Origin of the sequence: Streptomyces griseiscabiei, assembly GCF_020010925.1 — a bacterium.
In the GTDB taxonomy this organism is placed as follows: Bacteria; Actinomycetota; Actinomycetes; order Streptomycetales; family Streptomycetaceae; genus Streptomyces; species Streptomyces griseiscabiei.
The window spans coordinates 54303-276015 of record NZ_JAGJBZ010000005.1; the positions used below are offsets into that span (position 1 = coordinate 54303).

General features: G+C 70.6%; 226 protein-coding genes and 4 pseudogenes (2 of these 230 only partly in view). 113 read left to right on the plus strand and 117 right to left on the minus strand.

Annotated elements, in window-relative coordinates:
* The 6 genes from J8M51_RS42990 to J8M51_RS43015 all read right to left on the minus strand — a co-directional run.
* Positions 1-4000: the 5' portion of an SNF2-related protein gene (locus J8M51_RS42990; RefSeq protein WP_143673069.1), read on the minus strand. 182 nt of this gene lie to the left of the window's left edge; the window shows 4000 of its 4182 coding nt (coding positions 1-4000); the start codon lies at positions 3998-4000; its stop codon lies off the left edge, out of view.
* Positions 4001-4715: 715 nt separating this feature from the next.
* Positions 4716-6032, minus strand: a complete 1317-nt coding sequence (locus tag J8M51_RS42995) for a helix-turn-helix domain-containing protein (protein WP_143673068.1) — start codon at positions 6030-6032, stop codon at positions 4716-4718.
* A gap of 133 nt (positions 6033-6165) precedes the next feature.
* Positions 6166-8682 carry a hypothetical protein gene (locus J8M51_RS43000; protein WP_086752084.1) on the minus strand — a complete coding sequence of 839 codons (2517 nt, stop codon included), beginning with the start codon at positions 8680-8682 and terminating at the stop codon, positions 6166-6168.
* 663 nt (positions 8683-9345) lie between these two features.
* Positions 9346-10188 carry a hypothetical protein gene (locus J8M51_RS43005; protein ID WP_086752082.1) on the minus strand — a complete coding sequence of 281 codons (843 nt, stop codon included), beginning with the start codon at positions 10186-10188 and terminating at the stop codon, positions 9346-9348.
* A 543-nt stretch (positions 10189-10731) separates the two neighbouring features.
* On the minus strand, positions 10732-11625 hold the full coding sequence (locus tag J8M51_RS43010; RefSeq protein ID WP_129260276.1) for a hypothetical protein: 894 nt from the start codon (positions 11623-11625) through the stop codon (positions 10732-10734).
* Entirely contained in the window at positions 11618-12487 is an 870-nt protein-coding gene (locus tag J8M51_RS43015) for a ParA family protein (RefSeq protein ID WP_455568217.1), read from the minus strand. The genes J8M51_RS43010 and J8M51_RS43015 overlap by 8 nt, the downstream gene beginning before the upstream one ends.
* A 1533-nt stretch (positions 12488-14020) precedes the next feature.
* Here J8M51_RS43015 and J8M51_RS43020 point away from each other — a divergent pair.
* On the plus strand, positions 14021-15412 hold the full coding sequence (locus J8M51_RS43020) for a DUF2637 domain-containing protein (RefSeq protein ID WP_237276784.1): 1392 nt from the start codon (positions 14021-14023) through the stop codon (positions 15410-15412).
* Positions 15413-15653: 241 nt separating this feature from the next.
* On the opposite strand, the gene J8M51_RS43025 is transcribed toward J8M51_RS43020, so the two are convergent.
* Positions 15654-16226 carry a hypothetical protein gene (locus tag J8M51_RS43025; RefSeq protein WP_129260274.1) on the minus strand — a complete coding sequence of 191 codons (573 nt, stop codon included), beginning with the start codon at positions 16224-16226 and terminating at the stop codon, positions 15654-15656.
* Between the two features lie 334 nt (positions 16227-16560).
* On the opposite strand from J8M51_RS43025, the gene J8M51_RS43030 reads away from it, so the two are divergent.
* The 12 genes and pseudogenes from J8M51_RS43030 to J8M51_RS43085 form a co-directional block, all read left to right on the plus strand.
* Entirely contained in the window at positions 16561-18486 is a 1926-nt protein-coding gene (locus J8M51_RS43030) for a hypothetical protein (protein ID WP_179202190.1), read from the plus strand.
* A gap of 232 nt (positions 18487-18718) precedes the next feature.
* Complete coding sequence (locus J8M51_RS43035; RefSeq protein ID WP_086798307.1) at positions 18719-19762, plus strand: conjugal transfer protein; 1044 nt, start codon at positions 18719-18721, stop codon at positions 19760-19762.
* A 95-nt stretch (positions 19763-19857) separates the two neighbouring features.
* Positions 19858-20088 (plus strand): hypothetical protein, encoded by a 231-nt coding sequence (locus J8M51_RS43040; protein WP_060880856.1) that lies wholly within the window; start codon positions 19858-19860, stop codon positions 20086-20088.
* A 10-nt stretch (positions 20089-20098) separates the two neighbouring features.
* Positions 20099-20686 carry a hypothetical protein gene (locus J8M51_RS43045; RefSeq protein ID WP_060880857.1) on the plus strand — a complete coding sequence of 196 codons (588 nt, stop codon included), beginning with the start codon at positions 20099-20101 and terminating at the stop codon, positions 20684-20686.
* The gene (locus J8M51_RS43050) at positions 20686-21510 is read left to right on the plus strand and encodes a hypothetical protein (protein WP_086760511.1); all 825 of its coding nucleotides are present in this window, start codon (positions 20686-20688) and stop codon (positions 21508-21510) included. The genes J8M51_RS43045 and J8M51_RS43050 overlap by 1 nt, the downstream gene beginning before the upstream one ends.
* Positions 21507-22376, plus strand: a complete 870-nt coding sequence (locus J8M51_RS43055; protein WP_267300046.1) for a hypothetical protein — start codon at positions 21507-21509, stop codon at positions 22374-22376. The genes J8M51_RS43050 and J8M51_RS43055 overlap by 4 nt, the downstream gene beginning before the upstream one ends.
* The gene (locus tag J8M51_RS43060) at positions 22373-24973 is read left to right on the plus strand and encodes an ATP-binding protein (RefSeq protein WP_086760570.1); all 2601 of its coding nucleotides are present in this window, start codon (positions 22373-22375) and stop codon (positions 24971-24973) included. The genes J8M51_RS43055 and J8M51_RS43060 overlap by 4 nt, the downstream gene beginning before the upstream one ends.
* Positions 24970-25119 carry a hypothetical protein gene (locus J8M51_RS43065; protein ID WP_267300047.1) on the plus strand — a complete coding sequence of 50 codons (150 nt, stop codon included), beginning with the start codon at positions 24970-24972 and terminating at the stop codon, positions 25117-25119. Before J8M51_RS43060 ends, J8M51_RS43065 begins: the two co-directional genes overlap by 4 nt.
* On the plus strand, positions 25116-27194 hold the full coding sequence (locus J8M51_RS43070; RefSeq protein WP_267300048.1) for a hypothetical protein: 2079 nt from the start codon (positions 25116-25118) through the stop codon (positions 27192-27194). Before J8M51_RS43065 ends, J8M51_RS43070 begins: the two co-directional genes overlap by 4 nt.
* Positions 27191-28015, plus strand: a complete 825-nt coding sequence (locus J8M51_RS43075) for a hypothetical protein (protein WP_179203202.1) — start codon at positions 27191-27193, stop codon at positions 28013-28015. Before J8M51_RS43070 ends, J8M51_RS43075 begins: the two co-directional genes overlap by 4 nt.
* Positions 28016-28017: 2 nt before the next feature.
* Entirely contained in the window at positions 28018-29217 is a 1200-nt protein-coding gene (locus J8M51_RS43080; protein ID WP_086757891.1) for a peptidase M23, read from the plus strand.
* Positions 29218-29509: 292 nt separating this feature from the next.
* A pseudogene (locus J8M51_RS43085) lies at positions 29510-30787 on the plus strand (MFS transporter); the annotation flags it as partial.
* A 111-nt stretch (positions 30788-30898) separates the two neighbouring features.
* Here J8M51_RS43085 and J8M51_RS43090 read toward each other — a convergent pair.
* Positions 30899-31174 (minus strand): hypothetical protein, encoded by a 276-nt coding sequence (locus tag J8M51_RS43090; protein WP_060880521.1) that lies wholly within the window; start codon positions 31172-31174, stop codon positions 30899-30901.
* Between the two features lie 273 nt (positions 31175-31447).
* Here J8M51_RS43090 and J8M51_RS43095 point away from each other — a divergent pair, with 273 nt between their 5' ends.
* The 11 genes from J8M51_RS43095 to J8M51_RS43145 all read left to right on the plus strand — a co-directional run bounded on the left by J8M51_RS43095 (position 31448) and on the right by J8M51_RS43145 (position 39943).
* On the plus strand, positions 31448-32257 hold the full coding sequence (locus J8M51_RS43095) for a hypothetical protein (protein WP_086804574.1): 810 nt from the start codon (positions 31448-31450) through the stop codon (positions 32255-32257).
* Between the two features lie 95 nt (positions 32258-32352).
* Positions 32353-32688, plus strand: coding sequence for an SH3 domain-containing protein (locus tag J8M51_RS43100; RefSeq protein ID WP_060880680.1), 336 nt, complete (start codon positions 32353-32355; stop codon positions 32686-32688).
* A 128-nt stretch (positions 32689-32816) separates the two neighbouring features.
* A complete protein-coding gene (locus tag J8M51_RS43105) occupies positions 32817-33158 on the plus strand; it encodes a hypothetical protein (RefSeq protein WP_060880679.1) in 342 nt (113 codons plus the stop codon).
* Between the two features lie 216 nt (positions 33159-33374).
* On the plus strand, positions 33375-34214 hold the full coding sequence (gene trpA, locus J8M51_RS43110; RefSeq protein WP_086762263.1) for a tryptophan synthase subunit alpha: 840 nt from the start codon (positions 33375-33377) through the stop codon (positions 34212-34214).
* 58 nt (positions 34215-34272) lie between these two features.
* Entirely contained in the window at positions 34273-35019 is a 747-nt protein-coding gene (locus tag J8M51_RS43115; RefSeq protein ID WP_267300049.1) for an HNH endonuclease family protein, read from the plus strand.
* Positions 35020-35034: 15 nt separating this feature from the next.
* Positions 35035-35259: a hypothetical protein gene (locus J8M51_RS43120; protein WP_086805238.1), complete on the plus strand. Its 225-nt coding sequence runs from the start codon at positions 35035-35037 to the stop codon at positions 35257-35259.
* A gap of 105 nt (positions 35260-35364) precedes the next feature.
* Positions 35365-36210, plus strand: coding sequence for an IclR family transcriptional regulator (locus J8M51_RS43125; RefSeq protein WP_060880675.1), 846 nt, complete (start codon positions 35365-35367; stop codon positions 36208-36210).
* A 39-nt stretch (positions 36211-36249) separates the two neighbouring features.
* The gene (locus J8M51_RS43130) at positions 36250-37488 is read left to right on the plus strand and encodes a hypothetical protein (protein WP_267300050.1); all 1239 of its coding nucleotides are present in this window, start codon (positions 36250-36252) and stop codon (positions 37486-37488) included.
* Positions 37489-37812: 324 nt separating this feature from the next.
* On the plus strand, positions 37813-39048 hold the full coding sequence (locus J8M51_RS43135) for an MFS transporter (RefSeq protein WP_086761031.1): 1236 nt from the start codon (positions 37813-37815) through the stop codon (positions 39046-39048).
* A 2-nt stretch (positions 39049-39050) separates the two neighbouring features.
* Complete coding sequence (locus tag J8M51_RS43140) at positions 39051-39194, plus strand: hypothetical protein (RefSeq protein WP_159057217.1); 144 nt, start codon at positions 39051-39053, stop codon at positions 39192-39194.
* A 149-nt stretch (positions 39195-39343) separates the two neighbouring features.
* The gene (locus J8M51_RS43145; protein ID WP_060879989.1) at positions 39344-39943 is read left to right on the plus strand and encodes a hypothetical protein; all 600 of its coding nucleotides are present in this window, start codon (positions 39344-39346) and stop codon (positions 39941-39943) included.
* 46 nt (positions 39944-39989) lie between these two features.
* Here the strand turns inward: J8M51_RS43145 and J8M51_RS43150 are convergent, their stop codons facing one another.
* The 17 genes from J8M51_RS43150 to J8M51_RS43230 form a co-directional block, all read right to left on the minus strand.
* Positions 39990-41531, minus strand: a complete 1542-nt coding sequence (locus J8M51_RS43150) for a hypothetical protein (RefSeq protein ID WP_143673368.1) — start codon at positions 41529-41531, stop codon at positions 39990-39992.
* A 53-nt stretch (positions 41532-41584) separates the two neighbouring features.
* The gene (locus tag J8M51_RS43155) at positions 41585-42208 is read right to left on the minus strand and encodes a cell envelope biogenesis protein OmpA (RefSeq protein ID WP_086761032.1); all 624 of its coding nucleotides are present in this window, start codon (positions 42206-42208) and stop codon (positions 41585-41587) included.
* A complete protein-coding gene (locus J8M51_RS43160) occupies positions 42205-42549 on the minus strand; it encodes a hypothetical protein (protein WP_060880524.1) in 345 nt (114 codons plus the stop codon). Before J8M51_RS43160 ends, J8M51_RS43155 begins: the two co-directional genes overlap by 4 nt.
* A gap of 75 nt (positions 42550-42624) precedes the next feature.
* The gene (locus J8M51_RS43165; RefSeq protein WP_060880525.1) at positions 42625-42972 is read right to left on the minus strand and encodes a hypothetical protein; all 348 of its coding nucleotides are present in this window, start codon (positions 42970-42972) and stop codon (positions 42625-42627) included.
* Positions 42969-43421 carry a hypothetical protein gene (locus tag J8M51_RS43170; RefSeq protein WP_060880526.1) on the minus strand — a complete coding sequence of 151 codons (453 nt, stop codon included), beginning with the start codon at positions 43419-43421 and terminating at the stop codon, positions 42969-42971. Before J8M51_RS43170 ends, J8M51_RS43165 begins: the two co-directional genes overlap by 4 nt.
* Before the next feature lie 46 nt (positions 43422-43467).
* Positions 43468-43635, minus strand: coding sequence for a hypothetical protein (locus J8M51_RS43175; RefSeq protein ID WP_164992644.1), 168 nt, complete (start codon positions 43633-43635; stop codon positions 43468-43470).
* A gap of 18 nt (positions 43636-43653) precedes the next feature.
* On the minus strand, positions 43654-44934 hold the full coding sequence (locus J8M51_RS43180) for a phosphoadenosine phosphosulfate reductase domain-containing protein (RefSeq protein WP_237277093.1): 1281 nt from the start codon (positions 44932-44934) through the stop codon (positions 43654-43656).
* A 39-nt stretch (positions 44935-44973) separates the two neighbouring features.
* Positions 44974-45762, minus strand: a complete 789-nt coding sequence (locus J8M51_RS43185) for a hypothetical protein (protein WP_060880845.1) — start codon at positions 45760-45762, stop codon at positions 44974-44976.
* Positions 45763-45778: 16 nt separating this feature from the next.
* Positions 45779-46222 (minus strand): hypothetical protein, encoded by a 444-nt coding sequence (locus tag J8M51_RS43190; RefSeq protein WP_060880846.1) that lies wholly within the window; start codon positions 46220-46222, stop codon positions 45779-45781.
* Positions 46223-46430: 208 nt separating this feature from the next.
* Complete coding sequence (locus J8M51_RS43195; protein WP_060880847.1) at positions 46431-46970, minus strand: hypothetical protein; 540 nt, start codon at positions 46968-46970, stop codon at positions 46431-46433.
* 158 nt (positions 46971-47128) lie between these two features.
* The gene (locus tag J8M51_RS43200) at positions 47129-48088 is read right to left on the minus strand and encodes an AAA family ATPase (protein ID WP_060880849.1); all 960 of its coding nucleotides are present in this window, start codon (positions 48086-48088) and stop codon (positions 47129-47131) included.
* Between the two features lie 164 nt (positions 48089-48252).
* Positions 48253-48951, minus strand: a complete 699-nt coding sequence (locus J8M51_RS43205; RefSeq protein ID WP_060880848.1) for a hypothetical protein — start codon at positions 48949-48951, stop codon at positions 48253-48255.
* Positions 48952-49158: 207 nt separating this feature from the next.
* Positions 49159-49542, minus strand: coding sequence for a hypothetical protein (locus J8M51_RS43210; RefSeq protein ID WP_086755684.1), 384 nt, complete (start codon positions 49540-49542; stop codon positions 49159-49161).
* A gap of 83 nt (positions 49543-49625) precedes the next feature.
* Positions 49626-50360: a VWA domain-containing protein gene (locus J8M51_RS43215; RefSeq protein WP_060880001.1), complete on the minus strand. Its 735-nt coding sequence runs from the start codon at positions 50358-50360 to the stop codon at positions 49626-49628.
* A gap of 96 nt (positions 50361-50456) precedes the next feature.
* Complete coding sequence (locus J8M51_RS43220; RefSeq protein ID WP_086755686.1) at positions 50457-51074, minus strand: DUF6884 domain-containing protein; 618 nt, start codon at positions 51072-51074, stop codon at positions 50457-50459.
* Between the two features lie 351 nt (positions 51075-51425).
* On the minus strand, positions 51426-52016 hold the full coding sequence (locus tag J8M51_RS43225) for a hypothetical protein (protein WP_060879999.1): 591 nt from the start codon (positions 52014-52016) through the stop codon (positions 51426-51428).
* On the minus strand, positions 52016-52420 hold the full coding sequence (locus J8M51_RS43230; RefSeq protein ID WP_060879998.1) for a hypothetical protein: 405 nt from the start codon (positions 52418-52420) through the stop codon (positions 52016-52018). Before J8M51_RS43230 ends, J8M51_RS43225 begins: the two co-directional genes overlap by 1 nt.
* Positions 52421-52603: 183 nt before the next feature.
* On the opposite strand from J8M51_RS43230, the gene J8M51_RS43235 reads away from it, so the two are divergent.
* From J8M51_RS43235 to J8M51_RS43255, 5 genes are all read left to right on the plus strand, one after another.
* Entirely contained in the window at positions 52604-52963 is a 360-nt protein-coding gene (locus tag J8M51_RS43235; protein WP_060879997.1) for a hypothetical protein, read from the plus strand.
* A gap of 125 nt (positions 52964-53088) precedes the next feature.
* Positions 53089-53625, plus strand: coding sequence for a hypothetical protein (locus J8M51_RS43240; protein ID WP_060879996.1), 537 nt, complete (start codon positions 53089-53091; stop codon positions 53623-53625).
* A gap of 182 nt (positions 53626-53807) precedes the next feature.
* Positions 53808-54704: a hypothetical protein gene (locus J8M51_RS43245; protein ID WP_086755688.1), complete on the plus strand. Its 897-nt coding sequence runs from the start codon at positions 53808-53810 to the stop codon at positions 54702-54704.
* Positions 54705-54842: 138 nt separating this feature from the next.
* Entirely contained in the window at positions 54843-55646 is an 804-nt protein-coding gene (locus J8M51_RS43250; protein ID WP_060880363.1) for a hypothetical protein, read from the plus strand.
* 41 nt (positions 55647-55687) lie between these two features.
* Positions 55688-56065, plus strand: a complete 378-nt coding sequence (locus J8M51_RS43255) for a hypothetical protein (protein WP_060880362.1) — start codon at positions 55688-55690, stop codon at positions 56063-56065.
* A 211-nt stretch (positions 56066-56276) separates the two neighbouring features.
* Here the strand turns inward: J8M51_RS43255 and J8M51_RS43260 are convergent, their stop codons facing one another.
* The 8 genes from J8M51_RS43260 to J8M51_RS43295 form a co-directional block, all read right to left on the minus strand.
* Positions 56277-56540: a hypothetical protein gene (locus J8M51_RS43260; protein ID WP_060880361.1), complete on the minus strand. Its 264-nt coding sequence runs from the start codon at positions 56538-56540 to the stop codon at positions 56277-56279.
* Between the two features lie 229 nt (positions 56541-56769).
* Positions 56770-57846, minus strand: a complete 1077-nt coding sequence (locus J8M51_RS43265) for a hypothetical protein (protein ID WP_060880360.1) — start codon at positions 57844-57846, stop codon at positions 56770-56772.
* Positions 57843-58307, minus strand: coding sequence for a hypothetical protein (locus J8M51_RS43270; RefSeq protein ID WP_060880359.1), 465 nt, complete (start codon positions 58305-58307; stop codon positions 57843-57845). The genes J8M51_RS43265 and J8M51_RS43270 overlap by 4 nt, the downstream gene beginning before the upstream one ends.
* A 22-nt stretch (positions 58308-58329) precedes the next feature.
* Positions 58330-59571 carry a hypothetical protein gene (locus J8M51_RS43275; protein WP_143673180.1) on the minus strand — a complete coding sequence of 414 codons (1242 nt, stop codon included), beginning with the start codon at positions 59569-59571 and terminating at the stop codon, positions 58330-58332.
* Positions 59564-61225 (minus strand): DUF2637 domain-containing protein, encoded by a 1662-nt coding sequence (locus J8M51_RS43280; RefSeq protein WP_237276597.1) that lies wholly within the window; start codon positions 61223-61225, stop codon positions 59564-59566. The genes J8M51_RS43275 and J8M51_RS43280 overlap by 8 nt, the downstream gene beginning before the upstream one ends.
* Before the next feature lie 242 nt (positions 61226-61467).
* The gene (locus J8M51_RS43285) at positions 61468-61629 is read right to left on the minus strand and encodes a hypothetical protein (protein WP_179202101.1); all 162 of its coding nucleotides are present in this window, start codon (positions 61627-61629) and stop codon (positions 61468-61470) included.
* The gene (locus tag J8M51_RS43290) at positions 61626-62144 is read right to left on the minus strand and encodes a hypothetical protein (protein WP_060880357.1); all 519 of its coding nucleotides are present in this window, start codon (positions 62142-62144) and stop codon (positions 61626-61628) included. The genes J8M51_RS43285 and J8M51_RS43290 overlap by 4 nt, the downstream gene beginning before the upstream one ends.
* Positions 62144-62332 (minus strand): hypothetical protein, encoded by a 189-nt coding sequence (locus J8M51_RS43295; protein ID WP_060880356.1) that lies wholly within the window; start codon positions 62330-62332, stop codon positions 62144-62146. The genes J8M51_RS43290 and J8M51_RS43295 overlap by 1 nt, the downstream gene beginning before the upstream one ends.
* A 584-nt stretch (positions 62333-62916) precedes the next feature.
* On the opposite strand from J8M51_RS43295, the gene J8M51_RS43300 reads away from it, so the two are divergent.
* Both J8M51_RS43300 and J8M51_RS43305 read left to right on the plus strand, forming a co-directional pair.
* Positions 62917-63696 carry a GntR family transcriptional regulator gene (locus J8M51_RS43300; RefSeq protein WP_086755690.1) on the plus strand — a complete coding sequence of 260 codons (780 nt, stop codon included), beginning with the start codon at positions 62917-62919 and terminating at the stop codon, positions 63694-63696.
* Between the two features lie 4 nt (positions 63697-63700).
* Positions 63701-64270 (plus strand): GNAT family N-acetyltransferase, encoded by a 570-nt coding sequence (locus tag J8M51_RS43305; protein ID WP_237276595.1) that lies wholly within the window; start codon positions 63701-63703, stop codon positions 64268-64270.
* A gap of 167 nt (positions 64271-64437) precedes the next feature.
* Here J8M51_RS43305 and J8M51_RS43310 read toward each other — a convergent pair whose 3' ends face one another.
* Positions 64438-64872 (minus strand): hypothetical protein, encoded by a 435-nt coding sequence (locus tag J8M51_RS43310; protein ID WP_086755691.1) that lies wholly within the window; start codon positions 64870-64872, stop codon positions 64438-64440.
* Between the two features lie 115 nt (positions 64873-64987).
* Between J8M51_RS43310 and J8M51_RS43315 the strand changes: the two genes are divergently transcribed.
* A complete protein-coding gene (locus tag J8M51_RS43315) occupies positions 64988-65995 on the plus strand; it encodes a DUF6624 domain-containing protein (RefSeq protein ID WP_086755692.1) in 1008 nt (335 codons plus the stop codon).
* Between the two features lie 189 nt (positions 65996-66184).
* Here the strand turns inward: J8M51_RS43315 and J8M51_RS43320 are convergent, their stop codons facing one another.
* From J8M51_RS43320 to J8M51_RS43335, 4 genes are all read right to left on the minus strand, one after another.
* Positions 66185-66358, minus strand: a complete 174-nt coding sequence (locus J8M51_RS43320; protein ID WP_179202099.1) for a hypothetical protein — start codon at positions 66356-66358, stop codon at positions 66185-66187.
* Positions 66355-66513 carry a hypothetical protein gene (locus J8M51_RS43325; protein ID WP_179202100.1) on the minus strand — a complete coding sequence of 53 codons (159 nt, stop codon included), beginning with the start codon at positions 66511-66513 and terminating at the stop codon, positions 66355-66357. The genes J8M51_RS43320 and J8M51_RS43325 overlap by 4 nt, the downstream gene beginning before the upstream one ends.
* 257 nt (positions 66514-66770) lie before the next feature.
* On the minus strand, positions 66771-66980 hold the full coding sequence (locus J8M51_RS43330) for a hypothetical protein (protein WP_060880351.1): 210 nt from the start codon (positions 66978-66980) through the stop codon (positions 66771-66773).
* A gap of 135 nt (positions 66981-67115) precedes the next feature.
* Positions 67116-67646, minus strand: coding sequence for a hypothetical protein (locus J8M51_RS43335; protein ID WP_060880350.1), 531 nt, complete (start codon positions 67644-67646; stop codon positions 67116-67118).
* 237 nt (positions 67647-67883) lie between these two features.
* Between J8M51_RS43335 and J8M51_RS43340 the strand changes: the two genes are divergently transcribed.
* The 4 genes from J8M51_RS43340 (at position 67884) to J8M51_RS43355 (ending at position 71288) form a co-directional block, all read left to right on the plus strand.
* Complete coding sequence (locus J8M51_RS43340) at positions 67884-68231, plus strand: type II toxin-antitoxin system Phd/YefM family antitoxin (protein ID WP_086755698.1); 348 nt, start codon at positions 67884-67886, stop codon at positions 68229-68231.
* A 224-nt stretch (positions 68232-68455) separates the two neighbouring features.
* Complete coding sequence (locus J8M51_RS43345; RefSeq protein WP_086755694.1) at positions 68456-69298, plus strand: SDR family oxidoreductase; 843 nt, start codon at positions 68456-68458, stop codon at positions 69296-69298.
* 214 nt (positions 69299-69512) lie between these two features.
* Positions 69513-70406: a carbon-nitrogen hydrolase family protein gene (locus J8M51_RS43350; RefSeq protein ID WP_086755695.1), complete on the plus strand. Its 894-nt coding sequence runs from the start codon at positions 69513-69515 to the stop codon at positions 70404-70406.
* A 90-nt stretch (positions 70407-70496) separates the two neighbouring features.
* Positions 70497-71288 carry a GNAT family N-acetyltransferase gene (locus J8M51_RS43355; RefSeq protein ID WP_063817462.1) on the plus strand — a complete coding sequence of 264 codons (792 nt, stop codon included), beginning with the start codon at positions 70497-70499 and terminating at the stop codon, positions 71286-71288.
* On the opposite strand, the pseudogene J8M51_RS43360 reads toward J8M51_RS43355, so the two are convergent.
* The 3 genes and pseudogenes from J8M51_RS43360 to J8M51_RS43370 all read right to left on the minus strand — a co-directional run.
* Positions 71210-71566: pseudogene (locus J8M51_RS43360) on the minus strand (GFA family protein); the annotation flags it as partial. The gene J8M51_RS43355 and the pseudogene J8M51_RS43360 sit on opposite strands and share 79 nt — an antisense overlap.
* A 169-nt stretch (positions 71567-71735) precedes the next feature.
* The gene (locus J8M51_RS43365; protein ID WP_267300051.1) at positions 71736-72515 is read right to left on the minus strand and encodes a PIG-L deacetylase family protein; all 780 of its coding nucleotides are present in this window, start codon (positions 72513-72515) and stop codon (positions 71736-71738) included.
* A 245-nt stretch (positions 72516-72760) separates the two neighbouring features.
* On the minus strand, positions 72761-73582 hold the full coding sequence (locus J8M51_RS43370) for a class I SAM-dependent methyltransferase (RefSeq protein ID WP_256964660.1): 822 nt from the start codon (positions 73580-73582) through the stop codon (positions 72761-72763).
* Between the two features lie 1296 nt (positions 73583-74878).
* On the opposite strand from J8M51_RS43370, the gene J8M51_RS43375 reads away from it, so the two are divergent.
* The 7 genes and pseudogenes from J8M51_RS43375 to J8M51_RS43405 all read left to right on the plus strand — a co-directional run.
* Positions 74879-75859, plus strand: coding sequence for a PstS family phosphate ABC transporter substrate-binding protein (locus J8M51_RS43375; RefSeq protein ID WP_086755775.1), 981 nt, complete (start codon positions 74879-74881; stop codon positions 75857-75859).
* Complete coding sequence (gene pstC, locus J8M51_RS43380) at positions 75856-76806, plus strand: phosphate ABC transporter permease subunit PstC (protein ID WP_086755776.1); 951 nt, start codon at positions 75856-75858, stop codon at positions 76804-76806. Before J8M51_RS43375 ends, pstC begins: the two co-directional genes overlap by 4 nt.
* Complete coding sequence (gene pstA, locus J8M51_RS43385; RefSeq protein ID WP_086755777.1) at positions 76803-77714, plus strand: phosphate ABC transporter permease PstA; 912 nt, start codon at positions 76803-76805, stop codon at positions 77712-77714. The genes pstC and pstA overlap by 4 nt, the downstream gene beginning before the upstream one ends.
* 62 nt (positions 77715-77776) lie before the next feature.
* Positions 77777-78625, plus strand: coding sequence for a phosphate ABC transporter ATP-binding protein PstB (gene pstB, locus J8M51_RS43390; RefSeq protein ID WP_086755778.1), 849 nt, complete (start codon positions 77777-77779; stop codon positions 78623-78625).
* 61 nt (positions 78626-78686) lie between these two features.
* Complete coding sequence (locus J8M51_RS43395; RefSeq protein ID WP_024127222.1) at positions 78687-79478, plus strand: response regulator transcription factor; 792 nt, start codon at positions 78687-78689, stop codon at positions 79476-79478.
* A 140-nt stretch (positions 79479-79618) separates the two neighbouring features.
* Positions 79619-79993: an ArsR/SmtB family transcription factor gene (locus J8M51_RS43400; protein WP_086755779.1), complete on the plus strand. Its 375-nt coding sequence runs from the start codon at positions 79619-79621 to the stop codon at positions 79991-79993.
* 64 nt (positions 79994-80057) lie between these two features.
* Positions 80058-80614, plus strand: a pseudogene (locus J8M51_RS43405) (transposase family protein); the annotation flags it as partial.
* 109 nt (positions 80615-80723) lie between these two features.
* Here the strand turns inward: J8M51_RS43405 and J8M51_RS43410 are convergent.
* Positions 80724-81374 carry a TetR/AcrR family transcriptional regulator gene (locus J8M51_RS43410; RefSeq protein ID WP_024127218.1) on the minus strand — a complete coding sequence of 217 codons (651 nt, stop codon included), beginning with the start codon at positions 81372-81374 and terminating at the stop codon, positions 80724-80726.
* A 161-nt stretch (positions 81375-81535) separates the two neighbouring features.
* Here J8M51_RS43410 and J8M51_RS43415 point away from each other — a divergent pair, with 161 nt between their 5' ends.
* Positions 81536-82054 carry a cupin domain-containing protein gene (locus J8M51_RS43415; protein ID WP_024127217.1) on the plus strand — a complete coding sequence of 173 codons (519 nt, stop codon included), beginning with the start codon at positions 81536-81538 and terminating at the stop codon, positions 82052-82054.
* Between the two features lie 730 nt (positions 82055-82784).
* Here the strand turns inward: J8M51_RS43415 and J8M51_RS43425 are convergent.
* The 4 genes from J8M51_RS43425 to J8M51_RS43440 form a co-directional block, all read right to left on the minus strand.
* On the minus strand, positions 82785-84233 hold the full coding sequence (locus tag J8M51_RS43425; RefSeq protein ID WP_024127216.1) for an FAD-dependent oxidoreductase: 1449 nt from the start codon (positions 84231-84233) through the stop codon (positions 82785-82787).
* Positions 84234-84320: 87 nt separating this feature from the next.
* Positions 84321-84644, minus strand: a complete 324-nt coding sequence (trxA, locus tag J8M51_RS43430) for a thioredoxin (RefSeq protein WP_024127215.1) — start codon at positions 84642-84644, stop codon at positions 84321-84323.
* 28 nt (positions 84645-84672) lie between these two features.
* A complete protein-coding gene (gene trxB / locus J8M51_RS43435) occupies positions 84673-85656 on the minus strand; it encodes a thioredoxin-disulfide reductase (RefSeq protein ID WP_024127214.1) in 984 nt (327 codons plus the stop codon).
* Entirely contained in the window at positions 85653-86066 is a 414-nt protein-coding gene (locus J8M51_RS43440) for an arsenate reductase ArsC (RefSeq protein ID WP_024127213.1), read from the minus strand. Before J8M51_RS43440 ends, trxB (J8M51_RS43435) begins: the two co-directional genes overlap by 4 nt.
* Before the next feature lie 90 nt (positions 86067-86156).
* On the opposite strand from J8M51_RS43440, the gene J8M51_RS43445 reads away from it, so the two are divergent.
* Genes J8M51_RS43445 through J8M51_RS43460 form a run of 4 tightly spaced genes read left to right on the plus strand, consistent with a single transcriptional unit; the run spans position 86157 to position 88865 of the window.
* Entirely contained in the window at positions 86157-86465 is a 309-nt protein-coding gene (locus J8M51_RS43445) for an ArsR/SmtB family transcription factor (protein WP_024127212.1), read from the plus strand.
* On the plus strand, positions 86462-87589 hold the full coding sequence (gene arsB, locus J8M51_RS43450; protein ID WP_024127211.1) for an ACR3 family arsenite efflux transporter: 1128 nt from the start codon (positions 86462-86464) through the stop codon (positions 87587-87589). Before J8M51_RS43445 ends, arsB (J8M51_RS43450) begins: the two co-directional genes overlap by 4 nt.
* Positions 87589-87810 carry a DUF2180 family protein gene (locus tag J8M51_RS43455; protein ID WP_024127210.1) on the plus strand — a complete coding sequence of 74 codons (222 nt, stop codon included), beginning with the start codon at positions 87589-87591 and terminating at the stop codon, positions 87808-87810. The genes arsB (J8M51_RS43450) and J8M51_RS43455 overlap by 1 nt, the downstream gene beginning before the upstream one ends.
* Entirely contained in the window at positions 87807-88865 is a 1059-nt protein-coding gene (locus J8M51_RS43460) for an ArsO family NAD(P)H-dependent flavin-containing monooxygenase (protein WP_024127209.1), read from the plus strand. The genes J8M51_RS43455 and J8M51_RS43460 overlap by 4 nt, the downstream gene beginning before the upstream one ends.
* A gap of 130 nt (positions 88866-88995) precedes the next feature.
* On the opposite strand, the gene J8M51_RS43465 is transcribed toward J8M51_RS43460, so the two are convergent.
* Positions 88996-90045 carry a flavin-containing monooxygenase gene (locus J8M51_RS43465; RefSeq protein ID WP_024127208.1) on the minus strand — a complete coding sequence of 350 codons (1050 nt, stop codon included), beginning with the start codon at positions 90043-90045 and terminating at the stop codon, positions 88996-88998.
* Between the two features lie 65 nt (positions 90046-90110).
* Between J8M51_RS43465 and J8M51_RS43470 the strand changes: the two genes are divergently transcribed.
* Entirely contained in the window at positions 90111-90437 is a 327-nt protein-coding gene (locus tag J8M51_RS43470; RefSeq protein ID WP_024127207.1) for an ArsR/SmtB family transcription factor, read from the plus strand.
* 25 nt (positions 90438-90462) lie between these two features.
* Here J8M51_RS43470 and J8M51_RS43475 read toward each other — a convergent pair whose 3' ends face one another.
* Positions 90463-90843, minus strand: coding sequence for an ArsR/SmtB family transcription factor (locus tag J8M51_RS43475; protein ID WP_024127206.1), 381 nt, complete (start codon positions 90841-90843; stop codon positions 90463-90465).
* Between the two features lie 104 nt (positions 90844-90947).
* Here J8M51_RS43475 and J8M51_RS43480 point away from each other — a divergent pair, with 104 nt between their 5' ends.
* The 3 genes from J8M51_RS43480 to J8M51_RS43490 are packed head-to-tail and all read left to right on the plus strand — an operon-like array spanning position 90948 to position 93735.
* Positions 90948-92354, plus strand: coding sequence for an NAD(P)-binding domain-containing protein (locus tag J8M51_RS43480; protein WP_024127205.1), 1407 nt, complete (start codon positions 90948-90950; stop codon positions 92352-92354).
* Positions 92351-93601 carry an MFS transporter gene (locus J8M51_RS43485; RefSeq protein ID WP_024127204.1) on the plus strand — a complete coding sequence of 417 codons (1251 nt, stop codon included), beginning with the start codon at positions 92351-92353 and terminating at the stop codon, positions 93599-93601. The genes J8M51_RS43480 and J8M51_RS43485 overlap by 4 nt, the downstream gene beginning before the upstream one ends.
* Positions 93598-93735, plus strand: coding sequence for a hypothetical protein (locus J8M51_RS43490; RefSeq protein ID WP_024127203.1), 138 nt, complete (start codon positions 93598-93600; stop codon positions 93733-93735). Before J8M51_RS43485 ends, J8M51_RS43490 begins: the two co-directional genes overlap by 4 nt.
* A gap of 18 nt (positions 93736-93753) precedes the next feature.
* Here the strand turns inward: J8M51_RS43490 and J8M51_RS43495 are convergent.
* The 17 genes and pseudogenes from J8M51_RS43495 to merA (J8M51_RS43575) all read right to left on the minus strand — a co-directional run.
* Positions 93754-93870: pseudogene (locus J8M51_RS43495) on the minus strand (YnfA family protein); the annotation flags it as partial.
* Between the two features lie 124 nt (positions 93871-93994).
* Positions 93995-96367 (minus strand): TniQ family protein, encoded by a 2373-nt coding sequence (locus tag J8M51_RS43500; protein WP_086755781.1) that lies wholly within the window; start codon positions 96365-96367, stop codon positions 93995-93997.
* The gene (locus tag J8M51_RS43505) at positions 96364-97506 is read right to left on the minus strand and encodes an ATP-binding protein (protein WP_024127201.1); all 1143 of its coding nucleotides are present in this window, start codon (positions 97504-97506) and stop codon (positions 96364-96366) included. Before J8M51_RS43505 ends, J8M51_RS43500 begins: the two co-directional genes overlap by 4 nt.
* The gene (locus tag J8M51_RS43510) at positions 97503-99677 is read right to left on the minus strand and encodes a Mu transposase C-terminal domain-containing protein (RefSeq protein WP_024127200.1); all 2175 of its coding nucleotides are present in this window, start codon (positions 99675-99677) and stop codon (positions 97503-97505) included. The genes J8M51_RS43505 and J8M51_RS43510 overlap by 4 nt, the downstream gene beginning before the upstream one ends.
* Positions 99674-100426: a TnsA-like heteromeric transposase endonuclease subunit gene (locus J8M51_RS43515; protein ID WP_086755801.1), complete on the minus strand. Its 753-nt coding sequence runs from the start codon at positions 100424-100426 to the stop codon at positions 99674-99676. Before J8M51_RS43515 ends, J8M51_RS43510 begins: the two co-directional genes overlap by 4 nt.
* A gap of 139 nt (positions 100427-100565) precedes the next feature.
* Positions 100566-102071: a methyltransferase gene (locus tag J8M51_RS43520; protein WP_237277178.1), complete on the minus strand. Its 1506-nt coding sequence runs from the start codon at positions 102069-102071 to the stop codon at positions 100566-100568.
* A 31-nt stretch (positions 102072-102102) separates the two neighbouring features.
* Complete coding sequence (locus tag J8M51_RS43525) at positions 102103-103485, minus strand: phosphotransferase (RefSeq protein WP_086755783.1); 1383 nt, start codon at positions 103483-103485, stop codon at positions 102103-102105.
* Positions 103482-104333, minus strand: coding sequence for a class I SAM-dependent methyltransferase (locus J8M51_RS43530; RefSeq protein WP_086755784.1), 852 nt, complete (start codon positions 104331-104333; stop codon positions 103482-103484). Before J8M51_RS43530 ends, J8M51_RS43525 begins: the two co-directional genes overlap by 4 nt.
* Positions 104330-105583, minus strand: a complete 1254-nt coding sequence (locus tag J8M51_RS43535; RefSeq protein WP_237277180.1) for a methyltransferase domain-containing protein — start codon at positions 105581-105583, stop codon at positions 104330-104332. Before J8M51_RS43535 ends, J8M51_RS43530 begins: the two co-directional genes overlap by 4 nt.
* A 62-nt stretch (positions 105584-105645) precedes the next feature.
* Positions 105646-106212, minus strand: coding sequence for an MFS transporter (locus J8M51_RS43540; protein WP_237277182.1), 567 nt, complete (start codon positions 106210-106212; stop codon positions 105646-105648).
* A gap of 182 nt (positions 106213-106394) precedes the next feature.
* Positions 106395-106736: a MerR family DNA-binding protein gene (locus tag J8M51_RS43545; protein WP_086755786.1), complete on the minus strand. Its 342-nt coding sequence runs from the start codon at positions 106734-106736 to the stop codon at positions 106395-106397.
* Positions 106737-106787: 51 nt separating this feature from the next.
* On the minus strand, positions 106788-107435 hold the full coding sequence (gene merB / locus J8M51_RS43550; protein WP_086755787.1) for an organomercurial lyase MerB: 648 nt from the start codon (positions 107433-107435) through the stop codon (positions 106788-106790).
* 109 nt (positions 107436-107544) lie between these two features.
* Positions 107545-107994, minus strand: a complete 450-nt coding sequence (locus tag J8M51_RS43555) for a MerR family transcriptional regulator (RefSeq protein WP_237277184.1) — start codon at positions 107992-107994, stop codon at positions 107545-107547.
* A 245-nt stretch (positions 107995-108239) separates the two neighbouring features.
* Complete coding sequence (locus tag J8M51_RS43560; protein ID WP_086755788.1) at positions 108240-109001, minus strand: glycoside hydrolase family 15 protein; 762 nt, start codon at positions 108999-109001, stop codon at positions 108240-108242.
* A gap of 63 nt (positions 109002-109064) precedes the next feature.
* Complete coding sequence (locus J8M51_RS43565) at positions 109065-110423, minus strand: dihydrolipoyl dehydrogenase family protein (protein WP_086755789.1); 1359 nt, start codon at positions 110421-110423, stop codon at positions 109065-109067.
* Positions 110424-110516: 93 nt separating this feature from the next.
* On the minus strand, positions 110517-111023 hold the full coding sequence (locus J8M51_RS43570) for a DUF1440 domain-containing protein (protein WP_086755790.1): 507 nt from the start codon (positions 111021-111023) through the stop codon (positions 110517-110519).
* 93 nt (positions 111024-111116) lie between these two features.
* Entirely contained in the window at positions 111117-112541 is a 1425-nt protein-coding gene (gene merA, locus J8M51_RS43575) for a mercury(II) reductase (RefSeq protein ID WP_086755791.1), read from the minus strand.
* Between the two features lie 123 nt (positions 112542-112664).
* On the opposite strand from merA (J8M51_RS43575), the gene J8M51_RS43580 reads away from it, so the two are divergent.
* The 4 genes from J8M51_RS43580 to J8M51_RS43595 are packed head-to-tail and all read left to right on the plus strand — an operon-like array spanning position 112665 to position 114158.
* Positions 112665-113087, plus strand: a complete 423-nt coding sequence (locus J8M51_RS43580; protein WP_086755792.1) for an ArsR/SmtB family transcription factor — start codon at positions 112665-112667, stop codon at positions 113085-113087.
* Positions 113074-113397, plus strand: a complete 324-nt coding sequence (locus tag J8M51_RS43585) for a hypothetical protein (RefSeq protein WP_198427656.1) — start codon at positions 113074-113076, stop codon at positions 113395-113397. The genes J8M51_RS43580 and J8M51_RS43585 overlap by 14 nt, the downstream gene beginning before the upstream one ends.
* 50 nt (positions 113398-113447) lie before the next feature.
* Positions 113448-113759 carry a hypothetical protein gene (locus J8M51_RS43590; RefSeq protein WP_143673184.1) on the plus strand — a complete coding sequence of 104 codons (312 nt, stop codon included), beginning with the start codon at positions 113448-113450 and terminating at the stop codon, positions 113757-113759.
* 21 nt (positions 113760-113780) lie between these two features.
* Positions 113781-114158 carry a hypothetical protein gene (locus J8M51_RS43595; RefSeq protein WP_086755794.1) on the plus strand — a complete coding sequence of 126 codons (378 nt, stop codon included), beginning with the start codon at positions 113781-113783 and terminating at the stop codon, positions 114156-114158.
* Positions 114159-114160: 2 nt separating this feature from the next.
* On the opposite strand, the gene merA (J8M51_RS43600) is transcribed toward J8M51_RS43595, so the two are convergent.
* Positions 114161-115585 carry a mercury(II) reductase gene (gene merA / locus J8M51_RS43600; RefSeq protein ID WP_086755795.1) on the minus strand — a complete coding sequence of 475 codons (1425 nt, stop codon included), beginning with the start codon at positions 115583-115585 and terminating at the stop codon, positions 114161-114163.
* Between the two features lie 125 nt (positions 115586-115710).
* Here merA (J8M51_RS43600) and J8M51_RS43605 point away from each other — a divergent pair, with 125 nt between their 5' ends.
* From J8M51_RS43605 to J8M51_RS43635, 7 genes are all read left to right on the plus strand, one after another.
* Positions 115711-116097 (plus strand): ArsR/SmtB family transcription factor, encoded by a 387-nt coding sequence (locus J8M51_RS43605; protein WP_107468970.1) that lies wholly within the window; start codon positions 115711-115713, stop codon positions 116095-116097.
* Positions 116094-116396 (plus strand): mercury transporter, encoded by a 303-nt coding sequence (locus J8M51_RS43610; protein WP_086755797.1) that lies wholly within the window; start codon positions 116094-116096, stop codon positions 116394-116396. The genes J8M51_RS43605 and J8M51_RS43610 overlap by 4 nt, the downstream gene beginning before the upstream one ends.
* A 128-nt stretch (positions 116397-116524) precedes the next feature.
* Positions 116525-117097 (plus strand): TlpA family protein disulfide reductase, encoded by a 573-nt coding sequence (locus tag J8M51_RS43615; RefSeq protein WP_086755798.1) that lies wholly within the window; start codon positions 116525-116527, stop codon positions 117095-117097.
* Entirely contained in the window at positions 117097-118047 is a 951-nt protein-coding gene (locus tag J8M51_RS43620) for a cytochrome c biogenesis CcdA family protein (protein WP_267300052.1), read from the plus strand. The genes J8M51_RS43615 and J8M51_RS43620 overlap by 1 nt, the downstream gene beginning before the upstream one ends.
* A gap of 80 nt (positions 118048-118127) precedes the next feature.
* On the plus strand, positions 118128-118763 hold the full coding sequence (locus tag J8M51_RS43625; RefSeq protein ID WP_189898442.1) for a vitamin K epoxide reductase family protein: 636 nt from the start codon (positions 118128-118130) through the stop codon (positions 118761-118763).
* Positions 118764-118890: 127 nt separating this feature from the next.
* Positions 118891-119247 (plus strand): hypothetical protein, encoded by a 357-nt coding sequence (locus J8M51_RS43630; protein ID WP_267300053.1) that lies wholly within the window; start codon positions 118891-118893, stop codon positions 119245-119247.
* A gap of 64 nt (positions 119248-119311) precedes the next feature.
* Positions 119312-120688: a dihydrolipoyl dehydrogenase family protein gene (locus tag J8M51_RS43635; protein ID WP_267300054.1), complete on the plus strand. Its 1377-nt coding sequence runs from the start codon at positions 119312-119314 to the stop codon at positions 120686-120688.
* Positions 120689-120871: 183 nt separating this feature from the next.
* Here the strand turns inward: J8M51_RS43635 and J8M51_RS43640 are convergent, their stop codons facing one another.
* From J8M51_RS43640 to J8M51_RS43680, 9 genes are all read right to left on the minus strand, one after another.
* Complete coding sequence (locus tag J8M51_RS43640) at positions 120872-121369, minus strand: Atg14 domain-containing protein (RefSeq protein ID WP_237277333.1); 498 nt, start codon at positions 121367-121369, stop codon at positions 120872-120874.
* A 1-nt stretch (position 121370) separates the two neighbouring features.
* Positions 121371-123551 carry a site-specific integrase gene (locus J8M51_RS43645; RefSeq protein ID WP_086803640.1) on the minus strand — a complete coding sequence of 727 codons (2181 nt, stop codon included), beginning with the start codon at positions 123549-123551 and terminating at the stop codon, positions 121371-121373.
* Positions 123548-125326, minus strand: coding sequence for a hypothetical protein (locus J8M51_RS43650; protein WP_086757653.1), 1779 nt, complete (start codon positions 125324-125326; stop codon positions 123548-123550). Before J8M51_RS43650 ends, J8M51_RS43645 begins: the two co-directional genes overlap by 4 nt.
* The gene (locus tag J8M51_RS43655; RefSeq protein WP_086757651.1) at positions 125326-126711 is read right to left on the minus strand and encodes a site-specific integrase; all 1386 of its coding nucleotides are present in this window, start codon (positions 126709-126711) and stop codon (positions 125326-125328) included. The genes J8M51_RS43650 and J8M51_RS43655 overlap by 1 nt, the downstream gene beginning before the upstream one ends.
* Positions 126712-126873: 162 nt before the next feature.
* Positions 126874-127656 carry an MFS transporter gene (locus tag J8M51_RS43660; protein WP_086757649.1) on the minus strand — a complete coding sequence of 261 codons (783 nt, stop codon included), beginning with the start codon at positions 127654-127656 and terminating at the stop codon, positions 126874-126876.
* Between the two features lie 75 nt (positions 127657-127731).
* Positions 127732-129198 carry an NUDIX domain-containing protein gene (locus tag J8M51_RS43665; protein WP_086757648.1) on the minus strand — a complete coding sequence of 489 codons (1467 nt, stop codon included), beginning with the start codon at positions 129196-129198 and terminating at the stop codon, positions 127732-127734.
* Positions 129199-129258: 60 nt separating this feature from the next.
* Positions 129259-129435 carry a hypothetical protein gene (locus tag J8M51_RS43670; RefSeq protein ID WP_164992636.1) on the minus strand — a complete coding sequence of 59 codons (177 nt, stop codon included), beginning with the start codon at positions 129433-129435 and terminating at the stop codon, positions 129259-129261.
* Between the two features lie 212 nt (positions 129436-129647).
* Positions 129648-130517 (minus strand): endonuclease/exonuclease/phosphatase family protein, encoded by an 870-nt coding sequence (locus J8M51_RS43675; protein ID WP_060880312.1) that lies wholly within the window; start codon positions 130515-130517, stop codon positions 129648-129650.
* Entirely contained in the window at positions 130514-131569 is a 1056-nt protein-coding gene (locus tag J8M51_RS43680; protein WP_234374006.1) for an aldo/keto reductase, read from the minus strand. Before J8M51_RS43680 ends, J8M51_RS43675 begins: the two co-directional genes overlap by 4 nt.
* Before the next feature lie 152 nt (positions 131570-131721).
* Between J8M51_RS43680 and J8M51_RS43685 the strand changes: the two genes are divergently transcribed.
* Positions 131722-132279 (plus strand): hypothetical protein, encoded by a 558-nt coding sequence (locus tag J8M51_RS43685; RefSeq protein ID WP_237277335.1) that lies wholly within the window; start codon positions 131722-131724, stop codon positions 132277-132279.
* A 94-nt stretch (positions 132280-132373) separates the two neighbouring features.
* On the opposite strand, the gene J8M51_RS43690 is transcribed toward J8M51_RS43685, so the two are convergent.
* The 17 genes from J8M51_RS43690 to J8M51_RS43770 form a co-directional block, all read right to left on the minus strand.
* Positions 132374-134524, minus strand: a complete 2151-nt coding sequence (locus J8M51_RS43690) for a B12-binding domain-containing radical SAM protein (protein WP_237277336.1) — start codon at positions 134522-134524, stop codon at positions 132374-132376.
* Positions 134525-134576: 52 nt separating this feature from the next.
* Positions 134577-135236, minus strand: coding sequence for a DUF6082 family protein (locus J8M51_RS43695; RefSeq protein ID WP_143673249.1), 660 nt, complete (start codon positions 135234-135236; stop codon positions 134577-134579).
* A 253-nt stretch (positions 135237-135489) separates the two neighbouring features.
* On the minus strand, positions 135490-137637 hold the full coding sequence (locus J8M51_RS43700; RefSeq protein ID WP_086757642.1) for a tetratricopeptide repeat protein: 2148 nt from the start codon (positions 137635-137637) through the stop codon (positions 135490-135492).
* Positions 137638-137672: 35 nt separating this feature from the next.
* The gene (locus tag J8M51_RS43705) at positions 137673-138248 is read right to left on the minus strand and encodes a hypothetical protein (protein ID WP_267300055.1); all 576 of its coding nucleotides are present in this window, start codon (positions 138246-138248) and stop codon (positions 137673-137675) included.
* Positions 138245-138430 (minus strand): hypothetical protein, encoded by a 186-nt coding sequence (locus J8M51_RS43710; RefSeq protein WP_086803642.1) that lies wholly within the window; start codon positions 138428-138430, stop codon positions 138245-138247. The genes J8M51_RS43705 and J8M51_RS43710 overlap by 4 nt, the downstream gene beginning before the upstream one ends.
* A gap of 157 nt (positions 138431-138587) precedes the next feature.
* Positions 138588-138956: a hypothetical protein gene (locus J8M51_RS43715; RefSeq protein WP_234373966.1), complete on the minus strand. Its 369-nt coding sequence runs from the start codon at positions 138954-138956 to the stop codon at positions 138588-138590.
* 41 nt (positions 138957-138997) lie between these two features.
* A complete protein-coding gene (locus J8M51_RS43720) occupies positions 138998-139555 on the minus strand; it encodes a hypothetical protein (RefSeq protein ID WP_086764196.1) in 558 nt (185 codons plus the stop codon).
* Between the two features lie 74 nt (positions 139556-139629).
* Positions 139630-140115, minus strand: a complete 486-nt coding sequence (locus J8M51_RS43725; RefSeq protein ID WP_060879929.1) for a helix-turn-helix transcriptional regulator — start codon at positions 140113-140115, stop codon at positions 139630-139632.
* A 26-nt stretch (positions 140116-140141) separates the two neighbouring features.
* Positions 140142-141407, minus strand: coding sequence for a cytochrome P450 family protein (locus tag J8M51_RS43730; RefSeq protein ID WP_060879930.1), 1266 nt, complete (start codon positions 141405-141407; stop codon positions 140142-140144).
* A gap of 5 nt (positions 141408-141412) precedes the next feature.
* The gene (locus tag J8M51_RS43735) at positions 141413-142672 is read right to left on the minus strand and encodes a cytochrome P450 family protein (RefSeq protein WP_060879931.1); all 1260 of its coding nucleotides are present in this window, start codon (positions 142670-142672) and stop codon (positions 141413-141415) included.
* On the minus strand, positions 142669-143262 hold the full coding sequence (locus J8M51_RS43740) for a GTP-binding protein (protein ID WP_234373967.1): 594 nt from the start codon (positions 143260-143262) through the stop codon (positions 142669-142671). Before J8M51_RS43740 ends, J8M51_RS43735 begins: the two co-directional genes overlap by 4 nt.
* Positions 143240-143611, minus strand: coding sequence for a DUF742 domain-containing protein (locus tag J8M51_RS43745; protein ID WP_060879933.1), 372 nt, complete (start codon positions 143609-143611; stop codon positions 143240-143242). Before J8M51_RS43745 ends, J8M51_RS43740 begins: the two co-directional genes overlap by 23 nt.
* On the minus strand, positions 143608-144021 hold the full coding sequence (locus J8M51_RS43750) for a roadblock/LC7 domain-containing protein (protein WP_086761832.1): 414 nt from the start codon (positions 144019-144021) through the stop codon (positions 143608-143610). Before J8M51_RS43750 ends, J8M51_RS43745 begins: the two co-directional genes overlap by 4 nt.
* Positions 144018-145250 (minus strand): ATP-binding protein, encoded by a 1233-nt coding sequence (locus tag J8M51_RS43755; RefSeq protein ID WP_267300056.1) that lies wholly within the window; start codon positions 145248-145250, stop codon positions 144018-144020. The genes J8M51_RS43750 and J8M51_RS43755 overlap by 4 nt, the downstream gene beginning before the upstream one ends.
* Positions 145251-145320: 70 nt before the next feature.
* A complete protein-coding gene (locus tag J8M51_RS43760) occupies positions 145321-145782 on the minus strand; it encodes a hypothetical protein (protein WP_143673281.1) in 462 nt (153 codons plus the stop codon).
* A 62-nt stretch (positions 145783-145844) separates the two neighbouring features.
* The gene (locus tag J8M51_RS43765; protein WP_256965447.1) at positions 145845-147671 is read right to left on the minus strand and encodes a glycoside hydrolase family 15 protein; all 1827 of its coding nucleotides are present in this window, start codon (positions 147669-147671) and stop codon (positions 145845-145847) included.
* A gap of 223 nt (positions 147672-147894) precedes the next feature.
* Entirely contained in the window at positions 147895-148140 is a 246-nt protein-coding gene (locus J8M51_RS43770) for a hypothetical protein (RefSeq protein ID WP_086758691.1), read from the minus strand.
* Between the two features lie 551 nt (positions 148141-148691).
* Here J8M51_RS43770 and J8M51_RS43775 point away from each other — a divergent pair.
* Entirely contained in the window at positions 148692-150086 is a 1395-nt protein-coding gene (locus J8M51_RS43775) for a B12-binding domain-containing radical SAM protein (protein WP_086758693.1), read from the plus strand.
* Positions 150087-150289: 203 nt separating this feature from the next.
* Positions 150290-150817, plus strand: a complete 528-nt coding sequence (locus tag J8M51_RS43780) for a TSCPD domain-containing protein (RefSeq protein WP_256965446.1) — start codon at positions 150290-150292, stop codon at positions 150815-150817.
* Between the two features lie 82 nt (positions 150818-150899).
* Here the strand turns inward: J8M51_RS43780 and J8M51_RS43785 are convergent, their stop codons facing one another.
* From J8M51_RS43785 to J8M51_RS43805, 5 genes are read right to left on the minus strand one after another with little or no spacing between them, the layout of a single operon-like run.
* A complete protein-coding gene (locus tag J8M51_RS43785) occupies positions 150900-153650 on the minus strand; it encodes an AMP-binding protein (protein WP_179202151.1) in 2751 nt (916 codons plus the stop codon).
* Positions 153647-154324, minus strand: coding sequence for an HIT domain-containing protein (locus J8M51_RS43790; protein ID WP_060880423.1), 678 nt, complete (start codon positions 154322-154324; stop codon positions 153647-153649). The genes J8M51_RS43785 and J8M51_RS43790 overlap by 4 nt, the downstream gene beginning before the upstream one ends.
* A gap of 7 nt (positions 154325-154331) precedes the next feature.
* Positions 154332-155651: an AMP-binding protein gene (locus J8M51_RS43795; protein WP_060880424.1), complete on the minus strand. Its 1320-nt coding sequence runs from the start codon at positions 155649-155651 to the stop codon at positions 154332-154334.
* The gene (locus tag J8M51_RS43800) at positions 155648-156736 is read right to left on the minus strand and encodes a TauD/TfdA family dioxygenase (protein WP_060880425.1); all 1089 of its coding nucleotides are present in this window, start codon (positions 156734-156736) and stop codon (positions 155648-155650) included. Before J8M51_RS43800 ends, J8M51_RS43795 begins: the two co-directional genes overlap by 4 nt.
* Positions 156737-156767: 31 nt before the next feature.
* Complete coding sequence (locus J8M51_RS43805; protein ID WP_086757370.1) at positions 156768-158192, minus strand: FAD-dependent protein; 1425 nt, start codon at positions 158190-158192, stop codon at positions 156768-156770.
* Between the two features lie 396 nt (positions 158193-158588).
* Here J8M51_RS43805 and J8M51_RS43810 point away from each other — a divergent pair, with 396 nt between their 5' ends.
* The 4 genes from J8M51_RS43810 to J8M51_RS43825 all read left to right on the plus strand — a co-directional run bounded on the left by J8M51_RS43810 (position 158589) and on the right by J8M51_RS43825 (position 162533).
* On the plus strand, positions 158589-159044 hold the full coding sequence (locus tag J8M51_RS43810) for an ATP-binding protein (RefSeq protein WP_079088917.1): 456 nt from the start codon (positions 158589-158591) through the stop codon (positions 159042-159044).
* On the plus strand, positions 159041-160123 hold the full coding sequence (locus J8M51_RS43815) for an aldo/keto reductase (protein WP_060880429.1): 1083 nt from the start codon (positions 159041-159043) through the stop codon (positions 160121-160123). The genes J8M51_RS43810 and J8M51_RS43815 overlap by 4 nt, the downstream gene beginning before the upstream one ends.
* A 372-nt stretch (positions 160124-160495) precedes the next feature.
* On the plus strand, positions 160496-161332 hold the full coding sequence (locus J8M51_RS43820; RefSeq protein WP_060880430.1) for a hypothetical protein: 837 nt from the start codon (positions 160496-160498) through the stop codon (positions 161330-161332).
* Positions 161322-162533, plus strand: coding sequence for a chorismate-binding protein (locus tag J8M51_RS43825; RefSeq protein WP_129260332.1), 1212 nt, complete (start codon positions 161322-161324; stop codon positions 162531-162533). The genes J8M51_RS43820 and J8M51_RS43825 overlap by 11 nt, the downstream gene beginning before the upstream one ends.
* Positions 162534-162600: 67 nt before the next feature.
* Here J8M51_RS43825 and J8M51_RS43830 read toward each other — a convergent pair whose 3' ends face one another.
* The 7 genes from J8M51_RS43830 to J8M51_RS43860 form a co-directional block, all read right to left on the minus strand.
* The gene (locus tag J8M51_RS43830; protein ID WP_086757366.1) at positions 162601-163326 is read right to left on the minus strand and encodes a 2'-5' RNA ligase family protein; all 726 of its coding nucleotides are present in this window, start codon (positions 163324-163326) and stop codon (positions 162601-162603) included.
* Positions 163327-163357: 31 nt separating this feature from the next.
* A complete protein-coding gene (locus J8M51_RS43835; RefSeq protein ID WP_060880458.1) occupies positions 163358-164680 on the minus strand; it encodes a hypothetical protein in 1323 nt (440 codons plus the stop codon).
* 116 nt (positions 164681-164796) lie between these two features.
* Complete coding sequence (locus tag J8M51_RS43840; RefSeq protein WP_086757364.1) at positions 164797-165267, minus strand: GNAT family N-acetyltransferase; 471 nt, start codon at positions 165265-165267, stop codon at positions 164797-164799.
* On the minus strand, positions 165264-166532 hold the full coding sequence (locus tag J8M51_RS43845) for a tetratricopeptide repeat protein (protein WP_060880434.1): 1269 nt from the start codon (positions 166530-166532) through the stop codon (positions 165264-165266). The genes J8M51_RS43840 and J8M51_RS43845 overlap by 4 nt, the downstream gene beginning before the upstream one ends.
* 13 nt (positions 166533-166545) lie before the next feature.
* Complete coding sequence (locus J8M51_RS43850) at positions 166546-167028, minus strand: PPC domain-containing DNA-binding protein (RefSeq protein WP_060880435.1); 483 nt, start codon at positions 167026-167028, stop codon at positions 166546-166548.
* Positions 167029-167055: 27 nt separating this feature from the next.
* Positions 167056-168039: an asparaginase gene (locus J8M51_RS43855; protein ID WP_063817465.1), complete on the minus strand. Its 984-nt coding sequence runs from the start codon at positions 168037-168039 to the stop codon at positions 167056-167058.
* A 32-nt stretch (positions 168040-168071) separates the two neighbouring features.
* Positions 168072-169589 carry a transcriptional regulator, XRE family protein gene (locus tag J8M51_RS43860; RefSeq protein ID WP_129260331.1) on the minus strand — a complete coding sequence of 506 codons (1518 nt, stop codon included), beginning with the start codon at positions 169587-169589 and terminating at the stop codon, positions 168072-168074.
* 241 nt (positions 169590-169830) lie between these two features.
* Here J8M51_RS43860 and J8M51_RS43865 point away from each other — a divergent pair, with 241 nt between their 5' ends.
* Together J8M51_RS43865 and J8M51_RS43870 are read left to right on the plus strand one after the other, a co-directional pair.
* A complete protein-coding gene (locus J8M51_RS43865; protein ID WP_060880438.1) occupies positions 169831-170709 on the plus strand; it encodes a helix-turn-helix domain-containing protein in 879 nt (292 codons plus the stop codon).
* Complete coding sequence (locus J8M51_RS43870) at positions 170706-170966, plus strand: DUF397 domain-containing protein (protein ID WP_060880439.1); 261 nt, start codon at positions 170706-170708, stop codon at positions 170964-170966. The genes J8M51_RS43865 and J8M51_RS43870 overlap by 4 nt, the downstream gene beginning before the upstream one ends.
* Positions 170967-171164: 198 nt before the next feature.
* Here the strand turns inward: J8M51_RS43870 and J8M51_RS43875 are convergent, their stop codons facing one another.
* The 4 genes from J8M51_RS43875 to J8M51_RS43890 all read right to left on the minus strand — a co-directional run bounded on the left by J8M51_RS43875 (position 171165) and on the right by J8M51_RS43890 (position 175057).
* Positions 171165-172622 carry an amidase family protein gene (locus J8M51_RS43875; RefSeq protein WP_237276701.1) on the minus strand — a complete coding sequence of 486 codons (1458 nt, stop codon included), beginning with the start codon at positions 172620-172622 and terminating at the stop codon, positions 171165-171167.
* A 110-nt stretch (positions 172623-172732) separates the two neighbouring features.
* Positions 172733-173953, minus strand: a complete 1221-nt coding sequence (locus tag J8M51_RS43880) for an MAB_1171c family putative transporter (RefSeq protein WP_060880441.1) — start codon at positions 173951-173953, stop codon at positions 172733-172735.
* 15 nt (positions 173954-173968) lie between these two features.
* Positions 173969-174493 carry a hypothetical protein gene (locus tag J8M51_RS43885; RefSeq protein WP_234374020.1) on the minus strand — a complete coding sequence of 175 codons (525 nt, stop codon included), beginning with the start codon at positions 174491-174493 and terminating at the stop codon, positions 173969-173971.
* A gap of 75 nt (positions 174494-174568) precedes the next feature.
* Entirely contained in the window at positions 174569-175057 is a 489-nt protein-coding gene (locus tag J8M51_RS43890) for a hypothetical protein (protein ID WP_086755041.1), read from the minus strand.
* Positions 175058-175999: 942 nt separating this feature from the next.
* Here J8M51_RS43890 and J8M51_RS43895 point away from each other — a divergent pair.
* From J8M51_RS43895 to J8M51_RS43905, 3 genes are read left to right on the plus strand one after another with little or no spacing between them, the layout of a single operon-like run.
* Positions 176000-176506, plus strand: a complete 507-nt coding sequence (locus J8M51_RS43895) for a hypothetical protein (RefSeq protein WP_060880442.1) — start codon at positions 176000-176002, stop codon at positions 176504-176506.
* Positions 176499-177779 (plus strand): MAB_1171c family putative transporter, encoded by a 1281-nt coding sequence (locus J8M51_RS43900; RefSeq protein ID WP_060880443.1) that lies wholly within the window; start codon positions 176499-176501, stop codon positions 177777-177779. The genes J8M51_RS43895 and J8M51_RS43900 overlap by 8 nt, the downstream gene beginning before the upstream one ends.
* 35 nt (positions 177780-177814) lie before the next feature.
* On the plus strand, positions 177815-178267 hold the full coding sequence (locus J8M51_RS43905) for an NUDIX domain-containing protein (protein ID WP_060880444.1): 453 nt from the start codon (positions 177815-177817) through the stop codon (positions 178265-178267).
* A gap of 11 nt (positions 178268-178278) precedes the next feature.
* Here the strand turns inward: J8M51_RS43905 and J8M51_RS43910 are convergent, their stop codons facing one another.
* On the minus strand, positions 178279-179160 hold the full coding sequence (locus J8M51_RS43910) for a helix-turn-helix domain-containing protein (RefSeq protein WP_060880445.1): 882 nt from the start codon (positions 179158-179160) through the stop codon (positions 178279-178281).
* A 244-nt stretch (positions 179161-179404) separates the two neighbouring features.
* On the opposite strand from J8M51_RS43910, the gene J8M51_RS43915 reads away from it, so the two are divergent.
* From J8M51_RS43915 to J8M51_RS43965, 11 genes are all read left to right on the plus strand, one after another.
* Positions 179405-180652 carry a prealbumin-like fold domain-containing protein gene (locus J8M51_RS43915; protein ID WP_086755042.1) on the plus strand — a complete coding sequence of 416 codons (1248 nt, stop codon included), beginning with the start codon at positions 179405-179407 and terminating at the stop codon, positions 180650-180652.
* Between the two features lie 112 nt (positions 180653-180764).
* Positions 180765-181610, plus strand: coding sequence for a sortase (locus J8M51_RS43920; protein WP_086755043.1), 846 nt, complete (start codon positions 180765-180767; stop codon positions 181608-181610).
* Positions 181610-182062: a hypothetical protein gene (locus J8M51_RS43925; RefSeq protein WP_086755044.1), complete on the plus strand. Its 453-nt coding sequence runs from the start codon at positions 181610-181612 to the stop codon at positions 182060-182062. Before J8M51_RS43920 ends, J8M51_RS43925 begins: the two co-directional genes overlap by 1 nt.
* A 183-nt stretch (positions 182063-182245) precedes the next feature.
* Positions 182246-183541 carry a helix-turn-helix domain-containing protein gene (locus J8M51_RS43930; RefSeq protein WP_143674117.1) on the plus strand — a complete coding sequence of 432 codons (1296 nt, stop codon included), beginning with the start codon at positions 182246-182248 and terminating at the stop codon, positions 183539-183541.
* Positions 183538-184407, plus strand: a complete 870-nt coding sequence (locus tag J8M51_RS43935; RefSeq protein ID WP_164992633.1) for a DciA family protein — start codon at positions 183538-183540, stop codon at positions 184405-184407. The genes J8M51_RS43930 and J8M51_RS43935 overlap by 4 nt, the downstream gene beginning before the upstream one ends.
* A 56-nt stretch (positions 184408-184463) precedes the next feature.
* Positions 184464-184649: a hypothetical protein gene (locus J8M51_RS43940; protein ID WP_086765001.1), complete on the plus strand. Its 186-nt coding sequence runs from the start codon at positions 184464-184466 to the stop codon at positions 184647-184649.
* Complete coding sequence (locus J8M51_RS43945; protein WP_060880451.1) at positions 184646-185038, plus strand: WhiB family transcriptional regulator; 393 nt, start codon at positions 184646-184648, stop codon at positions 185036-185038. Before J8M51_RS43940 ends, J8M51_RS43945 begins: the two co-directional genes overlap by 4 nt.
* A gap of 20 nt (positions 185039-185058) precedes the next feature.
* Positions 185059-185253 (plus strand): hypothetical protein, encoded by a 195-nt coding sequence (locus tag J8M51_RS43950; protein ID WP_086797557.1) that lies wholly within the window; start codon positions 185059-185061, stop codon positions 185251-185253.
* Positions 185254-185389: 136 nt separating this feature from the next.
* Positions 185390-185905, plus strand: coding sequence for a GNAT family N-acetyltransferase (locus J8M51_RS43955; protein ID WP_086758948.1), 516 nt, complete (start codon positions 185390-185392; stop codon positions 185903-185905).
* Between the two features lie 2 nt (positions 185906-185907).
* Positions 185908-186834 (plus strand): alpha/beta fold hydrolase, encoded by a 927-nt coding sequence (locus tag J8M51_RS43960; protein WP_086758947.1) that lies wholly within the window; start codon positions 185908-185910, stop codon positions 186832-186834.
* 61 nt (positions 186835-186895) lie between these two features.
* On the plus strand, positions 186896-187519 hold the full coding sequence (locus J8M51_RS43965) for a hypothetical protein (RefSeq protein ID WP_086758945.1): 624 nt from the start codon (positions 186896-186898) through the stop codon (positions 187517-187519).
* Positions 187520-187537: 18 nt separating this feature from the next.
* Here J8M51_RS43965 and J8M51_RS43970 read toward each other — a convergent pair whose 3' ends face one another.
* Complete coding sequence (locus J8M51_RS43970; protein WP_086758943.1) at positions 187538-188713, minus strand: hypothetical protein; 1176 nt, start codon at positions 188711-188713, stop codon at positions 187538-187540.
* 60 nt (positions 188714-188773) lie between these two features.
* Positions 188774-189337, minus strand: a complete 564-nt coding sequence (locus tag J8M51_RS43975) for a hypothetical protein (RefSeq protein WP_086758942.1) — start codon at positions 189335-189337, stop codon at positions 188774-188776.
* 199 nt (positions 189338-189536) lie between these two features.
* Between J8M51_RS43975 and J8M51_RS43980 the strand changes: the two genes are divergently transcribed.
* Both J8M51_RS43980 and J8M51_RS43985 read left to right on the plus strand, forming a co-directional pair.
* A complete protein-coding gene (locus tag J8M51_RS43980) occupies positions 189537-189866 on the plus strand; it encodes a hypothetical protein (protein WP_086758940.1) in 330 nt (109 codons plus the stop codon).
* 133 nt (positions 189867-189999) lie between these two features.
* On the plus strand, positions 190000-190800 hold the full coding sequence (locus J8M51_RS43985; protein WP_086758939.1) for a GNAT family N-acetyltransferase: 801 nt from the start codon (positions 190000-190002) through the stop codon (positions 190798-190800).
* 54 nt (positions 190801-190854) lie between these two features.
* On the opposite strand, the gene J8M51_RS43990 is transcribed toward J8M51_RS43985, so the two are convergent.
* Both J8M51_RS43990 and J8M51_RS43995 read right to left on the minus strand, forming a co-directional pair.
* A complete protein-coding gene (locus J8M51_RS43990; RefSeq protein ID WP_237276703.1) occupies positions 190855-191718 on the minus strand; it encodes an ATP-dependent DNA ligase in 864 nt (287 codons plus the stop codon).
* Between the two features lie 97 nt (positions 191719-191815).
* Positions 191816-192487 (minus strand): 3'-5' exonuclease, encoded by a 672-nt coding sequence (locus J8M51_RS43995; protein ID WP_086758937.1) that lies wholly within the window; start codon positions 192485-192487, stop codon positions 191816-191818.
* 198 nt (positions 192488-192685) lie between these two features.
* Here J8M51_RS43995 and J8M51_RS44000 point away from each other — a divergent pair, with 198 nt between their 5' ends.
* The 14 genes from J8M51_RS44000 (at position 192686) to J8M51_RS44065 (ending at position 208906) form a co-directional block, all read left to right on the plus strand.
* Entirely contained in the window at positions 192686-193348 is a 663-nt protein-coding gene (locus tag J8M51_RS44000; protein ID WP_086758952.1) for a lysophospholipid acyltransferase family protein, read from the plus strand.
* 339 nt (positions 193349-193687) lie between these two features.
* The gene (locus tag J8M51_RS44005; RefSeq protein WP_060879942.1) at positions 193688-195046 is read left to right on the plus strand and encodes a DUF6292 family protein; all 1359 of its coding nucleotides are present in this window, start codon (positions 193688-193690) and stop codon (positions 195044-195046) included.
* A gap of 286 nt (positions 195047-195332) precedes the next feature.
* Positions 195333-198755, plus strand: coding sequence for a DNA polymerase III subunit alpha (locus J8M51_RS44010; RefSeq protein ID WP_267300057.1), 3423 nt, complete (start codon positions 195333-195335; stop codon positions 198753-198755).
* Positions 198756-198760: 5 nt separating this feature from the next.
* Positions 198761-199786: a DNA polymerase Y family protein gene (locus J8M51_RS44015; RefSeq protein WP_060880489.1), complete on the plus strand. Its 1026-nt coding sequence runs from the start codon at positions 198761-198763 to the stop codon at positions 199784-199786.
* Between the two features lie 46 nt (positions 199787-199832).
* Positions 199833-200291: a hypothetical protein gene (locus tag J8M51_RS44020; protein WP_060880485.1), complete on the plus strand. Its 459-nt coding sequence runs from the start codon at positions 199833-199835 to the stop codon at positions 200289-200291.
* An 85-nt stretch (positions 200292-200376) separates the two neighbouring features.
* Positions 200377-200544 (plus strand): hypothetical protein, encoded by a 168-nt coding sequence (locus J8M51_RS44025; RefSeq protein ID WP_159057287.1) that lies wholly within the window; start codon positions 200377-200379, stop codon positions 200542-200544.
* A 169-nt stretch (positions 200545-200713) separates the two neighbouring features.
* On the plus strand, positions 200714-201400 hold the full coding sequence (lexA, locus tag J8M51_RS44030; protein ID WP_060880484.1) for a transcriptional repressor LexA: 687 nt from the start codon (positions 200714-200716) through the stop codon (positions 201398-201400).
* A 182-nt stretch (positions 201401-201582) separates the two neighbouring features.
* The gene (locus J8M51_RS44035; protein ID WP_086801704.1) at positions 201583-202524 is read left to right on the plus strand and encodes a hypothetical protein; all 942 of its coding nucleotides are present in this window, start codon (positions 201583-201585) and stop codon (positions 202522-202524) included.
* Between the two features lie 535 nt (positions 202525-203059).
* Positions 203060-203437: an SH3 domain-containing protein gene (locus tag J8M51_RS44040; protein ID WP_086756306.1), complete on the plus strand. Its 378-nt coding sequence runs from the start codon at positions 203060-203062 to the stop codon at positions 203435-203437.
* Positions 203438-203693: 256 nt separating this feature from the next.
* Positions 203694-204950 carry an MFS transporter gene (locus J8M51_RS44045; protein ID WP_237277131.1) on the plus strand — a complete coding sequence of 419 codons (1257 nt, stop codon included), beginning with the start codon at positions 203694-203696 and terminating at the stop codon, positions 204948-204950.
* Between the two features lie 14 nt (positions 204951-204964).
* Complete coding sequence (locus tag J8M51_RS44050; RefSeq protein ID WP_060880477.1) at positions 204965-206224, plus strand: ATP-grasp domain-containing protein; 1260 nt, start codon at positions 204965-204967, stop codon at positions 206222-206224.
* 110 nt (positions 206225-206334) lie between these two features.
* A complete protein-coding gene (locus J8M51_RS44055; protein ID WP_060880476.1) occupies positions 206335-207594 on the plus strand; it encodes a PTS transporter subunit EIIC in 1260 nt (419 codons plus the stop codon).
* Positions 207595-207640: 46 nt separating this feature from the next.
* Positions 207641-208075 (plus strand): hypothetical protein, encoded by a 435-nt coding sequence (locus tag J8M51_RS44060; protein ID WP_086756303.1) that lies wholly within the window; start codon positions 207641-207643, stop codon positions 208073-208075.
* 51 nt (positions 208076-208126) lie between these two features.
* Positions 208127-208906, plus strand: coding sequence for a glycosyltransferase family 2 protein (locus tag J8M51_RS44065; RefSeq protein ID WP_060880500.1), 780 nt, complete (start codon positions 208127-208129; stop codon positions 208904-208906).
* A gap of 45 nt (positions 208907-208951) precedes the next feature.
* Here the strand turns inward: J8M51_RS44065 and J8M51_RS44070 are convergent, their stop codons facing one another.
* The gene (locus tag J8M51_RS44070) at positions 208952-209182 is read right to left on the minus strand and encodes a P-loop NTPase family protein (RefSeq protein WP_060880499.1); all 231 of its coding nucleotides are present in this window, start codon (positions 209180-209182) and stop codon (positions 208952-208954) included.
* 123 nt (positions 209183-209305) lie between these two features.
* Entirely contained in the window at positions 209306-210097 is a 792-nt protein-coding gene (locus J8M51_RS44075; protein WP_129260318.1) for a hypothetical protein, read from the minus strand.
* 210 nt (positions 210098-210307) lie between these two features.
* Between J8M51_RS44075 and J8M51_RS44080 the strand changes: the two genes are divergently transcribed.
* The 6 genes from J8M51_RS44080 (at position 210308) to J8M51_RS44105 (ending at position 216559) form a co-directional block, all read left to right on the plus strand.
* Entirely contained in the window at positions 210308-211015 is a 708-nt protein-coding gene (locus J8M51_RS44080) for a hypothetical protein (protein WP_060880497.1), read from the plus strand.
* 314 nt (positions 211016-211329) lie between these two features.
* Positions 211330-211857 (plus strand): hypothetical protein, encoded by a 528-nt coding sequence (locus J8M51_RS44085; RefSeq protein WP_060880496.1) that lies wholly within the window; start codon positions 211330-211332, stop codon positions 211855-211857.
* On the plus strand, positions 211854-212615 hold the full coding sequence (locus J8M51_RS44090) for a Mom family adenine methylcarbamoylation protein (protein ID WP_086756300.1): 762 nt from the start codon (positions 211854-211856) through the stop codon (positions 212613-212615). The genes J8M51_RS44085 and J8M51_RS44090 overlap by 4 nt, the downstream gene beginning before the upstream one ends.
* Before the next feature lie 75 nt (positions 212616-212690).
* Positions 212691-213860 (plus strand): tyrosine-type recombinase/integrase, encoded by a 1170-nt coding sequence (locus J8M51_RS44095; RefSeq protein WP_256964844.1) that lies wholly within the window; start codon positions 212691-212693, stop codon positions 213858-213860.
* Positions 213857-214204: a helix-turn-helix domain-containing protein gene (locus J8M51_RS44100; RefSeq protein WP_179202440.1), complete on the plus strand. Its 348-nt coding sequence runs from the start codon at positions 213857-213859 to the stop codon at positions 214202-214204. The genes J8M51_RS44095 and J8M51_RS44100 overlap by 4 nt, the downstream gene beginning before the upstream one ends.
* Positions 214205-214405: 201 nt before the next feature.
* Entirely contained in the window at positions 214406-216559 is a 2154-nt protein-coding gene (locus J8M51_RS44105; RefSeq protein WP_237277130.1) for a hypothetical protein, read from the plus strand.
* A gap of 70 nt (positions 216560-216629) precedes the next feature.
* On the opposite strand, the gene trxB (J8M51_RS44110) is transcribed toward J8M51_RS44105, so the two are convergent.
* Together trxB (J8M51_RS44110) and J8M51_RS44115 are read right to left on the minus strand one after the other, a co-directional pair.
* Complete coding sequence (gene trxB, locus J8M51_RS44110) at positions 216630-217604, minus strand: thioredoxin-disulfide reductase (RefSeq protein WP_076968407.1); 975 nt, start codon at positions 217602-217604, stop codon at positions 216630-216632.
* Positions 217601-218023, minus strand: a complete 423-nt coding sequence (locus J8M51_RS44115) for an arsenate reductase ArsC (protein ID WP_076968406.1) — start codon at positions 218021-218023, stop codon at positions 217601-217603. Before J8M51_RS44115 ends, trxB (J8M51_RS44110) begins: the two co-directional genes overlap by 4 nt.
* 95 nt (positions 218024-218118) lie before the next feature.
* On the opposite strand from J8M51_RS44115, the gene J8M51_RS44120 reads away from it, so the two are divergent.
* From J8M51_RS44120 to J8M51_RS44140, 5 genes are all read left to right on the plus strand, one after another.
* Positions 218119-218427, plus strand: a complete 309-nt coding sequence (locus J8M51_RS44120) for an ArsR/SmtB family transcription factor (protein WP_026328687.1) — start codon at positions 218119-218121, stop codon at positions 218425-218427.
* Positions 218424-219536: an ACR3 family arsenite efflux transporter gene (arsB, locus tag J8M51_RS44125; RefSeq protein WP_076968405.1), complete on the plus strand. Its 1113-nt coding sequence runs from the start codon at positions 218424-218426 to the stop codon at positions 219534-219536. Before J8M51_RS44120 ends, arsB (J8M51_RS44125) begins: the two co-directional genes overlap by 4 nt.
* Positions 219533-220648, plus strand: coding sequence for an ArsO family NAD(P)H-dependent flavin-containing monooxygenase (locus tag J8M51_RS44130; RefSeq protein ID WP_076968404.1), 1116 nt, complete (start codon positions 219533-219535; stop codon positions 220646-220648). The genes arsB (J8M51_RS44125) and J8M51_RS44130 overlap by 4 nt, the downstream gene beginning before the upstream one ends.
* A gap of 4 nt (positions 220649-220652) precedes the next feature.
* The gene (locus tag J8M51_RS44135) at positions 220653-221057 is read left to right on the plus strand and encodes a DUF6153 family protein (RefSeq protein WP_076968403.1); all 405 of its coding nucleotides are present in this window, start codon (positions 220653-220655) and stop codon (positions 221055-221057) included.
* 124 nt (positions 221058-221181) lie between these two features.
* A protein-coding gene (locus J8M51_RS44140; protein ID WP_076968402.1) for a DUF305 domain-containing protein crosses the window boundary here: on the plus strand, positions 221182-221713 show its 5' portion. It continues 95 nt past the right edge of the window; the window shows 532 of its 627 coding nt (coding positions 1-532); its start codon is at positions 221182-221184; its stop codon lies beyond the right edge, outside the window.

The window sequence follows — 221713 nt, forward strand, 5'->3', positions numbered from 1 at the left end:
GGCCGATGCGGTGGGCGCGGTCGGTGGCCTGGTCCTCGACGGCGGCGTTCCAGGAGCGGTCGTAGTGGATGACGTGGGCGGCGCGGGTGAGGGTCAGTCCCGTTCCGGCGGCCTTGAGGGAGAGGATCATCACCGGGTGCTGGCCGGCCTGGAAGGCGTCGACCATGCGCTGGCGCTCGGGCAGGGTGGTGGCGCCGTGCAGGAAGAGCGGGTCGTAGCCGTGCCGGTCGAGGTGGCGGTGAAGCAGGTGTCCCATGCTCACGTAGCTGGTGAAGAGGAGCGAGGCCTCGGAGCGGGTCCGGATCGATTCGAGGAGGTCCATCAGGGCCGCGGTCTTGGCGGAGCGGGCGGTGAACTCGGCTGCGCCTGACGCGGCTTGCGGGTCTTCGCGCAGGTAGTGCGCGGGGTGGTTGGTGATCTTCTTCAGGGCGGTGAGCAGCTTGAAGACGAGGCCGTTGCGGGTGATGCCGCGGGATGCCTGGATCTGCTCGAGGGTTTCGCGCACGACGGCTTCGTAGAGGCCGGCCTGCTCGGTGGTGAGGCCCACCAGGCGCGGCTGGTCGATCTTCGCGGGGAGCTCCGGGGCGATTCCGGGGTCCGTTTTGCGTCGTCGCAGCAGGAACGGGGCGACGATCCGGCCGAGTGCGAGGGCCTTCTCGCCGCCGGGGTCCTTCTCCGCCGCGTTCGCCCACCGGGACCGGTAGGCCTTCAGCGTGCCGAAGAGGTCCGGGTTGGCCCAGTCCAGCAGGGCCCACAGCTCGGAGAGGTTGTTCTCGACAGGGGTGCCGGTCAGTGCGAGGCGGGTGGTGGAGGGCAGGGCGCGCAGGTTGCGGGCGGTGGCGGAGGCGGGGTTCTTCGCGTTCTGGGCTTCGTCGGCGATGACCAGCGACCAGGTGCGGCCGGCCAGGCGGGCGGTGTCGCGGAGCAGGACGCCGTAGGTGGTGACCACCACCGTGGTGTCGGTGACCTCATCCAGGGTGCGGTCGGGTCCGTGGTAGGCGACGACGTCCAGGCCGGGGGTGAACCGGGCGGCCTCGCGGCACCAGGTGGTGACCAGGGACGCCGGGCAGACGACCAGGGTCGGGCCCGGGGTGTGCTGCTGGTGGTGGAGGGTGAAGGCGAGTGCGGTGAGGGTCTTGCCCAGGCCCATGTCGTCGGCGAGGACCGCGCCGAAGCCGAGGCTGGTGGTGTGGGCGAGCCAGGTCAGGGCCCGCTGCTGGTAGCCGCGCAGCGTCGCGCGCAGGCCGGTCGGTACGGGCACGGGTTCGGGGTGGTGTTCGCCGCCGCTGAGTACCTCGATCATGCGGGCGAGCTGTCCGGCCGTGCGGCAGGGGACGATGGTGTCGTCGACGGTGATGGTGCCGGTCAGGGCGGCGGTCAGCGCCTGGGTGCCGGGCAGGGGAGCGAGCAGGCGGTGGCGTGCGCGCCGGCGCAGGACGGGGTCGGCCAGGACCCAGCGGCCGCGGACGCGGACCAGGGGCCGGGCCGCCTCGGCGAGGGCGTCCATCTCCTCCTCGCTCAATGGCACGCCGTCCAGGGCGATCTGCCAGCGGAAGTCCAGGAGCGCGGTGACGCTGAACCGGGGCGCCTCCCCTGCCTGGCGGTGTCCGGCCGCGCCGGTGGCGGGTTCGGTGCCGATGACCGCGGCGGTCTGCAGGGCGGTGCGCAGGTCCTCGGGCCATGCCACCCGCACGCCGTGCTCGGCGAGTTCGGCTTCCTGCTCCAGCAGCGCCTCAATGGCTGCCGGGTTCAGCGTGTGCCGCCCGGGATGGTCCTGGGCGGCGAGTGAGGCCAGCACGGGACACCGGCGGGCGGCCCTTCGCAGGACGCGTCGGACGCGCGGACGGACCGTGTCCGGCTGCTGGCCGGCGAGGCGGGCCGCTCCCGACCAGAGCAGAGCGGCCGGCACCGGCTCCTCGTCGGGGGCGGCGTCGCCGTCCGCGGGCGCCAGGTGCAGTTCGGCGGTGAGTCGACCGACGGCGGCCTCGTCGTCGCTGGGGTCCTTGATGCGCAGGATCACCTGCGGGGCCGGGCCGCCGTCGACCTGGTCCTCCACGCTGTCCAGCCAGACGCCCACCTCCCCTTCGGCGTCCACCGGCCCCTGGTCGGGGTGCGTCCAGGGGCCGGTACCGAACAGAGCGGCCGCCGGGGTACGGACCAGCGTGTCGGCGATCGCGTCGGCCGCGGCGATGAGCGCCTGGCGGGCCGGGAGTCCGGGGGGCGTCGCGCCGGTGGGCGCGGCGACGGCGAGCTCGGTCAGGGCCTGCTGGGCGTTCGGCGGGATCGGGCCGACGCGCCACGCCGCCCGGCCGTCGTCGTGCTGAGCGGGGTAGACCAGCTGGGCGGCGATGAGTTGCAGGGCGATATGGATCGCGCGCTGCCAGAACACCGCCGTCACGCTCGCACCGTGGTGCGTTCCCCGCAGGACGGGCAAGCCCTCAAGGAGGGGGATACGCCAGCCGGCCTGGCCGTCGGGGCCGGCCTCGGCGGTCAGCGGATGGGGCAGGCCGGTCGTCGGCAGCGCCAGCCGGCCGTTGTCCTGCACCCGCCACTCGGCCAGCCGGCCGGCGCCGCCGGGCACGAACGTGAGCGCGCACCCGGAAGTGACGGCATCCAGCAGCAGCACGGACGCCGGCTTGTCGCCCACGTCGAGGACGGCCCGCTGCGGGGCCGCGGGCGAACGAGGGGTGGGTGCTGGTGCCGAGGTCGGCGGGTTGGAGGTTCCGTCCGGGCGGACCGCACGCCGCTTGCCGGCGCTCGCAGTGTCCGGTGCCGGCGTGGGGGTGGCGTGGTCGAGGGTGTGGAGTTTACGCAGCAGCTTCAGCGCCGCCGCCCGGCGTGCCTCGGTCTTGTCCGCGCCCGCGGCGGTCGCCTTCACCGGGGTGTCGGTCGCCCGGTGCCGGCAGGAGTAGGTGACCTCCTTGCGGGGACCGATGGTGCGCACGCTCGCCTCGGGCTTGGTGATGGTGTCGAGCTGGTGGTGCTTGTTGAGGTACTTGATCGGGTCCTGGCTTGGACCGGGGACCGTGACCTTCGGCGTGGTCGCCGGCTTGTCGTCGTCCGGGTAGGCCGGTTCAGGAAGGTCCGCCATGAGGGCGAGCAGCGCGCACGCCGCACGGTGCCGGGCGGTCTTGCGCGCCGGGGCGGAGCGCACCGGGCCGGTCGACTTCCCCTCCCCCGCCGTGAGAAGGGCTCGCGTGTGGTGCAGACCCTGCTCGTCGACGTCTTCCTGGTAGGTCAGGCCGTGGTCCTCGCCGTGCTGCTCGGCGTGCCAGTGCAGGAGCCGGGCGGGGGCCGGCGGCATGGCTGCTGCCCGCTGGAGTGCGGCTTCGCGTACGGCTGCCCAGGCCGGGCTGCGGGCGTCGAGGAGCAGGAGGTACAGGTCACGGTGACGCAGCCGGCCGGCACGGGCGCGGCGCAGGGCTTCAGTCTGCAGCTCGGCACCAGGACCTCGCCCGGCCTCGATGCTCCGCCGCAAGTGCTGTTCGAAGACCTCCGTGGGCATGCCCGGCAGGACCAGGCGCTCCATCTCGCCGTTGCCGTCCGGCTCGTCGCCGGACAACGGGGTGCCGGAGAGGCGGGCCAGCAGGGCGAGCGCGGCACGGTCCTTGGCCTCCCGGCTGGTCGGAGCGCTCTGCGCGGGACCGGTGACCTGGGCTTCGGCCGGGCCGACCACCGCTGCGACCATGACCTGACCCTCGGCTTCCGGCGCGGTCTCCTCGAACCGCGGGGGCGGCCACACTTCCACCTGAGTGTGCGTGGCCAGGACTTGCCGGGCCGTCTCGGGGTTGCCGGCCAAAGCGTCCATGACGGCCTGGCGTGCGGGGGCCCAGGCCGGAACGTGCGGTGTGGCAAGGAGCACGAGCCGCATGTCCCGCACGCTCAGCAGGCCGGCGCGGCTGCGCCGGAGCGCGTCGCGGGCCAACTCCGCGTCGTCGGCGTCCGATCCGGCGAGCTCCTTGAGTGCCTCGTGCCACTGCTCGGCGTCCAGCGCTCTCACGTCCCGGCCTTCCCATGTCGTCGGGGCGCCGGCTGCCACCGTGAAACTCACTCCCACTCCCCTGCTCCTGCTCGGTCCGTCGGCGTCTGTACCTTGGGTCGGTCACTGACGGCCAGGACTCCGCCACAGTAAGGGAGGACACCGACACGTCCGGCGCTGCGCCTCGAAGCTCCCCGTCGCGGGCCGGGCGGGGGCATCGGGTCGTGGCGCGCACGCCGCCTCCTGGGTGGTGGCCGGAGCGTCGGGCAGGGGGCCGCCCCATGTCCCTGGTCGCGCGGGTGCTCGGGTCGAAGTTGGCGTAGCCGACCAGGCGTCCGTGTCCGTGGTACGGGGGGCTTGCCGGAGCGGCATTTAATGATCTCCAGGCTCTCGCGGACGTAGTCGAGTGCGTCGAGCGGCAGGAGCCAGACGATGTCGGTCTCAGCGGAGAGCTGTCCGGGCTGCAGACGGGAGGCGGGGGCCGCAGCTCCGGGAACCGGGGCCGGTCCCTCAACGGTCCCTGCTTCAGTCCCTCGGCCGTCGTCGCAGCTCAGCGGGGGTGTGGACCGGGTCTCAGGGACGGACAGGGACTGAGTTCCGCAATTGTGCGGCGCTGGAGTCCGTGCGGCGTTCGGCGCGAGGGATCCATGGGGCATGTCGGTCTCTGAGCGTGCCACCCGCGTCAGGGTCGGGCGGGGTGCGCGCTGTTCTCCGAGCTGGGAGTTGGATGTCCTGGTCATGCGGCGCGCCCTGCTTCCCCGTTGTCGGTGGGTGCCGGTCCGGTCCAGACGGGCCGGTAGCGATCTCGTACGTCCCAGCCGCGCCATCGTTCGTCGAGGAGTTCGCCCGTGTCGGGGTCGACGACTCCCTCGGGCACGAGCACCGGGCGTGGTCGTACGGGGCGGGCACGGGTGGCGCGTTCGGCGATCCACCGCTGGTAGTTGGCGCGTTCGCGGGCGTGCCGCGCTCTGCGGCGCTCGCCGAAGCCCGCGGTGCCCTGCTGCTCGGCGGCCTCGGTGAGGACCTTGTCGTCGGGCTGGAGACGTACGGGGCCGGCGAGGTCGGGGGCCAGGTAGTACAGGCCCTCGCATTCGCGGACGAGGCCGTCGGCGACGAGTTTGTCCAGACGGCGGGCGACGGTGGTGCGGTGCAAGCTGGTGGCCTGCTGCAGCTGGGCGGGCTCCAGTCCTTCTGTGACGTCGAGGCAGGCCAGGATGCGGGCGCCGCTGGTGCCGTGGGCGAAGTGGTGGAAGGCGTCGTGGGCCATCACCGAGGCGAGTGCGGCCGTGTCGGTGAAGGTGTGCGGATCCGGGACAGTTGCCAACTCCCCGGGAGTGGGGGGCAGGGAGTGTCCCGGAGCTGCACGAGCGAGGAGCTCGGCTACGTGGTCGGGGATCTTCAACCGCCACCTCGAGCCGTGGTTCTTCCCCGTGCCGGCCTCCAGCAGCTGAAGCCACCCGGCGTCGACGAGCCGCTTGTCGCTGGCCTCGGCGGTCGACTTCGCGCAGCCCATCCGCTCGGCGTGCGGGCGCAGCGCGGTGGTGTGCTCCAGTCCGCCGGCCCGCTCGCACAGCGTGAGGCGGGCGGCGATGTTCTTCTGGTCGACCGCTCCCCCGCCGCGGGCCGGCCAGGCGAGGTGTTCCACGACATGGCGGACCTCGTTGATCTGCTCCAGGGCGTCCGGGCGGCCGGTGATCGCGGTGTTGCGGGCGGCGAACTCGCGGGCCTTCTCCAGCATCGCGGTGAGCTTGTTCTCCGCGTACTGGGCGCCCTTGCGCTCGCGGAGCCTGCGCGCCCACCAGCCGCCCCGGGTCGGCGTGTAGATGAGGGCCTGGTGGAAGTCCGCGGGAGCCCATTCGCGGCCCGGCTGCGAACAGGCGAGCGCGAGCGCCATGGTGAGCCGGTAGCCGGAGTCCGGATCGTCCCGTCCGGCGTACCGGCCCTCGACGTCGCCCTCCAGCAGCAGCCGTCGGGACCGTCGGGTGAGCGGGCGCCGCTCCCACACCGGCACCGGCGCAGTGCGGCGGGCGCGGGGAAGAGTCCTGGTGTTCATGGCATCTCCCCTGCTCGCAGGGGGGACACCACGTCCCGGAGCAGCCGGGTCTGCGGGCGAGGGCCCGGTGGTGAGGACGAGGGCGGCGGCGGGGGGCCGGAGAGCGTAGGGGCCGTGAGGGTGGCGAGGGTGTTCACGCCGCGCTCACCTCCAGGACCTGGCGCTCGACGCGGTCCTCGGGGAGCTCCTGGCCGGCGAGGTCGGCACAGCGGCTCTCCCAGTCCGTCACAGCGGGCCGGGCCGGCTGCTCGCCCCGGGCGATCCGCAGCTGCCGGGCCCGGTCGGCAAACAAGACCTGAACCGTCCGCGCCAGGGCCTCGTCCGCGGCCTGCTCGGCGGCCGACTGGGCCATCGCCCGGGTCGGGTACCGGTGCGCCGAGCGCATCTTGGCCTCGTACGCCTTGTCCGCCTCCCACTCGGCCTCGGTCGAACGCATCAGCCGGCCGTTCAGGCTCTCGCGGCGCTGCTCGCGGAGCTTCTCGGCGATCTCCCGCGCGGCGAGCAGCAGCCCGGCCTCCTCGATGCCGGCGGCGCGCTGCACGTCCAGGTGCCGCTCCAGGAGCGTGCGGGTGTCGGCCGCACACCGCTCGGTGGCATCGGCGACCGCGACCGGGTCGGTGAGGTCGGCGCGGGCCATCACCGCGAAGTCGACCGCCTCGGCCAACGCCCGCTCCACAGCACGGCGTTCTGTGCACAGCAGGCACCGGCCGGCCGCATCCGGGATCCCGCAGTCGGCACACGGCGCGGAGAGGCGCTCGCGCTCGGCGGCCGCGTACTCGGCGCGGCGCTGCTCGATCACCCGGGCGCGGGCCTGCTGCTCGGCCAGGGCCTGCTCGTGCCGCTCCGCCTGGACCGCGGCCTCGTACGTCACCGCAGCGTTCAGCCGCTTCTCGGTCTCGGCCTGCAGGACCTGCGGCGCCGCACCGGCGAGCTCCCGGGCGGTCTCCGCGGCGATCCGAGCCCGCAGGCCGCGCCGGTCACCGATCAGGACCTGGCAGCTGGGGCAGTCGGCGCCGGAGTCCATCCGCCGGCCCTCGTCGCACAGCTGCGACCAGCACCACGCCCGCTGCACCAGGCCCCGGCCCAGGATCCAGCCGACCGGATCGGTGACCGGCCGGCCCATCTGCTGATCGAGGCGCCGCTCAAGCCGTTCGGCGAGGGCCTCCTCGGCGTCCTGCGGGCCGAGGATCCCCCGCAGCACACCCAGCTGCACGCGAACCGCCGCAGCCACATGACGCTGAGCCGCCGGCCGGACGATGCGCTCCCACACCGGCCGGATCGGCGCGAGCACCGACTCCAAGCCCCGCGGCAGCGACGCCGGACGGACGAACACCACCGTCCCCGCCTGCTTCTTCGAGGCCTTCGCCGAGCCCGACTTCCCCCACGATCCCGCTACTTCCTGCTGCTGTTCCCCGCGAAGCGGGCCGCCCAGCCCGCCACCAACCGCAGCCGCACCGACCTCGGTGCGCTCCCGTTCGTCCTCGCGGGCGCCCGCGCGCTCCGGCAGATCACCGCACCCCAGATCGGCTTCGCCGGAAAACCCACCATGAAGCGAGAGAGAACCAGAGAGAGTAACCACCGGCGCGTGGAGAGCGTGAAGGGGTGCACCAGCAGGGCGCTCGGCCACATCGGGCTCCGGCTCGGTCTCAGGCGCCTCTTCCCCGCTGTTCACCGGGCCTTCCAGGGCCGGCTCGGTCTCGAGATCCCCGAGTGCAGCAGCGGGGCGCTGGACATCCTCGGGCTCGACATCGTCGAACGACTCCTGCTGCCAGCCCTCCCCCGACAGCACCGGACCCTCGTCCTCGGCTTCCTCCGCGTGCGGCGAACCGTGCGCACACGACGGACAGGCCGCGGCAGGCTCCGGCTCCTCGACGCCGTCCTCGACGACAACCTGCGGCGCCGCACCGCGCCCGAACGCGGACGCGATCGCCGGCACCACCAGCCGGCCCTTGCCGTACTGACCCGACTCCGTCGTCCCGCGCACCACCTCGACCAACTGCAGCCGCTCCAGCCGGTCGACGACCTTCCCGCCGCCGGAAACCGAACAGCCCAGGGCCTTGGCGACCGTGGCGTCCGCCCGCCCGCGGCCCTCCTTCACCGAGCCGCCGACCAGACGAACCCGACCGTCAGGCCGGGTCTGCAGAGCAAGGAGAAGCAGAGCCAGCCGGTCCGTCGCCGCACCCCTCCCCCGCCGAACCGCAAGCAGCCCCGGCGGCGTCACCGGACCGTCCTTCGGGGCCCAGCCCGGCGCGAACAGGGCCTCGCAGAACCGCAACAACGTCGCCAGGTCCTTACGGGCCAAAGCGAGCGGGTGCATCGGATCGCCGCTCTCCCGCGCGGCGAGCAGCGGAAGCAGCTTCCACTCAAGGCCGGTCACCCGACCGGACTCCTCGGTCAGCGCCTCGGTCTCCACCACGCCGGCCTCGCGCATCGCGGGCAGCACCTTGTGGTCGACGTACGACTCTGAAAACCCGAGCCACCGCCCCATCTCCCCCGCGCGAAGGCGGAGCACGGCACTGCGCGCCGGCGCCTTCGCCAACAGGACCACCGCGGCCAGGCGGACCGAATCCGGCGCTCGTTCAAGGGACTTGTTCGCCAGGAGACACCGCACGGCAGCGTGCAGGCGGGCCCGCATCGCCCGGTTCAGCACCAGCGGATCTCCAGGACCCGACTCCGGGACCGGACCCGCCAACTCAGTAACCCCGTCCGCGCGCGCGTCGCGACGCCAGGACGAGCCAGAACGCTTAGAACGAGCCGCCCGATCAGCCGTTTTCGGCATGACTGAGCCAGCCCTCGAACGGACAGCGATGATCTGCTCCATAATCGAGGTGGGAAGGGGGCACCGTCACCGCGGTCCGACTGGCTAGGGCAAGCACGAGAGACGGACCCGGCGACACCGGCATTCAGCTGGCGATCTGGCTGACCAACACCCCCTCCACGCAGTGCGAACGGCCCGGGATCGTCAGTCCCGGGCTCTTCGCGTTTCGGATGACTCTGCGGCAGGAGGCCTGTGGAAAAGATCCGGTCATCACAAAGGCGGCGATCGCTTCAGCGCGAAAGGTCGGGCGCCCGTGTGTCCGGGTGGGAAGCCGCCGCGTCTCGGCTTCCCACCCGGACACACGGGCGCCCAGTACGGACGAAGCCGGCCTGGAGCGCGCTTCGCCCGTCGGTGGCAGCTGTGTGAATCTGGGTTTTCCCGGCGGTGCATGCATACTGGAGCTGTCCTTACGATCCCGCGACGGCATATCCGAAGCGGCTCTCAACGGCGGCCCCAGTTCTTCAGGGGCCGCCGTTGTCTGCTTCGCTGGGCAGGTCACTCCGCTGTGGGAGCGGCGTCGAGGAAGGGGTCTGTTGTGCTGTCCGCCCAGGCGCCGACGGGAAGACGGACGAAGGGGTGATCGTCCGATTCGTCGATCAACCACTTCAGGGCCTCCCCTGCGGTGTGGGTCACCACGGCGTTGTTCGGCGTTGCCCATACGCTTGTGTGGATCGATAGCTCCGGGCTTGCGAGGGCCTGGCGTGCGGCTCGCAGAGCGGCAGAAACCCACGTGGCGAATCCCTGGTGCAGTCCTGTGGTGAAGGCGGTCTGCGACCAAGCCACACCATCCAATGACGCAGCCGCCTTGAGCACGATTACGTCGTGTGCACTCAGGTGGTGCAGGTCAGCCAGATCCGCGGCCGCGAGGCGTTGCAGCAGAGACAGAGGAGTGCCAGCTGCGCGACACACGATGCGGGTGTCTTCGTCGAAGTCTCGCGTCGCATAACGGATTTCAAACGGGTGCGGGAGGGCAGCTGCCCATGCTCCGACCGGGAGTTTGACCACCGTGCGGTCTGACGTCCGGGCAGCGTAGGCCCCCGCGTCCTGCGGCGTGTGAGTAGCAACGGCTCCCTCCTTGCTGGCCCAAACGACGGTGTCCGGGTTCGTCTCGGGTGAAGTGAGGGCGTCACGCACGGTGTTGAGGGCCAGCTTCTGCCACAAGGCCGTCTGCCGTGAGTCCTTGGGGTCGCGGCGCTCGCCGGGCCAGACGATGCGGTCCAGGAACGCGTAGCTCCGAATCACGATGACGTCTTCGCCCTCGAGCGCCGATCCGTCTACGAGGCCTTCGTTGATGGCTCCAGACACCCAGCGGGTGTTGACGTCTGCAGCTGTGGCCACGCGATGTGGGGTGTGGCCGCTGCGTCCGTCCGTAGGGCTCGACATCGAAGGGCTCCTTCCTGAGTTCGCCGCGGCGCGCTCGATCCGCATGTGATCGGTCCGCGAGTCGCACCGTCGCGAGGAATGTTACGCCGTATCAACGTCCGCGCGCGCCAAGGGCGTCAAGTGGGCGTTTCGCGCGTTTCGTTCGCTCGCTGAAGCGTTGATCTCTTCACGTCGTATCGAAAGAGCTGTGTGAAGTGGGGCGGATGAGACGCTGCGTCTCGGAACCACGTCAGGGTTAGGCGGGTTAGCGCTACGGGCGAAGCTGAGTATGGAGGTCGGCTTGAGACATGCGAGCCTGCATCCCTACGTAGATAGGCAGCTAGGTAGGAAGGTGCCTACCTAGCTGCCTATCTGACTAACTATGTACCTACTTAGGTACCTATTCAGTAACCTATCGACATCCCTATGTCTGCTGGTCAGGGCGATGTGGCGCACGCACTGGTGCCCCCCTGTGCTGCACAGGGGGGCACCAGGTGATGCTGCGGCGAGGATGTGAAGCTACTGCTCCTCGTCTTCCTCCGGCCAGATCAGAGGTCCGTCCTCCTCGAGTTCGTCGAGAAGGCGCTGGACAGCAGCCGAGAACACGTGGACGGCGGTGCGTCCTCGCCCTGCAGACTTCATGTCCATGGGCATGGACTGAACCAGTTCCGCAATGTCCGGTCCGACACGATACGTTGACTGTTTTCCAGTCGTTCCGACGCGTCCTGAACGCACATAGGCTGCCGCCAGTGCCACCTGCTCCTCGATGGTCTTCGGCAGGTGCCTTCTGAACGCGGCGTCGACGTACACGGCCTGCGTCATCCGCTTGCCTGTTGCTGCAGAGTCACTGACCATTCGCTTCGTGAGTTCCTGTGCCATCCCCTTGGTAAGGCGGACAGGAACGGACGACCATTCCCTAGCCCCGAGCATCAGGTCGAGCGTGCTTTCGGTCCAGGAGTGGGCCACAGCGCGGTGCGCGTCGGTCGGCTCAGGCGTACTCTCCTGCTTCTTCTTCCGGGAGTTCGGCTTCTTCGCAGGCTCCTTCGGGATGCTCTTGGCGGAGGTTTCGCCCTTGCCGTCGTCGGCGTTGCCGGGCGACTGGGAGGAATCTTCATCCTCACCTGCGGGAGGCGTCGCGACGTCGTCGGCCGGCGGAGCCTCGGACGCCGCCCTGTCCCCCACCTGCTCTGTGCGGGGCCCTGCTTCACCAGCCGATTCAGTGACTTCGGGTGCATGCGCCTCGGACGAAGCGTCCTGCTGAGCCGGCACGGGCGAGTGCTCAGCTTGCTGACCAAAGACGGAGTAGCCGACAACATCATCGGCACCGGCGAATGCCGGGTTGTCCAACAGGTTCCCGCCGAGCGGTGCCGCCTTCTTCCTCGCTCGAGACCTGGCCGGTTTCTCGTCAGGCATTGGTCACGGCTCCCTCGGCATCGTCGACGTCGAGGTGCTCAGCCCGCGGCGTCGGAAGCCGCCACTGGTCTCCAGGGGTCGCGAGGCGCTGGAGGATTTCTTCTGTGAGGGCCGTGTACGAACGGGCGACCACTCCGCCGGCGGTGACGACTGCCGGAACGCCGGTGCTGTACGCCTTCGAGATGAGGCGGTTACGCCTGATCTCTGCGTTGAACGGCAACAGGTTGCCCTGGAGCATCATGCTTCGGACGTCAGCGTCCTCGCGAGTCTCAGAGGTAGGCGGGTTCGCCCGGTTGAGAAGCGCTCCAAGGAACGTGGGGCGGCCCTCTGCCTTCCCGAGCGCCTCGACTGCTGATCGAAGGACTCGTGCCCCCTTGACCGTGGCGTACTCGGGGTTGCAGAGGGTGATGACGGCGTCCGATGCCTGCAGACCGACCAGGTTCAGGCTGGAGACGGCGGGGGGCGTGTCGATCACGGCGATGTCGTACTTGCCGGCAGCGCTCTGCAGGAGCTTGCGGAGGATGTAGGTGTCGACGTCCTGCGACTGCACGAAGGACTCCTGCGCCCGGGTCATCGTGTGCTCGAGCGAGGCGAGAACGGCGAGGGTGCCGGCTCCCTCGAAGGGCTCCAGCATCGCCGAGACGTCGCGTACGTGAGGGAGGATGTCGGGGTCGTCCACTCCCTGGAGCACAGACTGCATGATCCAGCCGAGAGAATGAGCGACATCGGGGCCCCTGGGGGCGAGCGTGACTCCGAGAGCGGTGCCTGCCTGCGCCTGCGGCTCCAGGTCCACGACCAGGACGCGCTTCCCCGCCATAGCGAGTCGGGCTGCCAGGTTCACTGTCGTTGTCGTCTTGCCCACGCCGCCTTTTTGCGTGGCGACGGCCAAAATCCACATAGCGCTCTCCCTATTGTCCTTACGATCGCGCACATCCTACGGCGTAGTGACGCTCGCCGTGTTGAGGCACTCGGAGTGGCAGGGAACGTCCGTGTTGTCCCTCTGAGGGTTGCCACGTAGTAACAGCTCTTTGGAGCGGGCTGGCGTCTGGGCGTGTCCTGGCGCCCCAAGGGTGCGGCCGTGGTGCCGCAGGTGCTGAGAAGGGCTCATCGCGTTGCCGCAGGCACGAGCGGAGCTGTGGGGCGCGGCGAAGCGCTGGTCTGGAAGACGGCGGGGTGACAACGCCACGTGCCCGCGCGAGGCAGCAGAGCCACAAGACCGTGAAGCGGAGCTGTGGGGCGCGGCGAAGCGCTGGTCTGGAAGACGGCGGGGTGACAACGCCACGTGCCCGCGCGAGGCAGCAGAGCCACAAGACCGTGAAGCGGAGCTGTGGGGCGCGGCGAAGCGCTGGTCTGGAAGACGGCGGGGTGACAACGCCACGTGCCCGCGCGAGGCAGCAGAGCCACAAGACCGTGAAGCGGTGATAGTTCAAGTCGCGTGCAGCTTCGCTCCTGAGAGCCTCGGTGCTTCAGCGCATCGCAGAGCAGCGCGATCTCGCGAATCTGTGAATAGTCGAAGTTGGAGACGAGCCGATACGCAGGTGCGTATGCCCTTCCGCGAAAGGGCGACGTGAAGAGTGCGGAAGCAGTGGTGAGACTGCTTCAAGCCAAGCGTGCATGGCAGGCTTCCTGCAAGAAACCTTGCTGACATCAACAAGCCTCAAAGCCTGCGCTAGACGACATGCAGACGTAGCCGTCGCTATCGAGCAAACAGTCGTCGCTCAACTCGGAGCACATTGGTATGGGGGACAACAACAGCCAATGGAGAGGCGGCCAAATGCCACACAGGTACACGAGCAAGTAACAGGCATCGGTTCGTGCATGAAGTTGCAAAACAGTGGATGGTGGGTTCTCTCGAAGTACTCAACAGAGCCCTGAGAAGTGCACAAGAAGGGGCTGGATGACCGAAGCGATGAATCAAACGGAGTCGGCAAGAGTAGATGACCATGACGCGCGAACCATGCATCAAGTAGACACGCAGCGCAATAACGTAGTCAGCGCCTGAAAGCGCGGGGCAATACACAGCTACCTGCATACGTGCCTAGGTAAATAGGTAGCTAGGTGACTGCCTATCGGGCTAGCTATGTGCATAGCTATCTAGCTACCTACGTACCTACTAGGATAGCTATTTGCATAGCTACTAGCATGCATACCGGCATGGCTATACTCCGACCTACCGCCATACCTACAGTCTCACCTACCGAGCTGCCTATGTGGGCAGGTAGACAGCCTGACAGATGCAACGAGCCTATCTCTCAGGGCGACCTGAGACATGGGCGTGGAGTGCTGTGTTCGGCACTCGCACGCGCCCCGACACAGAGGGCTCTTGCGGAGCGCTGACTCTGTCCACAGGTGGGTCGCTGCACGCTTCTCTGACTCGGATCAGAGGGAGTGAGAAGTGGAGCGCAGCGAAGGACACATTCGCTTGAACCGAACCCAGCGCGGCCTGATCGCCGTAGTGGTGGCGGGAGCCTTGGTCATCGCGGCGATCGGCTTCGCTGGATCGTACTCGGCAGTGCGGGAACTCGCGATCCGCAAGGGCTTTGGAGCCTTTGCCACTGTGTTCCCGATCGGCGTCGACGCTGGCATCGCGGTACTTCTGGCCCTGGATCTGCTGCTGACGTGGCTCCGGATGCCGTTCCCGATGCTGCGCCAAGCTGCGTGGCTCCTCACCGCTGCGACGATCGGCTTCAACGCGGCGGCGGCTTGGCCGGATCCGGTGGGGGTCGGAATGCACAGTGTCATTCCGATCCTCTTCGTGGTGACGGTCGAAGCGGCCCGGCACGCTGTCGGTCGCCTGGCTGCCATCACAGCGGACCGACACATGGAGAGCGTGCGTCTGTGGCGATGGATCCTTTCCCCGCTGCCCACCTTCAAGCTCTGGCGCCGGATGATGCTGTGGGAGATCCGGAAGTATGACGACGTGATTCATGCCGAGCAGCAGCGGCTGATCTACCAGAGCCGGCTACGAGGGCGGTACGGACGGGGGTGGCGTTGGAAGGCGCCTGTTGAGGAGCTACTGCCGCTGCGAATCGCGCGGTTTGGAGTCCCCCTGGAGGAACCCAGTCAGCCGCAATCTCGCGCGTCAGGAGTGTGCGCCGATTCAGCCACCCACGAACTGGAGATGTCCTCGGACAGCTGTCGCCTGACTGTGAAGAACGATGCGAGCGCGATTCGAGCAGGTCACCTTCGGGGCACGGAGCCCGTGGCTGGCGAGCCGATACTCGACGACGTGAAGGTCGAAAGGGCCGTCGGTGATGGCTCGCGAGATGAACAAGAGGACTACTCGCCAGAAGGAGAACCGTCCTCGGGCGAGTCCTCGGTTGGGGCCGTAGGAGCCCGGAGCGTAGCGACGCAAGATCCGGATGCCCAGGAAGAGGTCGGCGGCGATGAGCTGATGCCGGCGAAGCACAGCGCAGATCGCGTGACGAAGGATCTCGGCGGTGAGATGCCAGCTGGCAAAACCGGATCCGAGCCTGTGGAGCCGAGCTCGGGGGAGGGGCCGAGGGCTGGCCGCGGCGAGGGTGCCCCTGAGATGGGTGACTCAGGTGAACACCGCGGTCCGGCGAGTGCTGAGCACGAGGCTGCCATCGAGCGTCTGAAGTCGAATGCCGCGGCGGTCCGGTACGCGATGACGGTGCTCGGCTCCACACATACCCCGACTGTGGTCGATTGGCTCGCGGCCCACGGTCGTGACGTGAACCGGGGGCAGGCTCACCGAATCACGAAAGACGAGGAGGAGAGGCAACTGAGCGGTCGGCCCTTGACCGTGGTCGAGGGGTCCACATAAGACCACACGCCGTTGCTCGTAAGGTCGGGCGCTGCGAGTCAGACTGGACCGGCTGAGGCGGACGACCTGCCGGTCGGTGTGCGGCCGAGGAAGAGGTCGGGGTAGAGATCGGCCCGCAGTAGCGGAGCATGTTCGATCTGTTCGATTCTTCGTCAGGAGCGATCCTAAGCGTCGGTCGCTAGGGTCCGGCATTGGCGGCGTACGTCAGGATCGCCGCATCTCGCGCGAGCGTGGGGGAGTCTCAGGCATCGGAGTGACTACTGCGGCCGCCGATGGTCTCCGTGATCTCGCTGAGGATGCCGAAGATCGCACCCGCTTCGCCTTCGCCCCCGCCCTGGCTGGTCAGGGCTCGGCGTACGTTGCGGCGGGCCTTGAGGTGTCCGGCCCGCGTCTGAAGCGCCGCGGCCACCGTCGCCTCGAGGTCGTTGATGCGCTCGACCTGCTTCTCGGCGTCAGCCAGGTCGTCGGCGGTCACGGGCCCGCGGCTCATCCGCGCGTTCGCAGAGGACACCGCTTCGATTGTGGTGAGGGCGTCGGACCTGCCCTTGATCAGCCTCGGGAGCACCGGACGGCCCTGGGCATCGCGAAGCTCGGCGGGGCAGCTTTTGACCACCTGCAGGACGAGTAGCGTGCACAGGTCGAGCAGGCCGGCCGCACCGTACGGCTTCAAGCGCATCATCAAGGACTCCACGTCAGACCAGTCGCCGGGCGCATTTGCCCCTCGGCTCCGGGCGAAGCTGCCGGCTTCCCGGGCCAGCATCGACCAGTAGGCGGGGGTCCCGGCAGCCGGGCCTGCAGAGGAAGTGGGGTGCATGCTCTGACGGTAGCGGCTCGGGGGCGCGGCACGTGGGTTGGGGTGAGAACTCGCGGGCGCCCGGCTGTGGTTGAGAGGCATTCCGTGTCGGGCCGAGCTCGCCACCTCATCGGCGACGGCTCCTCGCACGAACCCGGTCGAGGCGCGCCCTCCGACCGGGGCTGACCACCGGCGAACGGCAGTGCTTCTCCAAGGAGTTCGCGGACTGGTGCGTCCACGGGGCGGGCGGGCGCGGACTCTGTCCACAGGTTGATCTTTCTACGTTCGCTCCTGATCGTTCTTCCGCGACCGCGGGGGAGCTGGAGGGAGCTGACCGTGGAAGGGGAAGTGGGCCGTGGCGCAGACTAAGTTCGACAAGCAGCTCGAAGACGGCCTGGAGCAAGGGGCCATGGTTTTCGGGCGGTTCGTCAGCGGGGCTCCGCTGGATGGTGAGCCAAGACCACCGGGGAGCCTGCCGCGGTGGGGGATAGCCCTGCTGCGCCTGGTGCTTCTGATCTGGGCCGGCTGGGCTGCGTGGATGTGGTGGTGGGTGAAGGACCACGATCGCGTGATCCGCGTGTCGATCATCGCTGCGGCCATCGCGATCCCGATCGTGGTCGTCGCCGCGATCCGTGGACGCGGCCGGCGCCAGCACATGCGGGCTCTGGTGATCCCGATGTCCATGGCGCTGAAGGACCTGCTCTCGGAGTGGGACGATCACCAGCGGCTGCGCGCTCTCACCATCCCGATCGACCGGTCGTTCGTCGCGGTGCGTCTCCCCGACGGCTGGCACGATCCCGGCGGCTTCAAGGACCAGATGAGGGAGCTGATCCAGGACCGTATGGGCGGGCAGTGGGCGGGGGAGTGGAACCTCAAGAACCACCCGTTCAACGTGGTGTTCACCCCGCAGAAGCCGAAGCCGAAGCTGGAGCCCCCGGAGACGGTCGACTTCTTCAGCGACGAGGTGCAGAAGGCGATCGCCGCGTGCGAGCCGGGCCAGCTTGTCCTCGGCATCGACGAGCGGCAGCGCCCGGTCACCAAGGAGATGACCGGAGAAACCGCGATGTGGGCCCTGTCCGTGGGCTCCGGCGGCGGTAAGTCGTCGTTCCTGCAGATGATCATCACTCAGCTGGTGCGTCAGCGGGCGACGGTTATCGGCATCGACGTGAAGATGGCGTCCATCAATTGCTTCGAGGGCGTCGAGGGCGTACACCTCTACACCGACCCCGGAAATATCGGGGACATGCGGTCCGCGATTTCCTGGGCTGCCCGCGAGGTGGAGGCGCGGAACTATGTGAAGAAGGGCAACCCGCGAAAGAACTTCGACCGTCTCACCCTGATTCTCGAAGAGGGCAATGAATTCGGTGACGCGTCGAAGGAATGGTGGAACGAGAACAAGGAGAAAGGCGAGCCCGCCAGCGACCCCATCTGGGGCGACATCGCGTCGATCATGCGCATGGGCCGGCACGTCAACGTGACGATCATCGGTGTGTTCCAGGACCTTCGGGAGGCCGCGGTCGGCTCCCGGGGTCTGCGCAACATGTTCCGAATGATCCTTATGGGCAACTTCAACGCAAATCAGTGGAAGATGATCGTCAACACGACGCCGGTTCCCGAGAGCGTCGACCGGGCCGGCCGCATGATGATCATCGAGGGCAACCGTCGCGTCTGGATCCAGGTCCCGTACGCGGACCCGGAGGACTTCCGCACCCACAGCATGGAGTTGCGCGCCAAGCTCGGCTACAGCACCGAGGACCTGTACGGCGCTCCGCCGGCGCGCAGTCCTCAGCGGCTGCCGTCCCTGCTGCAGAAATCGACGCCGCTGTTCACGAAGGACGCCGACCCCGACAAGCAGGCCATCTCCGCAGGCCAGGGCGGTGGTGACGGAGGACGGCCGTCGGTGGACATGGTCAAGGACGATCCGCCGGCCTTGGAGGGCGGTGCCGAGCAGGATGGCGCCGGCGAGCCGGGGGAGGAGGTGGAACTCCTGCCGCTGGCGGAGATCTCCCGGCGGCTGGCTGAAGAAGGGATCGAGGTCAGCGCCGAGCTGATGCGGCAGCACAAGCGGCGCCGGAAGGACTTCCCGACCGGTCACGTCGTCGACGGCAAGGAACTGTTCGCCCTGGCCGACCTCGCCGAGTACTACGGGCCCGACGAGGACGAGGAGCCCGAAGAACCCGATGAGGAGCATGACGACCAGGACGAGGCGGCCGAGGACGTCGACGGCGATGACGACGACCAGGCCGAGGAGCAGCAGAGCGGCGACGCCGGCCAGGACTGACCGGCAGACCGGCTAGCACCCCAAGGGGGCCACGGGATTTCCCGTGGCCCCCATTTTTTGTGCCCTCGCGCCCGGGGCCCGGTGGCGCTGCCGAATCGCCGGAACTTATCCACAGGTCAACGATTCTACGTTTCCCGTGTGAGCTTTCCGCGACAAGCGTGAGGACGCATGACAACCCGTCATGCCCTTATGCGCGGAGGTCGGTTATTGGGAATTGGCCGAGGAGTACGGGATGAGTGCGCTGCGGAAGATGCTGAATCTTCCACCGAAAGAGCCCAAGGGCGGTGATGAAGGAAACACCGCCGCCGAGGACGCCTCGGTGGGGACGCCTTTGCCGGAGGCGGGGGAGGGGAGGGCGACGCCGTCGCGGGCGCCGGCCGCGCTGGGCTGGGCGGAAGAGGAGGAGTCCTCGGGACGCTCGGCCGCCCGCAAGGCGGGGCGGGTGGCGATCTGGCTGGTCATCGGACTGGCCGCGTTCACCGGCGTGCGGACGTGGATCTTCCCCACCAAGCCGCCGGCCCCCGTCGAGCAGACGGACCCGCAGGCCGAGGCGAGGAAGAACAACGTGCCCGAGGCCGAGGCGCAGCAGGTCGCCGCCCGGTTCGCGCGCTCGTACATGAACTGGAACGCAGCTGACCCCGACTCCCGGGCGAAGGAGCTCGAGGCCGACCTCGCCAAGGGCGTCGACCCGAAGCTCGGGTGGAACGGCGCAGGCGTCCAGTTGGTCGCGCAGACCATCCCCGGCACCGTCACCCAGGTCGGCGGCAAGCGGGCCCGGGTCCGAGTCGACGTCCGGGTGAGCGTCGTGACCGGCAGCGGCAAGAACCAGCGGACCGCGACGAGTTGGCGCGGCCTGGAGGTTCCGGTCGCTCAGGGGAAGGGCCGGGTCGTGGTCACCGGTCAGCCCGCGATGGTCGGCATGCCGACCGCCGCCGACTATAAGGCGCCGGACGGTCCCGAGGCTGACTCCCAGCTCTCCGGGCTGACCCGCGACACGGTCAAGGACTTCCTCAAGTCCTGGGCGGCGGGCAGCGAGGACCAGGCGGCCGCGCCCGGCGCCGACATCCAGCCGCTCGGCCTCGGGCTGTCCCTGGACACCCTCGACTCGTGGGTCGTGGACGCCGGCAGCGGCGACAAGCGCCTCGGCACGGCGACCGTGCGCTGGAAGCTCGGCGGCGCACAGATCCAGCAGACCTACCAGATCACCCTCACCAAGGTCTCGGCCAGCAGCGCGAGCCGCTGGCAGGTCGAGGCGGTCACCGCCAAGACCGCGTAGCCGCCCCCCGCCCGTCACCGCGGCGGCTGCCGCGGGCCCGCCGCTCGGCCGGCCCGTCAACACCCATCCCCACCAACCCAAGGAGTGGATCCCCCATGGGCGGAGACAACGCGCTCGTTTCCTGGATTCTCGCCGTCGTCGGCTCCCTGTTCGTCGCCGTCCTGGCCGTTCGTGGCTTCGGGCACTGGATGAAGAAGGAGTGGGGCGCGCTGATCACGCACATGGTCGGCGGCGCCGTCGTCGCGGTCATGATCTTCACGCCGAACCAGGCCGTCACGATCCTGAAGTTCATCGGCGCCAAGATCGCCACGGTCTTCACGGGCTGAGGCGGCGGCGATGCGAACCTCCAACACCTACACCCGGCACTGGGACTTGGAGACCCGGCAGCACGAGCTGCTGGGCCTGGACCTGGGCGAAGGCCTGCCGCGGACCACCTTGAAGTACGGCGCCGTGATGTTCCCGCTGTGGTGGGGCGCCTGGCTGCTGCTTTTCGGGTTCCCGCTCAAGCCGCTGATCCCGCTGTTCCTGCTGCCGCCGCTCTTCTTCACCTACTACGGGGCGAAGCGGTCCACCACGTACTGGCGGCGGACCAACCTCCTGCTGTGGGGGGTGCGGCTCAACTTCCTCAATCACGGCGTGAGGCCGGTCATCGGCCGCGGCCGCATCCCCGCCCCGAAGGTCGGCCTGCGGCTGCGTACCCAGCGCCTGGCCGAACGGGCCCCGCAGCTCGCCGAAATGCCGGCGTTCTCCTCCTACTTCACCACCGACGGCGACTCCCCTGACGCCGCCGAGTCCTGCGGCAAGCCCGCCCACCTGCGGCCCCGCCTGCGCATGTACGGCCCCGACGCCGTCGCCAAGGCCCGCACCAAGACCGCCAAGCGGCGCCGCAGCGCCGCCCGTCATGCACCGAAGGGCAGCAGCTGATGAGCTCCCAGACCTCCATCCCGATCCAGGCGCTGCGCAAGGCGGTGCGCCTCACGGACCCGCACACCCTGCCCGCGCTCAACGCCGCCCGCACCCCGCTGCTCGGCCTCGCCGACGGCGACAAGCCGGTCCACCTGCACGCCGGCGCCGAGCACGCCCTGGTCGCCACCGGCGCCGGCGGCGGCACCACCACCCTGCTGCGCTCCCTGACCGCGCAGGCCCTCGCACTCGGCGCGAGCGTCGACCTCATCGACCCGGGCGGGGCGGGACACCACTGGGCCCGCGACCTGCCCGGCGTGCGCTACCTGTCCCGGATCCCGGAGATCCACGACCACCTGCTGCTCAACGTGGCCGCCCTGCAGGACGGCACCGGCGACTGGGACGGCAGCTGGCGCGGACGCCACGTCATGGTCGTCGAGCACCTGGGCACCGTCGCGTACGGGCTGCGCGAGTACTGGTCCCAGACCCGCCCGGAAACCCAGCTGGAGGAGGCCCCCGGCGTCGAGGCCCTCGGCGTGCTCCTCGCCGCCGGCCCCGCCTTCGGCATCCAGGTCTTCGCCGGCAACCCGCGCGTCGGCCTGCCGGGCCTGGGCGCCGTCCCCGTCAAGGACGTCTTCCCCACCCGGATCCTCGCCTACGGCGGCGCCGCGCTGTGGCAGCGCGTCGCCCCCGAGGTGTGGTCCATCCCGCCCTACTCCACCATCCCGGGCCGCATGCACGTCGTCGCCGACCAGAAGGTCACCGCGTTCCAGGCCCTCTACCTCAGCGACTCCGAAGCCCGCGCCCTGGCGCGCGGCGTGATCGAGACGGGTGAGGCGGCATGAGGTTCCTGTCCCGACGCCGCCCCAGCCCACCCCGAGAGCCGAGCGTTTCAAGCGAGCCGGGTACACCTCGCCTGCCGCAACCGCACGTCGACCTGACACACGGCGCCGGGCAGAAGGCCGCCCGGCTGAGCGAGCACCCGCTGATCGGCCTCGACGCCGAAGGCGGCGCCGTCCATCTCACCCCCGCCGACGGGCACGTCCTGGCGGTGGCCCCGCCCGGCATGGGCACCACCGAACTGCTGCGCAGCCTCGGCGCGCAGGCCCTCGCAGCCGGCCAGCACCTGGACATCCTCGACGTCCACCACGTCGGGCACGACTGGGCCCGTGGCCTTGACCGCGTCACGTACGTGGACGACCCCGACCAGCTGCACCGGCACCTGATCGGCCTCGCGCACCAGGCCCGCGGCCGCGCCGCGAAGGGACACCCCGGGCCCAGGCGGCTGCTGTTGGTGGAGAACGACGGAACCACCCAGGTGCTGCTGGACCACCAGGCCGACCCCCGGCCCAACGGCGTCGCCCTGGACGCGCTCACCGCGGTCCTGGCCCACGGCCGCCTGGCCGGCATCCAGGTCGTCCTCGCCTGCCGGGAACTGCCCGGCCCGCTCAACGGACTGGCCCGGGACCTGTTCTCTACCCGCCTGCTGATCGAGCCGAACGACCGGACCTGGCGCATCGCCGGGCTCACCGACCGGACGCGCCCCCCGAGCACCGGCTTCCGCCCCGGCCTGTGGCACCACCTCACCCGGGATGGCGACCACCGCCTCGTGCAAGCCGCCCGGATCGCCCAGGACGCCGCCGCCACCCTCGCCCACCGCGCCCCCGACCAGCCCCCCGCCGTCTGCCGCACGAAGGAGTTCCAGCGATGAGCACCACCACCAAGGCGGCGAAGAAGTCCGCGAGCAAGTTCGGCCGGCTCCTCGGGCTGGGCGCCGAACGCCTCATGAAGGAACCGCAGTTGGTGGCCATCGCCGACGGCCTGGTCGTCACCGACGTCGCCGCCGAGGCGTGGTTCACCCTGTCCTCCTCCAACACCGACCTGATGCCCGAAGACCGTCAGGACATGGAGCAGGACGCGGCCGCACTGGCACTCGCGAAGGTCCTGCCCGGCTACGACTGCCACCTCAAGGTCATCTGGGCGCGCCTGGACGGCGAGGACTACCGCGAGGAAGCACGGCAGATCTTCACCGCCGGCGACGTCGAGGCGGTCGCCGCGATGTGGGCGCAGCGCCTGGACACCCTCGACCTTCCCCAGCGGCACATCCTGCTCGGCATACGCCTCGTCGAGCGGGACTCCGCGGCCAACGCCACCGTCAAGAACGGCGTCGCCGGCGCGCTCGGCATCGGCCACACCGGGCTGGACGAGACCGAACTCGCCCACCTCGACGGGCTCGCGCGGCGGATGGAGCGCCGCCTGGAGACCACCCCCTGGCGCGCCCGGATCGCCCCGGCCGAGCTGATCGCCTGGGCCGTGTCCCGCGAGTCGTTCCGCCCGCAGCCGGCCCCGCCGCACCTGCCCACCATCCAGGGCGCCTCCCTGGTCCGCCTGACCCAGTCCAAGGCCATCCCGCACTCCGATCACGTACGGATGATGGACGCCCGCGGTGAGACCGCCGCGTGGGTGAGCGTGCTGGCGATGCCCGCCTTCCCCGAGGAGTTGATCACTCCCGGCGAGCAGGAGTGGCTGCGTTGCCTCTCCGAGATCAGCTACACCCACCCGGTCACCGGCGACGACGCGCTGGTGTGCCCGGAGGCGAGCGTGCGCTTCTCGGTGTGGCAGAAGGGCGCCGCGATCAAGTCCGTCGACAAGCAGCGCCAGTCCGCCAAGGAGCAGCGGCGCAGCGCGGCCGAAGGGTCGGCCGGCGAGACGTTCGCGGAGACCGAAGAGACCGAAGCGGTGATGGAGGACCTGCGCCGGCAAATGTCCCGCGACGGCATGACGCTCCTGGAGGACCACCCGCGGATCATCGTCTCCAGCACCGAGTCCCTCGAGGACCTGCGTGCCCGCACGGACGCGGTCACCTCCCACTACGCGGGCCTGTCCATCGACGTCACGGTTGCCTCCGAGGAGCAGCGGGAGCTGTGGCTGGAGGCGCAGATCGGCGACATGCTCCGCGTGCTCGACCTCGGGCACATCCGCACCACCGACGCGCTCGCCGCCAGCATGTTCTGGGGCGGGTCGGAGGCCGGGGACGACGAGGGCCCGATCGCCGGGCTGCTCACCGGCACCACCCCGGGCGTGTGCCGCATCGACATCACCGCCGGCTCGGCCAGGGGCGACGCGACGACCACGGCATTCGTCGGCCGGTCCGGCCGCGGCAAGACGACCAGCATGATGCTGGCGACGCTGATCGCCGGCCTCAAGGGCGCGTTCAGCCTGATGCTGGGCTTCAAGGGCGACGAAGGCGGCCTGGTGAAGGCCGGCGAGTACCTGGGCCTGGACTCGCACCACGTGACCTGCGGTGTCGACACCCCGGCCGTGGCCGACGTCTTCCGCCTCCTGCCCAAGGGCGACGCCGCCCTGCAAGTCGTCTCCCAGCTGCTGATCATCCTGCCGGAGCGGATGCGGGACGCCGGTGTCGAGACGCACCTGCTGCGGGCCTGCAACGCGGTCGCCCAGCACGAGGACGCGGCGACCTGGCGGGTGGTCGAGTACCTGCTGGCCAGCAGCGACCCGCTCGCCAGGGAGGCCGGCGAGGCGCTCTCGGAGCTGTCGCAGACCCAGCTTGGCGCGCCCCTGCTCGGCAACCCGCACGACGGCGCCTCTCCGCTGCGCCCGGAACCGGGACTGTGGCTGGTCCAGGTGCCCGGCCTGACGATGCCGCAGGCCGGCACCCGCCCGGGGGAGATGACGATGACCGAGCGGGTCTCCCTCGCCCTGATGCGCGGTCTCATCGCGTACGCGTTGAACACGTCCGCCCGCGCTGACCTGCGCAATCTCCCCAAGGTCGTGGCAATTCCCGAGGTGCACGTGCTCACCGGGACAGACGACGGCAGGCGGTTCATCGACTACATCGCCCGTACCGGACGAGCGCTCGACACCTCCCTCGCGATCGACACCCAGGACCCGAAGTCCCTCCTCGGCATGGACGGCGTACTGGAGGCAATTACGACGGTTTGCGCCTTTGAGCAGAGCACTCGCTCTCAGCAGGACGCGATGGCCGAACTGCTGCGCCTGCCCGTCTCCGACAGCACCCGCGCCCTGATCCACGGAGTCGGCAAGGACGCGCACGGCGACATCCGTCACGGCCACTGCATCGTCAGGGACCGCCGTGACCGGGTGGCGACCATGCAGTGGGACGCCCCCTCCTACGAGCTGCTGCGCGCCCTGTCCACCAACCCCAAGGACCAGGCCGAGGACCGCGAGGCCGCCCTCCAGGACGCCGTGCCGCTGGACAAGACCCCCGGCGCCGAATCCGCGGACTCTGTCCACAACCCGCCGCAGGAAGGGTCGGAAGCCGCATGACCCCCATCCGCAGCGGGCCGGCCGAAGCCGCCTGCGAACCCAGGGAGGCAGCCGCCGTGACCCCACGACAGCGCAACCTGACCGCCACGGTCGCGGCCGGCGCCACCGTCACCCCGGTGGCCGAAGTTCGGGAGCCGATGGCATGAAGGACCTGCTGAAACGATTCCGCTACGCGGCGATCCGGCTCTGGCTCGCCCTGCCGCGGCTGCGCACCCTGATGCTCCCCACCGCGGGGATCCTGGCCACCATCGGCGTCCTCGCCCCGGCCGCGGCCGCCGACGACTCCGACAAGTACAAGCCGGGCGGCATTGGCGACATGATGCCGAGCCCGTTCAAACCCCCGGGCCAGGGCACCCTGTTCGAGTCCTACAGCCCCGAGGTGTACCAGCTCGACAAGCAGTTGAGTGACGACCTGACCGGCGGCGACTTGATCGACGGGTGGCTGCACGGGTTCGGGAACATGCTGATGCAGGTCCTGACCCTGGTCGGCCGGGCCGCTGTGGTGGTGGTCGGGTGGTGCTTCAACGTGGTCAACCTCCCGGAGATTGAGGGCGCCATCTCCAAGGCGATCGGGGCCGCGGCCGGCCCGATGATGACGACGTTCCTGCCGACCGCCGTCGCGGTCGGAGGGTTCGTCGCCTGGGCCAAGAAGTCGGAGTCCTCCCCGCTGGGGCAGATCGCCTGGGTCGCGGCGTCCGCGGCGATCGCCACCACCTTCCTCGTCGCCCCCGCTACCTGGGTCAAAGGTGTCGACAACGGACGGCAGTTGGGCGCCTCGGTCGCCATGTCCACGATCGGGGCCGGCCTGTCTGGCAACGACGACTCGGCGATGCCGTTCAAGACCCCCACCCCGAAGTGGTCGGACAACGAGAAGGACAACACCGTCCGCAAGGCCGGCGACGCGGTGTGGCGAACGTATGTCGCAACACCGTGGTGCATAGCGGACCTTGGGTCCGTCGCCGCCTGCCAGAAGTGGGGCAACGAGGTCGTCAAGCTCGGCACCGACATGGAGGCACGCGAGGACTACCTCTCCGAGACGCTCAACGACGAGACCGTCGGCAGCGAAGCCGTCCAGTGGCGCCAGGGCCACACCCCCGGAGGCCGGATCGGCGTCCTGATCGCCGGCATCATCAGCTGCGTCATCTTCTGCGCCCTCGCCCTGACCTTGGCCTTCACGACGTTGGCCAGCCTCATCGGCGCCTTGATGCTGCTCGTCTGCGGCGTCGCATTCGCCACCCTCTGGTGCATTCCAGGTAAACCCCGCCAATGGGGCGTGCAATGGTTCGAAATGCTCCTCGGGCTGGTGATGGTGTCGTTCACCGCGACCATGCTCCTCGGCTCGGTCATGGTGGTCTGCGTCGCGATGATGTCGCTGCTGCCGACCTACGGCTGGCTCATGGTCAGCGCCCTCAACATCTGCGCGGCCGCCATGGCGTTCAAGGTCAAGGGACGCCTCGACGGGATCGTCAGCGCCGGCGGCGCCCAGATGGCCGGCCGCGGCGTGCTCAGCACCCTGGGCCGGATGGCCTCCGCGCGCCGTCTGCGTAGCGCCGTCAGCGGCCGGCGCCGCGGCGGCTTCGGCGACACGGACCGCCACCCCGCCCCCGAACCCCGCGGCGGCGGCCGCGGAGGAAGCGACGACAGCGGATCGAGCGGGTCGTCCAACACCGGCGACGTCCGCAGCCGCCCCAGCCGCACGATCCCGCCGCCGCCGAGCTACCCGCCCACCGCGCACCGGCCCGGCGGGCCGGGCACCCCGGGACTGCCCGGCGCACCGACCGGACCCCACGGACCCGCCGGCACCGGCCCCGGAGGCACCGGGCCCGGCGCGCCCGGCGGACGGCGCACCCGCCCCGGCACCGGGCCCCGCCCCGGACCGCCCCGCAGGCCCGGCGGCCCCGGTCGCACCGGACCGGGCGGAACCACCGCAGGCGGCCACACTGTGCGGCCCGGAGCACCGCGGCGCACCGGAGTCCCGCCGGCCAACCCGTCCCACCGGCCCACCACCATCCAGGGCACCGTCATCAACCGGCCGGCCAACCCGACCGGCGCCCGGTTCCGCACGTACCCGCCGCCGGCCACACCCCGGCCGCCGCGTACGCCCGGCAGGACCCCAGGCAGCAGCGCCCTGCCGGCCAGCGGAACCCGCCACGGACCGCCCCGGGGCCATCTCGCCATGCCCGCATACCCCTATGCGCCGCCCGTACGGAGCCCGCCGTGACGCACGAGAAGAAGCCCCGAACCTCCGACAACGAGTCCGCCGCATCCCGCGGGAAGTCCGGCCGGGCGCCGGTCCCGCAGAGCGCCGCCGAGTGGCGCGAGCTGCTCCGCGAAGAGGAACTCCCGCCCGAGATCGACGAGTTGCGCGGACGCAAGCGCCGCAAGGCCAAGCGCCGGTGGCACTCGGCCCGCCGCGACGAGCGCACCGAGTGGATCCGCGAGGAGCGCAAGAAGACCCCAACCCCCACCGTCATCCCGGTCATCGCCCTGATCCTGGCCGCGGCCGTGGCCGGCGCCGCCTGGCTGTGGCCCGACCGGCACGGCGCCGACACCGCGAAGCCCAAGGCCACCCCGACCGTCGAAGCCCCCGAGGAGCAGGCCAGCGCCTCGCCCACGCCCACCGCGAGCGCGCCCACGGTCGCGGATGAACCCGAGGCCGTCGCCAACGCGTTCGTCACCGCCTACACCCTGCGCCGCCCGGTCGAGGACGGCAGTCACAAGGCGGCCGTCGAGCGCGCCGCCCCATACGCCTCCACCCCGCTGGTGGAGAACCTGAAAAAGCACGACGACCGCGACTTCAACGAGCTGGTGGCCGCCCAGGCCACCGAGGCCAAGCCCACCAAGGTCGACATCGGCCAGCCCAGCGCGAAGGACCGGCCCGCCCCCGACACCTCGGTCCGCGTGTACCTGCAGGCCGACGTCAGCCTCGACGTCAAGGCCACCGAGTCCTACCGCTACACCCGCCACCTGACCATCGAGGTCGCGCGCGCTGATGCCGCCTCGCGCTGGATGGTCACCCGCGTCCTCGGGCTGAAGGAGTAGCCGTGGACCAGCGGGATCTCATGCGCGGCGCCCTCAAGGCCTCCGGCGTCGTCAAGAAGGGCGCGCAGCTCAAGTTCGGCGCCATCGCCCTGGTCGTCTTCTTCGTCGGGCTGCTCCTGCTCGGCATGTTCTTCCCCGCGGGGCAGGCCAGCGCCGCCGACTGCGAGGACACCGGACCCGGCACCGCGGACGCCTCCGCCGTCTCGGAGACCGACGGCGCCGGCAACCAGGCCACCGGAACCCTGCACGAGCAGCAGGTCGAGTACGCCAAGGTGATCGACAACGCGGCCAAGAAGGCCAAACTGCCCGGCCGGGCCACCCTCATCGGGCTCATGACTGCGATGCAGGAAAGCACGATGCAGAACCTCGGCCACGGCCACCTCGACAGCGTCGGCCTCTTCCAGCAGCGGCCCTCCATGAACTGGGGCACCAAGCAGCAGATCATGACGCCGAGCTACTCCGCCGAGTCGTTCTTCCTCGGCCGCGGCACCAACGACGGCCTCGTCGACATCAAGGGCTGGGCCAAGCTCCCCCTCGGCACGGCCGCCCAGAAGGTCCAGAAGTCGGCCCACCCCGAGCTGTACGCCGGTCACGAGACGGCGATGCGCAAGCTCGCCAAGGACGCCGGCATCAACCTCGAGCGCGGTGGCTCCCCCACCGGCTCCGCCGACTCTGCGGCCGCCGGCGACGACAGCGAGCCGGTCACCAGTGAGAACAACGGCTGCGGCGTGGCCAAGCCGGGAGCCGGCGGCACGGGCGGCAGCGCCGGCGGCAAGTTCACCGACGGCAAGCAGACCTGGAAGCTCAACAACCCGCGTTCCGTGGACGAGGCCATCGCCTGGGCCAAGAAGAACTCCGGATCGGGCTCCTCCAAGGAGTGGTACCAGCGCTGCCTGGCCTTCACCGCGATCGTCTACGGCTGGAACTTCAGCGGCGTCAACTACGCGATCGACCACTACAGCGTCGTGCCGAAGTCCATGCAGCACGACGGCGACCGGCATCCGCCCGCCGGCGCCCTGATGTATTGGGACACAGGCCACAGAGCCGGGCATATTGCCGTCTACCTCGGCGACGGCAAGGTCGCCAGCAACGACATCATGCGACCGGGCTACATCGACGTCGTCGACGCCGAGCTCTTCGAGACCAAGTGGGGCGCGAAGTACATCGGTTGGACCCCGCCGGTCTTCCCCAAGGCCGGATAAGCGCCGGCCCGATGAGAACCGCTCGTACGCAGCCGCACTTCCCGCGCCGCAGTGTCCGCCCCGTCAAAGTAGCGCCCCCGCGTTGGCGGCGGGCCACCTGCTCGAACCTGCGGAAACGTGCACGATCGCGCCCGGAACGGCGCAGGGCCCGAGCACGGCAGTTCCCCGGTTGTCGGGCACCACCGGCCCATGAGGGCTCCTCCGCGTCAGCTGGCCCGTCTCCCGGGCGGGCCAGCTCCCTCCTCCCGCGCCGCAAGCGCGCTCCCTTCCTGCGTACGACACCAAGGACCGCCCGCCCATGACCATCAGCCCCCTCCTGCACCCCCCGCGCAGACCCCCTGTGCAGCCGGCTGCCCGCTACCGCGACGTCCTGGCCACCCCGTACGTCACCCGCCTCCTCGCCGGCGCGGTCATCGGCCACCTCCCTGTCGCCATGGCCCCGCTGGCGATCCTGCTCGCCGTGCGCGCCGACGGCGGCACGCTGAGCCTGGCCGGAATCCTCGCCGCCGTATACGGCCTGGCCGCCGCGATCGGACAGCCGCTGTGGGGCCGCCTGCTGGACCGACACGGCCACCGTCTCGCCATCGGCCTCACCTCCCTCGCCTCCACCGCCGCCTTCCTGACCCTCGCCCTCCTCCACCCGGCCGACCACCCCACCCCCGCCGCGGTCATCGCCGCGGCCGCGGGACTGTGCACCCCGCCCCTGGAGGCCGCGCTCCGCGTCCTGTGGCCGCACGTCGTCGACGATCCGCAGCATCGCCGGGCCGCGCTCGCCCTCGACGCCTGCGCCCAGGAGATCGTCTTCATCGGCGGCCCGCTCCTCGTCCTCGGCCTCGACGCAGTGACCGGCACCGTCCTCGTGCTCACCGGCACCGCCGTCATCGGACTGGCCGGCGCCGGGCTGTTCCTCTCCGCGCCGCCCACCCGCACCTGGCAGCCGCTTCCCACCCGCACACACTGGCTCGGCCCGATCCGCGTCCCCGGCCTGCGCGCCCTGGCCGGCGCCCTGTTCGGCGCGGGCATCACCCTGGGGGCCCTGAACGTGGTGGCGCTCGCGGCGGGGGAGCGCCACCACGCCGACTACCTGTCCACGCTGATCCCCGCCGCACTCGCCGTCGGCAGTCTGACCGGCGGGCTGCTCTACGGCCGCCGCACCTGGCCCGGCTCCCCCGCCCGTCAACTCCTGTGCATCGGCGGCGGGTTCCTGATCGGCTCGCTGCCCATGCTCGCCGATCCCGCCCCCGCCTTGGCCATCGCCGCCGCCGTCCTGCCCGGCCTCTTCCTCGCGCCGCTCCTTGTCACCGGCTTCCACGCGCTCGACGTCCTCGTCGCGAAGCACACGCTGGCCGAAGCCTCGGCCTGGCTGATCGCCTGCCTGGGCCTGGGCCAGGCAGCCGGCACCGCTCTCGCCGGCCTCGTGCCCTCCACCCTCCCGGCCGCACCTGCCGAAGTCGCGGCCGGCGGCGCCGCGCTCGGCCTGCTCCTGCTCCTGGCCACCCGCCGCCACCTCGCCCTCACCCCGGCGGGTGCGGAGAGCAAATCAGCCGAGCCGCTGGCCGGATCGAAATGAACTCGCGCAATCGCCTCCGCACCGGGCAGACCCGCGGCTACCGTGAGTGCAGAGCCCGGCGCGCATCCCCCGTGTGTGCGTCGGGCCTCACGCTGTCCGGCGTCCTCTCGCTCACGAAGAGCGGCGCCTGGCCGCCCACTCGGGATCGAACTGCGGCGCGTCCACCCGCGGCTCCTGCTGCCACGAGCGGGCGTTGCTCACGCTCCGGCGCGGGTGGACGACGTACATCACGAGCACCGCGACCGCGAGCACCGGCTGAGCCGGCCACCACGCCGCGGTGCCCACCTCCTGGCGCTGCGCCCACCGCACCACCCGCCGGGCCGGACGCCAGCACCTGATCAGGTACCCGGCCACGGTGCCGACGACGAGCGCGATCACGAGGGTCATCGCCCCATGGTGACAGGCCCAGGCCGGCGCGAACCGACGAGCGGCCCGAGCCCGGTCCTCGGCCCGCAGATGCCGCGGCAACTCCCCCCATTCCGGGCGCCGCGTTCTGTGTCCACAGGCCTCTTCCGCGTGGCTGGCTCAAGCCCGGAAATCTCCGGACTCTGTCCACAGGCCGTCACTTCCATGATCGCTTCACCAGCAGGTACTTCGCCTCGGCGCAGCGTGCGCTGACCGGTCGAGCCTGCCGTGCAGCAGTGGAGGCTGATCTCACCCATGCGAAAGACCCGACCAGGCGTGCTGCGCCGCGTCGCGGCGACCACCGTCGTCGTGGCCGCCTCGGCGGCGCTGGCCGCCCCGGCGGCGATCGCCGCCACCGGCTCCCCGGAGCCGAAGGCATCCGTCTCGGCGGATGAGGGATTGCTCGATCTGAAGCTCGAGGTCTCGGCGAACGCCGACACTCCGAGCCCGGGGCCGACCGGCGAGCCGGGGACCGACCCGACCGACCCGCCCACGACCGATCCGACGGACCCGCCGACCACCGACCCGACCGAGCCGGGGACCGATCCCACGGACCCGCCCACGACGGACCCGACCGATCCTCCGACGACCGATCCGACGGACCCTCCGACGACGGACCCGACGGACCCGCCCACGACCGATCCGACGGACCCTCCGACGACGGACCCGACGGACCCGCCCACGACCGATCCGACCGATCCTCCGACGACGGACCCGACGGACCCGCCCACGACCGATCCGACGGACCCGCCGACAACGGACCCGGGCACCGACCCGACCACCGAGCCGTCGCCGGACCCGACCACGGGCAGTGAGGGCTCCGACAAGGGCGACGCGGGCAAGGGCGGCTCCGACAACGCCAGCACGCCCAAGGGCGGAACCACCGAGCAGATCAGCGCCAGCGACAACCTCAAGCCCGCCGGGAGCCTCGCGCACACCGGCGCGGACGGGAACACGGCGCTGGCCCTGACCGCCGGCGGCCTCCTCGCCGCCGGCCTGGCAGCCGTGGGCGCTGTCGGCTACGGCAAGCGCCGCACCGGCCGCCAGGGCGCCGACCAGGGCTGACATCCCCGCCGGGGCGCTGCACGGCGCCCCGGCTCCGGTGGCCCGCACCAGCGGGCCACCGGGCCCATCCACCTCATGAAAGGGGCTTGAAGGCCATGCCAGCACTCAAGCGCTTCGCCACCGTCGCCCTGTCCGTCTCCCTGCTGGCCGGCGGCGCCGCCGCGCTCGCGCCGACCGCGTCCGCTGCCAGCGGCTGCTCCACCTACGACCAGAGCGCGGAAGTCGACGGCAACGGCATCAACTTCCGCACCGGCCCGTCGACCTCGTACAAGTCGAAGGGGCTGGTCTACGACAAGGACCAGCTGGCCCTCTACTGCAAGAGCGGCTCCTGGTACAAGGCCAAGCTCAAGAAGCGGTCCAAGGGTGGACTGCCGGCCGGCACATACGGCTGGATCCGCCAGGACATGATCAAGTTCCACCTCGCCGGGTAGCGCGGCATTTCGTCCCGGCCGCCCCGCGGGACAGCCGCGCGGCGCGCACCGTGCCCCACCGGGTCGCGGCCGGGACCCCCGCAGCCTGCGGACATCCGCATCCCCCCACTTCGCCCAAGGGAGTTCTCGTGCGTCCTGTCATTCGCCGCGCCGCGACCGCGGCCGCCGCAACCAGCGTTCTGATGGGCGGACTTGCCCTCACTGCCTCACCGGCTTCGGCCGCCGTCGGCAGCGGCGCCTGCACCCGCAACGACGCAAACCACACGATCTACGCGCCCAACCTCACCTGGCCGGCCGTCCACAGCGGGCCCGGGGCCGGATACAAGGTGACCGCCCACGTGGACAGCGCCCAAGGGTTCTACGTGAAGTGCTCGGCCAAGTCGAAGGCCGGCAACCGGTGGTACTACGGCCACGTCGAGGCCGGCTCCGACAGCGGCCGGTACGGCTGGGTCTGGGCCGGCAACTTCTAGCCGCCCCCGGCCCCCACCCCCTCCGCGACAACACCACCCCTCCAGGTACAGCCAACCCTTCGGGGCAGAACTGCACCCACCTGCGGGCTATTTGCCGGTTTTCCGGAGGACCTGACGGGTGGGCCCGGACATACACCCCGGGCCCACCCGGTCCCCACGGCCGCGCGACACCCCCTCCGCGCTCGCCCTCGCTCGCCCCGTGAAAGGCGCCTCGCCATGACCACTGTGACCCCCGCCGCGGCCGGCCTGACCGCACTCCTCGCCAACCGCCGCCGCCCGGCCCTCGGCGCGTTCCTGCCCGCCGGCTTCCCCAACTGGACCGCCGGGATCGAGACGCTCCGCGCCTTCACCCGCCATGGCGCCGACTTCCTCGAGGTCGGTGTCCCGCACCGCACCCCGACCCTCGACGGACCGGACATCTGCGCCGCCCATGCCCAGGCCCTGAGCCAGGGCGCGCGCATGGCGCACGTCTTCTCCACCATCCGCCTGGCCGCCTCCAGCACCGGCGTCCCGGTGGTCGCCATGAGCTACTGGGCGTCCGTCCTCGACTTCGACGGACCCGCCCGCTTCGCCCAGGACCTCGCCCAGGCCGGCGCCGCCGGCGCGATGATCCCCGACCTGCCCGTGTCAGCGGCCGCCGAATGGATCGACGCCGCCCGAGCGGCCGGCATCCACACCCCGCAGTTCGCCCCGCGCGACGCCGACGACGACCACCTGGCCGCCATCGCCGAGGCCGCCTCCGGCTGGATCTACGCCCCGGCCGCCTCTGCCCCCACCGGCTACCAGGGTGAACTGGACCTGCCCGCGCTGAGCGACTTCACCGCACGGCTGCGCACCCACTCCCACCTGCCCGTCGTCGGAGGCATCGGCATCTCGACGCCTCAACTCGCGAGCCAGGTCGCCCCGTTCCTCGACGGAGTCGTGATCGGCTCCCCGCTGATCCGGCCCCTGCTGCAGGAACACGCACCGGCCGGCCTCGACGGCGCCGTGGAACAGGTCAGGGCCTTCGCGCACGCCCTGCACACCCCTGCCTCGTCCCACCCGCTCACTGCGTGATCATCAAGGGGCGCCGCGGCCGCGGCGACCACCCGGACCCGGAAGAGGTACCTCCGAGTTGAACCCCACCACCCGCCGCACGGCACTGGCCGGCCTCGCCCTCGCCGCCACACTGACCGGCTGCTCCGCCGCCACCGACCACCCCGACAATGCGAAGGCCGCCGTCCAGAGCCCGGCGGCGGCCGGCACCGCCCAGCACGCCCTCGCCCAGCTCGCAGTCAAGGGCCCCGCCCCGATGACCGGATACGACCGTGAGGCCAAGTTCGGGTCGGCCTGGTCGGACACCACCACCGCACCCGGATCGGGCAATTCATGCGATACCCGAAATGATGTTCTGCGTCGCGACCTGCAGAACATCACGTACAAGGGGACCTCCCGCTGCGTGGTCGCCACCGGCACCCTCGCCGACCCCTACACCGGCAAGAACATCCACTTCGTCCGCGGCCCGCAGAGCGCGCAGGTCCAGATCGACCACGCCGTCGCCCTCGGCGCGACCTGGCGGGTCGGGGCCGCCCAACTCACCCAGGAACAAAGGCGCGCCCTGGGCAACGACCCCCTCAATCTGGTTGCCGCCTCGGGCCCGGCGAACTCCGCGAAGTCCGACGCGGACGCGGCCACCTGGCTCCCCCCGAACAAGACCTTCCGCTGCTCGTACGTCGCACGGCAGATCGCGGTCAAGGCCAAGTACCGCCTGTGGGTCACCAAGCCGGAGAAGGCAGCCATGGCCCGCGTCCTGAACGGCTGCCCCGACCAGCCGCTGCCCACCGACACCAGCACGGGCGTCGCCCTGCCGGGCCAGAAGTAGAACGAGGAGACGTTCGTGCACACCCAACGCCGCATCCCGCCGGGCCGCACCGCCGGCGCCGGACGCCGACCCCGTCCCGCCCCGCTGTCCCCGCACCCGGAATGGCGGGCCCAGCACCTGTTCGTGGAACCCCGCTACAGCGGCAGCCCGGCCAGTGACGACGTGGACGACGACGTCGCCGTGCCGGCCCCCGCCGAGCCGCCCGGCTTCCAGCCGCGCCGCCGCCCCTACCTCCCCTGACCCTCCTCGATGTCGCCGACGCGGAGCCGCGCCCGTGAGGCCGGCTCCCCGGCACCCCCCTCGACGTCTGGAGCCCCCGCCGCGCATCACTGACCCGGAGGTCGCATGTCCATCGACATCCCGCAGAGACCCACCTCCTCGGCGTACTGGTCCCCGCCCGCCGTCCCCCCGGTCCTGGCCGCCATGACCGACAGCCGCCAGCCGCCGCAGTCCGCCGGCCGCGGCTTCCGCGTCCTTCGCGCGCTGCTGCGCCTGGGCGCCGACCAGGAACACCAACTCGCCGACATCGCCCGCGCCGCGGGCCTGCAGCCCTCGCACGCCTCCAAGCTCCTCAAGGCCGCCGCCCTGGAGCACCTCGTCGAGTCCGGCACCCGCCGCGGCACCTACCGGCTCGCCCGCGACGCCGCACCGCTCACCCCCGATCCCACCGGCACGGCCGCCACGACGGAGCCGGTCCGCCGCATCGTCGAAGACCTGCAGCACGAAACCGGGCTCGCCACGGCCTGGCACGAGCCGCGCTTCCGGCTCGGCCTCGGACTGCACCTCACCCTCATCGACCTGGCCTGCCCGCTCCCCGGGCTGCGCACCGCGGCCGCGCAGCAGCACGACGACCTGCGTGCCACCGCCGCCGGCCGGGCCGCGCTCGCCTACGTACCCGCCGAGCTCGCCGTCAGCGCCGACGGCCGGCCCCTCGGCCTGCCAGCCGCCACCGGGGACACCATCCGCTCCACCCGGATCGCGCTGCGCCGATGTCCCGGCCTGTGCACCCTGGCCACCCCGGTCCTGTCCGGGCCGCACCTGGTCGCCGTCCTCAGCGTCACCGGAGCAGACCCGCTGTTCCAAGAGCCGCTGCGAGCGCAGGAGTACGCGGTCCTCCTGCGCCGGGCTGCCGGCCGGGCCGTCGGAGCCCGCCGGGATACGGCCCCCGCGCCCAGCCGCCGCATCGCCTGACCGCCCTGTCGCCGCCCCTGCTCGAAGGACACCACGACCATGGCTTCACACCGACTCCTCGCAAACGGCGCCAGCACCGACCACCCCGTCCCCGGCCTGCCGTTCGTCGACGACACCCACCTGACCGCCGACCCGCCCCCGGGCGCTGGTACGTCCCGGCCGACGCCGGACCCGCAGCGCGCCGGCTTCGCGTGGATCGTCCACGCCCACCCGCAGATGGGCCGCACCGTCCTGCTGTACGGCACCGGCCCCGACGGCACCGGCCCGTGGGACTGGCAGCCCGGCCAGCCGCTGGTCTCCCGGGCCGGCGGCTACTGGTGGGACGGCACTCGCTGGCTCCGGCCGCCCCAGCTGTGGGACGAAGACGCCGGCGCCTTCGAGGAACAGCCCGTGCCCGGCGCGGCCACCATCACCGCCCCCGACCTCCTCGACGACCCGCACGCCGACCCCGTCCGCGGACACCTGCACCAGGCCTCCACGCTCACCGGAATGAGCGAGGCCGTGGACGCCGCGCAGTGGCTGCACGACCTGGCCCTCTGGGCCGCCCGCCGCACCACGGCCGCCGACCGGCTGCCGCTTCAGTCCTGCGTGGTCACCCTCACCGCTCCCGAACTCGCCGGTGACCGACTGATCGGCACCCCAACCCTCGCCGCGGCCGCCTCCATCAGCGCCTCGGCGCTGCGCGCCTACATCAGCCGCGGCCAGGGCGCCGTTCCCGAACCGCAGGCCATGGTCGGCAACCGGCCCATGTGGTCACGGCCCGTCGCCGAGAACTGGGCCGCCCACCGCCGCCGCCCCGCCGCCTCCCGCTGGCCAACCCGCCGCGACCGCCCGGCTCTGCCGGCCCACGCCGAGCAGCTCCGCCGGCGCCTCGACCCGGTCCTGTTCTCCGCCCTGTGGGACGACCCCGAGCGGCGCGCCCGATGGGCCCTGCGTCATCGCACTGCGGACTCCGTCCGGGAGGTCGCCGCGGACCTCGCGCACCTCGCGGCCGACCGCCTGCACGACACCCTCCCCGCTCAGGCACTCGCCGAGGTGATCACACGGGCCGCGCTCGCCGACTTCGCGGCGGGCTCCGGCCGTTCACCTGCCGTGCAGCAGCTCCTCGGCTGGCTCGCCCATCACCAGCCCCACACGGCCGAGGAGACCGTCGCCGCCATCACCGACCAGGCGGCGCTGCAGTTCGGCATCCCGCGACCCGACCTTCTCCAACTGCTGCGTCCCGCCACCTCCTCCGCACCGCTGGAGCCGGCAGACCCCCACGGCTGCGCGGCGTGACCGTCGGCCTCACCCGGTAAACGGTGCACCCCGGACATGCTTCATCTTTCAAGCATGTCCGGGGTGCACCGGAACGGCCACTGCCCTGCTGACCTGCCCATACCTTCACCACATCCCCATCCCGGGGGCCGGCACTAGTGAAGAGGAGAGGCTCATGCGCCCTTGCCGCAAGAGTTCCGTCCGATCCGTCCGATCCGTCCGCTCCGTGCGCCCGTAAGGCACACGAGCATCACACCGAAGGCGGCCGCACCTCTGGTTCGGCCGCCTTCGGGCTGTCCACCCCCAACCTGACAACCGCAGACGGGATCTGCAGGGAGACGCCGCATGGCCACACACGCACCGGCCACCGCCGCCGTGCCCACCGCGGAGACGGCACGCTCCGTCGTCCGGATCCTGATCATCAGCTCGCTCGTCGTGAAGGCCGGCGGATTCAGCTGGGACTTCCTCGGCTACTACGTGGCCGACGGGGCCGGACACGGCACTACCGCGGCCGGCGCCGCGCTCACGGCCTTCGGGATCGGCTGGTGCCTGGGCCAGGCCTCGGCCGGCGCGCTCACCGACCGGCTCGGCCAGCGCACCGCCCTGGTCTCCCTGATGATCTTGTCCGCGCTCGCGTGCCTCGCGCTCGCCGTCGCCACCTCCCTGCCCGCGCTGCTCGCCGTCGCTGTGTGCCTGGGGCTGACCATGGAGGCCCACCGGCCGGCCGTCTCGGCCGCCATCAACGAGGCGATCCCCACCGAGGCCGGCCGCACGCGCGCCCAGACCTGGACCTACTTCGCGAGCAACGTGGGCATCGCGGTCTGCGGCGGCGCCGGCGGCTACCTCGCCCACCATCACGGCTACCGGGCCTTGTTCGTCATCAACGCCGTCGTGTGCCTGGCCTTCGCGCTCGTCGCCCGCCGGTTCCTGGCCCCCAAGGCGGCCATCGCCGGCGCCCCCTCGGTCGGCTACCGGCAGGTCCTCGGCGATCCCACGCTGCGCTGGATCACCGTGGTCGCCGTCTGCTCGATGATCTGCGCCTGGGGGCTCGTCTCGGTCCTCCCTCTCCTGATGACCGACGACCAGCTCCCCGCCACGGGATTCGGGCTGGCCATGGTCGCCAACACCGTCGCGGTTCTCGCTCTGACTCCGCCTCTGATGCGTCTGCTCGTCGGCCGCGGCGACACCGTCCGCTTCCCGATCGTCCCCGTGCTCGCCACCGGCTCCGCGATCCTCGGCCTCGGCATCACCATCGCCGCCTTCCAGCACACCGTCACCGGATACGCGATCGCCGCCGTCGTCCTGGTTCCCGGCGAGGTCCTCTACAGCGTTGCCGTCGGCGCCTACATCTCCACCGCCGCCCCGCCCGGCGCCACCGGCCGCTACCAGGCCGTCGTCAGCGGGGCGACCGCGCTCGCGTCGCTGCCGCCGCTGGGCATCGCCCTCGCCCTCGACGCCGGCGGCCGCCCGCTGGTCGCCGTGCTCCTCGCCGCCAGCGCCGCGCTCGCCGTCGCCGCCTGCTACCCCCTCGCCCGCTCCCTGCGCACCCACGCCCTCACCCGCCCCGACACGAGGAGTTGACCGTGACCTCCAAGTTCACCAACGTGCCCTGGCCCGCCTCGCCCCTGCCGGACACGCCCCCGCAGCCGCCGACGTCCCGGGAGCCGACAGCAGCCGCAGAGCCCGCCCCGGACGCAGCGGACGCGACACCCTCGTCCCCCGGCTGAGCGCGATGACGCTCCCCGCACGCACATCGAGGGCCCGGCCCCACAGCTGTCACAGCTGCGGGGCCGGGCCCTCGACGTACACCAGCCCCCGCCCGACGCCCGGCGGGCCGGAGAACACCTGACATGACCCAGCCGCGAAAGGAACACCGATGCCCGATCACCTCGTGATCCAGTGCCCGAAGTGCCCGAGCGACGAAGTCGAAGCCCAGCTCGCCCCCTCCTCCGGCGCCCCCTCCGTCGCCGCGTTCGCCTGCCTGCTGTGCGGCTACCGCTGGCAGCCCGCCGAGCTCCCGGACCTCCTCGCACCCGACTACGACCAGGCGTACGGCACGGCCCCGGCCCTGGACGAGGAGGAGCTGACGCTGGCGCTGTGGGCCGAGGGCATCAACCTGCGCGCGCAGGCGGCCCGGGACGGCCACGGGCCGGCAGTCGACGCAGGCGGATACCGGCTCTTCTACCTGCGCCAGGCCGCCTACCTCGACCGGGCCGCCCACCTGATGGAAGTCGCCGCGCACGGAGCCCTGGTCGACGAGGAGTCCGCAGCCGACGCCGGCGACGCAGCCGTGATGGCCGCCGACCTGCTTCTGCACCTCGACCTCGAGCTCGACCAGGTCCACGTGGAAGGCCTACTCGGTGCTGACTCGCCCCAGTGGCAGTCGGCCGAAGGACTGCGCGGCTACGTGCGTCAGGAGTACACGGCGTGGCAGGAGTGGGAGGCCACCGCCCGCCGTGACCGGCAGCGCCGCTGAGCCGCCGCCGATCCGGCACACGGCTCACGCCCCCTCGGGCGCCCGGTCAGGCCAGCTCCAGGGCGGGTACGTGCTCCACGCCCGAGGGCCGGATGACCGGCACAACGCGCGAGCCGCGCCGGACCGGGTGGTGAACCAGCGGCCGCACGGGCTCCCACCGGGTTCCGATGAGACCGGTGATCTCGGTCCACTTGCGCTCGAAGGAGCCCCGGTTCTTGTCGTCGGCGCCGCTCGGCGCGGCCACAAGGTAGGCCTCCGCCGAGGGGTAGCCCTCGCCGCGCTCCAGGTAGTGCAGCCGGTTGATCCGCGAACTCTCGCCGCGGCGCAGCCGCACGCCCTGTTCCCGGGACCAGTCCAGCAGGGTGAACTCCGCCTCCAGCCGCGAGCCTTCCCACACCGTACGGACCGACCGCCACGCGGCGCCCTTGACCTGGCTGCCGCGGCAGCCGTCCTCGAGCCCGGCGCACTGCGGCGGCAGTTCGGCCTGCTCGCCGTCCGCTGCCGTCTCGAACGAGGAGTGGGCGCGCCGGCACACGGTGGTCCGCTCGGTGCGGCACCACCACGAGGGCCGGGGACACCGAGCTCCGTGATGGCGGCGGCAGTCCTTGGTGCGGCCGGGCAGGTACACGCGGCGCACCTCGTACAGGGAGAACGGCGCCGCGTCCAGGCGGTCCTCGAACGCGGTGAGCACGGCGTCGTTGCGCTCGTCCTCGGCGAGCTGCTGGTACAGCGACCGCGTCCCGTACAGCGACATCGGCTCGTTCAGCGCCATCGAGGCGTACTCCATCATCAACGCCTCGGCGGCGAGGTCCGGGTGCTCGCGCAGCCGCGCCTCGTGCCGATCCCGGGATGCGCAAACGCCACTGAAGGGACAGAAGGTGCAATAGCTCTTCTGGATGGGCTCGCCGAGACGCTCCAGCACGTACGCCTCCACCGCGGCCCGGTCCATCCCCGCGTCCACCAGTGGATACGAGGGCTCGCAGATCACCCGGCCGGCCTTCTCGTTCAGCCGGTCCTGGATCTTGGTGTCCTTCTCCATCCGGGAGCGCTCGCCGGCGTGATAGCCGATCACCCGCCGGAACGCGGACTGGCCGAACTCGGCGACCGCCCAGTGATCAAGTACCCATCCCTTAAAACGAATTGAGCAGGTCCTGCGCCCGGAAGCCATCTGGGGCACGGTGCCGCCGGTCAGCAGCCAGTCCGACAGCCGCCACGGCCCGGCCTGGTGGATGCGGCGGGTGGACCGCGAGTCCTCGAGGACCAAGACCCCGTCGGAGTCGCTGCGCCCCATCCTCGCCACCTGGACCACCCGCACCTTGCGCTCGGCGAGCAGCGGGAGCACGAGCCGGTCGACGTACGACAAAGAGGTCGGCCACTCGTTACCGGTGACGGCGTGCAAAACAATCAAATCGGACAGGTCGGGTGCGAGTCCGTAGCGCACGGGGTCCGCGAGAAACATCAGCAATATCGCGGTCGAGTCGGCGCCGAGACCGTACGACAGCACCGTCTTCCGCTTGACGGGCCGGGCCGGCCCTCGGGGAGCCGGCAGGGAGAACAGAGCGGGAGCGGCAGGCGCGGCAGTGGGCACGGGTGGATTCCTTGCAGTGGAGGACGTCGGAGGATGCACGGCGTGGGCCGCGGCTACAGGCCCAGCGCCCGCAGCGCGGCGAGCAGCTGCTCGGCCTGCGCGTCGTCGAGGCGGGGGCGCGGGCTGCGGCGCAGCGGGCGGATCCGCAGCACGGGGGCGTCGAGGTCGACCCCGAGGAGCCGCCCGGGCCGATCCGCATCCCGCTTGATCCGGTAATGGGTGTCGCGGATCATCCAGGAGTCCCAGTCATCCGCCGGCTGCCCCGCGCGAATGGCGTGCTGGGCATCGGGAGCGATCCGCGGGCACGGGCACCCCGGATCGCTGCACGGGCGCCCGGCGGGGTGAGTGAGGGCCGCCGGCGCGCTGCGGTAGCCGGTCGCGGCGCCGTTCATCATGGGGCAGGCCCTGGCGGTGTAGGCCAGGCATTCCGGGTGAAGTCCCGGCTCGGGAGCGACCCCGGCCCGCACGTCCATGGGCCGGACGGTCAGGCAGATGCGCTCCTCGAGCCGCTGGCCGCAGATCTGGCAGAGCTGGTGCAGCAGGGCCTGGGCACGACGGTGGGGGTCGACGCTCCCGAACAGCGCGTGGCCGCCGTGCTCGTAGGAGATGAAGGGCACCACGAGGCCGCCGACGCGGGGGCGGGCAGCACAGCGCACGGGAACGGGAGGCTGGCTCACGCGCGTACCTCCGGTGTCGAAGGCGTGCTCGGTGCGCGCAGGACCATCCGCTGGCGGGAGGGATCCCAGTCGCATTCGGTGTAGAGCCTGTTGAGGTCCGGCATCGGCGGAAGCCCGGAGGCCTCACCTTCGGGGCCCGGGTGGATCAGGAATCCGTACTCCCAGCACTCGGCGTCGCCGGGCCAGTGGCCGCTCCAGCGGGTGTTGCAGGAGGCGCCCGGGTGGGGGCATCCCAGGCGCTGGCGGCCGGTTTCGGCGCAGCGGGCGACGTCGCAGCCGTGACGGTGCAGCTGACCGGGCAGGACGCTGCAGTCGGGGCAGGCGGTGGGGTGGTCGAGCATGACTCCTCGAAGACGAAAGGGGCGCCCAAGGCGCGGACGGATGAAGAAGGGGAGCGGAAGCGGCTGGCCGGCGGGTCAGCCCCGGAGCGCGGGAACGGATCCGGGGTGCGGCAGGCGCTGGGCCAACTCCGCCGCCCAGCCGGTGAAGGCGGCGGGCGGGCGGAATCCGGCGGCCGCCATGACCGCTCCGAGCTCGGCCGTGGTCAGCAGCACCTGCGGCACTGCGGCGCCGGGTGTGAGCGGCGGCCGGAAGTCGAGGGCGCGGGCGATGTCGCGGACGAACCACAGCACCTCGCCGTCGCGCACCCGCACTCGCAGGTGCGAGGAGTCGTAGACGACCGTCGTGGTGCGGCTCCGGGCGTCCGGCTTTCGACCGGCGGGTGCCGGGCGCGGGGCGGGCGCCGCGATCGTGCGCTGGTTCATGACTGGGTGACGGCGCCGGTGAGCAGGTCGACGGTGAGCGTCTCGTCACCGAGGAGGTGATCGGTGCTGGCCAGGTCGGCCAGGAGCTCACTCACGTCGTCGAAGGCGAAGTCGATGGTGCTGACCGTGCCGTCGAGGTGACGGGCCTCGGCGCTGTATTCGCACCAGAACCAGCCGTTCTCCCACTGCCAGGTGTCGAAACTGACGGAGACGACCGGCCAGCGTGAGTCGGCCTCCTTGGCCGCGACGACCTCGCGGGTGCGGTGGCGCAGCGCGGTGACCAGCTTGTCGGCGTAGTGCGCGTTCTGCCGCCGGACACATGCGATCTCGATGTCGTTGAGCTGCGAGGCGTCGAGGGTGTCCAGGAGCCGGGCGAGTTCGGCGTCGAAGTCGGTGGTGCCCACGAGCGGCAGCAGGGCGGCGGGCGAGGGTGCGGGGGCGAGGAGCAAGTGCGAGACCTTCCGTGCGGGGACAGGGGCTGCGGACAGCGGCCGGTCAGGGGCGGCGGCCGGTGCGGGAGCGGCGGGCGAGCATGCGGGTCTTGATCTGCTGCTGGGTGGGCGAGGTCCACTGGTGCCATCCGGCCGCCGGGGTCCACCGCTGTGCGTGTTCGCGGTGGCCGATGCCGCAATGCCGGCAGGCACTCGGGATGGTGGTCGTCATGAGCGGGTCCGTTCGTTGTCAGGCGGCGAGTGCCAGGCGCTGGAGGTAGGCGGTGGCCGCGTCCTCGCCGAGGTGGTGGCGGATCGCGTCGCCCCTCCGCCAGGTGAGCGGTCCCTCTTCCGCCTCCTGGCGGGAGGCTTCCTCGACGACCTGGGCCAGGCTGAACTGGTTCTTGAAGCGGTGCCCGATCCGCTCCTCCAGGTCGACGTACGTCTTGGGGGTCGGGAGGCCGAGCACCCAGCAGAGCCGGACGGCGCGCACCAGCACATCGAAGGACGCCAGGATGCAGAAGATGCAGCTCAGGCGGGGGATGAGGGTGTCGTACACCGGGTGGTAGTCGAGCGCCTGGTCGGCGATCTCCTGCCAGATCTCCTCTTCGGTGAGGTGGAACACCGGGTGCCACGTCAGCACGAGGCGGCGGCCGTTGCTGGCGCGGTGGTCGATGGCGAGCTCGTGCTTCTTGCGGCGCGAGGGAGACTCGGCGGCGCGGATGCCCAAGCAGTTGACGATCAGGGCCTGATCGTCGAGGCCGAGCTCGTCGACGATCTGGGTGAACAACTTGGCCGCCTCGTCCCGCTTCAGCGTCGAGGTGCACAGCCGGTTCTGGGCGTCGGGCCACAGACCGCGCTTCTCCACCATGCCGAGGAATCCGACAGACGCCTTGACCACCATGAACCGCAGCCCGTACCGCTCGGCCTGCTGCTGGGCAAGGTCCCGAACCCCGGGCCACTCGGCTTCCTGGCCGATATCGGCGTGGACCACGACGACCTTGGACAGGCAGCCTGCGGCCTTCGCCCAGCGCACGACCAGGTCGAGCGCCACCACCGAGTCCTTGCCCGCGCTGGACTGCACGAGGATGGCGTGCGCGGCGTCGAGCAGCTTCTTCGGCATCGCGGCGAGTTCCGCCAGCAGCGCGGCCTCCGCCTTCGCGCGGCCGCCCTTGGTGCGCGGCTGGTCCGACCCGGTCAGTTCCCGGGTGACGGCGAGCTCGTCGCCGAGCCGGGCATCGGCCCGCGCGCTCGCGGTGAAGGCGCGGCGCCACCGGGCACCGGCCGCCTCGGTGTCCGCCGAGCGCGCGTTGAAGGCGAGCTCGGCGTCCTCGAGCGCCTGCCGCGCCGCGTCCAGTTCGGCGCTGAGGGTGGTGCGCAGCTGCAGGCGGAGCCGACGGCGGGTCGCGGCGGCTTCCTTCCGGCGGGCCGAGGCCCTGCGGGCCGCGCGGTCGGCGGCACGGCAGGAGCTTTCGGCGCTGGCCGAGAGCCGGATGAGGTTCAGCAGGTGCAGGCGTGTGGTCAGGTCCATGGCGGCAGGTCCCCCGGGAGCGGAAGCGGGCGGTGGGTGTCAGGCAGTGAAGGCGTCGTCGTCCCCGTCGGTGAGCCAGGCGGCGAAGGAGGCCGCCATGCGGGTGCTCTCCTCCTGCACGCCGAGGTCGTTCGGCAGGTGCTTCTCGACGGCCCCGTCGGTGCCGTAGGTGATCAGTGCGGTCCAGGGCTTGTTGTGCATCCAGGACGGGTGCCGGGCGCTGTAGGTGTAGAAGCCGGGGTTCCAGACCTCGCGGAAGAACTGCGCGTGGATGTCGCCGTCCCGGAAGACGACGCGCGTGTTTCCGCTGCTGTCCCTCTCGATGCCGGCGGTGATCCCCTTCGCCGCGAGCGCGGCGAGCAGGTAGTCGCCGGCCGGGGTGGTGTCAGCCTGGGGCAGGCCGACCAGGAGGCGGCCCAGGTTGGTGATGTACGGGAACTGTTCCTGGTCCTCGTCCTGTTCACCGTGCCGGGTGAGCCGGGTGACCAGCCCTTCGCGGACGAGCGAGTGGAGGATCTGCTGCTGCACCGGCAGCTTGAGGAGGCCGGGCTCGGCGGATACGAGGACGCTGAGCAGGGCGTCGGCCTTGCCGACGCTGAGCAGCGCGAAGCGGCCTTCGGGGGTGGCCTCGTGGCGGAGCTGCTGCGGGTCGTCATCGGTGGCCGGGACGGCCTTGAGCCACCCGCGCTCCCGCATCAGGCTCAGCGAGCGCAGGGGCACGCCGAGCGGCATGAGTCCGTCGTGGGCGCGGAGCGCCGCGAAGAGCCAGGTGCGCTGGCGGGAGGTCGGCGTCGGGGCGTTGGGGTCAGCGGACAGGAACGTAGGCAAGTCGAATCTCCTGTGGTCAGCGGGACAGGGCGACGCGCAGGTGCTCGCCGGGCTCGGCGCGGCCGAGATCGCAAAGGGCTTCCTCCACGTCGCTCCCGAAGTCGTGGAACCTGGTGCGCGGGCCGTAGTGGAGGGTCGCGCCGTAGCTGAGCCACTCGTTGCCGAAGTCCTTTTCGAACGTCACCGCGTCCGGAAGCCGCTTGCCCTGGTAGGCGAAGTGCTCCTTCAGCAGGGCGCGCAGATCCTCGAAGTCGTCCGGGTGGGCGGACGGGGGCACCCGGTCGCCGACGCGGCGGCCGTCGCGCTGGCGACCGCACCCCTCGCACAGTTCGTGCGCGGGGGTGTTGTCGAAGCGGCAGGTGAGGCTCTTGCACTGCCAGAGCAGGCCGGCCTTGCGGAAGACGTCGCGAACGACCTCCTCCTGCTGCTCGTTCGCTGCCCGGAGTGCCTTCTCGATCACGGTGTCGGAAATGGGTGTCCTCCTGGGGTTGCGTACGAGCAGCAGTCGGAACCGTTGCCCTTTGACGCTTCTAAGTTTACCTAAAAGCTCGCTATGAGGCAACTTAAAAGCGTCAATGTGATTAGGGTGATCCCCGTGATGAAGTCGCTGGTAGCCCGGCATCGGGCGGGAGTTGACGCCGCTGTGTCCGGCGCGGTGACTGGCCGGGTCAGTCGGCGTCGAGGATCTCGCCGGGCCGCAGGAAGCGCCCGGTGTCGATGAAGTGCTGGCGGGAGGCGGAGGATTCGGTGTCGTAATCGCCGTACCGCCCGAAGGCGGTGTCGCATCCGCAGGTGCACGGCGGCATGGGCTCGCCCTGCCCGCTGCGGGTCAGGTGGCAGCCGCCGCACTGGCTCTCGGTTGCGGAATTCTCGAACGCGCAGGCACAGATCCAGGGGGCGCACAGGGCGCACAGGGCGCCGTCCTCGGCCTGGTCCTCGGTGAGCGCGCCGTTGCAGTTGTCGCACCAGCCGGCGGGCCAGGTGAAGCCGAGGTTCTCCAGCCCCGCGGTGACCTCGGCGTAGACGTCGGCGCCCGACAGGTTCTGGTCGGCGATGTGCGTGAGCACGATCCGGGTTGCGGCCACCGGGTTGGGCACGCGGGAGCGGCGGGCCGCGTGGTCGGCGAGGAAGAGCAGGGTGCGGGCGGCGCGGTCCGCGATCGCGGCGGCGGCGCGGGAGACGAGCGGGGTGTGCACGAAGGAGGTCATGGGTGCTCCAGAGATCAAGGTCGCGGGGGTGCGCGGCCTGGGCAGGCCGCTAACCGGGTGGTGCGCACAGGGGCTCCAGGGGAGGGTGAAATGGCCGGTGGGTGTGGTGGCTGGCGCCGGACGCCGTGGCGGCCGCGGATGCGGCCGCCACGCCGGCGTCACGATGCGTGGACGTCCTGCGGGGCGGCGGACTGCAGGGACCTGCCGCGCCGGGTGATGTAGTCGTCCATGCGGATGAGGGTCAGCCCGTCGTCGTCGGCCATCAGCACGTCCTCCAGGAAGCGGCGGCGGACGGTGTCCCGCAGCTGACCGAGCTCGGCGAGGGTCGCCTCGGGGTGGCGTGCCTGCGCGATCAGTTCGGTGACGGGTACCGGCCGGGTGGCCGGCGCACCGTCCTCCAGCCAGTCCCGCACCCGGGTGGCGAACTCGGCCCCGGGCCGGGCCACGACCGCGCCGGACAGGTCCGGCGAGAGCGCCTTGAGCACGACGAGCGTGTTGTCGGAGTCCATTGCGCCGACGAGGTTGAACTCGTACTCGGCGCCGTCGCGGTGCTCGGGCTTGCCGCCGAAGCGGCGCATGGCGTGACGGCCCTGCTCGTCGGCCTCCAGGTGGTAGTCGGTCTTCGAGCGCAGCGTCACGATGACATGGCCGGGGTAGGCGAACAGCGCGTCCCACATCCGGCGTTCACGCGGCCTGACCTCGGTCCAGCCGGACTTGCTTCCACTGGAGCCGCGCTTGGCGGCGTCGTCGACCTGTTCGAGGACACCGCCGTTGCCGGACCAGAACAGCGTGTACGGGTCGACGATCACCGTCTCGTAGCCCTGGGCCGCGCATTCGGCCAGGGCCGCAACGAGAGCCTCCGGCGAGCAGTACGTCAGGGGCGGGCAGGTGTGGAAGTCGAACCGGTCGGCGTACTTCGAGGCGTGTCCGTGGACTGCCTCGATGACCGCGGTGGTGGAGCCGAGCGCCGCGGCCAGCTCCAGCGCGGTGTACGTCTTGCCCGATCCGCTGGGACCCATCAGGGCAATGCGCCCGTGGAACTGGGTCTTGACGGCGGGGCCGAACGGGAACTGCGGGTGGAGCGGACGTGCGGCGGGGGTTTCCTGTGGGTGCGTCATGGTGTCCGTCAAGGGCCCTCCGGGAACACCTCGGGGATTCAGGGGCCGGGTTCACACGGCCGCGCGCGGCGGGTGCAACAGCACCCCCGGGGCCGGACCCGACTCCCTCTGACGCTTTTAATTGTACCACAGGAACATTGGAGAATCGCAGGTCAGAGGGTATTTCAGTCCTGCTCGGAGGGCATTTCCTGGACGCCTTGGCCGGCTTGCTTCGCGGCCTGCTGGGCGTAGTAGTTGGTCCCGGGCAGCAGCCGGAAGGGCTGACCCTCCGGCGTGAATCCGTCCGGCTTGTTGCCGGCGTATCGCGCCGCCTTTCGCTCCGGGGCCTCCTCCTTCCAGCGCTCTAGGGTCTCGGCGAACCAGTACGGGCGCTCGAGCTCGTCGATCCCGTCGGGCTCAGGCGCGCGGCCTTTGCTGCGGGAGGACGTGAAGCTGGCTTGGGATCCGAACCCAGCCATCTCCCAGGCGTGCGGGATGTAGTGACGGATGCGCCCCCCGGACTGCGGATCGACCTTGAACGGCTTCTCGCCGGAGTCCGGGGCCGGCTGCTCCACGGGGCGGGGGTCGATGGTCGGACTGGTCGGCGCCCACTTGCCTTTCCCCTCGTGCCGCTCCATGGGGCTCTCGTCCGCGTTCATGTAGCCCACGGCCTTCAGGAATCCGACCACCACCTTGCGGGGGTAGCGCGGGGAGTCGTCGTTCGCCTGCGGCACCCCGACTCCCATGGCCTCGGCGACCATGCGCAGCGGCGGCTTCCCGCCGGTCTTGCGGGCCACCTGGTGCCACTTCTGCGCGGCCTGCCGGCCGACGCCGGCCAGCTTCGCGATCTCGTTCAGGGTCAGTAGGTCGTCCTTGCGGGCCATCACGGCTCCTTGTCGCTAAAAAGTAGATTCACGGCCGATGGTACGGCAAGTTATCTGGGTCAGGTACTGGATGGCGCGGCCCGTTCACCGCGCGGTAGCGCGGAGGGTGGACGCCGAAAGCCCCGGGAAGCGGGCTCCCGGGGCTCAAAGACGGACAGGGCGAGTACGTCCGGGCAGCCCGAAGGTGGGCGGGTCGCCCGGTGGCGGTCAGCGAAAGGCGAGGTCGCGGCAGCCGCAGTGGCCGTGCCGGCAGGGCAGCAGGCCGTTCGCGGTCAGCCGCGGGGAGTGGGTGGCTGCCGAGTGCGTGCACCGGCACGGATCGCCCAGCGCGGCCCCCGCGGCCGCGCGCCGCCGGTGCCGCTCGGCGAGCCCCGCGTTCAGGTCACGCTCCGCCTCCGCCTCCGCCAGCGCGACCAGCAGGTTGGCCGTGTCCAGCGCACCCTTCATCTCCGTGGTGTCGACCTGGGCGAGAGCGAGCGCCAGATCCGGCTCGGCGGCGGCGCGGGCAAGCAGCAGCTGCAGCGCCGCGGCTTGCTCGCCGGCCGCCTGGGAGGCGTCGCTGTAGGTCGCGTGGAGAGTCGGATTGCTCATCGTGCGTCCTGTTCTTCACTCGGGCGCGGTGGAGGTCCGCGCGCTCAGCTGAGGCTAGAGGGGGCCGGCGGCCTGGCGGGCGGTCACCGCCGGGCCGGCTGGCGGTCGAGGAGCCAGGGGACGAACTCGTGGGTGATGCCGTCGTAGAGCTCCTCGTCGCTGATGTGCTCGGGCTCGTCGGCCTGGAACAGGGAGACGCGGTCGTCCTTGAGTCCGAGGACGTCGAGCGTGCGCAGGAACCCCACCTCCTTGCCGAAGGCGACGAAGGCGATGAACGCGTCGATGCCCTCGTACTCACCCTCCTTCTCGCCAACGATCTCGTGCAGCAGCGAGATCACCTCCGCCCGGTCGTCCGGGCCGCCGTCCGTCTGGAACACGATCAGCGCGGGCACCGTAGCGCCGGACTGCCGATGCTGCTCCAGCGCGGCCCGGATGCCCTTCGCGTAGAAGGTGCGTCCCATGTGGCCGAGCCTGCTGTGAGCTTCCTCGATCCGGCCCGCGTAGTCGTCCACGCTCACCGTGAGCGTGCCGTCGACTTCGGTCGAGAAGAACGTCACCGGCACCGACCCGTCGTCGTCCAGGTTCCGGGCCAGTCCCAGGATCCGCTCGGCGAGGTACTGCACCGTGCCGTCGCTGTAGTACTTGCGCATGGAACCCGAGCGGTCCAGGACGAGATAGACGGCCGCCCGCTGCCCGGACAGCCCGGACTTGCGCAGGCTGTAGGCCGCCTTCGTGGTCAGCTCGGCGAGCGATGCCCGCACCGGCGCCGCAGGCTGCGCGGTGGGCGTGGAGGATTTGGTGAAGAGCTTCTTGAACATGGGGATTCCTGTCATCGGGCCAGGTCGGCCGTGGAGTGGATCAATGCACGGTGCGCGGCGCGGCCTGTGGACAGAGTCCGGTCGCCGGGTGGCGCCCTACGGGCGGGCGCGTCCCCGGGTACGGGAGGGCCGGTACAGATCGGCGAAGAACGCCAGGTGCTCGCCGATGCCCCGGGCCGCCAGTGGGTGCTCGAGGGCAGGCCAGACCGTGCGGGCGAGGTCCGCGTACGCCTTGCCGGCGAAGACCGTCACGCGCGCGCCGCTCACGCCGAGGAAGTGGGCCTGCCGGGCCAGGACCTGCGGGGACACCGTGCCGCTCTGGCCGGCGCGCAGGTCGTAGTGCAGGATCCGGTCCTCATCACGCAGGAGCCCGAACTTCGCGGACAACGTGAGGACGAGGGCCGATCCGTCCGCGGAGGCGGCAGTCGCGGCCTTGCGGGCGGCGACGTGGTACGGACCCACGTACATCTCGGCGGCGGGAGCGACCGGGACGTCGAGCTTGCCCGCGGAGCAGGGCACCAGCAGGACGCGCGGCGGCTCCTCGCGGCGGGCCCGGGTGCGGCCGGCGCCGGTGATGCGGTAGCGGGGAGCGCGCGTCAGGGGGCCAGCCCGGTCGGAACTGGACTCGGCCAGCGCCTCCACCAGGCCCAGCTCAGTGAGCCGGTGTGTCTCGGCGTCGGGCAGGGACGGCGGGACATGACCCTGGGCGTGCACGGCAGCGGCATGAAGCCCCGCACGCTGCGGGGCGCTGAGCGACGCGACCTCGGCCGCACACCTTGAACTGTCCGCAGGATGACGCTGGTTCACAGGCTCCGTCCCCCGCCGATCAGGGCGCGCGGCATGTCCCGGCTCGCAGCAGGGTGGTAGCTGGGCAGGCGAGGGCAGGTTCTCCTCCAGGGCGATGGGTGGGCCGGGGCGGCAGGGCCAGCAGCCAGCTCGGAAAGTTCCTGCCGCCCCGGGACGGTGAGGGTGAGGGGCGGACCGCCCCTCACCCGGCCCGGTGGTGGAGCACCCCACCGGCGTGACCCTGGAAAGCTAACGCAAGTGCACGTCATGCGTCAATATTTAAGCGTCACGCGGGGTGTGGGGAAGCCTGTCCTCGGTCGTCGGCCGCGAGTAGTCGACGACCGTGAGCTCCCGCAGTGCCATGCCCACCGGACCGGCGGCACCGCCCTGCCGCTCCGCGTCCCCGCGCAGCCGTTCCAGATGCCAGCGGACATCGTCGACGCTCAGCAGCCCGCCGCCCTGAAGTCCTTCGATCTCGTAGAAGCGCGCCGCCGTACGGCCGTGCGGCGGGTTAGGGGGAACCGGTGACGGCCACCCTTCACCTGGCAGGTCGAACTCGGTGATCACGCGGCGCGTCACCTCGCGGACGTGCTCGGTCAGTGCGACCCGGGCCACCCACGGCCGCTCCAGCGCGAGGTTCACGTGCTCGCGGACCAGGTCGGGCGAGGTGAGGCGGTGGCTGGTGTACTCGTGGACCTCGTCATCCCCCGACTTGCGATAGACGGACACCGACCACGTCACCCGCCCGTCGACGGGAGGGGGGTCCTCCGGCTCCATGGAGATGTTCAGCTGGTCGATGGGGGAGCACCTCCTCACGCGCCGCGGCGCGGCCGTCGTCGGCGGGTAAGGGGCGAGCGCGGCGGCGGGCATCAGGCAGGCACCCGGTGCATCGGTGCGGCGTGCGACGGGCGCTCCCGCGTCCGTCCGTGCGCGCTGTCACCGGAAGGCGGGCGCGTGCGAGAGCTGAGGCACCACGAACACCGCACGTGAGGTGCCGAGTCGAGGGGGCGCTCGATCACCGGCGAGCGGGTCAGGCGCGTACAGCTGCCGCAGGTGTACCAGCCCAGCGCGTTGAGGCCGGCCTCGGTGATCGTGTACCGGGCGGTCGCGCTCGTGCGTGTCACGTAGCCGCGCTGCACCAGCGTGTCCAGGACGCGGATCGTGTACGCGGCCGAACGGAGCTGCCAGCCGCAGCCGGAGGTCCAGGCCCCGCCGTTGAGGCGAGCGAGCGCGCTGAGGACGGTGAGCTGGTGGCGGCCGAGGGGGCGGGCCAAGGGACCTCCAAGGTGTCGGACTGCCGGTGGCGCGCAAATCGGTGCGGGGCGGCCACCCATTCACTGTGACGCTAATAGTTTGACTGAATGGATCATCTCAAGTAAAGTTAATTGCGTCAACAGGTTGTTGGTCCGGCACTGGCGGCACCGCCCGCCGGTGCCCCTCTACGACAAGGGGCGAGGGTGAACACGCACGGCACGAGCACCAAGGACACGCACGGCGACGACGGCCAGGACCACACGAGCGAAGTCGTCGCCCTGCACGCCAAGGACCGCTCGCCGTGCCCCCTCACCGGAGACCACGAACACCGCCACCACCAGGGCAGGCCACTCAACGCGGAATGCGCCGCGCTCGGCGGCCGCCAGGGCTTCGGCGTCGTCTGCAGCTGCGGGACCGTCATCGACTCCGGCAGCAAGCTCGCCGCCATCGAGGACAAGGCCCGCCACCGCGCCCTCCACCGGGGCGACCTCCTGGTCCACCGCGTCGTCCACGACAGCGACGGTCCCAGGGTGATCCACGAGATCCAGACCCTGGACCGCTGAGCAACGCCTCGACGCGCGAGGCGGCGGCCGCTGTCCACAGCCCACCTGGCGGACAGTCGTGCCGCCGCGCCCCACACAGGCCAACTCCCCTTCCCGCACCACCAGAAAGTGAGACCCACCCCGCGATGCTCGCCACCACCCGCCAGCTCACGATCACCACGACCGCCGTCACCGCGGCCCTCCTGCTCACGGCCTGCGCCTCCACTGAGCCCCGGCCCAAGCCGCTGGAGCACGGCACCGTGAAGAAGAAGGTCCACGACGAGGCGACCCGCACGCCGATCTACGAAAACCGCTACCGCGAGACCAACTGCCGCAAGGTCACCACCAACGCGCTCACCCTCACCGGCATCAGCCGGCCGACGACCGGCGGCTCCGGCGGACGCAGCACCACCACCGGCGGCAGCGGCGGAGGGGGCGTCTCGAAGGTGAAGCCGGGTACGCCGAACAACCGCAACAAGGACAACTCCTCCGGCTCCAGCGGCGAATCGAGCGGCGGCGGCACCCGCCGGGTCTGCGACCGCCAGTACCTCGGCCGCGAGCTGACCGGCTGGCACAGGACCCCGGAGGCATGGAAGGTCCTGATCGTCAAGGGCGAACGCTCCCGCTGGAAGCACGTCACCGAGGACAAGTGGCGCACGATCAAGATCGGTGACTCCATCTGACCCGGACGGCCGCCCCGGCCGCATCGCTGTCCACAGGTGCACGCCGAGCGCCGGACTCTGTCCACAGGCAGTCCGGCACATCGTGATCCGGTCCTGACCCATCACAGGACACCGACGGGACCGTTCCACACGATCGGCCCGGCGGGACGCACCTCGTGAAAGGCCCCCGGCCGATGCCACCGATGTCCACGACCGCCGCCTGGATACTCTCCCTCGCCGGTTCGGGTATGTGCCTGTTCCTCGCCGTCCAGACCGTCTGGTTCTGGATCACCCAGAACTGGCCTCGGATGTGCAGCACGCTGATCGGGGCCCTGATCGCTTCCACCGTCGTGTTCCGACCGACGCTCCCGCTAGAGCTGGCGGCCAAACTCCGGGCATCGCTCAGCAACGATCTCGAAGCTGACCCGCGCCCGACGACCCCGGACCCGACCGTCACGCACGGGCCGGGGACAGACGGCCCGCCCTGGGGCACGATCGCGCTCGTCCTCGGCATCACGGTGGCCGCCATCGCGCTGCTCCTCGGCTCCCTCGCCCTCGCCGCCGGCCTGCGCCGCCACCGCGAGCGCGCCCGCCAGCAGCAGCGCCGCGCCGACGAACTCGCCCGGCGCCGCTCCGAGGTGGAGGAACGCCACGACGCGGTGCGCGACGCCCTCGGCGACTTCCAGATGAACCTGCTCGACAACCTCCACCGCCTCGCCCTGGCCGACGTGAACGTGCCGCAGACCGCCCGCCTCATCGACGCCCTCGACGCCGCCCGCGACGCACGCATCTCCACCGCCCCCGAAACTCTCGACACCTACCGCCAGGCCGTCACCGCCCTCGAGTTGGCCTGGAGGAGCGCCGACCACCACGCCCGCACGACCGGCGCGAGCTACCTCCCGCGCGCCGAGCGCCGCAACATCGAACAGGCCCAGGCTGCTCTCGCCGTCGCCCGCGACGAGCGCGGCTACGCGCCCCAGCGGCAACTCGCCCTGCGCCGCGCACTGAACCTGATCGAGAGCATCATCCCTGTCCCCCCGGAGGCGATCGCCGTTCTGGAGACCAGCACCCGACCCGCCCTCGCCCTGGCCAAGAACTGAGCATCGTCCGGCACTGCTGTCACACCCGGCTGCTACAAGGAACACCGAGGTCGCAGGCACCGGACCACCTCGATCGACCCGGCAGCCGACTGCTGCCCCGCCCCCCCGCACGATCCATGCACGACGTAAAGGACCCCCGTGAGCTACATCCGCTTTCAGGACCTCCACGGCTCCACCCACCTCAAGGGCCACGAGCGCCACTGGATACTCAGCCTGCTGCGCGACCACGCCCAGCGCGTACTCCTGGAGCACCCGGACGCCGCCGACCGAGCCCACGCGCTCTTCGACCTGCTCCCGCGCAAGCACGAACTCCGGGAGGTGCCCCCGGGCTGGCGGGTCAGCCCGCGGCGCTGGATGAATGCCTACGCCCGCACCCTGCAGGACGTCATCTTCGACGACCCGATCGTCGACTACCGCGGCCACCGGGTTCGCCCCCTGACCCTGACCCTCAACACCGCGATGGAGACCGGCCCGGACCCGCTGCGCCTCGCCACCCGGTTGACGGGCCAGTGCGAGCTCAACACCTGGGTCGACGGCCCGCACCGCAGCTGGCTGGCCGGCGTCGTTGCCGAGGGCCTCCGCGAGGGCTACTTCCGGGAGGCGTGCGGCTGGGAGGACCTGCAGAGCTTCCTCCTCGCACGCGACGACCAGCCCGTCGTCGTCTCCGTCAGCGAGTCCTTCCCGACCTGGTGGACTTCCCGCCCGCGCACACCGGAGGGCGAGGACCTGGACGAGGATGCCGCCGAGCAGAGGTGGGAGGCGCTCACCACCGCCGAGCAGTGGGCCCGCGGCATGGAGTCGCTGCGCAGCCGCACGGCCGAGCACCTGGAGATGACCCCGGACTGGGCGGACTACCGCTTCGGCTCGACCCTGTCCCTCAACGACCTGCTGGCTCCCGACTGCACCCGCCGCCTGGACCACGCCTTCGAGCTGACCGGCTGAGCCACGCCCTTCCCCGATCCGCACCCGAACAGGAGACTTCCTTGGACGTCAGCGTCTACCTCGACCGCACCGGCCTCAAGGACGCGGTCCTCACCCTCCTCATCCCGCCCACAGAGTCCGAACCTCGTCCGATGGTCGTCGCCACCGGCACCGAGATCAACGGGGAGGCGGAGAATCCGGCAAGCCTGCACCGGGTCCACCGGTACGTGGCCGACCGGATCGAGGAGCAGCGTCCCGACGACGGGGACGACGAGGACCTCCAGGACGAACTTGCCGAGCTCCTCAGCGCGGACGACGGCGCCATCGAGTCGGCCGACCCCGACGCAGACCGGGAAACGGCCCACCAGATCATCGCCGCCCTGGCCGCGGCCTACCCGCTGGAGCCGGCCGTACGGAACAGCCTCCCGCTCGCGCCCTGAACGTTCCGGCACCCCCTGCTCTTCAGTACCGGCCCGTCGGACGAACGGCTGGTCGGCGAAGAAGGGGAGAAGCCGGAGTTCCGGGCCGTGGCGGGCGATCGCCCGCTGTCCCAGCATCTGTCGTGCTGGGGGCGTTCGAGAATTCGGGAGCGGCACAAACGAACTGACCCCAGGCAGCGACACATCGTGCGTGATGTGTCGCTGCCTGGGGTCAGTTCGTGAACGGGTGCCAGATGCTCCAGAGGACGAGGAGACCGACGACCGCAGCGGCGACGGCGTCGCCTCTGGAGGGCCGCCAGGCCGTCGCGCGGTCGAGCGGGTTGGTCCGCGCGATGCGCTGGATGCTCTCGCCCACGGGGTAGTCGCCGTCGTGATGCCGGCGGCGGTGGTGTGCGCCGTGGTTATCGGCGCCGGCGCGGAAGGTGTAGGGCCGGGACGCGGTGCCGCAGCGCGGGCAGTTGTACGTGAACGGCACGGACGCCTCCTGATCCGATCGGTGGTCCCCGGATCGTAGAGGGCGAAGACAGCGGCCGTGGACGGGCAGGGGCGTTTTCGCGCCGCCGGCGAAGGGGCCGCAGCCCGTCGACGCGAGGTCGACGGGCTGTAGACGGGAGTGTCGACGGCCCGTCGACGGCGGTGAGATGAGCGGTAGATGCCCTGGTAGATGGGGGTGTAGATGGCATCTACGCCCCCACAGGGCCGGATCATGTGACCGCGCCAGGGGAGGGATCGGGAACGGTCTGGAGGCGGGGCTGAAGAGGGGTGCTGTGTCCGGCCGGCACGGGGGCCTCCGCGGGGGGCGCGGTGAGGGGTGCGGTGAGGGGTGCGTCCGGGCCCGATTCCGCGGCCTGAGCGGGGGCCTCCGCGGGCCCCTCCGACGGGGCCGGGACAGGGGGCCCGGAGAGGGGCCGGGAGAGGGTCTCCAGGGCCTCGTCCAGAGAGGTGCCGAACGCCTGCTGCAGCTCGTCGGCGCGGACCCCCCAGGTGGGCCCCTTCCCCTTGGCCCGGACGTTCCTGCTGACGGGGATCCCGGCGGCAGTGCACCACTCCCGCAGTTGGAGCTGCTCCCAGTTGTCGAAACCCCGTGCCTCCTTCTGCAGCCGCTCAAGGAGCTCGGCGATGTGAACGCCCATGTGCTCTGGCGCAGCATCTCGGACGGCGGCCACGATGAACTGGGCCAGCCCGCGGGCGAACCGGTCCCGGTCGGACTCCTGGTCGGACTTCTGGTCCTGCTCCCCCGCAGATTTTTCATGATCGTTTGGGGTGGCGCTCTCCCTCAGCGGGGGAGCGATCATCAACGCGGCGATCACCCAAAGCGCCCCGAGAACGGCGGCGCCGATCTTGGCGTACGGAGCGATGTGGGGCCATGCGAGCCATATGAACAGCCAGATGAGCCCTGCGATGACCACGATGACGAACGAAATGATCAGGCATCCCAGACCGACCCGCTCGATCGCGTCGTCGGCGGAGGCCTGGGCCGCCTTCTTGGTGACCTTGGTGGTGCTCGGGCCCGACTCTCCGCCAGATCCCGGGTCAGCGCTCTCGTCGTCCTGGGTCTTGACGGCGGGGGCGGCCTTGGCGGCCGGAGAGTCAAGGTTCATGGCCGCTGAACAGCCGGCCTTGATGAGGCGTCCCACCTTGCGCAGCAGGTAGGACGCGATCAGGTACGACCCGGAGATCAACGGGAGCAGAAGGAGCAGCGACTGCCTGCCGCCCCGGAACGGGATGCTGATCTCCGTGACGAGCGGGTTGGCCCTGATCCTCTTGAGCAGGGCTCTCATGCGAGCTTCTCCAGCATCCCGCCGATCACCTTGAAGAGGATCCCCCAGAAGGCGCCGGCGAGGCCCCACGAGACGCCGGCCCCCAGACCGAAGAACGCGGGGGGAACACGACGCTGCCATTCGGGCAGGAACGCCAGGATGGTCATGATCAGTGCGAGTCCGGCCGGCGACAGCCCGGCGACGACGTTCGGATCGTTGAGGGTCGAGGCCGCCAGGTCGTGGGTGCCCTGGGCGATCATCCTCCAGGTGCCCCCGGCGATGATGAACAGGACACCGGTCACAGCAGCGAGCCCGGCAAGGTAGCGGCGGTCGTCGAAGTACTTCTTGGTGAGCTTCGAGCGGTTGCGGATAGCGATGACCAGGACGATGAAACCTGCGCCCGCGAGGGACGAGAGGCCAACGGCTCCCAGGCCCTGGGTGAAGCTGGCGCCGGAGGCAGGCGCGGCGAGCACGGTGGTCATGGGGATCACGGGCGGGTGCCTTTCAGATGACAGGGCCGTTGGAGTACAGCGCGCAGACGAGCAGGGAAGTGGCCAGCGGGATGCGAGCGAGCCAGCGCTTGAGCAGGCCGCCGTAGCGGGTGCGCCACACCAGCCAGCCCGAGGCGCCGCACATGGTGAGGCCGACGACGAGCAGGGAGGTGTCGGTCTGGCTCAGGCCGACGTAGCGGGCGATCGTGCCGGAGGTGTACGGCAGGAGCTCCTGGCCGAGCCGGCGGCCGAGCTCGGCGGAGACGAACACCGCGCCGAGACGGCCCAGGGAGCCGAACGGCACGAACGGCGAGAGCATTTCACTGCCCGCAACCTTCCAGGCCGTGAACCCCGCGCCGAGCGCCATGCCTGCCCCGAGCAGTCCACCGGCAGCAGTGACGGCGGCCGGCGGGAACTGGGACAGGTAGGCGTTCAGCCCGATGGCAGAGCCGACCACCGCAGCAGTTCCGTTGAAGGTGATGACGCGCCAGAACCTCGTGGGACGCCACCGCTTCGCGGGCTGCGTACGGATCTGGAGAGTCGGCTGCGGCTTGTGCACATCGAGGACCTCCCGGCGGGCGGAGGGCTCCTCGGCCTCGCCCTCATCCGGCTCCGGGCTCTCGGGCTCCGGACTCTTCTGGACCTCGATGAGGACCGGTCCGCTGCCGGGCGGCACGGTCAGCACGTGCCCGGAGTAGGTGTCGAGGTCCGCGTCCTGGTCCTTGTAGAGGCGGTCCCACCAGCCGGACTTGGACTCACGTGGCGAGCCCTTCGCCGGGGCCGCGGCCTTCGGCTCACCCCGGGAGACGCGCCACCAATCCGGGTCGCTCTCCGGCGTCTCGGGCGGCGAGGCAGGCATGGGCGGAACAACAAGTTCCGCCTCGCTCCCCCGGGGGGCCGGTGCACCCCCTTTCGGGGCGCTGACCTGCGCATCTACAGCATCTACAGGGGCATCTACATCGGCTTCTGCAGGGGCTGGATCCGCCGGCTTGGCCGCCGCCTGGCCACCGGCAGGGCCCGTTGCCTCCGCGCGCGCCGCGGGTACGGGCACCTCGTCCGGCAGCGGCACATGGAACGGGTCAGCCTTCTCGTCTGCGGTGGTCATCTTCCCTCCCTCCTCGGAGGCTCCGGTGATCCGCTCGCCCCGCAGGGCGAGGTGGATCAGCATGTGTATGAACTTCTCGTTGTGGTCGGCGTCGTGGCAGGTCAGCGGCCCGGCCGCACTGGAGTGGGCCGCGTAGAGCGGCTCAGTCATCGGCCGCGGCCTCGGCCTTCCGAGCCGCTTCCGCCAGGGCCTTGGACATCCACGCCGGCGAGCGGCCGAGACCCGCTACGAAGTCCTTCTGCGTCAGGCGCGGGTTCGCCTCCTTGGCGGCGAACCAGTCGGCTGCCGCCTTGGCCCGCTCCTCCTCTTCCGGAGTCGGGACGCCGACCATGGCGTGAACCGAGGTCGGCGCCGGCGCCTTCGCGGCGTGCACGCGGCGGGTGCGGCGTGAATTCACGTCGCCGTCGTTCACGCCGTCCTCGCCGTGGTTCACGCTCTCCTCTTCACGGTCGACGGGGTCCTCGTTCACGGCCTTGCCCGGCGTCGGATTCACGGTGCCGGCGCCGCGGTTCACGCCGTCCGATTCACGACCGGCGGGGTCCTCGTTCACGGCCTCGCCCGGCGTCGGATTCACGGTGCCGGCCCCGTGATTCACGCCGTCCGATTCACGACCGGCCGACGGGTTCACGCACAGCTGCACCGGGCGATTCACGCGCCAGTCCCCGCGATTCACGCACCCGTCTTCACGCGTGAATTCACGGGGCTTCACGACCAGCGTGAACCCGTTCACGGTGCCCGTGACCTGCGGATTCACGGACTTCACGCTGTTCACGCCGGAGCCGTTCACGGTGCGCGTGAACCGCTTCATGCGTGAATCGAGGGCGCGCTCGGTCCCGTTCACGGGCGACCGTGAATCGACCCCGCGTGAACCGTTCACGCGGGAAGTGGCCGGCGCGTGAACCGGGGGATTCACGCTCGAGTCGGAGTCCGGATTCACGGGGCCCGATTCACGCTCGGACGCCGTGTTCACGGTCGCCGGCCGCGACGCCGGCAGACCGCCGCCGCGACGGTTCACGATGTCGTCGGCGCCCGCGTTCACGGGGCGCGGCGGAACGTTCATGCCCTCGCCGACAGGAAGCGTCGACAGGGCGTCTGCGGCCGAGGCGATGGCGAGCGCGTCGGCAACGTGGGCCTCCAGAGCGTTACCCGCCGGCGCCTGCGCAGAGGCAGCCGCGGAGGCGCGACCGGAGCTGAGAGGCACGCCGTAGCGGGTCAGCTTCAGCGGCAGCCGGGCCTCGACCGGTGCCTTGCGGCGCCAGGCACGACCGAACCGGGTCCGCAGCCGAGCCTGGTAGACGAGGCGCTCCTGCTCGAGCTCGAGGACCCGCTCGTACGACCTGAGCTCCCACAGCTTCATCCGCCGCCACAGCTTGAACGTGGGCAACGGCGACAGCAGCCACCGGATGAGCCGGACCGGCTCCATGTGACGGCCGGCCGTGATGTTCGCCAGCTGCCCGATCGCATGCCGGGCGGCCTCGACCGTCACGACGAAAAGGACCGGGATCACCGCATGCATGCCGACGCCGAGAGGGTCCGGCCAGGCCGCCGCCCCGTTGAACGCGATCGTCGCGATCGTCAGCAGCCACGCCGTCTGCCGCAGCATGGGGAAAGGCATCCGAAGCCAGGTCAGCAGCAGGTCGAGCGCAAGCAGGACGAGGATGCCAGCATCGACGCCAAGCGGGAAAACGTGGGCAAACGTGCCAAATCCCTTGCGGATCGCCAGGTCCCGGACGGCGGCGTACGAGCCAGCGAATCCGATCCCGGCGATTACCACCGCGCCGCCGACCACGACACCGACGATCACGCGCTGCGCCTTGTTGAGCGGCTGCCGGTCCGGCTCGCCGGCCGGGGCCGGCGGGGGTGTCGTAGGGGGAGTGCTGGAGGTGGTGGTCACCGTACTTCTCCTGTGCGAGGCGGCTCCGGTGACGGAGACCGCGAGGGGGACATCGGGGGTTCTTCCGTCCCCGTGCGTTGCTGAGGGGCCGCCCGCACCAGCTGCCGCGACGTCGCGGCAGCTGGTGCGGGCGGGGACCGGCGGGGCCGTGGTCACGAGCGACCCGGTGCCCCCGCCCGGCGCATCTTCTTGTAGGCGGTGTTCCGGTCGGCCGATCCGCGGCGGTAGTCCGCCTGGCACCGGTCGACCGTGGCGGGCTCGGCGATGATCGGGTTCTCGCGGGGGCGCCCGTCCTCGGGCGCGCTCTGCGTCACCGGGCACCTGCGGCGGCCGGCGTGGCGGTGATGTGGACGGTGGAGGTCCCGCAGTGCCCGCGGGCCTCGACGTACCCGCCCGCGTCCCGCAGCCCCGGGGCGTTGATCGCACGGACCAGTGTGTCGATCAGCGGGTTGGGCAGCGGCCGGCCGAGGTGGACGGCCACGTCGGCCTCCAGCGGTGCCACATCGCTGATCACGTCGAAGAGACTGGCGACCAGGTCGTCATCGGTCAGCCCGCCCTGGTCGGAGCCGGGGGGCGGCGTGGCCGCCGGGACCGTGACGGTCAGCAGGCCGGCCAGGGCGCGCCGCATCTCCAGGACCGTCAGGACGAGCTCGTCCGCGGTCATGTGCGTCAGGTCGAGCTTGCTCGCCCGGAGCAGCACGTCGCTGGCAGCCTCGGCCGCCTGCACCCGGCGCTCGGCCGGGCTCAGGTTGCCGAGACGGCTGCGGGCCACTCCCGCGAACGCGGCCAGGCTCGGGTGCATCAGCTCGTAGTCGTTGAGGGTTGTCATCAGCGCACCCCCTTGGCGGCGGCCGCGCTCGCGGCCAGCGTCAGGTTGGACAGGTACGCCCCGGCGACCTCCGCGGCGCGGGCCCGGGTGGCGGTGTCCACCGCGGCGGCGATCTTCTTGGAGTGCGTGGTGCTCGTCGTGCCGACCCGCGCGGCGGCGGGGGCGGGGTGCTTATTAATCTGGGACATAGTTCGGACTCCTCGCTCAGTGAGGTGTTCGGATCAGGTCCGGTCCGGAGTGGCGACTCCTTCACGGGCCGAGTGGCCCCGTCCGGGAGGAACTCCTGGGCGGGGCTGTCTTGTTGGCCAGGTGGCCAAGGTCAAGGCCCGGCGCACGGCGTTCGTGCGCCGGACCTTGGGTGTCTGGACTTCTCAGGTGCGCCCAGCCTGTCGGCCGTGCGGCGATCGCGATGCCGCCGAGCCGCGCCGGGCGCTCAGTCCTATGTCCGCTGTGGAGTTCTCAAGCAACGACGCCATGCGGCGATTTGTGAGGAATTGGAGTGAATCGCGATCCGCAGGCGGCCGTTGCGTACGGCCAGACCCGCGCGACCCGAGCACCCAACCCAACTTCACTAGCCTCACTAGGTTCACAAGTGAAGTTGAGTGCGACCGTAGACCGGGAGCTGTCGCCCCGTCAACCGGATCGCGTGTAAAGGAGGTTGGGCCGAGGTGGATCAAGTGAGGTGCTGGTCAGCCGCGAGGTTGGAGCGGGGGCGCAATGATGGCCCGTTAGCTTCACTTGCTTCACTTGGTAAGTTGGCTACTCTGACGGCATGACAAGCCGACCCAGAGAGCAAAGGCGTTGGAGTGCCCAGGAGATCGCCGAGGATCTACGCAGCCGGATCCAGGCCGGGGAGTTCAGCGAAGGCAGCCAACTGCCGGCGACCCGCAAGCTGGTCGAGGAGTACTACACCTCGCCGGAGACGCTGCGCCAAGCCGTCCTGAAACTCAAGAGCTGGGGGCTGGTGACCTCGCGGCAGGGCAAGGGGGTCTTCGTGCGCGTCATAGACCCCATCGAGTGGCACGTTCACTCGTTCGAGCGCGGGGAGCGCCGAGACGACCCCGCCCGCGGTGTCGACGACTGGAAGGCATCCATCGAAGAGCTCGGCCGCGTGCCGAGCCAGGACACCCCGGTCGTCACGGTCGAGCGGGCCCCCGAGGACATCGCCAAATGGCTTGAACTGGAGCCCGGATCCTTCGCCGTCGCACGCCGCCGCCTGCGTCGCGTCGACGGCGTGCCCTTCCAGCTCGCCGACTCATGGTTCCCCACGGAGGTCGCCATGGACTCTCCGCTGATGGAGGAACGCGACGTCACCATGGCCGGCGGCATCCTCAAGAACATCGGCCACCCCCAGGTTCGCCGGCGGCACATCGTGCGCTCCTGGCTGCCCACCGACGAGGAGATCAAGCGGCTGGACCTCGACCCGGACGCCACCCACCCGGTCACCAGACACACCCTCGTCGGCTACGGAGCCGACGGCAAGCCCGTCCGCTGCATGGTCACCATCGCCCCTGGTGACCGCAATGTTCTGATCTACGACTTCGAGGAATGAGCGCGTGCAAGATCTGATCCGACGAGCCACGGACGACGACGCCATGGCGCTGATGAAGCTGCGCCTGGAGGCCGAGGAATGGCTCGCCGCCCAGGGGATCGACCAGTGGCGCAGCCCCGGGTTCCGGGACCGGGCACTCGACAAGTGGAGAACCGACATCGCCGCCGGCCGAACGTTCGTCGTCGAGGACGGCGACGGCGGCGTGATCGGAACCGTGACCCTCGCCCGGCCCGACACGGATTTCTGGGCCCCGGAGGACGGTCTCGACTCGGCGGTCTACATCGCCAAGCTCATCAGCTCCCGCCACACGGCCGGAGACCGGCTCGGGGGACGCATCATCGACTGGGTGGCATCCGTTGCGCGCAAAGACGGCCGGCCCTGGGTACGCCTCGACTGCGACCGCGCGAACATCCGCTTGCAGGACTACTACCTCCGCGAGGGTTTCACCCACGTCCGCACGGAGTGCCCAGACCACCGCCTGTCCGGATGGATGGGGCAGCGCCCTGCCGACGTCATCCAGCACCCGGACCATCCCCTCGTCGAAGCCGAGGAAGATCCCCGTGCGCTCCAGTGACGGGCTCGACCTCCTGCCCGATGTACGCCGCCCGCAGGAGCGGATGAGGGCCGCTGCGGAATGAATGACCGGGCGAAGCCGCCGTGCGCACGGGCTGCTTCGGCGAGCGGCGTCGCAGCTTCCCCTGCATCGCTGTTGCCCGAATCGCCGGTCCCTGGCCGCCGCCCCTAGCGACCCTCCCGAGAGGAGGCGGCCAGCCACCGACCGGGAGCCGGGCCCTGCACCTCGTGCAGCGGCACCACCCGGGGATCGGCAAGCGGGATCACCGGCCCGTACGTCCACCGGGAGAGCTCTCCTCCGTGCCGGAGCCCGTAGACGAACCGGACACCCGAGGCATGCGCGGAGGCCGCGGCGAGTGCGCCGAGCAGCCCGACGACCAGTTCTCCGCCGCGCACGGCAGGGCACGCGGCGACCTGAACCCAGAAAGTCTCCGGTCCGGTCAGCTGAGCCACGATCCACGCGCCCTGCTCCCCGGCTACCGGCTTGAGCGGCTCCTGGCGCCCGGCGTCGTCGGTGAGCGGCCCCCGGAGGTCTACGGCGACCACACGATCGGCACGGACGAGCCGGTCGTCGGACAGTCGAAGCCAGACTATTGCGGACATACAAGGGTCTCCGTTCCGTGATCGGGAACCGGACCGTACGGGCGCGAAGCTGTGGACAGAGACGGCATGGGTAGCACCCGTGCAGCCCGCGACGCTCTGGCACCGGAGGATCGGCATGCAGCAAGTTCGGCACACGACCGCGAGCACCTTCTTCTTCGCGCGCTTCGGCACCCTGTGGCGCATGTGCATGGTGGAACACCCCCGACACGGCGGATACCTGGCTCCCGGCGGGCACGTCCGGGAAGAGCGCAACGAGCCGCCGGTGGACGCCGCCCTGCGCGAGGCGGTCGAGGAGTCCGGATTCCGCCCCCGACTCCTGCCGGCCCCGCTCCCCAGCGGCTACCCGCATGCCGGTGTCACCGGCCCGTGGTGGACGGTGGACATGGCCGCCGGACCCGACGGCCGTGCCGACGTCCGTCACCTGCACCGCGATCACGTCTTCGTCGGCGTCGTAGCGCTGCCGTACGAGCCCCTGGGCACCCCGGAGCTTCCGGTGCGATGGGTGGACCGGAAGGAGCTTCAGGCCCTGGACGCCCCCGCGGACACCAAGATCCTCGGCGCTCACCTCTTCGACGTCATCGGCGCGGCCGTGCGTCCGCAGCGCCCGGCCACGCCGGACGATGACCTGGCCGCCGAACTACTCCGCCGTCAAGAGCTGGACCAGGAGGTGCGGCTGCTGCCGCGAGAGGACCGCACACCGGAGGCCTTGGAGCGGTGGAAGCGGATCGACCTGGAAAACCGCCTCTGGCTGGAGCAGCTCGTCGAGGCGCGAGGGTGGCCGGGTATCTCCGAGATCGGGGAGCGCGGCGCCGCGGCGCTGTGGCTCCTCGCCCAGCACAGCGACGCCGTCCCCGACTTCCAGCGGCACTGCCGGGATCTGCTCGCGGACGCGGTGCTGGCCGGCGAGGCGGACCCACGGCATGGGGCGCTGCTGCAGGACCGGGTCCGTGTCGCCGAGGGACGGCCGCAGATCTTCGGCACGCAGCTTCTACTGGATGAAGCGGGCCAGTTGTCGCCGGCATCGGTTTGGGACGAGGAGCGGCTCGAGCAGCGGAGGAGCGAGGTCGGTCTGGGGCCGATGCAGGAATACCTCCAGACCTGCCGGACGACGGCCACGGGCTGAGGCGCTCCGTTCCGGGCCGGGCGGCGTCTCGGCCGGAGACCGAGCGAAGGGCCTGCCCCACTCGCCCGTGAACATCGCGCGCGGCTCCGCGGGTTGCAGGCAGGCGCTGCTCGCCGGGCCGGACACCAGAGCGCCGCCCCGGACGGTCCGGGGCGGCGCTCTACGGGATGTCGCGGGAGACGCTGGAAGTCAGAAGCTGCCTGCGAGTGCGTCCTTGTCGCGGTCCTCCAGCCGGCTGCAGGTAAGCCGGTCATTGAGTTTCTGCTGGCCGGCCTTCTGCTCGGCCGTGAAGCCGCTCGTCGAGGACGAAGTGGTCTGCGTGGAACTGGTGGTGCTGTCGCTCTTGCTCCGCCCGAAGATCACCAGGCGGCCCCGGGTGCGGAGCCGCTGCCGGAGGTGCTGCGGTGCGCACGCTCACGGCTGATCCGGGCGGCGGCGGAGCGGGCGCTTTCCACGCCCTGCCTGCCAGTGAGGATGCGCCGAAGGCGATGGTCGCGGTCGTGGGTACGGTTGGCCATGCTGCTGAGCTCCTACCGGTTCGTGGTCTGTGGCTCGGTCGGCGAGGCCCTGGCCAGGTGCTGAAGACACCCGGCCAGGGCCGTCTCGTTGGGAAAGGCCCGGACGGCGCGGACCGGGCCGGGACCGCCCGTTCGCTGGTCGGGCCCCCGACGGGTGCTCGCGTCGTCGCAGAGCGGAAGCCGGGCGCGTCGGCTTGAGCCGGGCGAGGTTCGAATCCGCAGCGGCCGCATGCCTGGCTACCGGTCGACGCCAACGGTCAGTGGCCGTGCCGGTGCTCGGGATCGGCGATGCCGGCGAGCAGCGCCCCTTCGAGGGCGGCGATGTCTGCGGCCAGCAGGGTGCGGGCGTAGTCGGCGTCCGCTCGATCAGGGCCGGAACTCAAGGTCGGCAGGTTCTCGCTCGACGCCATGAGCTGGCGGACGAGGTACGCGCGGCGTTCGGCCAGGTGTTGGAGGTCGGCAGGCACGGGCCTCTCCTTGCTGTTGATGTGCGGGGAAGAGGGGACTCGCCGCCCCTGCCGCGCCGATCGGCGAGCAGAGGCGGCCGCCCGCGTCGCCCCGGTCGCTCGCGCGCGAGAAGGGGCGACGGCCGGCGTGGAGGATCAGCCGCAGCCGATGCTGCTGGGATCCGCGGTCGCGGCGATCTTCACGTAGCCGATGTACGCGCCCCAGCCGCCGTGCCCGCCGGTGAGCTGCTGGACCTTGACCAGGTTGGGGTTGCCGGGGTGGCAGGTGAGGACCCGCGCCCGGTCCCCCTCACCCATGAGGCCCTTGATCGCGCCTCCGGCATCGCGAAGGAAGAGGCCACCGGTGCCCGGGGCCGGCATCGTGGTGCCGGGCGTCACCGTCACCGTGACCCGCCCCGGCTCGCCCGTGATCGGGTTGGTGCCGCTCGCGTAGCTGCGGTCCGTCCTGTCCGAGCCGCCTCCGTCGCCGTGCTTGACGACGTCCGGGTACTCGGTGACCGTCGCCGTCTCCTTCTCACCGGTCACCGGGTTGGTGCGCTCCTCGGTGTAGGTGCGGGTCGGCTTGTCGGGGTCGATCGTGTCGGCCCGCGCGGTGGTGGAGAGCAGTCCGAGCATTCCGACGGCCGCGGCGGCCGCGGCGCTCGCGCGCCTACTGGTGCTGTTCATCGCGAGATTCCTCGGTTCGTGAGGGTGATCGGATCCGCCTACGACTGGTGCTGAAGACACCGGCCGTGACGGAAGGGCATGGCGAACCCCGCCTGTTCGAGGCTGAGGCGACGCCGTCGGTGCTTCCGCCCCGACGTGATCGACCGTAGCAAGAAACCTTGAAGTTCGGGAAGTTATGGAAGTTCGGGAAGTCTGCGCGTGTCCGTGAAGTCCTGGCAGTCCGTACACTTCCGGCCCATGGAGACGACCAGCAGCAGCGCCGACGACCTGCGGTCGGGATGGAGCCCCGTCCTGGCCCGGGTACGCCTGAAGTCGGCACATCACGTGGTCACCCGGCACGGGCACGCGGCCGCCGTGCTGGTGCCGGCCGCCTGGCACGCTCAGGTCGGAGGAACGGTGGCGGACACCATCACCGCAGAGACCGCCGTACGCGGACTATCCGACCTGCTCGACCGCGCGCAGGGAGGAGAGCATGTGGCCGTGACCCATCGCGGCAAAGCTGCGGCCGTCGCCGTCCCGCCCGAGTGGCACGAGCAGGTCACCAGCGCAGCTTCGGACGACCGGGACGACACCACGCCGCAGTAGCACACCGAACCAACGCGACACCTGCGATGACCAGTACGACTCCGCCGCGCCCGTCCGCGGCCGAGCGGCTGCGCGCCGAGCACGGCCCGGCGCTCACACTCGGCGACGACTGCGGCCTGCCCGACGACCTCGTAGTCGAGATGTTGGCTGGCCGGCTCTCGGGGGTCAGCGGGTTGCGCCGAAGCAGCCCGCGGCGGCACCAGCCGCCCGTAACGTGAGGCTGCATGACTGTGCTGATCATCGGCGGCACCGGCTTCCTGGGCACCGAGCTGGTACGCCAAGAGGTATCCGCGGGCCGTCGTCCGGCCGCCACGTTCCACTCTCACCCCGGCGACCACGACGGAGCGGCATGGCATCACGTCGACGTCCGCGACCCTCTCCACCTGGAGGAGGCCCTCGACACGGCGGCCCCGACCGCAGTGATCAACGCGACGAGCGGCGGAGCGGACTGGGAAGTCACCGCCGAAGGCAGTATCCGCCTCGCCCAAGTCGCAGCCGAGCGCGGCATCCGCCTGGTGCACGTCTCCAGCGACGCGATCTTCTCCGGCACGGGCCGCCACCGGTACGACGAGTCCTGCCTTCCGGATCCGCTCACCCCGTACGGGGCCGCGAAGGCGGCCGCCGAGACCGTCGTCCGTCTCCTGTGTCCCAGCGCGGTCGTCGCCCGTACCTCGCTGATCATCGGCAACGGCCGCTCCGAACACGAGCAACTAGTGCACGCGCTGGCCGCCGGCACCCAGCAGGGCGCCTTGTACACCGACGACATCCGTTGCCCCGTACACGTGGAGGACCTCGCCGCCGCCCTGTGGGAGATCACTCGATCCGACGCCGCCGGCGTCTTCCACCTCGCTGGCCCGGAAGCCCTGAGCCGTCACGAGCTGGGCGAGCTCATCGCCCGCCGTGACGGACTCGACCCGGCCCGGCTGCCCTCCGCACGCCGCTCGGACACGGGACTTCCCGGCGGGCTCGACGTACGACTCGACAGCCACGCCACCCAGCAGAAGCTGAACACCCGGCTCCGCGGCGCCCGCGAGTTCCTGAGCGGGAGCAGCCCGGAGCAGACCTGACGGGCGTGCTTTCCGGCGCTCCGAAGAGGGGGCGGGCCCCTGCGAGGCGGTCTGTCAGCGGCTGCGCGAGAGAACGAACGCGGGCCCGCCCTCACTGTGACCGGCGTGCCAGCCCGCCCGTCACGGCCGGCGAGCCGGACAGGAACCACGCGGATCCGGCCGGGTCCACCGGACCTTCAGGCCACAGGGGCGGAGATGCCGTAGCGTCCGCGCCATGGCGAGGACATTGCGGCTGGCTGTCGCGCAGAGCACTGTGCCGGAGGATCCCACCGACCGAGGCGCGCTGCGAGCAGCCGGGCAGGAGATCCGGGCCCTGATGGCTGAAGCCGCCGACGCAGGCGCGCGCCTGGTGCAGTTCCCCGAGGGAGCGATCACTTACCCCAGCAAGCACGTGATGGCGGCCGGCCCCGACGGCGAGTTGTCCCCGGCCGACTGGAGCCGTGCCGCCTGGGACGTACTGCGCGAAGAAGCCGAGTCGATCGCCGCGCTGGCGGGAGAGCTACGGCTGTGGACGGCGTTCGGGTCGATCCACCCGCTCACACCGCCGAACCGGCCCCACAACAGCCTCTTCATCGTCTCCGACCGCGGCGAGCTAGTCGCGCGCTACGACAAGCGCTTCCTGTCGCACACCGAGGTCTCCTACCTGTACACCCCTGGGCGCGATCCTGTGGTCTTCGAGGTGGACGGCATTCGCATCGGATGCGCGCTGTGCGTCGAGGCGAACTTCCCGCCACTCTTCGCCGAGTACGAACGCCTGGACGTCGACTGCGTCCTGCTCTCCGTGATGGTCGACGACGCGCCGCGGGCCCGGATCGCCCAAGCCTACGGAACTCTCTACAGCTACTGGCTCGGCTACTCCATCCCAGCCCAGTTCAGCACCACGGTGCCGTCCGGAATCGTGGCACCCGGCGGCCGGTGGCTAGCGCAGTGCCCCGCCGACGGGCAACCCGCTCTGGCGGTCGCGGACATCAACCTCGACTCGACCGACCCGGACATCAACGTGGCCCTCCGCTACGCCCGGCCCTGGCGCCGTTCGGCACAGAACGGGCTCTACGACGGCCATCGGGTAACCGGGGATCCGCGAAGCGACACCCACACCGCTTTCTGAGACCGCCGCCCTGTCCTCCAGAGCCACTTGGCGCCGCGGCGCAGGACACAGTGATGCGCTGGACGCCCTCGGCACGGCACTATCGACGCCATGACCTCGCTGTTCCAGGCCGCCCCGGAATGGACGCTCACCGCCGTTCCCTACGGCAGCCCCGATGCCCGCTTCCTCGTCCAAGCCCTCCACCAAGAGCAGCTGGCTACCTACGGCACCGCCGACGACCCGGAAGCCACCGAGGACGCGGAATTCGACGCTCCCGACGGCCTGTTCCTCGTCGCACGGCTCGGGGACGGACCGGCACTGGCGTGCGGGGGCTGGCGCACCCTCAACACCTCGGCCGCCGAGATCAAGCGGATGTACGTGCTGCCGTCCGTTCGCGGGCAGGGACTCGGGCGCCGGATCCTCGCCGCTCTGGAACAAGACGTGCTCGGCCGCGGTCCCACCGAGATCCTGCTGGAGACCGGTATACGCAACGTTGCCGCTCTCGGCCTGTACACCGCATGCGGCTACGAGCCGATCCGCTCGTACGTCCCCGGCCGCAACCCCAAGATCAACCGGGCACTCAGGAAAGTCATCCGGCAGCAGCCGGCGTCCCACCCCCCACACCAGCCTGCTCATTTAGCCCGGCTTAGACCCAGGACTGCGGCCGTTCTTGCAAGCTCCTGGTCCTGCGCCGCAGCCTCGTCTCAGTCGGGTGCCGGGGCAGGGGCGAGGGTGATGTGCATCCACGGCACGGCGTGCTCGCGGAAGGAGTGGCCCAGCGGTTCGATGCCGTTCTGGTCGGTGAGGCTGAACCCGGTGACCATGGCCATGTCGGAGTCGTCGGCGATGGACATGAGGTGTGTTCCGCAGTCGGGGCAGAAGCCTCGTCGTAGGGTCGGGTAGGTCGCATACCACTTCGGCTCCCTGCCGGTCCCGGTCCAGATCAGGGAGTCCAAGGGGAAGCCCACCCACAGCACCGCGGGCCCACCGGAGATCCGCGTCTCATGGACACATGAACACAAATGCGGATCATCTGGGACGCCGGTGACCTGGTAGGAGATCCGGCCGCACTGGCAGTGTCCTGTTCGAACCGGCGGTGGGGCATCCGATGCGGCTCTTGTGGCCGGCAGGGGCTGATCGGCTGCAGGGGGAGTGCTCAGGGCGGGGGATGTGTTGCTCATGCGGGTCCTCGCTTCGAGATGGGCCGGGGGCTACAAGGTGGTGAGGTCGGTGGCGTCAGGCAGTTCGGTGAGGGGCTGCCGCGCGGCACGGGGGATCCCGAGCCGTGCGCGGGCCTGGTGGACGGCGGCGAGCTGGTCGGCCGCCGGGAACCATGTGGACAGCGGTCGGTCAGGCGACGAGCCGGTGAGGGTGCCCCGGCGCGGGGCCGGGGGTGAGCCGGGTGAAGGACTCGGTGCTGATGATTTCGTCGCGTTCTGCTTCGGGCAGGCGGGCGAGCAGGCCGGGCAGGGGCCGCTCGCGGGCGACTTCGCTGCGGTGCGCGAGGATCGCGGCCATCTTCAACACGGCCCACGGTGAGACATCGACGGTCGCGGTCACGTACGCGTCCGGCACCGCGAGGAGGGTCTTCCCGACGCTCTGAAGTATCGCGCCGAGCCGGCCCACACCGGATTCCGAGTGCGTGGCCGCGTACAGGGCCGCCGGCTGCCAGGGCTCACCGGCGTCGGGAAACAGGTGCGGGAGGCCGGCGGCCTCCACGGCAAGCAGGGTGATCTGGTGAGCGCGCCGGTGGTCCGGGTGACCCGTGAGCTGGCCCAGGGCGTCGTGGCCGACGACGATGTCCGGCCGCACCTCACGGATGTGGGCGACCAGGCGGCCGACGGCTTCGTCGAGGCGCGCGTCGACCAGGCGCACGGCGCCGCCGGGTGCCGAGGCGGGATTGCGGGCATCTGCGTAGCCGAGCAGCCGCGGGGCCCCGGCGCCCAGGACGTCCAAGGCCTCGGCGAGTTCAGTGGCTCGATGACTGTCGGCCGTCCAGGTGGCGGTGACGACCGCGGTGCGGGCGCCGCCGGCGGCGTGCTGGGCGAGCACACCGCCGGCGAGGAGGGATTCGTCGTCCGGGTGGGCGAACACTCCGAGCAGGGACGGAGCGGCGGTCGATCGCGTCACGAGGGCCTCCGGGTCGGTCAAGGAGTGGGGACGGGGGAGTGGGTGAGCTCTTGGGCCCGGCGGGCGATGAGCGGGGCGAGGGTGGGGTGGACGCCACGGGAGCATGCCTGGAGGAGCTGGGCGATCGCGACGAGCTCGCCGGTTCGGCCGGCGTCCGTGTCCAGAACATGGGCGAACTCGCGGCGGATCCGGGCGGCTGCCTGCCGGTGCGACGAACACCGCCTCGCGTACTGCCCGTTCCACCGTCACACCCCCTCCGGCACGACGCCGGCCCCCGAGTGCTCAACAGGCCGGGGCGGCGGCACGTCACGCCCGGGCCAGCGGAACACCAGACGGCAGAGGTCCTTGTCCAGGACGTCGCCGGCGGGCAGCGCGTCGTCGGGCGTGCCGGCCGGGTGGACCGTCAGGGCGGGATCGGCGTGCTGGTCGTTGTCGTCGGCGCGGACGTGGCGGTCCCAGGCCCGGACCGCGTCCGCCAGCCGCTCGGCGAGCGCGGGGCCCTGCTCGCCGAAGGCGTGGACGGTCCACTCCCACTTCTTGTCCTGCGGGCTGTCGCCGTCCTTGGTCTGGACGGGGAACAGGTAGGCGAGCGAGGCGTCGCCGACGATCGCGGGGGCGTCGCGGTCCTTCGCGATGCCGGTCACACCCTCGTCCGGTTCCTGGTGGGCGGCCAGGCGGCAGAAGCCGGACAGGGTGGTGGCCGCGTACAGCTGCAGCGAGCCGAAGTAGGAGCGCGTCGAGTCCATGGTCACACCCGTGGGGATCTCGTGCCGCGGCCTGCGCAGCGCCTCTTCCAGGCCCGTCGCATCGGCGGCGGTGCCGTGCTCGAAGCGGAGCGTCAGCCTGCCGTCGAGGAGGGAGAGGACTGGGATGGTGCGAGCCTGCTGCCCTTGGTCGCGGACGAAACCGCAGTACGTGAAGTGGACGGCGTGCAGCACCTCGCCGCGGCGTTCGAGAGTGATGGCCCGGGTGTAGCCGCCCATCTCCAGCGGCAGGACCAGGCGGCCGCCCTCGGCCAGCTGCTCCCGCCAGGCCGGCGCGATGTCCCAGCAGTTGTAGGTGATCATGCTGGCGTCGAAGCCGCCGCGCGGCACGAGGTGCCCGGGTGCGCCGAGGGCGGCGTCGGCTTCGACGGCGGTGACTGTAGGTTCCGCAACTTCGCGAGCAGTCGCGGCCCACTGGCCTGGGGCGTTCGCTTTGGTGAGCACTCGTGACTGCGGAGTTCGGCGCCCGATCATGAGCAGAATCCTCCGCGGGTCCTGTTTATTCGGTAACGCTGTGTAACGTACTCTGTCGTGCGCATGAAGACGCGCGGGTCTCGGGGCGTAATCGAATAGTTCCTGTGGCCAGGCGGCGAAAGGCCGCGCGTGTCAGGCCGCTGTGAGTCGCGGCTGAAGGGGAGCTTCAAGTGTCCCGACGATCGCCGGTTTGGGTAACCGGCGATCAAGGGCTATCTTGCGTTGCCGCAGGTCGGGCGAGGCGTACCTGGGCGCAGTGGGCGGCCGGTTGCCAGTAGCGGGGTACGCCGACCGGTTGTCATCGCGGTGGCCTACCGGCGTTCGGCCTTCTGGCGGCAAAGGTGCAGCTCAAGCAGGCGCATGCCACCACAAACCGAGAGATACGCTCGCCGGTCCGGCGGAGCCCAGGGCTTGTTCATGCCCGAAATCGCCGAGCTCGAACGAGATCGGCAGGTGTACCTGACGGTAGCCGCATGGCATTACTTTAAGTCCGGCTAGTTGCCCACCGGTCGGGCCGCTCCACGCTCATCGCCTCCTCCGAGCCTGGCTACGCGGAACTGCCCGATCCACCCCCGGGGCCCGCGCGTCCTGGACGCCGACGAGTAGTCGTTCAACCTGTTGAAGCCGCTCGCCTCGCGGCTACACATCGGGCAACTGCTCCTGGTTCGCGACCCGGCAAAGGCCCCCTGTTCTGCGGCTCGCCGACGCTGCCATCGGCCGGGACAGCAAGCCGCTCATCGGCGTGTGCGACTCGGCACGCTGCCCGCAGGCCATCCATCACCTGGAACACGTCCGGTTTGGCTGAGCAGCGCAGACGAGAGCAGGAACCTTGACCACCCTGCCGCGCAGCCAGAAGGACGCTCTCACACGCATGGCGCGCACGTCGAAGGGGGCTGGATGTCCGGCTCGTGATGGGTCTTGCCTGTTGCCGGTCAAGTGAGGGGCACACCGTCGATAGCCAGGTATCTATATAGATGCCTGGCTATCATTCATCGCTGTGGAGTCTTCCGTACACCGTCCATTCATATAGACGCGCTTCGATCTAAGCGTCTGACCGGCGCACATCGCGCCCCTCTTCTGTTACGCCCCGCCGGATTCCCGGCAGACACGAGGATCGAGACTCACGTGAACATTCCCACTTCGCTGCGCCGGGCCAGGGTTCCGCTGGCGGTGACGGCGGCCGTGATGCTGGCCGCGAGTGCCTGCGGCGGCGCCGAGGCAGGATCGTCGGGCAGCGGTGACGGGGGCAGGCTGGCCGGCACTATCAAGGTGGACGGATCCAGCACTGTGGCGCCCCTGTCCACGGTGGCGGCCCAGCTGTTCCAGACCGCGAACACGGGCGTCAAGGTCACGGTCGGCACGTCCGGCACCGGCGGTGGCTTCGAGAAGTTCTGCGCCGGGGAGACCGACATCTCCAACGCGTCGCGTCCGATCAAGGACGAGGAGAAGGCTCTTTGCGACAAGGAGGGCGTCAAGTTCGAGGAGTTCACGGTCGCCAACGACGGCCTGTCCGTCGTCGTGAGCAAGGACAACGACTTCGCGGACTGCCTGACCGTCGAGCAGCTGAAGAAGATCTGGGAGCCGGGCTCCAAGGTGAACAACTGGAATCAGGTCGACCCGAAGTTCCCGAACCAGAAGCTGGAGCTGTTCGGCGCGGGCACGGACTCGGGAACGTTCGACTACTTCACCGACGCCGTCAACGGCGAGGAGGGCGCCTCCCGTACGGACTACAGCCCGAGCGAGGACGACAACGTCACCGTCCAGGGCGTGTCCGGTTCCAAGGGCGGCATGGGCTACTTCGGCCTCTCCTACTTCGAGGAGAACCAGGACAAGCTCAAGGCCCTGAAGATCGACGGCGGCGACGGCTGCGTGGCACCGGAGACCAAGACCGTGCAGGACGGCACCTACAAGCCGCTCTCCAGGCCGCTGTTCCTCTACCCGAAGGCCGGCTCGCTGGAGAAGAAGGAGGTCGAGGCGTTCGTCGAGTACTACGTCGAGAACAACGCCGAGATCGCTGAGAAGTCCCAGTTCGTTCCGCTGAACGCCGAGCAGGAGACCGAGCTGAAGAAGGACCTCGAAACCCTGCGGGAGCAGCACCAGTCATGAGTTCCTCCTCCCTCGGGCGGAAGGCCGCTTCAGGAGGCCACGGTTTCCTGAAGCGGTCCCAGCCGCGGTACGGCGAGAAGGCCGTCAAGATCCTGCTGGTGGCCGCATCCCTGGTATCGGTGCTGACCACGATCGGCATCGTCATCGCCCTGATCCCTCCGGCGGTCACCTTCTTCGGGAAGGTCGACTTCGGATCGTTCATCACCGGCACCAACTGGGCGCCGCTGTTCAAGCCGGCCTCCTTCGGTGTGATCCCGCTGGTCACCGGCACGCTCATGGTCACGTTCATCGCGCTGCTGGTCGCCGTGCCGCTGGGCCTGGGCGCGGCCGTCTACCTGAGCGAGTACGCGAACGCCCGGGTGCGGAAGATCTTCAAGCCGATGCTGGAAGTCCTCGCGGGCATCCCCACCGTCGTCTACGGCTTCTTCGCGCTGAAGGCCATCACCCCACTGCTCCAGGACATCTGGCCCGGCGGTGAAGGGCCGCAGGTCTTCAACGCGCTGGCCGCCGGCTTCGTGATGGGCATCATGATCATCCCGACGATCGCGTCGCTCGCCGAGGACTCCATGAGCGCGGTGCCCCGTGCACTGCGCGACGGGGCGTTCGGGCTCGGCTCGTCCCGGATGCAGGTCTCCACCCGCGTGGTGGTGCCCGCCGCCCTCTCGGGCATCGTGGCCGCGGTCGTCCTCGGGATATCCCGCGCGCTCGGCGAGACGATGATCGTCGCCGTGGCCGCCGGTGGCCGCCCCAACCTGTCCTTCGACCCGCTCGAAGGCATGCAGACCATGACCGCGTTCATCGCCGCCGCCGGGATCGGGGACCTGCCCACCGGCTCCGTCGGCTACCAGACCATCTTCGCGGTCGGCTCCCTGCTGTTCGTGATGACGCTGGCGATGAACCTGTTCAGCATCCGACTCGTGCGCAAGTACCGCGAGGTCTACGAATGAGCTCTCCCGTCCTCGACCGCACCCCTGCCGCCGGCGCACCCGGTGCGCCCCGTCTCCAGGGCCGCTCCACCCCCTGGCGCGAACGGTTCTTCCACCTCGGCCTCTGGGCCTCCCTGGCCGTCGCCGTCGTCTTCCTCGCCTCGCTCCTCGCCTACGTGATCACCCAAGGGTGGCCGCGCCTGGACCCGAGGGTCTGGACGAACTTCCCCGACATCATCGACCCCGGCCAGGCGGGCGCCCAGTCCGCGATCATGGGCACGATCTGGGTGATCGCGTTCACCGCCCTGTACTGCCTGCCCACGGGCATCCTCACGGCGATCTACCTGGAGGAGTACGCCGACTCCGACCGGTGGTGGAACCGGGCGATCGAGATCAACATCCAGAACCTCGCCGCCGTTCCGTCCATCGTCTACGGCATCCTCGGGCTCGGGGTGATCTCCCGCGGGCTCGGCTTCGGCCAGACCGTGCTGACGGCCTCGCTCACCCTCTCGCTCCTGGTCCTGCCGGTGGTGATCATCTCCTCCAGGGAAGCGATCCGCGCCGTCCCGCAGTCCATCCGCCAGGCATCCCTGGCCCTGGGCGCGACCCAGTGGCAGACCGTGCGCCGCCAAGTGCTTCCCGCCGCCGTCCCCGGCATGGCCACCGGCTCGATCCTGGCCCTGTCGCGCGCCATCGGCGAGGCTGCGCCCCTGCTGCTGCTGGGCGGGCTGACGTTCATCACGTTCAACCCGACCGGTGCGCAGAGTGCCTTCACCGTGCTGCCGATCCAGATCTTCAACTGGATCAGCCAGTCCCGGTCGGAGTTCACCGCCCTCGCCTCCGCCGCCATCGTGGTCCTGCTGGTGATCCTGCTGGCGATGAACTCCGTGGCGATCTGGCTCCGCAACCGCTACTCCCGACGCTGGTGACCGCCATGCCTGCAACAACCCGACACCTCAGCAGTCCAGTTGACCTCTCGCAGGAGACCGCGATGACCCCTACCCCCGACACCACCGGCGGCACCCGGACCCCCCAGGTCGCCTTCCGCGACGCCCCCTCCCTGGCCAGTCCGGTCTTCGAGGTCGGCAGCCTGTCGGTCTTCTACGGCAGCCACGAGGCCGTCCGCGACGTCAACATGCACGTCGGGCACCGCCAGATCACCGCGATGATCGGCCCCTCCGGCTGCGGCAAGTCCACCGTCCTGCGCTGCTTCAACCGCATGAACGACCTCGTCCCCACCGCCCGCGTCCAGGGCAAGGTCACCTACCACTCCGAAGACCTGTACGGGCGGGACGTCGACCCCATCGAGGTCCGCCGGCGCATCGGCATGGTCTTCCAGAAGCCGAACCCGTTCCCCAAGTCGATCTACGACAACATCGCCTACGGGCCGCGGGTCGGCGGTTTCAAGGGGAACCTCGACGACCTGGTCGAGGAGACCCTGACGAACGCCGCCCTGTGGGACGAGGTCAAGGACAAGCTCCGGACATCGGCCCTGGCCCTGTCCGGCGGTCAGCAGCAGCGGCTGTGCATCGCCCGGACCATCGCGGTCAAGCCGGAGGTGATCCTCATGGACGAGCCCTGCTCCGCGCTGGACCCGATCGCCACCGCCAAGATCGAAGACCTGATGGAACAGCTCTCGCAGCAGTTCACCATCATCGTGGTCACCCACAACATGCAGCAGGCGGCCCGGGTCTCGCACCGCACCGCCTTCTTCACGGCCGACGTCGACGAGCGGGGCGAACGCCACGGGCGCCTGGTCGAGTACGACGAGACGGCCCGCATCTTCTCCAACCCCTCCGACCAGCGCACCGAGGACTACATCTCCGGCCGCTTCGGCTGAGACCCGCACACGCGCCCCTCCGTGCCCTTTGCGCGCCGCCACACGTGAAGGAGTTTCCCGGGTGATCCCCGACGCACCACAGCCGCCGGGCAGAGCCCCGCACCGTGAATCCGCGGGCGACGGGGAGGGCCGGCAGCCGGGCCTGGTCCTGGCCGAGCCGGACGAGAAGCTCGCCGCGAGAGCCCTGAGCCGATTCCAGCGGGCGGGCGTCCACGTCGTCGTCTGCCACGACGGCGCGGAAGCCCTGCTCCAGACCGGTGCCCAGCACCCCGACGCCGTACTGCTCGCCGCCCCGCTCCCGGTCATCGACGCGGCAGCCGTGGCGGGCCTGATCGCGCGGCTCCACCCCGTGCCCGTCATGGTCGCAGCCGGCCCCGACGGCACCGAGGAAGCCACCGCCGCCCTCGCCGCAGGCGCGGTGGCCTTCGTCGCCCGCCCATACCGGATCGAAGAGATCCTGCCCCTGCTCACCGCCCAGATCGCCCCCGCCGCGGACCCGCACGGGCCCCTGGTCGTCGGGGACATCCAGCTCGACCCCGTCAGCTTCCACGTCCACGTCCGAGGACGCCAGCTCGACCTTCCCGTGCGGGAGTTCCTTCTGCTGCGCTACCTCATGGAGCATGAGAGCCGGGTCATCAGCCGCCGCGAGCTGACCCAGGCGCTGTGGGGCGCCGACGCCCTCGAAAGCAACACCCTGACCGTCCACGTCAGGCGCGTCCGCAACAAACTCCGCGACACCGCGGGCAGCTGCTGCACCATCGACGCCATCCGCGGCATGGGCTACCGCCTGGAATGCACCACCGCAGCCCCCACTCCGGCCGCCGCCTCAGCACACCCCGCTCCCACCCGCTGACCACGGTCACGAGGCAATGCCAGCACGTGGCGGAAACGGGCAGAGGGCGACTGCCCGTCAAGGTGAACGCTCGGTGAACAGAGACCCGCAGGACGCCCTTCACCAGCGAATACCAGCTGGGCCGCATCTATGGTTAATAGATGGCTATCACTACAGTGGGCGTGGCGGAGACGGCAGTGGACGAGGCGGGCGCGCAGTCCTGCACGTCGGGCCTGGCCTGCCTCCTCATCGAACGGGAAGAGGCCCAGCGCCTCGCCGACATGCTGAAGGCCATCGCCGACCCCACCCGGCTCCAGCTGCTGCGCCTGATCGAGCGCGCGCCGAACGGCGAGGCATGCGTGTGCGACCTCACCGACTGCCTCGGGCTGCGGCAGCCGACCGTGAGTCACCACCTCAAGAAGCTGACCGAGGCCGGGCTGCTGGACCGTGAACGCCGCGGCACGTGGGCCTGGTACTCCGTGAACCACGACGGACTGCGGCGAGTGCGGACGATTCTGGACCCCGCAGTCGACTAGAAGGTTGCTGCAGAAGGCCCGAGATAGAGCATTCCTCTTGTACGGGTGGGGTGTTGCGGGCTGAGTGGCGGACCGGGTCCTGCTGGTGGCCGTCTACTGCCGGACCAACCTCACGATGCGGCAGCTCGCCCCGCCCTTCGGAATCTTCGTTGCCACCGTCTGCCGGATCATTCATCGCCTGCGGCCGCTCCTGGCGACCGAGCCGGCGCGGCGGCCCGTCGCGGACGTCGAACGGTTGTGGATCGTCGACGGAAACCTTCTCCCCCGTCCGTGACCGTACGGTCGCCGCGCCCTCGCGCAATTGTCGGCTCCCGGCGAATGTGCAGGTCGTCATCGATACGGACAGCCGCCTGGTGATCGCCTCGGCCCGCCCCGTCCTGGGAACACGGCGAAGCCCACGCCTGGCGGGAATCGGACCTGCACGCCATCGCGGCCGGGACCACGGTCATAGCGGGCGGCGCCTGCCTGGGCACCGGCCTGATCGTCCCGCACCGCAGAAGATCCGGACGCCCACTTTTGTGCGGCCAGGAGGAGGAGAACGCCGAGCACCGACGCGTCCGCGCCCGCGTCGCGCACACCTTCGCCCGCTTGAAGAACTGGAAAAGCTTCCGCGACTGCCGCCCTCTCTGTGGCGGAAGTGGTCGTGAGAGCGGCCGGGTGGTGGCGCCCTTGACGCGAGCCGCCGCCGGAGAACGGTAACCACTTGCGTGAGCTGCGGGGCCGCATGGCCTCACTCCAGGTCGACGAGCGCCTCGCGTAGTTCGCGGGTAGGTGTGAGGCCGTACGCGGCGCGGACAGCACCCACGAGCAGGCTGATCCAGGCATCGGCAAGGGCTTCGATCTCAACGGGGCGGCCGTCACGCAGCCAGAGCAGGGACATCTCGTCGCAGGCGGCGCCGAACCCCCGTATGGGCAGCAGCAGAACAGGGTCATCGGCGTCGAGGCCGAGCACCGCGCAGATGTCCCGGACCCCCTTCTCCCGTGTCGCCTCGAAGGCCGTCGACGCCACGTCGGTTCCCTGTGTACGACGCAGGACGAGATTGAGCGCGGCGTCTTCATGCGAGGCCAGGAAGCGTAGATGCGCGGCGAAGTGCCGACGCAGCCGGTCGGGTACGGGGCCGTCGGACTCCAGTTTCGTTGCCGCCCTGAGCTGCTGGTCGACCTCCCGCACGACCTCTGCGTAAAGGCTTTCCTTGCCTTTGAAGTGATGGGACAGGAGTCCGTGAGCGACGCCCGCCGTACGTGCGATGTCCCCGACGGTCACCTCTCCGTAAGGGCGCCGGGAGAAGTGCTCCAGGGCGGCGCACAGCAGTTTTTGGCGCGTTTCCAGAGCTGCCGCCTGCCGACGGGTCGGTGGCCTTTCTGCTTCGGGTGCGCTCACGTCGATTCCTCCTCGGCGGCGGCCGTGTCGTCCTGCAGCGTATGTGAGGAGCGAGCAGGGCCCCTATCGACAATCTTGGTTGACTGGCGTTCAATGACTTACAGTCAACATGGTACTGCGGCGGGCCGCTCGGGCGGCGCCGCAGGGAAGGGACCGCGATCATGGCTCTCAGCTCACCGCTCCCCGACAAGGACGATCCGGTTTGGAGTTCCCCCAACGGCTTTGTCGTCCGCAAGGACGAAGGCGTCACCCGGCTCACAGGCCACGAGACGTTCGCCGTCAAGGTCACCGGCGAGGAGACGGACGGTGCTCTCGCGTTCATGAGCGGGCTCGTCGAGCCGGGGCACGGCAACGTGCCGCACATCCACTCGAAGGAGGACGAGGCGTTCTATGTACTCACCGGGGAGTTCGAGTTCCTCAACGGGAACCAGAGGTTCACGGCTCACCCCGGTGACTTCATCTACATACCCAAAGGGACCCGGCACGCCTTTCGGAACCTGGCGCAGGAACCGGCCCGCCTCCTCGTCTTCTACACTCCGGCAGGGCCCGAAGTCTTCTTCCTGAACTACGGCTCGGCGGACGGTCCTCCAGAGCCTTGGACCCAGGAGAAGTTCGACGAAATGACTGATGCCATCGGCGCGCACAACATGGTGCTGCTGCCCGGGGATGACTGGCACTGATCCCTGACCGCGCAGCGCCCCCCGTCCGGCGGCCGTGAGTGTGCGACCGAGCGGGAGGGCACATGCTGACCGCCCGCTGCAACGGCCCGCGGCTACTGTCCGCGGGGCGCGGGCATGGCCTGCCTGAATCCGGAGGCGACCGCGCTGCCCTCGATACGGTGGCGGCACGGCTGCTTCCGGACCCGGCAGTCATGACCGGCGAACTGTCGGGATGCCGGCGCTCTTCCGGGCCGCACCATCGCCCTGAAGCACGGCAGCCGGCCAGCCTCACCGCGAACTCCTGGAGAGATGGCTTCGGGGAGGTGGGCGCCGGTTCGCTGCCCGTGAGTGGTGGCGAAGCGGACGCACCTACTTCATGTCGGCCCTGCCCGGCCGCTGACTCTGCGATCCCGTGTACCGCGAGCGCATTGCGGTGCTCGCGGCAGGACCGGCGGTGAAGACGAGCACCGCACTGTCATCGAGGTTCTTGCCTGCAGGGCGTCGACCAGAACCGGCTCGGCCTCCTCAACGCGGTCAGGACCGAACAGGAGCCGCCGCGTGGGGCAGTCGGTCGAGTCCCGCTGTTCAGGAGCTGGACAAGCTCTGATGCAGGCGGCCCTGAGCTCCGACTCTCGACCAGGTGGCGAAGCAGTGGTGCACGGCCGACTTCAGCGCGCTGCAGGGCTCGCCACGCGCATCCGCGATCCCGGCCCCTGTGGGCGCTCCCGAGCCGACGACAGTTATGGCCCGGCTACTTCGCTCGGTCCGCCCGGAACAACCCATCCCCACCGTCCGGCCGTTGCGCGTGCTCACGCATCCAGTGCTGGGCCGCGGTCTGTACGGCGTCCCAGGGGGAGCCGAGCGGTGGTGTGTAGGAGAGGTCGAGGTCGCTGATCGCGTCGACGTTCATGCCGTGGAACAGGGCCGTGGCGTAGGTGTCCACCCGCTTGGAGATCTCCGCGCTCCGCCGTCCGACGAGCTGGGCTCCCAGGAGGAGTCCGGTCGTGGTGTCTGCGGTGATCCGGATGTCGATCGGTGTGGCGCCCGGGTAGTACGCCTTGTGGTCGTCCGGGCGTGAGGCGCTCGTCTTCGGGTTCCAGCCGTTGCCCGCTGTGAGGGCTTCATGGTCCCGCAGGCCCGTGCGGGCGGCGACGAGGTCGAAGACTTTCACGGCCTGGGTGCCCAGACTTCCCGCGAAGCGCCGCCTTCCGCCCAGTGCGTTCTCCCCGGCGACCCGCCCTTGTTTGTGGGCGGTGGTGCCCAGCGGAAGCCATGTCGTTCCCAGCAGCCGGTGATGGGTGACCGCGCAGTCGCCGGCGGCGAAGACGTCGGGCAGGGACGTCCGCATCGATTCGTCGACCTCGATGGCGCCCTTCGCGCCGGTCCGGGCGCCGGCCTCGACGGCCAGTGCGGTGTCGGGTTTCACGCCGACGACGACCAGAACCATGTCCGTCGTCCGGGCGATCCGCTGTCCTTCCGGTCCTGTCGCCTCGACCTGCAGGGGGCCGCCCGGGCTGTCCGTGGTGACGGAGGCGACGGTGGTGCTGGTGAGGACCTCCACGCCGTGTGCCCGGAGTTCGGTGTTCACCAGCGCGCCGAGTTCGCGGTCGACGGTGGGCAGGACTTCGGGCAGGGCTTCGATCTGGGTGACGTTGATCCCGCGGGTGGTCAGCGCTTCGGCCATCTCCAGGCCGATGTACCCGGCGCCGATGACGACGGCTCGGGCGGGCTGCCGCTCCTCGATGCTCCGCATGACCGCGAAGGTGTCGCCCATGCTGTGCAGCAGGTGCACGCCGTCGCGCGGGCCGAGCGCGCCGGGGCCCGTCAGCCCGGTGATCGCGGGGCGGGCGCTGACCGCGCCGGTACCGATGATCAGAGCGTCGTAGGCGAGCAGTTCGCTCCGTCCGTCGCGCTGGTGCAGGGCGACCCGGTGGCCGGATACGTCGATGGAGGTGGCCCGTGTGTTCGTGCGGACCTTCATCCCGGCGGCGTCGAGGTCGGCGGCGGTGCGGTGGGCCAGGTCGGTCCAGTGCGCCACTTCGCCCGACACGTAGTAGGGGATGCCGCAGATGGAGAAGTTCGGGTAGGCGTCGGCCACGACGACGGTGACTTCGCTGTGCGGGTCGAGTTCACGGGCACGCAGCGCGGCGCTGATGCCTGCGTCGCTCCCGCCGATCGCGACGATGTGTTTGCCGTTCACAAATGCCTCCGGGGGCTTCGTACAGCTCGTCGAGCAAGAAGAGCACGGGCTCCCGGTGCGTGTGGTTACTGCCGGGAGCCGGGGCGGTCAGGCGATGACGTCTGCGAGGTCGCGGTCGAGTGCGCCCTTGGGCTTCGCACCGACGATGGTCCGGGTGACCTCGCCGTCGAAGTAGAGGTTCATCGTGGGGATGGACATGACGCCGTACTCGGCGGCGGTGGCCGGGTTCTCGTCGATGTTCAGCTTCACGATGTCGATCTTGTCGCCGTGCTCGGCGGCGAACGCCTCCAGCGCGAGGTCGAGGAGGCGGCAGGGGCCGCACCAGGCGGCCCAGAAGTCCACGAGGACCGGTTTGCCGCTCGTGAGGACTTCGGTTTCGAACGAGTCGTCGGTGACATTTCTGAGAGCCATGACGGCCTCCTGGGGGAAGGGGGGTGGGTCAGGCTGCGGCCGGTGTCCTGTCCGGCTCGGCGTCCTGGGCGGTGTCGGTGAGGGCGGCGAGGTGGCGCTCGGCATCCAGGGCCGCCGCGCAGCCGGAGCCCGCGGCGGTGATGGCCTGGCGGTAGGTGTGGTCGACGACGTCGCCCGCGCCGAAGACGCCGGGGATGTTCGTGCGGGTCGAGGGGGATGCGACCTTCAGGTAGCCCTCGTCGTCCAGGTCCAGCTGGCCGGCGAACAGCTCGGTACGCGGGTCGTGTCCGATCGCGACGAACAGGCCGGTGGCTGCCAGTTCCCGCGTTTCGCCGGAGAAGACATCACGCAGGACGAGGCCGGACAGCGCGCCGCCCTCCTCCTTGATCTCCGCGATCTCGCTGTCGAAGGCGAAGGAGATCTTGTCGTCGGCGAACGCGCGGTTCTGCATGGCCTGCGAGGCGCGCAGCGTGCTGCGGCGGTGGACGACGGTGACGGAGCGGGCGAAACGGGTGAGGAAGGTGGCTTCCTCCATCGCGGTGTCGCCGCCGCCGACGACCACGATGTCGCGCTCCCGGAAGAAGAACCCGTCGCACGTCGCGCAGTACGACACGCCGCGGCCCGACAGGTCGTCCTCGCGGTCCAGGTGCAGCTTGCGGTGCTGGGAGCCGGTGGTGACGATCACGGTGCGGGCCCGGTGGACGGTGCCGCTGGAGTCGGTGACCGTCTTGACGCTGCCCGTGAGGTCGACGGCAACGACGTCGTCGGCGACGAGTTCGGCGCCGAAGCGTGCCGCCTGGGCGCGCATGCTGTCCATGAGGTCCGGGCCGACGATGCCCTCGGGGAACCCGGGGAAGTTCTCGACCTCGGTGGTGTTCATCAGTGCCCCGCCCGCGGTGACCGAGCCCTCGAAGACCAGCGGCTTGAGGTCGGCGCGCGCCGTGTACAGGGCGGCGGTGTATCCGGCGGGACCGGAGCCGATGACGATGACGTTCCGGATCTCGCCGCTCATGACGCGGTCTCCGGCGCGATCTCCTTGATGAGGCCCTCGACGAGGGTCTTGATCTCGTCGCGGATCGGGCGGACCGCGGCCACACCGCGACCGGCCGGGTCCTGCAGCTTCCAGTCGAGGTAGCGCTTGCCGGGGAAGACGGGACAGGTGTCGCCGCAGCCCATGGTGATGCAGACGTCGGACTCGCGGACCGCGTCCACGGTGAGGATCTTCGGGGTCTCGGCGGAGATGTCGATACCCACCTCGGCCATGGCCTCGACGGCTGCCGGGTTGACCACGTCGCCGGGATCGGATCCGGCGGAGCGGACCTCGACGCGGTCCCCGGCCAGGTGGGTCAGCCAGGCGGCGGCCATCTGGGAGCGGCCGGCGTTGTGGACACAGACGAACAGGACGGACGGCTTGTCGGTCATCGGAAGGGACCCTCTCTCACGAACAAATCAGCTAATGCTGATGTCAGTATCCAGTGGCATCATCAACCACTGATGTGAGAGTATCAGTGCATGCTGACTTCAGTCGACACTGACGTGATTCGGGTTCTGGGTGATCCGCTGCGCATGCAGGTGGTCACCCTGCTGGCCCGGGAGACGCTCTGCATGTCGCATCTGGTCGAGGAGACCGGTGCCAAGCAGACGAACCTGTCCAACCACATGAAGGTCCTGCGCGAGGCGGGGCTGGTGGAGACCGAGCCGTGCGGCCGGTTCACCTACTTCAAGCTGCGCCCCGAGGTCCTGGCCTCGGTGTCCGCACAGTTCGCCGAGCTCGCCGAGTCCGCCCGTACCGCCGTCGAGAACAAGAGGGCCTGTCCGTGACCTCCACCGAACCCACCACCACCTCCGCCCAGGGCGCCCGCCCGGGCGGCGACGACTCGATCGTCAAGAAGCTCTCCACCCTCGACCGCTACCTCGCGGTGTGGATCCTCATCGCCATGGCCGTCGGCCTGGGCCTGGGCCGCCTCATCCCGGGAATGAACGACGCGCTCGCGAAGATCGAGGTCGGCGGGATCTCCCTGCCGATCGCCCTGGGTCTGCTGGTGATGATGTACCCGGTGCTGGCCAAGGTCCGCTACGACCGGCTCGACACGGTCACCGGCGACCGCAAGCTGGTGGTGTCCTCGCTGGTCATCAACTGGATCATCGGACCCGCGGTCATGTTCGCCCTGGCATGGATCTTCCTGCCGGACCTGCCCGAATACCGCACCGGCCTGATCATCGTGGGCCTCGCCCGCTGCATCGCCATGGTCATCATCTGGAACGACCTCGCCTGCGGCGACCGCGAGGCCGCCGCCGTCCTTGTCGCCCTCAACTCCGTCTTCCAGGTCCTGGTCTTCGGCGTGCTGGGCTGGTTCTACCTCGACCTGCTGCCTCAGTGGCTCGGCCTCGGAGACGGACAGGGGCTGGACGTCCCCGTCTGGCACATCGCCCTGAACGTCGTCGTCTTCCTCGGAGTACCCCTGCTCGGCGGGTTCCTCACCCGCCGCATCGGCGAGAAGAAGATGGGCCGCGAGTCCTACGAGCAGAAGTTCCTGCCGAAGATCGGCCCCTGGGCCCTGTACGGCCTGCTGTTCACGATCATCATCCTGTTCGCCCTGCAGGGAAAGACGATCACCTCGCAGCCGCTCGACGTCGTACGGATCGCCCTGCCGCTGCTGGTGTACTTCGCGGTCATGTTCTTCGGGTCCTTCCTCCTCGGCAAGGCGGTCGGGCTCGCCTACGACCGCACGACCACCCTCGCGTTCACCGCGGCCGGCAACAACTTCGAACTCGCCATCGCCGTCGCCATCGCCACCTTCGGCGTCACCTCCGGCCAGGCCCTCTCCGGCGTCGTCGGCCCCCTCATCGAAGTCCCCGTCCTCATCGGCCTCGTCTACGTCGCCCTCGCCTGGCGCAAGAAGTTCGCCCCCGACGCCGTCACCACCCCCGGAAGGGAAAACTGATGCACTGCCTGGAATGCCACACCGAAGGAAGGGACAGCCACGCCGTCGGCGTGTGCCACAAGTGCGGAGCCGCGGTGTGTGCCGAGCACGCCCGCATGGAGACCCGCAGCGTGCGCCACGGAAGCCTCATCGGCACCCCGGGTGAACACCAGGAGCGCACCCTGCTCTGCCCGGTCTGCGCCGAAGCGCACGCCCCGGCCGTGACGGCCCGCACTCCGTGAACGCCATCGACGTTGTGGTGATCGGCGGCGGGCAGGCAGGGCTCGCCGCCGGGTACCACCTGCGCCGCCGGAACCTCGACTTCGTGGTCCTCGACGCCCAGAGCACCGCGGGCGGCGCCTGGCAGCACACCTGGGACTCCCTGCACCTGTTCTCCCCGGCAGCCTTCTCCTCGCTGCCGGGGCGGCCCATGCCGCCTCAACCGGGCCAGGAATACCCCGGCGCCGCACACGTGGTGAACTACCTGCGCGACTACGAGCAGCGCTACAGCCTGCCCGTGCACCGCCCGGTCACAGTCCGCGCGGTCCACCGCGACGGGACACGGCTGCGAGTGGAGACGAACGCCGGCCACTGGTCGGCGAGGGCGGTCGTCTCAGCGACCGGCACCTGGTGGCGCCCCTTCCTGCCCGCCGTCCCCGGCCAGGAGACGTACACCGGACGACAGCTGCACACCACCGGCTACCGGAAGCCCTCCGACTTCGCCGGACAGCACGTCGTCGTGGTCGGCGCAGGCAACTCCGGCGCCCAGATCGCCGCCGACCTCGCGGTCCACGACGACGTGGGCCTGACGTGGGTCACCGAGCGCCCGCCCCGCTTCCTCGCCGACGACATCGACGGACGGGCCCTGTTCGACGCCGCGACCGCACGGCGCCGCGCCCTGGACGAAGGGCACGGCGACACCGGAGGTGTCGCCTCCCTGGGCGACATCGTCGCCGTCCCGCCGGTCCGCGCAGCACGGGACGCCGGCCTGCTCAAAGCCCAGCCGATGTTCACCGCTCTCACCGAGGACGGTGTGGAGTGGGCGGACGGAACGCGGGCCCAGGCCACAGCGGTGATCTGGTGCACCGGATTCCGCCCCGCCCTCTCCCCTCTCGCCCCGCTGGGCCTGCGCCGGCGGCGCGGCCACATCGCCACCCACGGAACCCGGGCCGCCGACGAACCGCGCCTGCACCTACTCGGCTACGGCGACTGGACCGGACCCGCCTCGGCCACACTGATCGGCGTCGGCCGGCCCGCCCGCGACACCGCCCGCGAAATCGCCGCCCTGTTGAGCTGACGGCCCGCTCGGGGAGGGGCGGCAGGGGCCGCGCTGTCCGTCCAGCGCGCCTGGTGAGGGACCTGGACCACAGCGTCTCCCCCTAGCGGGCCCGGGGAGTTGGGGCCACTGGGCGGCGACTCATGAGGCGTCAGCGGCGCGCCGCTGCCAGGCGGTCAAGGAGCCAGGCGGCGTCCCGGCCCACTCCACGCAGCGTCTTCGACGAGAAGCTCCGCTGGAACTCCATGCCGACGAAGCCGAGCCCCTGCACCGTGGTGGACAAGCCGCCGCGGTGAACGGGCGCTCCCGCCGCGTCAAGGGCTCCCGAGCCGGTCAGGTAGCCGAACACGGGGCGGTAGCCGGTGGCGAAGACGACCGTGTCGACGTCCTCCTTGGCCCCGTCGGCCCACAGGACCCCGTCGCTGGTGAACGTGCTGAACATGTCGCGGCGGTCGACGCCGTGCCGGTCAAGTGCGGCGCGGTAGTGGCCGTCGTCGATCACGGACACGGGGACCTTCGCGAGCAGACGGCGGATCGGTGCGATGTCGAGCCGGGTGTGCTTGAGCCACCAGTGCAGATCCCGGCCCAGCGGCTTCTGCGGTGTCCAGCCGACCGGGCGGCGGGTGGCGAGGGTGGTGTCGGCGACCGGGCCGAGTTCGGCGGCGATCTGGATCGCGGAGTTTCCTCCGCCGACCACGATCACACGCTGCCCGGCAAACAGGTCGGGGCTGCGGTAGTCGGCGGCGTGCAGGACACGGCCGCCGAACCCCGGGCGTCCCTGGATATCGGGGAGGAACGGTGTGCCGTAGTCGCCGGTCGCGGCGATCACCGCCGCAGAGGTGAACTCCCGACCGTCCTCGGACCGCACCCTCCACACGCCATCCTGGCGGATCACGGAGGCAACGGCCGTGGAGGTGTGGATCGAGGCGGGCAGGCGCTCGGCGTAGGCGCGCAGGTAGTCCACGACCTCGTCGCGGCGCGGGTAGCGGTCCGGGTCGCCGGGGAACCGCATGCCGGGCAGGGAGGAGTACCGGGCGGGGGAGAAGAGGGTGAGGCTGTCGTAGTAGCGCGGCCAGGCCCCACCGGGCTCCTCGGCGCTCTCCAGGACCAGCACGCGGGCGAAGCCGTGACGCGGGGCGAGGGCGGCTGTGGCGAGACCGGACTGTCCGGCACCGATGACGATGAGATCAGCGTGCTCCATGAGAACCTGGACCTTTCACAATGAGTCGTTGTTTCGGGAAGTGACGAAATGTTGGGTGTGAGGCGTTGACAGAGAACAGGGATGAGGAGGCCGCGCTCGATCCGGCGACGGCCGATTTCCTCAAGGCGCTGGCGAGCGAGACCCGCCAGCGGGTGATGTTCCAGTTCGCCGGGGGTGTCGAGCTGACGGTCGGTGAGGTCGCGGAACGGTGCGGACTGAAGGCGCCGACCGCCTCGGAGCACTTGAGCCTGCTGCGCCGGGGAGGGCTGGTCGTCGCCCGCAAGGAGGGCAGGCAGGTGTTCTACCGTGCCGACGGCGCAGCCATGGCCGAGCGGCTCACCTCGCTCCAGGCGTACCTGGCTGCCTGCTGCCCGCCCGGCGCCGGCTGCTGAGGCCGGGCGGCGTCAGGGCCGGAATTCAGGTGCGGTCGGCTGCCGGGCGCAGGTCGAGCATGGCGGACATGGCGGCCACGACGGAGGGTGCGACCTGGTAGTAGACCCAGGTCCCGCGCCGCTCCGAAGTCAGGAGCCCGGCCTCGCGGAGCTTCTTGAGGTGATGGGAGACGGTCGGCTGGGAGACGCCGACGTCCTGGATGTCGCACACGCACGCTTCCCCTCCCGGGTGCGAGGCGACCTTGGAGAACAGGCGCAGCCGCACCGGGTCGGAGAGCGCCTTGAACATCGCGGCCATCCGCTCCGCGTCGGGCACGGACAGCTCCCCGGCGGTGATGGGCGGGCAGCACGGCACGACCGCTTCCGGGTCCAGAACCGGCAACTCGACAACCTCAGACTTCGACATACGTCTATGTTGACACTCATCGATACGAGTGGCAAGCTCCACACATAGACAACAATCGAAACAGCGGCCCGACCTGCCGCCTCTTCCCGGAGGACATCACCGCCATGACCACCACCACCGAGGGCCTGCCGGTCGTCGTGATCGGCGCGGGCCCGGCCGGCCTTGCCGCCGCCGCCCACCTCACCGAGTGCGGCCTCCTCCCGCTCGTCCTGGAAGCCGGCCCCGCCGCCGCGAGCGCCGTCCGGGAATGGGCGCACGTACGCCTCTTCTCCACCTGGAGTGAGCTCGTCGACCCGGCCGCCGAAAAGCTGCTGGCCCCCACCGGCTGGACTCACCCCGACCCGGCCACCTATCCCTCCGGCGGCGACTGGGCCGAGCAGTACCTGCAGCCGCTCGCCGACGCGCTCGGCGACCGCGTCCGCCTCGGCACCCGGGTCACCGGCGTCTCCCGCACCGGCCGCGACCGGATCGTCGACGCCGACCGCGACCAGCAGCCCTTCGTCGTCCACATCACCCACGCCGACGGACACGAGGAGCGGGTCTTCGCCCGCGCCGTCATCGACGCCTCCGGCACCTGGACCACCCCGTCCCCCGCAGGCGCCTCCGGCCTGCCCGCCCTCGGCGAGAAGGCCGCCGCCGACCGCATCACCTACCGCGTCCCCGACCTCAAGGACCCCGCCGTCCGCGCCCGCTACGCCGGGCACCGCACCGCCGTCATCGGATCCGGGGCCTCCGCGTTCACCGCCCTCGCATCCCTCGCCGACCTCGCCACGTCCGACGACGGCGCGGGCACGAAGGGGGTCTGGGTCCTGCGCCGAGGCATCTCCGGCTCCACCTTCGGCGGCGGCAGCGCCGACCAGCTCCCCGCCCGAGGAGCCCTCGGCCTCGCCGCGAAGGCCGCCGTCGACCAGGGACACGCGGACGCGATCACCGGATTCCGCACCGACGCGATCGAACGCGACACCGACGGCCGCCTGGTCCTGGTGGGCGAAGACGGACGCCGCCTGGACCCGGTCGACGAAGTCATCGTGCTGACCGGCCTCCGCCCCGACCTCGGCTTCCTCGACGAGCTCCGCCTCGGCCTCGACGAACGGCTCCAGGCCCCCACCGAGCTCGCCCCGCTGATCGACCCCAACCAGCACTCCTGCGGCACCGTCTACCCGCACGGCCACCGCGAGCTCTCCCACCCGGAGAAGGGCGTGTTCCTGGTCGGCATGAAGTCCTACGGCCGCGCCCCGACCTTCCTCGCCATGACCGGCTACGAACAGGTCCGCTCCGTCGCCGCCGCCCTCGCCGGAGACCTCGAAGCCGCCGACCGCGTCGAACTCACCCTCCCCGAAACCGGAGTCTGCGGCGGAGCCGGACTGTTCGACGACCCGGCCGCCGCACCGGCCGACGCCGGAGGCTGCTGCACGACGCCCGAACCCGCCCTGATCCAGGTCGGCGCCGGAGCACCGGCCACTGCCGCCACTGTGGACGAAGCACCGGCGGGCGGCTGCTGCGGCTCGTGACCGACCTCAACGCCTCCGAGCGCGGGGCCGTGACCGGAACGGGGGCCCGGTCACGGCCCCGCGCCGCGCTGCCCGCACTGTGCGTCACCCAGATCACCAGCTGGGGCATCGTCTACTACGCGTTTCCTGTCCTGAACCCGCAGATCACCACGGCGACCGGCTGGCCCACCGGGGCGACCACCGCCGCGTTCTCCGCCGCCCTGCTCGTCTCCGCCATCGCCGGGATCCGCGTCGGCCGGATCATCGACCGCCACGGCCCGCGCACCGTCATGACCACCGGCTCGGTCCTCGGCGTCACAAGCGTCCTCATCATCGCCTCGGCACCCAACCTGCCCGTCTTCACCGCCGGCTGGCTGCTCGCCGGCCTCGCGATGGCTGCCACCTTCTACCAACCGGCCTTCGCAGCCCTGACCCGCTGGTGGGCACCCGACCACGTCCGCGCACTCACCATCGTCACGCTCGCAGGCGGCCTCGCCTCCACTGCCTTCGCACCTCTGACCGCCACGCTCGCCGGTCACCTGTCCTGGCGCGCCACCTACGCCGTCCTCGCACTGATCCTCGCCGCGGTGACCATCCCCGCCCACGCCCTGGCACTCAAAGCACCCTGGCCCGAACCCTCCCTCTCCACCGAGTCCCACGCCAACGGCGGCGTTGAGAAGGTCGCACGAACACGCCCCTTCTGGATGCTCGCAACCACCCTGACCCTGTCCGCGTTCACCGTCTCCGCCGCCGTCATCGCACTCGTCCCCCTCATGACCGAACGCGGCTACACCAGCACCGAAGCCGCCTGGGCACTCGGACTCGGCGGCGCCGGACAAACGCTCGGCCGTACCCTCTACGCCACCCTCGCCCGCCACACCAGCCCCACCACCCGCACCGTCACGCTCGTCGCCCTCGGCGCCCTCACCACCGCGGCCCTCGCCGTCGCCCCAGGACCCTACGGGCTGCTGGTCGCTCTCTCCGTCGCAGCAGGCACCGTCCGCGGCAACCTCACCCTCCTCCAGGCCACCGCCATCACCGACCGCTGGGGCACCACCCACTACGGCCGCCTCTCCGGGCTCCTCGCCGCGCCCACCACCACAGCCGCCGCCATCGCCCCCTTCGCGGGAGCCGTCGTCGCCGCCCCGCTCGGCGGCTACCCCCAGCTTTTCATCGCCCTCGCCGCAATCTCCGCAGCCGCCTGCATGACCGGATTCAAGACAACGCCCATAAAGGCCGCAGGTATCGGCTCAGTACCGGGCCGGTGACGCTGGCCCCGGAGGGTGAACTGAACGGCGGCTGCCTCGACGCACGCGTACAGCTCCACCTGCCCGTAGCCGCGTCCCGGCTCACCCTCGCGACAACCCCTGGCACGCTGCTCGCCGCCCGGGCCCAGCCCTGAACCAGTGGGGTGGCCAGGTCAGTGGGCGCGCGGGGCGTACATGATGACCGCCATCCCGGCGAGGCAGACCAGTGCGCCGATGACGTCGAAGCGGTCGGGGCGATAGCCGTCGGCGACCATGCCCCAGGCGATCGAGTAAAACGGTCAGTGAGTTCTGCAAGTAGGTATCCACGCCGACGGCTGCCCGGCCCCACCCCCATGCACAGGAGACCGGGACCTGGGGGTGGGGCCCGGCCTCGGCACTGGTGGGCTCGCGCATTCAACTGTCGCGAGTTTTACGCGCGTGCTGATCCGTTCCATGTCCGGTGACCGCGGCACGCCGGCGGCCCGGCGGCTGTCGCTGTTGCTTGTCCAGGGCGTAGTCGACCACGTCCTTCGACGTGCTCACGGTGCAACCAGGTGCGCAGGAAGTCGGGCGGTTCAGTCTCCGGCTCAGGGTACGGAGTGGGATGCCGTCGAGGGCAAGGAGGGCGCGGACCGTGGTGGCCGCGCACTTGGCCATGCCAGCGATCTCCGCAGTGGTTTTCCGTTCGGTGACGTACAGCTCGCGCAGCTGGCGGGGCGCGAGTACCGCGGCTCGGGTGGCAGGGTCTGGTGCGCGGATTTTGCCCAGGAGCCGGTCCGGCGGGCCGGTGACGGTGTCGTCGATCTCGAAGTAGAGGCGGAGATGCTCTGCGGTTACCCCGGTCACCCCGGTCACCCCGGTTACTCCGGTGGCCTCGGTGACCGGGGCGATCGTGTCGTTGCTGTCGAGGGCAGCGCGGAGCCTGGCGGCGTCGACCTGCTCGGGTGCGATGCCTGGCCACTCGACATCGCGGACCCAGTGGGCGGGAGGCTCCCAGGTCACCGGCTCGTCGATGCCATGGGCCGCCAGGTTCTGTTCTGCCTGCTCGCGCAGGAAGGCGCGGAGCGGCAGTGGGGCACGGAATCGGAATTCGGTGCAGCTCCAGGCGAAGCGAGTAGCCGCCCTTTCTGGCGCGGGCGGGCTGTGCCCGGTCAGCAACAGCAGCAGGTACCAGCGCATGACCTGCTGGCGGTGCTCGCCGCCGGCAAGCCAGCCGTACTGGAGGACCAGGCGCCGGTAGGCGTCAGAGTTCAGCTCGGCAGTGGTCTCGGTGAACGTGGCACGACGGCGGGCGTAGTCGATGGGTGAGCCGTGTTCGTCGAGCGCGCGGGCCAGCTGGGCGAGCGCGGAGGCCAGCGGGGCGAGGTCCCTGCCGCGGTACACGCGCTGCTCGACGCTTTCGCGGTCGCGGGTGGCGCGGACGTTGCCCAGCAGTGGCGCGGCTCGTACATACGGCAGGTCGGACGGCCCGCCGGGGACGAGGAGGAGGCTGGAGCAGCCATGGCGGAACGCGTCGACACGGACGACACGGTCTTGCGATCGCAGATGGTCCACAGGCAGCAGGCGCAGGGCCCATCCGGGCCAGAGCATCGCGGGGATCATGGTGGCCCGCCGGTGAATGTCCGCTCTGCTGCGGTCGGGTCGTCGGGGGGTGGGCGTGGCGCTGGCGTAGCGCAGCCGATTGTGCAGAAGCGTGTGCGGATCCTGGTAGGACATCATGCGGGCGAACAGGTCCGGGCCGCTGTCGCGCCAACGGAAGGCCAGTTCACCGAGGTTGAGGTCGCGCGCGGCCGTCGGGTGGTCCGATTGCACGATCCATTCGAAGAGCCGCTGGTGCTCGGGGTGTCCGCCGCGGAGCGCCACGTGGGCCAGGGCCGCACCCGCGGCGACGTGGTGGGTCTGAAGGCTGGCGGCATCTTCCCTTCGGCTGCTGCTGTTGCCGGACAGGTGGTAGGCCGACTGTCCGCTGCCGTCCGGGAAGGAAGGGGGGAACGTGCCGCCGCATTCGTCAATGACGGTGTGGACGAGTTGGGGCGCGTGGTCGCGGTTGGTCCGCAGGCCGCGCAGCACCCGCCAGGCCAGGGCGTAGAGCTGTTTGAGTTCGATCAGGGCCCCCGGCCTCTGGTCCGGCGCGGCCGCCAGCAGTCCGGCCACGCGGTGCTGTGCGCGGAGTACCAGACCGTTGGGGGGAAGGGCGTTCGCCGGGGCGTGGAACAGGTTGGTGGCACAGGGGCGCCTGCGGCCCTTGACTGCGTGGTCGAGTCGGTCGCGTGTGCAGGCGCCGATGCCGCGGGGTCCCGTGAAGCTGATCTTCCACGGGTGGGGCGGGCGGCCGCAGTCGGGGCAGAAGTCGGCCAGGAGCAGCTGGTGCTGGGTGCAGGCGAAGGCCCACGGCAGTCGCCACAGCAGCGGCCCGCGGCCGCCGTTCTCACGCAGACAGGCGGGGCAGTAGCGGGTGCGGCCGCCGCGGAAGGCCCAAGCCGGCGGCCGCTCGAGCCGGCGGCGGCCCGGCGGAATGTTGACCGCGAACCTGTTGTAGGAGTCGAGCGTCATGGCCCGCAGCACCTCGACGGGAATGCCTGTGCTCTTGTGCAGCGCGTGGGTCTCCGGCTCGGTCAGCCGCAGCAGCATGTGGTCGACGCGGGCGGCGGACAGCCCGATGTGGTGCAAAAGGCCCCGGTCGGTCGTGCGCAGTCGTCGCGCGTAGCTGCTGATCCAGCTGTCCAGGGCCTCGCCGGGCATCGGCATCAGGGCGATCGGGATCCTGTCCGGGGTCCACATGCTCATGCTGACTTCCTGGGCTGCTCGCCGTCGTCCGGGCGGGTGGTCAGCAGTCCGGCCTCGATCGCCGCCCGGAGTTCCTGCCGGGCGTCTTCGGCGGCGGCGTCGTTCTTGACCTGGTCCATCAGGTTCAAGTCCAGCCGCTCGTGCCCGGAGCGGATGGCGCGCAGGCAGCCGCGGTTGATCAACGTCATCAGGGAGGCGAAGTGCCCTGTGGAGCGTGAGTAGAGATAGTCGGAGAGGTCCCTCGCGAGCATGCCCGGGTACTTGTCCGCCAGCACCAGCTGCTTCTCGATCGTCTTCAACAACGTACGCCACTGACGGCGACCGGCGGTGTCCTCCACCTGGAACGGCAGCAGCGTCAGCGGGGTGGTACGGCGTCCGAACTGCGCCAGCAGCGCCTGCTGCGGGGACAGTCCCTCACGCAGCAGACCGCGCTGCCGCACCCCGACGCCGATGTAGAGCAGGGTGACGGGGAAGACATTGGCCAGGTATTTCAGCTGGTTGGCCATCCGGACCGCGTTGCTGTTCGAGCCGGACATGAAGTGCACGTCGTCGATGACGATCGCGATGGTGTTCATGCTGAGCACCGCGTCCACGGCCCGCTCGGCGAGCATGTCCGCGTTCCCGGACGTCGGCAACCCGTAGAAGCGGCAGATGGAGGCGTTCAGGCCGCGGACGGAGGTGTTCCCGGTCAGGGCGATGTAGATGACCGGAACGCGGCGGTCCCCGGCCGCTGTGGTCTCGCCGCGCAGCGCGACCTGCTTGCGGTACAAGGCGCGGCCGTAGGCGCGCACCGCCGTGCTCTTGCCGAGCCCTGGATAGGCGTCCACGAGGGCGGCCGGCTTGGTCTTATCGCCGTCCTGGCGGTTGGCTTCCACGATCTCGGCAAGGTCCGCGTGCAGTGCCAGCAGCTGCGGCGTGTCGATCGGGCCGATGTTGGCGTGCCACACCTCGCGCCGGTCGTTGTGCTCCAACAGCGCCCGCGACGACAGCTCGCCGAGCTGGGCCCGGGTCAGCTGATCGGGCTGGACACGGTCCGGGGCGAAGACCTCCACCAGCCAGCCGGACAGCCGGGTCGGGCTGTACTGGCGGTCATCACCCTCGAACGGTTCGCTGTCGGCGTCCTTTCCCGGCGCGGTCAACGGGTCTCCCACACATCGGCGTAATAGTCGTCCTCGCCCGGTACGCGCTCGGTTTTCTCCCCGGGGAAAGCGGCGTCGATCTCGTCGCTTTCGTCGTCATCTCCGCCCGGCGGCACGGCGTCGTCATCGACGACGTGCAAGGACGGACCCGCTTCCGCGGGAGGGGCTCCCGGCCCGCCGGCTTCCGCCAGCCGCCGCAGGGACGGGAGCGCGGCGGTCACGTCCTCGCCGGCGGGTGCGTCGTCGTCGCCGACCAGGCGCAGCCGCTGCTGGGAGAGCCGCAGCGCCATACGGCGCTCGGTGTTGTCGCTCGTCAGCCCCACCCCCCAGCGGTCCAGCAGCTCGATCAGCGCCCGCTGGGTGTCCGGGAACCGACGGGTGCGCTTGGCAAGCTTGCGCGCGTAGGCCAATGCCTCGCGGCTGACCGGTCCGTTCACGGCCGGGGCGTGCTCCCAGGCGAGCGCATGCCACTTTCGGCTCTGCGGGTCCTGGAAGTACACCTTGGTGATGTCGCCGGGGTCGATGGCGATCGGCCACTTCCCGGCGTGGACCCCGCGATAGGGGCTGGGCTGGTTGCGGTAGTCGTTGAGGGCGTCGCCGTTGTAGCGCAGACCCTCGACCTCCACGCCATAGTGCTGGATGGTGGTACGGACTTCTTCGAGGAACTCCAGCGCTAGATGGGGACGGGCGGGGATCCTGAGCGGCCCGGCGCGGGTGACGCCGTGCTCGAACATCTGAAGCGGGCTCAGCTTCAGCCCAGGGACTTCGGGCACGCACAGCCCGCGGTGGTGGCGCCTGTGGTACACCAGCGTGATCCACTCGCGGATGATCGTCTCCAGCTCGTCGATGAAGAAGTATGCCTCGTCCTCGACGTTCTCGCCGCGGCTGTGGACGTCGGAGCCCTTGTATCCCGGCAGCGCGGCCAGCAGCCCCTGGCTGATCGTGCGGAACCAGCGCTCCACCGGTTTGTCGGTCGGGGTCATCGGCCGCGCCGGCTGCAGCGAGATCCGCAGCTTGGCGCACACGCTCTGGATGTGGTTCGAGACGTAGATCTTGCCGTGGTCGAAGACGATGGTCTCGGCCGCCACCGACGGCAACAGCGGCTGCCCGTCCCGGTCGACGAGCTTCTCCGCGTCCAGCACCACGGTGGACGGCACCCCGCAGTACGGCAACGGACCGGCCTCGGAGCCCTCGCGCGGCCGCACCGTCTCGAACAGCACCCCGGCGACATCCACCGATTTCGTGGACACCGGGGTCAGCCGCAGGCCAACAATGCAGCGGCTGTACAGATCCATGGCGACGGTGAGTTCACAGCGCACCCAGCGGCAGGTGATCGGCTCCATCGCGAACACATCCAGCGGGGTGGTGTCCAGCACCACGTACTCGCCCGGACGGGTCGCCCGCAGCCGCCCGTAGGCGCCCTGCGGAGCGTTGGCGATCGACCGTTTGCCCTTCGTGCTGCCCTCGAACGCATTCGTCCCCTTGCAAAGCTGCTTCAGCAACTCATAGCCGGTAGTGCGGCCCGGCAACGGGACCGTGCCCTTCCCGTACTCCTTCACCAGGCGTTCCGCGATCTCGGCCAGGACCAGGTTGCGTACCGGCCGGCTCCCCTTGACGCGCCTGTCCAGCACCGTCCGAGCCATCTCCACCCAGCGCGCATCGGCCCGCTCCACGACACTGCGCGCCGGGCGGTCGTGCACCAGCCCAGCCGGACCAGCCGTACGAAACGCGGTAATCCAGCGGCGAATCGTGCTCTCCCCGACCTTCAGCTCCGCGGCTTTGGCGGCATAGCGATGCAGCATCAAAGTCCCCGGCGCGTAGTCCTTGCGCGGTTCCCCGTCCAGGGCGAGGACGGCATCCCCAAGGCGGTATCCGGTCAGCACCTCCTGCACGTGCCGGACCTTCTGCGTCAGCTCGTCGTCCTCGTCGTCGGTCAGACCACCCAGAACAGCCGCCGCCGTTGCTGCTTCCTCGGCCGGGACCGGCACGAGGATCTCCGTGCTGGGGTGGGCCAGCAGCGCCGAGATATCCACCTGCCGCAGCTTCGGCGCCCCAACCACCCCGGTCTGCTGCAACAGGATCCGACGGCCCTCGATCTCCGCCACGGTGAACTGCTCGCCGTCGTAGGCAATCGGCAGCCCCGCCCGCAGCGACGTAGTCCACTCGTTCATCCGCACCTCCGCAGGACGGACTCACCGGACAGCGGCCTGGCCAGATCCGTAGTCAGCCGCCCCGACCACAACAGGGCCATCAACGGCGGCCTCGCCGCTTCCCTCGGGCCGCCGCCCGCCAGGCGCCGCTCCGCGACGGCCAACTCCTCGCCGTCAACGACCTCACGCCAGGCCCGCTCGATCTCCTCAGCGGGCACGATGCCGGGATGCCGATAGCCGGCCAGGAACCGCACGTTCTCCAGCAGCACCGAATCCGCGCCGGTCCAGACCTCATACTCCCAGCCGTGCCGCTCGACCAGCCGCCCCGGCCACGCCAGCGCCCCTGCGACCTTCGGATCCTGAGCGCGCTCCGCCGGTTTGACGTTGACCACACGCACCGTCCCCGACCGCATGATCAGCAAGAAGTCCGGCACATGGCTGCGCACACGACCGTCAACATGGGCCACCACGCGGCACGGCTGCGCGAAGATATCCGCCACGTCCGCGTCAAAGTCCGCCAGCAGCAGCCGGGCCAGCTCCAACCGGCTCTCATGTACGACCTGCCCCCCGGTCGTCGCCGACGCGTAGTCCCCCGAGTGGTGCAGCATGCCGTGAACGGACCGTACCCGACGCCACGGCTGGGACTCCGCGAAGTCCGCCGCCCGCAGCCGCGCGAACGGGATGTCGCACGTCGACCCGTCCACGTACCGGACCGACACCATGGGTACCCGGTCCCGACTTCGTTCCTTGCCTGAACCCCTTACCGCCATGCACTGGACCGTACGAAGGAAGCCGCCCAGCCCCAGTCGAAAGACCACAGGAGGCCGACAAGTGTTCGCTACTGAACGTAGTTAGTGCTCATAATCACCCGAATCTGCTCGGACCCTGCTCATGGTCACCCGGAAATGCTCACGCGCTCGCGGATCCTAGAGTGACGCGGCCGCTGCCGGCCTCCGTGAGGAACCGGCGGGTGCGGCGCACGACCCACGGGTCGATGTCGACGGTGACCACGCGTCCGCCGGGTCCGGTGACGTGGGCGATCAGCTCGGCGTTGTAGCCGCCGGATCCCGCCTCGAACACGACCGCGCCCGGCTTCAGGCCCAGGTGCTCGATCATGTCGGCCTGGAGCCAGGCCGCGGACACCGAGCTGATCGCCGTCCCGGCCTCGTCGTAGCGGGTGATGACCGCTCGGTCGCCGCCGTCGTACGCGGCAGCGAGGTTCACCTCCAGGGCGAAGCGGTGCCGGGGCACGGTCCGCAGCGCCTCCTGGACCTGCACGGAGGGGGCCCAGCCGCCGTCGATGACCATCTGGGCCATCGCGGCGCGCAGCCTGGCGGCCTCGGCCGGTTCCCCCGGCACGGGCGGCTGGTCGGCGGCGATGGGGTAGGCGGTCGCTGGCGGCATACCGGGAAGGATGCCGGGCCACACCGCGTCGAGCGCGAGAGCGGCCGGGGCGAACACGTCCCCGACGCAGCCGAGGGCGTGGAGGTCGAAGAACTCCCACCGGTCGAACTTGTCCGCCTCGGGGTTGGCCAGAGTGCCCGTCCAGGCGGTGATGCGGACGACGGCCGTGAGCCGCGGGAGGCCGTGGCTGTCGTCGACCAGCATAGTCACCACGTGTGCGTCGGCCGGATCGGCGACCAGGCCGGTCTCCTCAGCAAGTTCGCGCACCGCGGTGGCGGCGAAGTCCTCGCGGCCGGTCGGTTTGCCGCCGGGCAGCTCGAGCATGCCGCGCCGGGAGCGGCCCAGCAGGACCCGGCCCGCGTTGTCGGTGACGACGGCGAGGGCGCCGGTCAGGGCGTGGCCGGTGGTCGGCCGCTTCTCGACGGCCCGGGCATCGAGGTGGCACGGGCCGCGCAGGACCAGGAAGGCCAGACCGTCCGCGTCCAGCCGCTCCACTGTCTCCCAGCCCGCACCGAGCAGCGTGATCTCGTCCTCGTCCAGGGCGATCCCGCGCCGCTCCGCAGGGGTGTTCTCGACGACCGGGGTGATGACGACGAGGACGCCGCCCTCACGCAGCCGCTCGCCCAGCCCGTGAACGGTCCGGCCGCGGTCCGCCATGAACGGGTACACGAGCCGCAGCGTGATCAGGTCGTACCCCTCCTCGTGCAGCGGGGCCGGGTCGTCGCGTTCGATGTCCAGCTGCAGCCAGCGCACGCCCCCGACGCCGGTGTGCTCCTCGCGGGCCCGGGCGATCGCGCTGTCCGTGAAGTCGACGGCGTCCACGGTGTAGCCCGCCCTGGCCAGGTGGGCGGCCAGCTCCCCGGTCCCGCAGCCCACATCCAGGGCCCGGCCCCCGCCCTCGGGGACCGGGGCGTGCTCGGCAAAGAGTTGCTGTTCGCGCTCACCGAGCTGGCGCCACCCCTTCCCCTCGCCGTAGTGCTGCTCCCACTCGTCGCGGGCTGTGTACGTCAACGTGCTGCTCCTCGTGGTGGGCGGGGCGGAGTCAGGGGCGCTGTGCGGTGCGCAGCCGGGCCAGGGTGCGCAGGCCGCGCTCCACCAGCTCGGGATCACCGTGGGCGGTGCCGTAGGAAATGCCGGAAACGGCGTCCAGGACGGACAGGACCGTGAGCTGAGCTTCTTCCTCCGGGGTGAAGGGGCGGCCGTAGCCGTCCACCACGGCCTGGAAGAGGTCGGGGCGGCCGTGCCAGGCGTCGGAGAGCCGTACGAAGTCCCGTACGGCTGGCCCGTCTTCCGACCGCTCGAAATCGATCACGTACAGGGCTTCGGCGGACCCGTCCCAGCGCAGATTGCGCAGCTGGAAGTCGCCGTGCGTGGGCACCACGTCCACAGCGGGCAGACGGGCGGCCTTCTCGGCCATGGTGCGGATGAACTCCTCGTCCCCGGATGCGAGATGGGGCCGGGCTCCGTTGAGGTGCCGCTCCAGCTTCCCCAGGGGCAGCATGCCCTCGGCTGGCCGGGCCGGGGCGCTGTGGTGGATGGCCGCCGCGAGCTGCCCGATGCGGTGGAAGATGAGGCGCTGCTCCTCGGGTGGGTATGTGGCGCCGTGCAGGGACCGGCCGCCCACCGCGGTGAGCACGACGGCCCGCAGCGTGGGCTCGGCGGCCACCAGCCGGGGTGCGGCCGCCCCGAGACCGGAGACCCAGCTGCGAAGGGCGCCCACTTCACGCTGGTGGAAGCGGTCGTTCTGGTGGATCTTGACGTACCACTCGCCACCCTCGGCGCCGGTCGCCCGCAATACACGGCTCTCCTCCCGCGGCCAGGACACGTCCGTCCACGCGGTGATCCGGCCGACCGCCTGCTCGGCGAACGCGCGCACCGCCTGCTCCGGGACCGCGCCGTGCGCGTCGGGTTCGCGAACCAGGAGCAGCCGGTCGACGGACCGGTCGTAGGCGATCGGGTCGCCGGGCTCCTGGAAGTGCACGGCCATCCGCGCGCCAGCCCGGTAGGCGTCCAGCCCGGCCCGGCAGTACGCCACCATCGGCTCCGGCAAGGCGTCGAAGGAGAACCACCCCATGGCGTCGCACACATCGTGCTCCATGACCTCCGGAGAGCCCTCCCACCGCTTCACCTCGAAGAACACTCCGACCCGGGCTCCGCCGGCGGGGGCACGGTGGTGCACGGTGACGGCCGCCCGGACGTCTGCCGGGTCGATGACGACGCCGGACTCTTCCCGGGCCTCGCGCACCAGGGCGGTGACCACGTCCTCCCACGGGCCGTCCAGATGCCCGGACACGAGGTGCCAGCAGCCCGGCGCGTACACGTCACCGGCCCGCCTGGACAGCAGCACCTCGGGCCCAACCTCGCCGTCGCGCACGGCGATCAGGTGGACGTCGAGCGGCTCGGTGTGCCGCTGGGTGCTGCTCACCCGTCACCGCCGGGGCGGCGCGCGAGCAGCACGGTGAACACCGCGTCCTCCTTCAGGACGCCGCCGCCGGCATGGTCCTGGAGCAGGCGGAGAGCGGCGGCCTCGAACTCGCTGTGGTGGCCGGCGAACAGGGCGGGGCGGGCGAAGCTGGTGGTGCGCAGGTAGCCGATCACCTCCTCGGGCGTCCAGGTGCGGGCGACGGGGAAGCTGTGCTCGGTCACTGCGCTGAACGCCGAGTCGGCCAGGTCGTCTTCGTAGGGGCGGTCCGGTTCGGCGTAGGTGCCGTGGGGGCCCGCCCGCCGGTCTTCGCCGAGGTAGCTCTGGATCAGTGTCCGAAGGGCGGCCGTCCAGTTGGCCTCATGGGTCCAGAGGCTGCCGTCGCCCATGATCGCCACGACGGCGTGCGGCGCGGCGACCCGGTCGGCCATGGACAGGACTTCCGGGCGGGACATCCAGTGGAAGGACCGGGAGCAGGTGATCAGGGTGGGCGCCCGGCCGGGCGCGGCGGGGGCGAAGGTGTGGGCGGCGCCGGCGAAGACGTCGACCGTGCATGCTCCGTGGACCGGTTCGACTGCGGCGCGAGCCGCCTCCAGCATCGAGGCGTTCACGTCGACGAGGTCGATGTGTGCCAGTCGGCGCAGGACGGGCAGCAGCGCGCGGGGCACCTGGCCGGTTCCGGTCCCCAGGTCCAGGAGGACGGGGGTGGGCACACCGTGCTGGGTGGCGGCCAGGAGGTGAATTACGGCGTCCGGGAGGCCGGGACGGTAGCGGGCGTAGTCGGCGGCCTCGGGTCCGAACAGGGCATCGTCCGAAACTGCCGCGGAGGCCGGCTGATCGGGGCGGGTCATCGTGCGTCTCCAGTCTCGCCAGGGGAAAGCTGCCAGGTCAGTGCGCCGTTCGGGCTGGTGGCCCGCTGGCTGCCGTCGGCGTCGAACTGGAGCCGGAAGACGTCCGGTTCGCCGGCCGCCCGCCACCGGCCGGTGACATCCTGGATCTCCGCCCAGATGTCCCGCGGCCCCGACGTTGTCACGTCCCACCGTCGGTGGCCGACAGGTCGCACGCGCATCCACGACCGGCACTCGGGCGCGCCGATCGTCAGGTCCTCGGCGCCGAAGTGGCGCACCAGGCCCGGGTACAGGTGGTCGAGGGCCAGCCACATGCCGCGCGCCGTGTCGAGCGGTGGCGCGATCATGCTGCGCTGCGTCCATCCGTCGGCCGTGGCGATCTCCGCGCGGAAGGCGGCGGACAGGAACAGCCGGTCAAAGCCGGCACCGGCCCGGTGACCGAACTCGACCGCCCGCAGCTGGGCCTCCACGCTCCCGTCCTGTCGCCGTTCGATCACGGCCAGGCCCGGCCACGACGGCGACGACGTCCCGAGCGTCATCAGCGCGCGCCCGCCCGGCGCCAGCTGCTCCACCAGAGCCTGCGGAACGTGGCGAACGGCGAAGGAGACGAAGATCCGGTCGTACGGGGCGGCGTCGGTCCATTCGGTGGTGCCGTCCCCGGTCACCGTGGCCGGCCGGTAGCCAAGGGCGGACAGCCGCTCGCGGGCGGCCGCGGTGACGTGTGGGTCGATGTCGAGGGTGACGACGTCCTTGTCGCCGCACACGAAGCAGGCCGCCGCCGCGGTCACCCCGGCGCCCGCCCCCACGTCCAGCACCCGTTGGCCGGGCCGTAGGTCCAGCTGCTGCAGCAGGTCCGCGGTCAGGCTCATCGTGCTCGACATGGCGGTGATCGCGCCCCTGCGGCGCGGCCCGGGAGGTCGGCCGAGGATTGGTTCGCCGTCGTGCTGGATCGAGACGCTGTCCCCGCTGTGCAGCCGCTCCAGCAGCTCCTTCCGGTCAGCCGGACGGGAGAAGTCCAGCAGATCCCACCACGGCGGCGTCTCGTCGGGGGCGCTGCGCCGCACGTACGCCTGGGGCATCAGGATCTGGCGCGGCAGCGCGAGCAGAGCCTCTCGCACCGGCCCGGGGCCGAGCACTCCGCATTGCTCGAGCCGGGCGACCATCGCCGCCCGGGCCGCCACAGCCTCCCCGATATCGGCGCTGTGCTGGGCCGGCCGGAGGGGCGCGGCGGGTGCAGTGGGGTCGCTCAGCACGGTGCACTCCAGGGGATCGTGTGAGGGAGCAGCGGGTGGCGCTGGCGAGTTCGGCACCTGGTTCACGAGGCATCGCCTCCGAGTGCGCGCTCGTGCCGCGCGTCGTCCGTGCGCGTCGGAGAGGGCACGGCCGGAAGGGACGTCTGGTCCGCGGGCGGGTCCGGCATCTGCCGTAGGGCGCGGATCGGGGAGCGGGCGAGGACGACGAGCGGGATCAGCAGCAGGAGGGCCCCGGCGGTCAGGGTCGGCCGGACACCGCCCCACGTGCCCAAGGCGCCGGCGAGGAGCGCGGCCACGGGCCGGGCGCCGGACGTCAGCCAGGTGCTCGCCGCCTGCATCCGCGCCTGCATCCCGGCCGTGGTGACGATCTGGCGGATGGATCGCTGGGTGGTACCTGCGGCGCCGGCGCAGGCGAGCTGCACGAAGAGCGCCGCCCCGATCGTGATCTGCCAGACAAAGCCGGGAGCGGCGAGCAGCAGCGGGAGCTGGGTCACGGGGGTGATCGCGAGCGCGGCCAGCATCATCGGCCCCGGCCCGTACCGGCGGGCCAACGCCGGGGCGGTGAGCGCTCCGGCAGCCGCGCCCAACGCGCCGAAGCCCAGCACCACGCCGAACGCGGTCGCGCTCATCGCCAGGGCCCTCAAAAGGTTTGTCTCCGCAGACGCTGTGTCCCCCGCAGGTCGTGTCGCTTTACAAGGGGGACGAAGACCTGGCCTGTGTCGCATTCGAAGGGCTCACCGTGTCGCTATCTCCAACGCTTGTCGTGACGAAGGCCACACTGTAGCGGGCCCTGAGACGCGAGTGGGATGGATCAGGGGGCCTGGGTGGTGAGTTGGCGTAGTGCGGCTTGGGTGCGGGTGAGGGCGGTGATGCGTTCCTCGATGTGGCGCAGGTGGGCTTCGATCAGTGCGGCGGTGTGGGGGCAGGGGGCTTGGCCGCTGTCGCGCAGGGCGAGTACGCCGCGGATCTCGGCGAGGGTGAGTCCGGCGGCTTGGGCGTCGCGGATGAAGGTGAGCCGGGGCTGGGCCTCGGGCGGGTAGTCGCGGTAGCCGCCCGCAGTCCGGGGCGGTGCGGGCAGCAGTCCGCTTTGCTCGTAGTAGCGGATGGTCTTGGTGGTGAGGCCGGTGGCCGTGGCGAGGGTGCTGATGCGCATGGTTCCAGCGTTGACCTTCCAGCAGGGGGGAAGGTCAAGGCTGGGCGCGGTTCAGCAGCAGGACTCCGGGGTTGTCCCGTCGAGGAGGTTTTGGGTGAGGGGGCGGCCGAGCTGGTAGGCGTCGGCGACGGGCAGGACGGTCATGCCGGGGTGGTCGGTGAGCCAGTCCTGGGCGGCGGCCGGGTTGGCGAAGAAGTGGACGTGGTTGCAGAAGGCCGAGCGTACGGAGGTCATGTCGTCGGGGGTGACGATCGAGACGACGGCGTCGGCCGGGGCGAGGTCGGTGACGCCGTCGGGGGCCGCGGTGAGGCTGATCGGGGTGCCGGTGGCGTGGCAGGGGGATTCGATGTGGGCGGTGCGGCCGAGGACGGCTGGGAAGACGAGGGTGTCCAGGGCGCACCAGGTGTACAGCTGCTTGCCGTTGACTTCGAAGCGGTGGGGGGTGGGGCGCTGGGTCAGGCCGCTGCCGATGATGCGGCCGCTGTCGTCGTATTCGGTGTCGGGCATGGCGGCCAGGGCGTGGCGGACGTCGTCTTCGCTGTGGCCGGTGGCGGTGGCGAGCTGGGCGGTGGTGACGGGCTGGCCGGTGGCCAGCAGCTGGAGCAGCGGGCGCCACAGCCAGGGCTGGCCGGTGACGGTTTCACCGCCGCCCAGGGCGGTGGTCAGGCGGTCGGCGAGCTGCTGGGCGGAGGTGTCCATGGTGGAGATTCCTTGTCGTCTTCGGGCGGAGGCCGGCAGAGGGCCGGCTGCCGTGCGTCCGGATGGTGGCGTCTGGTGTTGACCGTAGGGTCTGTCCCCGGGGGCAGAGTCAAGCGCACCGTGTGCACCGTCGCGGATCGTCCGCCAGCAGGCCGGGGCCGCTGCCGTGGGCAAGTTCAGCCTGGTGAGTGGCTTCGAAGGCGTCGATGCGGCGCCGTGTCTTTTCTAGGTCTGCGATCTTGCTGTCGATGCGGGCCCGGGCGGTGCGCAGACGTTCGGCGAGTGAGGGGCCGAGGGCTCGCTCGCCGTTGTCCGCGTAGGTGCTGAGGAGGTCGCGGATCTCGGCAAGGGTGAGGCCGAGGCTGCGCAGTTCGCCGATCAGCCGTACGCACCACAGGGCGTCAGTGTCGTACAGACGGTAGTTGGCCGGGCTGCGGCCAGCAGTGTAGATCAGGCCCCAGTCGGTGTAGGTGCGCAGTGCCTTGACGGTCACCTGGGTGCGCCGGGACAGTTCGCCGATGGTCATCGGCTGCGCGGGCGGCTCGCTGGTCACAGGCATCTCCGGATACTGGGCGCGGGTTCTGTCGAGGATGTGTCGGGGCGGATCGGGTCAGTAATGGCCGCTGGTGCGGCTGGGTTGAGCGTTCTCTCCGTGATGGCGGCCAGGCGAGTGCGCAGGGTGATCGGTGCGGTGAGGCTGCGGACCGTGTGATGTGGCCGGTCGGGGCAGGACCCGCCGGTCGGGGAGTGTCTCGGTCGGCGATGCACGCTCCCGTAGGGCGCTTTCGGCCGGGCACTTTGCGCTCAACGGCCGTCTACCTCCTGCGGGCAGAAGACCTGGGTCTCCCGGGGACCCAGCCGGCCATGATCGCGCCGTAGGGCGCCATGTTTACCGGCCTCCTTCTCGTGTGCCTGTGGGGTTGGGGGCGGTGGTCGGCGGCTGCCCTTGGCCGTGGTTCCTGCCAGGCGGAGGGCCGCGTTGATCAATCCGATGTGGGTGAAGGCTTGTGGTGTGTTGCCGAGCTGTTCGCCGGTTGCGGGGTCGATTTGTTCGGCGAGGGAGCCCAGGGGCTGGGCTAGGTCGCACAGGGCGGTGAACAGACGCTCGGCTCGTGCGGGGCGTCCGGCCAGGGTGAGGGCTTCGACGAGCCAGAAGCTGCACAGGATGAAGGCGCCTTCGGCGCCGGGGAGGCCGTCGGGGCTGCTGCGTGGGGTGGCCGGCGGGTACCGCCACAGAAGGGATGGCTGATGGGGGCCGCTGGGTGGGGCGAGGTGGTCGAGGATGGCGTCGATGGTGGCGGTCTGCGCGGGTCGGGTGCCGTCGATGAAGCCGACGAGGGGGAGCATGAGCAGTGCGCCATCCACTGCTGGGTCGTCGTAGGCGCGGAGTTCGTCCTCGCCGTCGGGTGCCTCGCCGTAGCCACCGCGGGCGATCCCGACGTCCGTGCCGTCCAGCCCGACCGAGAGCACCTCCACCAGGGCCTGCCCCTGCGCGGGCTTCGGGTCGGGCAGTTCTACCAGCCGGTGGGTATCCGCTGTCCTGGGCGTGGTGACGACGGCACGCATGGCGGACTCCCTGTCTGGTTGTCTGGGCTGCTAACGGCGGTTACGGCGCGCGGTGGGGAAGAGTCACAGGTCCAGGCGTTCGGTGGCCTTCAGATACGCCTCGCTGTAGGTGGGGAACTGCGCGACCTGATCCAGCAGGGTGTCGATCGGGATCTGCGCGCGGATGGCCAGAGCGGCCTGGTGGATCCACTCCCCGGCCTGTGGGGCGATGGCCCACGCGCCCACGAGGATCCGTCGCTCACGGTCAGCGAGCAGCCCGAGGTGACCGGTGGGTTCCGTCTCGTAGGTCCAGGGACGGGCGAGGGAGGCTGCGAGGTCGAGTTCGCTGGTGGCCAGGTTGATGCCCTGCTCGCGTGCTTGTTCGCCGGTGAGGCCGACGGCGGCGATCTCCGGCTGGGCGAAGACGACGCGGGGGATGGCGGTGTAGTCGGCGCGGCGGGGTGTGCCGAGGATGGTGTCGGCGACCACCCGGGCCTGGTACTGGGCGACGTGGGTGAACAGGGCGATGCCGGTGACGTCGCCGAGCGCCCACAGTCCGTCATCGGTGACGCGGCAGTGCATGTCGACGTCCAGGGCCCCGCGGTCGTTTGCCCGGATCCCGACGGCGTCCAGCCCGAGGTCGCCGGTGCGCGGGCGGCGGCCCGCCCCGAGCACCATCACGTCGGTATGCACGCGGCTGCTGTCGTCCAACTCGACCACGGTGTCATCGCCCTCTTGGCGGACGGCCGTGGCCTGGCGGCCTACACGTACGTCGATGCCGTCCTTGCCGAGCCGGTCGGCGACCAGCTCGCCGAGGCGGTGCTCCTCGCGGTCCAGCAGCCGCTGGCCGCGCTGGACGATCGTGACCTGGCTGCCCATGCGGGCCAGGAACTGGCCCAACTCCACGCCGACCGCGCTGCCGCCGATCATCACGGCGCGCCGGGGGATCTCCCGCAGCGTGGTGGCCTCCCGGTTGGTCCACACCTCCACCTGGTCCAGTCCGTCGATGGGCGGACGCAGGGCCTCGGAGCCGGTGGCGATCACGAGGTGCTCGGTAGTGATCTGCCGGCCGTCTGCCTCGATCCGCCAGGGGCCGCGGCCGGTCAGGCGGGCGGCGGCTTTGATGACGGTGGCACCCTGCTCGCGGTAGCCGTCGATCTGGGCAGCGTCGTCGAGGTGGCGGATCATGTAGTCGCGGTAGTCGCGCAGGGCCGGCCAGTCCTGCTCGGGGGTGGACAGGCCCGCCGCGCCCGCGGCTTCGGCGCGGGCCTCGGGCGGGCGCAGCAGGGTCTTGGAGGGGATGCAGGCCCAGTAGGCGCATTCACCGCCGATGAGTTCGCGCTCCACCAGGGCCACCCGCAGACCGCCCGCGACGAGGCGTGAGACGGCGACTTCTCCTCCGGGGCCGGCTCCGATGACGATCACGTCGAAATCCGTAGGCATACTGTCGTTCCTTTCGGCGGTACGGGTCGGGTGTTGCGACGCTGCGGGTGTCTTGTGTGACGCTGCGGTGGCGGCCGGGCATCCCTGCCGCTGTCAGGGGCGGCGGTGCCGCAGCGCCCAGCCCGCCTCGGTCACCACGGCCACGGCCGCCCCGAAGGCCAGGTGGGCCAGAATTCCGCGCACATGGGTGACGGCCGGATAGGCCCGGTTGGGGGCGCTGTAGCCGAGCGCGGGGGTCAGGGCCTCGTCGACGATGAGGGACATCGCCGCCCCGGTTGCCAGCGCGGTCGTCAACGGCGGCGTGTGCCACCGGCGGCGGATCAGTGCGTACAGCGGCGCCCAGCTCATCGCCAACCCGTAGTGGAACGCCATTCCCGCCCGCTCCAACTGCTCCTCGGACAGGTCGAACCCCAACAGCCGGGCGTTCTTCTCCGCGGCGATCTGGAACGGCGGGCCTGGCCGGGCGGCGTCCTCGCGCGCCCGGGACTCCTGTGACTCCCATGCGTACAGCGTGCTGCTGACCGGTTCCATCACCTTGGTGGCCAGGTAGCCGGAGGCGGCGCCGAGTGCCAGGTCCTCGACAAGATGCTGGGCCTTCATGGCTTTCCTCCCGCACGTCCGACGGTGGGCGCGCTGCTGAACCCGGACTTCATGGGTGCTCCCCCTTCCTTTTGTGACGGCTGCGGCGGAGCGTCAGGAGGCGCAGCAGGACAGCTTGCTCACGTCCCGTGTGTAGGTCTGGGCGGCGAGCTTCAGCCCTTCGGCCATGGTCAGGTAGGGGCACCACAGGTCGGCCATCTGGTGCACCGTCATCCGGTTCGCCAGGGCGTAGACGGCGGTGGCGATGACATCGCCACCGCCGTCGGCGATGACATGGACGCCGAGCAGCTTGCCGGTACCACGTTCGGCGACGAGTTTGATCAGGCCGTGGGTGTCGCGGTTGACCAGTGCGCGAGGCACGTATTCCAGGGGCAGGATGCGGCAGTCGCACGCGAAGCCTTGTGCCACGGCTTGTGCGTCGGTGAGACCGGCGGCGGCGATCGCCGGGGTGGTGAAGGTGACCCGCGGCAGGTGGTGGTAGTCCAGGGTGCGCTCGGCGCCGTCCAGGGCGTTGTCCGCGACCAGTGTGCCGTGGGCAGCGGCGACGTACACGAACTGCGGGTGCCCGGTCACGTCACCGGCGGCCCAGATCCGTTCGTTGCCGGTGCGCAGGTGCTCGTCCACGATGATTTCGCCGCGCTCCCCGGTCTTGACTCCCACCGTTTCCAGGGCGAGGCCGTCGGTGACGGGGCGGCGGCCGGTGGCCACCAGCAGTTGCTCCGCCTGGAGTTCGAAGACCTCGCCCCTGCGGGCGGCGGTGAGCCGGTAGCCGCTGGTGTCGCGGCGCACGGCGGTGACGGTGAGGCCGGTGTGCACGCCGATGCCCTCGCCGGTGAAGACGTCCTCGATCATTGCGGAGACCTCGGGCTCCTCGAACGGGGCGAGCCGGTCCAGCGCCTCGACGACGGTCACCTGGGTACCGAGACGGGCGAAGAGCTGGCCCTGCTCCAGGCCGATGGCGTTGCCGCCGACCACGAGCATCGACTCGGGCAGGTGGTCGAGTTCCATGGCGGTGGTGGAGGTCAGGTAGCCGGCCTCGTCCAGGCCGTCGATGGGCGGCGCCCACGGGGCGGAGCCGGTCGCGATGACGTAGTGGGCGGCCTCGATCGTAGTCGTACCGCCGTCGTTCAGGGTGACCTCAAGGACCGGGCCAGAAGCGAAGCGGGCGGTGCCAGCCAGGATCGTCCAGCCGTACTCGGCGGCCAGGTCGGTGTACTTCTCCGCCCGCATCGCCTCCACCAGGGCCTGCTTGCCGCTGATCAGGGCGGTGAAGTCCACCGGTCCCGCCTCGGTGCGGATACCGGGGAACGGCTGGGCGAGGGCCACGTGGCGGGCCTCGGCGGCGGCCAGCAGCGCCTTGGACGGCACGCACCCGGTGTTCACACAGGTGCCGCCGGTGGCGCCGCGCTCGACCATCACCACCTTGGCGCCCTTGTTCCGTGCGGCGATTGCGGCGGCGAACGCCGCCCCGCCCGAACCGATGACCGCCAGGTCGAAGCCGTTGTGCCGCGTGCTCACAGCCACCACCTCCCTGGGGGACCGGGTTACCCGGTCCGCTTTCTATACGCCTTGCCGAATGCCCGAACGCCGCCATACTATTCGAGTAAGCGAATAGATGCATGTGGAAGAGGGCTGGTGGCTATGGGCCCTGCGCCTGTCCTGGTCCGCACCGCAGTCATAACGGCCGCCCGCCAGGCCGACAGCGGGTGCGCGCATACCGACGCCGCTGCCCGGTTCTTCCGAGCCCTGTCCGATCCCACCCGGCTGAAGCTGCTGGAGTTCATCCTTCGCGGGGAGCGCACCTGCCCCGAGTGCGTCGGATACGCCGGTGTCTCCCAGTCGCGGGTCTCGGTCCAACTGGCCTGCCTGACGGCCTGCGGGTATGTGACCGGCCACCGGGACGGCAGGAGGCTGCGCTACCGCGTCGGCGACCCCCGGGTGGCGGACCTGGTCGTCCTCGCCCGCGCCGTCGCCGCGGACCACGACGGCGTCCCGGACCGCTGCTCCGGTGATCACGCCCAGCCGGGACCGATGCTCGGAAGGAACCGCCATGCCGACCTCTGACCGGCCTCCCCGCCGCGAACCGGACCGGCCCGGCATGGACGCTGCCCCGGGCATCGGGATCGTCCTGCTGATGATTGCCTGCTGCGCGCTTCCCGTCCTCATCCTTTCCGGTGCCCTCGCCGGGATCGGCGCCTGGCTCGGCAATCCTTGGGTGATCGCCGCGGCCGTGGTCCTGGCCGTCGCGGCCGTCACCGTCCTCGTACGCCGCCGCGCCCACCGCGACGACTGCTGCCCGCCCGGGGACGCCTCGGGCACCTCCGCGACGCGCCACCGCGAACCCCGCCAGGGAGGCGGCCCGCATGACCGCTGACACTGCTGTCGCCCGCCCCGGCTCATATCCGCGCAACCAGTTGGCCGCGTGTGACTGACACCGAGGAGGCCGTCATGTATGCCCCTTCCCAGCCCTCACGCCGCGAGCCGGACCGGTCCGGTGACGGCGCAGCCGCAGGCACCGCCTGGCTGCCGCCCCCTGCTCGCATTACCGGCCTTGCCCTGCTCGCCGCCGGGGTCCTGGCCGGGATCGGCCTCGTTTTGTCGATCACGTGGGCGGTCGACGTCGCGGTCGTTCTGGCCATCGCTACCGTCGCCACCGTGCTCGTGCGCCGCTCTCTGCGGCGCGACGCGTCCTCCCCGGACGACCAGGCCCGCCGGCGCCGCAGGCGGTGCTGCTGAACCGCAGGGAGGAATCCTGCGATGACGGCCGCCTCATCCGCACCGGCCCAGCGCACTGCGCTGGGCCGGGCTGCTCGGCGGCTGCTGGAAGTCACGCTTGCCGCTCTCGGTGCCCTGGCCGCCACGCTTGGCGCGGGGGTGGCGCTGGTCGGCCTGTGCTGTGGCGGCCTGGCCGTCACGGGTGCGGGCACGGCCGCCACGGGCGGCGCTGTGGCAGGCCCCTGGTCCTGGCTGTTTCTGACGGCCGGGACCACGCTGATTGCTGCCTCGCTGATCGTGCGGCGTCAGCGTACGCGGGCCTGCTGCCCGCCCAAGCAAGCTCCGTCCGGTCATCGCGTCGTTGGCGAGGGCGCCGTCGGGCGGGATCCCCTCAGGCAGGGGCCCCGGGACGGCGGCTGAGTTCAGCCGGCGCAGCAGGAGAGCCTGGCGACGTCCGAGGTGAACGTCTGAGCGGCCAGCTTCAATGCTTCGGCCATGGTCAGGTAGGGGTGCCAGGTGCGGGCGATCTGGTCGACGGTCAGCCCGGCGGTGATGGCGTAGGTGGCGGCGGTGATGATGTCGCCCGCGCCGTCGGCCAGGACGTGGGCGCCGAGCAGCTTTCCGGTGCCGCGTTCGGCGATGAGCTTGACCAGGCCGCGGGTGTCGCGGTTGGCCAGCGCCCGGGGTACGTACTGAAGCGGCAGGGTGCGGCACTGGCAGGCGATGCCGGCCTCGGCCAGCTGGGCGTCGGTCATTCCGACCGAGGCGATGGCGGGGCTGGTGAAGGTGACCTTCGGCAGCGCGGTGTAGTCCAGGGTGCGCTCCGCGCCGTCCAGGGCGTTGTCTGCGACGAGCGTGCCGTGGGCCGCGGCCACGTACACGAAGTCGGGGTGCCCGGTGACGTCCCCGGCCGCCCAGATGCGGGGATTGCCGGTGCGCAGGTACTCGTCCACCACGACTTCGCCGCGCTCGCCGGTCTTCACGCCCACCCGCTCCAGGCCGAGGCCGTCGGTGACCGGCCGGCGTCCGGTGGCGACCAGCAGGTGGCTGGCGCGCACCTGCTGCTCGCCGCCGGGACCGGTGAGGGTGGCGAGGATGCCGTCGCCGTCGCGGCGTACCGCGCTGACCTGGGTGCGGGTGTGGACGGTGATGCCCTCGTCCGCGAAGACGGCCTCGATGCCGGCGGAGATCTCCGGCTCCTCGCCGGAGGCCAGGCGGGAGCGGACGGCCATGGTGACACGGCTGCCGAGGCGGGCGAAGAGCTGGGCCTGCTCCAGGCCGACGTAGCCGCCGCCGAGCACCAGCAGGTGCTCGGGGAGCTCCTCCAGCTCCATGGCGGTGGTGGAGGTCAGGTAGCCGGTCTCGTCCAGGCCGTCGATGGGCGGGGCCCAGGGCGTGGAGCCGGTGGCGATCAGGTAGTGGGCGGCCTCGATGGTGGTGGTGCCGCCGTCGTTCAGCGCGACCTGGAGTACGGGGCCGTCGGCGAACGTGGCGGTGCCGTGCACGATCTGCCAGCCGTAATCGGCGGCCAGATCGGTGTACTTCTCCGTACGCAGCTGCTCGACCAGGGCGTCCTTGCCGCCGATCAGGGCCGGGAAGTCGACCGGCACCGTGGCCGGGGCCAGCCCGGGGAACCGGCCGGCCGCCTGCGCGCCGTGGCGGGCCTCGGCGGCGGCCAGCAGCGCCTTGGACGGCACGCAGCCGACGTTCACGCAGGTGCCGCCGGTGGTGCCGCGCTCGACCATGACCACGCGCTTGCCCTTGTTGCGGGCCGCGATGGCCGCGGCGAACGCGCCGCCTCCCGAACCGATGATCGCCAGGTCGTAACCAGTGTGTGCCTGGAGCACAGCACTACCTCCCTCAGTGGGGCCAGGCTCCGTGCCGGACCCCTTTTCTATGCGGCTTGCCGAATGGCAGAGGACCACCATACTATGCGGGCAAGCGAATAGCTGCTTGTGGAAAGGCCCCGCCCATGAAAACCCCTGCCCTTGCCGGCTCCCCTGCCACGGCCGATGCGGCCGAGGTGCCGTGTCTCCACCTGGACACCACGGCCAAGTTTTTCCGCGCCCTTGCGGACCCCACCCGGCTGAAGCTGCTGGACTTCATCCAGCGCGGCGAGCGCACCAGCGCGCAGTGCGTCGAGTACGCCGGCATCTCGCAGCCGCGGGTGTCGGTACACCTGTCGTGCCTGGTGGACTGCGGCTATGTCAGCGCCCGCCGGGACGGCAAGAAACTGCGCTACTCCGTCGGCGACCCCCGCGTCGCGGACCTGATCATGCTGGCCCGGTCCCTGGCCGCCGACAACGCCGCCGCGCTTGACTGCTGCACCCGCATCCCCGGAGAGGGGGAGCAGCGATGACGCCTCCGCCCACCCAGACACCTGACCGCCGTGGCGGCCTGCTCGGCACCCTCGGGATGGTCGGCGTCATGCTGCTGCCGATCATCTGCTGCGCCGGGCCGGTGCTGCTGGCCAGCGGCGCCCTGGCCGGGCTGGGCGGGGTGCTGGTCAGCCCCTGGCTGCTGGCCCCGGCCGCCATCCTGCTGGCCGGCGCTCTCGCCTGGTGGATGCGCCGCCGCAGCACCGCCGGCGGCGACTCCTGCTGCCCCCCGGCCACCCGCACCGACCAGCACGACCGCGACCTGCTCCGCAAGCACTGATCCCGCCCGGCGCTGCCGCACCGCGCCCGCGGTGACACCTTCCGGTCACCCGCCGCACTCACCCGTCCGCTCCGCTGTCGGCCGGGACCAGCTCCGGTCCTGGCATCCGAGGAAGGCCCGCACCACCTATGACTTCCCCGTCCCCCACCGCCCGCCGCACCCGCCTGCGCCGCCGTACCGCCCTGGCCCTCGCCGCGGCCGCTACCGCCGCACTCACTCTGTCCGCCTGCGGCACCGGCACCACCGCCGACTCCGCGGCCAAGACCGATACCGTCAGCGGCACTTCCGCCGCTGCCAAGGCGGACACCGTCACCCTTCTTGACGACACCACGCTGGCGCTGCCCGCGAAGGAGCCCGCCGCGCTGTTCTTCTTCTCCGTGGGCTGCGGCGAGTGCGCGGGCGGCGCGAAGTCGCTGGATACGGCCGCCAAGGAGTTCGAGAAGGCCGGGAAGAAGGCCAATTTCCTCGCGGTGGACATGGACCCGAGCGAGTCGAAGACGACCATCATGCAGTTCCTCCAGTACATCAAGGCCCCCTCCCTGCCCACCACCGTCGACAAGGGCGCCGCCCTGTCCCTGCGCTATAAGGTCTCGGCCCTGTCCACGCTGATCGTCGTCGACCCCCAGGGCAAGGTCACCTACCGGGCCACCGACCCCTCCGCGGACCAGATCCAGGACGCCTTGAAGAAGGCGGGCGCGTAGTGAACGGCCTGCTCGCCCTCGCCTTCGCCGCCGGCATGCTCGCCCCGGTCAACCCGTGCGGCTTCGCCCTGCTGCCCGCATGGATCACCGCCGCCCTCGGCGAGAGCGACACCTCGCCGGTGCCGGTACGCCTGGCCCGCGCCCTGCGCTCCGGCGCCGCCCTCACCCTCGGCTTCGCCGGCACCCTCGCGGTCGCCGGGCTCATCGTCAGCGCCGGCGCCCGCGCACTGATCAGCGCCGCCCCCTGGCTCGGCCTGGCCACCGGCGTCCTCCTGCTGCTCCTGGGCGCCGTCATGCTCACCGGCCGCTCGCTCGGCCTGCGGCTGAACCTGTCCACCGGTACCAGGGGGTCGGCGGGCCCGCCGACCGCCCGGCGCATGGTCGTGTTCGGCGTCGGCTACGCCGCCGCGTCCCTGTCCTGCACCTTCGGCGTGCTACTGGCCGTCATCGCCCAGGCCCAGGCCACCGCCAGCTACGCCGGTCTCCTCGCGGTCTTCGCCGCCTACGCCGCCGGATCGGCCGCCGTCCTGCTGCTGGTGGCGGTCACCACCGCCGCCGCGGGCGCCGCCCTCACCCGCAAGATCACCGCCCTGGCCCGGCACGGCACCCGCATCACCGCCGCCGTCCTCGTCCTCACCGGCGCCTACCTGGCCTGGTACTGGTACCCCGCCGCCACCGGCGGCCCCGCCACCACCGCCCCCGGCGGCGGCCTCGCCACCTTCTCCGCCACCGCGACCGCCTGGATCCAGGGCCACACCACCACGATCGCCGTCACCGCCCTCGCGGTCGTCCTCGCGGTCACCGCCGCCGCACTGCGCCACCGCAGGCGGCCCGCCCGCCACGCCACGCCCACCAGTACAGCCCCCTCGGCCGAGGCGGACTGCTGCCCGCCCCAGCCGGCCCCCACCCCGGCCGCCCCCGACCGCGACAACGGCGACCACTGCTGCTGACCCCCGCCCACGCCCCACCCCCTCGGCCGGGCAACGGACAACGCCCCGGCCGCAGCCAACTCCGAGAACAGAACGGCGCCATGACCACGTCAGCAGCCCACCAGGCGGCCTCCCCGACCGTGCGAAGCAGCCCGCACGCGGCGTTCGGCGCCGACCGCGCATTCGCCCTCCTGCTGATGGTGGGCGGCTCCCTCGGCCTGCTCGCCTCGGCCGTGCTCACCCACGACAAGATGAAACTGCTCGCCAACCCGAACTACGTCTCGGCGTGCAGCATCAACCCGGTGCTGTCCTGCAACAACATCATGAAGAGCTGGCAGGCCAGCACCTTCGGCTTCCCCAACCCCTTCATCGGCTGGGTCGCCTTCCCCGCCGTCATCGCCATCGGCGCTGGACTGCTGGCCGGCGCCCGCTACCGGCGCTGGCACTGGCTGGGCCTGCAGGCCGGCACCGTCTTCGGCATCGGCTTCGTGACCTGGCTGCAGTACTCCTCGCTGTATGCCATCGGCGCGCTGTGCCTGTGGTGCACCCTCGTCTGGGCCGTGACGATCCTCCTCTTCTGGTACACCACCGTGCACAACATCCAGCACGGGCTCATCCCCGCCCCCGACCGGCTGCGCCAAACCGTGACGGAGTTCCACTGGGCCGTGCCCGTCCTGTGGATCGGCACCATCGCGCTGCTGATCCTGACCAAGTGGGGCAGCGCCCTGTGGGCCTGACCCCTCTCCAAGCCCCGGACCCCCGCCCCCCCGCGGGTGCCGGGAGGGTGGCCGGCTGCCGCATCCCCCCGAACGGCAGCCGGCCGCGCCCTCACCCCTGTCCGCCCGGCCCCAGGGAAGGTCCTTGATGCGCACGGCATCCCACCGCGCCCTCGCCCGGCCGCGCCGGGTGCTCGGTCACCTGCTGACGGCCACGCTCGCCGCGCTCGGCGCCCTCACCACTGCCCTTGGCGCCGCGCTGTCCGCGATCGGCCTGTGCTGCGGGGCCCCCGCCCTGACCGCCGCAGCCGCAGGCGGCGCCACCACCGGGACCGCCACCACCGGACCGGCGACCTGGCCGCTGTGGACCGCCGGAGCCGTCCTGCTCACCGCCGCCGCACTGTGGCACCGACGCCACCGCACCACCACCTGCCGCATCCGCCACCAGCCGTCCGCATCCTCCGAACGGCCCCGCCCCTCCGGCCCCACCGGCCGGCACGGCTGAGGATGCCTCACAGACCCCCGTACGTATCGAGTCGGACAGACAGAGACAGACAAGGAGCCCATCCATGGTCGAGCGGTACGACACCCTGGTGATCGGCGGCGGCATGGCCGGACTGCCCCTGGCCCTGCGCGCCGCCCGGCACGGCCGGGTCGCCTTCGTCGAGAAGGAGAAACTCGGCGGCACCTGCCTCAACCGGGGCTGCATCCCCACCAAGACGATGATCGCCTCCGCAGCGGTGGCCCACCAGGTGCGCCGCGCCGCCGAGTTCGGCGTGACCACCACCGCCCCCAGCGTGGACCTGGCCGCCGTCGTCGCGCGCAAGGACGCGATCGTCGACCGGATCCGCTCCGGCTCCTACAAGACGGTCGGCAAGGCCGACCAGCTCGACCTCTACCCCGCCGAGGGACGCTTCGTGGCCCCGCGGCGGCTGCGCGTGGACCACACCGAGATCGAGGCCGACAAGATCTTCCTGGTCACCGGCCTGCGCACGAGCCGCCCGCCCATCGACGGCCTCGACCAGACCCCGTACTACACCTCGCGCACCCTGCTGGATCTCACCGAGTTGCCCGAGCACCTGATCGTGGTCGGCGGCGGCTACATCGGCTGCGAGTTCGCCCAGATGTTCGCCCGCTTCGGCTCCCAAGTGACGCTCATCCAGCGAGCGGAGCGGCTGCTGCCCGCCGAGGACCCCGACATCTCCACCGCCGTCACCAATGGCTTCACCGCCGACGGCATCACCGTCCTCACCGGAACCACCTGCACCGCCGTCGACGGCCGCCCCGGCCACATCCGGGCCGGCTGCCACGGCAGCGAAACCGGCGAGATCACTGGCACCCACCTGCTGATCGCCGCGGGCCGCACCCCCAACACCGACACCCTCGGCCTCGAACACCTCGACCTTGAGCCCGACGAGAGCGGCTTCCTGCCCGTCGACGACCTGCTGCGCACCGACGCCGAGGATGTCTGGGCGCTCGGCGACATCCGCGGCGGGCCGATGTTCACCCACACCGCCCGCGACGACGCCGACATCGCCTACCGCACCACCTACCGTGGCCAGGACCGCTCCACCACGGGCCGCGTCGTGCCGCACGCGGTGTTCACCGATCCCGAGGTCGGTTCCGTCGGGCTGACCGAACCCGACGCCCGCGCGGCCGGACACCAAGTCCTCATCGGCCGCCAGGACTTCACCGGTGTCGTCAAGGCCCGCGCCATCGGCAACACCCGCGGCCTGGTCAAATTCGTCGTCGACGCCGACACCGACCGCATCCTGGGCTGCCACATCGCCGGCCCCGACGGCGGCAACCTCGTCCACGAGGCCGTCATCGCCATGACCTGCGGCGCCACCTACACCGACATCGCCCGCGCCATCCACATCCACCCCACCCTCGCCGAAGGCATCAACACCGCCGCCGGCGGCGTCCACCGGGAAATCGGCACCTGACCCTCCGGGCCCTGTGGTGGCAAAAGACCGCCCGCAGCATTGTCAACTGCACGACCCGTACGGCGCCGTTCTGTCCGCTTAGCTGTGCGATCTCGTGGCGAGTAGATCACCATGGCAACGCAAGGGCGGAGTGCCCGGCAGTCTTTGCCGCGCCCCCCGCCCCATGCAACCCAGGCTGGGCAGTCAGCTACACGATCCGTACGGCGCACTCGCTCTTGAACTGTTCGACAGAGCGCGGACATTCGACGGCGCGGCCAAGGCGTCGCGAAGCCGCTCGATCTCCAGCCTCTGGGCGGCGATCTGCGACAGAGCCCGCTCCCTGAAGTCAGTGAGTCCATCGATTTGCGCGTCACGAGCGGCGAGGCGCTCCTTCAGCCCGGAGACCTGTTTTTTGAGCCGCTCGATCTGTGCGGCCCGCGGGTCGGGAATCACGCCCGTTTCCCGAAGCTCGGCCAACCGGCGCTCGAACTCCTCCGCCAGGTGTTGGTAAGGGCCTGGCCGCGGCGAGCCGTCGCGGTTCTTCTTGGGATAGAAGCCGGTGCGGGCGACCCCGGCTTGGGTCGCGAGGGTCTTGATGTCGCACTTGCCGCCCGGGGGAACGTCACCGGCAAGGAGCCGTTCCATGACGTGCCGAATGGCCGCCTCATTGTCCCGCCGGGTCTCGTCGCTGATACGGGCCACGTCATGCCCCCGTTCCGCAGAGGGCGTCAATCTCGGCCAGCACCCGTTCATCGCGGGCGAGTTCCGTACTCAGCCGGGCCTTCTCCGTCCGCTGCGCGCGCCCGATGGTGGCGATGAACACCTTCTTGCTCTCGGCGCTGGCCGCCCACACCGGGCGGTGCCCGGCATGGTGGGTGGCCTGTGGGCACCGCGCCGAATCGCACATGCCGATCAAGGGCTCCGTCGCCCCGCGGGCGTGAGCCCCTGCGAGCTTGAGGCACAGCGCCTTGGACGGATCGAGGAACCAGCAGTAGTTCGCCGGCCCCAGGTGCAGGGCCTTGGCCCGCTTGGCGAGCAGGTTCGTCACCTCCTGGTCGCTGCGCTTGATGTTCGGCGCCCCGGAGGAATCCAGCTGTTCGTCGACGAACGCGAAGAAGTCCAAGAGGTCGCTGGCGCCAGGCCCCGCAGGGCGGATACCGTTCTGGTAGTCGTGGAAAGCGTCGAGGGCGACGCGCATCCTGTGCTCCCGCTCCTCTTGGCCGAACTCGGCCATCAGCACCGACTGGGCCCCACCAGGGCGGTCCGCATAGCCCTCCGTGGTGACCACGGAAATGTGCTTGAGATGGATCTTGGCGGCCAGCAAACCACCGGGCCGGTGCGCCATTTCCACCGCGAGGGTTCTCCGTAGCATCCGCAGACTGACCGGCACCTCGGGGATCGGCGCCAACCCAAGGCGACGGCCCTCTGGGCCATTGACCCAGGTCAGGAACCATTCGTACGGGGTGACGAAGGAGAGCGACTTGAACAGGTGACCGTCGTTCTTCACCGGGTCAGCGAGCGAGGCGGCTACGTCGGCGGTGTCGTACGCCTGCTTGATGGTCACCCACTGATCGTGTTCACCACCCAGCTTCCGGCCCTTGATGACCTTGCCCTTCAGGCGGTAGCGGACGCGGCCCTCGCCGAGCTGTTCGGGAGGCAGGCGGCAGTCGTTGGTCAGCTCAGCCAGTTCGCTCTTGCGCATTCCGGTCAGTGCGGCGAGCGCGATGAGGCAGGCTGTGCGGGCCCGGGAGAGCTGCAGTCGGGCCTCGGTGGTGTTCATCGGCAGGGTCCAGGGGACACTGCCCCGTCCGTCCGCGCGTTCGACCAGGGCGGCTGTCCGGCCCCAGCGTTTGGACAGGCCGACTTCCCTGACGGCCTTTTCCAGGTGGCCGCGCAGGGTGGGCAGCCACGTGTAGTGGAAGGCGTGCCGTCCAGTCTCGTGGGCGAGGGAGATCAGGTTCACCTGTAGCAGCGGATCGTCCTGATCCCAGCCGTCCGCCAGCCGCTCGGCTACGACGTGATCGAGGGCGACATCGAACGGATCAGCTTCCTGTATGTGGCGGTCGATGGCCTGCGCGACCTCGACCCTCCAGTCCGGACGCTCCCGGTTGTTGCGGCCCGGCCGGTTCGGCACCATCTCCCGCAACTGTTGCTGCAGCTCCGTGACGTGCGGTGCCAGCACCTCCACCACGTACAGGGCCGCCGCGACGAGCGGTTGGAAGACGTCGTTGCTCAGCGGCGGTGTCGTGTTGCCCGTCCGACGGACCATCCCGGCGACGGAGTACGCCGTCCGTCGCCCCCATGGACGGAAGGCCGACACGTAGCCGTCGGCTGAGAACAATTCCTTGTAGTAGCCGAGCTCCTGGATGACCGCCACGACGTCCATGCGGTAGCCGGGGCTGCTGTCGCGGATCACGACGCCGTGCTTGTCCCGTACCTTCTTGCGAAGTTCCAGGTAGGCAGCACAGTGCTGCTGGGTTACCTCCCCGAGATTGTCCACGCCCTGTTCGGTGAGCCAGTTGAGCCAGCCGGTCAGCACGGTCAGCCGCCCGTGCACCGTGGCTATCTGCACGGGCGTTCGGTAGGCGTGGGCAAGTTCTCGCACAGCGCGGTGGTCCGGTGCGAGCCGGGCGAGGATGAACTCCTTCGCCAGTTCCCTCCACTGGGGATTGAGGATCTCGGTGAAGGACAAGATCCGCGCATACCGCGCAAGGTACCGCGGCAGCCCGATGACACCGGTGAAGTCCCAGATAGCGTCGTCGAAGTGAGGATGCGGGCCCGCACCGTGGACCGGCAGACCGGCCGCAGCGCACACGTCTTCACCTCGAAAGACGGAAGGCGAAAAGGCAGCCGCGAGGCCCGTGGGCCCGTGCAGGGTGGTCATCCGGTGTGCTCCTCAGGTCGCAGGGGAAGCTCGACATCGGAATCGGTGACCTCGGCAGCGGCTGCCCGTAGCGCGTGCTCGGAGAAGTACCGGCCGGGGGTCAGGATCTCGTCGAGCCGGTGAGCGTACGGGCCGAAGACGGGGATGAACTCGGCGGTGGTCATCTGCTGCCACTGGCGGGAGAAGAACGCCCGTAGCCGCAGCAGGTTCGGCAGATGGCGAGGGGCGAACAAGGCCAGCGGGCACAGCAGGCACACCCACGGGCGTGCCGGACAGGGCTTGCCCTTCGGCCCGTGGAGCCCCGACAGCTGATCTCCACATGCCGCGGTGAACACGTCGCGTTCCCCGGACAGCAGCTGCGCCAAGGCGTTGTCATCCAGGCCGAACCGCTTCATGTGCTCGGGATAGTTCTCCACCAGGTCGGCCATTTCAGCGGTGGCCAGCACCAAGGGCGGCAGCGCCCGGCGAACGAGGTCCTCCTGCGCCTGGGCGATGATGTCCTCCGCCGCCTCGCGCTGAGCCGGCGTCGTGTTCGTCAGGTAGTGGTCCCCCTCGACGCCGGGGGACCGGTTCGGATCCAGCGTGGACCGGCGGCTGCCGCGCCAGTGTGACCGGTCCTTCAGCGCGTCGTGGGTCGTGCGGATGCGGTGCCGGTGAAGGCCCAGGGGGAGACCGTCGTCACCAGTCATCTGCGTGGGGCGCCCGTCCTCGTCGACGGCTTGGCGCCGCTCGACCCAGGCGCATATGGACAGGCGCGTGGCCGGCTTGGCCAGCCATCGCTCTCCCGCCCATGTGCCACTCGGCGTGAAACGCACCCAGAGCTCGGGGCGCAGTTCCTCGGGCGCGAAGCGGCGGGCCACCGCAGAGTGATCGAGCCACTGTTCCAGCAGGCGAGTGGCCTGACGAGACAGAGCAAGGCTCTCTGCCGCCGTGCGGCCCTTGACGTAGCTGAGGAGGATCTTCTCGTCACCCGCCCACTCGATGTCGTCGAGTCCCAGGTCCGCGATCCCGTCCGGCACGATGCCGGTGTAGGCGCCGAACAGCAGCTGATAGGCGATGATCACATCCAGGGTCGGGATGAGCGGATCCAGCACCGCGCGAAGACCGCCCCCGTATCTCTGGCGGAAGGGGAACGAGCCGCGGTCTGCCATCTCTTTGACGAGCGGGTCGGGCCCGTCGTGAAGCACCAGCCAGTGATGGGCAGTGCGTTCACGGAGCGAAGCCCCTGGACCGTCAGCTGTCGAAGCGTGATCACGGGCCGCGCAGAACGCGCGGAAGGCGCCATCGACCTCGTCCCGGCAGGTACGGATGAGCCGAGCCCATTCGGCCTCGCTGTACGGCTGGTGCGAGCCGTACCGCTCGCCCGTGTTGAACAGCCGGCCATCGACGAACGCGCGCACATCCGGCGCCAGAATCGGATCCTGGTCATCCGCGCAGCGCAACATGGCCCGCAGCGCGCTCTCCTGGGAGGATCGCACCCCTTGCCGCCAGTACCGGGCGAGGAGCGCGCGCGTCAGGTCGGATGCCCCGCCGGAGAACCCGAACTCGACCAGCCAGTCGGTGAAGCCGCGGACGGCCGTGAGGTACAGGTCGAAGCCTCCCGCACTGTCGACCTGCCCGTGCGGATGGACAAGATCTGTAGCGCCTTCCAGCAGAGTGCGTGCCAGCCCCGGGAGCTCCACTGGCCGCCGCACACGCAGGGGACGGCGGTACTCCGATCCGTCGCTGAAGATGCAGTGCACACCCAGCGGGTCAAGGGTGACGATGGCCGGCATCAGACCACCGCCGGTTCGTCGTCGAACTCTGTCTCGAGCTCCAGCTCGACGTCCTCGTCCAGCAGCCCGTACTCCTTGCCGACCCGCCGATACAGGGACGTGAACAGGCGGAGCACGTCCAGACGGTGGAGGTACGCTTCCGTCGTCAGTGAACTGGTATGTCCGAGAAGATCGCGCAGAATCAGCAGCGGTTCTTGGGTCCGCAGGTAGTGCGCCAGGGCGGCATCGTCATCGGTGTCGCGGACCTGCCGAGCAGCCTGCTCGTACCAGCCGCGCATCAGCCGCGCCATGGTCGCCATGGCCATGGTGTGACGTAGCCGGTGCGGATTGACGTGCGGGAAGCGCGGCTCGTAACGCTCGCGGATGCGGTCAGAGGTTCTGGCGAAGACCGTGGACCATCCGGTGAACGGGCGTCCCTGGCCCCACACTGACAGCAGCATCGAACCCCCCTCCGGGGCGACCAGACGCCGCCGCTCGTCAGGGCCGAGTGAGCTCCACTGGACGCGGAGCCCGTTGACGCGTCCGCCCCACTGGTCGGCGTCCGTCACGAACAGCGGCTCTCCCCAGCGGGCCGGCGGACGCCACGACGATCCGAACGTCGCCGCTGCTCGGTCGAGGGCGATGTAGGAGTGCAGCTCAGCCAGCGCGTCGTAATCGATCCACGATTCGCGGTACTTGCTTCCCTTGGTGACCCCGGACGGGACCGGGAAAGAGACCGGCACCGCAGTCCGTCGCGAGGGAAGCAGGGGCACCTCGCAGACCAGCAGGTACGTGTACTCCTGGCTGCGGAGTCCGCTGGAGACGATCATTCGGCCGACCGCCGAGTTCCGGGCCAACTCCCGCCCTCGGTAGCGCAGATCGCGCTCCCCGTCGGGGCTCAGGCCCGCCAACCCCTTCAGGAACATGTCCGTGAAGTCGTCGTCGAGATACTTGATCGTCACATGAGGCTTGGCTTGGCGCCGCCGTGACTGGTTGACCCGTCCGCGACGGACTTGCCCCTTGAAGGCCCAGACCGCCTGCCGGTACGTGAACGGCTCGGAGTCGGCGTACTCCTCGTCCTTCGCCCACTTGTAGAACCCCGCCAGAATCCCCATGTTCTGGTTCCACGTGGACGCCTCGAAGCGATGCTTGATGGGGCCCTGGGCTCGATAGACGGAGTACGCGCCCAACGCCGCCTTCAGACGACGCCGCGTGTCGAACAGAGCGACGCCGTGCCCGGATATGAACTCCAGCCACTCACGCACCGTACGCACGTAGTAGGGCCACGAATTCGGTGATGGGCATCCATTCGCTGGCAGCTCGCAGGCCCAGCAGTTGATCACGGTGGTGGGACGGACACCGTTGCTGCCCTCGAAGAGAAGGTCGTCGTCGAACAGCAACGGCATCCCCTCCGGGATTGCCGGCCTGAAGGCAAGTCCCCAGGACTCCCAGCCTGCCGATGAGTACGTCGATTGGTGCATGGCCGATGAGTATCAATGCAACCTGGCTGAGTGCAACAAGCAAACGAGCAGGTCAGACGAGGTATCAGACAGTAAGCAACACCGTCGTTAAGCGGGAACAAACAGGTACAGCGCCCAGAGGGTGTTGAGCAGCCCGAGGGCGAAGGAGGTCGTCGCGTTCACCAAGGTCAGCGTCCACAGCCGGTCATCGCCGCGTACGTACCGAAGGCCCTCGGCGATCTCACCGCGCAGCCGACGGGTCTCCGGGCGGACGCGGGCGGGCTCGGAGGTCTGGATGCGGGCGGTGCACACGGCGCTGATCAGGTAAGAGGCGACATCGCCTAGCAGGGCCCGGGCGGGGCCGAGCAGCACGGTGAGCGCGGCGCCAAGGTGGCTCCCGGCCGCTGCGGCGACCGCGAACAGCGCGCCGACCCGGCTGTTGCTCCGCTGGATTAACGACCGGTCGACGAGGCTGGGCAGCAGACTGATGGCCGCCGCGTCGTGGAGGACGCTCGCCGCCCCCTGCACCACGGCGACGATCATGAGCTGCGCGAGGGTCAGGGTGCCCAGCGCGGCCGCCACCGGCACGGTGGCGAGGACCGTCGCGCTCACCAGGTCCCCGGTGATCATCTGCTGGCGCTTGGAGTGCCGGTCGGCGAGCGCGCCGGCGTGCAGGGCGAGCAGCGCGGGCGGGAGTTGTCCGAGGAACGCGAGCCAGGCGACCTGGGCGGTGGTCGCGTCCAGGTGGAGCACGGCCAGGACCGGCAGCGCCATCTGCGTGATTGAGCTGCCGGTCACGCTCGCGGCCTGTCCGGTCAGGTACCGGCGGAAGTCCTGGTGCCGCCACAGCGAGGTGCCGGCGGCAGAGGAGGTCTCGCCGCAGGGCGTCACAGCGCACCTCCTCGGTGATCCAGCATGGCGGGCATGGACTCGGCGGGCCCTCTTCCCATGGGGGTGCTCACGTGCTCACCAGCCCAGTTGCGAGTAGTGGCGGCCTTCGGAGATCGCGGCGATAGCGGTCCTGGTGTAGGGGACGATGCGCTCGGGAAGCGCGTGCTGCGGCCACCACTTCCAGGTCAGGCACTTGTCGGGCTCAAGGACCTTCGGTACCCCCTCCCACCGGTGGGCCTTGAAGACCAGCTGCATCAACGGCAGCACGCCCGCTGCATCGACGATGTGGGCGACGTGCGCGAGTTCCACGTCAGCGGGGTCGATGACAAGACCTGTCTCTTCCATCACCTCGCGGACCAGGCAGGCGAGGGCAGGCTCCTGCTCGCACCGACCGGCGGGGTAGTGCCAGGTGTCGCCGGCGTACTTCGAGTCGGGATGACGCAGCCCGAGAAGCACCCGGCCTTCGGGGTCTTCGAGGTGGAGGTGGACTCCGATGCCGTTCAGGACCGCCTTGTTGCTGCCGTCCCACACGGGGGGAACCGCGTTCGGGGCGATGCCAGGGGGGTTCTCGGCCGCGTGCCGGTGAATCAGGTCCCGGGTGGCGGCGTCGAGGCGTAGCCGGTCCAGGTCATCGAGGGTGAACCAGTGCAGCAGCACGCCCTCGTACAGCCGGAGCCGGTCGGTGCCGCGCCACCGGCCGGCGAAGACCTGGACGGGGACACTGAGGCCGTCGATGCTCGTGGCGGCCTCCACTGCGTAGGGCGTCACATCCTCGAGCCGGAGGTCGGGCACCTCCTCGGACAGCTCCCGCACCAGGGCGCCCTCAAGGCTCTGGTCGTCGTGCGTGCGGCCGCCGCCGAGAAGAGCGAATTCGCCCGACGCCCAGATGACACCGGGCTTGTGGTCACGCAGATGGAGCAGGTAGCGACCGGTCGCGTCGTAGATCAGCACGGAAGCGTTCACCGGCTCGGGCTGGCCGTCCAGCCGCGCCGCGAGGAGTTTCGCGCGCAGTGTCGGCGAGGCGACTTCCGCCTGCGGGAGCCACTGGGCGGCGGACCCCTCCTCGTCGGGGCGCGCGATCGTAGGGGGCTCCTCGTCAGCGAGGTAGAAGACGTAGCGGATGTCGTAGTGGCGGTGGGCTGGTTCCCCGATGGACGGGTGGGCGGCCTCGTCGTGGACTCCGATGTCGATCGGAGAGCCGAGCAGTTGCCGGGTCAGGCACAGGGCGCTCGGCGCGATCCCGGCCTCCTCCACCGTCGCGCGCAGAGCCGCGGCGAGCAGGGTGCGGTCCTCGGGCGCGATGCGGACGCCGGGCATGAGCACGAATTCGCCGGTAACCCGGTGCCGGAGGTGCAGGACCCGGCCCTGCCGATCGACGATGACGGCGCTGCACGTGATCTGCCCGGGCAGCGTCGTCCGGGCGGTCGCGTCGACGGGCCGGTCCAGCGCGGCAAGGAGCTCGGCCAGGGCGTCACGCTCGCCGGGGTGCCGGCCGAGGTACGCCTCGACGGTCTTGCGGATCGCGGTGGAGCTGGGTGGCATGGACGTCGTCTCGCCTTCGATGTCAGGGGAGGGCAGGCGGGGGAAGGAAGCTCCAGTGGTTCAGCTCGCCGCTCCGTTGCCGGACGGCTTGGCGCCTCGGGGGCCGGGTGCGCCGCCAGTCGACGGCGCGATCTCGTACTGGGGTGCCTCGGCGGTGCACACGCCCCGGTACAAGCCGCGCTTACGGGAGATCAGGTCCTCGTGGGCCTTGCCGCCGCCTGGTTCGACCGGCGTCAATGTGTTCCCCTCTCGTGGACGTGGCGGTGGCGTCGCCGTGCTCAACGACGCCGCACGATTTCGAGCACCTGTTCCTTTCGGACGCGTTGCGCACCCTGTAATTCAGCGGTCCTCCGAGGGTGCGCAGTGCATCGACCCTTGCCACGCAAGGGCCTGCGGCTCGGGGAAGGTTGGCCGAAACGCCGACGTTCAATCGCTGCGGCGGCCGGCTGTCAGCCGGCCCCCGTCCCTGGGGCTTCACCCAGTTCGCCCGGGGTGGCCCGCAGGCCCAGGCGCAGCGTCATGACCGCGTGGTCGGTCAGCCCCGCTTCACGGGCTTCCTGGTGGTAGTCGCAGGCCAGGATGCGCTCGGCGTGGGGTGTCGAGACGAAGAGGTGGTCGAAGCGGAAGCCGTTGCCGCTGCGCCCGAACCAGGAGTGGGTGACCTCGTCGGGGTGGAGGTGGCGGAAGGCGTCGGTGAGACCGGCGGCCCGAAAGGAGTCGTAGAAGTCGTACTCCCAGTCGCCGAACACCTTGTGCGGTGGCTGGTGGCCGCGCTCGATGACGTTGAGGTCCCCGGCCACGATGACGGGTATGTCCGGGAAGGCGGCGAGCAGCCGTGGCAGGCTCTCGGTGACCGCCTCCTGGAAGGCGCGCTTAGCGACATTGCGCTGGTCCTTCGGGCCGCGAGAGGGCACGTACAGGCCCAGCACTCCGATGTCGTGGCCGCCGACGGTGACGCGGGCCGCCGGGGCGCGATGGGGGGTGACGGTGACCGGGCTGGGGACGGTCCGGACGGCATTGGTGCGGCAGGCGATGACCGTGCGGTAGTCGGGCGTGGACGGCTGGGGGGCGATCACGGTGGCGTACCCCCGCTCGGTGAGCGCGGTGACGAGGGCGTCGCCGCCCTGGGTGGAGGACACCTCGGTGAGGACGGCGATATCGGCGCCCTCCCGGCCGGCGATCCATTCGGCCTGGCGGCGGGAGCGGTCCGGGGAGGCGTGCTGGGCGTTGACCAGCAGCAGCCGCACGGCGTCGGTGGCCGGCTGGTGGGCGGGCTCGTCGGTGGCGAGCAGGGACAGCTGCTCGGAGGCGGGGGTCATCGGCCGGCTTCCTTTTCGTCCAGGAAGACCTCGCTGTTGGCGTCCAGGTTCTGCTGGAGGCGGCCGAGGGTGGCGCGGACGAAGGCGAGTTCGTCGTCGGTCAGCGGGGCGCCGACGGCGGTCAGGTTCGCTTCGACCTGCTCGGGGCGGGTGAAGCCGACGAGGACGGCGGCGTTCTCGGCTCGCTGCAGGCACACCTGGAGGGCGACGCGGGTCAGCGCGGCCGGGCTGTCGCCGAAGCGCTCGCGGAGCGGCCGTAGGCCGTCGGAGATGATCCGCAGTGCCTCGGGGGTGAACCAGGCCTTGCGCAGCCGGTGGTCGCCCGGGGCGAAGACGGGCGGGTGGTCGGGGTCGTACTTGCCGGTGAGCAGGCCCTGGGCCAACGGTTTGTTGATCAGCACGCTGGCGTCGAGAGAGGCGGCGAGGGCGAAGATGTCCGGCCGGCCGGCGGCGGGCGGCGGGGTCAGGGCGTTGAAGCGGGCCGCGAGGTAGTCGGGGCGGATCTGCTCGGCGAGGTGGGCGAACCGGGCGTACTTGTCGCCGCGCTGGTCCTTGGCGACGGTGACCCGTTCGGTGGCGTGGCGGTGGGGGCCGCGCATCCCGACGGCCGTGACCAGGCCCTGGCGCTGGAAGTCGCGCATCTGGGCGACGGCCGTCTCCAGGTAGCGGTCGTCAGGCCCGAAGTCGGCGTTGTGGAAGAAGTAGATGTCCAGACGGTCGGTGCGCAGGTTCTCCAGGCTCGTCTCGAGCTGGCGGCGCATGGCCGCGGGCAGGTAGGCGTGCCGGGCGGTGCCGCGGTGGTAGCCGACCTTGGAGGACAGCACCACGGTGTCGCGGGGGACGGTGGCGGTGAAGTCACCGATGATCCGCTCGGAGTGCCCGTGCCCGTACACGTCGGCGGTGTCGATGAGGTTCGCGCCGAGCTCGTAGGCCCTCTCCAGGCCGCGGCGGGAGGCAGCGTCGTCGGCCGTGCCCCAGCCCATGGGCAGCCCGAGGTTGTTGTCGGCACCGCCTACGGCCCAGGCGCCGATCCCGATCGGATGAACGGACAAGCCGCGGGCGAGCGTGCGGCGTGCGGGGGAAGTCGGAGCACTCACAGGAAGTACCTCTTACCTCTCAATTACTAGCAAACAATGATGAACCGTGTGCGGGAGTGAGTATGGTGCCTCGCGTGACGACACAACCTCCCATCACCGAACTTGACTTGAACGCGATCACTGAGCGGCGCTGGGTCGACCGCGGCGACTTCACCGACGCCGAGTTCGACCGCGCCCGCGCCTTCTACGAGGAGATGCGCGTCCACGACGACCGCCTGGAGCGGGTGCGCGCCGATGCGGCCGCGATGATCAGCGAGTGGACCGGACACAAGCCGCGCGACGTCGGCTCCTTCGGCACCCGGCTGAACCTGGAGAGCTCCGACCTGGACCTGGGCATCGGCTACCCGGTCGAGGACCGCGACCGCCTGCGGGAAGTCCTGGCGCCCCACACCACGTTCCTGGGCGAGCGCAAGACCCGCTTCTCCACCTCGCGGCTGGTGTTCTCCTTCACCCTGGACGGCGTCGAGATCGACCTGAGCGCGCTGACGGTCGAGGACTACGCCGTCGCCTGCCGGATGCTCGACCAGATCGACACGACCATGACGCTGGACGAGCGCATCGCGCACACCTGGGTCAAGCACCTGCTGCGCAGCTCGGGCCGCACCGACGAGTACGCGACGTGGAAGCTGACGACGTACGCCCGCTTCTGCCCGGAGTTCAACTGAGTGCCGATCCCGGAGAAGACCGGCGCCTGAACACGGGGCGCCGGGCGCCCCGACCGCAACGCGGTGACGGGGCGCCCGGGCCCTGGCCGGGCGCTCACGCACAGGACTCGCCCGCGTTGATCAGCTCCCAGCTCGTCGCCGACGCCCACCGGCCGTGCTCCCGGGCGAGGGTGGCCGCGTGCTCACCGGACAGATGCCGGCCGACCTCCGCCGCCGTGGCGGCCATCCGGTCGCGCAGCATCCCGGCCCGCGCCTGAAGCGCCGTCTCGATGCGCGCGGACAGGGCCGCCTCGTGCTCGGGCCGCTCGAGGTCGTACTGCTCGACGGCGCCGATCACGTCACCGAGGACCTCGTAGGCGGCGTCCTTCAGCACCACACGCGCCTGCCGGACGGCGTGCCGGGGCGGGCCGTCGAGGACCTTCTCCAAGCTCTTGAAGGTGTAGTCGAGGGCGAAGTGGCGGTCCACCCACCGCTGCGCCCACCCGCTGGCGACGCCGATACGCCAGTCCCGATAGCGGCAGGCGACGCGGCCCATGAGCGGCTCCGGCTGCCCGGTGAGCCCTTCAGCGCTCGCCTGCCGGGTGTAGGCGGCGCCGATCAGGCACTCCATGCTGACGAGCATGTAGCTGATCCCGGTGTGCAGCGGCCGGCCGGTGGTGTGCGCGGCCACCCACTCCTCGTCGCGTACGCCGCGGACGATCTGGCGCGGCGCCAGGCCGGGCTGGGGGCGCAGCAGCAGGTCGGTGCGCCCCTGGAAGGCGTGGGTGGCCTTCAGCTCGTCCAGACTCATGAGCGGGTCGAAGGTGATGTACGTGTACCGAGTGGGGACGCCGAGCGCGGACAGAGTCCGTATGGCCAGGGCGTTCTGCTCGGCGGTCGTCTCCTTGTTGAAGCGGGTCAGGATCGAGTCGACGCCCGACTCCACACCGAACAGCATCCGGCGAAGGCCCAGGTCGACGAGGGTGCGCCACATGCGGGCCCGCTCAACGTGCCATGCCTCGTTCCGGTCGATGCGTACCGTCTGGTCGATGCGGCAGCTGGACTCCCAGGTGAACCCGGCCTCGTGCAGGGTGCGTCCGAGCTCCAAGACCCGGCTGACGGCGGCATCGCCCGCACCGATGATCTCCTCGTCGACCAGGTAGAGGGTGCGGGAGATGTTGGGGTGGCGGTCGAAGACCTGGCCCAGTTCGTTGAGGATCCACGGCAGCCTGCCGGGGGCGGCGCCGGCCCACAGGCCCTTGTGGCCGCGCGGGCAGAAGGAGCAGGTATTGGTGCAGCCGCGGCTGGTCTCGAGCTGGGCCACACCGTGGTGGGCGAAGGTGGGCGGCAGCAGGTCGAGCTCGGGCAGGATGTCGCTTGCAGTGTCGCGGGCGACGGGCTTGGCGGTGCGGCGCCGGCTGATGGCCATGGTGCCGCCGCGGGCGGCACCGGTGTAGCCGATGCCGGGTATCTCCTCGCGCGGAATGTCGCCATGCCAATGGGCCAGGACACCCTCGATGGTGGCCTCGCCGCCACCGCGGGCGACGAGCAGGTCGGGGTAGCGCTCCAGCAGCAGTCGTTCGTTGCGGGCGGTGAGGCTTCCGCCGGCCACCACCAGCGGCGGTGTCGGCAGGGCGAAGGCCGCCTCCAGGAGCTGGAGCATCAGGTCGTGCTGGCCGAAGGTCGCCGAGATGCCGACAATGTCCGCTACCCCGGTGGTGAGTTGCTTGAGCAGGTCCTCCACCGTGACGCCTAACTGCATGTCGGACAGGGTGACCGTGCCCATCAGCGTGGAGCGGGCCGCGCGGGCCACATCGCTGATCCCCAGAGGGAAGCGCGGCAGCGGAAAGAACTCCGGGTGGTACAGGGCCATCAGGTGCACGTCCGGCCGGGTCAGCCGGTGAACGGCGGTCTCGGCCAACTCGGCGTGCGACAGCCAGGAGTCCGGCGTGTCCAGTCGGACGTGCCCCTCGCTCCACCGCGGCCAGTGGCGGGAGGCGTGCTCGGTGCCGGACAGGTCGGCCGCGACCCACCGGCCGTCCGGGCGTTCCAGGAGCAGCAGGCGCCGGTCCAGGGTGCCGCTCACCCTCACCCGGCCCGGCGTGCCCTCTAGGTGGGCCTCCAGCCAGGACCGCACATGGTTGGGCGAGATGAGGAGCGGCTCGAGAGCAGCCCGGTCGCTGCTGGTCAGCGGGCGGATTCCGGGGTTTGCTGTGGTGACGGCGCGAGCCATCCGGTCCAGTACCGCGGTGTGCCTGTCGTCCATGAGGGTCTCCTTTGCGTGTGAGCCCGCCCCGGTGCGTGGCTTCATGGAGCGGTCAGGTGGTGCAGCGCGTGTGGGCGCGGCGGGGCGTGGGGCCGGTCTGGGAGCGGAACCACGCGGTGAGGTCACCCGTGGCAGCCAGCAAGTGATGAGAGACGAGAGAGGCGTTGGCCTTCACGGCCTCGGACGCCCGCAGCCGCTGGCGGCGGACTGCCCGCTCCGCGGACGCCACGGTTCGTCGTTCCCGGACCGCAGAAATTGCCTCGGCGTGGTCGTCCTCCCCGCCAGCCCCCCGGAACGCCTCGTTGATCAGATGCCAGAACAGTCGGCCGGAACGGGTATCGGAGGACTGCTCCCACCTCGCGTCCCGAGTTAGGGCCCACATGAGGGATCCGCCGCGCAAGGCCATGAAGCCGTCGGCGTTGACCTTCATCTGGCTGACCGTGACCACGCCGGCGAGAAGACCCCGCCGGTACCATTCCAGCCACCGCTGGAGGGTGAAGTACTCAGCGTCCTCGCCCGGCTTGACCCAGGGGTCGAAGTTCGCGCTCCAGGCAGGATCGGTCTCAGGGGACCGGATGATGTCAGCCAGGATGCCGTCGTGTAGATCTGCTGCCAGCAGTTCCTGACGCTGCCGGTGGCGGCGCTGTGACAGAGCTAGGTGAGCGGTGCCGAGTACGACGACCGTTGCAGGTACGGCGAAGTCCTTCAGCATTCGGTGGGACAACATGACTTCCTCAGGTATCGGGTCTCCGGCCGACCACGGCGGGCACAAGCGAGCGGCGCATGCCCGGCGGGCGGGGCGTCGGAAGGGGGGGTATCGGATGGACGGGCGCTTCATGCCAGGCGTTGCGCCGCACTGAGGGGCTCCGGTGCTGCGGGCGACCCGGTTCGCATCGTCTTCGGTCAGCCGCATCAGACGTTCCCTTCGTCCTTGGCCGCCAGCCATCCGTGCGACGGGTCATGGGTCAGGTCAGGCGAGCGCGGACGCGTGCGGCGTCTGTGGCGCTCAGCGGCTCGTACGACGCCAGTGCGCGGGCGAAGAACTCTTGAGCTTCTTGCTCGCGGCCTGCCGCTGCGACGCTTTCGCCCAGGAGTTCCAGGCTCCGGGCCATCCACTGGCGAGATCCCGTCCGCTCGAACTCCTGCTGCGCCGTAGCGCCGGCCTGCCGGGCTTCATCGTGGCGTCCGGTCATTGAGTACGCCCGGCCGAGCCAGGCCAGGGCCCGGGCCGCGTCGTGCGGGTCGTCGACCTCGACGAGGGCGGCACGGGCGGCGGCGAGGACCTCGACGGCCGCGGCGGCATCGCCCCGGCTCAGCTGGACTTGCCCGAGGAGGATGTCGGTGAGGGCGACTCCGCGGCGGTCTTCCCGGCGCTCGCGCAGAGTGCGAGCCTGCTCCAGGTGCCCCACGGCCTCCTCGGGCCGCCCGGCTTCGTACGCGGTGGCGCCGAGTTCGTGCAGCGCCTGCGCCTCGCCCCGTGCGTCGCCGCGCTCGCGGGCGCTGGCCAGGACGTCGGTGAAGCACCGGCCCGCTTCGTCGAAGGCGCGGACACCGCGCAGCCCGATACCGAGGGTGTTGGCCATCTCCTGGACGGCGATTTCGTGGTTGTAGAGGAGGGCGGCTTCCAGTCCGAGGCGGTGGGCCTCGATCCAGGCGTCGTACATCCTGGCGGCGCGCCACCAAGGCCACATGGCGTGAACGAGCTGCCACACCGTCCCGTACGAGCCGGCCGCGTGCGCGGCGCGGATCACGGCCAGAAGGTTGGCGGACTGGGTGTCGAGCCAGGACAGGGCCGCCGCGCGGTCCGGGAATTCGACCGGGTGCTCGGCAGGGTAGACGTAGGTCCGGTCGAGCTGACGGTGGCTGGGGGTCAGCAGCCGCTCGGCCGCGGTTGCTGCGGCCAGGTACGAGTCGGCCGCCCGCCTACGGGCCTCGGACTCCGCTCCGTCCAGCTGCTCCAGCGCGGCGTGGTGCCGGGCGTGGGCGAGAGCAGCACTGGAGTAGCGCCAGACAGGGCCGCGTACGCGATGGTCGCCGTCCTGGACCAGGAGGCCGCCGGCGGAGACTTCCTGGAGGAGGTGGGCCGCTTCGGCGGGGGTGAGCAGTGCGACGGCGGCCGCGAGGGAGCTGTCGACGCTCTCCACCGGTAGTCGGGCGAGCTGGCGGTACAGGCGGGCAGCGGGGCGAGAGAGGTCTGCGTACGCGGTGTCGAGAGCAGAGGTCACGATTGCTCCGGGGAGGTCGGGGGCGGGGCTGGTGCTCGCGGTCCAGCGGCGGCGTTCGCTCAAGGCGCGCACGGCGGCGCTGAGCGGCCGGTCCGGGTGCCGGGCGAGCTGGGTGATGCTGAGGGCGAGTGCGAGGGGCAGGCCGGCGGTTAGCCTGATCAGTTCGGTGACGGCCTCCGTCTCCTGCTGCACGCGGTCGGGGCCGAGGCAGCGCGTCAGGTAGGAGCGGGCGGCCGCGTGGTCGAGGGGGCTCAGGCCGAGGGTGGCCGCGCCGTGGCGGGCGAGTTCAGGCAGCGGGATGCGGCTGGTCGCGACGACGAGGTGCCCGCTGCCGCCCGGCAGGAGGTGGTGGATCTGGTCGGCGTGGGAGACTCCGTCCAGCAGCAGGCACATCGGAGGCCGGGCAGCCGAGGCGGAGCGCCACCAGGCCGCGAGTTCCTCGGCCCCGGCGGGCAGCGGGCCCGGGAGGATGGAGCGCAGCATCCGGCCGAGGACCTCCCCAGGGCGGGCGGGACCGTCCGGGGACTGTCCGCGCAGGTCGACATGGAGCTGGCCGCCCGGGTAGCGGGCGGACAGCCCATGGAGGAGTCGTTCGGCCAGTGCGGTCTTGCCGATGCCGACGGGTCCGGTCAGTACGGCGATGGGCACGGCGTACTCGGGCTGGGTTTCGATCCACCGAGTGAGCTGGGCCTGCTCCTGCTCCCGGTCGGTCCACGCGGGCGCCACCGGTCGCAACTGCCGGGGCGCCGGGGGTTCGTGGCGTGGTTGGTGGAAGTGGACGGCGCCGATCGTGCCCGCCTGCACGCTGGTGTGCAGGGTGGCGTCTCCGCCGACGGTGTTGGTCACCACCGCGGGCGGGAGCGGAGTCCCGGGGGCCTGCTCGGTCATCGCCAGATACCTCGTCGTCGTGTCTGGAAGTGGGGTCAGATCTGGGTTTCGCTGCGTACGAGCCACAGCCCGGCGTGGCGGTCGGCGTACTGGGTCAGCTGGTCCTGGTAAAGGCGGTCGACGGGGGTGATCGCGGTCCGGCTGACCGTGACCACACCGCGCACCGGGCAGGCGGGATCGGCGAGCATCTGCAGGGCGCGGGCGTAGCCGCGTCGTAGGAGGGGGTCGTCGCCGCCGGTGCGGAGGTCGACGGAGTCGAGGGTGTCGACGAGCGGCGGCCCGCCGACGACCAAGTGCTGCCTCTCGGCGTAGCCGCGGGCGGCGGCCAGATCGTCGTGCGCCGCCCCGTCGGGCCCGGTCAGCGCGTAGAGCACGACGTGCAGCGGCCCCGGGTGGGCGAGCGCGGCCCGGTTGGCCGCGGTGCGCCGGGCTTGCAATTCGCGTGGGTCGGCGCTGGTCAGGGGCTCGGGATGCGGGCGGAGATAAGGGGCGCGGGGCGGCAGGCTGCGGCCAGGCCGTGCGAGGTCCGACACGGATCGTCCCGGCAGCGGGGATCGGGCGGGCACATGGTCGAGCGGTGTCGGGGTCGGGTGGCTGGTCATCGCGCTCACGAGACGGTCTCCCAATCGGCGAACTGCACGGGCACCCGCCTCATGAGGTAGGCGTCGAGGCCTTCGGCACGGTGTGCGGTGGCCGTCAGCAGAACCGCCGTTCCGGTGGCGGAATACACGGTGCGCCGGCGGTTCCATCCGCAGCCGACGAGATGGTCGACCAGGGGTGTCACGGAGGGCATGAGGTGTCCTGCGGGCTGAAGTCCGGGAGTTTCCCCGGGAGGAGGGGCGGGATGGGGCCGGGCAGAGGCGGTCATCGGCTCTTCCTGTGGCGGGGTGCGGGGCGGCGTGGTGCGCCCGGGCGGGGCGAGGAGCGCGTCGAGCAACATGGCGGGGGTGTCACCCTGGCCGGGTGGGGTGTGCCAGTGCAGGTCCGGGCCCCCGGTGACGGTGGCGGCCGGCACGGTGCGACGGGTCCCGCGCCGCAGCAGGGCGCATCCCGTTCAGCGTCCACCGTTCGGAGGTACCGGAGTCCGGGTCGAGGAGGATGTGCCCGCTGCCGCTGTAGGGGTCGGCCAGGACCGGCCCGCGGCCCCCGGCCGCCTGCAGCGCAGCGATCAGCGGCGGCGCACTCTGGGCCGGGATCCGTAGGGCGTCGAAGTGCTCGCCGCACTCCCAGGTGCGCAGCCCGCCGGACGGCGGAACCCAGTCCGGCAGGGTGAAGTAGGGCTCCCTGGGGCCGAAGGCTGCGCGGCGCGCGGGCGTCATGAGGTGTCCTTCTCGAATCGGAGCGGAAAGGGCGGGTGTGCTCACGGCGCGCTCACCGCCGCGGGTGCGCCGGCGTGCGGGACGGAGATCGCTGTGGCCATCGCAGCCCTGGCCTCGGCGCGCAGCCGCAGACGGACGACCCGGCCGCCGACCGGGCTCCGGACGGCCGGGTACCGCGCTTCCCACCCCAGGTCGCACAGATACGTGAGCAGCCACTGGCTCGTCCCGGCCGTAGGGCCCGACGGAAACGGCACTTCGCACCAGACCCACGTCCGCCCCGACCGGGCCGCATGGTCGGCGAGCCACAGGGTGAGCAGCCGCCCGACCTGGGTCGAGCCGACGGTGGCCGGATCCAGGGCGACGAGGAGCCCCGCGTCGTGGCCGCCGGCTCCCCAATGCCGCACGTCGGGGTCGGTGCGCAGGACGAGACAGCCGACCAGGAGGCTGTCCTCATACAGCCCCAGGGCACCGGGCCCGCGAAGGAGTGCCGCGGCGCGCCCGGTGTCGACGGTGACGCCCTGCCCGGCGAGCAGGTGAGCGCGGTCGCTCGCCAGGACGTCCACCGCGGCGCGCGCGGCGTCGGAGGTGATGGGCAGCATCTCGTAAGCCGGCCCGACGGCATCTTCCGGCAGCGCTCGGCGGCCGCCAGGCCCGATGGTGCTGCTCGCGCCGCTCACCGGCCTGCCTCGCCCGCCGCCGCTTCGGACGGGGCAGGCGCGCCGCCACCGAGGATCCCCCACGTGTGCGCGAGGCCCACCAAGTGGTGGGCGTTGTCGGCGCCGCCCTTGGCCACGAGGGCTCCGACCTCCGCCCGCACGTCGGAGGCCCTGACCTCGATGGCGTTGCCGATGTGGCTATTCAACGAGTGCTCCGCGAGCGCGCGCAGCAGCGTCAGCTCGAGCTCGGTGAAATTCGGTGCCGGGCGGGCGCACGCGGGCGGGTCGACTGCCCGGGCGGTGAGCAGGGCGTGGACGAGGACGGGCCGCGAGCAGCCCGGTCGGTCCATCTTCTTGCGTACCAGCCTGAGCTGGCTGGCGACGCCGTCCACGGACAGCTGGAGCTGGGCGGCGATGGCTTGTGGGGAGTGGCCGTAGACCAGGGGCGCGGCGACGCGCCTCTGCGGGCCGGTGAGGGCTGTGGTCGGTGGGGTGGTGGTCATCAGAGGTCCTGGTCGGTTGTGGATGGTCAGGCGGCCGGGGTGCCGAGGTGGACCGGGAGCTGCTGGTGGCCGTTGGAGATGAGGCTGGGCAGGGGCTGGAGCTGGTCGGGCGTGACGGCAAGGCGCAGGCGGGGGAAGCGGGTGAAGAGCGCTTCGAGGGCGATCCGGGCTTCGATGCGGGCGAGCTCGGCACCCAGGCACAGGTGGGGGCCGTGGCCGAAGGCGAGGTGGTCGCGGGCGCCGGCCCGGTTGATGTCGAACTCGTCGGCGTCCGCGCCGTGGAGTTCGGTGTCGCGGCCGGCGGCGGCGTAGTTGATGGCGAGGGCGTCGCCAGCCGCGAAGGTGATGCCGGTGGCCTCGTCGAGCACGTCGCATACGGCGAAGCGCAGGATGATCGTTGCGATCGGGGCCTGGTGGCGGAGAGTCTCCTCGACGACGTGTTCCCAGCCGATCCGCCCGGTGGTGGCCTGGTTGAGCTGGTCGGGGTGGGTCAGGAGGTTGGTGACGGCGTGGTCGAGGAGGTTGACGGTGGTCTCGTGTCCGGCGCCGATGAGCAGGACCAGGCTGTCGGCGAGTTCCTGTTCGCTGAGCTGGCCGTCGTCGTGGGCGGAGATGAGGCCGGAGGTGACGTCGTCCCCGGGCTTCGCGCGCTTGCGGGCCAGCAGTGCGGCGATGAGCTCGTAGACCCGGACCGGGGCGGCTTCGGCGTCCTCGGGTGTGAGGTCGGTGGCGAACAGGGCGCCGATCGCGTCGCGGAAGTCGTCGTGAAGGTCCTCGGGAACGCCGAGGACCGCGTTGACGACGAGGAGCGGCAGGCGCCACGCGAAGCGGGCGCGCAGGTCGACGCTCTCCTCGGGGCCGGCGTGCTGGAGGTCGTCGAGCAGTGCGTGGGTGATCGCCTCAATCTGCGGGACCAGGGCGCGGACCCGGCGGGTGCTGAACGCGGCCGCCAGCGGCCGGCGCAAGCGGCGGTGCTCGTCTCCGTACGCGGACAACGCGTTGCGGACGTCGACCCAGATCCGCAGCGGCCAGTCGGTGGGGACGGTGCCGTCGTGGTAGGCGGGCCAGTGCCGGCTCGCGTCCTTGGAGATGTCGGGGTGGGTGAGTAGGCGGCGTATGAGGTGGGGGTCGGTGACGGACCAGGCGGGGATGTCGCCGGGGAGTAGGACGCGGGTGGCGGGGCCGAGGACACGCAGGGCGGCGGCCTCGCCGTGGATGTCGGATCCGGTGGCGTCGAGGCGGTAGGGGCAGCCGCCCGCGGGGGCCTGGGCGGCGGGGGCACTCGTGGACATGGTGGTTACCTTCCGGTGCGGGCGGGCTGGAAGCGGACGGGCAGGGAGGCGGGCCCGGCGAGGAACGTGCCGGAAAGTTCGGTCACCTCGTCGGCGGGGATCGTGAGGGTGAGGGCGGGCAGGCGGTCGAGGAGGTGCTCGATGGCGGTCTCGGAGATGACCCGGGCCAGCCCCGGGGCCGGGCAGCCGTGAACACCGGCCGAGAACGCGATGTGCGCCCGGTTGCCCACGCGGTCCTCGTAGTCGACGGTCACGGCCGGATCGGAGTTGGCCGCGGCGAAGGAGATGATGATCGGGTAGCCGGGCTCGACGAGGACGCCCTCGACGTACTGGCGGCCCCGTGCGTACAGAGGTGAGTAGTTGGGGACCGGCGGTTCGGTCCAGAGGACCTCTTCGAGAGCGGTGGCGACCGGGGTGACGCCGGTGTGCACGCTGCCGGCGAACCGTTCGCTGGTGAGGAGGCGCTGGAGGGTGCGGCCGATGTGCTTGGCCGTCGGCGGGGCTGCGGCGCCGAAGAGGAGCAGCAGCGTCTGCACGAGTTCGGCATCGCTGAGCCCGGCCTGGATCAGGTAGGTGACGACGTCGCGGCCGGGCTGGGTCCGCTTGAGGCGGACCAGGTTCAGGCAGGCGGCTTCGAGCTCGGCGTTGGCCTGGGCCGCGTCAGGCCCTGCGGCGAACAGCCGGGTGACGCACTGGATGATCAGCGCGCCGTCTTCGGGCGGGCACCCGAACAATTCGATGACGGTGAGCATCGGAAGCGGGTCGGCGTACTGGGCGATGAGGTCGGCTCGCCCCGCCGCGAGGAACGCCTCGATCAGCCGATCCGCGACGCGGGCGACGGTGTCGGCCAGCGCGTAGGTGTCGATGCGCGTGAGCGCGCTGGTGATGGCGCCGCGCAGCCGCTCGTGCGCGGGCCCGTCCTTCCACAGGGCGTTGTCCCTGGGCATCATCATCTGCAGTGCCGGACTGTCCGGCGGGATCTGCCCGGCCCGCAGGGCCGCCCACTCGTAGGTGGGGTCCTTGGCGAACAACTCGGGCGTGTGGCGCAGCAGGTACACACAGGCCTGGTAGGTGACGGCGAGGTAGCCGAAGACGTCCGGGGAAATCTCGACGGGGACAACCGGGCCCTGTTCGCGAAGGCGGCGGTAGCTGGCCTGGGGGTCGGCGTCGAAGGCCGCGCCGTAGATCGGCAACGGCCGCTGGGGCGGCAGCGTGGTGTGCCCCCGTACGGGGCACTGCGCGGCGGGCTGGGGGCGGGCGGTCATCGGGTGGACTCCGAGTTCAGCGTGACGAGGTGGCGGACGAGGGTGATCAACGCGTTGCGGGAGCTGTTCCGGTCCCGGGCATCGCAGGTGACCAGCGGGGTTGTGGCGTCAAGGGCCATCACCTCGCGCAGCCGGACCTCGGGGTGGACGGGGGCACCGTCGAAGGCGTTGACGGCCACCGTGTAGGGCAGGCGGAGCTGCTCGACGCGCTCGAGGATGGGGTAGGTCTCTTCGAGGCGCCGGGTGTCGGTCAGGACCAGCGCGCCGAGCGCACCACGCGCAAGATCAGTGAGGATGTTGAAGAAGCGGGGCTGGCCGGGCGCGCCGAAGAGGTAGAGGACGAGGTCGTCAGCGAGGTGGAGCCGACCGAAGTCCATCGCAACGGTCGTGGTGGTCTTGGACGGCAGGTCGGTGTGGTCGAGGTCCGCGCCGGCGCTCGTCATGACCTCTTCGGTGCTGACGGGCGGGATTTGGGACAGGCCGTGGACGAAGGTCGTCTTGCCTGCGGCGAAGTGGCCGGCGACCAGGATCTTCGCGGTGCGCTCGTCACCGCGCAGTATCGGCGGTTCAGAGTCGGTGAAGCCCGGCAAGGACGTCCTCCAGCAGTTTGCGGTCGGGGGCGGCGGCATAGGTGATGCGCTGCCGGGTGGTGATGTGTCCGACCTCCATGAGGTCGGAGAGCAGGATCCGCATCACGCTCACCGGCAGGCGCAGGAGTGCTCCGAGTTCGACGACCGACTGGGAGGTACGCGACAGCGCGGTGAGGATGGCGAGTTGTTCGGGGTTGAGCGGGGCACGGTTGAGGTGCGCGGAGGACGCGGACAGGCTGATCAGGGTGATGTGGTCGAAGTGGTTGCGGCTGGGCTGCGCCCGGCCGCCGGTGACCACGTAGGACCGCACCAGCCTGTCGTCACCCTCGCCGTGCCCCGCCGGGCTCATGCCAGCTCGTCCTGTCGCTGGCGGGACTCGGCCGCGAGGGAGGCACCCAGGCGCTCGACGACACTGGCCATCCGGTCCGAGAAGGCCAGGACGTCCACGTCGCTCGACGCGGAGGTCACCAGGTAGGAGGTGGCGCTGGCGGCGACGAGGAAGAGGTAGCCGCCGTCGTACTGGACCATCGTCTGGTGCCAGGTGACGGCGCCGGAACCGACGAACGAGGCGGCGTTGCGGCTGAGCGACTGCATCCCGGAGGCGACCGCGGACATGTTGTCGGCCAGATCCACGGTGACCTCATGGGAGGCCGTCATGCGCATCCCGTCCGCCGAGAGCACCACGGCGTTACGGGCGCCGGGAAAGTCGACGAGTTCGTCGAGGATCCACGACAGGTCAGGGCGGGCGTAGTTCTTCACGGGTTCAGCTCCTCTTGGGGGGACGAGACGGGGACGGGCCGTGTGCCCTGGACGAACGCGGCCAGGGCGCGGCCGGCGCGGGGCGGCGGGGGCGCCACGGCCTGCTCGGCCGCCGGGTACGGCTGGGGCGGCGGGGCGGCGGTCCGGTGGCGCACGGGCAGCCCGTCGGCGGCCACCTCGTAGCGCTGCTGGCCGGGCGGTGCGGACGTGGCGCCGGGTGCCGGGTGCGGCGCGGCCGGCCGCTGCGCGGGTTCGGGCTGCGGGAGGGGTTCCGCGGCGAGCATGGTGCGAGGCACCTGCACCACGGCCCGGACCCCGCCATGACGGGAGTGGTCGAGGTCGAGGCTGACGCGGAAGCCGTACTTGGCGGCCAGCACGCCGACACCGAGCAGCCCGAAGGTTGCCGGGTTGCTCAAGCCGGTGAACTGGACCGGGTCGCGGCCGGACACCCGGCGCTGCGCTTCTCGCAGGGCCTCGGGCGTCATCCCCGGCCCGGCGTCGTGGATCTCGATGCTCACCGAGTTGTGGGCCTGGAGGACCGAGACCTCCACCGGTGTGGTCGGCGCGCTGTGGCGGCCGGCGTTGTCCAGGAGTTCGGCCAGCAGCAGCACGAGCGGTTCCACGTACCGGCCCGCGACGTGGAGCGGCACGGAGGCCGGGACCTGGACCCGGCGGTAGTCCCGAATACGGGAGATGCCACCGCGCACCGCGTCGAGCATCGGGACGTCGTGGCGCAGGCGGCCGGGCCACATACCGGTGAGCACGCCGTGGATCTGCAGCCGCCGGATCATCTGGCTCGCGGCGTGATCAATCGGCTGCACCAGCCCCAGCGTCTTGTCGTCGTACACGGAGTCCAGCAGTTTCGTGATCGCGGCCTGGAGCTCGTAACCGAGGGGCTGCACCGACCGGGTGGCCGCCTGCACGGCCACCCGTGACGCGCCCTCGGACCGCGCAGCCGCTTCGGACAGCGCCGTGATCACCTGCTCCAGCACCCCCTGCACGGCCTTGCCGGTGTCGGTGTGAGCCAGCTCCGGATGGAGCAGCGCGCCGTACACGGCGGGGCCCCCAGTCCCCTGCTGCAACGCATAGAGGAGCCCCGGCAGCCGGGTGGAGGCCAAGTAGGCGGCCTCCTCATCACGCGCCGCCACCCTCTGCTCGGCCTCCGTGGCCCGCCGGGTGGCCGCGCCGGCGTCCCTGCGGTGCCGGGCGGCGGACCTCGCGAAGTGCACTGCCACTGCGCTTGCGGCGGCAGTGCACGGCACCGCCAGCAGCGCAGCATCCTGTATCAGCGTGCTCACATCAAATCCTCACGGGCGTACGGTCGGCTCGGACATTCGTGGAGTGCGGGCGGCGGGGTGAGAGCTGCGGGAAAAGTGCGTACAGCAGGAGCGGCGCGGAGAAGACGCGCTCTTCCCCGTTGCCGAGCCGGGCCCAGCGCAGGTCGTCATCGGGCCCGGCCGCGCGCGGCGGAACCATGAGGACTCCCTTCTGGCAGTGGTTGGCCGGCCAACTCCACTCCAGGCCGAATCCGGAGCCCGGCGGGAGGATGAGAACCCATTCGTCGGTGAGCGCGCGGCATACGGCAGCGCCCACTGGATGAGGCTGGAACCTCCCGAGTCGGCCGATGACTTCCAGCGCGGCACGGCGGGGCAGCGTCACCGTCTCAAAGGTCTCCCCGACCACTGCCGCGAACGGCCCCCGCGCCGTAGCCGCGCGAGGGAACAGGTCGTCGACGGTGACCACCGTGCCGGGACGGTCCACGTCCGGGCTCCGGGCGGTCCCCCCGGCCGCCTCGACCCTGGCCGCTCGTACGGCGGGTGCCCTCACTGTCCGGCCCCCGTACGGACGAGCTCCTGGCCGCTGCGCGCGGCGTGCACGGCCAGCACACTGAGGATGACCGTCAAGTGCGAGAAGCCCTGAGGGAAGTTGCCGAGCTGCCGCTGCTGGTGCGGGTCCCACTCCTCGGACATCAAGCCGAGGTCGTTGCGGGTGCCGAGCAGCCCGTCGAGGAGGATCTCGGCCTCGTCCACGCGCCCGATCCGGGCCAGCGCCGAGATCAGCCACCCCGAGCAGATCAGGAACGCCCCCTCGTCCCCGGGCAGTCCGTCGCGCCCGGGCGCTGCGCCACGGGTGTGGTAGCGCAGCAGGAAGCCGCCCTGGATGGACAGGTCCCGCTGGACGGCCTCGATGGTCCCGACGACTCGCTCATCGGTGGGCGGCAGGAAGCCGGTGCCCACCATCTGCAGCAGCGCCGCGTCCAGCTCCGTCGACCCGTAGGACTGAGTGAAGGTACCCCGCTGCTCGTCGTAGCCGCGCGCGCACACCTCCGCGTGGATGTCGTCCCGCAGGGCCCGCCACCTCTCGGCAGGGCCCTGGGCCTGCCCGGCGTCGATGAGCCTGACCGCGCGGTCGTAGGCGACCCAGGCCATGACCTTGGAGTGCACGAAGTGCCGCCGGTTGCCGCGTACTTCCCAGATCCCCTCGTCCGGGCTGGACCACAGGTCTTCCAGGCAGGCGGCCAGGTCGGTGACGAGCGGCCCTACGGCCGACGCCAGCGACGGATCACGCAACTGCGCCTCGTACAGGGCGCTGATGACCTCGCCGTAGACATCGACCTGAAGCTGCTTCGCCGCGGCGTTGCCAACGCGCACCGGAACGGACCCCTCATGGCCGGGGAGCCAGTCGAGCTCGGTCTCCGGAAGGTTGCGCTCGCCGGCCACCCCGTACATGACCTGGAGCCACTCGGGGTGGCCTCCGATCGCGACGCGCAGAAAGTCGATCCAGGCCCGCGCCTCGTCGACGAATCCGCAGGCCAGAAACGTCTCGATGACGAAGGCGGAGTCCCGGAGCCAGCAGTAGCGGTAGTCCCAGTTGCGGACTCCGCGGATCTTCTCGGGCAGCGACGTCGTCGCCGCCGCCACGATGGCGCCGGTCGGCGCGTAGGTGAGCGCCTTGAGCGTGATGAGGTCCCGCTCGACGGCGTCCCGGTTCGGTCCGGCGTAGGTGGACTGGCCGACCCACTCCCGCCAGAAGTCGACGGTCTCGTTGAGGAGCCCGGTGGCATCCGGCAGCGGAGGCGGGGCGTCGGCGCCCGGTGACCACGTCAGGGTGAGCGAGACGGTCTCGCCCTCGGACACCTGGAACTCCGAGAGCAGGTCGCCGTCAGCGGCCTGGGTGGGTGCGGTGGTGTCGAGCCACAGACGGCCCGGTTCGAGGTCGACGCTCGCCCGTTGGTCCTCGGTGCGCACGACCGGGACGTGCCGGCCGTAACTGGGGCGGGCGCGCAGCAGGGAGCGCATAGTGACCCGCCCGCTGATGCCCCGCACGATCCGGACCACATGCGGCGCCTCTCCGGTGGTCGGCATGACGTCGACCAGCTGCACGGTGCCGTCCCGGGTGATCCAGGTGGACTCCAGGACCAGGGTGCCCGGCAGGTACCGGCGCCGGTCCGCCACCGGCGCGGGCCCATCCGCGGCGGGCCCGACACGCCACAGGCCGTGTTCCTCGGTACCCAGCAGCCGGGCGAAGACCGCCGGAGCGTCGAACCGCTCGGGGGACAGCATGGTGATGGCGCCGTCCCGGTCGACGTGCGCCCCGGTGCGCATGTTGCCGATGTACGCCTGGTCCTCGATGCGCCCCACCGACCGCACAGAGGCGGCCGTGTGTGCAGCGGGCAACTGCTGCTGACGCGGGAAGCTCGGGAGGGCGCCCGCGGGCAGCGGGCCCGGCCGAGGACCGCGCACGTCGGCAATCAAGGGGGCAGCGGGGGAGTGCTGGGACATGTGTCGGGTCCTCAGTGGGTTGCTCGGGCAGGGAAGGCGTGCGCTGGAGGCTCGGGTCGCACGCCGTGCTCAGGTTTTGGGGGCGGCGGAGTCACGGCCGGTCGTCTCGTTCCATCGCGAGGAGCGAGACGGTGCCGGTGCGCTCAGCCAGGACCATCCGCGCATGGCCCTCTACCAGGGGGTCGCTGTCGTCGCAGACGATGTGGCGTTCCGCGTCCGGCAGTTGGCGGTAGTCGTCGTGGGGCAGGACACAGCCCAGGTCGATGCCAAGGCACCCGGAGACGTTGGAGAGGATGCGGGGCTCGTAGGGCCGGTTGACGGGCACGCTGTCGGGCACCAGTACGCGAGATCGCACAACTTCGTGCCCAGGGCTTGGTCGACGAAGTAGTTGTCGCTCCCACGGTCGAGGAAGTTCTGCAGGCGGGCAGCAGCAGAGGCGACGAACCGAGCTGAGGAAAGGCTGTCGGCGCGGCCAAGGCCATCGTGGTGCGCATTCTGGTCAGGGCTGTTGCTCATGATCCTCATCCGATCGCGTCCGGTCACCGCGGGGACCGAACGCTCGTAGGGGCGCGGCTGTGGTTCCCGCCTCTTCAGGGCCGCCGTGCTCAGCGTTTCTCCTGGCGTGTGGCGTCGGTACGCCATTCGTCTGCCACTTCACTGCCACTTGCAGCGGGGCGTGGTCGCTTTGGGATGATCTTGGGTGGATTGAGACTCCGCAGGAACGTGGTGCTCGTCGAGCCGCACATCGTGAGCCCGCCTGCGTCCGCGGGGGAAGTGGCAGTCAAGTGGCAGGCCCATGGCGTACCTACGCCGTCGGCGTGACGCGAGGCTGGATCGAGGCCGCTGTTTGGCGGAAGAGACACCTACAGCCTGGGAGTGTGAACTTCAGTGGGGAAGATCGTCCTGTTCGCCGGGGTGGACCCGCTCGCTACTGGCGAGTCCGACTACCCCTGGCATCCGCTGTCCGTGCTGACGGTCGGCACAGCGCTGCGGGCCGCCGGGCATGAGCCGGTGATCATCGACTGCCAGATCGAACCGGAGTGGCGCAGCAAGCTGGCGGAGGAGGCCAAGAGCGCCCTCTACGTCGGGGTTTCGTGCATGACGGGCCCGAGCATCGGCAACGTGCTAGACGCGATCGGCACGGTCCGTGAGCACGCGCCGAACGTGCCGCTGGTCTGGGGTGGCTACCACGCCTCTCTCGCCTACCGGGGCATCCTGCGGGAGCGGTGGGTGGACGTGGTTGTCCTCGGGCCGGGTGAGGCCGCGGCCGTGGCACTGGCGGAGCTGGCCGAGCGGACCGGCGGCCTGACCGACACTGCCTCGCTCGCGGCCATCCCGAACCTCGCCTACCGCGACGGGCGACGCGAGATCTCGCTGCACGGCACGGTGGCGGACCGCATCCTGGAAACCCCGTACGGCGCCCTGGCGGACATGAGCACCATCCCGCCGCTGGACTACACCCTCATTCCGGTCACCGCGTACTACACCGACCAGGTCCGGGACCTGAGCTACCTGACGTCCTCGGGCTGCCCGCACCCCTGCGGGTTCTGCAGCGAGCCGAAGACCAGTCTGCGCCGCTGGAAGGGGCTGCCGCCGAAACGGGTCGTCGACGAGGTCGAGGCGCTGTGGAGAACCTATGCGCCGGACCAGATCAGCCTGATGGACCCGAACTTCTCGACCAACACTCAGCGGGTGATCGGCATCGTCGAGGAGATGGAACGCCGCGGCCTGTGCATTCAGTTACGGGCCAACATGCGGGCCAAGGACATCGTGAACCTCGCCAGGCACATCGATCTCGAACGGCTCCGAAAGGTCGGCTTCAGCGCGATCTTCGTCGGCTGCGAATCAGGCTCCGACCGGATGCTGGAACTGATGACGAAGAACGCGACGGTCCAGCACACGATCGACGGCTGCCGGATGCTGTCGGCGGCCGGCATCATCCAGCTCACCAGCTGGATCCACGACCTTCCGCAGGAGACCGACGAGGACAGTGACCTCACGTTCCGCCTCGTCCAAGACCTGGCCTTGCTCCCGCACAACGAGCAGAAGCATCACTTCTTCACACCGTTCCCGGCCACCGATATGTACGACGCGCTCTTCGGCGCCACCGAGGACGACGGGCGCAGCCAGCGCGACTGGGCGCGCAGCGACACCTATTCCGGCAGCGCGATCTGGTCCGGCCGACCTGACTTCCGCCGACGGGTGCTGGGGCGGCTCCTGGAGCTCAAGCAGAGGCATCCGGGCGTTCTCGTCCGATCGCTGCCCCGCCTCGTGGATGCCTGAACACCCCATCCCCGAACAGCCGTGCTGGGGGCCGGGGTTCGGCGTGCCGCGATTGGTGCCAGCCGCCCCGCCCCTCTACGGTGGAGATCCCACATCTTGTGGCTGCCGAGCGTAAGATGCCCATAGGTTGTGGGCGACGGTACTGTTATGCCCATTTCGACCACCCAGAGGACACATCGATGGCGGACCGAACCGTTGACGGCATGGCGCGTACGAACCAGAGCGCGGGATACCCGCTCGCCCAGGTGCCCCCGCGGGCTTCACGGCGCCTGAAGTCGACGACCCGCTCGTTCAACGTGGGCGAGGGCAAGGGCTACCTCACAGTCGCCTGCACCGAGGACGGCCGTCCCGCTGCGGTCACGATCTTCATGGCCAAGCAGGGGTCGACCATGGCGGGCTTGATGGACGGCTTCAGCACGACCATCACCCAGGGCCTGCGCCACCAGGTCCCGCTGGAGGTGTTCGTCCGCGAGTACGTCAGCATGCGATTCGAGCCCGCCGGGATGACCAATGACCCCGAGATCAAGCACGCCAGTTCCGTACTGGACTACGTCGGCCGGCGCTTGGCGCTCGACTTCCTACCCTACGAGACGCGGGTCCAGTTCGGCGTGCTGACCGCGGACGAGCGCGCGGCCAAGGAGCTCCAGGACAACGTCGGAGACGCGGCCTGGGCCGACATGATCGGCATGGCCATGTCCGCGCCGACGGTCACGGGCCCCCGCCAGGGCTGAGGACCACGACACGGAAGGGCCGGCGCCGCGAACGAATCGCGGCGCCGGCCCTTCCGTCTGCGTGAGAGCCCGCGTGCCAGGTTCAGGAATTCGTCCAGGTGAGGGCGGTCTCGATCGCGGCATCCACATCGGGCACGAGGGCGACCTCGGGAAGCATGTCGAAGGAGCAGCTCGGCTCACCCACGTAGATGACCGGGATGCCGGCAGCCAGCGCGCAGCCGATCTCCACGCTGAGCCCCGCGCTGCGCCGGCTGAACTCCATGGCGATCAGCACCTTGGACCGGCGGACGTCCTCCAGACACAGCCGCGCGGCGAGCCGGTTGAGCGCTATCCCCGCATCGAACTGGCAGCTCGGCCGGGTGAGCGGGTCGAGGTCGAGCCACCGCGAGGTGGAGTGCAGCGGTGCGGGCAGACTGTCGCGGAGCTGACGGGTCTTGTTGCGATGGCGGAGGGTGGCCGCAAGGTACACCGGCACGGCCCCGGGCGGAACAGGCTCGCTGGCCAGAATCCGGCGTGCTCCGGCCGTGTGCAACCGCCCCGGCCCGGGCCGGGGCGTGAAGCGGTTGCTCGCGGTGGTCCGGCCGGCCCCGTAGGGGGTGATCGGACTGTAGGCGTGGTTGAGGTCCTCATGGAGCAGGGGCATGCCGATGAGTCGACGTCGCTCGTCAACCGTGGCGTAGGGGCCGTCGAGAGGGTAGATGAAGCGCGGTTCTTCGTCTCGGACGAGCATGAAGGTGCCGTAGCGCTGCGGCTGTCCGTGCAGGGACTGGATCCGGTCGTCCAGCAGCGCAAGGTGCCGGCCGTCGATGAGCCCTGTGGTGGCGTTGCGGGTTGCTTCGCATAGGAGTTCGTCTCTGCGCTCGCCCGCGAGATCCGCGTGCTGCATCAGCAGCCAGACCGCGTCGACGACGTCGGGACCGTACCGGTCGAGCCTCGGCCAGCCATGCCGGGCAACCGCTTCGACCACTTCGGCGGTGGCGTCTGCGGACGCCTGCAGAAGGAGGGAGAGGTCCTCGGTGGCGTTGGCCAGCTCGGGCGCCAGGACCGGCAGGAGAGTGAGCGGCTGAGGCCACTCGGGGTAGCCGAGGGCCTTGCCGGCCTGGTCGTCCAGGGCCGGGTTGATGAACAGGGAGGCCAGAGCGTTCTCAAGGAGGAGTTGCTCGCGCTCGGCAACCTGGGTGAGGTGCTGCCAGACACCGGAGCTGGCAGCGGGAGATCGGGGGGCGATGGTGGGTTCCTCGCTGACGGGAGCGGAAGCGCGTTGGGCCTGCTCAAGACGGATACGGGCAGCGGCGGTATCCAGCTTGCCCGCCTCGGACCGCGGGATGGCGCCGACCCGCACGACCGAGCGAGGGACCTTGAAGTCCGCGAGCTGGCCGTGGGCGAATCGGCGAACGTCCTCCACCTCGGCTCCGGACTTCAGCTGGAGGAGTGCCCCCAGGGTGGTTCCGCGTACGGGATGAGCCAGTGGCACGACGGCCGCGTCCTGGACGTCAGGGTGCTTGAGCAGGACGTGGGTGATTTCCGGAAGGTAGACCTTCTCCCCACCGATGCTTACGCACTCGCTGTCCCGGCCGAGCAGGACGATGCGGCGCTCGGTGGTCAGCCGGGCGTGGTCTCCGGAGAGTAGATACGTGGTGCCGCCGCTGACGCGGAAACGCTCGGCCGGAAGGCCGCCGCTGGGGTGGAGGCCGAGGGGGTGCGGCGTGGCGACGGCCAGGAGGCCGTTTTGCCCGACAGACGCGGGGGCCCCGTCGCTTCGCAGTACGACGGCATTGGGGCCGAGATCGAAGGTCCCGGTAGCCGGCACATAGGCGGCTGTGGCGACGGAGGAGCCGATGCCGGTCGCCTCTGTGGCGCCCAGCGTCTCGATGAGCTGCACGTGCGGCAGGGCCCCCAAGAGGCTGCGCTTGACCTGCTGGCTCCACGCTGCGCCCGATGAGGTGATGGTGGACAGGCGGGAGAGGTCCCAGCGGCCGGGCCTTCGATGCAGGGCGGTAGCCAGGGGGCGCGCGAGAGGGTCGCCGACGATGGCGAGGGTGTCGGCACGGTGCTGGGCAACGGCGTCCCAGATGGCCGACGGGCCGGGCTGAGGCACGGTGATCACCGTGCCTCCGGCGCACAGCGCGCCCAGGGCCCGGGTCTGCCCCGAGCCGTGCATGAGCGGGCTTGCGACGACCAGCCGGGCGTCCGCGACCGGGATCGGGCCCGCGGTCTGGGTGCTGTCGCGGCGCAGCCACGGATTGTGGGCGTTGAGGTTGCGCGCGAGGTCTCCCACGCGCCAGCGGATCGCGGCAGGTGCGCCGGTCGTGCCACCGGTGCACTTGATGAATGTGTCATCCGGCGAGGAGAAGCAGTGCTCGTCCGAGCTCCGGGCGCCGCCGGCCCGCAGGATGTGCTCCAGGGACTCCGCCCAGACGGGCAGATCCTGCGGGCCCGTGGCGATCCACGTTCGGCATCCGGGAAGCCCGGTGCGAGCGGCGACCATTGCCGGGAGCTGTTCGGGTGCCAGGAAGACGGCGGCCGGCGCGAGCATAGTGAGGATGCCCTCGAGTTCGCGGGCCCGGTAGCGGTAGTTGACGTTGGCGGGTACGAGGCCGATACGCAGGCAGGCAGCGAGGCAGACCAGATGTTCCGGCCGGTTGGGCAGCGCCAGCGCGGCGACGTCCCCGCGACCGGCCCCCTGGCCTCGCAGATGTGCGGCCAGCGCGGCGGCTTGGTCGTCGAACTGCTGCCAGGTCACCGTGCTGGTTCCGTGGATGAGGGCCGGCCGTTCCGGATGGTCGGCGGCGATACGCCGCCACAGGCTCGCGAAGTCGAGGTCACCGTTCATCTGGGTGCCCCGGCCCGGTAGGCCGCCTCCGGGCGGGCCGGCTTGACGGTGGTGAGGTCCTCGACGGTGGCCCGCATCAGTTCGGGGAAGGGGTGAGCCTCCCAGTCCCATGCGGTGTCTTCGATCTGCGGATCGAGCCGTGCCACGATCTTCCGCAACCGGATCCGGGGGAACGCATCGTTGGGAACCGGGAAGCAGGTCAGGGTGCCGGTCTGGTCCCGGACGGTGATGTAGGAGGTGTCGGCGCCCCGGGGGACCTGGGTGTAGCTGGCGATTTCATATCCGGGTACACGGCGGGCGAGCCATCCACCCAGGTCGGCAGTGCTGGGGAGTATGTGCAGATGACCGTGGCCGATGCGCCGCGCGGCAGGGAGGTTGAGGCCGTACTCGAAGCTGAGGGTCGGCCGCCGGTAGACCCGGTGCAGTTGATCAGTGAGGTCGCGGGCCAGGTCCTCCACCCCCTCCAGCTCTTCGTTGCTCAGCTGGCCGAGCGAAAGCGTGTGGGTGGTGGGCACCACGAGCAGGTAGCCGGGGACGAAGGCGCCGATGGTCGGTACCGCCGCGGCGTGCTCGTTCGAGGCCATGACACGTTGCTGACCGGCATGGAGATGGCGTTGCAGAGTGCAGTCGTCGACGCTCGGGTCGATGGCCTGGCACAGGTCGCAGTCGGGCATGTCCCTCTCACAGGGTCGAGTGGTCGAGAGCTGCTGTCCGGTGCAGCTCGATGGTGTGGGGGCGCTGAGGCGATGTCAGCCGCTGGGCGCACCAGGTGCGCAGGACCGATGGGGTGAGCGCTGGGTCCTCGGTGTGTACGACGGCGGACAGAACGGATCCGAACCGGTCGTGGGGGCTGACGTGGATTTCGCAGTCCCGTACGGCAGAGTGGGCGGACAGGGTGGCGTGGGTCTCGGCCACGGCGATCTTGACGCCTGCCACGATGGCGCGGCCGGGGACGGCCACGTCGGTGACCTCGATGCGGTCGGTGTCCTTGATACGCCTGCCGAGGTCGCCGACGCTCTGCCATTGCGGCCGGCCGGCGCATGGCTGGTCGGTGCGGTGGGAGATGAGTCCGGTCCGGCTGCGGCCCTCGATGGTTCCCTGGATGCCGGCCGCTACGGGCCGGCGGCTGGGGTCGACGATCCGCAGGTCCGTATCGGGCAGCGGAGTTCCACCGGGGCTGGGAGAGGTGTAGGTGCTGAAGGTCCCGTCGTACAGGGTGGTCCCGTAGTACTCCGCGACGCGCTCGGGCCCCAGGACGTCGGTCAGGCGCTGGCGAAGCGGGGGCGGACACGGGGCTGAGGAGTGCAGAAGCAGACGCAGCGAGGAGCAGTCGCTACGGATTTCGCGGGGCGGACGTGCGTCCCAGACCTGGTGGATCTGCGTCGGAACCAAGAACGCCCAGTCCGGTTTGTGGCTGCGGACGCTCTCCAGCCACTGCTCGGCCTCGAAGCGGGGGGCGAGGATGATGCAGCCGCCGAGGAGCAGTTGGCGCAGCGCGAACTCGAACGGCCCGTTCAGGTGCATGGGGGCGGCGAAGAAGGCACGGCCGCCGGGCCGCATGCCCAGAGCGCGGGCCTTGCGTGGAGCGGCAGGTGACTCGCCGTGCGTCAGGACCGGCACCTGCTGATGGCCCGATACGGCCAGGACCGCCTTCCACGGGCGGCAGCCCGCTCTTCTTGACGTCTGTACGGTGCGCAATGCTTCCGCTTCGGGCACGCGGGCGGGCAGGACCAAGGGCGTGCGGCCCACCATGAGAGTGGCGCACACCTGGATGAAGAACGCGGCGCTGGGTGCGGCGCGCAGTGCCGCGACGCCCGCGCCGTGATCGGGACGGGACTCCAGGGCCTGGGCCTGCCGGGCGGCGGCCAGGTAGAGGGAGCGGAAGCTCGTCGTGCCGTTGCGGTCGATGACGGCGGGGTGGTCGGGCCGCTGACGGGCCGTGCGGTGGAGTTTGCCGAGGACGTCCGCGTGCCACGCCGTCCCCGGCGGGTGCACGCTCATGCGGCGGGGGCCGGATCGGGAACGGTCGGCGGCTTCCAGGAGGTGGCGAGCTGCTGCTGCTGGTCGTCGGTGAGCCACCCGAAGCGCAGGTACTCGTCCGCCTCTGCGGCCCGGCGGCCGCGGTAGTGGGGGAAGGTGACCCACGACCGGAGCAGGTGACGGGGCTCGGCGGGGGGCCGCGGGTCGCGGTAGGCGGTGCGGGAGTGGAACACAGTGTGGTTGTTGACCAGCTGGAGGTCTCCCGCGTGCAGTTCCATGTCGACGCTGTTCTCGTCGGCGATTTCTTCCAGCAGGTCGAAGGCGGCCATCGCGTTCCGGTGGAGCGGGACGCCCGTGACGGTGGGGGTCTCCAGCAGCGTGTGCCGTACGTAGCGGGTGGAGAAGCGGCCTCGGTGGAGGGAGAAGACCGGCGAGATGAAGGTGGGGGGCAGGCCGGGCACGTTGCCGCCGGCCATGTGGAAGTGGAACGGCTGGTACAGCTCGGCGGTCCACGTCGGGGAGGCGTTCAGCATCTGGTTGTGGACGGTGCCGGCCGAGGCTAGACGCGAGAGCCCTCCGGTCTCGGACGTGGACAGGCATAGCAGGGCTGCGGCGTCGGCGCCGTCGGTGTGGAACCACAGTCGGTCGGCGGTCTGATGGCCGCGCACGGTTGCGTCGCCCAGCGCGCGGCCGGTCGCGCGGACGTGCCGGATGAGCTGTCCGTCCCGGCTTTGCGTGGCGATGGGTCCCAGGTAGGCGGCCAGGCCGCGCAGGAGCAGCGCGTTCTGATGTTCGTCGAGCCGATCGACGGGCAATCCGCGCAGTACGGCGAAGCCGCGGCCGTCGGACACCTCGCTGGAGATCGATTCCAGGATCGAGCCGACGTGGCCCAGGGGGAAGTCCCCGCGGTTGATGTCGCGGTCGGTGAGCAAGTCGCGGTCGGTGAGCCGGTTCTGCGCCACCCTGAGCGCGTCGATGATCTCGTTGGTCTCCTCGCGCGCGAGCGTGTACGTCCAGGCTTCGGGGGAGAAGGTGCTTCGGTCCCACAGCGGGGCCTCGTCGGAGGTCAGCCACTTGGGGCGGGGGGCACGGTCGGAAGTCAGCATGTTGAGTCCTTGAGGGGGCGGGCCGGGGGAGTCAGGCGTTGACGCTGCGGCGGGCGGCGATCGCGTCACCGGCGAGCCAGCCGGAGTCGGCGGCGCCGATGATCCCGCCGGTGAGGCCCGGGCCGTCACCGACCAGGTAGAGGCCGGGGTGCCCTGGGGCCTGCATGTCGTCGCCTACTTCGAAGCGGTCGGCCCAGCGCTCGACGGCCGGCCCGTACAGCATGTTGCTGGGGTTCAGGGCCTGGGGGCAGAGCCGGGCGAGGCGGTGGAGGTAGTCGCGGAGCAGGGCGACGATCGGCTGGGGGTAGAGAGCGGCGAGGTTGCCCGGGACGGCGTCGGGGATGCTGGGGACGAATCCGTGCGCAGCACCGAGGACGCTGCCGGTGGTGGGCACGCCGGCCAGGAAGTCGCCGAGCGTCTGGGCCATGACCCGGCCTCCGGTGGCGGTGTTCATCCGGGCGACGAGGTCGCGCACGTGCTCCGTACTCAGGGGGAACGCGTCACCGGCGGTGGCCAGCACCGCGGTGTTGCTGCGGTCGTGCCCGTGGTCGCTGGTGGAGTGTCCGCCGACGAGGGTGAGGTCCTGGTACTGCGCCGGGACGACATCCCCGCCGAAGCAGACGCAGTGCGTGCGGACCTCGGCTCCTGCGCCCGGCTTCCAGATGACCTTGGGGTCGGTCGCGACCTTCAGCAGGAGGTCCAGGAACTCGCGCGGCCCCTCCAGGCGGAAGCCGAGCTTGGGCTGCGCCTTCTTGCGGGACAGCCCCAGGGTGTTCCCGAGCGCACGCAGCCAGGCAGCGCCGATCTTCCCCGGTGCGAGCACGACGTTGTCCGCGTACAGGGGCATCGGCTCTGCCCAGTTGTTGCCGGTGACCCGGACCTCCCAGCGGTGATTGGCGACAGGCGAGGGCCGAACTTCGGTGCAACGTATTCCGCAGAACACGGGAGCCACGGCTTCGACGCGCTGGCGAAGGGCGGACGTCATGCGCATGAGCTGATCGCTGCCGACGTGGCGGACGGGGTAGTGCAGGTACTCGAGGTTCTCAGCCGCCGCCCGTTCGGCCAGCTCGGCGGCCCTGACGTCGTCGGCGCCGTGCAGCGGGGCGTCCTCGCCACCACGGAAGATCTCGTCGATGGCGTACTGGCGTGCTTCGACCTCGTGCGGAGGGAAGCGGTGGGAGATGGTGGAGCCGATGCGGTGCGACAGGCACAGCTTGCCGTCGCTGAACATTCCGGCGCCCCCGAATCCCGAGGTGATGGTGCGCTTCTCGTCCTGGCCCAGCTCGCGGGCCCGGATACGCCCGTCGATGTCGTCGCCCTGGTCCAGGACGAGGACGCCGCCGGTCGGGGCTCCTGCGCGGAGCGCGGCGAGCAGTCCCGCCGGACCGGCGCCGATGACCAGGGTGTCGTACTGGGTGGGACGGCCCGAGAACGCGGACGTGGAAGGTAAGGGCACGGCAGCCTCCGGCTGAGGAATTGGATCGGTACGCAGACGCCCATCCGGGGGTCCGCTGGATGCTGCCCTCGGCGAACTGCTCGTACGTCAACTCGCCGAGGGCTGCTGGCGTCTACGGTCGCCCGGCCTGCATGGCGTCGGTACGCCATTCGTCTGCCACTTCTCTGCCACTTGGCGGCCGGTCACCCCGCACCCCTCCATCACCGCAAAGCGCATGATTCGGCGCCAACACCCCGCATATGTCGCCCATGCCTCCGGACGAAATGGCAGTGAAGTGGCAACCCAATGGCGTACCGACGCCACCGTGATTCCCCCACCGTGGAAACGGGCCTTCAGCAGGCCTCCCGCTGACGGGCCCACCCCGCCAGCTGCCACCGCACGTGCACGAGGGAGACGATGGTGCCACCCCTACCGGCTGCGCTGAAACCGTCCAGCCGCCTCAACCGCGCCCCCGAGCAGCACTGCCTCGACCTCAGCGCCAGCAAGTGGCCCACCAGAGCCGCACGCTCACAGGTCCGCACAGTCCTGAAGGGAAGGACTGACGCGGCCACGGTCGACGACGTGGTCCTGGTCGTGGACGAGCTGGTCGCCAACGCCCTCCGGCACACTCCCGGCATCGGGGCGCTCTTGCTGGAGGTGGGCCAGGATCAGGCCACGGTTCGGGTGCTCGATGCCGGTACGAACTGTGCCGCGGTGGCCGTCAAGTCTGCGGAGAAGTCCGACGAGAACGGCCGCGGTCTCAGCATCGTTGAGCGGCTGGCCGAGGAGTGGTTCGCCGAACCCACCGAGGCCGGCGGCAAGGCGGTAGTCGCGGTGTTCGCCCTTGCGCTCCAGGAGAACAGCTCACGATGACCGCCCCCGACCTCAAACCGCGACACATCGCGCCCGGACTGACCGTGAATCCGCTCGGAGTGGGCTGCTGGGCGATCGGAGGACCGACCGTCAACGCGGGCCAGCCGGTCGGGTGGGGCACCGTCGATGACGCGCGGTCGCTCGATGGTCTGCGGGCCGCGGTGGACCACGGCGCGAACTTCTTCGACACGGCCGACGTGTTCGGCCACGGCCACTCCGAGAGGCTGCTGGGGCAGCTCCTCAAAGAGGTCGACCGCGAATCGGTGCGCATCGCCAGCAAGATCGGATGGGTGCGGGGCACGGCTCCGCACCCCTACGCGGGCCCCAAGCTGCGTCATCAGTTCGAGCAGAGCATGGAGAATCTGGGCGTCGAGTATCTGGACGCGTACTTCCTCCACACCCTCGACTTCGGGGACGACGACGACTATCTCCATGTCGCCATCAACCAGATGCACGCCCTGCGGGATGCCGAGTACATCAAGGCCATCGGTATGCGCGGGCCACACCCTCTCGCCTCGGACCGCAGGGACGCCGCAGACGTACGCAGCGCACGATTCGCCAAGATCTTCCGCCTGCTGCGCCCCGATGTGCTCTGGACCCGGTGCAACCCGCTGAGCCCGCCGGCCCTGGTCGACGGTGAGGACCTCTTCAGCTTCACCGCGCGCCATGGCGTTTCCCTGATGCTCACCGAGCCCCTTGCCCAGGGCCTGCTGACCGGGAAGTACCACCCGGGTGTCCCTGCTGTTTTCGGCCCTGGCGACCACCGGCGTCACAAGCGGTGGTTCTCCAATCCGGGGCTCGAGATCATTGACCGTGGCCTGGAGACACTGCGCGAACGCTTCGGTCGCGATCCGCAGGCGCTGGTCCGCGTCGCCCTGCGGTACAGCCTCCAGCAGGCTGACCACACGGCGGTGATCGTCGGCTTCACCACACCTGCGCAGATCCGCGAGAACTACTCCTGCCTCGGAGAGTCACTGACGCAGGACGAGCTCGCCTTCGTCGATGCCACCTACGCTCGGATACGTAACGAACTCCACGCCTCCGGTGATTCCTACCGTCGCGTGGAGGTGGCGGTGTGACCGTGCAGCTCGCAGGTCCGGAGCCCTCCACATCCTCCTCCCGTTCGGACGCGTCCCGGGCGAGGGCTCCCCCGCGCCGCAACTGGCTTCCACCGGCATTTAGGCCCCGCCCCCCACAGAGCTCCAGGTCAGCAAGGAGCCCGCAGGCCCCACGCACAGGCCTGTCCACCCGCCACCGCTAGCGAGCCCCGAAGTCGGCCCGCGCCTTGGAGCACGACGGTCTGCCCTACCACTACGCCGGTTCGCCCGTGCTGCAGAACTCATGACGCCGTCGGCCACGCCTTCGGTCGTCTCATGCCCAGACGCAACATCCGAACGCCGCCTCGCCACACAGCCAGGCAACGGCCTCTCGCACACCATCACGGAGGACACATGGGAACGATCCAGCAGGCGCTGCGTATGAGCGCCCCTTACTGGGCCGCGGAACACGAGATCGCCCGCCGATACTTCGATTCCAGCGCCAGGAGCACCGCCACCGACAAGGTCTGGGTCGGGCACCAGATGTTCAAGGAGTGGACCGGCAGCGGGGTCTACGGACCCCGGCACACGACTGTGGCCAGCATGATCGCGGAAGTGGCCGCAGAAGTGGCGCCGCTGGGCCAGGGGGCGGTCGCGCCCTCCCCGCTGAAGAGCACCTACACCAAGCTGAGCTTCGCCTCCGACGAGCTGCGGCACTACGCCCAGCTGCACGACCTGTTCCTGCTCATCGAGTCCGACACGCCCCCGCCGGCTATCGCCGAACTCGGGAAGTTGAGGGAGGGAAGCGCGCTCACCGAGCTGCGTCTGAGCTACCGGGAGGACAAGCTCGGCGCCATCGCGGTCGACTTGTCCGAGGGCGGTGGCCTGGGCCTCTACTTCGGGATTCGCTCAGCGAAGGACCTGCTGGACCTCTCCAGCGAGGTGGACCGCGAGGTGCTCGCCGTCGCTGATCGAACGATCGAGGACGAGACCCGGCACCTGCTCGGCCGCTTCCAGGCGGCCCGCGAAGCGGGTCTGGACGAGGAGCAGTGGGGTCGCGTCTCCGAGATCCTGGAAGAGATCTCGCGCCAGAAGCTGCTGGAGCGCAACGAGCAGTTCGGCGGCATGCTGACGGCCGGGGAAGTGGCGGCCGTCAGCGCGAGCAAGAACCATCCGCGGACGGTTGCCTTCCTCACGGGCCACCTCAGCTTCCTCTTGGACTGCCTGGGAATGAGTCCAGTTGACCTCTGATGCACGCAGGCATGCCCGGCCAGTCCTCTCCGGGCACCGCATCGAGGACCCGTCGAACACGGTCTTCAGTTACGGATCGCGCCGCCGTGTCGTCGTCGGCCTAGGCAGCGCGGGGCAGCTGGAGGTCACCCGCGGAGTGTGTTCGTTGTCGCTTCCCGGTCGGGAGGCGACAACACCGCAGTCCCTGCTGGCCGGGCTCCGGTCCTTCTTCGAGGCCGCTGACGGCCGGTGGGTCATGGGGTACATCGGGTTCGGGGCGCACCACAGCCGCTGCAGCACCCTGGCCGTTGGATCCGATCCTGAGGTGATGCTGTTCACCCCGGAGTCAGTCCTGGTGATCAGGGACGACGGCAGCGCCACCTCCGCCGCCGGTCCGCTGCACCTGCCGCGCGGAGGACAGCGTGCCACCAGCACAGGCTCGCCGCCCCCACTCCACCAGGAGACCGTTGATCGCTTCCGCGACATGGTCGCCGACACCCTGGGCTGGGTGGGACAGGCACCGGACCGCCGGCTGACGGTCGCAACGCGGCACGGCTGGAGCGGACCGGTGGACCTGATCTCCACCATGGCTGCGGGACAGGCCGACGCTCATGGCCTATCCCGCTCGTTCTACTGCCACCGTGATGGGCTGGAGTTCGCGGGAACCAGTCCGGAGCTCCTGGTCGACGGCTCGCTGGAACACTTCACCTGTCACAAGTTGTCCGGCACGTCCGGACACAGTCCTGCAAGCCGACGTCCCCCGGATTGGGATCTTCGCCTCGTCGAGGAGCATCGGTCGTCCATAAACTCGCTGCTGAGCGCGTTCAGCCAGTTCGCCGCTGTCAGTGCGGGGCCGCGGGAGGTCCTGAAACTCGAGGAGCTGGTCCACGGGATGACCCGGCTGTCCGTGGAGCCCAAACCCGGAAGCGATCCGGCCAGTGTTCTGCTGGGAGTGTTGCCCACCGGGGCCTCGCCCGCCGAGGGGCTGTCCGAGATCGCGCGGCTGGAGGAGTTCCCGCGCGGTCCGTACTACGGCCTGGTTGGGTGTGCGGCGCCCAACGGCAGACTCCAGTGGTCGCAGCTCTTACGCACCGTCTTCCAGCGGGATGGCCAGACCTGGCTGCCGGTCGGGGCGGCGGTCACAGCCAGGTCGAGCCCGGATGGGGAAGCGGCCGAGATTGCGCTCAAGGCCCGAAGCGTTCGCGTGGCGAGGCGCGGCTGAGTCGGGAAGTGGGGGTGTCCGGTACCTACCGGCGCCCTCACTTCCCGTGCACGCGGCGCCGTTGCGATCAGCGGGAGAGCGAGCGGTCTGAGAGGGCCAGGCTGTGCAGGACGTTCCATCGGTACGTACGTCCTTCGCGGCGTAGTTCGACCATGTCGACCCGCTTGAGGCGGAGCGCGACGGAGGGCCGTTTCCGCAGATCGGAAACGGCGTCAATCACGGGTGCAGCACCCCGCTCCCGGTTGTTGTAGAGAATCCCGAGATGAGGGCGGAAGAGGCTGCTCGGCCTTCCGCCCGGGACGCCGGCGTCCTGGCCCGCGCGATGAAGGGCGGTGTGCAACTCCACGAGCTGTGTCCACGGAGTGACGCTGAACCGGATGGCGCCCTTGGACCCGGCCATAGGCTCGGCGCGGAGCTCGAAGCGGCTGCCGAGCCTGCCGTCTGCAAGGTGGGCGAGGAGGTCCACCGTTCTGGGCTCAACTTCCGCACAGCTACCGATCTTGTTCATGGTGATGTGCAGACCGTCATGGGGCACTTCGTCCATGTCCAGGTCGGCCAGGGCCTGCTGGCACCAGCGTGCCTGATCAATCAGCTCAGGCTCATCGGGGAAGGTCAGCATCCAGTAGTAGGCACGGTGCCCTGGTGCCCATCCGGGCCGGTCCCAGTGGTTGGTCATCCTTCCCACTGCCTGGAAGGCGTCCCAGTCGTTTGCGGTGATCTGCTGGGGATCGTCCAGGTCGGAAGGCGGCACGGCGGGGAAGGCCCTGCTGTCCTCGATCAGCGGGGTCGTCACCTTAGATCTCCTCGGGAGCTCGGGCCGTCGGTCACGGCCGTGCGTCGGGTTCCGCTTGGACGGCCGGCTGGTAGTCCAGGGCCGCCAGTTCACTGGCATAGTCGCGCACGACGGGCTCGGCGTGCCACTTCTCGGCGTGCTGGAGGAGTTCGGTGGCCCGCTGCCACACCGAATGGATAGGCGAGCTGCCGCTCGCGTGAAGGGCCTGGGTTCCCAGCGACAGGGCCTGCTCCAGGTCGGGCCGGCCCTGTCGCAGCATTGCGGTGGCGACGTCGAGGGACACCAGCGTCCTGGTCCACTGCGAGGGTGATTGCTCGACCAACTCCTCGATCTGCCCGGCGTACTCGAGGACTTTGGCGACGTCACCGGTCGACAGATGGGCTGTGACGGCATTGGCGAGCGTCCGTGCGGGGCTGTACGCCTCGAAGGAGATGCAGGAGGTGACGCCACCGGGGAGATGCTGTTGCTGATCGCTGAGATCGAGCGCCCGCCCGATCGCTCGCACGGTTCCGCGGACGTCCCCCTTCCTGGCCAGAGCGCGGGCGCGGCCGTTCACCCAGAGCCTGATCGCCTGCGGACTCTGCGGTGACAGCGCGATGCCCTGAGCAGCCGCCGCATCGGAGGCTGCGTAATCGCCGACGTAGTAGAGGTTCAGGGCACGGGTGCCCAGGACCCACATCTTCGTCCCCACGTCGCCGACCTGGTCAGCGAATGCTTCGGCCTCCACGCAGTACGCCTCGGCCACGTCAGCGTGCCCGGCGTTAACGGCCATGTACGCCAGCAGGCCGGACGACCGGGCCGCCAGACCGAAGAGCTCCTGCCGTTGTCCGGAGCTCTGTCGGCCGAGAAGGAGGGTGCGCACCATCTTCCGGAGCAGCCGCGCCTCGCCGACGAGTTGCTGGGGGCCCTGCTCCTCGTACCGCTGGACGATGCTCTCGATCGACTCTGCCGCCAGACGGAGCAGAGCGGGATCGGTGTTGCTGGTCATCAGCTCCTGGGCCTGGAGGAGGATCTCGCCGGGGTTTCCCCATCCGCCCCCAGCGAGAGCGGGAGCAGCGGAGACAGGCGGCCGGCGGTGGGCCTCGCGAGCCGGGGGCGGCGGTCCGAAGAGGACCGCGGTCGTCAGACCGAAGAGGTGCTCCAGCACGCGGGCGGAGTCCGGGCGCGGCCCTCTCTCACTGAGTTCGCCCTTCATCCACCGGTCGAAGGTTCGTCGGGGGAGGTCGACACCAGCCAGGCGCGGATCGCCGTCCTTCTCCGCCAGTTCTGCGCGCGCTCTCTTCCACTGGATGCACAGGGCCTCGTAGGTCCAGCGTCGTTCCTGGACCAGTACCCGAAAGTAGTTGGTACGCATGACCACTGCCGATTCCCTCCTCATCCTGGCTCTGGCCGAACAGAGTGCGGCTGGCCGCCTTCTTCTTGCCTGCGCTTATCGAAAGTCGGCCTGAAAGCGACGTCCGGTTGAAGCGTTTATCGCGGCGGGACGGTCTGACGGTAGAAGACCTTGGTGTCCCGCGGTGTCGCGCCGAGGGCCTCATAGAACTTCAGGGCTTCGGGGTTGTCTCGGTCGGCCGTCCATTCGATCCGGCTGCATCCGAGCTGGGCGGCAACCTCGTGAAGTTGCGCCATCAGGGCACTTGCCACTCCGTGACGGCGGTGGGCGTCTCGTACGAACAGCTCCTTGAGGTACAGCGAGTGGCTGTCACCGGCGGCCGGCCAGAGCAGCGAGAAGGAGGCCATCCCGACTACGTCGCCGCCGATGCGCGCCAGAAGGACGGTCGCTGCCGGGTGCGGTCCGAAGAGCATGTCCCGCAGCCGGCCGGCACGATCGGACAGTTCCCCTTCGACTGCCCCGCCGTAGTACTGCTCGATCTCTGCTACGAGTTCCGCGATGCACGTCACGTCGGCCGACTCGGCACTCGACACGGTGAGTTCGCTCATGACGCCTTTCCTTCGTGGTCGGCAGCAGTGCGCTGCTGGAGTGGGGCAAGCACATCGCGGAGCATTCGGACGGGCCGGGGGCTGCTAGGGAGGGTGGAGAGCAGCCCTTCAAGTTGGCAGGCCCTGGTCAAGATAATCCCGGAGCGGTGCTGCGCCGGGAGCTTCCGAAGGATCTCCGCCGTGCTGTCGGCGGCTGCGTCCGCCTCTCCGTCCAGGAGCAGGCACACAGCGGCGTCCAGGTCGATCAGGGCCCTGTCGAGGTGTTCGTCCGCCGGATAGAGCTGGAGCGCTCGCTGCTGCGCTTCCCGGGCGCGGTCCGTCTGACCGAGGTGGGTGAGTACGTTGCCCTGGTGGAAGCGCAGCTGGGCCTCGTTGTAGCCGAAGGCAGACTCGGAGGTGTCGTCTCCGTCCAGATGAGCCAGCGCATTCTCTGCCCGGCCGAGGGCGGCCTCGGCTTCGCGGCGGTCTCCCATGACAGCGTGAGCCCGAGCTTCCAGCGGAGCGGACAGGGCGGCGCCGACGGTGGGCTGGGCACTGACGGTTTGGGCCCGGCGGGCGGCGCGGGCCGCTCCGGTGAGATCGCCGGAGTAGAACAGCGCATACGCCCCTTCGGCGAGGATCCACGCTCGGACATCGCTGTCCGCGGCTTCCTCCGCTGCGACCCTGGCGACGCGCAGCCAGGCATTCGCCTGATGATCATCGCCTTGGCGGACCAGGACAAGGCACATGAGCCCGGCCATCTGGGCGGAAAACCTTGTGAGGCGACGCATAGCTCCAAGCGATTGCCGCTGGTCGAGCGCCCTGCTGAGTGCGTCGAGATCGCGGCGTAAATCCCGCAGGAGGTCGCCCTCGGGACGGAACCGGGTGGCCCGGCCGTGCCAGGCCACCGTCTCCTCCCACGATGCGAGTCCGGCCTCGTTTATGTGTCCGCTGGTCAGAGTTCCTTCGAGTCTCCGGCGGACGGCTTCAGCCTGGTCCGGCTCCTCGGCGGGGCCCTCATCGGACTGGGCGAAGACCTGTCCAACGGGAATGCCGAAGAGGTACTCGACGACTCGGGCGGTGTCCGGGCGAGGGCCCCGCTCCGTGAGGTCGCCCTTCATCCATCGGTCGAAGGTTCGGCGCGACATCGGAACGGTGGCAAGGCGGGGGTCTCTGTCTCGTTCGGCCAGTTCCTCGCAGGCACGCTTCCACTGGATGCAGAAGGCCTCATACGTCCAGCGCCGCTCTTGCACGATGGTGCGGAAGTTTGTGGTGCGCGCTGGCATCGCAGGTCCCTCCTTACTGGCTCTCGGCTGAGCGCAAGGGCTGAGTGAACTGAAGGGTCGGTACTGCGTGGCGGCCGAGCTTGGGCCTGGTCATGAGCGGGTCGGTAACTTCCACGACGAACAGCTCCGAGATGAACTGCACGCGCCCTCCTAGAAGGTGACTGGTCCTCCCCTCCGCGGCCTGACCTTTGAGCCCGACCGCGACGTGGATATGGGGGGCCAGGGCGTCGCCTTCTTCTTCCCAGGCGATCGTTCCGCTGCCGAGCGCCTCCAGCGTCGAGTACTCCGTGGCGGCCCAGACCGGCGCACTGGGGTCCTCGATCGGATCGCAGGTGCCGACCAACTGCACGGAATGGAAGCCGCCAAGGAACATAGGGATGTAGGCGGAGCGGATCCCGTACTCGGTGCAGAACGCTCCGAGCTGCGGGAGGAAGTCGTCCCCGTCGTCGAAGGCGACGCCGAAGGTCCGGCCGATGGTCAGTGGGGTGGCACGCATCAGGTTGACGTCTCCAGGTGGCCGGGATCAGGCGAAGGCGGCGGCAATGCCATTGCGGTCGCTGCCGGCGCGAAGGTGGGCGAGAAGGAGGAGCCGCGCCTTGTACGGGTCGAGGTCTCTGGCGGCAACCAGCCCGCGGCGCAGCAGATCGCGCTCCGAGCCGGGGAAACCATAGGTGTTGCGGGTGGTGCTGCCGGCTCCGGTGCGCGACGCGAAGACGACGGGGATCTGTTCGGCCATCTTCTCCAGCGGGTCGGCCCAGGTCTCCGGAACGTGTCCTGCGCCGAATGCGGCGATGACTACGCCGTCGAAACGGTCACCGAGACCTTGGAGCAGCTCTCCGTCGTCCCCGAGGCCTGCGGTGATGAGAGCGACGCGTGCGGGCCTGAGCAGGGGCAGCGGCACGTGCTGTTGCGGAGCGGGCGTCAGAAGGAGACGAGGTGCACCTTCGGTGATGTACCCGATCGGCCCGGTGTGCGGCGATGCGAATGCTCCCGGAGCGGTTGCGTGCTCCTTGCGTACGAACCTGCCGGCGTGAATACGGTCCGAGAACACGACAAGGCACCCCATTCCACGACTGCCAGCGCTGGCGGCCGTCTGCACGGCCGCCAGCAGGTTCGCCGGACCGTCCGCACTGGGCATGGAGTGATGCCTCATCGCCCCGGTGACGACCACGGGCGCCTGACCCGTATGGAAGAGGTCGAGGAGGTAGGCCGTCTCCTCGATCGTGTCGGTGCCCTGCGTCACGACGAATCCCGAAGCGCCTTCTTGCTCGCGCTCGGCGATCACCTGCGCAAGTGCCGCAATGTCGTCTACCGACAGCGACGCTCCTGGCTTCTTCAAGACGTCGGTGAAGCTGAGAGACACGTCCGAACCGGACAGTTCGGGAACGGCGGCCAGGAGGTCGGCCGCACCCAGCTGGGGCTTCACACCCTGCATCTCGTCGCTGGAAGGCGCCATAGCGATGGTGCCGCCCAAGGCGAGCAGGTGAACTTCCGGACGGTGTGACACAGGGCAGCGCCTTTCGAGGGGAACGGGAGGACCTAGTTCGCCAGGTCTCCGACGAAGCGAAGTGTGGATTCGAGCTCGTCGAGGGCGATCAGGCGGCTCCGAGGGCGGATCATCCTGGCAACGCCCTGTTCGCCAAGTGACCGGCAGCGGTGTGTCAGCCAGGCCCAATCGAGCCCGAGGTATGAGGCAAGAGCCTGAAGGCGCTCAGGGGAGGTCGCGCCGGACGCCACGCTGTGGCGTGCCGCGTGGCCGGCAGCGTCGGCGTAGTCACGCATCGACGCATGACTGCTGCTGGTGGCGGCCTGCCAGATTCCCTCGGTACGAACCCAGTTGGCGATGACCGCGCGCTGGCCCGGGACGAGGACAAATCCGTCGACGGTCGTCATTTCTGGCTCGTCGCTGATATGCACCTTGACGCGGTGCATCTCCATCAACGCGATGGACAGGAACAGGAGGATGAGTTCGTACGGCTCGCTCTCCTTGACCGCGGCCTCGGGCAGGCAGAAGGTGCGGCTGACCTCTCGGCCCGGCTGGGTGGCGAAGCGGTCTTCGATCTCACGTAGGTACTGGTGCTTGTGGGCCCAGAGGAGCCATCCAACGGAGGACTCGCCGTACTGCTCGCGTGTCCAGAAGACGGGGAGGCTCGAGGCGTCAGCAAGATGGCGGGTGATGTGCCGGTAGCAGAAGTAGGAGCCGATCCAAGCCGCGCCGACTGCCGTCAGGCCCGGGATCGAAGCGCGGCTTGGCGCGGTCCGCGGGAGGGCCAGGTAGGTGTTGAGCGCGTCGTGCTCGGCGTGGATCAGCTGATCGTCCGCGAGGAGGGCGTCGTCGGTGTTCGCGATGGCCCAGATGATCCCGTACGTCAGATCGTCGAGGCGATGAGCGTCGGGCACGACCAGGTTGAAGTCGGCACCGGGTTCGATGGGGAGCTGGCTTCGGGCCGTCAGGGCGTCCAGGACGAACACCTGGTGTTCCGCGTCGTTGGTGTGAGTGCCTAAGACGAGCCCGCGCCGTACCGGGCGGAGAAACTCCTTGAGCTGCTCGGGCTCAGTGACCGGCAGGCGGGCGCTGCTGCCACGGAAATCCGCTACCAGAAGGTGAACCGCCAGGGATGTGCCGTCGAACACACGTCGACCGTCGAGCTCCCACGTGTCCCCTCCACGGCCGGCGGCCGCAGTAAGCGACAGGCGAGATGTGGCCCATCTGGCCTCGATGTTTTGGGCGGCCCGGATCTGTTCTGGTCCTGCCGGCACGGCCGCCGGGCGCAGGACGGCCGGTGCGGGCCGGAAGAGTTCCTCTGCTGCAAAGCCGAACAGTTGCTCAAGCACGCGGCAGGTGTCGGGGCGCGGAAGGCCACACCATGTTCCCGTGAACCAGCGATCGAACGTACGTCGGGCAACGGTGACCGGCCTCGGCCTTCGCAACGGGTGATCCAACATGGCGGCCGAGGCCGCCTTGTCGAAGTGGATCGCGAAGGTCTCCCAGGTGGTCCACCGTCGCTCCTGGCACAGGACGCGAAACAGGGTAGGAGCAGCGGCCGTGCGTGACATGATTGCGGCCTCCGTCCCGGGCCTGCAGCCTTATTGAGGCTCCGGAGCGCATCACGCTCGGGAGCAGCTCTGCAGGGGAGCGTCTGTACTTGAGCAGGGGCATATGCCACGGGGTGCTACCGAGGCGACACGCGTCGTGACGTAGCCAGGATGCCGGTTGCGGCCCTCCCAGGCAATGTGTCTGGGCACATTGAACCCAAGAAGGTTGTTCCGCGGCCGGACAGACGGCACACTGGCGGCCATGGCGCCGACGAACGAGGTGCCGGCCTCGGTATTTCGCAGGGAACTCGGCCTCAGGCTGAAGGACTTGCGCAAGGAGTCCGGCCTCACCCTGGCAGAGGTAGGAAAGCTCGTTGGTGTCCACCACGGGCACCTGAGCCGGATCGAGCGGGGACAGCGCGCCACCACCGAGAGGTTGGTCCAGGACCTGCTCGACAAGGCCTACACCGACCTTGTGACGGACGTCAGCCGAATGCAGATCCTCGACCTCGTGCGAGCCGACTCAGTTAAGGAAGAGCCCCACCCACGGCACAGAGCTCTGCTGGCCAGCACGCAGATTGGTGGGTACCTCCGACTCGAACGGAGCGCGCGGAAGCTCAAAGCCTATGAACTGGCGCTTGTGACTGGCCTCCTGCAGACGGACGAGTATGCCGAGGCTGTGATCCGCCCGATGCGTCCCGACCTGACTGCCGGTGAGGTCCGCGCCCTTGTCAAGGTACGGATGAAGCGACAGGAGTGGCTGCTCGGCGCCGACGGAGCCACTCTCGAAGCTGTCATCGATGAGGCCGCTCTGCGACGTCCTGTAGGGCCGCCCGACCTCATGAAGCGCCAGATGGAGCACCTCCTCAGCATGGCAGAGCATGACCGCGTCTCGGTCCGGCTGCTCCCGCTGGAGACAGGCGTCCACGCTGGTCTGTACGGATCGTTCATGGTCATGGACTTCCCTGCGCCCAACCCGAGCATCGTCTGGGTTGAGGGTCTGGCCCACTCCTTGTACTTCGAGGACCGGGAACGTGTAGAACCCTACGACGAGGCCTTCAACGGCCTTTGCAAGAAGGCACTTCCGCCTGCGGAAGCTGTCAGCCGCATCGAGAAAGTGATCAAGGAGCTACACCAGTGAGTAGCACGTCCCCTGCCGGGACTAATGAGTTCTCCAAGCCCGCCGCCGCCGAACTCGACCTCACGGCGGTCACGTGGAAGACGACCTCCTTCACCGGGGGCAACGACAACTGCTTCGAGTTCGGCCGCGCCGGCGAGTGGATCGTCGTACGTGACACCTTCCGCCGGGAGGACGCCCCCCAGGTGTACTCGAAGGGAGAACTGAAGGCCCTCATCGACGGCGCGATCGCCGGCGACCTGGACTACCTCCTGGCGTGAGGCAAAGCAGATGAAGACCGGCGGCTGGCCTCATGGGTGCTGAGGCCAGCCGCTGTGATGTGCATCCCCGATCTGTTCGCCTCTATGCAGACCACATGGCTTCGTAGTTGAGTGCGGCAGTCAGTCGGAGGTGTCCGCAAGAGCCGGGCCCTCGGTCTCGGGTCTCGGCCTATCGGCGGACGGGACAGCGGACCAGCGTCAGACTGTGAATGCAGGAGGTTGGGTCGGCTTGGGCAGTCGCCGTGCTAGTTGCTGGGCTGCGTTGAGGACGGTGCGCTCACCCAAGTAGGGGCCGATGATCTGGATGGCCAGTGGCAGTCCGGTGCGGGTGACGCCGGCGGGGAGGACCAGGGAGGGAAGGCCGACGGGGCTGGTGAGGTTGAGCCAGCTGGTCTGGTCGTAGAAGGAGCGCTTCTGGCCGTCGACGGTGATGTACCGCTGTGGAGCCGGGGTTTTCGTCTGGTCGGGGACTGCGGCAGTGGGCGTGGCCGGGGTGATGAGGATGTCGTGCTCGTCGAAGTAGGTGTCCCAGGTTGCCCGGAGCTTCTGGCGTGCTTCGTCGGCGACGCACCAGTCGCGGTGGCGCATGGTCCGTGAGTGCAGGTACAGGCCGCTCGGGTCGTCGGCGGGGATCTTCTCGGCCGTCGCGACGTCGGCCGCGAAGGCTTCGTCGGTGGCGGTGGCCGAGGCCGTGGCGTACATCAGGCGCTGGAACAGCTTGTCGCTCTCGGTGAAGTCGACGGGCCTGGTGGAGTCGTCGACTGTGGCGCCGAGACCGCGTACGAGGTCGGCGACCTGGCCGAGGAGAGCGCGGGTGTCGGCGTCAACGCGGCAGTACGCGTCGTCGGCCCAGATGCCGACCCGGTACTGGCCGAGCTTCGTCTTGGCCGGGGCCGGCAGGTCGATCTTCCAGCCAGGCCGGTCTGCGGGGGAGGGGGCTGCGATGACGTCCAGGAGGAGGCTGAGGTCCTCGACGGTGCGGGCGATCGGGCCGAGGGTGATCATGTCGCTGCTGGTGGCCCAGCCGGGCAGGCGGGGGATGTGACCGCGGGTGGGCACGATCGGGCTGGGGCCGCGGGAGGTGCGCAGGGCGTAGACCCCGCAGTACGCGGCGGGAAGGCGCAGCGAGCCGGCGAGGTCGGAGCCGATTTCGAGGCTGGTGAACCCTGCGGCGACAGCGGCTGCCGGGCCGCCGGAGGAGCCGCCGGCGGTCTTGGTGGCGTCGAAGGGGTTCGAGGTCGTGCCGAATAGGGGGTTCGACGTCTGAATGTCCTGGCACATGGTCGGCACATTCGTGTGGCCGATGATGATCGCGCCGGCGTCGCGGAGGAGCGCGATGACGTCGGCGTCGCGGTCGGGAACGTGGTCGGTCAGGGCGGGGGATCCGCAGGTGGTGCGGATCCCTTCGACCTCGAGGGCGTCCTTCACTGTCATCGGCAGGCCGTGGAGTGGGCCGAGCGTCTTGCCGGTCGAGGCGAGATGGCGGTCGGCCTTGTCGGCAGCCGCGCGGGCGCCGTCGGCGTCGAGGGTGACGACGGCGTTCACCTGCGGGTTCGCCTTGGCGATGTGTTTGAGGTGCTGCTCCAGCAGCTCGCGGCTGGTGATCCGGCGCTCACGCAGAGCGGCAAGCTGCTCGTTCGCGGACCTCGTGCGCATTGGTGCAGTACGCGCGTCTTTGACGGCGCGCTGACGTGCGCTGGCCGGGCTGGTCATGGCGGTTGCCGCGGCGAGGGCCGTCGCAGCGGCGAGCACGGTCCGACGGAGTATCACGTACGGGCTCCTGATGTGGTGCTGGTGGGATCGGTGGCGGTTGCTTCTGTCCGGGGCGCGGTGAAGAACTCTGCGACGCGTTCGAGGTGGTGGAGCTCGTCCTCGTAGGCGGGCAAGGACAGGTTCGAGTCGGCGTAGTCCGCCGGGGCGTCGACTGCCGTGTCCTCGGCGAGGCGCACGAGGGCCGCGCTGATCTGGTCGGCGGTGACGGCCGCTGCCAGCTCGTCGCCGGTGAGCCCTTCACGCTGACGCCGGGCTTCGGACTCAATGAGTACCGCGGGGTCCAGGTAACGGCGGAGCAGCTTCTGGCCGTGGCGGATCTCGGTGCTACGACGCAGCAGGGGGAAGTTGACGCTGCGGCCCTGGAGGATGGCTTCGTGCTGCCGGTCCGGCTGGAGGAGGGCGATGCCTGGGTTGGCCTGGGTGAGGGCGGCCCACAGATGCCGCAGCCGCCGGTAGGTGAGGTGTGTGTTGATCCAGTTGCGGAGCGAGGACAGGCGCAGGGCCAGTGTCGGCAGGAAATAACCGATTTGGGTCAAGGTGGCGCCCACGTCGCCGCAGATCCAGGCGTATGGGTCGAGGCCCTTCACGCTGAAGTCGAGCATGCCGCCGAACACGCCGGCCATGCGGATCCCGCTGTAGCCGAGGGTGATGGTCGCGCCGATCGCGACGAGCCGCAGGCCGGTGGAGATCGAGCGGTTCGACGTGGTGCGGGCGTACTTCCAGCAGGACCAGGCGAGGTACACCTCGGCGACGCTGTACGCCACCATGTAGAGCAGCAGGTAGGCCTGGAAGTACGGGTCGTGGGCGTAGTACAGCGAGAAGTCCGCGGGGCGCTGCGCTGTGGGGGTCAGCAGGGTGAAGAGCACCGCCATCGCGGCGATGACGACACCGGCCGCGATGAGCAGGTGCCGGGTACGCCGGCGGGCGGCTTCGACGGGCATGGACCAGTGGGCCAGGACGCTGGCCTGCAGCGCCAGGACCAGGACCACGCAGCTCTGGGCGATTGGGACGGCCACGTTCGTGATGCCGAAGAAGCCGTCGATGCGTACCCACACCCAGGTGATCGACGTGACGTAGCTGAGCGCCGAGAATCCGTAGGTGAAGGCCAGGGCGACCAGTGCGGGGTTGCGCCGGTGCTTGCCCAGGTCGCGGAGCAGGAGAAGGAACCCGGTGCCGGCGATGGCCAGACAGAGCGGGTGAAGTATGTCTTTCAAGGTGCCTTGTTCCGGTCAGCGCAGCAGCGTGCGGGCGATGGGGTCGTCGGCCTTCGCCGCGCGGGCGGCCGCGGCTCGGGACTTACGGACGTGCTCCTGCAGGAGGGAGCCGATCATCTCGGCTTCGTACTCGTCCGGCTCCGTGAAGCGGGTGCGGCCGAGGACCAGCTGGGCAGTGGCAGGGTCGATGTCCGTGATGAGGCCGCCGAGGCTGGAGACGTCCAGGGACTTCTTCGAGCCCCGGTGGCGGAGCATGTGCCCGAACTCGTGGCCGGCGACGACATCCGTGTACGCGGGGCTGACGCCCTCGTCGTAGAAGAGGTAGTCCGCCGTGGCCGTGGCCATCCAGGCGCCGCAGGCTGCGGCTGGCTCCAGGGAGTCGGGGTCCGAAAGGTCCGGTGTGAAGGGCATGAGCCGGATCTCGCGGCCAGTGATCTGCTCCATGAACGGGGCCAGGTCCAGGACGCTGTCGACGGCCGGCAGCTCCAGGCCCTCCACGAAGGCCCGGCTGACCCGTTCGACCTCCGCAGCCTTGTTCACGGTTCGGCGCGCACGACGGCCATGCCACATGCGTGTTCCTCTCGAAAGCCCCTGGAGCCGAAGCGTAGTGGCAGGTCAGGGAAGATCTTCGTCCGGGGCGGGAGGCAGACCTTCCTGCTCTCGTACGGCCTCGATCTTCTTCATCACCTCGTTGAGGCTCTGCGGGGAGAGCCCGATCGCACGGAGTGCGACCTGCTTCACGCCCGCCTGACTGAGCTCACGCAACAACTCGAACTGGCCAGTAACCCTACGGGTTGTCTCGTCGTCGACGAAGAACGAGGGCTTGACCCCGAAGAAATCCGCGAACGGCTTGAGCAGCGGGTAGCCGGGGAGTTTGACTCCTTTGCGGAGCTGCCCGATGTACGCGCCTGTGATGCTTGCCTCACCGTACGAGCAGATCGTCCGGGCCACGTGCGCGTTGCTGAACTCTTCTGCCCCCGGCGGCCTCACCCGGTCGAACAAGTAGTTCAGACGGTCGGCGAAGCTGGCACCGGGGCCGGGAACGGGAACCGGAGGCGCCGGCTTGGGGGGCTCGCCCTCCGCCGTCTCGTCTGCTTGGGCCACGATGTGCTGCTCTCTCTCGGAAGTAGCTAAACTATAGTTGACGCAACGGTGGCAGGCGGTTAGGTTCACCTGGCAAGAAGGGGAGCCTCCGCTTGAGGTGGACCCCGGACCATGAACTTCAGGGGTGCACCGTGATGCGCAGACGGCGGGCCGAATGGCTCCGGCCGCTTCAGGTCGCGCCAGACGCTACCGCCCGTACCGCTTCGGCATCCGATGCCGATGCCGGTCGGGATATTACGCAGAGTACCCATCCCTCGGGCAAGTCCTCGGCGAAAGTCCACATTCCGGAAGGCCTCGCAGGGGAATCCGTCGAGACGCCGCGCGTTTGTCGCCAGTCGGCGAACGAGCGGGCGCCCGGTGCCACTCGGACGGCTTTCCGCGGCGGGGAGAAGTATGCGCATCGTCTCGGTCGACCCACAGGCCCGACGGTGTACAGCAGATGCTCGCGGTCCTTATGACCTGCGGAAACATCCCTGTTCCGTCTCTTTCGCCGAGGTGCTCCACCCTTTCCGGGTTGAACCTGATGTCGGATTCCGCCGTTGTGGAAGAAGCTGTGCGGGAATGACGCCTCCGTCTGGGAAAAAGAAATTCATGCTTGCGTTTGATCGGCAGGGCCGGACATAGTGGGCGCGCTCGGTGCGCTGCGCGATCAGCCCACTGCATACGGTCGCCGTCAGATCGTCACTCTCGGCGATGGCGGTAAGGGGGTCGCCTCGGCGGGCGACGGGTGCCGCACCTATCGACTCGACACGGAAATAGAACACGTGTTTGGGTTGCTCGGGGTGGCCCCGCGGCACAACGGGGCAGGGGCGAGGAGGAAAGGTGACGAGGTGGGTTCCACGACGGATATCCGCAGGAACCGGCAATATCGGTCTCCCGTGTGGCCAGGGCAGGCGACAGCGACGGGCGCTCAGGCAAGAGACGGCGCAGATCGTCGGATCGATGCCCATCCCCACCCCGTTCGACCTTGACGTCTTCATCGCCAACATCGAGCAGGCCCGCGGGCGCCGAATCCACCTCATACCCATTCCGGCTCGGCTTCTCGGGCTGATCGGCGTCTGCGGTCTGTGGATCAAGCACCGGACGCAGCCGTTCGACATCATTTTCCACGCGGGAACCCGCGAAACCTTCCACGGTCGCCAGATCATCTTTCACGAACTCGTCCACCTCTGGGTCGACGACGCCGACGGCGTCACCGACGGAGAGCTGGACGAACTCCGCGGCGGCCTAATGGTCGAGATGGTCGAGCGGATGATCGCGAACGGCCAGCTGTCGGCCCGTCGCGACTACGGCAGCCACAAGGAGATCCGCACCGAGGCTGCGGCCGCCCGCATCCACGAGCTCGTCGGAACGACCGAGTTCATCGAAGACACCACCGCTCGCCGGCTCGCCGAGGACTTCGGTTACCCCCTCGGCCGCCCTAGCAACTCCTGGGACAAACATGTCTGACGCGTTCGCCTACGCCATCGCAGCTCTCCTGATGGTGCAGGCACTGATGAGAGCCCCCTCAGCGCTCAAGGGGCGGAGGCGCAAGAGGTCGCTGTGGGGAGCCTTCGCTGCGCTGTCCGCAGCATGGATCGCCAGGACCACCCTGGGACGCACCTTCATCAATGACCTCGGCATCCCCGACCTGGCATACCTGGTCAAGCACGTGCTCGCCATCACCGGCATCTGCGTGCTGCTGCGCTACATCACCGCAGTCTACGCCACCGCCGAGCCCTCCGCACACGTGCCGCGCACGGTCCGTGTCTCCCGGCTGGTCCACCGCATCGCGGCCCGGGCGTCCCTGGGCACCGTCATCGTGATGGCCCTGGTGTTCACCTTCGTGCTCGACGACGTGGTCGCCGATGTCCCGTACTTCATGGGCCGGCACGCCGGCGATCCGGGACTGGCGATCTACATGTCCCTCTTCTACCTCTACACTGCGGCCGCGGCCGCGGTGTGCGCCGTGCAGTGGGGCGGCGCGGTCAAGCAGATACCCCAGCGCGCCGTGAAGATCGGCATGGGGATGATGGCCGTCGCGATGGTGCTGGCCGTCGTGTACGCCCTGCTGCGCATCGCCTACGTCATCCTGATCACCGTCACCCCGGTGTCCGAGGACTTCTCCCTCGCCCAGGAAGCAGTCACCGACACTTTGCTCTACACGACCTTCCTCCTGTGGGGCTTCGGCGCGATCGCCCCGGCTTTCCGCGCCGCCAACGACCGCGTGCACACGATGACCCACCTCGCGGCCATCCACCCTTTGTGGCGTGACCTCGCACAAATCGAGCCGAGCCGCATCAGGCAGAGGCCCCGGCGTCTGCTGGAGCGGTTCGGCCCGATGGCGCAGCTCAACAAGATGCGTGACCTGCACAGCAGCTACGACGACTCGCCGGCCGCTCGCCTGCACCGCTACATCACCGAGATCCTGGACGTCATCCTCGAACTCAGCCGCCACGCGCCCCACGACCTGGCTGAACTCGCCCGGCAGCGCGCCGACGGCAGCACGCCCGAGCGGAAGAGGATCACGGCCGAAGCGCTGTGGATCCGTGCCGCCAGCGCGGCCTACCTCACCCAGCCCGTGGGCGCGCCGGCCCCGCTCCCCTTCGACTTCGGCAAGAACCTTGCCGTCGAGGTGCCCCACTTCCGTGCCGTGGCCGCGGCTTACACCCGCACCAGCGCGGACGAGGGCTGGGAGATCCTCGAAGGCGCTTCCCAGCACGGCGCCCCGGCCCAGGCCTGAACACCCGTACGCGAACCACCTCCAGGAGCCAGCACATGAGCCAGTCCACCGACCGCCCCAGCGTGTCCGCCGGCGCCGTCATCTGCGATGAGCAGGGACGGGTGCTGATCGTCGACCCGGTCTACAAGCCGTACTGGAACCTTCCCGGCGGGGGAGTGGAGGCGGGGGAGAATGCGAAGGACGCCTGCCGCCGTGAGGTGCTGGAGGAGTTGGGGCTCGACCTGGAGATCGGCCGCCTGCTCGTGCACGCCACTGTGTCGGTGCCGGGACGGGAGCCGCACGAGTACTTCGTTTTCGACGGGGGCGTACTGTCCGCGGCTCGGCAGCAGGCGATCCGGCTCCAGCTGAGCGAGCTCGGCGCTTTCCGCTTCAGCCGGCCCGAGGACATCACCGACGAGGAGATCCCGCCGAGCGCCCGCCGCATGTGGGACGCGGCCCTGGCTGCGCGGGCAGGGACGGAGACGATAGAACTCGCGGTCACGCTCTGACTCGGGGCGGGTCAGCCTTGGCTGTCCGGACCGTCCGGCGACTTGCCTCCGGTGATTTCCCGGATGGACGCCTCGATGAAGTCGAGCCATTCGGGGGGCAGGGGGCCGTCGCCGTGCCGGGCGGCCCGGACGCCGTTCTGGACCGTGCGGATGCCGGCGACGATCCGCGCGGCCTCGTCGGGGCTGTCGCTGGTGAAGAACACCAGCGGCGCGTCAAGGGCGGCGGCGAGCGCACCGAGAATCGCCTCGTCGCCGGTGCTCTCCTTGCCTGTCCGCAGCGCGCGCACCAGGACTTCATCGAGGATCGGCCGGCCGGTCTTCTGGTTGCCGCGGTCGGCCAACTCGGCGTCGGTAGGCCGCTCGTGCCGCGCGTACGTTCTCTCGAGCAGGTAGGTGATCTTCTCCGCGACGGTCTGCGGAGCGCCCGGCGCCGCGGTACGCGGCGGCGCCGGCTTGCGCACGGCCGGCACCATATTGCCGAACGACCGCTCCTGGGCGGCTCTGAGCTCCTCCACCCTCACGCCGTACGCCTCTGCCAGCGGAGCGACGAACTCGTCCTTCAGCCGGCGCATTCCGTTCTCGGCGGCCCGCACGGGCATCGCCGACTTCGTTCCGGTGTACTGCGGGGTGTCCTTCTGCTGGATGCCGGCGTCGCAGCGCAGGTCCTTCAGGTCGGGAAGCCCTCTGCGCGGGGCCAGGACGTCGAGCGGCAGACCGACCCGCGCGGCGAGGGCCGGCAGCTTCTCCGGCGGCGGGGTGACCGCACCACTGCCATACCGGGAGATGACCGACTCGCCCAGACTGACGGGAGGTTCGCCAACTTCCGACTGTTTGAGCCCACTTGCCTGAATCGCGGCCCGGAACTTCTGGGCGTTGAAGATTCGTTCGGGCATGGGAGGACTCCAGAAGCGTGCTCGGGGTGGGCGGGGACACTCTAGCCACTTGATCAGATCACTGGAAGAAGATACCTTCCATCTGGTGATCGAGTGGCTGGATCCCAATGCGGATCTTATGCCCTCTTTGTTGACCCCTGAACTACCCGTTCCGTGAGGGACGGGTCCACCGGACCCGGCCATCGAGGTTCCTAGGCCATTACGTGGTCGGGTCCGGTGCATTATCCCCGATACGGAGATCTGGATGAGTGTGGCATCAACCCGCCCCCGCCCGCAGGCCCCCCGCCGAAATCGGTATCCGGTCGTGCTTGGCACGGCGGTGGCGCTGGGTGCGGGCATCCTGCTCGCGCCGCAGGCGGTCGCTGCGGACAAGTGGGGACCCGGCTACCTGATACCGGACAGCTCCGGCAAGCCGGACTCGTCTCACATCGGGGCCTACAACGTCCCCGGCGTCGATGGTGTGGCCTACTGCGGAGACCCCGAGCTCGCCGGCCCCGACGCGGCCGGCGGCTACGCGCCGGCGCTGCCCGTCACCTCCTGGACCTCCAAGGCCACCGGCAAGACCGCGTCCGCCGAGGACCTCGCCCGCGCCGCCTACGTGCTCGGCAAGTACGGGCAGACGAAGAGCGACGAGCAGGCGGCCGCGGTCGACGCCGTCGTCTACTCCTACCTCGAACCCGGCTCGACGTACGCCCTGCCCGACGGCAAGCGGGCCCTGGAGCGCCTTGGCTACTCCAACGTCCCGCCGTCGGTGAAGAAGTGGGCCACCGGCTACCTCAATGAAGCAGCCATGTTCGCCGGCCCCTACAAGGTGAACATCAAGCCGGTCGACGGCACGCTCAAGCCCGGGGTGAAGACGTCCGTCACCCTCGACGTCACCTCCGCCTCCGGCCACAAGGTGCCCGGCGTCAAGCTCGACCTCGACGTCTCCGGCGCGGCCGCCGGAGCCGGGAGCATCACGACCAACGCCGACGGTGTGGCCACCGCGACCATCACTCCCGCCAAGGACGGCACGGTCGACCTCAAGGCCCAGGCCAAGACGCTGCCCGCCACCCAGCTGCGCGCTCTCACCCCGAACGACGCCAAGGCCCAGCGTCTCCTGCTGGCCGGCGGCGCCTCGAGCGCCCAGGCCGAGGTGCAGCTCAAGACCGAGAGCCCCAAGGGCGGCCTGGTCGTCACCAAGACCGCGGCAGACACCAAGAAGCCGCTGTCCGGCGTCGAGTTCGCGGTCAAGAACAGCGCCGGCAAGACCGTCGCCACGGGCAAGACCGACGCCCAGGGCACCTGGGAGGCGAACGACCTGACCCCCGGCACGTACACGGTGCACGAGGTGAAGGCCGTCGAGGGCTACCAGCTCGCCGCTGACCAGAAGGCAACCGTCACCGACGGCAAGACGGCCGACGTCGCGGTCAAGGACGTCAAGATCCCCGAGCAGCCGAAGCCGAAGCCGCGCCCGGTCACCATCCCCGTCCTGCCGCAGACCGGCGCCTGACCGCCGCTGCGCACCGCGTCCCTCGCGGAGCGGCGGCGGGGTGGTGACCAGCTCTCAGCCGGCCACCACCCCGCCGCCCGGCCCGCGCCGCACTCACTCGCAGGAACCACCGATGCCCCGCACCACCAGCACCTCCGAGTCCAACGACGCCCCTGCCTCCCGCGAGTCCGCCTCCACCCGTTCCGGCCGGCACCGCCTCACGATCGCTGCGGTGGCCGCCACGGGCCTCACGTTCGCCGCCCTGCTGTGGGCGCAGCACTGCCAGGGCTCCGACGCCAGCACCCCGGCCGTCTCGAAGTCCTCCGCCGCACCCTCGGTCGCCGCGTCCTCGGCCGCCGCACAGACCCCCGACCCGCTGACCGACTCCGCCACGCCCGACGACGGGGATGCGAAGAAGGGGGACAACACCGGCAAGTCCCGTGTGGCCGCCGCCCGCACTCTCTCCGAGTGGAATGCCGACAACCCGGCCGCCACCGGCGAGCACGCGGTGGGCGGGAAGGCCGGAAGCGGCCCCGGCGGCCGCATCGGCGAGGTTCTGCGCATCCCCGCCCTCGGCAAGGACTGGGCCCAGCCCGTCTACGACGGCGTCGGCGACAAGCAGCTGCGCGCCGGTGTCGGCCACTTCCCGACCACCGAACAGCCGGGCCAGATCGGGAACTTCGCGCTGGCCGGCCACCGCTCCGGCGTTGCTGATCCAGCCTTCCGCAACATCGACCGCATCAAGACCGGCGCCCTGATCCAGGTGACCACGGCGCACAGGATCACCTACACCTACACCGTCACCCGCGTGCACACCGTCGCTCCGACCGACGTTGACGTTATCGCCCAGGTCCCCGGCCGCCCCGACGCTACCCCCACCAAGGCGAAGCTCACCCTCGTCACCTGCTGGCCGGCCACCGGCCACTCCAGGAGGGTTGTCGTCGAAGCCGACCTCGCCTCCGCCAAGGGCGGTGCCTAGTGGCCGAAGACACCGACCCGCCAGAGGAGGCGACCGAGAAGGTCACCGTGCTGCCGGCACGGCCCTGGCCGGTCTACAACGTCGACCGCGCCCGCGCCGAGCTCATCGCCATCGAGATGCTCACCCGCGGCGCCAGCTACCTCCGGGTCCGCCACGCCACCGGCCTGTCTCCCAAGAACGTACGCCGACTGCAGAACCTCGTCGCCGAAGAGGCGATGAACCCGGCCGCCCCGCGCATTGTGTGCCGCACATCGGCCCGGGCGCAGGACCTGCGCGCCCGTAGTCAGGCCGCCCGGGCCAACGCCACGGCCCAGGCTCGCGAGCGCCTCGCCTCCCGCGCCGAGAACCTCCCCGGAGCGGCTGGCCAGCCGGCCCCCGCAGACGCGTCCCGTCCCCGTGAGCGGGAGGAGACGGCCGAGCCCGTCCAGATGACCTTCTCGATCGACTGCTGAACCGGCGCCGCCCACCACGGCGCCACCCGTCCTTCAGGCCCGTCCCGCCACGGGTCTACTTCGCGCACCCGAAAACCAGGAACTCCGTTGTCCACGACCCTTGCACCACCCCGGCCGTCCACGGCGCCGCCGGCTGCGGAGCACGACGTCGCCGGCCATCGCGTGCCCTCCAGCGGTCAGTGGATGTCCACGACCGACGGACGCATCGCGCCGAACGGCGAGGCATGGCTCGAAGCCGTCTACTGGTTCTACAAGTACGGCCCCTACGCGGCCGCGCGCCCCCACGGGCCGAAGAAGTTCGGCGGCACCACCCTGCGCATGGCGAAGGCGATCGCTCACCTCACCGAGTGCCGCCCCAGCGTCGGCAACCTCGTCGAGTGGCTCAAGATCTCCGAGCGCACGGTCAAGTACCACCTCGCCATGCTCCGGGAGAGCGGCCTCCTCACTTATCGCTCCAAGGGCACCCGCGTCTCCGGCTCCGGCGGGCGGGCCAGCGAGTTCGTACGCACCATCCCCCAGGTCTTCGACGACGCCGCAGGGCTGCGCACCGGGCCCTCGGACAAGCTCATCCGCGCCGTGCACGGCTTCTCCCCGGAGAAGACGCCGCTGCTCCAGGAGCTCCACGCAGCCGCCCGCCCACCCCGTCGCAGGAAGCGGACAAAGCGGTCCAACCGCCGTTCGGGTAGGACCCCTTCGGCGACCTCGTCTTGCACCCCAATGGTGGTTAGTACTTCTAGTTCTTCTACTGCGGGTGATACCTCCTCTCCCTCTGAGAGCAAGCTCGCCAGCGGGCAGCACAAGTCCCCCTCCCCGAAGAAGCCCACCCGCCGCAAGCTCAACACCATCGGCCGCCGCTACCAGCTCGCCGCCGAGCTCATCCAGCAGGTCGGCTGGCTCCACCGCGCTGCCGTCCCGCGGATCGCCTGGATCGTGCGGCACGTCGCCGACGCCGGATGGAGCACCGCCGAGGTCATCGCCGTCATCGGCCTCGAAGCCCCGGCCCGCCGTGTCCACCGTCCCTCCGGCTTCCTCGCCAACCGCCTCAAGGGCGCCCACCTGCTGTACGACACGCCCGCCAAGCGGACCGCGATCCTCGACCACTGGCGGGACTCACGCCACGCCGAGCACGACCGGCACGCCGAATGGTGGGAGGGCGACTGCCGCCGGCCCACCAGCCGCGCCGTGGCGCGCGAGGTCGATGCCGTCTTCGCCCAGCTGCAGCAGCCGGACGCCCCGGGGCCCGACGAGCGTGAACTCGCCGTCGGCGACGACGGTCTGGTCGCCCTCGAGCAGCTCACCCGCGACGAGGTCATCGAACTGCGCGCCGCCGCGCTCAAGGACCCCGCCCTCATCCGCGCCACCGTCCGCACCTGCGGCGAGACCTACGCCCGGCGCCTGTTCACCTCCTCCCTCGTCGACCAGGTCCAGCGCCTCACCCGCCTCGGCCGCACCGTCGTCCACGGTTGGAGGCCGGCGTGAGCACCGACGAGCCCACGGGCGTGGACCTCGCACGCGTCGCCCTGGCCGCTGCGAAGAAGGCCGCCAAGGAGCGCGGCGCCACCACGTCGCCCAAGCGGACCCCGAAGCGTCGGCCGTCTGCCCGCCGCGACGGCCGCGACCCCTTGGGGCTCGGCGGCGCCCTGGCCCAGCTCGTCGCCGAGCGCGGCTGGGAGACCCCTGCGGCCGGCGGGTCCGTGATGGACCAGTGGCAGACGATCGCCACGCCGGAGGTCGCCGACCAGCTGCGGGCCGTGGCCTTCGACAAGGACACCGGACGGCTCGACCTCGCCCCGGCCACCCACGCCTGGGCGACGCAGGCCCGCCTGATCAGCGCCCAGCTCATCCGCCAGGCCAACGCCGCGGTCGGCACCGAAGCGGTCCGCCAGATCCGGGTCCTCCCGGTCGGCTCGCGGGCCGCACGGACCTCGGCGCCCGCCGAGCCCACCCCCGCGCCCGCCGAGGCGGCCCCGAGCGGTGAGATCCGCACCCGGGAGAACGCCTCGGCCGGCTACCAGCGCGCGCGGGCCTCGATGGCGACCACCCCCGCAGCCCCGCCCGAAGGGCCGGTCCGCACCCGCGAGGACGGATGCGACGGCTACCAGCAGGTCCGTGCCCTGCTGAAGAGCACGTCCGCTCCCACCACCGCCGGCCAGACGCCGGTCCGCACCCGGGACGACGGATGCGACGGCTACCGCCAGGCGCTCGCCCAGGTCGGCGCCCCCGTCCCCGCCCGCGGTACGGCAGACGCGTCTGTCCGTACCCGCGAGACGGCCTCCACCGGATTCCAGCTCACCCGACGCGCGCTCCTGGAGGGCAAGAGCCGCGGCCGGGCCCGTCCCACATGACTACGCCGCCGCGAGCCCTCTCGCACCCGACGCGCACGAACGAAAGCAGCACACCCGTGAAGTCCACCAACACCGAGCACCAGGCCCCCGCCGACGCCCCCGCCGACGCCTCCGGCGTGGACCGCCGCGGCAGGAAGACCGCCTCCACCATCACCGATCCCGAACTCGACGCCCTCTACGACCAGCGCGACGCGCTGCTGCGCCGGTTGGCCAGCGTCCGAGGTGCCGGAGCGGCGGCATGAGCAGCCCGACCCTCGCCTATCCGGAAGCCGCCACCCCCTGCGCGGATGCCGACCCCGAGATCTTCCACGACGACGCCAAGGCATCCGTCGCCAGAAGGCTGTGCGCCGGCTGCCCGCTCGCCGCCCACTGCCGCACGCAGGCCCGCGACAACCGGGAGTGGGGGACCTGGGGCGGAGAGACCAGCGCAGAACGTGCCGCGGCCGGCCACCCGCCGGCCGGCTGGCGCGGACGCGGCCACAAGACCCACCTCAAGCCCTGCGGGACCCCCGCTGCCTACCGCCGCCACCTGCGGGCCGGCCAGGACCCCTGCCGGCCCTGCAAAACCGCCGAGTACTGCCGCCGCGCCGAAGGCAAAGCCGCCCGCGACCGTGCCGGCCGGACCACCTGACCAGGACAAGGAGCCACGACGTGAACGGACCGAGCAGCGCCCCGCGGGGCGAGCGCCCCGGAACCCGAGGAACCCGCTGGGAGACCGTCCTGACCTCCACGGAGGTCGTCGTCGACGACGACACCTGGAACGAGGAGCTGCCGGCGGCGAACCGGGAAACCCGCCGTGCCATAGCGCGCAAACAGCGCGGAAAGCGCAACTCCGCCCAGAGATAGGTAACCCGCCAGTAGCGGACGGTCGCGGCCTCTATCCACAGGACCCGGCCCGGACCCTTTCCCTGCTTCGGCACGCCTCCGTCCCGGCGCGCCCCCGACCAGACGAAGGAGCAGCGGATTGTCCACGCCGAGCACCATGACGCCATCCCCGGCTGAGCGGACCTCGGAGCCCGAGCCGCCATTCACCACCCGCCGGGCGGACCTGGGGGACCTCGCCCGGGTGAACGCCCTGCACCACCGCTGCTCGCTCGACACCCGCTATGCCCGATACGCCTCGGGGCGCCGGGAGTTGAAGATGTCCGAGTTCGCCAGGCTCGTCCACCCCGCCGCAGGCACCAGCTGGATCACCACACTGCGCGACGACCGCGAGACCGCCGTCGCCGTCACGCACCTGCTGAAGACGCGCACCCAAGGCGTCTTCGAGCTCGCCGTCCTGGTCGGCGACCCGTGGCAGGGCCGGGGCCTGGGCTCCTGGCTCACCGACTACGCCCTCCACTCGGCGATGGCCGACCCCCGCTGCGACGCCGTCGTGGCGATGTTCGGCGCCACCAACAGGCGCGCCCTGCGCATCCTGCGCCGCCGCGATGTCACCGTCCCCACCGCCAGCGCCGGCGTCATCGACGTCACCCTTCCCCTGCCCGAACGGAGTTGACCATGGCACCGCTTCCCACGCCCCACACCGAGCTCCACCGACCCGATGGCGCCCGCCTCGCCCTCTACGTCGACGGGCCCAGCGACCCCGACCTCGTCCTGGTCATGGCCCACGGATGGCAGGCAGCCGCATCCGTCTGGAACGAGCACGTCCGCCACTTCCCGCGGCCGCGCACCCGCATCGTCCGCTACGACCAGCGCGGGCACGGCAACTCCACCGGCGGCAGAGCCCTGCCGTCCATCCCGCTGCTCGCCGACGACCTCAAGGCCGTCATCGCCGCCACCGCCCCCGGCCGGCTGCCCGTCCTGCTGGCCGGGCACTCCATGGGTGGCATGGCCGTCCTCGCGCTCGCCGCCCAGCACCCGCACCTCATCGGCGACAAGGTCACCGCCGTCCTCCTCGCCGCGACCACCGGCGGCGGCCTCGACCTCTGGGGCCCCCAACACCCGCCGCTGAAGCGCCTGGTCGGGCTCACCCGCCACGTCATGGCCGCGGCATGCATCCACGCCCCGCTGCCGGCCCACCGCATCCGCGAACTCGTCCGTCCGCGCCCCTACGCCCAGCCGCCGATCGACCACGCCGCCCGCTGGTTCAAGGCCCTCATGCGGCACGACGTCGCCGACCAGCTCGACGCCCTCCGGCGCATCCCGGTCCACATCCTCGTCGGAGAGAACGACCAGACCATCCCGCCCATCCACGCGTTGCGGCTCGCCGCGCAGATCTCCACTTCGCAGCTCCACGTCGTCGCCGGCGGCGGACACCGGCTGCCCACGCAGCACCCCGAGGAGTTCCTTGCCGTACTGGAGCGGGCCTGCGCCGACGCACTGCCCCCCGCCGGCCGCTGGCATCGCCGGATCAGCCGCCGGGAACGCGCGCGACCGTCGACATCGGTGACTGGAGCCCGTACGGCAGACTCACGAGCCAGCTGAACACCGCCACGACCGGGGTCGCCGCGGCACCGCGGCCCCGGAACAACGACAGGACGAGCACGTGAACCACACCGCAGGTCCCGCCGGGCCTTCGGAACGCAGCCAGATCCCTGCGTTCCTGCGCCGGCTCGATCCGCCACGCACCCTCGACGGCCGACCCGACTACCGGCCGCCCGCGGCGATCCTCGCGTCCTGCACCGCGCTCGTCTTCATGTTCACCGGCTTCTACCTGGCCCTGTACTCCAAGCTCTGGCACAACCACCAGCACCTCGCCCTGGCCGCCGTGTTCGCCGGCGCCGTCCTGCCGGCGCTCGCCTTCTACACGATCACCCGCCGCCTGCTCGCCCGCATCGGCCTCTACCTGTGGCAGAGCGTCCTCGCCAGCGTCCTCCTCCTGGCCATCATGGGATCGGCGCCCGACTGGGCACAGGCGCTGTTCCCCCGGGCCGACGACCGGTACGAAAGGGAGCTCGGCGGGCCGGGACAGTGCCTGCACGGCACGCCGTACAACCTCGACCGCGCCCAGACCACCTACGCGGATGAACACCCCGGCCAGATGGTCATCGACCCCATCGCCGACGGCCTGCCCGCGCTCCGCCTGGACCACGCGCTCGACGGCGGCCTGAAGAACCTGGTCCCCGCCGACGCCGCCGCCCGCGAGATCCTCGACCGGTACGGCTGCTGACGGCGTCAGCAGGTCAGATCACCAGTAGCGGAACTGGTGAGGAGAGGGCGGCGTGTACTCCTCCCAAAGTGGGCCGTCATGGGACCGGCGCTCCCGATCGCCGGTCAGACCCACGATCCGGTGCACGGGCGCACTCAGCTCGTGCCCGGTGTCGCGGGCGGTGAAGGTGAGCACGCGACGGCGCAGATCCCAGCCGCCGACGGCCCCGTACAAGACGTGCATTGCCGTGTCGCCGCGGACGCCGGTCTCGACGATGAGCCGCATGACGCCGCGCGGAGGGTGAGGCTCGGTCAGCTCCCGCAGCTCCTGGCCGGCCGGACCACCAGCGGTGTCGTCCGGGACCCAGATCCACTGGCCCATCTCGAACGTCTGCCTCCACTGCCACCGGGAGTCCTCCTGACGCTGGGGCGCCCAGTGCACCGGCGGTTCGGACCCGCGCCGCCCGCGCAGCAGCGCGCGGGCCTGCCGCACCTGCTCGGAAGGGCGGGGACGACGGCCGTCCTCGGCGACATCCTCGGCCAGCAGAGGAAAGGCGGTTCGCAGCAGAGCGCGGGCCGCACCGAGCACCGCGGGAGCAGGCTCCTGCGGCGTGAGACCGTCCTCGGCGAGTTGCTCACCGGCGATCAGACGGTCCCGTTGGCGAGCGGTGTGGGCGAGCGCACGCTCGGCGGCGAACTCGGGCACGGCCAGGACCACCGCGTCCGCGGTCAGGCTCTTGCCGTAGGGGTTGTAGCGCTGTTCCGCGCCGCCCCACGGAACGCGCGGGCCGATCTGCTCGTACTGGGCCAGGAACGCAAGATCGCGGTCGTGCGGTCCGGTCAGCGGCCAGCCGCACACCAGCAGCAACTGCTGCTTGTCCGAGCCCTGCGACGCCCCGGCAAGCTCGGCCTCCAAGCGGGCACACCAGCGCTGCACGAAGGAGTGCCACTGATGGTGGAACTCGGCCTCCGCCCAGGCGGCCGGCGAGGCGTGCCCCGCCGCGCAGGTCATCGCCGGCAGCGGCAGCGCGGTCACATCCCGCACCCGGGCCCTGCCCCACTCCTGGGTCACCACGGCGGAGGCGTAGTCGAGCGCGCCGCCCGCGCCCCGCCCCTGCTCACGCGCCCGCGTCCAGGCCGCGCGGACCATCGCCCACAATTCCAGCGACGGCCGCCCGTACCCGTATCCGTAGCCGGTGCCGATCACGGCGCCCAAGGCGCTGGACTCCGCGTGCACCTTGCGATCAGCCGCGACCGCGTCACAAGCAGCGGTCACCTATGCCGTGGCCGTCGCGGACGGCGCGGCCGCCCGGTACGCGGCCAGCGCCTCGTCCGACCGCTCGACCACGGCGGTCCACGCCCGCAGTGCCCGCCACCCTTGGGCGCCGAGCTCGGCATGATCGAGGACCGGCTTGAGGAGGGCTCGCACCGCGGCATCGTCGTGCCGGGCCGCCCGTTCCAGCGCCTGGGCGTACGACGGCCAGGTACGGGGTCCGCTCGCGCCGGCCAGTTCGGTCGCGCGGGCATCGGCCCGCAGAATCTCCTCCAGCGCCTGCCACAACACCCCTGCCCCCTCCGGCAGTTCCACAGCGCCGACGCAGCCGGAGCACAGCTCGGCCAGCGCATCCAGCACCACGACCTGATCCGGGGCTCGTCCCGCCAGCCTGGCCGCGTGCTGACAGTGCCCCCAGGACTTGCCCTCCGGAACCGGGACGTGCCACTTCCCCGTTCCGGCACGTACGAGCTTGACCTTCGCCTCTACGACCGCCGGCAGGTCGATGTCCAGGCGCCGCAACTCGACTCGGTCCAGTGACGGCAGACGGCTCTGGCCGTGCCTCATACTTCAACCCGCCTTGCTCTGTGCCGTTCGTTGCGCCGCCACGCTACCGGCGTACGGGGCCACTGGGAGCGAGGTATCGGCGGCACCGGGCGTTCGCGCAGCTCAGTACCTCGCCGTACACCGCGGCGCCAGCAGCGCCGCCCCGCAGCGGATTCGGTCAACTTCCCACGTCACGATGCGGACCGGGTGACGATGGCTCATGAACGCCCGCTGCTCGCCCGCCCGCTCCCGAGCAGTCGAGGAACTGGCGGAGGCCACGGAGAAGTGGGGCTGTGCCGTGCTCGACGACCCGGGAATCGCCGAGCTCGCCGGCCAACTTGCCCAGGTGGCAGGTCACGTTCCACAAGACCGCCTCAACCGGGGCGAGGCCGCAGCCGCCCTGGAGGCGGCCGCTGAGCACCTGCGGGCCGCGGCGCGGCTGGGCGGCCTGCTTCCCCTCGTCGCCCTCCACCACCTCAACGTCGCTCTTCAGTGTGAACGCAGCGCACGGCAGGGCCAGGCCCTGCCGGTTCCCGCCGCCCACCGATGAAGACGAGCCGACCAATGCCGGGCGGGCCGGGAAGCTCGACCCGCCGGAAGTACCGGAGCCGATCTCCCCTCCCGGCCGAGCACCGTGATGCGGAGCCGGCCAGGGCGGCACCCTCGTCTGCGAGGCTGAGCGCATGAACATCGTCGACGTCGCCCTGGACAGCATCTGGCCCGCTGAACTGCGCACCGACCGGCTGCTCCTGCGACCGGTCACCCCCCAGGACGCCGACGTCGTCCGCGAGCTGCTGACCGACGTAAGGGTCCGCGCCTACCTGGGCGGCCCCGCGTCCCCCGAGCGCGTCGCCGCCCGCCAGGCCGCGTACCCGCAGACGCCCGGTGCCTGGGCCATCGTCCGAGTCGCCGACGGCCGAGCGGTCGGACTGGCGAGCATCGGCGCCGACCCGCGGTGCGAAGGCCGGGCCGAAGTCTCCTACCAGCTCCTGCCCTCCGCCTGGGGCGGCGGCCTGGGACGGGAGGCGGTCGGCGCCGTCGTCAGCTGGTGGACAGCGACGGTGCCCGACGGCGGTCCGGTCGTCGCCGTCACCCAGGCGACCAACGCCCGCTCGCGCCGTCTACTGGAGTCGCTCGGCATGATCCTCGTCGACCAGCTTGACGAGCACGGATCCCAGCAGTGCGTCTATACCCCCGGTGGCGATCAGGACGACTCCGACCTGCGCTGGCTCCGCCTGACCGCCTCACACCTGGACGTGGTCGAGCGCCGCCGTGGCGCGCAGGCCCGCGCCACCGCCGCAGGACGGCGCCTTCCGGAGGACCTCACCATCCTCACTGCCGAAGCAGCGTCCCTGCTCTGCCCCGCTCGCCACGGGACCTACGGCCGGATCTGCGCCCGCGAGGCCGGGCACATGCCGGCCCTCCATCTCGGCCGGGCGTCCGACGGTGGCTGGATCGCCTGGCTGGAGGACTTTCCTGTGTGACGCCCCGCGCGGTCCGTGGCGCGGCGGGCGCGCACCACCAGGTGCCTGGACACGTCACCGCAGCCGGGTCACCGTCACCACCCCATGGCGCGTGGTACCCGCCAGGACCTCGGCGACCAGCCCGGTCTCCACCGCGCTGTACGCCGCCCCGGACGCCGTACGCGCGGACCGCCCGGGGCCCGCACCGGCCAGCCGCACCGCCACCGCGCGCGCTACCGGCGCGCTCACCGGCTGAGACAGGACCGTCGGCCCCTCCGGCAGCCGCACGGCCAGAGCCCGCGGCCGCGCGCGGGAACCGGTGAAGCCGACGACGTCCACGTCCACCGTCTCCGCGTGACGCACCTTCCGCCAGATCCTCGACGCCCGGTACGGCGAAGCGGCGTGCTTGGCGACCAGGCCCTCCACACCCTGCGGGCGCAGCGCCTCGTACCAGACCAGTGCGGTCTCGCGGTCGTCCGTCGCCGGCACAGCCTGCAACGGCGGGCCCACGTCCTGCAGGACGTCCAGGAGCAGCGCCCGGCGTTCCACGTAGGGGCGGGACCGGACGTCCCCGAGCTCGGAGTGGACCAGGATGTCCCAGGCGGCGAACGAGGCGGGATGCCGGGCCGCCAGCTGCGCGGCGCGGGCGGGGGAGGACGCGGCGCGCGCCTGGGCCGCCCCGAAGTCGACGCGGCCGTCGACGTAGACGACGGCTTCGCCGTCCAGGACCGTCCCGACCGGGAGCCGCTGGCCGGCGCGCGCCAGGTCAGCCCAGACCGCGCTCACGTCCCGTCCTGATCGGGACTGCAGCCGCACCCTGCCCGCCTCGCACCACAAGATCGTTCTGTGCCCGTCCAGTTTCGGCTCGAACCACCAGCCCCGGCCCGCCGGCAGCTCCGGCACGGCCTGGGCGAGCGCCACCGCCACGGGGAACTCCACGCCACCAGCCTGCGGCCCCCGCCGCTGCGCCGCGCGCCGACCGCCGCATGGGCAGCGTGGCGGGCGGCAGAGGCAGGGACTGGCGTCTGAACTGCGACTACGTCTCCTGGACGCCGAAGAGGCTTTCCTGTACCGAGACGTCGACGGACGTCTCCGGCTTCGGCCGAAGGCCGGCAGCGGCATCGAGGTCGAGCAGCGTGGACCAGTGGCCGGCGACAGCTCCGTCGCGGAGCAGCCGTCCGAACAGGTCGGCGGTGACCTCGACATCCGGCATCGCCCGGTGCCGGCCGGGCGGCTGGGCAATGCCGTAGTAGCGCAGCAGTGCGTCCAGCCCGTACGAGGACATGCCGCGGATGACCTGCTTGGCCATCTTGAGGGTGTTCAGGAACGGGGTGGAACCGAGGACGGGGCAGTGCTGGCGCTGGCGGGCGGTCAGCCCTGCCTCGGTCGAGGCGTGCTGGGCCACGAGCCGGTAGGGCGGAGCGGTCAGGCACTGGTCGAGCCCGGCGAGTACCGCGGCTGGTCCGGGGGCGCGGCGCAGGGCGGCTTCGCTCATACCGTGGACCAGGTCCCGCGGGGTGATCGGCACTTCCGCCGACGGCTGGATCAAGGACTCGAAACGGCCGTCCTCGACCAGCCGGCCGTCGCGGACGACCAAGGCGAGGGCCGCGACCTCGGTGGGTTCGGCCGGTCGGCCCGCCGGCGTGAGCGCCTCGAAGTCGATCACGACGAAGGTCGTGCCGCGCAGGTTGTCCATCAGCACCGTCATCGAGCGGCATCCTGCCCGATCGAGGCCGCTGCCGGCGGCGGTTCATCGGGTCGGGCGTGTGGCAGGGGGCTCGACGGCGGCTCTGCCCCTGCAGCACTGGGTAGCCCGGCGGCCAGAAGATGAGTACGCCGACTCACGCCCGGCCCGCGGCCACCACCGACGATGAAGATCAACATCGCCGAAGCCGGGAGACCGCTCATGCTCAGCCGCATCGCCGACCTTCTGGTCCCCGCCGTCGGCCGCCTGTCAGTGACCGCCGACCCGCGCGCCGAGCTGGCTCCGGGCAGCATCATCGCCGCGAACCACACCTCCCTCGCCGACCCCGCCATCGTCATCGCCGCCCTTCGCCGCCTCGGCGCCGAGCCAGTCATCATGGCCGCCGCCGGGCTGTGGCGCGTCCCACTGCTTGGCCGCGCCCTCGCCCGGGAAGGGCACGTCCCCGTCATCCGCGGGGACCGGCGCGCCGCGGACGCACTGGATGTAGCAGCCGACGCCCTGGAGCAGGGACGGATGATCCTCATCTACGCCGAGGGAGGGCTCCCCCGACGCCGGGACGCCGCGGAAGCCGCCCCCGAGACCTTCCGCAGTGGCCTGGCCCGGCTCGCCGCGCGCACCGGTGCCCCCGTCGTTCCCGTCGGCCAGGCCGGGGCCCGCCGGGTCACCTCGGGCAGCACCAACAAGCAGCTCGCAGGCCTTGCCACCGCGCCCTTGCGCCGGCCGGAACTGCATGTCCATGTGGGTGCACCCCTCGCGCTGACCGGCGACCGCACCGTACAGACGGCGCGGGCCCGGACCGCGGTGACCACGGCGTGGCGGACGGCGGCCGCCCACCTGGGAGAGCCCGCCGCGCTCGCCGCGTAGCGACCGGCGGCCCCGCAGCCCAGAGTTCCGCCCCTCCACGCCTCGGACCGGGGTGGAGACCCTCGACGTCGCGCTGGACGAATGGATGCGGCGGATCGCCGGGGGCGCACGGGGGTGAATACGGCGCAGTGGGCCCCACGGCGGACGCGACGCTTCTACGATGGCGACCTGGCCAGACACGTACCGCCACGGCCGTCCGCCGCTCGTCCACATCCGCGCGGCTTCGCTGACGGCAAGGGTTTCCGGACCCCGTGCTGCGTCGTGGTGCCGTCCGTCCCTCGCACTCCCCCGCCGCGGCACGATGTGGGCGCCCAGCGCGCTGCGGCCGAGGAACGAGCCATGCCGAAGAACCGCACCACCGCCCAGCAGCGGGCCCGACAGATCCAGCACGCCCCCGGAACCCACCTCCCGTACGGGCAGGCGCTGCACGCCGCCCGCAGCCGTCAACTTCACCCGGACCAGGCACGCAAGGCGCTCCGGGCGCTCGCCGAAGCACACGACATCGCCGTGTCCTGGCGCGACTGCCTCCAGGGACATCTGGCCGCCGCCGACCAGGCCGGCTGGCCCACCATGAACGACGCCATCTCACTGTGCGAGGACCTCTACCGGCTGAGCGGCGTCCCCGCCCCGGACGAGGTCCTGCCGGGCATCCCCCCGGCGCTCCGGTACTTCCCGCTCAACCACATCCGTGACGCACTGAACAAGGGGAGCGCCCCCGACTACCTGGGCGCTGTCGTCGACGCGCTCACGGGCCCGCTCCGCCACCTCCTGCGGCGTCCGTACGGATCACGCCCGCGGCAGGACGACGTGACCTACCGGGCGCGGAAGGCGCCGAAGTCCCCGTCGCACCGGCAGGTCACCGTCCACACCGTCGACGGACTGCTCATCGAGGACGTCCCGTTCCCCCGCCCCTGGAGCACACCGACCACCACCGGATACTTCACCTGCGAGACCCCCCACGGCCGCGAAGACCTGGCCCGCGCAGTCCTCGCACACGCACTCGGCGGCGCCGCGCCGACCAGCCGCGCCTCCTGCGGAGCGTGCCACGGCAACGGATGGCTGACCGCTCTGGACCCGGAGCACGACGCGCATGTTCCCGCCTACCGGCCGGACGGCGGCCACGTGTGCATCTGCGGGGGATGCCGGGGCACCGGCCTGCGCCCGCTTCCCACGGACCTGTTCGCCGCGACGTTCCTTCGCCGGCTCCAGGCGCGGACCGGCCCGGAGGTGTCCCGCAGCGAGATCCTGGAGTGGACCGCCGCTCACGCCCCCGCCCAGCCGACCTCCCCAGTCAGGTGCGCCGAGGGGCCCCAGGACGCCTACATTCAGCACGTCGTCGCCGCCGTGGCTGACGCCGGCTTCACCGTCATCGCGAATGACACCCCTGATGGCTACGAACTCGACTTCGACGAGCAAGGCGTCCTGGGAGCGCACTTCGCCCTTGGAGGCGAAGCCGTGCTCCGCACCTTCGCGACGGACTCCGTGCTGATGATGTGGTTCAGCGACCGCGGCTGGTCGGTCACTGGGTTCGGAGCGGTCCGGCGGCTCCTGCCGGCCGACCTGGTCCCGGAGCCCCATGCCGTCGCGCAGGCACTGGTGGCGCCCGCCACGGAAGAAGAGGCGCACCCGGTCAGCCAGCCACCGCATCTCGACCCCTACACGGCCGTGTTGGCCTACCCGGCACCGGCGCACCGGTAAGAAGTCCCGTCCCGGTCCGCCGTCCACCTCCCAGCCAGCGGGAACCCGGCCGGCCCTGTCCGCCTCCGCAGGGCCGGCCCCTGCGCCCCCGCGGAGCACCCACCCTCGGCGAGACCTGCGTGCCGCCGGCAGGACGGACAGCGCGAGCACATGCCGCCTTACGGGTGAATGCTCGGCTTCCCCTTTTCCGCCACACGAACTCTCGCGTTACAGTCATCGTACTAATGTTCGATAACCGGGAGGGGTGCGAGCACACCAGTGGGACAAGGCACGATCGGAGGACGCCATGGAGGGCTACGCCCACCTGCACGTCGCCTCCGGTTATTCACCCCGGTACGGCGCCTCGTCCCCGGCCGCCCTCGTCGAAGCCGCCGCCGAGCGCGGCATGCAGGTCCTCGCGCTGACTGACCGGGACACCGTCACCGGATTCGTCCGCTTCGCCAAGGCCTGCGAACAACATGGCGTCCGGCCCGTCCTCGGTGTCGACATGGCCGTCGCCCCCCTGACCGAAGAGCGCGAGAAGCGCCGCCGCACCCCGGTGCGCGGCGGTGCCCACGTCCGCGAACCGCAGTTGCGCGTCCAACTCCTCGCGCACAGCCGCGACGGCTGGACGCGGCTGTGCCGCCTGCTGTCCGCCGCGCACGCCGCGCCGACCGACGGCTACCCCGTGGCGACCTGGGACCTGCTGCGCGCGCATGCCGGCGACGGTCTGACCGCCCTGCTCGGTCCCGCATCCGAACCCGCCCGTGCCCTGTCGGCCGGCCGCCCGGACCTCGCCCAGCAGCTGCTTCACCCCTGGCGTGACGTTTTCGGCCCCGGCCTGCGGCTGGCCGCCGTCTGGCACGGCCTGAACGGGACCGGGCCGGGCTCGCTGCGGCTGGCCGCCCGCACCGTCGGCCTCGCTGACGAGTCCGGCATCCCGGCCGTCCTCACCAACGCCGTCAGATACGCGAGCCCCAAGCAGCACCGGATCGCCGACGTCCTCGACGCCGCCCGCCTGCTCCGCCCCATCGACCGGCGCCGCCTGGACTCCGGGCAGCGCTGGCTCAAGGACCCCCTGCAGATGGCCGCGGCCGCCGACCACATCGCGCTCGCCGCCGGCGCGGACCCCCGGCGCGCCCGCCAGCTGCTCGCCGACACGGCCGCCGTCGCGCAGCAGTGTGCCCTGGACCCGCGTGCCGACCTCGGCCTGGGCCGCCCGCACCTGCCCGAGCCGCACGTCGTGGGCGCCGCCGACGCCGCGGACGCCGCCCGGCTCCTGCGCGAGCGCTGCGAGGCCGGCCTGATCCGCCGCGGCCTCCACCACTCCAAGGAGGCGCGTGCGCGTCTGGACGAGGAGCTGGAGATCATCGGCCGGCTCCAGTACGACACGTACCACCTCACCGTGGCGCAAGTCGTCGACGACGTACGGGAGCTGGGCATCCGGGTCGCGGCCCGCGGTTCCGGCGCCGGCTCCATGACCAACCACGTACTCGGCATCGCCGCGGCCAATCCGCTCGACCACAACCTCGTCTTCGCCCGCTATCTCTCGATGCGCCGGACCGACCTGCCCGACATCGACCTCGACGTCGAAGCGGACCGCCGACTCGAGGTCTACGACAAGATCTTCGCGAGATACGGCACCGACCGCGTCGGCGTCACCGCCATGCCCGAGACCTACCGGGCCCGGCACGCACTGCGCGACACCGGACTCGCCCTGGGCATCGCCCCCGGCGAGGTCGACCGCATCGCCAAGGCATTCCCGCACATCCGCGCGCGCGGCATCCGCGCTGCCCTCGCCGAACTGCCCGAGCTCAAGCCCCTCGCCGCCCAGGCGCACCGCTACGGGCCGCTGTTCGAGCTCGCCGAAGAACTCGACGCCTTGCCGCGCGGCATCGCCATGCATCCCTGCGGCGTCGTGATCTCCGACGCCACGCTGCGCACCCGCCTGCCCGTACAGCCCACGCCGGGGGGCAACTACGACATGTTGATGGCGGACAAGAAGGACGTCGAGGATCTCGGCTTGATCAAGCTCGATGTGCTCGGGGTGCGAATGCAGTCCGCCATGGCCCACGCTGTCGCCGAGATCAAGCGCGCCACCGGCCAGGACCTCGACCTCGACGAGGTCCCGCTGGACGATTACTTCGCCTTCAAGCTCATCCAGGACGCCCGCACCATCGGCGTCTTCCAGCTGGAGAGCCCCGGGCAAATGGACCTTTTGTCTCGTTTGCAGCCGCGCGACGTCCAGGACGTCATTGCCGACATCAGCCTTTTCCGCCCCGGCCCGGTCGCCGGCGGCATGCCCGCCGAGTACATCGCCGCCCGCCACGGCGAGCCGCCGGCCTACCCGCACCCCGACCTGGAACCGGTCCTCGCCGACACCCACGGCGTCCTGATCTGGCACGAACAGATCATCAAGATCGTGGCGCTCATGTGCGGCTGCGACGACGCGCTCGCCGAGCTCGCCCGCCGGGCCCTCGGCGACGCCGACCGGCTGCCGCGGGTGGGGGAGTGGTTCCGCCGCCAGGCCCTGGCCCGCGGCTACGGCGAACGCGTGGTGACACAGGTCTGGGAGAAGCTCAAAGCCTTCGGCGCGTACGGATTCGCCCGCGCGCACGCTGTCGCCTTCGCCGTACCCGCCCTGCAATCCGCCTACTTGAAGGCGCACTTCCCGGCCGCGCTGTATGCCGGAGTCCTCCAGCACGACCCGGGCATGTGGCCCAAACGCATCGTCGTCGCCGACGCCCGACGCCACGGCATCCAGGTACGTAACGTCGACATCAACCACTCCGCCGCCGCCCACCGCATCGAACCCGCCGACGACGGCACTTTCGCAGTGCGCCTCTCCCTCGCCGAGGTCCGCGGCATCACCGACGAGCAGATCCAGCGCATCGTCGACAACCAGCCCTACGCGAGCGTGCAGGACCTGTGGCAGCGCGCCCGCCCCGCCCGCCCGGTCGCCGAGAACCTGGTCAACATCGGGGCCCTGGACACCCTGCGCGGCACCGCCAGCCGCCGCGACCTGCTACTGCAGATCGCCGAACTCCACCGCCAGACCCGCCACCGCCCACTCGACGACGGCCAGCTCCCCCTCGACCACGGCGCCCCGCTGACCGCCGCACCGTCCGGCCTGCCCGAAATGACCTCCCGCCAACGTCTCGCCGCCGAACTCGACGTCCTCGGCATCGACGTCTCCGCCCACCTCATGGAGCACCACCACCAACTCCTACGCGAACTCGCCGTCACCAGCGCCCGCCGCCTGCCCACCCTCCGCCCCGGCCAGCCGGTCCTCGTCGCCGGCGTCCGAGGCGCCACGCAAACGCCCCCGATCGCCAGCGGAAAGCGCGTGATCTTCGCGTCCCTCGACGACGGCAGCGGCATGACCGACATCGCCTTCTTCGACTCCGCCCACGATGCGGTCGCCCACACCGTCTTCCACAGCTCGCTCCTCCTGGTCCGCGGCAAGGTCCAGCGGCGCGGCCAGCGCGCCACCGTGGTCGGCGAGCGAGCCTGGGACCTCGAAGCCCTGGCCGCCGCCCGCCGCGACCATGGCCCCGAAGCGGTCCATCAACTCCTCGGCGAACCGGCCCCGTCTTCGGCCCCCGCTCCTCCGGCCCGAGTCCTCCAGCTGCCCAACGGCGCGCAACTCCAGGCATGGGCCGACCTGGTGCCCGCGGGCGAGCGCACCGCGAACCTCAAGGCCTACGCCAGCCCCGGATCGGCCGGGTGAACACCATGCCTCCGCCCTACGTCCTGCGCGTCCACGCCCACCTGCCCCCCAACACCGACGTCGACCTCTACCCTCAGCTCCTCGACCTCCTGGAGACCATCACCCCCACCGTCCAGGCCCTGCAGCCCGACGCCGCCGACATCGAGATCGGCAGCGCCCTGCGCTTCTTCGACCGCACCGCTCACGGACTCGCCCAGCTCGTCCGGCTGCGGACCCTGGCCCTCCTCGGCCTCAACGTGACCATCGGAGGCGGCAGATCCCGCATGATCGCGGCCATGGCCGCAGACGCCACCGCCCCCGGAGCCCTCACCTGCATCGACCCCACCGACCCCGCTACCCACGCCTTCCTCCGCCCCCGTCCGATCGCCGCCCTGTACGGCGCGGGCCCCACCACCGCGGCGACCTTCATCCGCTACGGCATCACCACCATCGGCCAGCTCGCCGACACCCCGCTCCTGACCGTGCAGAAGATCCTCGGCACAGCCACCGGCCGCCTCCTGCACGAGCGCGCCCACGGCATCGACCCGCGCCCCGTACTGCGCCTGCAGCCCGAACAGTCCTGCTCCGCCGGCATCGACTTCCCCCACGACGAACTCGACCCCGACCACCACCGCCAAGCCGTCCGGCACCTTGCCGAACAGCTCGGCTTCCGCATGCGCGGCGAAGACCAGGTCACCCGGCGCCTCGCGCTGACCGTCCGCTACGCCGACCACAGCAGCACTCACCGCACCCGCACCCTGCCCGAAGCCACCAACCACACCGTGCAGCTCGCCCGCACGGCCTACGACCTCTACGCCACCCTCGCCCTCCAACGAGCCCGGGTACGCGGCTTCGCACTCCGCGCCGAAGCCCTCGGCCCCGCCGACGGCGCCCACCACCAACTCACCTTCGACCCTGCCGACCACAAGGCCCGCCTGCTCGAAGCCGCCGCCGACCAGGCACGCAACCGATTCGGCTCCACCGCCGTACGCTCCGCCGCCCTCGCGCCGCCGCCGGCCGCGCGCCGCCGCGATGTCAGACCCCCGGCCTAGGCTGATCTGATCGCACGCGCGCACCACAACCGGAGAGGCGGAAGCAGTGGGCCCCGAACAGGTACAGGAACTGGGCACCGAGATCCTGGCCAAGGGCCCCGACATCACGTCCTTGGAGCGCTGGACGGAGACCGGGCGCCCGAGCGGCCTCGTGATCACCTTCAGCAGCGGCGCCCGCTTGTGGACCGGGGTCACCACCGCAGGCGCCACCGCCTCCGAGCCCTCCGCGGCCGCATCCGCCGTGCCGCCACTGCCCGCGCTCTTCGACAACGCCGGGAAGATCACGGCAGCCCGCGCCGAGCAGTACCTGGCGGCAGTCTTCATGGCCGCACACGCCCCGGAGATCACCAGCGCGTACGGATACTCCTCGTCCTCCTCGGCGCGCCATCCCGGCGTCGGCCTCTACCTGGCCGGCGGCGCTCGCGCGTTCCTGCCGTTCGTCTACACCGCTGCCCCCGGCAAGAGGCCGGCAGCGCGGGCGTTCACCATCGACGCCGCATTCTGACCAGTCACGACGTAATCAGGACGTACTTTGCAAAGTGCGCGCCACCGCCGCCGCGGTGTCAGCGTGCCGTCGTACGGTGAACCCCGTGATTCTTGACTTCCACCGGCAGAAGGGCGGCGCGCCGCTCCTCGGCGCGAGCGCTCCCGGCGAGATCGGCCCTTTCGGGGAGTACGGCGACAGCCCCGGACCTGACGAGCTCGAAGCCGCCTCAGCCGGCGCCTCAACCCAGGAGGCCGACCAGATCGCGCGATGACAGCGCGATATGGCGACGCGCGCCCGGAGGTAGGCGAGTGTGAAACCGGCCGCAGGCGGGAAACGCAGTGCACTATGCAAAGTGAGACGCGCGATATCGAATACCTGTACGCATCTGTGAGTGTCAGCAGATACGGTCGATACGTGTAGATCATCAAGGGGAGGGCGCCATGGAGGCTGTCACCACAACGAGCCGCAGCGGGCGCCCACCGGGCATCCGGACCGGTGACGACGGACTGACCGATCGCCAGCGGCGCATCCGGAACTTCATCGCAGAGTCGACCGAGGCCAGGGGATACCCGCCGTCGATGCGCGAGATCGGCCAGGCGGTGGGGCTGTCGAGTACCTCGTCCGTCGCCCACCAGCTGACCGCCATGGAACGCAAGGGCGCCTTGCGGCGAGACCCGCACCGCCCCCGGGCCTACGTCGTTGCCAGGACCGCAACGTCCTCGACCGACGCTTCGACGATCGGACCCTTCCCTGACGTCGTGCACGCGCCGCTGGTCGGCCGCATTGCCGCTGGCGCGCCGATCACCGCAGAGCAGCACGTGGACGACGTGTTCGCCCTGCCCCGCCGGATCGTCGGCGACGGTGACCTCTTCATCCTCACCGTGTCCGGCAACTCCATGATCGACGCACAGATCACCGACGGCGACCAGGTCGTCGTTCGCTCGCAGCCCGACGCCAACAACGGCGACATCGTCGCCGCGATGATCGACGGGGAAGCCACGGTGAAGCGGTTCAAGCGAAACGGCGCCGAGGTCTGGCTGATACCGGAGAATAAGGACTACCAGCCGATCTGTGGCCGTGAGGCCACCATCCTCGGCAAGGTCACCGCTGTCATGCGGCGCCTGTAGCGCCCGGCACAGCGGACCAACCTCCGGGGCGGGAGGACAAGACCGTGACGGTCCCGCCCCGGAGGCTGGTGTTTCGGCCGGCTCACTTGTACGCCCGGGCGCTCTACCGTCGGATGACCCTGATTCGGGACGGTGGCCGCCACGGGGGTGACAGCGGCACAGGCACGGCGTTCACTGAGGCCATGGGTTACAGCGCTAGCCCCATAAAACGCCCGCGACGCACGAAGACCCAGGTCGAGGCGCTGCGTGCCGACCTGTACGCCATCGCCGAGGCCGCTCGGCCCTGCAGCGCGCGGCACATCTACTACCTGGGCATCGGGCGCCTGTGGGACAAGGATGCCGGCCGGTCCCGCCGGAACTACTCCGTGGTCGTCCGCGAGCTCGGGCGCATGCGAGAGACCGGCGCGATCCCATGGGAGTGGATTACAGATGGAACTCGCCTGGTCCGCCAGGACGAGCAGTTCGACAGTGTCGAGGACGCCCTCGCGCACGCCATGGAGACGTACCGGCGCAACCTCTGGACCTCACAGAGCCGACGCGTCGAAGTCTGGTGTGAGAGCGACTCGGTCGCCGGCGTCCTGCTGCCGATCACCTCGGCCTGGGGCGTCGGCCTCTACTCATGTCGGGGGCAGTCCTCCAAGACGTACGTCCACGAAGCGGTCGTCGACTACCTGCGAGAGCCGAAGCCTCTGACCGTGTGCTTCGTCGGCGACTGGGACCCGAGCGGCCGCTCTGTTCCCCGGTCGGTCGTCGAACGCATGGAGCGCTACGGGAACGGTCAGCTCGACCTCGCCTTCCGGCAGATCGCCGTCACCGCCGACGATGTCCGCTCCGGCCAGTTCACCAGCCACTACGTGAACACTGCAGACGTCAACTTCAGGCGGTACGAGCACGAATGCCGCGCCGAAGGAATCGACCCCATGGGCGCGGTCGAGGTCGAGGCGCTCAGCCCCGGCCTGCTGCGCCGCAGGCTCAGCGACGCGATCGAGGCCCTGATCGACGACGTCACCGCGTGGAACCAGCTCTCCCGAGCCGAGCAGACTGAGCGCGAACTCCTGCAGAACCTGCACGCACGCGTGAGCGAAGCCCTGCGCCACGAGTCCGGAGACTCGCCGACAACATGATCACCGGCACTGCGTAGCCCGCAGGAATCCGTGATGGGCAGGTCCTCGCCGAGCCCGCCGAGACCCTCGAGACGCACACGTACATGCACCGTTTCGCCCGCAACTGGAACTGCGAGCAGCGCTGAACGGCGCACACGCTGCCCCCGATCCGACCCACACGGAAACCGAATACATTCGACTGGTGGACGTGGAAGCCACGGCGCGAATTCTGAGAGGTCCCGGACCTGATTGCGCGTGACCCGCGGCCCATCAGGTCTCAGAGTTCTAATTGTCGCCGTGCGCTGCACGACACCCCCCGCAACGTGCCTGAATTCTCCCTGTTCAGGAAGAACATCCAGCAGGTATAAGCACCTCCGCTCCCTCCCTCAAGGCGTCGCCCAAGGGGTCGGAAATCGCCGGAACTTATCCACAGGGCACTCCTTCTAGCTTTCTGGGCGTGTGCTTTCCGCCGCGCAGGTGGGACGTCGTGACTCGTCCTGCTTGCGTATTCGGACGGCGCATTCGGAAATGCAGCCCACTGCTCAGGAGACGACGAATGCAGACCAAGTCCATAGGCCGAGCGGGCATCGCGGTCGCCACGATCGCCATGGGAGCCGCGGCCACCCTGGCGGCCGCGCCGGCCGCACTGGCGAGCTCCCCCGCGCAGGCGCCGACCACCCTCGCCGCGAAGAACACGTGCCCCACCTGGTCGGTGACCGGCAAGGCCGTCAACTTCCGCAGCGGACCGGGCACCGGGTACGCGTCGAAGGGACTGCTCTACCGCTGGTCCGACTCGGGCACGAAGCTCTCCAGCAGCGGCTCCTGGATCAAGCTCAAGCTCGACCACAAGTCCAAGACCGGTATCAAGACGGGCACCATCGGCTGGGTCCACAAGAACTACCTCGAGCAGTGCGTCTACATGCAGCTCGACTGACCCGCCCCACCCCGGCGCACGGCCCCGAGCCGACGCGACCGTGAACTCCCGGCCGGGCACTACCCCCTGCCCGGCCGGGACCGGCCGAGGACCGCCCTTCACGCCCCCGAAGCGGCGCTCGTCCCGCCCCGTCCTCCGAGTGAGCGGGACCGTCCCGGCCCACCAGGGGGTGCCGCCACCCGCGCCGGCGGCACCCCCGCCCCTTCTTCTCTGCACGGCGCAGCCCATCAGCGCCGCAACCCCAGCTGGAGTTTGTGTGTCCACCACTGCCGTGCCGGTCGGCCGCCCCGACCAGGCCGGGAACGGAACCACACGCCGATGGCCGGCGGCGATCTGGACGCTGATGGTCGGAACCTTCCTCGTCCGGGGCCTCGGATTCACGTATCCGTTCCTGCCGTACCACCTCAACGACCTGCACCTGTCCACCCGCACCGTCAGCACCATCCTGGCCGTCTTCGGCGCCGGCTGGCTGCTGGGTTCCATACTGTGCGGCTGGCTCGCCGACCGGATCGGCCACCGCGCCACCCTCATCACCGCCATGCTGCTCGCCACGGCCGCCCTGCCCCTGCTCGCCCAGGCCCAGGCCGTCCCCGCGCTGTTCGCCGCGAGCTTCACCGCCGGCATCGTCTACGACGCCTCCCGCCCGGTCTTCACCGCGGCGATCGCCGACACCTTTCCCGAGGACGGGGTACGCGCCTCCGTCAACGCGTGGCGTCACTTCGCTGTCAACGTCGGCGCTGCCGTCGCCGGAACCGCCGGCGGCATGCTCGCCGGCCCGATCGGCATCTCGGCCCTGATCTGGATCAACGCCGCTGCATGCGCACTCTTCGCCCTCCTCGTGTGGCGCTTCCTGCCCCCCGCCGACCATCAACCCCACCCCCACGGCGGCGAAGTCCGATCAGGCAACTACCGTGCCGCGATGGGCGACCGGGGCCTGTGGGTGCTGCTCCTGGCCAGCCTCTGCGCCCTCACCTGCGCCGCGAGCCTCTTCTCCTCCATGCCGATGCTCATGGCCGAAGATGGACTCGCCGCCGCGGACTACGGCTGGACCCAGACCGCGAACGCCGGAGCGGTCCTGCTGCTCTCCCCGCTCCTCAACCGTTGGCTCAGCCGCCAGGCCGACGGCCCCAAGCCGATGACCGGCCTGTTCGCCGCGAGCTCCATCGTCCTGGGCGCCAGCATGGGCGCCGCCGGATTCGCCTCCACCACCCTCGGCTACTCCGCCACCGCCGCCCTCGCCGTCCCCGGCGAGATCGTCGTGTTCGTCGCCGCGTCCGACCTCCTCAACCGGCTCTCGCCACCACACGCCCGAGGCCTGTACGCGGGGATCTGGGGCACGACGCTGGCCGGCGCCGTCATCATCGCCCCCGCGCTCGCCGGATGGGCCATCACGCACGGCGGCGGCCAACTGGCCGCGATCACCACCTTCACCGTCGGCCTCCTCGGCGCCGCCCTGTCCTGGCCCCTCGCCGCGTTCGTCCGCCGCACCCAACCCGAACCCACCCACGACTGACCGGGAGCAACCGCATGTCCCACCACCAGCCCGTGCTGCTCGTCCTGGGCGCCGGCGATCGCGCCTACCGCTCCTTTCTCCTGCAGGAGTTCGCCGCTCGACACCATCTCGTTCTCCTCGACAACCGGCCGCCCGCATGGACCCGGCCCTACGTCACCGACGCGGTCCACGTCGACCTGCACGATCACCAAGCGGTCAGCCGCGTGATCACGGAGATCGCCCTGCGGCAGCCGATCTCCGGGGTCACCACCTACCTCGAGCATCACGTCGAGCTCGCGGCCCAGCTGGCCAAGGGACTCGGTCTGCCCGGCGCGGACCCGGAGGCCGTCGCGGCGTGCCGCGACAAGGCCCGCACTCGCCAACTCCTCGCCGAGCACGGCGTGCCCTCAGCCCGCTCCGTCCTCGTCGACGACGCCGAGGAGGCGGCCGCCGCCGCCGACGCCATCGGCTACCCCGTCGTCGTCAAACCCCGCGGCCTGGGCGGCAGCGCCGGCGTCCGCCGCGCCGACTACCGCCAGCACGTCACCGCCTACTACGAGGAGGCCGCCGCCGCGACTCTGATCGGCCTGGAGGACAGCGCCGTCCCCGGAGTCCTCGTCGAGGAGTACCTCCGCGGGCCCGAAATCAGCGTCGAGTGCCTGGTACGCAGCCGCGGCGACGTGCACCTGGCGGCCGTCACCCGTAAACGGCTCGGCACCGAACCGGCCTTCCTGGAGACCGGCCACTTCGTCGACGCCTCCGACCCGCTCCTCGACGACCCGGCCCTCCATCACGTCGTCACCGAAGCGATCAAGGCCGTCGGGTTCACCGCCGGCATCCTCCACGTCGAGGTACGCCTCACCAGCCAGGGCCCGCGCATCATCGAGCTCAACGCACGCCTCGGGGGCGACCTCATACCCCGCCTCGTCCACCTCGCGACCGGCGTTTCCCTCCCGCAGGCCCAGGCCGCACTGGCCACCGGAGACACCCCGGAGCTGACCGCCTCCGTACGGCAGAGCGCGGCCGTCGAGTTCCACTACCCGACCGCCACCGGCCCCGTGCAGACGGCTCACGCCGACGCGCTCAGCGCCGACTGGCTCGAACGCCTGGTCTGGACACACGACCGGGGTGACCTCGTGAACGCCGCCCCGCACAGCACCATCAACGACCGCGTCGCCCACGCCGTGGTCAGCGGCCCCACCCCCGACGCCTGCCAGACCCGGCTCGACCACGTCCGCAATCACCTCACCGTCCACATCGCATCCCCCATCCGCACCACCGCCTGCGTGCGCTGACCCGACACCGACCCCGCACAAGGACCAGGAGCCGCTGACATGCCCCGCGCCCAGGCCGCCACAGCCCCCCGGCGCCTTCGCTCCGCACCCGCCGACCGGAGGCCGACAACGTGGTGACCCTGCCGTTCACCCGGACCAAGGCCGCCGCTGCGTCCGAAGAGGCCGCGTCCCCCGAGGACCCGACCACCCACGTGGCCCGCCTGCGCCGCATGGGACAGGGCATCGCGCTCCCGATCGCCGCGATGCCCGCCGCCGGACTCCTGCTACGCCTGGGACAAGACGACCTTCTCGGGCGCTACGAGCACCTGCACACCGCAGCCGCGGTCATCTCCGGAGCGGGCGCGGCCGTCCTCGACTACCTCCCGGCGCTGTTCGCCGTCGGCATCGCCCTGGGCCTGAACCGCACCAAGGACGTCGCGGGCCCGGTCCTGGCCTGCCTCATCTCCTACCTGGTCCTGGCCAAGGTGGTCCTCGTCCTCAACCCGCTGCCCGCCGATCAGCTCGACGCCCCGCCGGCGCGGTGGCCCTACGGCGCTCTGGCGGGCATCGTCGGTGCTCTGCTCGCCCTGGCGATCTGGAAACGAGTCACCACCGGCCGCCGCCGCGTGCCTCCGTTCGCCGCGTACGGGATCGTCGCCGTCGCCGCCATCGCCGCCGGATCCCTGCTCGGGCTCGCCTACCCCGCAGTCGAGCGGGTGCTCACCGCAGCTGCGGCCGCCGTGTCGGACAACGCGGTCCTCGGCGGAGGCATCTTCGGGTTCCTCAACCGAATCCTGGGACCCATCGGCCTCCACCAACCCCTCAACGCCGTCGTCTGGTACCTGACCGGCGACTGCGGAGACGGCATCAAGGGCGATGTGCCCTGCTTCATCCAGCAACACGACCCGGACGCCGGCGTGTTCATGGGCGGCTTCTTCCCCGTCTACATGGCCGGCCTACCGGCCGCCGCCCTGGCCATGTGGCGCAGCGCCCTCCCCGAACATCGCCGCCGCGTCGGCGCCCTGCTGCTGCCGGCCGCCGCGATCTGCTGCCTCGCCGGCGTCACCGAACCGATCGAGCTGACCTTCGCATTCGTGGCCTTCCCGCTCTACATCGTGCACGCCGTACTCACCGGGCTCAGCCTCGCGATCGTCAATCTCCTCGACATCCACTCGGGCTTCGTCTTCAGCGCCGGCGCGATCGACTACGTCCTCAACTACTCGATCTCGCAACGCCCGTTGCTGCTGCTGCCACTCGCCCTCGCCTACGGCGCCCTCTATTACGCGATCTTCCGCTTCGCCATCACCCGCTTCGACCTGCGCACCCCCGGCCGCACCCCAGCACCACCCGACGACACACACACCGAAACCCCGTCCGGACTCCGCCCCTGACCCGTCCACCGCACAACCCCGTCATCCCGAACTGGAGGCAACCACCATGAACACCGCCCGCCACCTGCCGCCCGCCGCGCTCGCCTGCACCGCCAGGAGCGAGGAGTTGACCCAGCCTGAAGTACAGGCCGCGTGCTACGGGTTCGGCGCGATCTATCCGATCGTTGTCCTCGACCCGGTCCACCGGTGGTTCCGGCCCGCCGTTCCGGGCCTGCCCGAGCAGCAGGCCGACACGAGCCACGGCATGCTCGTCCTGCGCTGGACCGGCCCCCCGAGCGAGCAGGCCCAGGCGCCGGCGCTCCTCGAGGCCGCAGCCGCCCGAGCGCCCGCCGCCCCGCCCGACCACGCCGAGCTCCAGGCCTACCGGGCGTCGCTGCCGCCCGGCCTCCACCTGATTGACCTGCCCGCCCGGCACGTCATCGGACCGTGGTCACAAAGGCCCGGCGCCACCCGGCCCCACCCGCCGCGCCGCGCCGCGTAGAGACCGCCGCACGAACATCACCGCCCCCTTCCCACCCGTACGGAGAAGTCCTTGAGCCACAACGACCAGCCAGCCGTTGCCGTGATCACCCCGACCGGCCTGAGCCCGAGCCGCCTTCCCTTCCTGGTCGAGCTCTACGACAGCCTCTGCGCCCAGGAGGACGTGACCTGGGAATGGATCGTGGCGCCCAACGGTCCCGATGCCGACCCCGGCCTCATCCCTCGGGCGATCACCAGGGATCCGCGGGTCAGACTCTGCGCACGGCCCGACCCTGGCCCGGCGCCCGCACGCAACACGGCCTTGAACTACGTCCGCGCCCCCCGATGTGCCTTCGCGGACGATGACGACCGGATTCCGCCCCGGGGGTTGGCGGTGCGAAACGAACGCGCCCTTGCGACCGGTCTGCGCTGGGTAGCGGGGTGGTCTGCCGACTGGGATCCCGAGGTGGGGAGCCTGTCCACGTGGATGTGCCCGACCCCCGTCGGGCGGCACGCGGCCGGCGACGTCTGGACGCACTGGCCGGACCCGCAGGCCAGCAAGCCGCCGCTGGGTCATTGCATGCTCCTGACCGACACACGTCTCGCGCAGGCGGTCGGGCACGGCGGCCTTCACAAGGGAGAGGACTACTCGTACGTGATGGGCGTCGTTGCGCGGTCGGCCGGGGAACTACTTCCCGAGGTCGTGTATCACCGAAGGGTTCACGCTGGTCAGTGGACGGCTGAGGACGACTACAGGAACCAGGCCGAGTTTGACGCTCGAACGCACGCTTGGCTCAAGGGGCGCGCGGAGCGCGAGCTGCAGACTGAGTCCGCGTGGCAGCGGGTCGCCTGACCGGCGGCCCGGCGGCACTTCGGAGCGAGAGCGGAGGGTGGTGGGCTACCGGCCTGCCCGGCGGTCGAGCTGATCCGATCCGTCGTGGTCCACCACCAGGACGCGGGTCCCCTGGGCGGCGAAGTGAAGGGCGAGCATCTGGGAGAGCGTTCCAGGTGCGCCGGGCTGGTCCCTCTTCGGTTCGCCGCCCTTGGTGATCCCGAAGAAGAGGGGCATGTGCCTGCGGGCGGGAGCGGCCGTCGCGGGTGTGGTGCCTGCCCTCTGCTCTTCAGACATGCGCAGTCTCCAGATTCGGATTTCAGGGAGGAGTTCGAGCTGTGCGGCTGGAGTCACTGTGTCATGCAGAGGGTGGCGGCGACCGCCGGTCGGCACAACAGAGGCGACGGCAGCGAGCCGGCCCTATCCGTACGTCGGTCGGCGTCCGCGGTGCAGTGCTCCGAGAATGGTGACGCCGAACTTCGTGCGTAGCCGCCGCAGTTCCCACGCCGAGAGCAGGGTGACGGACAGCGGTGGCCCGACCAGGAAGAGCAGCTGGACTGTTTGCGGCGCCGCCACGGGTGATCCGTCTGCGAGCTGGAATCCGAACATCACCCAGACCAGCAGGGGCGAGAGCAGCGGCGGGAGGACCTCGTGGACGTCGCCGGTTCGGAAGACGTAGTGGACACACAGGAACGCGGATGCGAGGCCGAAGGGGACGGCGAAGAGCACCACCGCCAGGGCGACGAGCAGGAAGACGATCTGGAAGGCTCCGAACTGCGGCGCGAGGCGGGCTCCTCCGCTGTTCTGCAGCAGGAGAAAGAGGACGAGCACGGACGCGAACAGCGCGCCGAAGCCCGTCATCGGTGCGGATAGCCGGCGTGCGTACACCGCGCGGCCCGGGGCCCGCGCCGCGGCCACGAAGAGCACGAGCGTCAGGGGTCCGACGATGACCAGCACGCCGGTGCTGATGAGGATCTCGGCGAGCTTGTCCTTCGCGAAGGAGGACATCGACTCCTGCATCGGGTACGCGTAGATCATCCATATTGTCGCCGCGATCCCGATGACCGTCCGGGCCAGCTGGGCAGACTCGATCGCCCCGTCGGTGAGCCGGCCGGGCCGTGACGGGCGGAAGACGCGCGCTGCCAGGGCGAAGGGCAGCATGAAGAATCCCGGGCGCGCTCTCCTGGGTGCGTGCTGCGTCGTGTACGTCATAGGAACTCCCGTGGGGTCGTGCCGGGCTGGGCCGACGGGTGAGTGCTGCTGCAGGGTGCGGTGCGGTCGAACATGGTCAGTCGTCCGAGGGGCAAGGAGGCTTCCATCTCTCGATCGACGCTAATAAGTTGACTGAGTGGCGCATTGTAGCGTAATCTATAAGGGTCACGCGAGGGGGTTCCCCTCTCGCAACCCAAGCCTGGGAGTTCCATGATTCACCTGCCCCTCGCCCAGGATCTCGACAAGGAGATCCACAACCCGCACGAGTTCCACAACCGGGTCCGCAAGGCACTCCTCACCGCCGAGGAGCTGCGGACCAGCCACTTCGGCGGCATCATCACGACGCGCGAGGTCAGCACCCTCACCCACGAGCACATGGCGCTCGCAGCACGCCGGATCAACGAGAAGGCCCCGACGGTGCGGCCCGACGGCAGTCCGACCGGAGACCTGATCGTCGAGATCCTGCTCGCCCTTCACTCGGCTCAGCCCTCGGGCCGCGGCCGCAGCGTTCACCAGCCCGCGTGGGTCGCGGACTTCACCCAGGACCTTCGCCAGGCGATCCCGATCGCCTTCGACGCGTTCTGGAACAAGTTCGACGGTCGCCTGACCATGGACCTGATCGACAGCCTCACCACCCGCCAGATGACGGCCATCGCACGCCGCATCAGGCCCGCAGGACGGACGGCCACCCAGCTGGGCGCTCACTCCGAACGCCTCGTCCGCGATCTCCTCCGCGTCATCCACGACGCCCAGCCCGACGCCTCCGCGACGGCGCCCAGCCCCGTCACGGCGACCCAGCTCGACCAGGGCCAGGCAACCGAGCCGAGCACCCTGCACGAGGCGGTGACCGCGGCGATCGCCGCGGCGGCGCAGTCGAAGACCCCGACGATCGTGGTCTTCAGCCTCCCGCAGCAGTAGTACCCGCCCAGCCCAGGCGGTGCCGTCCGGCACCGCCTGGGCGGCCGCCTTGCAGTACCCGGCTCGGGACCTGCCCGTCCTCGGCGACGGCGCTCTGGCTCGCCACCGACCTGAAGACGCTCAGCCCGGACGTTTCACGCACCCCTTCGCCCGCCCGCGGAAAGCCCGCCGGCCGCATCGAGCACAGCGGCTGGCGGCACCGGGCACGTACCGCGCCACCGCGACCCGGGCACCGATCTGTCCGCGTGCACGCCACGGCGAGGCGATGCCTACGCACGCGATCTCAACTGCCCTCACCACCAAGGAGTTCTGCCATGCACCTCGACCTGGAGAGCACAGTCGCCAGCCTGTCCGTGGGCGACCACGTTCTCGCCACCGGCGCGGACACCCGCGGCCACCAGGTGACCCGCGCCGGCTATCTGCTGGCCGCGCCCCAGCGCAAGACCGGGCAGCACGGCAGCGGCACCCAGGAGGGCTGGCTCGTTTACGTCGGCGCGCTGGAGGCCGTACCCGAGCGCTCCAACTGGGTCATGCTCTACCCCGGCACGGGGCACATCGCCCGTACCCCCGAGCCGGACATGAGCCAGTGGCGCAAGACCCCGCTCGCGGAGACCGGGGCGAGTGCGCGTTCCAGGAACCTGCGGATCATGTTCGGTGGGAAGGCCCTCCGCGGTGCGGCCGAGCCGACCGAGGAAACCCTCGTGGACGTCATCTACAACACCGAGGGCCTGTACGACCTGAGCATCCCGGACGCCGGCGGGAGGACGCACTTCCAGTGCCGCCGGGGCACGGTCATCTGGTGGGCGCCGCTGCCGGCCGCCAAGCGTGAGGAGGGGGAGTGACCCCCCTCCAGGGTCGGCCCCGCAGACTCACCCTGACCGCGCCCGAGCAGCAGGCCCTGCACCTGCCCGGCGCCGAGGACCTGTGCCAGAGGTGGCACGAGCGCACACCGACGTGGCGCCGGACCAGTGAGGGCGGGTTCAATCCTGATCTGCACCGCGTCATCGCCATCCCGGAGGGGCCGGCGCGCCGCTTCGTCGAACGTCATCATTACAGCGGATCCTGGCCCGCCGTTCGCTTCGTCTACGGCCTGCAGCGCACCGACGAGCCGCCCGGCCCCGGGGAGCCCCCGGGCGGCCGGCTCCTGGGAGTCCTCTCCCTCGGCATCCCGATGAACGGCGCCGTGCTCGACGTGTTCGAGGGGACCCGCAGATACGCCGAGACCCTCGAACTCAACCGGCTCGTCCTGCTCGACAGAGCCGAGTCCAACGCCGAATCCTGGTTCTGCGCACGGGCGTTCACCGCGGCCGCCCGCCACGGCATACGCGGCGTCGTAGCCCATTCCGACCCGCACCCGCGGGTCCGGCGTACCCCCGACGGCGGCACCGAGCTCCTCAGCCCCGGCCATATCGGGCACGTGTACGCGGCCCAGGACTTCGTGTACCTGGGACGCACCCGTCCCCGACGCCTCACCGTCCTGCCCGACGCCACGGTGCTTTCTAGTGGAGTACGTGCGGGTTCGTCTGCCGCTGCCCGACCCGGTGAAGCGGCATTTCAGCAGGCAGATCGCGCCTTCGGCGGCGTTCACTCGTTGGTGTGAGATCTCGGCAGTAACTCGCAGATTCTGCGGGTAGTCCCTGTAATTTCCCGGTTCGTGTCAGATTCCGAAAGTCGCGTGCTGACGCTGGTGCGTCCAGGCGCCGATGCCAGCGCGGTGGTGGACCCGGCCGCGGTGTCGGTGGAGTCGGGGTTGGCGGACGTCGTCACCCTGCAGCGGCGCCGCCAGGCCCGCATCTCCGCCGTCGATGAGGAGAGCTTCTTCCTCGACACGCTCTCGGAGTACCAGTGGGCCCGGGACGCTGCCGGCCTGGCGCCGACGACGCTCGACGGCCTGCTCAAGCCCGTGGTGGAAGTCTGTGAGTACTACGGCACCGTGCCGTGGCAGCTCTCCCCGCGGGAGGTCGACCGCTACTTCGCCGGGCCGGGCAAGCGGGCGCCATCGACACTGCGCGGGAAGATCAACAAGATCGACGCGTACTTCGCGTTCCTCGAGCAGCGATACGCGGGCGAGATCATGCGGCGCTTCGGGGCGGCCGTGGAGTCGCCGATCGACCCGTTCAACCGGCCGCGGCATCGCGGAGACTTCGGCCTGCGGATCCCGCCGTCACAGGCGGCGATGCGGGACTTCCTGGGCCGGTGGCGCGAGGACCTGCCCAACGCGCGGAAGTATCTGGTCGCCTGCCGCGACTACGTGATGACCAAGGTGGCCTACCTCTCCGGCGTCCGGGCCGCGGAGTTGTGCGGCGTGTGCATGGGCGATCTGCACTGGGAGCACGGCCAGTGGGGCCGCTTCGTCGTGCTGGGCAAGGGCGCTCACGGTTCGGGGCCGCGGCCGCGCGAGGCATACATGTTCCAGGAGGGCCGCGCCCTCTTGTGGTGGTACATCGAGGAGATCCGGGGCGAGTTCGGCGACGACATCGAGCACCCGCGGGCACCGCTGTGGCCCTCAGAGCGCAAGCCGACCGCAGTCTCCTCGCTGAACCTGCCGATCGCACCGACGATCGTGCCGTCCACGTTCCGCAAGGCGTTGCACACGGCGGCCGCGAGCTACCTGACCGGCCCGGTCACCGATCTCTTTCCGCACCTGCTGCGTCATGCCTGCGCGACCCACAACTACGAGCGCGGAATGACGTTGTGGGAGGTGCAGAAGGTCCTCGGACATGACTGGGCAACCACGACACTTCGGTACATGGCGACCGCTCACGCCGACCCTGAGCACGCGAACCTGACCGCGAGCTCCCGGGCGGCTCAACGACTGGTGATGGACAAGGGGAACCTACGGTGAAGTGGAACCTTCGGATGGTGGCCGCCCAACGGGACCTGTGGCGGCCGACCGAGGTGCTGGCCGCCTTCCAGCAGGTGGGGTTCAACCCCTCGCTGAGCAAGGTCGCGGCCCTGTGGGGCGGTACGCCGGTCACCGTGCGCCTGGAGGACCTGGACAAGATGTGCGCCGCGCTGAACTGCACGGTCGCCGACCTGCTCCAGGCCGAGCCGCTTGCCGATGCCCAGGGGGTGCCGGAGCCCGGCCAACGGGCGGTCGGTGCCGAGGAGGGGCCGACGGCGGGCCCGGTCCGGCCGGTGCCGCGCAGCCGTCGGGGCGCCGGGCCGCGCTCGCTCCCGCCGAACTGAGGGGGGCCGGCGGTGGCGAAGGATCGTGGTCAGGGGTTGGCGCGGAGCTGTCCGGTGTGCCTGGGTTGGCTGGTGGTGCACTGGTATCGGGTGTGCGACGGGTGCCGGCCCTGGGCGAGGAGGTACCCCGAGGTCGGGGTGTGCCCGCGGTGTCGGCACGAGGGCCATCTGAACACGGACGGGCTGTGCAAGCCCTGTCTGATGGCGATTCGGGCCGAGGAGGACGCCGAGTGGGCCCTGGGTCTACAGGAGGCACGGCCGCAGCCGGTCCAGCTGATCGTCGGCGGGATGTACGGCGACCGGTCGGCGGACGCCCGGCCGCTGCGCCGGCCCGCGAAGTCCGGGCTCAAGGTAGGGCAGCAGTGGTGGATCAAGCTGCGGAAGCAGCGGGCCGCCCCGGCCGGGCCGCCGGTGTTGCAGGCGCAGGTGTGCGGTCAGCTTGCGCTCTTCACGGTGCCCAGGTTGCTGACCGACGCCACGGTCAGCGCGATCGTCGGCCGGCCGGTCGCCGGGTGGGAGGAATGCCGCTTGGTGATCGAGGTGATGGCGGCCGAGCACGGCCTGTCCGTGGGCTGGCAGCGGGCAATCGCCGAGATGGTTCGCCTCGCGCTGGCCGTGCGGGAGGCGGAGGGCGCCGTACAGCTGCCCGAGGCGATACTGCGGGACCTGCCGTCCAACGGGGACGCGGTGCGCCTGGTCCTGCTGCGGGCCGGTCTGCTCGACCAGGCACCGGAGCCGATGCGGTTCTCCACCACCAACCAGCCCACCACCACCTACATCACCGCTCCGGCGCCTTTGCCGCTGCCGGTGGCACGGTCATGCCGCGACTGCGATGCCTGGATGGCCAGCGGAAAGCGAGGATCCCGCTGCAATCCGTGCCGTCACTGGCGCGAGCTGCACCCCGTGGGCCAGTGCGTACGGTGCCTGCGGAGCGACCTGCCGCTGCGCGGCAGTCGGTGCCGCACCTGCCGCCTCTACCAGCACCTGGACGACTCGGGCCCCGCCGCAGTGCGCGCCACCCAGCTGGTCATCGACCTTCCGCACGGGGCTCCCGGCCAGGCCCAGTTGATCCCGACCGCCGAACCCGCGCCGGCAGAAGACGAGGACAAGGCCGTGTCCGCCCTCCATGCCGCCCGCGGGCAGGAGCCGCTCTTCGCAATGCGGCGCGACTGGTCGCCGGTCATGGCCCGCCTGCGCCGTCGCAGCTACAGGGACCTGCCGTTGACCACCGCGGCCCGTGCACTGACTGAGGAACTGGACCGGCTGCGCCGCGGCCGGCAGGACCCCGCGTACCGCAAGGACATCCGCACCCTGACGATCCTGGTGTACTGGCTCGGTGCCGAGACGGTCTTCCAGGAGCGGGATGTCCACGACCTCGCCCTGCTCGACCCCAACCTCGGGGCCAAGCGGGTCTGCCAGTTCCTCGCCGCCCGCGGCCTATTGGTCGAAGCACCCGAACTGCACCGGGACACGGACCAGGTGTGGATCGAAGCCACCATCGGCACGCTGCCGCCGACCGTCGCTGACGAGGTCCGTCTGTGGGTACAGGTCCTGCGCGGCCAAGGCCGGCGCGAGCACGAGGCCCGCGGCTACGACGGCATCCGCCGCTACCTCTTCGCCCTCGATCCGATCCTCACCGCCTGGACCAGCAGCGGCATCACCACGCTGCGGCAGATCACCAGCGACCACGCCACCACCGCCATCGACGACCTGACCGGGAGCCCCCGCCGACAGCTCGCCATCAGCCTGCGCAGCCTGTTCAAAGCCCTGCGCCAGGAACGCGTCGTCTTCCGCGACCCCACCCGCAACCTTCCCGTCGGCGACCTCAAGGGCATCCCGAAGTCCGTGCCCTCCGACCTCCTCGCCGGGCTCCTCGACCGCGCCACGACCCCGCTCGGCCGGCTTGTCATCGCCCTGACCGCCGTTCATGCCCTGCCCGGTCACGAGATCCCCACGCTGCTGACCTGCGACCTCAACCTCGCCCACGGCACCCTCGAAGCCCGCCGCGGCCTGCTGCGCCACACCCTCTACATCGAGGAGTTCACCCGTGCCCTCGCCGATGAGTGGCTCATCTACCGCCATCGCCGCTGGCCCGCTTCGACCAACCCCCACCTGCTCGTCAGCCAGCGCACCGCGCTCGACTCCGACCACCCGCCGGTCAGCATGACCATGCTCCACAGGCACCTGCCCAAGGGGTTCACGCTGGACGGCCTCCGCCAGGACCGGATCCTCAACGAGGCGTTCGAGACCGGCGACCCTCTGAAGCTCATGCGCCTGTTCGGCATCACGGAGAAGACCGCCATGCACTACGTCGGCGTCGCCCACCCGGAGCGGACTTCCCAGCTTCCCCGCTGACGGCCGGTGCAAGTACGAAAGAGGCGGGGCCGCCCGGGGCTTCCCGGACGACCCCGCCTGCGAGTGCTGCTCAGGCCGGGACGGCAGCGGTCTCCGGTACGGCTTCAGCCGCGCCGCGGGCGGCGAGGTAGCGCTCGGCGTCCAGGGCCGCGGCCGCACCGGTGCCGGCGGCGGTGATGGCCTGGCGGTAGGTGTGGTCGACGACGTCGCCGGCCGCGAACACGCCGGGAAGGCTGGTGCGCGTCGTCGGGGCGGCGACGGTGACGTAGCCCTCGGCATCGAGGTCGAGCTGGCCGGTGAACAGCTCGGTGCGGGGGTCGTGGCCGATGGCGATGAACAGCCCCGTCACGTCCAGCTCGCGGGTGGCGCCGGTGAAGACGTCGCGCAGGACGACGCCGGCGAGCATGCCGTTGGCCTCCTTGATCTCGGCGATCTCATGATCGAAGGCGAAGGAGATCTTGTCATCAGCGAAGGCCCGGTCCTGCATGACCTTGGAGGCGCGCAGGGTGGAGCGGCGGTGGACGACGGTGACGGAGCGGGCGAAGCGGGTGAGGAAGGTGGCTTCCTCCATGGCGGTGTCGCCGCCGCCGACCACGACGATGTCGCGGCCCTTGAAGAAGAATCCGTCGCAGGTCGCACACCACGAGACGCCCCGGCCGGACAGCTCATCCTCGTTGGACAGGCCGAGCTTGCGGTAGCCGGAGCCGGTCGCGATGATCACCGTCCTGGCGCGGTGCACGGTGCCGGCCGAGTCAGTGAGGAGCTTGATGTCACCGGTCAGGTCGACGGCCACGATGTCGTCGTCGATCATCTCGGCGCCGAACTTCTCGGCCTGCGCCCGCATGTTCTCCATGAGGACCGGGCCGTCGACGCCGTCAGGGAAGCCGGGGAAGTTCTCGACCTCGGTCGTGGTCGTCAGGGACCCGCCGACGAAGATGCTGCTGCCGAACAGCAGCGGGCGGAGCTGGGCGCGGGCGGTGTAGAGGGCGGCGGTGTATCCGGCGGGGCCGGAGCCGATGATGACGACCTCGCGTATCTCGCTCACGCCGTCGCCTCCGGCTTCGCCGGGGCGATCTCCGCGATCAGGCCCTCGACGAGGGTCTTGATCTCGTCGCGGATCGGGCGCACGGCCGCCACGCCCTGCCCGGCCGGGTCCTCCAGCTTCCAGTCGAGGTAGCGCTTGCCGGGGAAGACGGGGCAGGTGTCGCCGCAGCCCATCGTGATGCAGACGTCCGACTCGCGGACCGCGTCGACGGTGAGGACCTTGGGGGTCTCGGCGGAGATGTCGATGCCGACCTCGGCCATGGCCTCGACGGCGGCCGGGTTGACCTGGTCGCCGGGGTTGGAGCCGGCGGAGCGGACCTCGACGCGGTCTCCGGCCAGGTGGGTCAGCCAGGCGGCGGCCATCTGGGAGCGGCCGGCGTTGTGGACGCAGACGAACAGGACGGACGGCTTGTCGGCCATGGTGATCGTTCTCTCTCGTCGCATGGCGGAACCCGGCCGCCAATGACTTCAGCCCCTGCTGGTATCAGCGGGTGGTGATGTGAAAGTATCAGTGCATGCTGACTTCAGTCGATCCTGATGTGATCCGGGTGCTGGGCGATCCGCTCCGCCTCCAGATCGTGACCCTGCTGGCGCGCGAGACGCTGTGCACGACGCACCTGGTCGAGGAGACCGGAGCCAAGCAGACCAACCTGTCCAACCACATGAAGGTGCTGCGCGAGGCCGGGATCGTGGAGACCGAGCCCTGCGGCCGCTTCACCTACTACAAGCTCAAGCCCGAGGTCCTGGCCGGGCTGTCCGAGCAGTTCGCCGCACTGGCCGACTCCGCCCGCACCGCTTCCGAGAACAAGAGGGCCTGCCCGTGACCTCCACCGAGCCCACCACCGTCCAGGGCTCCGGCCCGACCGGGGACGACTCGATCGTCAAGAAGCTCTCCACCCTCGACCGCTACCTCGCGGTGTGGATCCTGCTCGCCATGGCCGTCGGTCTGGGCCTCGGACGGCTCATCCCGGGGATGAACGACGCCCTCGCGAAGATCGAGATCGGCGGGATCTCCCTGCCGATCGCGCTCGGCCTGCTCGTGATGATGTACCCGGTCCTCGCCAAGGTCCGCTACGACCGGCTCGACCGCGTGACCAGTGACCGCAAGCTGCTCATCTCCTCGCTGGTCATCAACTGGATCATCGGGCCGGCGGTGATGTTTGCCCTCGCCTGGATCTTCCTGCCTGACCTGCCCGAATACCGCACCGGGCTCATCATCGTCGGCCTCGCCCGATGCATCGCGATGGTGATCATCTGGAACGACCTCGCCTGCGGCGACCGGGAGGCAGCAGCCGTCCTGGTCGCGCTGAACTCGGTGTTCCAGGTGTTCGCGTTCGGCCTGCTGGGCTGGTTCTACCTCGACCTCCTTCCGCGTTGGATGAACCTCGGTGACGGCCAGGGCCTGGACGTGTCCGTATGGCACATCGCGCTGAACGTCGTCATCTTCCTCGGCATCCCGCTGCTGGCGGGCTTCCTCACCCGCCGCATCGGCGAGCAGAAGATGGGCCGCGCCGACTACGAGGCGAAGTTCCTGCCGAAGATCGGCCCCTGGGCCCTGTACGGGCTGCTGTTCACGATCGTCATCCTCTTCGCCCTCCAGGGCAAGACGATCACCTCGCAGCCGCTTGACGTCGTGCGGATCGCGCTGCCGCTCCTGGTGTACTTCGCGATCATGTTCTTCGGGACGTTCCTGCTCGGCAAGGGCCTGGGCCTGGCCTACGACCGCACCACGACGCTGGCGTTCACGGCGGCGGGCAACAACTTCGAGCTGGCCATCGCGGTCGCCATCGCCACCTTCGGCGTCACCTCCGGCCAGGCCCTGTCCGGCGTCGTCGGACCGCTCATCGAGGTCCCGGTGCTGATCGGCCTGGTCTACGTCGCGCTCGCCTGGCGTAAGAAGTTCGCCCCCGGGGCGGTGACCACGGCCCCGTGACACAGCACACGGATGTGGTGGTGGTCGGCGGCGGCCAAGCCGGGCTCGCCGCCGGCTACCACCTGCGCCGGCGCGGCCTCGACTTCGTGATCCTGGACGGGGAGGCGGCACCGGGCGGGTCCTGGCAGCACATGTGGGACTCCCTGCACCTGTTCTCCCCGGCCGCCTATTCCTCGCTGCCCGGCCGGCTCATGCCCGCCCAGCCCGGCGAGACGTACCCGGATGCCGGGCACGTGGTGGACTACCTCACCGACTACGAGAAGCGCTACGGATTGCCTGTCCAGCACGGCACCCGCGTGACCGCCGTACGCCGCGACGGCGCGAAGCTCCTGGTCGAGGCCGACTCAGGCACCTGGCGAGCCCGCGCGGTCATCAGCGCCACCGGCACCTGGACGCGGCCCTTCCTTCCCGCCGTCCCCGGCCGCGGTCTCTTCACCGGCCGACAGTTCCACACGGTGAACTACCGCTCACCGGCCGACTTCGCCGGCCAGCACGTGATGGTGGTCGGCGGCGGGAACTCCGGCGCCCAGATCGCCGCCGACCTCACCCTCGACGGCCATGCCGAGGTGACGTGGGCGACGCAGCGCCCGCCGCGGTTTCTCCCCGACGACATCGACGGCCGCGCTCTGTTCGACGTCGCCACCGCCCGCCGCCGCGCCCTCGACGCCGGCCGCACGGACACCGGCGGCGTCGCCTCCCTCGGCGACATCGTGGCCGTGCCGGCGGTCCGCGCCGCCCGGGACGCCGGGCTTCTGCACGTGAAGCCGATGTTCGCCCGGCTCACCGCTACCGGTGTCCGATGGTCCGACGGCAGCCAGAGCGATGCGGACGCGATCGTCTGGTGCACCGGCTTCCGCCCGGCGCTGTCCCACCTCGCCCCGCTCAACCTGCGCGGGCCGCGGGGAGGCATCCCCACCGATGGCACACGGGCTGTTGGCGAGCCGCGGCTGCATCTGCTCGGCTACGGCGACTGGACCGGGCCCGCCTCTGCCACCCTGATCGGGGTGGGGCGCCCGGCCGGGGACACGGTCCGTCACATCGCCGGGCAGCTGTCCACCGGGCGGATCCTTGGAGCGGGAGAAGGCCGCAGCGGGAGCCGGACCGTACGATGAGCGCGTGACCTCCTCTGTGCAGCTGTCGAGCCGCCGCCCTGCGGGGCGGCTGTTCGCGCTGCTGGTGCTGGCGGTGCTCGCCGGCCTGCTGGGCATGCATGCCCTCGGCCCCGGCGGAGCGCCGCCAGTGCGTGCGGAGGCGGGCCACGACATGGTGATGGCCGTGTCCCCCGATGCTTCGCACGCGAGCGCGGGATGCTCGCACACGGACGGCGGGACGAGTCACCTTGAGCACGCGGACGGGTCCTGTGCGGCGGCCGGAATCGGTTCCGCCTACGCGCCTCCCCCGCTGGCCGGCGCCCTGCCGGGCACGCCCCTCATCCCTGCCTCGCTGGTGCCGGCTGCTGCCTTGGCCGAGACCGGGCGGGATCCGCCGGACTTGTCTGAGCTGCAACTTCTTCGGATCTAGAGCGACCCGCACGGCACCCTGGCCGGTTTGTTCCCCGGTAGCCGGTGTCGCGCTTCGGCACGCCCTCATCCCATGAACATGCGTGCGCCCTGTCGTGGGTGCGCGCTCAAGGAGTTGCATCACCATGATCAGCAAGCGTTCTCTCGTCCGTCGTACCGCCGCCGGGGCCGCCGCGGGTGCGGCCGCGCTCGTCCTGGCAGCCTGCGGCGGCAACGGCGACAGCTCGGCCGGACACGATGGCCACACCACCGCGTCCCCGTCCGCATCGGCGTCGGCCTCCCAGGGCCGGCACAACGCCGCCGACGTCGCCTTCGCCAAGGGCATGATTCCCCACCACCGCCAGGCCGTGGAGATGGCCGACCTCGCCCCCACCAGGGCCGATTCGGCGCAGGTGAAGAAGCTCGCGGAGGACATCAGGAAGGCCCAGGACCCGGAGATCAAGACCATGTCCGGCTGGCTGACGTCCTGGGGCGAGGAGGTGCCCGCCGACGGCGCCATGGACCACTCCATGCACGGCACGAGCGGCATGATGAGCGCCGAGGAGATGGACAAGCTCAAGAACTCCTCGGGCAAGGCGTTCGACACCGCCTTCATGGAAATGATGATCAAGCACCACGAAGGTGCGGTGGCGATGGCCAAGACCGAGCAGGCCGACG

What these genes read in the sequence shown, in the direction of transcription:
- J8M51_RS42995 (WP_143673068.1), bottom strand. Translation starts at nt 6,032, where the DNA reads ATGAACACCAGGACTCTTCCCCGCGCCCGCCGCACTGCGCCGGTGCCG.
- J8M51_RS43010 (WP_129260276.1), bottom strand. Translation starts at nt 11,625, where the DNA reads ATGCCTGACGAGAAACCGGCCAGGTCTCGAGCGAGGAAGAAGGCGGCA.
- J8M51_RS43025 (WP_129260274.1), bottom strand. Translation starts at nt 16,226, where the DNA reads ATGCACCCCACTTCCTCTGCAGGCCCGGCTGCCGGGACCCCCGCCTAC.
- J8M51_RS43035 (WP_086798307.1), top strand. Translation starts at nt 18,719, where the DNA reads ATGAGTGCGCTGCGGAAGATGCTGAATCTTCCACCGAAAGAGCCCAAG.
- J8M51_RS43040 (WP_060880856.1), top strand. Translation starts at nt 19,858, where the DNA reads ATGGGCGGAGACAACGCGCTCGTTTCCTGGATTCTCGCCGTCGTCGGC.
- J8M51_RS43045 (WP_060880857.1), top strand. Translation starts at nt 20,099, where the DNA reads ATGCGAACCTCCAACACCTACACCCGGCACTGGGACTTGGAGACCCGG.
- J8M51_RS43050 (WP_086760511.1), top strand. Translation starts at nt 20,686, where the DNA reads ATGAGCTCCCAGACCTCCATCCCGATCCAGGCGCTGCGCAAGGCGGTG.
- J8M51_RS43055 (WP_267300046.1), top strand. Translation starts at nt 21,507, where the DNA reads ATGAGGTTCCTGTCCCGACGCCGCCCCAGCCCACCCCGAGAGCCGAGC.
- J8M51_RS43060 (WP_086760570.1), top strand. Translation starts at nt 22,373, where the DNA reads ATGAGCACCACCACCAAGGCGGCGAAGAAGTCCGCGAGCAAGTTCGGC.
- J8M51_RS43065 (WP_267300047.1), top strand. Translation starts at nt 24,970, where the DNA reads ATGACCCCCATCCGCAGCGGGCCGGCCGAAGCCGCCTGCGAACCCAGG.
- J8M51_RS43070 (WP_267300048.1), top strand. Translation starts at nt 25,116, where the DNA reads ATGAAGGACCTGCTGAAACGATTCCGCTACGCGGCGATCCGGCTCTGG.
- J8M51_RS43090 (WP_060880521.1), bottom strand. Translation starts at nt 31,174, where the DNA reads ATGACCCTCGTGATCGCGCTCGTCGTCGGCACCGTGGCCGGGTACCTG.
- J8M51_RS43095 (WP_086804574.1), top strand. Translation starts at nt 31,448, where the DNA reads ATGCGAAAGACCCGACCAGGCGTGCTGCGCCGCGTCGCGGCGACCACC.
- J8M51_RS43100 (WP_060880680.1), top strand. Translation starts at nt 32,353, where the DNA reads ATGCCAGCACTCAAGCGCTTCGCCACCGTCGCCCTGTCCGTCTCCCTG.
- trpA (WP_086762263.1), top strand. Translation starts at nt 33,375, where the DNA reads ATGACCACTGTGACCCCCGCCGCGGCCGGCCTGACCGCACTCCTCGCC.
- J8M51_RS43125 (WP_060880675.1), top strand. Translation starts at nt 35,365, where the DNA reads ATGTCCATCGACATCCCGCAGAGACCCACCTCCTCGGCGTACTGGTCC.
- J8M51_RS43130 (WP_267300050.1), top strand. Translation starts at nt 36,250, where the DNA reads ATGGCTTCACACCGACTCCTCGCAAACGGCGCCAGCACCGACCACCCC.
- J8M51_RS43135 (WP_086761031.1), top strand. Translation starts at nt 37,813, where the DNA reads ATGGCCACACACGCACCGGCCACCGCCGCCGTGCCCACCGCGGAGACG.
- J8M51_RS43145 (WP_060879989.1), top strand. Translation starts at nt 39,344, where the DNA reads ATGCCCGATCACCTCGTGATCCAGTGCCCGAAGTGCCCGAGCGACGAA.
- J8M51_RS43160 (WP_060880524.1), bottom strand. Translation starts at nt 42,549, where the DNA reads ATGCTCGACCACCCCACCGCCTGCCCCGACTGCAGCGTCCTGCCCGGT.
- J8M51_RS43165 (WP_060880525.1), bottom strand. Translation starts at nt 42,972, where the DNA reads ATGAACCAGCGCACGATCGCGGCGCCCGCCCCGCGCCCGGCACCCGCC.
- J8M51_RS43175 (WP_164992644.1), bottom strand. Translation starts at nt 43,635, where the DNA reads ATGACGACCACCATCCCGAGTGCCTGCCGGCATTGCGGCATCGGCCAC.
- J8M51_RS43180 (WP_237277093.1), bottom strand. Translation starts at nt 44,934, where the DNA reads ATGGACCTGACCACACGCCTGCACCTGCTGAACCTCATCCGGCTCTCG.
- J8M51_RS43195 (WP_060880847.1), bottom strand. Translation starts at nt 46,970, where the DNA reads ATGACCTCCTTCGTGCACACCCCGCTCGTCTCCCGCGCCGCCGCCGCG.
- J8M51_RS43200 (WP_060880849.1), bottom strand. Translation starts at nt 48,088, where the DNA reads ATGACGCACCCACAGGAAACCCCCGCCGCACGTCCGCTCCACCCGCAG.
- J8M51_RS43205 (WP_060880848.1), bottom strand. Translation starts at nt 48,951, where the DNA reads ATGGCCCGCAAGGACGACCTACTGACCCTGAACGAGATCGCGAAGCTG.
- J8M51_RS43210 (WP_086755684.1), bottom strand. Translation starts at nt 49,542, where the DNA reads ATGAGCAATCCGACTCTCCACGCGACCTACAGCGACGCCTCCCAGGCG.
- J8M51_RS43215 (WP_060880001.1), bottom strand. Translation starts at nt 50,360, where the DNA reads ATGTTCAAGAAGCTCTTCACCAAATCCTCCACGCCCACCGCGCAGCCT.
- J8M51_RS43225 (WP_060879999.1), bottom strand. Translation starts at nt 52,016, where the DNA reads ATGCCCGCCGCCGCGCTCGCCCCTTACCCGCCGACGACGGCCGCGCCG.
- J8M51_RS43240 (WP_060879996.1), top strand. Translation starts at nt 53,089, where the DNA reads ATGCTCGCCACCACCCGCCAGCTCACGATCACCACGACCGCCGTCACC.
- J8M51_RS43245 (WP_086755688.1), top strand. Translation starts at nt 53,808, where the DNA reads ATGTCCACGACCGCCGCCTGGATACTCTCCCTCGCCGGTTCGGGTATG.
- J8M51_RS43265 (WP_060880360.1), bottom strand. Translation starts at nt 57,846, where the DNA reads ATGAGAGCCCTGCTCAAGAGGATCAGGGCCAACCCGCTCGTCACGGAG.
- J8M51_RS43270 (WP_060880359.1), bottom strand. Translation starts at nt 58,307, where the DNA reads ATGACCACCGTGCTCGCCGCGCCTGCCTCCGGCGCCAGCTTCACCCAG.
- J8M51_RS43275 (WP_143673180.1), bottom strand. Translation starts at nt 59,571, where the DNA reads ATGACTGAGCCGCTCTACGCGGCCCACTCCAGTGCGGCCGGGCCGCTG.
- J8M51_RS43290 (WP_060880357.1), bottom strand. Translation starts at nt 62,144, where the DNA reads ATGACAACCCTCAACGACTACGAGCTGATGCACCCGAGCCTGGCCGCG.
- J8M51_RS43295 (WP_060880356.1), bottom strand. Translation starts at nt 62,332, where the DNA reads ATGTCCCAGATTAATAAGCACCCCGCCCCCGCCGCCGCGCGGGTCGGC.
- J8M51_RS43300 (WP_086755690.1), top strand. Translation starts at nt 62,917, where the DNA reads ATGACAAGCCGACCCAGAGAGCAAAGGCGTTGGAGTGCCCAGGAGATC.
- J8M51_RS43310 (WP_086755691.1), bottom strand. Translation starts at nt 64,872, where the DNA reads ATGTCCGCAATAGTCTGGCTTCGACTGTCCGACGACCGGCTCGTCCGT.
- J8M51_RS43315 (WP_086755692.1), top strand. Translation starts at nt 64,988, where the DNA reads ATGCAGCAAGTTCGGCACACGACCGCGAGCACCTTCTTCTTCGCGCGC.
- J8M51_RS43325 (WP_179202100.1), bottom strand. Translation starts at nt 66,513, where the DNA reads ATGGCCAACCGTACCCACGACCGCGACCATCGCCTTCGGCGCATCCTC.
- J8M51_RS43335 (WP_060880350.1), bottom strand. Translation starts at nt 67,646, where the DNA reads ATGAACAGCACCAGTAGGCGCGCGAGCGCCGCGGCCGCCGCGGCCGTC.
- J8M51_RS43340 (WP_086755698.1), top strand. Translation starts at nt 67,884, where the DNA reads ATGGAGACGACCAGCAGCAGCGCCGACGACCTGCGGTCGGGATGGAGC.
- J8M51_RS43345 (WP_086755694.1), top strand. Translation starts at nt 68,456, where the DNA reads ATGACTGTGCTGATCATCGGCGGCACCGGCTTCCTGGGCACCGAGCTG.
- J8M51_RS43350 (WP_086755695.1), top strand. Translation starts at nt 69,513, where the DNA reads ATGGCGAGGACATTGCGGCTGGCTGTCGCGCAGAGCACTGTGCCGGAG.
- J8M51_RS43355 (WP_063817462.1), top strand. Translation starts at nt 70,497, where the DNA reads ATGACCTCGCTGTTCCAGGCCGCCCCGGAATGGACGCTCACCGCCGTT.
- J8M51_RS43370 (WP_256964660.1), bottom strand. Translation starts at nt 73,582, where the DNA reads ATGATCACCTACAACTGCTGGGACATCGCGCCGGCCTGGCGGGAGCAG.
- pstC (WP_086755776.1), top strand. Translation starts at nt 75,856, where the DNA reads ATGAGTTCCTCCTCCCTCGGGCGGAAGGCCGCTTCAGGAGGCCACGGT.
- pstA (WP_086755777.1), top strand. Translation starts at nt 76,803, where the DNA reads ATGAGCTCTCCCGTCCTCGACCGCACCCCTGCCGCCGGCGCACCCGGT.
- pstB (WP_086755778.1), top strand. Translation starts at nt 77,777, where the DNA reads ATGACCCCTACCCCCGACACCACCGGCGGCACCCGGACCCCCCAGGTC.
- J8M51_RS43400 (WP_086755779.1), top strand. Translation starts at nt 79,619, where the DNA reads ATGGCTATCACTACAGTGGGCGTGGCGGAGACGGCAGTGGACGAGGCG.
- J8M51_RS43415 (WP_024127217.1), top strand. Translation starts at nt 81,536, where the DNA reads ATGGCTCTCAGCTCACCGCTCCCCGACAAGGACGATCCGGTTTGGAGT.
- trxA (WP_024127215.1), bottom strand. Translation starts at nt 84,644, where the DNA reads ATGGCTCTCAGAAATGTCACCGACGACTCGTTCGAAACCGAAGTCCTC.
- trxB (WP_024127214.1), bottom strand. Translation starts at nt 85,656, where the DNA reads ATGAGCGGCGAGATCCGGAACGTCATCGTCATCGGCTCCGGTCCCGCC.
- J8M51_RS43440 (WP_024127213.1), bottom strand. Translation starts at nt 86,066, where the DNA reads ATGACCGACAAGCCGTCCGTCCTGTTCGTCTGTGTCCACAACGCCGGC.
- J8M51_RS43445 (WP_024127212.1), top strand. Translation starts at nt 86,157, where the DNA reads ATGCTGACTTCAGTCGACACTGACGTGATTCGGGTTCTGGGTGATCCG.
- J8M51_RS43455 (WP_024127210.1), top strand. Translation starts at nt 87,589, where the DNA reads ATGCACTGCCTGGAATGCCACACCGAAGGAAGGGACAGCCACGCCGTC.
- J8M51_RS43465 (WP_024127208.1), bottom strand. Translation starts at nt 90,045, where the DNA reads ATGGAGCACGCTGATCTCATCGTCATCGGTGCCGGACAGTCCGGTCTC.
- J8M51_RS43475 (WP_024127206.1), bottom strand. Translation starts at nt 90,843, where the DNA reads ATGTCGAAGTCTGAGGTTGTCGAGTTGCCGGTTCTGGACCCGGAAGCG.
- J8M51_RS43480 (WP_024127205.1), top strand. Translation starts at nt 90,948, where the DNA reads ATGACCACCACCACCGAGGGCCTGCCGGTCGTCGTGATCGGCGCGGGC.
- J8M51_RS43500 (WP_086755781.1), bottom strand. Translation starts at nt 96,367, where the DNA reads ATGAGCATGTGGACCCCGGACAGGATCCCGATCGCCCTGATGCCGATG.
- J8M51_RS43510 (WP_024127200.1), bottom strand. Translation starts at nt 99,677, where the DNA reads ATGAACGAGTGGACTACGTCGCTGCGGGCGGGGCTGCCGATTGCCTAC.
- J8M51_RS43515 (WP_086755801.1), bottom strand. Translation starts at nt 100,426, where the DNA reads ATGGCGGTAAGGGGTTCAGGCAAGGAACGAAGTCGGGACCGGGTACCC.
- J8M51_RS43530 (WP_086755784.1), bottom strand. Translation starts at nt 104,333, where the DNA reads ATGACCCGCCCCGATCAGCCGGCCTCCGCGGCAGTTTCGGACGATGCC.
- J8M51_RS43540 (WP_237277182.1), bottom strand. Translation starts at nt 106,212, where the DNA reads ATGAGCGCGACCGCGTTCGGCGTGGTGCTGGGCTTCGGCGCGTTGGGC.
- J8M51_RS43545 (WP_086755786.1), bottom strand. Translation starts at nt 106,736, where the DNA reads ATGCGCATCAGCACCCTCGCCACGGCCACCGGCCTCACCACCAAGACC.
- merB (WP_086755787.1), bottom strand. Translation starts at nt 107,435, where the DNA reads ATGGACACCTCCGCCCAGCAGCTCGCCGACCGCCTGACCACCGCCCTG.
- J8M51_RS43555 (WP_237277184.1), bottom strand. Translation starts at nt 107,994, where the DNA reads ATGCCTGTGACCAGCGAGCCGCCCGCGCAGCCGATGACCATCGGCGAA.
- J8M51_RS43560 (WP_086755788.1), bottom strand. Translation starts at nt 109,001, where the DNA reads ATGCGTGCCGTCGTCACCACGCCCAGGACAGCGGATACCCACCGGCTG.
- J8M51_RS43565 (WP_086755789.1), bottom strand. Translation starts at nt 110,423, where the DNA reads ATGCCTACGGATTTCGACGTGATCGTCATCGGAGCCGGCCCCGGAGGA.
- J8M51_RS43570 (WP_086755790.1), bottom strand. Translation starts at nt 111,023, where the DNA reads ATGAAGGCCCAGCATCTTGTCGAGGACCTGGCACTCGGCGCCGCCTCC.
- J8M51_RS43580 (WP_086755792.1), top strand. Translation starts at nt 112,665, where the DNA reads ATGGGCCCTGCGCCTGTCCTGGTCCGCACCGCAGTCATAACGGCCGCC.
- J8M51_RS43585 (WP_198427656.1), top strand. Translation starts at nt 113,074, where the DNA reads ATGCCGACCTCTGACCGGCCTCCCCGCCGCGAACCGGACCGGCCCGGC.
- J8M51_RS43595 (WP_086755794.1), top strand. Translation starts at nt 113,781, where the DNA reads ATGACGGCCGCCTCATCCGCACCGGCCCAGCGCACTGCGCTGGGCCGG.
- J8M51_RS43605 (WP_107468970.1), top strand. Translation starts at nt 115,711, where the DNA reads ATGAAAACCCCTGCCCTTGCCGGCTCCCCTGCCACGGCCGATGCGGCC.
- J8M51_RS43610 (WP_086755797.1), top strand. Translation starts at nt 116,094, where the DNA reads ATGACGCCTCCGCCCACCCAGACACCTGACCGCCGTGGCGGCCTGCTC.
- J8M51_RS43615 (WP_086755798.1), top strand. Translation starts at nt 116,525, where the DNA reads ATGACTTCCCCGTCCCCCACCGCCCGCCGCACCCGCCTGCGCCGCCGT.
- J8M51_RS43625 (WP_189898442.1), top strand. Translation starts at nt 118,128, where the DNA reads ATGACCACGTCAGCAGCCCACCAGGCGGCCTCCCCGACCGTGCGAAGC.
- J8M51_RS43630 (WP_267300053.1), top strand. Translation starts at nt 118,891, where the DNA reads ATGCGCACGGCATCCCACCGCGCCCTCGCCCGGCCGCGCCGGGTGCTC.
- J8M51_RS43635 (WP_267300054.1), top strand. Translation starts at nt 119,312, where the DNA reads ATGGTCGAGCGGTACGACACCCTGGTGATCGGCGGCGGCATGGCCGGA.
- J8M51_RS43645 (WP_086803640.1), bottom strand. Translation starts at nt 123,551, where the DNA reads ATGACCACCCTGCACGGGCCCACGGGCCTCGCGGCTGCCTTTTCGCCT.
- J8M51_RS43650 (WP_086757653.1), bottom strand. Translation starts at nt 125,326, where the DNA reads ATGCCGGCCATCGTCACCCTTGACCCGCTGGGTGTGCACTGCATCTTC.
- J8M51_RS43655 (WP_086757651.1), bottom strand. Translation starts at nt 126,711, where the DNA reads ATGCCGTTGCTGTTCGACGACGACCTTCTCTTCGAGGGCAGCAACGGT.
- J8M51_RS43665 (WP_086757648.1), bottom strand. Translation starts at nt 129,198, where the DNA reads ATGCCACCCAGCTCCACCGCGATCCGCAAGACCGTCGAGGCGTACCTC.
- J8M51_RS43675 (WP_060880312.1), bottom strand. Translation starts at nt 130,517, where the DNA reads ATGACCCCCGCCTCCGAGCAGCTGTCCCTGCTCGCCACCGACGAGCCC.
- J8M51_RS43690 (WP_237277336.1), bottom strand. Translation starts at nt 134,524, where the DNA reads ATGGACGACAGGCACACCGCGGTACTGGACCGGATGGCTCGCGCCGTC.
- J8M51_RS43695 (WP_143673249.1), bottom strand. Translation starts at nt 135,236, where the DNA reads ATGCTGAAGGACTTCGCCGTACCTGCAACGGTCGTCGTACTCGGCACC.
- J8M51_RS43700 (WP_086757642.1), bottom strand. Translation starts at nt 137,637, where the DNA reads ATGACCGAGCAGGCCCCCGGGACTCCGCTCCCGCCCGCGGTGGTGACC.
- J8M51_RS43710 (WP_086803642.1), bottom strand. Translation starts at nt 138,430, where the DNA reads ATGCCCTCCGTGACACCCCTGGTCGACCATCTCGTCGGCTGCGGATGG.
- J8M51_RS43715 (WP_234373966.1), bottom strand. Translation starts at nt 138,956, where the DNA reads ATGACGCCCGCGCGCCGCGCAGCCTTCGGCCCCAGGGAGCCCTACTTC.
- J8M51_RS43720 (WP_086764196.1), bottom strand. Translation starts at nt 139,555, where the DNA reads ATGCTGCCCATCACCTCCGACGCCGCGCGCGCCGCGGTGGACGTCCTG.
- J8M51_RS43725 (WP_060879929.1), bottom strand. Translation starts at nt 140,115, where the DNA reads ATGACCACCACCCCACCGACCACAGCCCTCACCGGCCCGCAGAGGCGC.
- J8M51_RS43730 (WP_060879930.1), bottom strand. Translation starts at nt 141,407, where the DNA reads ATGTCCACGAGTGCCCCCGCCGCCCAGGCCCCCGCGGGCGGCTGCCCC.
- J8M51_RS43735 (WP_060879931.1), bottom strand. Translation starts at nt 142,672, where the DNA reads ATGACCGCCCGCCCCCAGCCCGCCGCGCAGTGCCCCGTACGGGGGCAC.
- J8M51_RS43745 (WP_060879933.1), bottom strand. Translation starts at nt 143,611, where the DNA reads ATGAGCCCGGCGGGGCACGGCGAGGGTGACGACAGGCTGGTGCGGTCC.
- J8M51_RS43780 (WP_256965446.1), top strand. Translation starts at nt 150,290, where the DNA reads ATGGCGCGTACGAACCAGAGCGCGGGATACCCGCTCGCCCAGGTGCCC.
- J8M51_RS43785 (WP_179202151.1), bottom strand. Translation starts at nt 153,650, where the DNA reads ATGAACGGTGACCTCGACTTCGCGAGCCTGTGGCGGCGTATCGCCGCC.
- J8M51_RS43790 (WP_060880423.1), bottom strand. Translation starts at nt 154,324, where the DNA reads ATGCCCGACTGCGACCTGTGCCAGGCCATCGACCCGAGCGTCGACGAC.
- J8M51_RS43795 (WP_060880424.1), bottom strand. Translation starts at nt 155,651, where the DNA reads ATGAGCGTGCACCCGCCGGGGACGGCGTGGCACGCGGACGTCCTCGGC.
- J8M51_RS43800 (WP_060880425.1), bottom strand. Translation starts at nt 156,736, where the DNA reads ATGCTGACTTCCGACCGTGCCCCCCGCCCCAAGTGGCTGACCTCCGAC.
- J8M51_RS43810 (WP_079088917.1), top strand. Translation starts at nt 158,589, where the DNA reads ATGGTGCCACCCCTACCGGCTGCGCTGAAACCGTCCAGCCGCCTCAAC.
- J8M51_RS43815 (WP_060880429.1), top strand. Translation starts at nt 159,041, where the DNA reads ATGACCGCCCCCGACCTCAAACCGCGACACATCGCGCCCGGACTGACC.
- J8M51_RS43820 (WP_060880430.1), top strand. Translation starts at nt 160,496, where the DNA reads ATGGGAACGATCCAGCAGGCGCTGCGTATGAGCGCCCCTTACTGGGCC.
- J8M51_RS43835 (WP_060880458.1), bottom strand. Translation starts at nt 164,680, where the DNA reads ATGCGTACCAACTACTTTCGGGTACTGGTCCAGGAACGACGCTGGACC.
- J8M51_RS43840 (WP_086757364.1), bottom strand. Translation starts at nt 165,267, where the DNA reads ATGAGCGAACTCACCGTGTCGAGTGCCGAGTCGGCCGACGTGACGTGC.
- J8M51_RS43845 (WP_060880434.1), bottom strand. Translation starts at nt 166,532, where the DNA reads ATGCCAGCGCGCACCACAAACTTCCGCACCATCGTGCAAGAGCGGCGC.
- J8M51_RS43850 (WP_060880435.1), bottom strand. Translation starts at nt 167,028, where the DNA reads ATGCGTGCCACCCCACTGACCATCGGCCGGACCTTCGGCGTCGCCTTC.
- J8M51_RS43860 (WP_129260331.1), bottom strand. Translation starts at nt 169,589, where the DNA reads ATGTCACGCACGGCCGCTGCTCCTACCCTGTTTCGCGTCCTGTGCCAG.
- J8M51_RS43865 (WP_060880438.1), top strand. Translation starts at nt 169,831, where the DNA reads ATGGCGCCGACGAACGAGGTGCCGGCCTCGGTATTTCGCAGGGAACTC.
- J8M51_RS43875 (WP_237276701.1), bottom strand. Translation starts at nt 172,622, where the DNA reads ATGCGCACGAGGTCCGCGAACGAGCAGCTTGCCGCTCTGCGTGAGCGC.
- J8M51_RS43895 (WP_060880442.1), top strand. Translation starts at nt 176,000, where the DNA reads ATGCCCATCCCCACCCCGTTCGACCTTGACGTCTTCATCGCCAACATC.
- J8M51_RS43900 (WP_060880443.1), top strand. Translation starts at nt 176,499, where the DNA reads ATGTCTGACGCGTTCGCCTACGCCATCGCAGCTCTCCTGATGGTGCAG.
- J8M51_RS43905 (WP_060880444.1), top strand. Translation starts at nt 177,815, where the DNA reads ATGAGCCAGTCCACCGACCGCCCCAGCGTGTCCGCCGGCGCCGTCATC.
- J8M51_RS43910 (WP_060880445.1), bottom strand. Translation starts at nt 179,160, where the DNA reads ATGCCCGAACGAATCTTCAACGCCCAGAAGTTCCGGGCCGCGATTCAG.
- J8M51_RS43915 (WP_086755042.1), top strand. Translation starts at nt 179,405, where the DNA reads ATGAGTGTGGCATCAACCCGCCCCCGCCCGCAGGCCCCCCGCCGAAAT.
- J8M51_RS43920 (WP_086755043.1), top strand. Translation starts at nt 180,765, where the DNA reads ATGCCCCGCACCACCAGCACCTCCGAGTCCAACGACGCCCCTGCCTCC.
- J8M51_RS43930 (WP_143674117.1), top strand. Translation starts at nt 182,246, where the DNA reads ATGTCCACGACCGACGGACGCATCGCGCCGAACGGCGAGGCATGGCTC.
- J8M51_RS43945 (WP_060880451.1), top strand. Translation starts at nt 184,646, where the DNA reads ATGAGCAGCCCGACCCTCGCCTATCCGGAAGCCGCCACCCCCTGCGCG.
- J8M51_RS43955 (WP_086758948.1), top strand. Translation starts at nt 185,390, where the DNA reads ATGACGCCATCCCCGGCTGAGCGGACCTCGGAGCCCGAGCCGCCATTC.
- J8M51_RS43960 (WP_086758947.1), top strand. Translation starts at nt 185,908, where the DNA reads ATGGCACCGCTTCCCACGCCCCACACCGAGCTCCACCGACCCGATGGC.
- J8M51_RS43975 (WP_086758942.1), bottom strand. Translation starts at nt 189,337, where the DNA reads ATGAGGCACGGCCAGAGCCGTCTGCCGTCACTGGACCGAGTCGAGTTG.
- J8M51_RS43980 (WP_086758940.1), top strand. Translation starts at nt 189,537, where the DNA reads ATGAACGCCCGCTGCTCGCCCGCCCGCTCCCGAGCAGTCGAGGAACTG.
- J8M51_RS43985 (WP_086758939.1), top strand. Translation starts at nt 190,000, where the DNA reads ATGAACATCGTCGACGTCGCCCTGGACAGCATCTGGCCCGCTGAACTG.
- J8M51_RS43995 (WP_086758937.1), bottom strand. Translation starts at nt 192,487, where the DNA reads ATGACGGTGCTGATGGACAACCTGCGCGGCACGACCTTCGTCGTGATC.
- J8M51_RS44000 (WP_086758952.1), top strand. Translation starts at nt 192,686, where the DNA reads ATGCTCAGCCGCATCGCCGACCTTCTGGTCCCCGCCGTCGGCCGCCTG.
- J8M51_RS44005 (WP_060879942.1), top strand. Translation starts at nt 193,688, where the DNA reads ATGCCGAAGAACCGCACCACCGCCCAGCAGCGGGCCCGACAGATCCAG.
- J8M51_RS44010 (WP_267300057.1), top strand. Translation starts at nt 195,333, where the DNA reads ATGGAGGGCTACGCCCACCTGCACGTCGCCTCCGGTTATTCACCCCGG.
- J8M51_RS44015 (WP_060880489.1), top strand. Translation starts at nt 198,761, where the DNA reads ATGCCTCCGCCCTACGTCCTGCGCGTCCACGCCCACCTGCCCCCCAAC.
- lexA (WP_060880484.1), top strand. Translation starts at nt 200,714, where the DNA reads ATGGAGGCTGTCACCACAACGAGCCGCAGCGGGCGCCCACCGGGCATC.
- J8M51_RS44035 (WP_086801704.1), top strand. Translation starts at nt 201,583, where the DNA reads ATGGGTTACAGCGCTAGCCCCATAAAACGCCCGCGACGCACGAAGACC.
- J8M51_RS44040 (WP_086756306.1), top strand. Translation starts at nt 203,060, where the DNA reads ATGCAGACCAAGTCCATAGGCCGAGCGGGCATCGCGGTCGCCACGATC.
- J8M51_RS44050 (WP_060880477.1), top strand. Translation starts at nt 204,965, where the DNA reads ATGTCCCACCACCAGCCCGTGCTGCTCGTCCTGGGCGCCGGCGATCGC.
- J8M51_RS44060 (WP_086756303.1), top strand. Translation starts at nt 207,641, where the DNA reads ATGAACACCGCCCGCCACCTGCCGCCCGCCGCGCTCGCCTGCACCGCC.
- J8M51_RS44070 (WP_060880499.1), bottom strand. Translation starts at nt 209,182, where the DNA reads ATGTCTGAAGAGCAGAGGGCAGGCACCACACCCGCGACGGCCGCTCCC.
- J8M51_RS44075 (WP_129260318.1), bottom strand. Translation starts at nt 210,097, where the DNA reads ATGACGTACACGACGCAGCACGCACCCAGGAGAGCGCGCCCGGGATTC.
- J8M51_RS44080 (WP_060880497.1), top strand. Translation starts at nt 210,308, where the DNA reads ATGATTCACCTGCCCCTCGCCCAGGATCTCGACAAGGAGATCCACAAC.
- J8M51_RS44085 (WP_060880496.1), top strand. Translation starts at nt 211,330, where the DNA reads ATGCACCTCGACCTGGAGAGCACAGTCGCCAGCCTGTCCGTGGGCGAC.
- J8M51_RS44105 (WP_237277130.1), top strand. Translation starts at nt 214,406, where the DNA reads ATGGCGATTCGGGCCGAGGAGGACGCCGAGTGGGCCCTGGGTCTACAG.
- J8M51_RS44115 (WP_076968406.1), bottom strand. Translation starts at nt 218,023, where the DNA reads ATGGCCGACAAGCCGTCCGTCCTGTTCGTCTGCGTCCACAACGCCGGC.
- J8M51_RS44120 (WP_026328687.1), top strand. Translation starts at nt 218,119, where the DNA reads ATGCTGACTTCAGTCGATCCTGATGTGATCCGGGTGCTGGGCGATCCG.